Consider the following 227571-nt stretch of genomic DNA (forward strand, 5'->3'; position numbering starts at 1 on the left):
CGGTAAGACTTCCTGCAACCGCGACAGCAACAGCTTCGCTCCCGGCACGCCGGTCCTCATGGCGGACGGCTCCACCAAGCCGATCGAGGAGGTCAAGACCGGGGACGAGGTCGTGGCCACCGACCCCGAGACGGGAGAAACCCGTGTCGAGACGGTCGCTGCCGAGATCACCGGTAAGGGTGTGAAGCACCTCGTCGCCATCACTGTGGACACGGACGGCGACAGCGGCTCGGAGACGGAAACCATCACCGCGACCGAAGGCCACCCCTTCTGGGTTCCCGAGCTGCGAAAGTGGATCAACGCCACCGACCTGAAGGCCGGCCAGTGGCTCCGAACGGGCGCCGGCACCTTGGTCCAGGTCACGGCGGTGAAGCGCTGGACCTCCTCGGACGCCACAGTCCACAACCTCACCGTCAGCGACCTGCACACGTACTATGTGCTGGCGGGGGCTGCGCCGGTACTTGTGCACAATTGCGGTGGCGGCACCACGGTCTATCGGGGAGTCGCGGAAGTGAGCGGCGAAACCGGCGGCCCCAACCCTGCCTTTGATGATGCGGTGGAAGGAATTGCAAGGCCGCGCGGCGGGGACTCGACGCCTGAGATGCACCATCTCGGTATGACCGATAGTGACTACACCAGCTGGACCACCAGTCCCGCTGCCGCGATTCGGGCGGCTACTCTAGGTGGAGGTAGTGGAGTTGTTATTAGAGCCACTATCCCCGACGGACGTTTCCACGTTCATGTAAACGATCAGTCATGGGTCGAAGATGACCTTCGCGGCGAGGATGAAGTGATCATTCAAGGGGTCATGAAAGGTCGAGCCAGGGCGGCATGGCCCGGTGCGCGACTAGAGGATCTCGGGTTCTGATAATTAAGCTCTGGTGGGCGGTATCTGCGGGTACCGCCCACCAGCGTTCTCAATGGAGTCGTCTTGGCGAGTGTGCAAGAAGTGCCCGCTTTGAAGATTGCGGAGCTGCTTCAAAGGGCCAAATGTCAGTCGTTGGTTTTGCTGCCGCCTCCCGTTGTGCCGGAAATCCTTGAGGAGGTATCCGGTTTGATCCGCGTTGGAGTTGGGCCGAGGTCCACACTTCGAGGCACGTATCGATACCGATATTCCACACTGGATAAGTTCCGGAAGAATAGATTTGGGTGGCGGGATTTCTTTGCAGTTCTCGACGAGGATGGCCCTCCGGTTGGCCTATTTGCCCTCCGGGGGGGTGGGTGGAGCTTGATCGCTCTTACCGACGAAAGTGTGGGGGGTGTTCTCGCGGCTCTGGTGGCGCCACCTCAGTCTTTTGAATGGCCGAAGGGCGCGGAACGTGCCTGACAGGCTCCAGTCCCGATGACGGCAATGCTGACGGCAACGTCAGCGGACGACGGCTGCGGCTGCGACTGGTGGGTCGTCGTTGCCGTCGATGGCTTCGCCGAGTGCGTTGCTGAGAATGTCGATGGCTTGGCATTGGAGTCGGAGTCGTACGTGCGCGTAGACGCCGAGGTGGACGTGGCCCAACAGCTCCTTGATGACGACGAGGTCGACGCCCTACTCCAGGGGCAGAGTGGCGGAGGTCGTGGAAGCGGATTCGGCGGAGCCCGGCGCGGTCGAGGAAGCTGCGGAAGCGGCGGGTGAGGTTGGCCGGGTCAAGAGGGCGGCCAGTGGGCGTGGAGAAGACGAGGCCGCTGTCTGTCCAGGCCCACCCGGTGGTCTCCCGCTCCTTGTCCTGCCGTTCCTGGGGCTTCTTGAGGGAGTGGATGCATTCGGTCGGGAGTGCGATGCGGCGCTCGGACGCCCGGGTCTTGGTGGGGAGATGTGTGAGGCCACCGGTGCGGGTGCGCTGGAGTGAGCGGCGGATGCTGGCCGTTCCGGTGGTGAGGTTGAGGTCTTCCCAGCGGAGGCCGAGGAGTTCGCCCTTGCGGAGTCCGGTTTGCAGTGCGAGTTCGTACAGCGCGTACAGCCCGCCGCCATCGACGCACAGGCCATCGAGCTCGCCGGGCCGGACCGAGCCGGGGCGGCACCGAGCCGGAACGGCGCGGTGCCCTTGCACTGGGGCGGCGGGTGCGCGGCGCGCCGGGGCGGGGTTTTGCCGGGTGGGCTGATGTGCGGGGTTCCGCCGGGGTGGGGTCGTAGGCTGCCGCCATGTGCGGAATCGTGGGATACGTCGGCGGACAGTCGGCGCTTGATGTCGTCATCGCGGGGCTGAGGCGGCTGGAGTACCGGGGCTACGACTCGGCCGGGGTCGCCGTGCTCGCCGACGGGGGGCTCGCCGCCGCCAAGAAGGCGGGCAAGCTCGTCAACCTGGACAAGGAACTGATCTCCCGGCCCCTGCCGAGCGGGTCCACCGGGATCGGGCACACGAGGTGGGCCACGCACGGCGGCCCGACCGACGCCAACGCGCACCCCCACCTCGACAACGCGGGCCGCGTCGCCGTCGTCCACAACGGCATCATCGAGAACTTCGCCGCCCTGCGCGCCGAGCTCGCCGAACGCGGCCACGCCCTCGGCTCCGAGACCGACACGGAGGTCGTCGCGCACCTCCTCGCGGAGGCCCACTCGTCCACCGCCGACCTCGCCGAGGCGATGCGGCAGGTGTGCCGGCGCCTCGAAGGGGCGTTCACGCTCGTCGCCGTCCACGCCGACGAGCCGGACGTCGTCGTCGGCGCCCGCCGCAACTCGCCGCTGGTCGTCGGCGTCGGGGAGGGCGAGGCGTTCCTCGCGTCCGACGTCGCCGCGTTCATCGACCACACCCGCTCCGCGATCGAGCTGGGCCAGGACCAGGTCGTCGAGCTGCGCCGGGACGGCGCCGTCATCACCGACTTCGACGGCGCGCCCGCCGAGGTGCGCTCGTACCACGTGGACTGGGACGCGTCCGCCGCCGAGAAGGGCGGCTACGACTACTTCATGCTCAAGGAGATCGCCGAGCAGCCGAAGGCCGTCGCGGACACGCTGCTCGGCCGGATCGACGCCGAGGGGTCGCTGACGCTCGACGAGGTGCGCATCCCCGCCGCCGCGCTGCGGGAGGCCACGAAGGTGGTCATCGTCGCGTGCGGCACGGCCTTCCACGCGGGGCTCATCGCCAAGTACGCCATCGAGCACTGGACCCGCATCCCCTGCGAGGTCGAGCTGGCCAGCGAGTTCCGCTACCGGGACCCGATCCTCGACCAGCGGACCCTGGTCGTCGCGATCTCCCAGTCCGGCGAGACCATGGACACCCTCATGGCGCTGCGGCACGCCCGCGAGCAGGGCGCCCGCGTCCTGGCCATCTGCAACACCAACGGCTCCACCATCCCCCGCGAGTCCGACGCCGTGCTCTACACGCACGCCGGGCCCGAGGTCGCCGTCGCGTCCACCAAGGCGTTCCTGACCCAGCTCGTCGCCTGCTACCTCGTCGCGCTGTACCTGGGACAGGTGCGCGGCACCAAGTGGGGCGACGAGGTCCGCGCCGTCATCCGGGACCTCGCCCGGATCGCGGAGGACGTGGAGCGGGTCCTGGAGACCATGGAGCCCGTGCGGGAGCTGGCCCGGTCCCTCGCCGGCCACGACACCGTGCTGTTCCTCGGGCGGCACGTCGGCTACCCCGTGGCGCTGGAGGGCGCGCTGAAGCTCAAGGAGCTGGCGTACATGCACGCCGAGGGGTTCGCCGCGGGCGAGTTGAAGCACGGGCCGATCGCGCTCATCGAGGAGGGGCTGCCCGTCGTCGTGGTCGTGCCCTCGCCGCGCGGGCGGTCCGTTCTGCACGGCAAGATCGTGTCGAACATCCAGGAGATCCGGGCCCGCGGCGCCCGCACCATCGTCATCGCGGAGGAGGGCGACGAGGCGGTCGTCCCGTACGCGGACCACCTGATCCGCGTCCCCGCCACGCCGACGCTGCTCCAGCCGCTGGTCTCCACCGTCCCCCTCCAGGTCTTCGCCTGCGAGCTGGCCACCGCCCGCGGCAACGAGGTCGACCAGCCGCGCAACCTCGCCAAGTCGGTCACCGTCGAATGATCATCGGGGTGGGGATCGACGTCGCCGAGATCGACCGGTTCGCCGAGGCGCTGGAACGCACCCCGCAACTGGCGCGGCGGCTGTTCCTGGAGCGGGAGCTGTGCCTCCCGAGCGGCGAGCGGCGGGGGGTCGCCTCGCTCGCCGCGCGGTTCGCCGCGAAGGAGGCCGTCGCCAAGGCGCTCGGCGCGCCGTCGGGGCTGCACTGGACGGACGCCGAGGTGTACGTGGAGGAGAGCGGGCAGCCGCGCCTGCGGGTGCGCGGCACGGTCGCCGCGCGCGCCGCGGAGCTCGGCGTGCGGCACTGGCACGTGTCGCTCAGCCACGACGCGGGGGTGGCGTCCGCCGTGGTGATCGCCGAAGGTTGAGCCCATGCGTACTGCGTATCGCGTTCAGGACGTGCGGGCCGCCGAGGCCGCGCTGATGGCCCGGCTCCCGGAGGGGGCGCTGATGCAGCGGGCGGCGGCCGGTCTGGCCGGCGCCTGCGCGGGGCTGCTGGGGCGGGTGTACGGGGCGCGGGTCGTCCTCCTCGTCGGCAGCGGCGCCAACGGCGGTGACGCCCTGTACGCCGGGGCGCGGCTCGCCCGGCGCGGGGCCGGGGTGACGGCGGTGCCGCTCGGCGCGCGGGTCCACGAGGGCGGACTCGACGCGCTGGTACGGGCCGGGGGGCGGGTCGCCGACGACCCGTTCGCCGCGTTGGCGCGCGCCGACCTGGTCCTGGACGGGATCACCGGGATCGGCGGGCGCGGCGGGCTGCGCCCGGACGCCGTGCCGGTCGTCCGGGCCGCGCGCGACTCCGGCGCGGTGGTGGTCGCCGTGGACCTGCCGAGCGGCGTCGACGCGGACACGGGCGCCGTGGACGGGGAGGCGGTGCGGGCCGACGCGACGGTGACGTTCGGGGCGTACAAGCCGGGGCTGCTCGTCGACCCGGCGCGGGAGTACGCGGGCGCCGTGCGGCTCGTCGACATCGGCATCGGGGACCTGCTGCCGTCGCCGCCGGAGCTGGAGGCGCTCCAGCACGCCGACGTGGCGCGGCTGCTGCCGGTGCCGGCGGCGGAGAGCGACAAGTACCGGCGCGGGGTCGTCGGGGTCGTCGCCGGGTCGGCGCGCTACCCGGGCGCCGCCGTGCTGGCCGTCGCGGGCGCGCTGCGCGGCGGCGCCGGGGCCGTGCGGTACGTGGGGCCGGCGGGCACCGCCGTGCTGGCCCGGTACCCGGAGACGCTGGTGCACCCGGGGCCGCCGGGGGAGGCGGGGCGGGTCCAGGCGTGGGTGATCGGCCCGGGGCTCGCGGACACGCCGGGCGCGGAGGACGTCCTGGCCTCGGACGTGCCGGTGCTGGTCGACGCGGACGGGCTGCGGCTGCTGGACCCGGCGGCGGTACGGGCCCGTCCCGCGCCGACCGTGCTCACCCCGCACGCGGGCGAGGCGGCGGCCCTGCTGGGGACCGGCCGCGAGGACGTGGAGGCGCGGCGGCTGGACGCGGTGCGGGAACTGGCGGGCCGGTACGGGGCGACGGTGCTGCTGAAGGGCTCCACGACGCTGGTCGCGGACCCGGAGCCGGGGGTCCCGGTGCGGGTGAACGCGACGGGGACGCCGTGGCTGGCCACGGCCGGCAGCGGCGACGTCCTGTCGGGCCTGGCGGGTTCGCTGCTGGCGGCCGGCCTGGCCCCGCGCGACGCGGCGTCGACGGCGGCGTACCTCCACGGCCTGGCGGCCCGCCGCGCGGCCCGGGGCGCCCCGCTGACGGCCCACGAGGTGGCCCGGGCGCTGCCGGACGCCTGGCGGGACACGGCGGGGAGCGCCGCGGACTGACGGGGCGCACGGGTGCGGGCGTCCCGCGCGGGGGCGGGCCGGGCGGCGGTCGCCGGGCTGCGTAGGATTTGCTCGTTTTCCAGGGGTGGGAGAGATCGTGGGTGAGAACCCGCACGTCGCCGCGTTGGCGCGGCTCATGCCGCCGGTGCACGGGGCGGACGAACAGGTCGACTGGGTAGCCGCCGAGGCCCGGTGGGGGGTCGCCTTCCCCTCCGACTACCGGGACTTCATGGCCCGGTACGGCGGCGGTTCCATCAACGGCGAGGCCGTCGTCCTGCTCCCGCTGCCGAGGGAGGGCCTCCAGTGGCCGCCGGCCGACCTCGCGGAGGAGACCGCGAACGTGCGGCACGCCTGGCGGGCGGAGGGCGGCCGGGACGCGCTGGACGTGGACCCGGAGGACCTCCTCGCGTGGGGCGTCACGGCCGGGCCGGACATCCTGTGCTGGCTGACCTCCGACGCGGACCCCGACCGGTGGCCGGTCGTGGTGTGCGGGCGGCACACGTCGCCGACGTTCACCGTCCACCCGTACGGGATGGCGGAGTTCCTCCACCGGCTGTTGGCGGACGAGTTCGACGACCCGCCGGTCAGCCTCGTCTTCTGGGACGGAGCCCCGGCCCGCTTCGTGCACTGGCGGGAGGAGCAGCGCCGCTTCCTGGCGGGCCTCGACCCGGTCACCGGCGACCCCGACCCGTACGCCCAGCCCCGCCCGGACCGCCCGGACGGCGCCTGACCCCGCCCGGCGCGGCGGCCGGGCCGGGGCCGCCGGGCCGGAGGCGGAGCCGGTGGACGGGCCGGCGCGCGGAGCCGGGTCGGGGCCGGCGGGCGGGCGCGGTGGACGTGCGGTGGACGTGAGGTGGACGACAGGGCGGGGCGGGGCGCCGGGGGTCCGGGGGCGTACCTGAGACACTGGGCGCGATGAGTGAGACACCGCAGCACCTCCGCGCCGCCCACGAGCCCGAGCACCCCGGCACCCGCGCCCGCGCCGAGGTCGACCTCGCCGCGCTCCGCGCCAACGTCCGCGCGCTACGGGCCCGGGTCGAGCCGAGCGGCGCCCGGGTCATGGGGATCGTGAAGGCCGACGCGTACGGGCACGGCGCCGTGCCGTGCGCCCGCGCCGCACTCGAAGCGGGGGCCGCCTGGCTGGGCACGGCCACGCCGTACGAGGCGCTCGCGCTGCGCGCCGCCGGGATCGACGCCCCGCTCCTGTGCTGGCTCTGGACGCCCGGCGGGCCGTTCCGCGCCGCCGTCGAAGCGGACGTCGACATCGCCGTCAGCGGGCTGTGGGCGCTCGACGAGGTCGTCGAGGCCGCCCGCGCCGCCGGCCGCCCCGCCCGCGTCCAGCTCAAGGCCGACACGGGCCTCGGCCGCAACGGCTGCCTGGCCGGCGACTGGCCCCGCCTCGTCGGCGAGGCCCTGAAGGCCCAGGCCGACGACCACGTACGGGTGACCGGCCTGTGGTCCCACTTCGCCTGTGCCGACGAGCCGGGCCACCCCTCGATCGGCGCCCAGCTGGCGCGCTTCCACGACATGCTGGAGTACGCGGAGAAGGCCGGCGTCGAGCCCGAGGTGCGGCACATGGCCAACTCGCCCGCCACCCTCACCCTCCCCGAGACGCACTTCGACCTCGTCCGCACCGGCGTGGCGATGTACGGCATCTCGCCCAGCCCCGAGCTGGGCGTCCCCGCCGACTTCGGGCTGCGGCCCGTGATGCGGTTGACCGCCAGTGTGGCGTCGGTGAAGCAGGCGCCGCCGGGCCTCGGCGTCAGCTACGGCCACCACTACGTCACCGACCGCGAGACGAACCTCGCCCTCGTCCCGCTCGGCTACGCGGACGGCGTCCCCCGCCACGCCTCGGGCAGCGGCCCCGTGTTGCTGGGCGGTGCCGTCCGGACCGTGGCCGGCCGGATCGCGATGGACCAGTTCGTCCTGGACCTGGGCGACGACACGGTGGAGCCGGGCGCCTGCGCGGTGCTGTTCGGGCCGGGCGACGACGGCGAGCCCACGGCCGAGGACTGGGCGCGGGCGGCCGGAACCATCGCGTACGAGATCGTCACGCGCGTCGGCGCGCGCGTGCCGCGCGTCCACCTCCACGAACGGGGGTAGTGGGGGAGCCGTGACACGGACCGGTACGGATACGGGGGCGGGCGCGGCGGCCTCGGCCGCCTCGGCGGTCGGCGCGGCCGTCGTGGAGGCCGCCGCGGTGGCGGGTGAGGCGGCGGTGGTGGCCGGTGAGGTGGCGGCCGGGGGCTGGCGGCGGCGGGCCGGGTTCGCGGGCGCGGCCATCGGCGTGGTCGCGGCGGGCGCGGCCGCGGGGGTCGCCCTGGAGCGGCTCACCATGGGCCGGGGTGTCCGTCGGAAGGCCCGCCTCGCCCTGGACGCCTCCGCCCCGTACGGCGCCCTGCGCGGCACCCCCGGCACGGCGCGCGCGGACGACGGCACGGCCCTTCACTACGAGACTGAGGACCTCGGGGGCCCCGACGGTCCCGAGGGCTCCGGTGGTCCCGGTGGTCCCGAGGGCTCCGGTGGTCCCGGTGGTCCCGAGGACCCCGGCGGCCCCGAAGGCCCCGACGGTCTCGTGGACCCCGGCGGCCCCGGCCGCGCGGGTGTGCCCGGCGCCGCGCGCGCCACCGTCGTCTTCAGCCACGGCTACTGCCTCAGCCAGGACTCCTGGCACTTCCAGCGCGCCGCCCTGCGGGGCCTGGTGCGCGGCGTGTACTGGGACCAGCGCAGCCACGGGCGGTCCGGCCGGGGCGCCGGGCCCGTCTCCATCGACCGGCTCGGGCGCGATCTGAAGGCCGTCATCGACGCGGCGGCGCCGGAGGGCCCCCTGGTGCTGGTCGGGCACTCCATGGGCGGGATGACCGTCATGGCGCTGGTGGACCAGTACCCGGAGCTCGTGAGGGACCGCGTCGTCGGCGTCGCCTTCGTCGGTACGTCCTCGGGGCGGCTCGCGGAGATCACCTACGGCCTGCCCACGGTGCCCGCCCAGGCCGTGCGGCGCGCGCTGCCCGGCGTCCTGCGGGCGCTCGGGGCGCGCGCGGAGCTGGTGGAGCGGGGGCGGCGGGCCACCGCCGACCTGTTCGCCGGGCTGGTCAAGCGGTACAGCTTCGGGTCGCGGGACGTGGACCCGGTCGTCGCCCGGTTCGCGGAGCGGATGATCGAGGCGACGCCGATCGACGTGGTCGCGGAGTTCTACCCGGCGTTCGCCGAGCACGACAAGGCCGACGCGCTGGCGGTCCTCGCCGACGCGGGCGTCCCCGTGCTGGCCCTGGCCGGGGAGAGGGACATGGTCACGCCCCTGTCCCACACGGAGGCCATCGCCGCGCTCCTGCCGGGCGCGGAGCTCGCCGTCGTCCCCGGCGGAGGGCACCTGGTGATGCTGGAGCACCCCGGGGCGGTCACCGCGCGGCTGGTGGACCTGCTGGTGCGGGCCGGCGCACTGGCCCCGGACGACGCGGGGGCGGCCACCGGCAGCGGTTAGGTTGGCAGGTATGGAAGCAGCGCACACCGACACGACGGGGGCCGCCGGGACCCCCGCCGCCACCGCCCGCCTCACCGTCCACTCGCCCGAGGAGATGCAGGAGCTCGGCCGCGGCCTCGCCGGGCTGCTGCGCCCCGGCGACCTCGTGATGCTCACCGGCGAACTGGGCGCCGGCAAGACGACCCTGACGCGCGGCCTCGGCGAGGGCCTCGGCGTGCGCGGCGCGGTCACCTCCCCGACGTTCGTCATCGCCCGCGTCCACCCGTCCCTGGTCGGCGGCCCCGCGCTGGTGCACGTCGACGCGTACCGGCTCGGCGGCGGCCTCGACGAGATGGAGGACCTCGACCTGGACGTCTCGCTGCCCGAGTCGGTGGTCGTGGTCGAGTGGGGCGAGGGCAAGGTCGAGGAGCTGACCGACGACCGGCTGCACGTGGTGATCGACCGGGTCGTCGGCTCCACGGACGACGACCGGCGCGAGGTGACGCTGACCGGTGTGGGGGCGCGCTGGGAGGGCGTGGACCTCGTTCCGCGCTGATCGCGCACCGTGAGCCGACGACGCACGTACTTTCCGACAAGACGTCGGTACATTGTTGCGCCGTACCTCCGAGGCGTGGTCACATGGATACCAGACGCTGGTTAGGTCTACCTAACTCACCCGTCCCGCCAGCGGAGCCAGGAGGCAACCATGCCGCAGCAGCAGCCGGAGCGGCAGCAGCCGTCGGAGGTGTCCATGCGTGACCTGCTGGCCTCCTGCGCGGCCGCGAGCGCCGTGTCCACCCCGCCGCGCCCGGAACCCGTCCAGGACCGGGAACCGGCCCGGACCGTCGAAGAACCGGACGAGCCCGGCGAGCCGGACGGGCCCAGCGAGCCCGGTGCGCCCGGCGGCGCGGCGGCCGGCGCCGACCGGCCGGAGGAACGCGAGGCGCCCCGGGCCGCGTGACCGCGGCCCGGGGCTACAGAGGGACGGGAGGCGCACGGCGCCGCGCCCGTCAGGGGACGACGACGACCTTCGAGGCGACCGTCGCGAACGACCACAGCGCGTCGCCGTCCGCCCGCGCCATCCGCACCCCGCCCGTACGGCGGGACGGGTCCGGGCTGGACATGGAGCCGTCGACGGCCGCGCTGAAGCCGATCGTGATCCCGTCCACCGTCGCGAACCGCACCACGTGCTCGACCTGCACCCCGTCGGAGCCGCGGACCGTGCCCGAGCGGGACGTCACGGCGTACGTGCCGGGCGCGGGGCCGACCGTGCTCGGCATGACGGGGAACGTGCGGACGACCTCGCCGCTCTCGTCGACCAGCCAGACCCGCCGGTCGGCCAGCGCGTACACGACCCGCTCGCCCGAACCCGACCGGGGCGGCAGGGCCGGGGCGTCCTCGGAGGGCTTCCCCGGCGCGCCCGACGCGGAAGGGGTGGCCGACGCGGACGGCGCCGCGGAGCCGGTCGCCTTCGTCCCGGACCGGAGGTCGGCGGGGGCGGTGGCCGACGCCTGGTAGGCGAGGAAGCCGACCGCCGCGAGCGCCGCCGCCGTGAGCCCGGCCACGAATCCCGAGCTGCTCCTTGCCACGCTGCTCCACCTCTCATACGACGTATCGATGTGACCGTAGCACCAGCGCCCGGCCGGGACGGGGCGCCGTGCCCGCCCCGCGGGCGCCGTAGGCTGTTCGCGTGCTGCTGCTCGCCATGGATACCGCCACCCCCGCCGTCACCGTCGCCCTCCACGACGGGCGGTCCGTCGTCGCCCAGTCGAGCCAGGTCGACGCGAGGCGGCACGGGGAACTGCTGCTGCCCGCCGTCCACCGCGTCCTCGGCGAGGCGGGCCTGAAGCTCGACGCCGTCACGGGTGTCGTCGTGGGCGTCGGCCCCGGCCCGTACACGGGGCTGCGGGTCGGCCTGGTCACGGCGGCCACGTTCGCCTCCGCGCTCGGCGTCCCCGTCCACGGGCTGTGCACGCTCGACGGGCTCGCGTACGCCTCGGGCATCGACGAGCCGTTCGTCGTGGCGACCGACGCGCGGCGCAAGGAGGTCTACTGGGCGCGGTACGACGACCACCGCACCCGTACGACCGAACCGTCCGTCGACCGGCCCGCCGACATCGCGGACCGGGTGGCCGGCCTCCCGGCGGTCGGCGCCGGGGCGCGGCTGTACGGCGAGGTCTTCCCGGACGCCCGCGACCCCGAGCACCAGTCGGCCGCCGCGCTCGCCGCGCTCGCCGCCGAACGGCTCGCGGCCGGCGAGGAGCTGCTGGAGCCGCGGCCGATGTACCTGCGCCGCCCCGACGCGCAGGTGCCGAAGAACTACAAGGTGGTCACGCCGAAGTGACCGGGCCCGTGCTGCGCGAGATGCGCTGGTGGGACATCGCGCCGGTGCTGGACCTCGAACGGGAGCTGTTCCCGGAGGACGCCTGGTCGGAGGGGATGTTCTGGTCCGAGCTGGCCCATGCGCGCGGCCCGCGGTCGACCCGGCGGTACGTCGTCGCCGAGGAATCCGGGGCCGGTGAGGCCGGCGGGGCCGGTGCGGACAGCGGGACCGGCGGGGGTGGCGGGACCGGCGCGCGGATCGTCGGGTACGCGGGGCTCGCGGCGGTCGGCGGGCTCGGCGACGTCCAGACCATCGCCGTCGCCCGCGACCACTGGGGCACCGGGCTCGGCGCCCGGCTGTTGACGGAGCTGCTCCACCACGCCACCGCCTTCGAGTGCGAGGAGGTGCTCCTGGAGGTACGGGTGGACAACACCCGGGCCCAGAAGCTGTACGAGCGCTTCGGCTTCGAACCGATCGGCTTCCGCCGCGGCTACTACCAGCCGGGGAACGTCGACGCGCTCGTGATGCGGCTGACCGTCCAGGACGCGACCGGGACCCCCGGCCCCGCCGGCCTCCCCGGGACCGCCACCGAGCCCACCCAGCTCCCCGAGCCCACCGAGCTCCCCGAGCCCGCCGAGCTCCCCCAATCCACCGAGCCCACCGAGACCACTGAGCCCACCGAGACCACTGAGAGCGCTGAGACCCATGGCTGACGAACCCCTCGTCCTCGGCATCGAGACCTCCTGCGACGAGACCGGCGTCGGCATCGTCCGCGGCACCACCCTGCTCGCGAACGCCGTCGCGTCGAGCGTGGACGCGCACGCCCGGTTCGGCGGCGTCGTCCCCGAGATCGCCTCCCGCGCCCACCTGGAGGCCATGGTCCCGACCATCGAACGCGCCCTGAGCGACGCCGGGGTCTCCGCGCGCGACCTCGACGGCATCGCGGTCACCGCCGGCCCCGGCCTCGCGGGCGCGCTGCTCGTCGGCGTCTCCGCGGCGAAGGCGTACGCGTACGCCCTGGACAAGCCGCTGTACGGGGTGAACCACCTGGCGTCGCACATCTGCGTCGACCAACTGGAGCACGGCCCGCTGCCCGAGCCGACGATGGCGCTGCTGGTCAGCGGCGGCCACTCGTCGCTGCTCCTGGCCCCCGACATCACCTCCGACGTCCGCCCCATGGGCGCCACGATCGACGACGCGGCGGGCGAGGCCTTCGACAAGATCGCGCGCGTGCTGAACCTGGGCTTCCCCGGCGGCCCGGTCATCGACCGGCTGGCCAAGGAGGGCGACCCCGACGCCATCGCGTTCCCGCGCGGGCTGACCGGGCCGCGCGACCCCGCGTACGACTTCTCCTTCTCCGGCCTCAAGACCGCCGTCGCCCGCTGGGTCGAGGCCCGGAGGAACGCCGGTGAGGACGTGCCCGTACGGGACGTGGCCGCGTCGTTCCAGGAGGCGGTCGTCGACGTGCTGACCCGCAAGGCCGTCCGGGCCTGCAAGGACCAGGGCGTCGACCACCTGATGATCGGCGGCGGCGTCGCCGCCAACTCCCGGCTGCGCGCCCTCGCGGAGGAGCGCTGCGAACGCGCCGGCATCCGGCTGCGGGTGCCGCGCCCCGGCCTGTGCACCGACAACGGCGCGATGGTCGCCGCGCTCGGCGCCGAGATGGTCGCCCGCAACCGGCCGGCCTCCGACCTGGAGCTGTCGGCGGACTCGTCGCTGCCGGTCACGGACCCCCACGTCCCGGGGAACCACGACCACGACCACCTGCACGAGATCAGCAAGGAGAACCTGTACTCGTGACGGTCACGTTGATGTGGGAGGCCCGCGCCGTCCCCGGCCGCGGTGCCGACCTCCTGGAGTGGGCCCGCGCGCAGCGGCTGCCCGCCGCACCGCTGCGCCGCGAGACGTTCACGGCGGCGCAGGACCGGGTCCTGGTCCTGACCTGGTGGGACGCCCCGGAAGGCGCCGAGGTCCCGGAGCTCCCGGAACCCCCCGTCGACCTGCTCACCCGCCCGGTCCACCGCTGGCGCTTCGTCTCGCACGGCGTCACCGACGGGCCCGGGGAAGGGGTTCCGGAGGCTCCGCGCGGCCGGATGGACCAGGGCGCGGCCCGTCCCTCGTAGGGACGCGGGAAGCGGGGACGGGGTGCCGCAGGGGCGAAAGGCGGGAACCGGCCCCGCCGCCCGGACGAAGGACCCTGCCGTCCCGCAGCCCGGTCGAGGAGCGGACCCGCTGGCACCCCGAAGGGGCCCTGCCGTCCCGCCGCCTGGCCGAAGGGGGGACCCTGCCGCCCGGTCGAAGGACCGTCCCCACCGCCCCGCCGAAGGGCCCCGCCGTCCCGCCGCCTGGCCGAAGGGCGGATGAGCCGCTCGGCGGTCCGCTCGTGGAGGAGCGGGGGGAGGCCGTCGGCGGCTGCTCCCCGACCTGTCCCGACCTGTCCCGACCTGACCCGTCCCGACCCGTCCCGTCCCGACCCGGCCCCGACCCGTCCCGGCCCGGGTCGGGGGCGGAGGTCGGACGAAGCCGAGGGGACCGCGCCCCCGGAGGAGGGCGGCCCGCCGGCGGGCGTCTAGCCTCTCCCCGTGTCCTCCCGCCTCCGCGCCCTGCCGCCGCCTCCGCCGCCCCCGCACCTGCGCACCTGGCCCGACCGGGAGGCGTTGCTCGCCGACCGGGACCGGGCGATGGGCGAGCTGGGCGGACGGTTGCTCGGCGGCGCCCGGCTGGTGGTGTTCCTGGTGTGGCTGTTGCTGCTGGAGATCGGCTGGGGGCTGGTCGGCGCCGCGCTCGTCACGTTCGACGAGGCCCTGGACCCGTTCGGCGCCGCCGTGTCCCTCGTCCTGGCCGGGCTGGGCGCCGGGGCGCTCGTCCCCGCCGCGTACTTCCAGGCCGCGGGCGTGCGCCGGGACCTGGCGGCGCGCCGGCTGTTCGTCCGGTGGGCCGCCCTGGACCACGCCCCCGCGCGCGACGTCCGGCACCGGGCGCCCGGGCTGAGCCTGGCGTGGCTGCTCGTGTCGTTCGCGCTGTGCGCGGCCGGGCTGTGGCTCTGCGTCGTGGTGCCCGTGTCGGCGCGGCCGGGCGCCACCACGTACGCCGAGGTCGTGTACGGGGTCGGCGCCGGGTTCCTGCTGTGGCTCACCGGGCTCGCCGGAGCGGCGAAGGCCGTGGCCCACTACCGGCTGGCCGTACGGCTGCTCAGCCCCGCTCCGCCGGCGCCGCGGCCGGACGCCCGATCAGCATCGTCGGAGCGCCCGCCACCCGCGTGAGGAACACCGTCGCCGCGTGCGGGCCCTTCGGCTTCACCCGGCGGCGCACCTCCTCCGGCTCCACCGCCGAACCGCGCTTCTTCACCGTCAGGACGCCCACCTCGCGCTCCCGCAGCAGCGCCTTCAGCCGCTTCAGGTTGAACGGCAGCTCGTCGGTGATCTCGTACGCGGCGGCGTACGGCGTCGGGCGCAGCTCGTCCGCCGTGACGTACGCGATCGTCTCGTCGACCAGCCCGCCGTCCAGCCGCGCGGCGACCGCCGCGACCAGGTGCGCCCGGATGACGGCGCCGTCCGGCTCGTACAGGTAGCGGCCGACCTTCCGGACCGGCGGGGCGGGCAGCGGCGCGGACGTGGCCAGGGTGGCGCCGGACGGCAGCAGCGTCGCCCGTACGGAGCCCGGGGCCGTGCCGAACCACAGCACGGCCTCCTTCACGTCCCCGCCGTCCGAGATCCACTCCGCCTCGGCCTCCGGCGGCACCGCCTCGTGCGGGATGCCCGGCGCGACCTTCAACGCCGCGTGCGGGGCCCGGCGGGCCGCGTCCACCGCCCACGACAGGGGCGGCGAGTACGCCTCCGGGTCGAAGATCCGGCCCCGCCCGCCCCTGCGCGCCGGGTCCACGAACACGGCGTCGTACGCGGCCGTGTCGACCTCCGTGACATCGGCGCAGCGCACCTCGATCAGGTCGGCGAGCCCCAGCGCCCCGGCGTTGGCGCGGGCGACGGCCGCCGTGAGCGGGTCGCGGTCGACGGCGAGGACGGCGATGCCCGCGCGGGCCAGCGCGACCGCGTCGCCCCCGATGCCGCAGCACAGGTCCGCGACGCGCCGCACGCCGAGCCGGGCGAAGGCCGCCGCCCGGTGCCGGGCGACCGACGCGCGCGTGGACTGCTCGACGCCGTTGGGGGTGAAGAACATCCGGTACGCGTCGTCGGCGCCGAACTTCGCCACCGCCCGCTGGCGCAGCCGCGCCTGCCCGAGCGCCGCCGACACGAGCTCCGCGGGGTGGCTCCGGCGCAGCCGGGAGGCGACGGCCAGCTCCTGGGCGGGGTCGTAGTGGCGCAGGTCGGCGAGGAGGTCCCGGCCCTCGTCGGTGAGGAGCGCGGAGAAGGCGGCGAGATCGGTCACCCGTCCCATTCTGGTCCAGTGTGGGCCGGCCGGGGGACGGTGCCCGGCCCGGCGGCGGTGTCGTCCGCGTGCCGGGGTGCCGCGCTGACAGGATGCGGCGCCATGCAGCTAGTACGACAAAAGCGTCCATCATCGGTAAATCGGACTGGCATGAGGATGGCTGCGGTCCTGCTCGTCGCCGCCCTGGGGACGGCCTGCGCGACGGAGGGCGCCGGCCCGACCGGAACCGGACCGTCTGGAACCGGACCGTCCGGAATCGGCCCGTCCGGAACCGGTGCGGCGGGCCACCACGGCCGCCAGGGTCAGGGCCAGCAGGCCCAGGGCGGGCAGGGGCAGCAGGCCCCGCAGGCGCGGCCCCGGACCGCGTCCGGAGCGCTGACCGCGTACGTCGAGCGGTACCGGCGGGCGCACGCGGCCCGCACGGCCCTGGCCCGGAAGTGGGGCCTGAGACAGGTGCCGCTCCTCCCGCCGGACCCGCCGAAGGCGAAACCCGAGATCACCTTCCGCGAGGGCTTCGAGGTCGGCGACCCCGACCTCCCACCGGTCTTCACCACCGTCCCCACCCGCGACCGCGTCGTCTTCCTGACCATCGACGACGGCGCGGAGAAGGACCCCGAGCTGCTGCGGATGATGTCCGAACTGAACATCCCGTACAGCGCCTTCCTCAGCGACTACCTGGTCAAGGAGGACTACGGCTACTTCAAGCGCATGCAGGACCTCGGCGTCGCCCTGCACAACCACACCCTCACCCACCCCTACATGCCCGCGCTGTCGTACGAGGAGCAGAAGCACGAGATCTGCGGCCAGCAGGACGTCATCGAGCGCCGCTACGGCAAGCGGCCCACGCTGTTCCGCCCGCCGTACGGCAACTACGACGCCGACACGCTGCGCGCCGCGCGGGACTGCGGGATCAAGGCCGTGCCGCTGTGGTCCGCCGAGGCGTTCCCGGACCGCATGGAGTGGCGCGAGTGGGACCGTGACCTGCACCCCGGCGACATCGTCCTCACCCACTTCCGCGGCCGCGGCGACTGGGAGGGGTCGATGGCCGACATGGTCCGCCAGGCCATGGACACCATCACCGAGCGCGGGTACGCGGTCGCCCGGCTGGAGGACTACGTCTGAGCCGCGGCGCGCCCGCGACGCGGTCCGGCCGCCTTTCGTCGCACGTCAGTACGGGTGCGGACGCGGCGCGCGGCGGGTAACTGGCACTCCGCTTGACCGAGTGCTAATCGCGGTCATAGTCTCGGCTCTGGCACTCCCCATCGGAGAGTGCCAACACAGCGACGGGCAGGTCCGGCACCCGCGACGACGGATCCACCTGGTCGCCACCTCAGACAGTTGACCCCGTGAGATCTCCGAAGGGGGAGGTCGGATCGTGACGACCACCAGCTCCAAGGTTGCCATCAAGCCGCTCGAGGACCGCATCGTGGTCCAGCCGCTCGACGCCGAGCAGACCACGGCCTCTGGCCTGGTCATTCCGGACACCGCCAAGGAGAAGCCCCAGGAGGGCGTCGTCCTGGCCGTCGGCCCGGGCCGCTTCGAGAACGGCGAGCGCCTGCCGCTCGACGTCAAGACCGGCGACATCGTGCTCTACAGCAAGTACGGCGGCACCGAGGTGAAGTACAGCGGCGAGGAGTACCTCGTCCTCTCGGCCCGCGACGTGCTCGCGATCGTCGAGAAGTAATCCACCACGTGCCGTGAACCGCGCCCCTGGCCCCCGCTGCTGTGCTGCCGCACGTGCGTCGGGCGGCGAGGGGCGCCGTTCCTTCTCCATCCAGTACCGAGAGGGCTGAATCGCTCCCATGGCGAAGATCCTGAAGTTCGACGAGGACGCCCGTCGCGCCCTTGAGCGCGGCGTCAACAAGCTTGCCGACACCGTCAAGGTGACGATCGGCCCCAAGGGTCGCAACGTCGTCATCGACAAGAAGTTCGGTGCGCCGACCATCACCAACGACGGTGTCACCATCGCCCGCGAGATCGAGGTCGAGGACCCGTACGAGAACCTCGGTGCCCAGCTGGTGAAGGAGGTGGCGACCAAGACCAACGACATCGCCGGCGACGGCACCACCACCGCCACCGTCCTGGCCCAGGCGCTGGTCCGCGAGGGTCTGCGCAACGTTGCCGCGGGCGCCTCCCCGGCCGCCCTGAAGAAGGGCATCGACGCCGCGGTCAAGGCCGTCTCCGACGAGCTGCTCGCCACGGCCCGCCCGATCGACGAGAAGTCCGACATCGCCGCGGTCGCCGCGCTGTCCGCCCAGGACCAGCAGGTCGGCGAGCTGATCGCCGAGGCCATGGACAAGGTCGGCAAGGACGGCGTCATCACCGTCGAGGAGTCCAACACCTTCGGCCTGGAGCTCGACTTCACCGAGGGCATGGCCTTCGACAAGGGCTACCTGTCGCCGTACATGGTCACCGACCAGGAGCGCATGGAGGCCGTCCTCGACGACCCGTACATCCTGATCCACCAGGGCAAGATCTCCGCCATCGCGGACCTGCTGCCCCTCCTGGAGAAGGTCATCCAGACCGGTGGCTCCAAGCCGCTGCTGATCGTCGCCGAGGACGTCGAGGGCGAGGCCCTGTCGACCCTCGTCGTGAACAAGATCCGCGGCACGTTCAACGCCGTCGCGGTCAAGGCCCCCGGCTTCGGCGACCGCCGCAAGGCGATGCTCGGCGACATGGCCGCCCTCACCGGCGCCACCGTGGTCGCCGAGGAGGTCGGCCTCAAGCTCGACCAGGTCGGCCTGGACGTGCTGGGCACCGCCCGCCGCGTGACCGTCACCAAGGACGACACCACCATCGTCGACGGCGGTGGCAACTCCGGGGACGTCGCGGGCCGCATCGCCCAGATCAAGTCCGAGATCGAGACGACCGACTCCGACTGGGACCGCGAGAAGCTCCAGGAGCGCCTCGCGAAGCTCGCCGGCGGCGTGTGCGTGATCAAGGTCGGCGCCGCCACCGAGGTGGAGCTGAAGGAGAAGAAGCACCGTCTGGAGGACGCCATCTCCGCGACCCGCGCCGCGGTCGAGGAGGGCATCGTCTCCGGTGGTGGTTCCGCGCTGGTCCACGCCGTGAAGGTGCTGGATGACAACCTCGGCAAGGACGGCGACGAGGCCACCGGTGTCGCGGTCGTCCGCCGCGCCGCCGTCGAGCCGCTGCGCTGGATCGCCGAGAACGCCGGCCTCGAGGGCTACGTCATCACCTCGAAGGTCGCCGAGCTCGACAAGGGCCAGGGCTTCAACGCCGCCACCGGCGAGTACGGCGACCTGGTCAAGGCCGGCGTCATCGACCCGGTGAAGGTCACCCGCTCCGCGCTGGAGAACGCCGCGTCGATCGCCTCCCTCCTCCTCACCACCGAGACCCTCGTGGTGGAGAAGAAGGAAGAGGAGCCGGCGGACGCGGGCCACGGCCACAGCCACGGCCACTCCCACTGACGCTCCGTCAGCGGACGCGCGCCCCGGCCCCGCGCCGGGGCCGCGCGCCGGACACGACGAGGCCCGGTGCCCCCTCGGGGGGCACCGGGCCTCGCCCGTACCGGCGTCGCCCCTCCTGCCGCGGGCGTGGTGGCGCCCCGCCCGTGCGGGGCTCGTCCGCCCTCCTGCGGGTCGTACTCGCGCCCCGCCCGTGCGGGAGCCGTTCGTCCTGCCGCGGACCGTGGGGCGCGCCTCGCCCGTGCCGACGCCTTCCGCCCTACTGCGGGCCGTACTTGCGGCCCGCCCGCGAGCTCACCCCGCCCAGCAGCCCGCGCGGCACCAGCTTCACCACCCCCATCAGCGCCTTGTACCGCGGGTCCGGCACCGACAGCGTCCGCCCGCGCGCCAGGTCCGCGAGCGCGTCCGCCACGACCTTGTCGGCGTCCAGCCACATCCACCCCGGGATGTTGTCCGTGCCCATCCCGGCCCGCTGGTGGAACTCCGTCCGTACGAAACCGGGGCACAGCGCCATCAGCCGCACCCCGCTCCCCGCGAGGTCCCGCGCCGCGCCCTGCGTGAACTGCACGACCCACGCCTTCGACGCCCCGTACGTGCCGCGCGGCACGAAGGCGGCGACGGACGCGACGTTCACCACGCCGCCCCGCCGCCGCTCCCGCATCGCGGCCGTCGCCGCCGCCGTCAGTCGCAGCACCGCCTCGCAGTGCACCTTCAGCATCCGCAGTTCGTCGTCCATCGCCACGTCGAGGAAGCGGCCCTTGTTGCCGAAGCCCGCGTTGTTGACCAGCAGGTCCACCGGCCGCTTCACGTCGGCGAGCCGCGCCTCCACGGCGGCGATGCCCGCGTCCTGAGCGAGGTCGGCGGGCAGCACCTCCGCCTCGACGCCGTGCCGGTCGTGCAGTTCGGTCGCCTGCTCCCGGAGCCTTTCCACATCGCGGGCGACCAGGACCACGTCGTGGCCGTCGGCCGCCAGCCGCCGCGCGAAGGCGGCCCCGATACCCGCCGTCGCGCCAGTAATCAGTGCACTCGTCATACGCGGCACGTTAGTGCCCCGCCCGGGCGCGCCGGCGCCCCGCCCGCCGGACCCGGCGCGCGTCCGGCGCGGCTCCGGCGCGGACCCGGCTCAGGAGACCGGCGCTCCGGACGTCCGCTCCACGTACGTCCGCGCCGCCTCCCGCAGTTCCGGGTGCGGGGCGTCGCCCGCCGCCAGGACCCGCGGCAGCAGTTCGCGCCGCGTGGTCTGCGCGCGGAACGCCAGCGCCACGGTCACGTCGTGGTCCGGCCGGTGCACGACCTCGACCGGATCGCCCGCCCGGACCTCGCCCGGCACGACCACCCGCAGGTACGCCCCCGGCGCCCCGCGCTCGGTGAACCGCCTGACCCACCCCTGCTCGCCCAGCCAGCCCGCGAACGTACGGCACGGCACGCGCGCGTCCGTCACCTCCAGCACCAGCGACGCGCCGATCCGCCACCGCTCCCCGAGCAGCGCCCCGTCCACGTCGATCCCCTCCGTGGTCAGGTTCTCCCCGAACGAGCCGTTCGGCAGCGGACGGCCCAGCTCCCGCTGCCAGCGGTCCAGCTCCTCGCGCGCGAAGGCGTACACCGCCTGGTCCGAACCGCCGTGGTGGCGCAGGTCGCACACCGCGTCCCCGGCCAGGCCCCCGCCGCCGACCCCCTTGGGGCCCGGGTCCGCCACCCGTACGGGCCCGTCCACCGGGACCTTCTCGATCCCGGTCTCGCCGCTCGGCGCGTTCGTGTACCCCACCTTCTTCCGGCGTCCCGTGTTGACCGTCAGCACCCGCATCGCCGTGAACTCACTCATGGCCGCACGCTAGCGCCGATGCGCTCAAAGGTTCCACGAGGTATTTCGCGCCACCCTAAAGAGTCCCTTATATTCGGGACGGTGATCGAAGCCCGTCACCTCCGAGTCCTCCGCGCCGTGGCCGCCACCGGCTCCTTCTCCGCCGCGGCCCGCGAGCTGGGCTGCACCCAGCCGGCCGTCAGCCAGCAGATGAAGGCACTGGAGTCCTCCGCCGGCACGCCGCTGCTCATCCGCACCGGCCGCGAGATGCGCCTCACCCAGGCGGGCGAGGCCCTGGTCCGGCACGCCGCGGGCATCCTCGCCGGGCTGACCGCCGCCGAGGAGGAGGTCGCCGCCATCGCGGGCCTGCGCGCCGGCCGCGTCCGGCTCGTCTCCTTCCCGAGCGGCAGCTCCACGCTCGTCCCCACCGCCCTCGCCGCCCTGCGCGCCGCGCACCCCGGCACGCGCGTCTCCCTCGTCGAGGCGGAGCCGCCCCGCTCGGTCGAGATGCTCCGGGAGGGCGACTGCGACATCGCCCTGGCCTTCCGGTACGCGGGCGGCGCCGCCGAGTGGGACGACCTGGTCGTGCGGCCCCTGCTCACCGACCGGCTCGTCGGCCTCGTCCCCGAGGGGCACCGGCTGGCCGGCGCGGACGCCGTGGCGATCGGGGAGCTGGCCGGGGAGCCCTGGATCGCGGGCTGCCCCCGCTGCCGCCGCCAGTTGGTCGAGGTGTGCGAGGACGCCGGGTTCACGCCCCGCATCGACTTCGCGACCGACGACTACCCGGCGGTCGTGGGGCTCGTCGGCGCGGGCCTCGGCGTGGCCGTCCTGCCGGAGCTGGCCGTCGAGTCCGTACGTCCCCGGGGCGCCCGTACGGTCGCGGTGGAGCCGCCGGTGGAGCGGGAGATCGTCGCCCTCACCCTGCCGGACCTGGCACAGGTCCCGGCCGTCGCGGCCACGCTGGACCGGCTGGCGCAGGCGGCTTCGCGCGCGTAGGAGGGGAACCGCGCAGCGGACCGGGAGGACACCGACCGGGCAGGCGGCTTCGCGCGCGTAGGAGGGGAACCGCGCAGCGGACCGGGAGGACGCCGACCGGGCAGGCGGCTTCGCGCGCGTAGGAGGGGGACGTGCCGTACGCGCCGCCGCTGAAACGTTCCTTCTGGTATCGGGTCCCGGTCTGCCGTCAGCCGTTTCCCGCCGGTGCCGTCGACGTGGTGACCAGCCGGGTGCGCGCCCGGCCCATCAGCTCCTCGCGCTCGTCCTCGGTGAGGCCGCCCCATACGCCGTAGGGCTCGCGCACGGCCAGTGCGTGGGCGGCGCACTCGGCGCGCACCGGGCAGCGCATGCAGACCTCCTTCGCCGAGTTCTCACGCGCGCTCCGTGCCGCGCCACGCTCTCCCTCGGGGTGGAAGAACAGCGAACTGTCGACCCCCCGGCAGGCCGCGAGCAGCTGCCAGTCCCACAGGTCGGCGTTGGGTCCGGGAAGGCGGGAGAAATCTGCCATGGCGCATGTCCCCTTGGTGCCGGTACTGAGCTTACTGAGCGGACTACTTGTCGCAGTAGATGTAAATATGACTCATTGCGAATCTAGCCACAGACACCGCCGAAGGGAAGGAAAAGCCGCTAAATGGGGCATAACCCTGAGTGGAGCGGTGATGACCTGCGGTGCTCTGCTCCGTGTGCACCTCCTCACGCTGCGTATGGAAGGGGTGCGCGGACCCGTAACTCTTTCGAGTGACCGTCGTTGAGAGTGCGGAGGCGGTTGAAAGAAGAAGCGCTCGGGCGGGTGTCCGAGGGCGTCAACCGCACAGGTGACGATTCGTAACCAGCCTGGAGGCACAAGGTGACGCGCATCAGCTGCGGAGGACGGCCATGACATCCGTCCTCGTCTGCGACGACTCCCCGCTTGCCCGAGAAGCGCTCCGCCGCGCCGTCGCGACCGTGCCCGGCGTCGAGCGCGTGACGACCGCGGCCAACGGCGAGGAAGTCCTCCGCCGCTGGGGCGCCGACCGCTCGGACCTGATTCTGATGGACGTGCGCATGCCCGGCCTGGGCGGCGTGGAGACCGTCCGCCGGCTGCTCTCCGCGGATCCCGGCGCCCGCATCATCATGCTCACGGTCGCCGAGGACCTCGACGGCGTCGCCCTCGCCGTCGCCGCCGGCGCCCGCGGGTACCTGCACAAGGACGCCTCGCGCGCGGAGCTGCGGGCCACCGTCACGCAGGCGCTGGCCGACCCGACCTGGCGGCTCGCCCCGCGCCGGCTGCGCTCCGCCGAGATGGGCGCCGCGCCGACGCTCACGGCCCGCGAGATCCAGGTGCTGGAGGGCATGAGCCACGGCCGGTCGAACGCCGAGATCGGCCGCGAGCTGTTCCTCTCCGAGGACACGGTCAAGACCCACGCCCGGCGGCTGTTCAAGAAGCTGGGCGCCTCGGACCGCGCCCACGCCGTCGCGCTCGGCTTCCGCTGGGGCCTGGTCCGGTAGCGCGACCCGGTCCCTGAAGTGGCCGTTCTGGACCCCGTCCGCCGCGCGGCGGACGGGGCGGCGCAGGCCCGATGTCTGTTTCCTGCGCGATGCCGCATCCTTGAGGGGTGGAGTTCCTCGGGGACGAGTCGATCGAGCGGGAGGGGAGGGCGCAGGGGATGACTTCCGGCGCACCTGCTCATAACGCTTCGGTGCACAAGGCTGGACGCGGTGCCTCGGAGCGGACGCGGTCAAGGCACCATGGACCGATGCGCGACGACCAGACGCCGGCCACCCCGACGCCCCCCGCCGGGCCGGGGTCGATCGGAGCACTCGTGCACCGCGCGGTGGAGGGTGACGAACAGGCCACGCACGACCTCCTGGCCCACGTCCACCCGCTGGCCCTGCGCTACTGCCGCACGCGGCTGAGCCGGCTGCCCGGCGACGCCCGTCACTTCGTCGAGGACCTGGCGCAGGAGGTCTGCGTCGCCGTCCTCATGGCCCTGCCCCGCTACAAGGACACGGGCCGCCCCTTCGAGGCGTTCGTCTTCGCCATCGCCGGGCACAAGGTCGCCGATCTCCAGCGGGCCGCCATGCGGCACCCCGGCTCGACCGCCGTGCCCTCCGACGAGATGCCCGAGCGGCCCGACGACTCGCTGGGCCCCGAGGAGCGGGCCCTCCTCAGCGACGACGCCGAATGGGCCAGACGCCTCCTCGCCAACCTCCCGGAGAACCAGCGGGAGCTGCTCGTCCTGCGCGTCGCCGTCGGCCTCACCGCCGAGGAGACCGGCCAGATGCTCGGGATGTCCCCCGGGGCCGTACGGGTCGCCCAGCACCGCGCGCTCAGCCGCCTGCGGGCCCTGGCCGGCCAGTAGGGCCCGCGGGCCCGGGCGCCACCGCGCCGGGCCGTCGCGGAGTCGCGCCGTCATGGAGCCGCGCCGTCGCGGAGCCGTATGGCGGATGTCATACGTGTGAACGCACAAAGCTGTCGGGTGATCTTGCTCGTGGAATGAGACACGCGCGCAGCCCGTTAGCATGGACATCCGCACCGATCAAGGCCATTGGGGAAGGTGTCATGACTGCCAACGTCGACGGAGTGCCGGAGAAATTCGCGGCACTCGGGCTGACCTACGACGACGTGCTGCTGCTTCCGGGCGCGTCGGACATGGCTCCCGACCAGATCGACACCTCCTCGCGCCTGTCGCGGAACGTGCGGGTCAACATCCCGCTGCTCTCGGCCGCGATGGACAAGGTGACCGAATCCCGCATGGCCATCGCCATGGCCCGGCAGGGCGGCGTCGGCGTCCTCCACCGGAACCTGTCGATCGCCGACCAGGCGAACCAGGTCGACCTGGTGAAGCGCTCCGAGTCCGGCATGGTCACGGACCCGATCACGATCCACCCCGACGCCACGCTCGCCGAGGCCGACGCGATCTGCGCCAAGTTCCGCATCAGCGGCGTGCCCGTCACGGACCCGGCCGGCAGGCTCCTCGGCATCGTCACCAACCGTGACATGGCCTTCGAGACCGACCGCGCCCGGCGGGTGCGCGAGGTCATGACCCCGATGCCGCTGGTCACGGGCAAGGTCGGCATCTCCGGCGTCGACGCCGTGGAGCTGCTGCGCCGCCACAAGATCGAGAAGCTGCCGCTCGTCGACGACGAGGGCATCCTCAAGGGCCTGATCACCGTCAAGGACTTCGTCAAGGCGGAGAAGTACCCGAACGCCGCGAAGGACAAGGAGGGCCGCCTCCTCGTCGGCGCCGCCGTCGGTGTCGCGGGCGACGCGTACGAGCGGGCGCAGGCGCTGATCGAGGCGGGTGTCGACTTCATCGTCGTCGACACGGCCCACGGCCACTCCAAGCTGGTCGGCGACATGGTCGCCAAGATCAAGTCCAACTCCTCCGTCGACGTCATCGGCGGCAACGTCGCCACCCGCGACGGCGCCCAGGCGCTCGTCGACGCGGGCGTCGACGCGATCAAGGTCGGGGTCGGCCCCGGCTCCATCTGCACGACCCGCGTCGTCGCCGGCATCGGCGTCCCGCAGGTCACGGCGATCTACGAGGCGTCGCTCGCCGCCAAGGCGGCCGGTGTCCCGGTCATCGGCGACGGCGGCCTGCAGTACTCCGGCGACATCGCCAAGGCCCTGGTCGCCGGCGCCGACACGGTGATGCTCGGCTCGCTCCTGGCGGGCTGCGAGGAGTCGCCGGGCGAGCTGCTGTTCATCAACGGCAAGCAGTTCAAGTCGTACCGCGGCATGGGCTCCCTGGGCGCCATGCAGTCCCGCGGCGACCAGCGCTCCTTCTCCAAGGACCGGTACTTCCAGGAGGGCGTCGCCTCCGACGAGAAGCTGGTCCCCGAGGGCATCGAGGGCCAGGTGCCCTACCGCGGCCCGCTCTCCGCGGTCGTCCACCAGCTCGTCGGCGGCCTGCGCCAGTCGATGTTCTACGTCGGCGGCCGGACCGTCCCCGAGCTCCAGGAGCGCGGCCGGTTCGTCCGCATCACGTCGGCGGGGCTCAAGGAGAGCCACCCGCACGACATCCAGATGACCGTCGAGGCGCCGAACTACAGCAGCAAGCGCTGAGCGGGCGTCCGCCCGACACCGCCGGAGGGGCGGCCCGGTACCGGCCGGGCCGCCCCTCCGCGCGCGCGTCGGGGATACTGGTAGGCGCAGACGCAGAGGGAAAGGCCACACATCGTGACTGAGATCGAGATCGGGCGCGGCAAGCGCGGCCGCAGGGCGTACGCCTTCGACGACATCGCCGTCGTACCGAGCCGGCGCACCCGGGACCCGAAAGAGGTCTCGATCGCGTGGCAGATCGACGCCTACCGCTTCGAGCTGCCCTTCCTGGCCGCCCCCATGGACTCCGTGGTGTCGCCGCAGACCGCGATCCGCATCGGTCGCCTCGGCGGCCTCGGCGTCCTCAACCTCGAGGGCCTGTGGACCCGCTACGAGGACCCGCAGCCGCTCCTCGACGAGATCACCGAACTCGACGGGGAGTCCGCGACCCGCCGTCTGCAGGAGATCTACGCCGCCCCGATCAAGGAGGAGCTGATCGGGCAGCGCCTGAAGGAGGTGCGCGACGCCGGCGTCGTCACCGCCGCGGCGCTCTCCCCGCAGCGCACGGCCCAGTTCTCCAAGGCCGTCGTCGACGCGGGCGTGGACATCTTCGTCATCCGCGGCACGACGGTCTCCGCCGAGCACGTCTCCGGCGCCGCCGAGCCGCTGAACCTGAAGCAGTTCATCTACGAGCTGGACGTGCCGGTCATCGTCGGCGGCTGCGCCACCTACACGGCGGCCCTGCACCTGATGCGCACGGGCGCGGCGGGCGTGCTCGTCGGCTTCGGCGGCGGCGCCGCGCACACCACCCGCAACGTCCTGGGCATCCAGGTCCCGATGGCGACCGCGGTCGCCGACGTGGCCGCCGCCCGGCGCGACTACATGGACGAGTCCGGCGGCCGGTACGTGCACGTCATCGCCGACGGCGGCGTGGGCTGGTCCGGCGACCTGCCGAAGGCCGTCGCGTGCGGTGCCGACGCGGTGATGATGGGCTCCCCGCTGGCCCGGGCCACGGACGCGCCGGGCAAGGGCCACCACTGGGGCATGGAGGCCGTCCACGAGGACGTGCCGCGCGGCAAGCTCGTCGACCTGGGCGTCGCCGGGACGACCGAGGAGATCCTCACCGGTCCGTCGCACTCGCCGGACGGGTCGATGAACTTCTTCGGCGCGCTGCGCCGGGCGATGGCGACGACGGGCTACAGCGAGCTGAAGGAGTTCCAGCGCGTCGAGGTGACGGTCGCGGACTCGCAGCACCGCCGCTGACCCGGCTCGAACACCGACACGGGGAGGGGCCCGCACCGGCGTGGTGCGGGCCCCTCCCCGTGCCGTACGGGCGGCGGGCCGCTACGCGGAGCCCTTCTTGGCGCCGGCGAAGGCGGTCACCGCGCCGATGACGAGGAAGACGTACGTCATGCCGTCCGCGGCGGTCCTCCACAGGTCGGCCAGCTCGGCGAAGTTCTCGAAGAAGATCTCCGTGAACGAGGCCTGGCCGAGCTTGCTGAAGACGACCGCGATCGCGACGAGCTGACCCAGGTAGACCGCCCCGGCCGAGAAGAGCGCCGCGCCGACCGCGAGGACCGGGTTGCGTCCGCCGACCTTGCCGGCGACGAAGCCGACGAGCAGGCCGACCCCCACCGCCGCGTAGCCGATCTCCCGCTCGATCGCGCCGCCGATGCCGCCGTACGCACCCGCGGCGACCAGGGCGGCGCCCAGCGCGGCGAGCAGCCCGAGGGCGAGGTTGTTCCGCGCGGGCGCCGGGGCCTGCACCGGGTGCTGCGGGTACGGGTGCGGCTGCGCGCCCGGGCCGCCGGCGAACGGGTTGCCGGACTGCGGCGGCGGAACGGACTGGCTCATGCTGGGAATCCCCCCTGGAAGGAACGGCGGTCGGCACCTGACGTGTGCACGGCCGCGCGCGAAGTCAGAGGCGGACACTAGCAGCCCCCTCTGACGGCGAGCGGCGCGATGTACGACCGTGACCGGCCCGGAAGCAAGCCGAGATCCGGGGGCTTCGGCGGGGGCCGCGCCCCGTCGCCGCCGGCTCTCGCCGGGCCGGCCGCCGCCGGGCATCAGAGGCGGTGCGCCGCGCCGACCGGGGTGGCGCCGCGCGTGTCGAGCAGGAGCTGCGCCTTCACGGCCAGGCCCTGGAGGTCGTACGTGCGGTGGTGCTGGAGCAGGATCGTCAGGTCGGCGCCGGCGGCCGTCTCGTACAGGGAGTCCGCGCGCGGGACCGGCAGGTCGCGCACCCGCCAGACCGGCACGTACGGGTCGTGGTAGCTGACCGCCGCGCCCATGTCCATCAGCCGCTGCGCGATCTCGGGCGCGGGGGAGCCCTCGCGGTCGGCGAGGTCGGGCTTGTACGTGATGCCCAGGAGCAGGACGCGGGCGCCGCGCACGGACTTGCCGTGCTCGTTGAGGAGCGTGGCGCAGCGCTGGGTCACGTACTGGGGCATCCGCTCGTTGATCTGGCTCGCCGTCTCCACCAGGCGCAGCGGGCGGTAGGAGCCGATCGTGTCGACCGGGGTGCCGTGGCCGCCGACGCCGGGGCCGGGGCGGAACGCCTGGAAGCCGAACGGCTTGGTCTCGGCGCACCGGATGACGTCCCACAGGTCGACGCCCAGGTCGTGGCAGAGCACCGCCATCTCGTTGACGAGGGCGATGTTGACGTGCCGGAAGTTGGTCTCCAGCAGCTTGACCGTCTCGGCCTCGCGGGGGCCGCGCGCGCGGACGACCTTGTCGGTGAGGCGTCCGTAGAAGGCGGCGGCGGACTCGGTGCAGGCGGGGGTGAGACCGCCGATGACCTTGGGGGTGTGGGCGTAGCCGTGGTCGCGGTTGCCGGGGTCGAGGCGGGCGGGGGAGTACGCGAGGTGGAAGTCGCGGCCGGCGCGCAGCCCGGAGCCCTCTTCGAGGATCGGGCGGAGGACGTCCTCGGTGGTGCCGGGCGGGACGGGCGATTCGAGCAGCACGGTGGTGTGGGGGCGCAGCCGGGCGGCGAGCGCGCGGGCGGCGTCCGTGACGGCGGTCAGGTCCAGGGTGCGGGGGGCGGCGCCGGGCGGGGTGGGCGCGCAGATGACGGCGGTGCGGACGCGGCCCAGCTCGGCGGGGTCCGTGCTGGGGCGGAAGCCGGACGACAGCATCCGGCGGATCTCGGACGGGGTGAGGGAGCCGTCGACCGGCGGCCGTCCGGCGGCCAGCTCGGCGACCGGCCGGGGGTCGGTGTCGTAGCCGACGGTGGCGATACCGGCGGCGGTGGCGGCCTGGGCGAGGGGCAGTCCGAGGTGGCCGAGGCCGATGACGACGAGGTCTGCGGGCATGGGCGTGAGCCGTCCTTCCCAGTAGCCGGAGGGGGCGGGTCGCGCAAGTCCTGTGGACAGAACGAGCGGACGCAATGTCAGACTAGGCTTAAATATGACCGTTATGCGGTATTGCGCGGTCGTGGTCGTCCGAGTGTTGTCCACAGGCCGCACGGGGCCGGTGGCCGATGCCGGTGAGCGGGGACAGAATCGAGTCGGTGAGCCCGGGCACACAGGGGGACGGCGACGGGAGGCAGCGGTGAGGACAGCGAGACTGGGACCCGCGGAGCGGACCGCGGCCCTGGCGGCCATGGCCGAGCGCGAACTCGACGTACTGGTCGTGGGCGGTGGTGTGGTCGGGGCCGGTACGGCGCTCGACGCGGCGACCCGCGGCCTCGCCACGGGCCTGGTGGAGGCCCGTGACTGGGCGTCGGGGACGTCGAGCCGGTCCAGCAAGCTCATCCACGGCGGCCTGCGCTACCTGGAGATGCTCGACTTCGCGCTGGTGCGGGAGGCGCTGAAGGAGCGCGGCCTGCTGCTGGAGCGGCTGGCGCCGCACCTGGTCAAGCCGGTGCCGTTCCTCTACCCGCTCCGGCACAAGGGCTGGGAGCGGCTGTACGCCGGGTCGGGCGTCGCCCTGTACGACGCGATGTCCGTCTCCTCGGGCCACGGCCGCGGCCTGCCCGTGCACCGCCACCTGTCGCGCCGGCGCGCCCTGCGGGTCGCCCCCGCCCTGCGCAGGGACGCCCTGGTGGGCGCCCTGCAGTATTACGACGCCCAGATGGACGACGCGCGCTACGTCGCCACGCTGGTGCGGACGGCCGCGGCGTACGGGGCGCACGTCGCCAGCCGCGCCCGGGTCGTCGGCTTCCTCCGCGAGGGCGAGCGGGTCGTCGGCGCCCGGGTGCGGGACGTGGAGGCGGGCGGCGACTACGAGATCCGCGCCAAGCAGATCGTCAACGCGACGGGCGTGTGGACGGACGACACGCAGGCGCTGATCGGGGAGCGCGGCCAGTTCCACGTCCGCGCCTCTAAGGGCATCCACCTGGTGGTCCCCAAGGACCGCATCCACTCGACGACGGGCCTCATCCTGCGCACGGAGAAGAGCGTCCTGTTCGTCATCCCGTGGGGCCGCCACTGGATCATCGGGACGACCGACACCGACTGGGACCTCGACAAGGCGCACCCCGCCGCGTCGAGCGCCGACATCGACTACCTCCTGGAACACGTCAACGGCGTCCTCGCCACGCCACTGACCAGGGACGACGTGGAGGGCGTCTACGCGGGCCTGCGCCCTTTGCTGGCAGGCGAGTCCGACGCGACCAGCAAGCTGTCCCGCGAGCACACGGTCGCCCACCCCGTGCCCGGGCTGGTCGTGGTCGCGGGCGGCAAGTACACGACGTACCGGGTGATGGCCAAGGACGCGGTGGACGAGGCGGTCCACGGCCTGGACGTGCGGGTCGCCCCCTGCGTCACGGAGGAGGTGCCGCTGCTGGGCGCCGAGGGGTACCGCGCACTGTGGAACGCCCGGGCCCGCATCGCCGCCCGGACGGGCCTGCACGTCGCCCGCGTCGAGCACCTGCTGAACCGGTACGGGACCCTGACGGAGGAGCTGCTCGACCTCGTCGCCGCGGACCCGGCCCTCGGGGCGCCCGTCACCGGCGCCGACGACTACCTCCGCGCGGAGATCCTCTACGCCGCCTCCCACGAGGGCGCCCGGCACCTGGACGACGTGCTCACGCGCCGGACCCGGATCTCCATCGAGACCTTCGACCGGGGCACCGGCTGCGCCCGCGAGTGCGCCGAGCTGATGGCGCGGGTCCTCGGCTGGGGCGAGGACCAGGTCGCCAAGGAGGTGGAGCACTACGAGAAGAGGGTCGAGGCGGAGCGGGAGTCGCAGCGTCAGCCGGACGACCAGACCGCGGACGCGGCCCGGCTGGGCGCCCCGGACATCGTGCCGCTGTGACCCGCCGCCGCGTCGGAGGGCGGGCAGAACTCGGCCTCCAGGACGGAGCGTTCCAGGGGCGGCCCGGGAGCGGCGGCCAAGGTGTCCGTGTTCACGCGGAAGGTGACGACGCGTCGGCCGTCGACGGTCGCGGCGGAGCGGACGTAGCTGCCCGGGACGCGGCCGTTGTGGCCCCAGACGGTGACACCGCAGGGGAGCCGGGTGGGGAAGACGCCCATGCCGTAGCGGCCGTGGGCGGACGAGGTGTCCAGCAGGGCGTCCAACTGGGCCGGCGGGAGGAGCCGGCCGCCGAGGAGGGCGGAGTAGAAGCGGTTCAGGTCGGCGAGGGTGCTGACCAGTTCGCCGGCCGCGCCCGCGACGCGCGGGTCCAGGGAGGTGACGTCCCGCCCGGCGGAGTCGTACCCCCGACCGTGCGGTGCGGGGAGGGAGGTGCGGGAGCCGGGGAAGGACGTGCCGGTCAGTCCGAGGGGAATGATGATGCGGCGGCGGGCCTCGGCGGCGTAGGAGCGGCCGGTGACGCGTTCGACGATCCGGCCGAGGACGACGTAGTTGGTGTTGGAGTAGGCGAAGCCGCCGGGCGGCTTCGGGCCGCGGGACGCCAGCGCCGCGCGAAGCCCTTCGGGCGGGACGGTGGCGCCGGAGGGGCGTGCGAGGTCGGGGAGGCCGCTCGTGTGCGTGAGGAGGTGGCGCAGGGTGACGCGCCGGTCCAGCGGAGGGGGGAGGAGGGCGGGGGCGTGGGCGGCGACCGGGTCGTCGAGGGCGAGCCGCCCCTCCGAGGCGAGTTGGAGGACGACCGTGGCGACGAACGTCTTCGTGACGCTGCCCGCACGGAAGTGGTCGGGGCGGCCGATGGCCGGTCCCGTCGTCTCGAACCGGGTGGACCCCGGGGCTCCGGGTGTCCCGGAGGTCTCGGAGAGGAGCGCGGCGGCCGGGGCGCGGCCCGTCGTGACCAGTCCGGACACGGCGGAGGGCGGCGTGGCCGCGGGGTCACCCGCCATCAGTCCGCCGATGGCCAGAACCAAGGGCACCACGAGTCTCGTCCTGAACTTCGGCATGGCGCGGCACCCTCCTTCACCGCCATCCTCGCGGACGCCGGACCCGGGAGAATCCCCGGTCCCGGAGTGAGGGACAATGAAGGTTCCACCAGGGCGGGTTACCGCATCGCGCGGACGCGGCAGGCGCGGGCGAGGAACAGGATCGCAGAGGGGACGCATGTCGGGAGCGGAGCAGTCGCGGGACGCGGCGCGGCAACCTCAGCGGGGCGCCGACGGCGAGGGCACGACCTCGAAGGGTGCGACGGTGAAGGGTGACGGGGCCGAGCAGGCCGCGACGTCGAAGGGCGACGCCGGCGCGGAGGGTGGTGCCCCGGAGAACGACGCCGTGACGGGCGCCCGTCCCGAGGGCGGGACCCCGGCCGCGGACACCCCAGGAAAGGACACCCCCGCGAAGGCCGCGCCCGCGAGCACGGCACCGAAGGACGGGACTCCGGCGGACCGGACCCTGGAGGACGGAACTCCGGTGGACCGGACCCTGGAGGACGAGGCCCCGGCGGGTGGGGCGGCTTCCGGTGAGGCCGGCGGCGCGGCTGCCGGCACGGCCGGGGCGGGCCTGGTGAAGAAGTCCGCGGGCGGCGCCCGCGTGACGACCGAGGGCCGCTTGCTGGCGGGGCGTTACCGGCTCGGCGCCGTCCTCGGGCGCGGCGGCATGGGCACGGTCTGGCGGGCCGTCGACGAAACCCTGGGCCGTACCGTCGCGGTCAAGGAGCTGCGCTTCCCCAACGCCATCGACGAGGACGAGAAGCGGCGCCTCATCACCCGCACCCTGCGCGAGGCCAAGGCCATCGCCCGGATCCGCAACAACAGCGCCGTCACGGTCTACGACGTGGTCGACGAGGACGACCGCCCCTGGATCGTCATGGAGCTCATCGAGGGCCGTTCCCTCGCCGACGTCGTCCGCGAGGACGGCACGCTCACGCCGCGGCGCGCCGCCGAGGTCGGCCTCGCCATCCTCGACGTGCTGCGGTCCGCGCACCGCCAGGGCATCCTCCACCGCGACGTGAAGCCGTCGAACGTCCTCATCGCGGACGACGGACGCGTCGTCCTCACCGACTTCGGCATCGCCCAGGTCGAGGGCGATCCGTCCATCACGTCCACCGGCATGCTCGTCGGCGCGCCCTCCTACATCTCGCCGGAGCGGGCCCGGGGCCAGCGCCCCGGCCCCGCCGCCGACATGTGGTCCCTCGGCGGGCTCCTCTACGCGTGCGTGGAGGGCCACCCGCCGTACGACAAGGGCTCCGCCATAGCGACGCTCACGGCCGTGATGACCGAGCAACTGGACCCGCCGAAGAACGCCGGCCCGCTCGACAAGGTCATCTACGGGCTGCTCGCCAAGGACCCGGCGCAGCGTCTCGACGACGCCGGCGCGCGGGCGTTGCTCAACGAGGTCCTCCGGGTGACCGCGGCCCCGGCCGCCCCGCCGCCGGCCGAGCCGTCCCCGGAGGCCACGCGCGTCGTCCCGCTCCCGCCCGTCCCCCCGCCCGCCACGGCCTCCACCACCACCGCCGCGACGACCGGCGCCGCCCCGGCCGGCGACGCGACCGCCGAGCGGCTGCGCGGCGCCCTGCGCTCGGTGCGGAACGCCGCCGCGGCGGCCACCACCACCCGGCCGGCCAAGCCGGAACGTTCCGGCCCGCCCGCCCCCGTGCGGGCGCCGCTCACCGACGTGGTGCCCCGGCGCACGCTGGTCACCATCGCGGTCGTGGCCGTCCTCGCGGTCCTCGCCACCGTCCTCGCGTTCGCCCTCGGCGGCGGCGACGACACGACCGCCCAGGGCTCGGGCGGCACCCGGGGCGGCGACAAGGCCGCCTCGGCGGGCACCACCACCGGCGGCGACTCCACGGGCGGCGCCACCACCGGGGGCAACGGCGGCAGCCCGGACGGCGAGCCCGGACAGCAGCAGGACGGCGGCCGGTCCGGCACGACGGGCGGCGACTCCGGCACGACGGGCGGCACGGGCACGGGCACCAAGCCGCCCGCTTCACCCGGCGCCGGCTCCGGCCCCGCGCTCCCCGCCGGGTACAGGACGGTCACCAACGACCGCTTCCACTTCTCCATGGCCATGCCCTCCGGCTTCCGCATGACGGGCGTGGCGGGCCGCGGCTCCGGCGGGATATTCAGCGCCTCGGGAGGCTTCCCGCGCGTGCAGGTCGACTACACCGACAGCCCCGGCGGCGACGCCGCCGCCGCGTGGAACGCCGCCATGGGCGCCGTCGCCGCCAGCAGCAGTGGCTACCGGCACCACGGCATCAAGCCCGTCTCGTACAAGGGCTACCCGACCGTCGCCGACTGGCAGTTCGAGCGCGACCAGGGCGGCACGCGGGTACGGGTCCTCAACAGGGGCTTCAAGGTCGACGCCACGCACGGTTACGCGATCATGATCTCGTGCAAGTCCAGTGAGTGGAACGGGCCGGAGTGCACCACGCTCAGGAACACCGCGTTCGCGACGTTCCGGCCCACGGACTGACCCACGGCACGTATCGTGAGAGCGCGCGGACCGTGCGAAGCCGCATCAGGCGGGTAACTGCACAAGCAAGGACCAGGGACGACGGCTCCGTACGATTCCGTGCGAACGGCGGAGCCGGGGGGAACAGCGCGCTGCTGGGGAGGCGTCGTGGACGACTACGCGGGAAGGGTGCTCGCCGACCGCTATCGCCTGCCCCTCCTCCCCTCCGACGAGGACGGGTACGGGGACGCCGGGGCGTACGGGCTGGTCGAGACGCGCGCCTTTGACACGTACAGCGGCCAGGAGGTCGTCGTCCGGCAACTGCCCCTGCCGGAGACCGTGGACGCCGAGGTCGTCGACGCGGACGGCGCCTACCACCGCCCGTACGGGCACGCGCCGCAGCGCACGGCCGTCCGCGCGACCGCCGACCCGGCCGTCCAGCGGGCCGTCGAGGCCGTGCAGGCCGTGGCCCGGATCCCCGACCACCCGCGCCTCGACCAGGTCTTCGACGTCTTCACCGAGGGCGGATCGCTGTGGATCGTCAGCGAGCCGATCGCCGCCCGGCCGCTCGCCGCCCTCGTCCGCGACGAGCCGCTCAGCCCGTACCGCGCCGCCGAGATCGCCTCCGACGTGCTCACGGCGCTGCGCGCGCTGCACGCCCACGGCTGGACGCACCGCAACATCACCGTGCGCACGGTCCTCGTCTGCGACGACGGCCGGGTCGTCCTCTCCGGGCTCGCCGCCGGCGCCGCGGAGGAGGCCCTGTGCGGTTACGCACCGGTGCCGTTCCCGGACGACGCGGACCTCCCGTACCTGGACGCGGACGGCGACCCGCACGCGGACGGGCACGACGTCGGAGAGGCGGAGCCGTACGCGGACGAGCCCGGGGAGCAGGACGGCGACGCGTACGGCGACGGGGCCGAGGTCGTCACCGGGCGCGTGCAGGCGTACGACGAGGACGACCCGGACGAGGACGGCCCGTACGACGACGTGTACGAGGACCCGTACGGCGCCCCCCGCGCCATGGCCCCCGCGCCCCTCCCGCCCGGCCCGCCGGCCCTGCCCAGCGGGTACGAGCCCCAGTACGTCGCCCAGGCCGCGGACCGCATCGCCGACGACGGCGACGGGGACGACGACGGGGACGACGGCACCACCCAGTACGACGTCCACGACGTCCACGACCTCCACGACCTCTACGACGCCCGCGACGCCCACGACCTCTACGGTGGCCACGACGCCTACGGCGGCCACGGCACCCACGACCCCTACGGCCCCGACGACGTCCACGGCGACGGGGCCGAGGGGGACGGCGAGGACGACGGGGGCCGCCCCCCGCGCGCGCTGCTCGCCGGTACGTGGCGGGACGGCCCGGTCCCCGCGGGCGGCGGCAGCTCCCCGTACGGGGACGTCGCCCCGTACGGCGGCGCCCGCGCCGCCCTGCGCGCCGACTCCCAGCGCCAGGCCCAGCAGGCCCGGCCCCAGCCCCCGCACCCCCGCCGCGAGTCCGGCACCGGCCGTGCCGCCGGAGCGGACGCGGAACCGGCGTCCGCCGCCGTCTACCGCGGTCCCACCACGCCGCTCGCCGCCGAGCGCGCCCGCCAGACCAGGATCGCCGTCGTCGGCGCCGTCACCGAACGGTGGGCGCCCGAGCAGGCCGGCCCCGTGCACGGCACCTGGCAGCTCGCCCCGCCCATCGGCCCCGCCACGGACCTGTGGGCGCTCGGCGCGCTGCTGTACCGGGTCCTCCAGGGCCACGCCCCGTACCCCGAGGACAACGCCGCCGAGCTCGTCCAGTTGGTGTGCTCCGAACCGCCCGCGTTCGCCGAGGAGTGCGGCCCGCTGCGCCCCGTCGTCGAGTCGTTGCTGCGCCAGGACCCCACCGAGCGGCCCGAGTTCGAGGAGCTGCGCGGCTGGCTGCGCTCCCTGGTCCGCTCGGCGCCCGAGCCCGACGCGGGCGCCTCCGTCGTCCCGATGCCGTCCGTCGACGCCGCCCGCCTGCCCATCGTCCGCCGCCGCGGCGACCTGGTCCGCAGGCGCCGCCCGCGCACGCGCACGCGTCCCCCCGCCTCCGCGGTCCACACGGCCCCGGCGCCCGCCCGGCACCGCCACAAGAAGGACAAGGAGCGGCGCCCCAGGGGCGGTCCGCGCGCGCTGGGGCGCACGCTCCTGCTGCTGATACTGCTCGGCCTCGCCGCCGCCGTCGCGTACGCGGTGCTGTTCCTGCCCAAGGCCGAGCCGCAGGACCGGTCGCAGCGCCCCACCGGCACGGCCCGGCCGACCACGACCGCCCCGCACGGGCAGACCCCGCCCAGCCCGGAGGCGTCCGCGCCGCGGAGCCCGTCGCCCGGCGACCGGGCCCCCTCGACCAACGCCGGGACGCCCACCGCGCCCGCCCTGACGGAGGGGTACGTCGTCCGCGAGGACCCGGAGGGCTTCCGCGTCGGCGTCGACCGGACCTGGCGCCGCAGCCCCATCAACGACATCGGGCAGGTCCGCTACTCGGACGGCGACTACACGCTGATCGTCGTCCCCGGCCGCGACACCGTCCGCACGGCCGGCGCGGACCCGCTGGAGTACCAGCGCGCCACGGAGCGCGAGCTCCAGCCGTGGCGCGACTCGACCTGGGCGACGGCGACCGGTCTGCGCCGCGTCGACGTCGGCCGGCAGGCCATGGCGGAGGGTCAGTTCACCTGGCAGGACGCCAACGGGCGCCAGGTGTACGTGCGGAACCTCGTGCTCCTCGTCGGCGACCGCTACCACGTCGTCCAGGCCATCGGCCCCGAGTCCGAGCGGGACAAGGTCACGGAGATCTACGAGCAGGCCGTCAAGGCGTACCACGCGTCACGCTGACGTACCGTCGGTTAGCCCGTTCGAGGGATGAATGGTGGCGAATTCGCGCCAATCAGCGGGACCCGTGTCACGGTGCGATCTCCGTGGTCGCCCCGAGGTTCCCCGTGTCGTACACCCTCCGTAACCTTGCTCCGAAGGGGCGGGGCGGGGCTGGGCGGAGGCACGTGGAACGGACTCAGGGCATGGGCGGGGGGCTGGTGCTCGCGGGGCGCTACCGGCTGGGCGAGACCATCGGCCGGGGCGGGATGGGCAAGGTGTGGCGGGCCCACGACGAGGTGCTCCACCGCACGGTGGCGGTCAAGGAGCTGACGGCAGGTCAGTACGCCTCCGAGGCCGACCGGGCCGTCCTGCACGCCCGTACCCAGAAGGAGGCGCGGGCCGCCGCCAGGATCACGCACCCGGCCGTGGTCACCGTCCACGACGTGCTGGAGCACGACGACCGCCCGTGGATCGTCATGCAGTACGTCGACGGCCCCTCCCTCGCCGAAGCGGCCAAGTCCGCGCCGGATGGCCGGATCGCGCCGCGCGAGGCCGCCAGGATCGGCCTGCACGTCCTGGGCGCGCTGAGCGCCGCGCACGCCGCCGGGGTGCTGCACCGGGACGTCAAGCCCGGCAACGTGCTGCTGGCCCGTGACGGGCGCGTGCTGCTCACCGACTTCGGCATCGCCGCCATCGAGGGCGACACCACCATCACCCGCACCGGTGAAATCGTCGGCTCCGTCGACTACCTCGCCCCGGAGCGGGTCCGCGGCGCCGACCCGGGCCCGGCCTCCGACCTGTGGGCGCTGGGCGCCACCCTGTACACGGCGGTGCAGGGCGAGTCGCCGTTCCGCCGTTCGTCGGCGATCAGCACCATGCAGGCCGTGGTCACCGAGGAGGCCGGGGCGGCCGTGCACGCGGGCCCGCTCGCCCCGGTGATCACCGCGCTGCTCCGCAAGGACCCCGCCGACCGGCCCACCGCCGCGGAGGCGGAACGCATGCTGGCCGAGGCGGCAAAGGGTCGTACGCCGACCGCCGCGCCCGCGTCCGTACCGACCCGTCCCGTGTCGCCCGGCGAGGTGCGCCGGGAGGCGGGCGGTGCCGCCCGCGACCGGGCGGGCGACACGGTCCCCGTCCCCGCCCCGCGCCCCGGCCGGGCCACCGCCCGGGCGGGGCTGGCCCGTTGGCGCAGGGCCGCCCTGGTCGTGCTCCTCGCGGCGGTGGTCGGCGCGGGCGCCGGGTTCGCCGCCATGCGGTACGCCGACTCCGGCCGTGCCGCCGCCGTCGCCCCCGCCACCACCGCCCCCGCGCCGAGCGCGCCCCCGCCCGACCCGGACGGCCCGTCCGACCCGGGCGGCGGCGTGCCGGAGGGGTGGGAGCGCGTCGAGGACCCGCTCGGCTTCGGCCTGCTCGTACCGGCCGGCTGGAAGCGGCGGACGGACGGCGGCCAGGTCGACTACACCCCGGACGACGGCAGGCACCGCATCCGCGTCAGCGTCGACGATGAGCCGGATTTCGCGAACCCGTACATGCACATGCTCGACGTGGAAAAGACCCTGCGGGAGAGGTTGCCGGAATACCGCCGGGTGAAGCTCGGCCAGAATACGTTCCGTGATCAGCTGGAATCCTGTCTCTGGGAGTTCACCTGGCACGAGAAAGGGACACACCCCGGTAAGCGCCACGCGATGGACCAGGTGTACTACACGGACGACGGAACCGAGTACGCGCTGTACATGTCGTCTCCCGAGGAAGACTGGGCGACCACACGGGAGCAGTTCGACATGGTGCTGCGCCACTGGCGACCCGCCGAGGGGTGACCTCCTCGGCGCGAGCGGAGGAGATGGGCCGTGTCGGTCGGAGGGTGGAGACCGGAGGAGCAGGGGGAGCCGCGGCAGCAGCCGCACGGGCAGGCGCGTGAGCAGCGGCGGATCGTCGGCCGCTACCGTCTGGAGGCCCGGCTGGGCCGCGGCGGGATGGGGACCGTGTGGCGCGCCCACGACGAGCTGTTGGGCCGACAGGTCGCCGTGAAGGAGCTCCACGTCGACGCGGACGCCTCGGGCGACGGCGACGAGGCCGTCGACGCCACGCTGCGCGAGGCGCGCGCCGTGGCCCGGGTGCACCACCCGCACATCGTCTGCGTCCACGACGTGGTGGAGGAGGACGGCGTCCCGTTCATCGTGATGGAGTTCGTCGAGGGCGTGTCGCTCGCCGAGCGGATCGCCGTACGGGGCCCGGTGGAGGCGCACGAGGCGGCCCGGATCGGCCTGGCGCTGCTGTCCGCGCTGCGCGCCGCGCACGCGATCGGGGTGCTGCACCGGGACCTGAAACCGGCCAACGTGCTGGTGGAGGAGGCCACCGGGCGGGTCGTCCTGACCGACTTCGGGATCGCCCAGTTGGCGGGGGCGAGCACGCTGACCGAGACGGGCATGTTCGTCGGCTCGCCCGAGTACACCGCGCCGGAGCGGATGCAGGGCCACCGGGCGGGCCCGGCGGCGGACCTGTGGTCGCTGGGGGCGCTGCTGTGCGCGGTGATGACGGGGCACTCGCCCTTCCACCGCGACTCGTTGGGCGGCATCCTGCACGCCGTGGTGGAGGCGGAGATCCGCCCGCCCGCCGCCGCGGGGCCGCTGCTGCCCGTCGTGCGGGGGCTGCTGGAGCGCGATCCGGCCCGCAGGATCGACGGGGCGGAGGCGGAGCGGCTGTTGCGGGCGTACGCGGTGGGCGGCCCCGCGGGCGTCGTGGGCGCGGCGGTGGCGGCGCCCGGCGGCGCGGGGCCGGCCGACGCGGGGCGGGGCGACGCGCCGGCGGCCCACGACCGGCCCGACGAGGGCCGGCCGGGCGGGCAGGGCGGGCAGGGGGACGCGCCGCACGGGGCGCGTTCGCACGCCGTGCCGCCCGCGCGGGCCCGGGACCGGGTCCGGCACATGGTCAGGGCGCTGCCCAGCAGGTCCTCGCCCGCCGTCCCGGACGCGCCCGCGGCGCCCGCCGTCCCGGACGTTCCCGCCGCCCCGGAGGTGCCGGACGTACCGGAGGCGGCGGGCCTCCCGGGCGTCTCGCCCCTGGGACAGGCGGTCGGCGTGCCGGAGCGCGGCCCCGCCGCGCCCACCCTGCCCGCGCCGCCGCCCGTCGGCACCGAGCCCCAGGACGCCGTGCTCCCCGACGCCGTCCCCGGAGCCGGCCCCGACGGGGCCGGGACCCCGCCGCCGTCGTACGGGCCGCCGTCGTACGGGCCGCCCTCCGGCGCGCCGCCGTACGACGCCCCGCCCCCCTACGGCACGCCGCCCTCCGGCGCGCCCCCCTCCGACCTTCCGCCGCCCTCCGGGGTCCCGCCGTACGACTCCCCTCCCTACGGCACCCCGCCGCCCACCGGCGCGGCTCCGGACGGCACCTCCCGGCGGCGGGGTCGGCCGGCCGGCCCCGCCGCCGCGCCCCTCGTCGTCGCCCTCGTCGCCGCCATCGCCGCCGCGGTCGGCCTCGGCGTCGCCCTGCTGCTGACAATGCGCTGATCAGGGCTTATTTGCCAGTGAACGCTGGCGTGATGCGGGCGCACGGTGAAAAGCTGTTACCGCCGGGTACCCAAAGGGCCCGCATCCGCATACCCTCGCCCCCATGACGGACACGCAGGCCCCCGCCCACGCCACCGGCTCCCCCTCCCCCTCCGCGTCCACGCCGGCCACCCCGTCGCCGGGGGCACCCGCCCCCGGGCCCACGAACCCCGTGGCCCCCGCGCCCGCCGGCGCGCGCACCGCCGCCGACGTGGTGACGCCCGAGGTGGTCGTCCGGCTCACCCGCGGCGTCGTCGGCTCCGGACGGACCGCCAACCACACCCCGTTCACCGGGGAGCGGCTGGCCGAACTGCCCGAGTCCACCCCCGAGGACGTGGCGGAGGCGTTCGCCCGCGCCCGCGCCGCCCAGACCGCCTGGGCGGCCGTACCCGTCCGCCGCCGCGCCGCCGTCCTGCTCCGCTTCCACGACCTGCTCCTGGAGCGCCAGGCGGAGGTCCTCGACCTCATCCAGTTGGAGACCGGCAAGGCGCGCCTGCACGCCCACGAGGAGGTCCAGGCCGTCTCGATCGCGGCCCGCCACTACGGCGTGCGCGCCGCCTCGTACCTGAACCCGAAGCGGCGCACCGGCGCCGTGCCGGTCCTCACCAAGGTGACCGAGTTGCGCCAGCCGCGCGGCGTCGTCGGCCAGATCGCGCCGTGGAACTACCCGCTGGAACTGTCCGTCGGCGATGCGCTGCCCGCCTTCGCCGCCGGCAACGCCGTCGTCATGAAGCCCGACACGGAGACCGCGCTGACCGCCCTGTGGGCGCGCGACCTGCTCGTCGAGGCGGGGCTGCCCGCCGAGGTGTTCCAGGTCGTCCTCGGCGACGGCCCGGTCGTCGGCCCCGAGGTCGTCAAGCACGCCGACTACGTGTCGTTCACCGGCTCCACCCGCACCGGCCGCGAGGTCGCCCGGGGCGCGGCGGCCCGGCTCGTCGGCGTCTCCCTCGAACTCGGCGGCAAGAACCCGATGCTGGTCCTGCGCGACGCCGACGTCGAGAAGGCCGCCGCCGGCGCCGTCCGCGCCTGCTTCTCCTCCGCCGGTCAGCTGTGCATCTCCATCGAGCGGCTGTACGTCCACGAGTCCGTCGCGGACGCGTTCCTGGAGCGGTTCGTCGCCCGCACCAAGGCGATGCGGCTCGGCACGTCCCTCGCGTACGGCGCCGACATGGGATCCCTCGTCGGCGAGCGGCAGTTGGAGACCGTCACCCGGCACGTCGAGGAGGCCGTGGCCAAGGGCGCCCGGGTCCTCGCGGGCGGCGTTCCCCGCCCCGACATCGGACCCCTCTTCTACGAGCCGACCGTTCTCGAAGGCGTCGACGCGTCGATGGCGGTGTGCGCCGAGGAGACCTTCGGCCCGGTCGTCTCCGTGTACCGCTTCACCGACGAGGACGAGGCGGTCGAGCGTGCCAACGCCACCGCGTACGGCCTCAACGCCAGCGTCTGGACGAAGGACGGCCGCCGCGGCCTCGCCGTCGCCGCCCGGCTGCGCGCCGGCACCGTGAACGTCAACGAGGGGTACGGGGCCGCGTACGGCAGCGTCCAGGCGCCCATGGGCGGCATGAAGGACTCGGGCCTGGGCCGCCGGCACGGCTCGGAGGGCATCCTCAAGTACACGGAGGCCCAGACGGTCGCCCAGCAGCGCGTGATGCCGCTCGCCCCCTCCTTCGGAATGGACGACGAGAAGTACGCGGCGTTCATGAGCCGCAGCCTGCGGCTGATGAAGGCCCTGCGCCTGCGCTGACGACGGGCGGGCGCGCGCCGCCCGCCCACCCCCTTCGGTACGAGGAGAGCCATGTCCGAGGTCCCCCCTGCCCAGAACCAGCCGGAAACCGCACGGAACGCCCTCGACGACACCGCGTACGACTACGACGTCGTCGTCGTGGGCTCCGGGTTCGGCGGCTCCGTCGCGGCGCTCCGCCTCACCGAGAAGGGCTACCGCGTCGGCGTCCTGGAGGCCGGCCGCCGCTTCACCCCGGCCACCCTGCCGAAGACCTCCTGGGACCTGCGCAACTACCTGTGGGCCCCCGCGCTCGGCCTGTACGGCCTCCAGCGCGTCCACCTCCTCGGCAACGTCATGGTCCTCGCGGGCGCCGGCGTCGGCGGCGGCTCCCTCAACTACGCCAACACCCTCTACGTACCGCCACCCGCGTTCTTCCAGGACGGGCAGTGGGCGTCCATCACCGACTGGCAGGACGAACTCGCCCCGTACTACGACCAGGCCAAGCGCATGCTCGGCGTCCGCCTCAACCCGACCACGACCCCCTCCGACGTCCACCTCCAGGCGGCCGCGCGGGCCATGGGCGTCGGCGACACCTTCCACCTGGCGCCCGTCGGGGTCTTCTTCGGCGACGGCCGGGACGCGGACGGCACCACCAGGGCCGCCCCCGGCGACCGGGCCCCCGACCCGTACTTCGGCGGCGCCGGCCCCGCCCGCCGCGCCTGCACCGAGTGCGGCGGGTGCATGACGGGCTGCCGGCACGGCGCGAAGAACAGCCTCACGGAGAACTACCTGTACCTCGCGGAGAAGGCCGGCGCCGTCATCCACCCGATGACCACCGTCACGGCCGTGACCGAGGACGGCGACGGCGGCCACCTCGTGCGCACCGTCCCCACCGACCGCCGCAGGAAGGGCATCCCGCGCACCTACCGCGCCCGGTACGTCGTCGTCGCGGCCGGCACGTACGGCACGCAGACCCTCCTCCACCGCATGAAGGACCAGGGGCTGCTGCCCCGCCTCTCCGACCGGCTCGGGGAGCTGACCCGCACCAACTCCGAGGCCCTCGTCGGCGCCCTGACCACCGACCGCCGCTACCGCAGGCGGCACGGCGCGCCCCGGGTCGACTTCACGCGGGGCGTCGCCATCACGTCGTCGATCCACCCCGACGAGAACACCCACATCGAGCCCGTCCGCTACGGCAAGGGCTCCAACGCGATGGGCTCCCTGTCGATCCTCCAGGTCCCGTACGCGAAGAACCGCGTCGCCGCCTGGCTCGGCAACGTCGCCCGCCACCCCGTCCAGACGCTGCGGTCCCTGTCCAACCGCCGCTGGTCGGAGCGGACCATCATCGGCCTCGTCATGCAGTCGCTCGACAACTCCCTGACCACGTACCGCAAGCCCGGCGGCATCGGCAAGGGCCTGCTCACCGCCCGCCAGGGCCACGGCGCCCCGAACCCCAAGCAGATCCCCGAGGCGACACGGGCGGCGTCCCTGATCGCCGAGGAGATCAACGGTTTCGCCGGCTCCAACGTCGGCGAGCTGATGGGCACCCCGCTCACCGCCCACTTCCTGGGCGGCTGCGTCATCGGCGCCACCGCGCGGGACGGCGTCATCGACCCGTACCACCGGCTCCACGGCCACCCCGGCATCTCCGTCGTGGACGGCGCGGCCGTCTCGGCGAACCTCGGGGTGAACCCGTCCCTCACCATCACCGCGCAGGCGGAGCGCGCCATGTCCCTCTGGCCCAACAAGGGCGAACCGGACCCCCGCCCCGCCCAGGGCGCCCCCTACGCGCGCGTGGCGCCCGTCGCACCCAGGTCGCCGGCCGTCCCGCAGGACGCCTTCGCGGCACTGCGGCTGCCGTTCCTGGGCATGCCGAAGGTCCCGCCGAAGAAGCCCGACGCCTGACGGCCGCCGTCCGGCGACTGCTGCCGCTGCTCGATGGCTGGTGGCCGCCGATGGCCGCGGCCTGGAAGTCACCGCCCGGTGGTGGATCCTGGGCGGACGCGGCCGGGCGGCTGCCGCTTGGTGGTGACCGTCTGGCGGCGGTCCTGGGTGGCTGCTGGGGGTGGCGGTCATCCGGCGGTGACCCCGGGCGGCCGGTGCCGGACGTGGTCCCGAGCGGTCGCCGCCTGACGGCCGCCACTGCCTGACGGCCGCCGTCCGGCGGCGGAAACGGCAGAGAGGCGCTGCGCCCCCCTCCGAGCGCAGCGCCTCCCTTGTCTCGGGCGCGTCCGTTACGCGGCGGCACCGTTCTGGCGGCGCTTCAGCGCGAAGACGACACCGGCACCGGCGACGACGGCGATGCCACCGGCGATCCCGATGATCGGCAGCGTGGAGCTGGAACCGGTCTCGGCGAGGTTGCCGGTGACCGGGAGCTGCTTGATGTCACCCTGCGGCTTGGTGTCCGGCTTGTCGGCGTCCTTGCCCTGGCCGTCGCCCGGGGTGGCCTCGCCCGGGTCGTCGACGGAGGAGCCCGGCTTCAGCACGACGAAGTCGACCAGCGCGCCGTTCTCGGCGATGCACTCCTGGCCCTTGACGTCACCGATGTAGCCGCCGCTGCCCAGGGCGTAGCCGTCACCGGCCGGGGCGGCCTTGTCGATGCGGACGCGGAGGTCGATCTCCACGAAGTCCTTCGACTTCATGGTCTCGACGCCCCAGAAGTAGCCGCCGGCCCACTCCTTGTCGCCGATGCCGATCCACTCGTTGCTGTTCGGCACCTTGAACTGCAGGTCGACGTACTGGCTGAGCCACTTGGACTCGTCTTCCTCGTAGTTCTCGACCACGGCGTAGAAGGCGACCTCCTTGAGGTCGAGCTTCGACTTGTTGGTGATGGTGAGGCGGAAGTCCTCCCAGCCGCTGCCGGCCACGATCTTGCCGGGCAGGCCGGAGATCTTGGCGTCGAGGGCCTTCTCCTCGAAGTTCTCGTCGATGTCCTCGCAGTACTTCAGCTCATCGTCCTCGTCCTCGCCCGGGGTGGTGCTGGGGGACGGGGAGGGGGACGCGCTGGTGGAGGGGGCCGGGGAGGTGCTGGCGCTGTTGGACGGGGCCGGCGTCTCGGTCTTCGTCTCGTCGGCGGACGGCGTCGGGGTCGCGGAAGCGGACGCGCTCGTGTCGTCGGACGGGGCCGGCTCGCCGGTCTTCGTCTCGTCGTCGGACGGGGTCGCGGCCGGCGAGGACTCCGTCGTCGACGGCGTGACGCCCGCCGCGTACGCGGCCGGGGCCACGAGGAAGGCGGCGGGCGTGATGACGGCGGTCGCGGCGGCGACGGCCATGGCGCGGCGAAGCTTCAAGTCAAGACCTCGTGGTCTGAGGCGTACCGCTGGGTACGGCACGGAGTCTGGTGGGCCCCCGCTCCGTCGCGTGTGACGGGCGTGGCCGTGGGTTTCGCATACATGACCCGCGGTGGGGGCGATTGGTTGCCCATCGACTCACAGGTTCTTTATGTGTCCTGTGTCACGCCGCCGGCGGTCGGCTCCGGCGAGCCCGGGGCGGGTCCGGTGAGGCCGGGGTGGCTCCGGTGAGCTCGGGGCGGGTCCGGTGAGCCCGGAGTGGCTCCGGTGAGCTCGGGCGGGTCCGGAGGGCGGCGGATGCGGGTACGGCCCGTCCGGCGCGGTACGCATGGGGGGCGGCCGGCACCGGGCGTCCCCGGAGCCGGCCGCCCCTCGGGGTGACCGGGCTGCTGTCCCCTGCCGCCCGGTCACACACGCCGGAGCGCGGTCCCACGGCGCACACGCGATGCGCCACACGCTCCGGCGAAGTCACGCGCTGGCGCGGACACTGGGACCAACGACACACGGTGGTCCGGGTCACGCACCGTACGGGTGAGAGGCGCGCCCGACCTCAGACGCGGCCCCGGCACAGCTCCAGCACCGTCATCGCCAGCGCTGTGCCCGGCTTGCCCAGGGCGTCCCTGTAGCGGCCCAGCACCTCCATCTCGCGCGCGAGGTTCACCCGACGGCCGCCCGAGCCGATGCGGGCCTCCTGGATGACGGCCGAGACGGCGATGCGCTCCTGGATGAGGCCGATGATCCGGTCGTCGAGCGCGTCGATGCGCTCCCGCGCGCCCGTGATCACCCGGGCGGCGTCGTCCGTGCGGGCGCCGGTCTTCTCTGCGGCGGTCATGGCGGTCACGGGGGCTGTGGTGGGCACGGGGGTGGCGGGGGCCGCTGCGGGCGTCCTGGTGGGGGTGTTCGTGGTGGTCATCGTCGGGGGCTCCTCGTGTCTCGCGGGGCCCCGGGGCGGCGGTACGGCCCGGTGGACGACGACGGACGCCCCGGGCCTTGTCGGCCCGGGGCGCCTGGGAAGTCGCTTGTCAGTAGTTGCTCAAGCAGCACGACCATGGCAGCCGGACCAGCCGGTGCCATAGGTAAAGACGAAGGTCGAGTGCGTGAGCATGGCCGCAAGTATGGACCCGCGGGCGGTGCCGCGGCCAGCCGGGCCGCCGACCGGTTCGGATGGTGAGACGAAACGGTTGTCGGCCACGCCGGTAGAATTGACTGATACCGACCCCCTCCCACCGCCGGAAGGCCGCCGTAGTGTCATCAGCGACCCCCGCTGCCGCCTCGCCCGACACCAACCCGGACGTAGTCCTCGTTGTCGATTTCGGCGCGCAGTACGCCCAGCTCATCGCCCGCCGCGTCCGTGAGGCCCGGGTCTACAGCGAGATCGTCCCGTCCACCATGCCGGTGGCCGAGATGCTGGCCAGGAACCCGAGGGCGATCATCCTCTCCGGCGGCCCCTCGTCCGTGTACGAGGAGGGCGCCCCCCGCCTCGACCGCGCGCTCTTCGAGGCCGGCGTCCCCGTCTTCGGCATGTGCTACGGCTTCCAGCTGATGGCGGTGACCCTCGGCGGCACGGTCGACAACACCGGCGCCCGCGAGTACGGCCGTACGCCGCTGCACGTCAGCAGGAGCGGGTCGACGCTGTTCGAGGGCACTCCCGACGAGCAGTCGGTGTGGATGTCGCACGGCGACGCCTGCTCCGCCGCGCCCGAGGGCTTCGCCGTCACCGCGTCCACGGACGTCGTGCCGGTCGCCGCCTTCGAGAACGACGAGAAGAAGCTGTACGGCGTGCAGTACCACCCCGAGGTGATGCACTCCACGCACGGCCAGCAGATCCTGGAGCACTTCCTCTACCGCGGCGCCGGCATCGAGCCGTCCTGGACGACCGGGAACGTCATCGAGGAGCAGGTCGCGGCCATCCGCGAGCAGGTCGGCGACAAGCGGGCCATCTGCGGCCTGTCCGGCGGCGTCGACTCCGCCGTGGCCGCCGCGCTCGTCCAGCGGGCCATCGGTTCCCAGCTCACCTGCGTATATGTCGACCACGGCCTGATGCGCAAGGGCGAGACCGAGCAGGTCGAGAAGGACTTCGTGGCCGCGACCGGCGTCCAGCTGAAGGTCGTCGACGCGCAGGAGCGCTTCCTCACCGCGCTCGCCGGGGTCACCGACCCCGAGGAGAAGCGCAAGATCATCGGTCGTGAGTTCATCCGCGTCTTCGAGCAGGCGCAGGCGGAGATCATCGCGGAGGCGTCGGGCGACCAGCCCGTCGAGTTCCTGGTGCAGGGCACGCTGTACCCGGACGTCGTCGAGTCCGGCGGCGGCACGGGCACGGCCAACATCAAGTCCCACCACAACGTGGGCGGCCTCCCCGAGGACCTCGAGTTCAAGCTGATCGAGCCGCTGCGGAAGCTGTTCAAGGACGAGGTCCGCATGGTCGGCCAGGAGCTCGGCCTGCCGGAGGAGATCGTCCAGCGGCAGCCGTTCCCGGGCCCCGGCCTCGGTATCCGGATCGTCGGCGAGGTCACCAAGGAGCGCCTGGACCTGCTGCGCGAGGCCGACGCCATCGCCCGCGAGGAGCTGACCGCGGCCGGCCTGGACCGCGAGATCTGGCAGTGCCCCGTCGTCCTGCTCGCGGACGTGCGGTCGGTGGGCGTGCAGGGCGACGGCCGTACGTACGGCCACCCGATCGTGCTGCGCCCGGTCTCGTCCGAGGACGCCATGACCGCGGACTGGACGCGCATGCCGTACGACGTGCTGGCGCGCATCTCGACGCGGATCACCAACGAGGTGAAGGACGTCAACCGCGTCGTCCTCGACGTCACCAGCAAGCCCCCGGGCACCATCGAGTGGGAGTGACCCCGGAGCCCCCGCACCGCCGGGGGCGCCCGGAGTGACCCCGACACCGGTCAGCGAGCCGCCGTCCACAGCCGTGGGCGGCGGCTTCGTCGTCCTGCGCACCCCGCCGCCGGCCGCCCCGCGGCCCCGCCCCTGTTGCCGGTGTCTCGGGGCGGCTGATGCCTCGGGGCGGACGCGACGGGGAGCGGCGAACGAGCCGTGGGCGGCGGCATGCCGCGCACGGTGGGAGGGGACTGCGCGGGACGGGCGGCGCGCTGCTCTCGCCGGGCTCGTGGCCGGTGGCCGGCCGGCAGAGGGCCTTCCATCCGGTCTGCCCGGCGCCACCCTTGTCCGCCGGGGTGCCCGCGCCGCCCGTCGACGCGGTCCCCGTTCCGTGTTCCGTGCCCCGGGGCGGACCGGCCGGGACGGGCGGCGCGCTGCTCTCGGTGGTTGGTGGTTGGTGGCTCGTGGTGGGCGGTTGGCGGTTCGTGGTGGGCGGTGGGCGCTGGGCGGTGGGCGCTGGGTGGTGGGCCGGGAGGGCCCTCTCCACCCCCGGTGGCGAGCCGGCCTACCCGTGGGTGCGGTCGCCCGTACCGGTCGGGGCGCCCGCGTCGTCCGCCGGCGTGACCCCCGCGGCGTGCCGTCGCCGCCCGGCCCGGGTCGCCACCACTGCCGGTACGAGGCCGCAGAGCAGCAGCGGGACCGCCGCGTACCAGGGGGTGTCCCAGGCGCCCGCCGCGTCGCCCCCGTACACGGTGGCGACGACCAGGCCCGTGACACCGGCGATCAGCCGGCCGGGGTGGAACTCATGGCGCAGCACGGGCCACCTCCACCTGCCCGACGGCGATCCGCAGGTCCAGGTCCAGCGTGCCGCCCGGGGCCGTGTCCGGGGGCGGCGGGAGGGTGCGGAAGACCTCCCGGTCCGCCGCCACGCCCAGGCCGTCGGACCGCGCCGGAGCCGTCCGGTCGGCGGTGGGGCCCGCGCCGGGCCGGTCGGGCAGCCGTATCTCCCCGAGGCCCGCCCGCGCGTGGACCCGGACGGTCACGTCGGCGGGCACGGTGACGGCGAGGCGGCCCGCGCCGGCCTCGGCGGTCACCTCCACCGTCCGGCCGCGCGGCACGTCCAGTGCGGACAGGTCGAGCGTGCCGACACCCGAGTCCAGCGCGTAGCGCGGCCGCAGGTCCGCGAGGGACGCCGGGGCCCACTCCTCGCGCGTCCACACCGTGCCGATCTGCGGGGGCAGCGCCGACGCGCCCGCCAGCAGCAGCGCCGTCGCGACCGTCATGAAGACCGTGCCGAAGCCGGTGCGGCCCAGGAACGAGCTGACGGCCAGGCCGAGGGCGAACACGGCGAGCGCGGCCCCGAGCCCGAACTGGAGGCTCACACCGAGGGGATGCCCGCCCCAGGCGGCCGCGGTGCCCGCGCACCCCGCCGCCACGGCGAGGAGCAGGACGGGACCACCGATGGAGCGGGGGCCGCGCGGGGCGGCCGGAGCCCGGGGCGGCACGGCCGGGACCGCGCCCCACGCCCGGTGCGGGTCCTCCCGCAGACCGGCGTGCGGGCCGTCGACCGGGCCCCACAGGTAGCCGACCGGGACGGGGCCGGTCGAGCCGTCCTTGACGATCGGGTCGCGCCACCACGACGGGGCGACCGGTGGGGGCGGTGCCTTCGTCTCCGGCGGGGCGTCGGGCCCGCCCGGGTGCGCCGCGGTGGCCGCCGCCGGTTCCCGCCCGTCGGCGAGCCGGCGCCGCGACCAGACGGCCGCGCCGCCGACCGCGCACACGAGCAGGACCGCGAAGCCGATCGTCTCGCCGTTGCCCCCCACCATCGCCAGGAACAGCCCGCAGCCGACCAGCGCCATCAGGACGGCGACGAGGGACGCGCCGTCGACCCGGCCGGTCAGCAGCCGCCGCACCTCGTTCTCGTCCTCGCCGTCCGCGGTGACGCACAGCCAGGCGAAGCCGTAGAAGATCAGGCCGATGCCGCCGGCCGCGGCGAGCACCCCCGTCACGACCCGGAACACCACCGGGTCGAGGTCGAAGTGCCGTCCGAGGCCCCCGCACACCCCGGCCACCACTTTCTGCCGCGGGGTGCGGCGCAGCGGCGGGCGGTGCGGTGGGGTCCCGGGCGCCTCCGACGAGATGGGCGTCGCGCTTGTCATACGACCATGGTGACCGGCCGCCGCCCGCGACGGCACCCGCCACGACCCTGGCCGGTCCCTGATATTCCGCGGGCCCGCCCCCAGGGGGTGCCGGGGCGCGTCGGGGGCGGTCCGTCGCTTTTCAGGGTCCGGGTCAGGGCCGACCCTGATGTCCCGGTGGGCGGGGCGTGTGACGATCGGTCCATGCCAGCCTCCGTCCACATGCCCGAGACGACCGACGATCCGCCCGTGCGCAGGCTCTACCGCAGCGCCGACGGGCGGATGCTCGGCGGGGTCGCGCGCGGGCTGGCCGGGCACCTCGGGCTGCCGGTGGTGTGGGTGCGGCTCGTGTTCCTCGGGCTGTTCCTCGCGGACGGTCCGCTCGGCGTCCTGCTGTACGCGGCGTTCTGGATCGCCGTGCCGCTCGGCGTGGGCGGCCGCTCCAGCGGGCCGCGCCCGCTGTTCGAGACCACGCGCGACGGGCGCCGCCGCCTGCGCAAGCCCGACAAGGGGCAGGTCGTCGCGCTGGTCGCGCTGCTGACCGGCGCGGCCGTGTTCGTCGGCACGGCCGATGTGGGCGGCGAGGCGAACCGGTACGTGTGGCCGACCCTCCTCGTCGGCGTCGGCGTCGTCCTGGTGTGGCGGCAGGTCGACAACGCGCGCCGCGCCCGCTGGACCGGGTCGGGCCGCAGCAAGCGGCTGCTCCAGTTGGCCCGCGGCCTGGCCGGGGTGGCGCTCGTCGGCATGGGCCTGACGGTGTTCCTGGTGGTGCGGGGCTCCGCCGCCCAGTTGGGCACGGCGCTGACGGCGGCGATAGCGGTGCTGGCCGGCATGGCGCTGCTCGCGGGACCCTGGCTCGTACGCATGTCGCAGGACCTGTCCGAGGAGCGGACCATGCGCATCCGCGCGCAGGAGCGCGCCGAGGTCGCCGCGCACGTCCACGACTCGGTGCTGCACACGCTGACGCTGATACAGCGCAGCGCCGAGGACGCCGCCGAGGTCCGCCGTCTCGCCCGCGCCCAGGAACGGGAGCTGCGGAACTGGCTGTACCGGCCGGAGGGCACCGGCAAGGACGAGGCGGAGGAGCCGGAGACGCTTGCCGACGTCGTCCGGAAGGCCGCCGCCGAGGTCGAGGACCAGCACGGGGTGCCGCTGGAGGTCGTGGTCGTCGGCGACTGCCCGCTCGACGAGAGGCTGGCCGCACAGATGCAGGCCGCGCGCGAGGCGATGGTCAACGCCGCCAAGTACGGTGGCGGGGGCGGCGCCGTGCAGGTCTACGCGGAGGTCGAGGGCCGTACGGTCTTCGTGTCCGTACGGGACCGGGGCCCCGGGTTCGACCTCGACTCCGTGCCCGCCGACCGGATGGGCGTACGCGAGTCGATCATCGGCCGGATGCGGCGCAACGGCGGTACTGCGCGCGTGCGGTCGGCGCCGGGCGACGGCACGGAGGTCGAGCTGGAGATGGACAGGGTGGAGGAGGCGGACGGATGACGACGACGACCGGGCAGGCGGCCGGGGGGACGGCGGAGCGCCGGGTGCGGGTGGTGCTCGTCGACGACCACCGGATGTTCCGCACCGGCGTGCAGGCCGAGATCGGACGCACGGAGGAGACCGGGGTGGAGGTCGTCGGCGAGGCCGCCGACGTGGACCAGGCGGTCACCGTCATCCACGCGACCCGGCCCGAGGTGGTCCTCCTCGACGTGCACCTGCCGGGCGGCGGCGGGGTGGAGGTGCTGCGCCGCTGCGCCCCGCTGGCGGCGGCCGCGGAGAACCCGGTGCGGTTCCTCGCGCTGTCCGTGTCGGACGCGGCGGAGGACGTCATCGGCGTCATCCGGGGCGGCGCGCGCGGGTACGTCACCAAGACCATCACGGGTGCCGACCTGATCGACTCGATCTTCCGGGTGCAGGAGGGCGACGCCGTGTTCTCGCCTCGCCTGGCCGGCTTCGTGCTGGACGCGTTCGCATCCACGGACGCGCCGCCCGTCGACGAGGACCTGGACCGGCTCACCCAGCGCGAGCGGGAGGTGCTGCGGCTCATCGCGCGCGGCTACGCGTACAAGGAGATCGCGAAGCAGCTGTTCATCTCGGTGAAGACGGTCGAGTCGCACGTCTCCGCGGTGCTGCGCAAGCTCCAGCTGTCGAACCGGCACGAGCTGACCCGCTGGGCGACGGCCCGCCGACTGGTGTGACCCGCCGACCGGTGGTCCGCCGACCGGTGTGACCGGCCGGCCCGCGCGCCGCGGCCCGGCCGCCGACGTGCGTCGGGGTGCGCCACGTCGGCGAGCACCGCACGTCGACGCGGGCGGGGAGGTCCCGGCGGTGTCCACCTGGCCGACAGGGCGGCGGGAGGGCGCGGGCGCGACCGCGTCGCCGGCCCGCCGGTGAGCCCCCGGAGTCCCGGCGAACCCCAAGGTCACTGGTGAACCCCAGGGCCCCGACGGCCCCGGGCACGGTTGGGTCAGCCGACGCGGGTGGCGCCCGCCCAGGGCATCTCGTCGATCGACGCGATCCGCACCGTCGAGCCCGTGCGCGGCGCGTGGATCATCCTGCCGCCGCCGACGTAGATCCCGACGTGGCTGACACCGGGGTAGAAGAAGACCAGGTCACCCGGGGCGAGCTGGGAGCGTGCGACCCGCTGCCCGGCGTTGATCTGCGAGTACGTCGTCCGGGGCAGCGACACCCCCGCCGCCCGCCACGCCGCCTGCACCAGCCCCGAGCAGTCGTACCCGGACGGGCCGGTCGCACCCCACAGGTACGGCTTGCCGATCGCCCCGTACGCGTACGAGACGGCCCGCGCGGCGCGACCGGCCGGGGCCTGGGGCCCGCCCGGCGCCCACGCCGCGAGGACGCCGCCGCCGGTGCGGTCGGTGGCCCGCGCGCGCGTGGCGGCGGCCTCGTGGGCGGCGCGTTCGGCGGCGGTGAGGCGGGTCAGGAGCTTCTCGGCGGCGGCGAGCCGGTTCCGGACGGCGGCCTTCTGCCGGTTCAGCTCGGCCTCGTGGGCCCGCAGCTCGCGGACGTGCCCGTCCGCCTCCCTGCGCAGCCGGTCGATCCCGGCGGCCCGGCCGCGCAGGGTCGCCAGCGCGTCGGCCTGCCGGTCGCCGATCCGCTGGGCGAGGGCGGCGCCCCGCAGGTAGCGGTCGGGGTCGGAGGAGAGCACCAGTTGGAAGACGGGGCTCAGGCCGCCGGCGCGGTACTGCGCGGCGGCGGTGGCGCCGAGCACGTCGCGGGCGGCGTTGAGGTGCTCGGTGCGCCGGGCGGCCTCGTCGCGGAGCGCGTCGAGCCGGGCCCGCGCCGCGTCGGCCTTCTCCTTGGCGCCGTTGTACTTCTCGGTCGCGGCCTCCGCCTCGCGGTGGAGCCGGTCGACCTGGTCCTTCACCTGGGCGGGGGTGAGGCGCGGGTCGGCGTGCGCGGGGCCCTCGAAGGCAGTGGCGGTCGCGGCTCCGGCCAGGGCCAGGGTCGCGGCCCTGCGGCCGGCCTGCGCGCCGAACGGGCGCTGCCTGGGCTTCCGATGCGCTGCCACGAGGGCGCTCACTTCCCTTCGGTACCGTGCTGCGGGGCGGCACCGGCGGGGACCGGGACGCCTGGGGGAGGAGGTTAAGGGCGGGTCCCGGGGGAGGTGGCGGGGTGACCGGTATTGGTCGCGGCTGAAGGTTCCGTTGCGGGTCCCGGTCGCACCGCGGCGTCCGGAAGCACGTGCTCCGTATCGTCCGTGATCGTTGTCGTGAAAGAGGTGGACCTGGCTGGTGGGCGATGGTATGGCCGGGGTTAGGCTCCGCCCCATGAACGTCCTCATCAACGTCTTCGTCGCCCTGCACGTCATCGGCATCGCCGCCCTCCTCGGAGGCTTCCTGACCCAGATGAAGGCGATGGGAGCGGGCACGGCCCGCATGGTTCCGGCCATGCTGCACGGCGCGCTGACCATGCTCGTGACCGGCATGGCCCTGGTGGGCCTCAACCAGGCCGAGGGCGCCGCCGTCGACAACGTCAAGATCGGCGTCAAGCTGGCACTGCTGGTGGTCATCCTCGGCCTGGTCTACGTGAAGCGGGACGACGAACGCGTCGGCAGGGGCCCGTTCGCCGCGGTGGGCGCCCTGACGGTGGTGAACATCTTCATCGCCACCCTGTGGACCTGACCCCTCCGGACCGTCCCCTCTTCGGGACCTTACCCCTCCCGGGACCGCCTCCTCTCGGGCCGCCCCTTCCCGGGACCGCCTCCTCTCGGACCGCTCCTTCTCGGGACCGCCTCCTCCCGGGACCGTCCCTTCCCAGGGCCGCCCCTCCCGCCGTGCCGTGCGTCGCCGCCGCGTCGCTGTGCGTGAGGGGCCCGGTTCCGGCCCGGTCTGTCAGTGGGGCCGCCTAGACTCGGTAGGCGATGAGCAGCCTCTTTGACGACAGCTTCCTGGCGGACCTCCGCGACCACCCCGCGGAGGAGCCCCCGCCGCCCGAGGACTCCGAAGCCCCCCCGGCCGCGGAGGAGGTCCCGTACGACCTCTTCGAGGGGAAGTTCGACGCGCCCCCGGTCCGCGACCCGTACTACCGGGACGGCTCCCCGCGCCCGGTCGTCGACCCGGGTGCCCTGCTGGAGGGGCTGAACGAGCAGCAGCGCGCCGCCGTCGTCCACACGGGCTCGCCGCTCCTCATCGTCGCCGGCGCGGGCTCCGGCAAGACCCGCGTCCTCACGCACCGCATCGCCCACCTCCTCGCCACCCGGGACGTCCACCCGGGGCAGATACTGGCCATCACGTTCACGAACAAGGCCGCCGGCGAGATGAAGGAGCGCGTCGAGCAGCTCGTCGGCCCGCGCGCCCACGCGATGTGGGTGATGACCTTCCACAGCGCGTGCGTCCGCATCCTGCGCCGCGAGTCCAAGCGGCTCGGCTTCACGTCGTCGTTCTCGATCTACGACGCCGCCGACTCCAAGCGCCTCATGGCCCTGGTCTGCCGCGACCTGGACCTCGACCCGAAGCGGTACCCGCCGAAGTCCTTCAGCGCCAAGGTCTCCAACCTCAAGAACGAGCTCATCGACGAGGAGACCTTCGCCGACCAGGCGGCGGACGGCTTCGAGAAGACCCTCGCCGAGGCGTACCGCATGTACCAGGCGCGGCTCCGCGAGGCCAACGCCCTGGACTTCGACGACATCATCATGACAACGGTCCACCTGCTCCAGGCGTTCCCGGACGTCGCCGAGCACTACCGCCGCCGCTTCCGCCACGTCCTCGTCGACGAGTACCAGGACACGAACCACGCCCAGTACACGCTCGTCCGCGAGCTGGTCGGCCCGTCCGGCGACGCGGAGCACCCGCCGTCCGAGCTGTGCGTCGTCGGCGACGCCGACCAGTCGATCTACGCCTTCCGCGGGGCGACCATCCGCAACATCCTCCAGTTCGAGGAGGACTACCCGAACGCGACGACGATCCTGCTGGAGCAGAACTACCGTTCCACGCAGACCATCCTGTCCGCCGCCAACGCGGTGATCGAGCGCAACGAGAGCCGCCGCCCCAAGAACCTGTGGACGAACGCCGGCGCGGGCGCCCGCATCACCGGCTACGTCGCGGACACGGAGCACGACGAGGCGCAGTTCGTCGCCGACGAGATCGACCGGCTCACCGACGCCGGTGAGGCGAAGGCGGGCGACGTCGCCGTCTTCTACCGGACCAACGCCCAGTCGCGCGTCTTCGAAGAGGTCTTCATCCGCGTCGGCCTGCCCTACAAGGTCGTCGGCGGCGTCCGCTTCTACGAGCGCAAGGAGGTCCGCGACGTCCTCGCGTACCTGCGCGTCCTGGCCAACCCGGAGGACGCCGTCCCGCTGCGCCGCATCCTCAACGTGCCGAAGCGCGGCATCGGCGAGCGCGCCGAGGCCATGATCGAGGCCCTCGCCCTGCGCGAGAGGATCACGTTCCCGCAGGCGCTGAAGCGGGTCGACGAGGCGTACGGCATGGCGGCCCGCTCCACGAACGCCGTGAAGCGGTTCAACACGCTGATGGAGGAGCTGCGCACGGTCGTCGAGTCCGGCGCCGGCCCCGCCGTCGTCCTGGAGGCCGTCCTGGAGCGCACCGGGTACCTCGCGGAGCTCCAGGCGTCGACGGACCCGCAGGACGAGACGCGGATCGAGAACCTGCAGGAGCTCGCCGCCGTCGCCCTGGAGTTCGAGCAGGAGCGAGGCGAGGGCGAGGGGACGGGCACGCTCGCCGAGTTCCTGGAGCAGGTCGCCCTCGTCGCGGACTCCGACCAGATCCCGGACGGCGACGAGGACGGCGACGGCGTCATCACGCTCATGACGCTGCACACGGCCAAGGGCCTGGAGTTCCCGGTGGTGTTCCTGACGGGCATGGAGGACGGCGTCTTCCCGCACATGCGGGCCCTCGGCCAGACCAAGGAGCTGGAGGAGGAGCGCCGCCTCGCGTACGTGGGCATCACGCGCGCGCGGGAGCGGCTCTACCTGACGCGCTCGTCGATGCGCAGCGCCTGGGGCCAGCCCGCGTACAACCCGCCGTCGCGGTTCCTGGAGGAGATCCCACCGCAGCACGTGGAGTGGAAGCGCACGGGCCGGACGGCCGCCGCCCCGGCCGGCCCGTCGAGCCCGGCGTCGGGCGTCGCCGCCTCCCTGTCGGCGTCGCGGTCCCGCTCGGGCCCATCCGGCTTCGCGACGCGGCGTACGGCGGACAAGCCGGTGGTCGCGCTGACCGTGGGCGACCGGGTCACGCACGACCAGTTCGGCCTCGGCACGGTGACGGCGGTGACGGGGACGGGCGGCGACGCGCAGGCGACCATCGACTTCGGTGACGGCAAGCCGAAGCGGCTGCTGCTGCGGTACGCGCCGGTCGAGAAGCTGTAGGGGCGGTACGGAGCCGGGGCGCCGGGCGGGCGGTGAACGGCCGCTCGGCGCCCCGGCCGCCGGGGCCGGGGCTGGGCCGGTGAGCCGTCCGCGCGACGAGCCGATCCGGGCGCGGCCGTCGGGCCGATCCGGTGCGGCCGTCGGGCCGGTCGGTCGGGCCAGGGCAGTTGGAGCCAGTCGGCCGGTCGGGTCAGGTTGGGTCAGCCGGTCGGGCGAGGAGGCCGGGTCGGGCCGAGCCAACCGGTCGGGCCAGGGCGGTTGGAGCCAGTCGGCCGGGGCGAAGGGGCCGGGCCAGGGCGGTTGCGCCAGTCGGCCGGGGCGAGGAGGCGTCGGGGGAGGAGGCCGGGCCAGCCGGTCGGATCAGCCGGTCGGGTTGAGGCCGTGTCCTCGGAGCCACGCCTCGGGGTCGATCGCGGTGCCGCCGCCCGGCCGCACCTCGAAGTGCAGGTGCGGGCCGGTGGAGTTGCCGGAGTTGCCCGAGTACGCGATGACGTCGCCCGCCTTGACGGAGCCCGAGCGGATCTTGGCGCTGCTCAGGTGGCAGTACCAGGTCTCGGTGCCGTCCTTGGCGGTGACGATGACCATGTTCCCGTACGCGCTGTTCCACTGGGTGCGCACGGTGCCGTCCGTCGCCGCCATCACGGGCGTGCCGTACTGGACGGGGAAGTCGATGCCGGTGTGCAGGGACATCCAGTTGACGCCCGCCTGGCCGTAACCGGCGCTCAGCTGGCGCAGCTGCACCGGGAGCGCGAACTTGGGGCGCATGGCCTCGCGGAGCCTCGCATCCTCCTCGCGCTTCTTGCGCTCCGCCTCCTGGCGGGCCTTGAGGTCGAGGCGCTCCTGGGTGCGGCTGGCGCGGTCGCTGAAGTCGAGGGCCTCGGCGTCGAGCGCGGCGAGCTGGGTGTCGAGGGCGCTGTTGGCGACGGCCGGCTTCGGGGCGGCAGGGTCGGCGGCGGTCACCGCCTTGCCGTCGTCCTTCTGCTCGGTGCCGGTGAGTCCGCTGACGGACGCGGCGGCGATCCCGGCGACCCCCATCACGCACGCCGAGGGCACGGCGACGGTCAGCAGCGCGGAACGCCGGGCGGGGGTGCGACGCCTGCCGCGGCTGCCGCCGGCGCGGCGGGTCGGGCGCGGGGCGGGAGCGACGGCGACGGTCTCGCCCAGCGTCTCCAGCGTCTCCGTCGACGGGCCGTCGTCGGCGAGGTCGTCCGCCTCGGACGCGGAGCCGTCGGCGTGCGGGTCGTCGTCGGGCTCGGTCCCGGGACCGGCGACCGCCTCCGGCTCGGCCGGGAGGGCCTCGGCCTGGGGGGTGTCGTCGACAGCGGAGTAGTCGTACTGCTCGGGGACGAACGTCCCGGTGGTCTCTTCGGGCGCGTAGTTCCACGCGGTCGCGTCGTAGGAACCGGTCCCGTAGGAATCCGTGCCGTACGTTCCGGTGCCGAAGGGCTCGGTGCCGTAGGAGTCGGCGCCCGGCACGTACCACTGGCCGGTCGTCTCGTACGTGGCCGCCGTCGCCGAGTACTGCGGGTCGTCCTGCGGCGGGGCCCAGGCCGTGGTGTCCCACTGGCCGGACTGGTCCGCGTACGCGGCGTACGCGGAGGTGGCGGACGCGTCGGGCCACTGCGCGGCGTCGTACTGGCCGCCGTGCCCGGTGTCGTAGCCACCGTAGAGGGAGTCGGCCGTCCGGTAGGCGCCGGTGTCGTAGGAACCGGTGCCGTACGCGGGGGCCTGGTGACCGCCGTTGTCGAAGCCGCTCTCACTGGTCGTGAAACTGCCCGTGGCGTACACGTCGTCTTCGACGTAGCCGGCGTGGGGGTGCTGGTCGTTCACCAACTTCTCTCTCGCCTCGGCAGCAGGACCAGTTCCGGGCCGGCCCTGACGGGGACCCGGAGGGGAAGCAGTGGGCGCGACTGTACCCGGCGGTATGCGCAACCGACAATCTTCGGTGGGGTTTACCGCCCGAGGAAACGGGCATTCGGTCGCCTTTCGGCGGAGCGCACACCGAGCCTTGGCGGTACGTTCGAAATTCGTTCGACGCGTGGTGGCGACTTCACGCCACAATCACGGAATTCGCGGTTCCGGGATCGGGGGCGTCGCGGTCGAGTTCCGCGACGATCCGGGCGGCCACCGCCGGGTGCACCGGCAGCGTGAGGTGGCCGACGCCGGTGACCTCGACGTTCACGGTGTCCAGGTCGGGATGGTCGAGGCGGGCCGTCTCGGCGGGGGACATCCAAAGGTCGAGGTCGCTCCAGAAGCTGACGAACCGGGTGCGGCAGTCGGGCGCCGGGGCGGCCAGTTCGCGCAGGACGGGGGAGCCGGGGCGCATCTGGCGGACGAGCGGGTGCACGCCGGCGAGCGGGACGGCGGAGGTGCCGCCGTGCGGCGTGCCGAGCGTGACGACCGTGCGGACGTGGGGGGCGCCGCCGAGCCGCTGTGCGTAGTACCGGGCGACCAAGCCGCCCAGGCTGTGCCCGACGAGGTCCACCTCGGCGTGGCCGGTGCGGGCGCGGAGCTCCTCGACGTGGTCGGCGAGCCGGTGGGCGGCGGCGCGCAGGTCACGGGTGAGCGGTGAGTGGTTGACGGCCCGGACGTACCGGGTGCCGTCCCGCGCGAGGGCGTGCCGCAGCAGGACGAAGGCGGAACGGTTGTCGGAGAGCCCGTGGAGCAGGACGACGGGCGGGCGGGTGCCGTGCGGCGCGGCGGTGGGGCACCGTCCGGGACGGAGGCACTCGGGGACGAGGCGCTCGGGGACGAGGCCCGCCGGGATGAGGCCGGCGGGGTAGAGGAACACGTGCCCGGCGAGGACGGCCGCCTCCAGGGCGGCCGACCTCAGGGCGTCGGCGCGGAGGGCGGTCGCGGTGGCGGGTGGTGGTGGACCCCGCATGCCGACCTCCTGGTGAGCGGCGTACAGAGGACGGCTCCGTCTCCCCCGCACGCCCTCGGGCGGCGCCGCGGCCGAGGGTGGGGATGCGCCCTACCTCCGTGCCGCGCGGCTGGCGGCGCGAGGGGTACGACGACCTCGTCGCGGCTCCGGATCGCGTCCGCCCCGGCTGTCCCGTGGTCCACTCGGCGCGGGTGCGGCGCGTGGCGAACATGTCCCACGTGTGATTTCCCCCTCGCTCTTGACCGCGAAACGGCCGGTTGCGGGATGCTGGAGATAACGTTCGTTCACCTCCCCGGCATACAGGTACGGGGGACGCATGTGGAGGCAGTGATGGGTGTGACCGGTCCGATCCGCGTGGTGGTGGCCAAGCCGGGTCTCGACGGCCACGATCGCGGCGCGAAGGTGATCGCGCGGGCGCTGCGTGACGCCGGTATGGAGGTCATTTACACCGGCCTGCACCAGACGCCGGAGCAGATCGTGGACACCGCGATCCAGGAGGACGCCGACGCGATCGGGTTGTCGATCCTGTCCGGCGCGCACAACACGCTGTTCGCGCGTGTGCTGGAGCTGCTGAAGGAACGCGACGCGGAGGACATCAAGGTCTTCGGCGGCGGCATCATCCCGGAGGCCGACATCCCGCCGCTGAAGGAGAAGGGCGTCGCGGAGATCTTCACGCCCGGCGCGACGACGGCGTCCATCGTCGACTGGGTCAACGCCCACGTCCGCCAGCCGACCGGCGCCTGACCCCGAGGAGCGCCCCGGACGAGCCCCCCTTCGCCCCGCCCGGCCGATCCGACGGATCGTCGGATCCGGTGACTGACCGGTCTGGTGGCTGACGGGTCTGGCGACCGGCCGGTCCGGTGGCTGACCGGTCTGGTGGCCAACAGGTCCGGTGGCCAATAGGTCCGCTGACCGCCCGGTCTGATGGCTGACGGGGGCTGGTGACCGCCCGGTCCGGTGGCTGACGGGTTCGATGACCGCCCGGTCCGGTGGCCAACAGGTCCGCTGACCGGCCGGTTCGGTGGCCGATCGGTTCGGTGGCTGCTTGGTCCGGTGGTCCGGCACGTCCGGGCATCCGGCCGCCGCGCCGGTCCGTCCCCTCGGCCGGGGTCGGCCGGTGCGAGGGCCCGTCAGCTCCCCGGCGGAGCCAGCTCCGTACGCATCGCCGCGCGCAGGCGCAGGGTGGCGACCAGCCGCTGGAACGCCTCCGCCCAGTACCCCCCGGCCCCGGGCGCCGCGTCCTCCCCCTCGTCGGTCGCCGCCGTCAGCACCTCCAGCCGGTCCGCCTCGCGGGGGTCGAGGCACCGCTCCGCCAGCCCCATCACCCCGCTGAAGCTCCACGGGTAGCTCCCGGCCTCCCGCGCGATGTCCAGCGCGTCGACCACGGCCCTCCCCAGCGCCCCGGACCACGGCACCGCGCACACCCCGAGCAGCTGGAACGCCTCCGACAGCCCGTGTGCCGCGATGAACGCCGCGACCCACTCCGCCCGCTCCTCGTGCGGCAGCGTGGACAGCAGCGCCGCCGCCGACGACACCCCCGGTCCCGACGCGGGCGGTGCCGACGCGGGGCCGAGCAGCGCCCGCGACCATGCCGCGTCCCGCTGCCGTACCGCCGCCCTGCACCACGCGGCGTGCAGTTCGTCGCGCCAGTCGTCGGCCACCGGCAGGGCGACGATCTCCTCGGGGGTCCGTCCGCCGAGCCGTTCCCGCCACAGCCCGAGCGGGGCGGCCTCCACCAGTTGGCCGAGCCACCAGGACCGCCGGCCCCGGCCGGAGGGCGGCTGCGGTACGACACCGTCGCGCTGCATCTCCGCGTCGCACTCGTGCGGCGCCTCCACCGTGATCGTCGCCTGCCGCCCGGTGTGGTCGAGGCCCACGCACGACGCGGCCCGCGCGGCCATCCGCGCGGCGAACGCCGACCCGGGCAGCGCGGACAGCAGCTCCGCCGCCGTGGACCGGACGTTGCGGCTGCGGTCCGGCAGGGCCCGCTCCAGGAACTCCTCGTCGGCGTCGGACAGCCCCGTCCGCAGCGAGTCCAGGAACATCAGCCGGTCCTCGGCCCGCTCCGTCGCCCACGTCGACGCCAGCAGGTCCAGCGCCGCCGCCGGGTCGTGCGCCCGTACGGCCGCCAGCAGCGCGACCCGCTCGGCGAACAGGCCCTCCTCCCACAGCCGCCGCACGCCCTCGGCGTCGTCGGGCGCGGGCAGTGCCGCTCCGCCGGCCGCGCCGCGCAGGGCGAACCTCCACTCCGGGTTGAACGCGGCCAGCCACAGCGCGCGCGGCCCGCCGAACGCCAGCGCCTGCGGCCGCAGGTCGGTACGGGCGCGGGCGGCGTCGAGCAGCGCGGGCAGGGCGGGCGCGGGCGCGCGGTAGCCGTACGCGTTGGCGGCGGCCAGCCACTGCGGCAGCAGCTCGGTCAGGTCGGGCGCGGTGCCCCGGCGGCCACCGCCGCCCGCCGACGGACGGTCGGCGAGCAACTGCGCCAGCCGGCGCGCGGCGGCCTCGGGCAACGGCGGACGCCCGTCGCGCGGCGCGGGCCGCGGCAGGGGCGCGGCGGCGGCCGGGACGAGCCCGGCCCGCCGCCGCACGGTCTGCACGGCGGCGGCGTCCAGCAACGCGACCGGAGCGTCGGCGGGGGGCCCGTCGCCGGGACCCCCGGTCCCGGGCGGGGCGCCCGCCTCCGCCGGGAGCCCCGCCGGGGCCGGCAGCGGGCGGCGGTCCGTGCCCAGGAGGGCCGACGTGACGAGGTCTTCCCACGTCGTGGTGGTCATGTCTTCTCCTCCAGCCGTCAGGTGAGCGGGATCGTGCCGGGCGCGTCCGGGGACCAGGCGGCCAGCGGTGTGAACCCCCGGTGGCCGCACTCGCCGAAGACGGTGACCGGCGCGCCGCCGGACACCGCCGCCAGCCGCCACAGCCCCGGCCGGGCCGGGGCCGACCCCGTGACGGGCAGCGCGGCGCCCCCGTCCGCGTCGGCCAACTGCCAGCCCTCCGCGGCCGGCACGGGTACCACGTCCCGCAGCGTCACCGGCCAGGAGTCCAGCCACGGGTCGTCCCGCAGCGCCAGCCCGTACGCCGTGAGCGCGTCCCCGACCGTCCCGCCCGGCGGCGGCGCGTCCCCCGGTACGGGCGCGGCGAACCGCTCGCCCAGCTCCGCCCGCAACTGCCCGGCCCCCGGGTGGCGGACGAGCTCCGCGTCGACGACCAGGCCCACCGCGAGCGCCAGTTCCGGCGCCCGGCCCGCCGCCCCGAACGACAGCAGCAGCGCCGTGCGCCCCGTGTCCTGCCCGTACAGCCATATGCGGCGCGTCGTCAGCCTGCCGTCCGACGTGTCGTACTGGGCGAGGACCAACCAGCGGTCCCGGACCGCCGGTCCCTCCGCCGACGCGGGCAGGCCGACCCGCGTGCGGACCGTCGCGGCCAGCGGCCCCGGCAACCGGTCGACGCCCAGCCACGCCCGGTCCAACAGGTGCGTCAGCGCGCTCTCCTCCAGCAGCCGCACCGGCCAGCCGGGGCCCGAACCGGGTATCGCGCCCAGCTCCCGGACCCGGCCCGCCAGGCCCGGCGCCTGCGCGTCGACCATGCGGCGCGCGGTCTCCTCCCACAGCCCGTACCCCGCCTGCTCGGCGGCGGCCAGCCCGCCGCGCACCAGGTCCGCGAGGCGCTGCTCCAGCTCCTCCGCGCCGGCCGTGACGCGGGCCGACCGGGCCGCCGCCCGCTTCCGCGCCGCCTCCGCGTCGACCGGCCCGCCGTCGTCCTTCCGCTTCCGCGCGTCGGCGCGCTCCCCCCGGCTCTCCAGCCACTGCTCCGCCCAGTCCGGCGCGTCCGCCCCCGCCGGTACGGCGGCGTCGTCCGCCGCCCAGAGCAGCAGCAGCCCCAGCGCGTGCTTGCACGGGAACTTTCGGCTCGGGCAACTGCACTTGTACGCCGGGCCCGTGAGGTCGACGACCGTCCGGTACGGCTTGCTGCCGCTGCCCTTGCACAGGCCCCACACGGCCCCCGTGCCGCCGCACCCCGTGCCGGACCACGGCCCGGCGGTGCCCAGCTTGCTTCCCGCTTTGCGCGAGGCGGCGTCAGGAGCCAGAGCCAGCACCTGTTCCGCCGTCCAGCGCACCCCCTGCTCAGTCATGTCGTCGACCGTAGGGCCCGCCACTGACAATCGGTCCCGACCTGCGGTGACGGGCCCCGGCGGGGGAGGCGGCGGGGCACGCTCGTACCGTTGTGCCACCACCACTCGACCTCCGGGGGAGCACATGAACCGCACCAGCCGATCCGCCGTCGCCGTCCTGGCGGCGGCCGGTCTCGCGCTCGGCCTGGGCGCCTGCTCGCAGGCGGCCGACGAGGCCACCGAGCGCGTCGACAGCGCGATCAACGAGACGTACCAGGTGACGTACGAGGTGACCGGCGCCGGCATCGATTCGATCAGCTACAACGGCGGCGGGGGCGACGCGATGAACCCGAAGCTGGAGACCGTCGAGAAGCCGACCCTGCCGTGGCGCAAGACGGTGACGCTGCGCGGCATCGAGGCGCCGCTCGTCACGCCCGTCTCCATCCAGGACGGCGCCCGGGCGAGCTGCAAGATCACCCACAAGGGCAAGGTGCTGAAGGAGGCGTCCGGCAAGGGCGCGGCCGCGACGCTCAGCTGCGTGGCGGTCTCCCCGATCGCCACCGAGTGAGCGGGCCGGCCGACGCCCGGTGACCCCGCCCGGGCGTCGGCCGGGCGGCTCCCCTCCCCAGGGGCCCCCTCCCCGGCGACCCCCTCCCGCCCCCGGCCCGCCCAACTCCCCGGGTAAGCCCCGGTTTTACCGCTGTGGCCTGCGGAAACGGTCGATTGTCAGTGGCGTGGTGCACGGTGGATCCCAGACCCGGTCGAACCATTCGAACGATCTGGAGGGGGATCCCATGACCGTGCCCGCAACCACCGAGAAGCACCGTGCCGAAAGCGGCGCCGACGCCCTGCGGCCGCATGCCGAGGACGCGTTCGCGCACGAGTTGGAGGCGCTCGCCGCGGCCGACGACCGGCCCCGCCCGGAGCGCTGGCGGCTCTCGCCGTGGGCGGTCGCCACGTACCTGCTGGGCGGCACGCTCCCGGACGGCACGGTGATCACACCGAAGTACGTGGGCCCGCGCCGGATCGTCGAGGTCGCCGTCACCACGCTCGCCACCGACCGCGCCCTGCTCCTCCTCGGCGTCCCCGGCACGGCCAAGACCTGGGTGTCCGAGCACCTCGCGGCGGCCGTCAGCGGCGACTCGACGCTCCTCGTCCAGGGCACGGCCGGCACGCCCGAGGAGGCCATCCGGTACGGGTGGAACTACGCGCGGCTCCTCGCCCACGGCCCCAGCCGCGACGCCCTCGTGCCCAGCCCGGTCATGCGCGCCATGGCCGACGGCATGACGGCCCGTGTGGAGGAGCTGACCCGCATCCCCGCCGACGTGCAGGACACGCTCATCACGATCCTGTCCGAGAAGACGCTGCCCATCCCGGAGCTGGGCCAGGAGGTCCAGGCCGTCCGCGGTTTCAACCTGATCGCCACGGCCAACGACCGCGACCGGGGCGTCAACGACCTGTCGAGCGCCCTGCGCCGCCGCTTCAACACGGTCGTCCTGCCCCTGCCCGAGACGCCCGAGGCCGAGGTCGACATCGTCTCCCGCCGCGTCGACCAGATCGGCCGCTCCCTCGACCTGCCCGGCGCGCCCGAGGGCATCGACGAGATCCGCCGTGTCGTCACCGTCTTCCGCGAACTGCGCGACGGCGTCACCGCGGACGGCCGCACCAAGCTCAAGTCGCCGTCGGGCACGCTCTCCACGGCCGAGGCGATCTCCGTCGTCACCAGCGGACTCGCCCTCGCCGCGCACTTCGGGGACGGCGTGCTGCGCCCCGCCGACGTGGCCGCCGGCATCCTCGGCGCCGTCGTCCGCGACCCGGCCGCCGACCGCGTCATCTGGCAGGAGTACCTGGAGACCGTCGTCCGCGAGCGGGACGGCTGGAAGGACTTCTACCGCGCCTGCCGGGAGGTGTCGGCGTGACCGGTCCCCTGCTGCTCGGGGTGCGCCACCACGGGCCCGGCTCGGCGCGCGCGGTCCGCGCCGCCCTCGACGCGGCCCGTCCCGCGGCCGTGCTGATCGAGGGCCCGCCGGAGGCCGACGCGCTGCTGCCGCTCGCCGCCGACGAGCGGATGCGCCCGCCGGTCGCCCTGCTGGCGCACGCCGTCGACGACCCGGGGAAGGCCGCGTTCTGGCCGCTCGCCGCCTTCTCGCCCGAGTGGGTCGCCCTCCGCTGGGCGCTCGACCACGGCGCCGCCGTCCGCTTCGCCGACCTGCCGGCCACCCACACCCTCGCCATGACGGGCGATCCCACGTGGGGCGACGAGGACGACGACACCGGTGACGGCGACTCGGGCGAGCCGTCCGCCGACGGGCGGCGCCGCGGACTGCGCGTCGACCCCCTCGCCGTACTCGCCGAGACCGCCGGGTACGACGACCCGGAACGCTGGTGGGAGGACGCCGTCGAGCACCGCGCGGCGCACACGGGCGACCCGCTGGCACCGTTCGCGGCCGTCGCGGAGGCGATGACGGCGCTGCGCGAGACGTACGGGCACGGCGGCAACGCCCGCGACCCCGTCCGCGACCCCGTCCGCGAGGCGTACATGCGGCTCCAACTGCGCGCCGCCCGCAAGGAGCACGGCGACGACGCCGTCGCCTTCGTCTGCGGCGCCTGGCACGTCCCGGCGCTCGCCGAGAAGACCACCGTCACCGCCGACCGGGCCCTCCTCAAGGGACTCCCCAAGGTCAGGACGGAGACGACCTGGGTGCCGTGGACGCACCGCAGGCTCGCCCGCCGCTCCGGTTACGGCGCCGGCATCGACTCGCCCGGCTGGTACGGGCACCTGTTCGCCGTGCCCGACCGGCCCGTCGAACGGTGGATGACGAAGGTCGCCGGACTGTTGCGGGAGGAGGACCACCCCGTGTCGTCCGCCCACGTCATCGAGGCCGTACGGCTCGCCGGGACGCTCGCCGCGATGCGCGGCCGGCCCCTGCCCGGGCTCACCGAGACGACCGACGCCGTCCGGGCGGTGATGTGCGACGGCTCCGACGTGCCGCTCGCCCTGATCCGTGACCGGCTCGTGGTCGGGGACGTCCTGGGCGAGGTGCCCGACGGGGCGCCCGCCGTGCCCCTCCAGCGCGACCTGAACCGCCTCCAGCGCACGCTGCGCCTCAGACCGGAGGCGGCGGAGCGGGAGCTCGACCTCGACCTGCGCAAGGACACCGACGCCGCCCGCAGCCGCCTCCTGCACCGGCTGCGCCTCCTCGGCGTCGACTGGGGCGAGCCCGCGCGCGCCCGCGGCACGGGCACGTTCCGGGAGACCTGGCGGCTGCGCTGGGAGCCCGAGCTCCACGTCCGGGTGGCGGAGGCCGGCGTGTGGGGCACCACGGTCCTGTCCGCCGCCACCGCCAAGGCCGAGGCCGGAGCCGTCGCCGCCACGGCCCTCGCGGAGGTCACCGCCCTCGCCGAGCGGTGCCTCCTCGCGGACCTGCCCGAGGCGCTGCCCCCGGTCATGAAGGCCCTCGCCGACCGCGCCGCGCTCGACGCCGACGTCGGCCGCCTCGCCCTGGCCCTGCCCGCCCTGGCGCGCTCCCTCCGCTACGGGGACGTGCGGGCCACGGACGCCGCCGCGCTCGCGGAGGTCGCCACCGGCCTCGCCCTGCGCATATGCGTCGGCCTGCCGCCCGCCTGCGCGGGACTGGACGCGGACGGCGCCGCCGAGATGCGCGGCCACGTCGACACCGTCCACACGGCGATACGGCTCCTCCCGGACGCCGACGAGGTCACCGCGCGGTGGACGGCCGTCCTGGAACGGCTCGCCCGCCGCGACACGGTCCCCGGCGCCCTGCGCGGCCGCGCCGCCCGGCTCCTCCTGGACGACGGGCGGCTCGCCGAGGACGAGGCCGCCCGCCTGATGGGCCTCGCCCTGTCCCCCGGCACGGCACCGGCCGAGGCCGCCGCCTGGATCGAGGGGTTCGTCGGCGGGGCGGGCGGCCCTGGCCGGGACGGCTCGGGCGGCATGCTCCTCGTCCACGACGAGCGGCTGCTCGCCCTGGTCGACGCGTGGCTGACGGCCGTGCCCGCCGAGGCGTTCACGGACGTGCTGCCGCTGCTGCGCCGCACGTTCTCCGCGTACGAGCCGGGGGTGCGCCGCACGCTCGGCGAACTCGTCCGGCGCGGCCCCTCCGGGGGCGGCGGCGCGACGCTGACCGAGGCGGGCGCGCCCGGTTTCGGCCCCGGCCTCGACGAGGCCCGCGCCGACGGGGTGCTGCCCCTGCTGGACCTGCTGCTGGGCCACCGGCGGCCGAACGACGACGAACTCGCGGGGGTGGGCCGATGACCGGCGACGAGGAGCGGCTGCGGCGCTGGCGCATGGTGCTCGGCGGGGGAGCGGCGGACGGCACGGGCTGTGTCCTCACCGGCACGGACGCCGCCATGGACGGCGCGCTGAGCGCCCTGTACGGCGGGGCCCCCGGCGACGCCGGGCGGCAGGGGCGCCGGGACCGGTCGGCGGGGCTCGGCGGGTCGGCGCCGTCCGTGGCGCGCTGGCTCGGCGACATCCGCACGTACTTCCCCAGCTCCGTCGTGCAGGTCATGCAGCGCGACGCGATCGACCGGCTCGGCCTGTCCGCGCTGCTGATGGAGCCGGAGATGCTGGAGGCCGTCGAGGCGGACGTCCACCTCGTCGGCACGCTGCTCTCCCTCAACAAGGCCATGCCCGAGACGACGAAGGAGACGGCGCGGGCCGTCGTCCGCAAGGTCGTCGACGACCTGGAGAAGCGCCTCGCCACGCGCACCCGGGCCACCCTCACCGGGGCCCTCGACCGCAGCGCCCGCATCAGCCGGCCCCGGCACCGGGACATCGACTGGGACCGCACGATCCGCGCCAACCTGAAGAACTACCTGCCCGAGTACCGCACGGTCGTCCCCGAGCGGCTGGTCGGCTACGGACGCGCCTCACAGGCCGTCAAGAAGGAGGTCGTGCTCTGCATCGACCAGTCCGGGTCGATGGCGGCGTCCGTCGTGTACGCCTCGGTGTTCGGCGCGGTCCTGGCGTCGATGCGGTCGATCGCGACCCGGCTCGTCGTCTTCGACACGGCCGTCGTCGACCTGACGGACCAGCTCGACGACCCGGTGGACGTGCTGTTCGGCACGCAACTGGGCGGCGGCACGGACATCAACCGGGCGCTCGCGTACTGCCAGTCGCAGATCACCCGGCCGGCCGACACGGTCGTGGTGCTGATCAGCGACCTCTACGAGGGCGGCATCCGCAACGAGATGCTGAAGAGGGTCGCGGCGATGAAGGCGGCCGGGGTGCAGTTCGTGACGCTGCTCGCCCTGTCCGACGAGGGCGCCCCCGCGTACGACCGGGAGCACGCCGCCGCGCTGGCGGCGCTGGGGGCGCCGGCGTTCGCGTGCACCCCCGACCTCTTCCCGGAGGTGATGGCGGCGGCCCTGGAGAAGCGCCCGATACCGGTCCCCGAGCCGATGTGACCCACGCGGGCGGCCGGGCCCCACGCGGACGGCCGGGCCCCACGCCGGGGCCGGGCGGTCGACGTGGCCACCGGCAAGGTGCTCGACACCACGCGGAGCTGGGCCCCACGGCGGGGCCGGTCTCACGACGGGGACGGGCACGTGCCGGGAGCGGACCTGAGGGCGGGGCGAGGGTCGCGGCGGGGCCGGGCCTCATGGCGGGCCGGGCACATGCCGGGGCGGGCCCTGCGGCGGTGCCGGGGACCCGGCATCGCCGGTCGGGAACGAGCCGGTTGCCGACCGTGAGGCGCGCACCCACCTGGTGGTGCGCTGCGGTGCCGGGACGGCCGGCTCCACGGGCGGCCCGGTCGCCGGTGCCACCGAGGGCGTCCGGCCGCCGACGACGGGCGTGGCGGCTGAGGTGGACCCGTTCGCCCACGGGGGTGACCGGTGCCGTCGCCCGTACCGTGCGGAGGCTCGTGGAGACCTTCGTCGCCCTGGTCGAGCCCGTCGCGACGAGCGTCACCACCAGCGCCACCCTCGCGGACGGCGCCGCGCCGTTCACCCACGACGGGACCACCGCGACGACGAGCGACGCCCGTCCGCACGCCGGGACCACCCTCCAGGGCGTCCGGACGGCGGACAGTCCCATCGCCCCGGACTGTTCCTGCGGATTCTCCGCCGAGCTTCCGTCGCGTCCCCGTCGAACCCCTGCCGGATCTCTGCCGAGAGTCCGTCGAGCCGTCCGCCGGGGCTCTGCCGAGCCGCCCACTGAGGCTCCCGCCGAGCTTCTGTCGAGCCCCTGCCGAGTCCTCGTCGAGCCCCTGCCGGGACTCCGTCGAGCCGTCCGCCGGGGCTCGGCCGGGGCTCTGCCGGGCCTCCACCGGGGCTCCGTCGGTCCCCGCCGGGGCTCCCAGCGAGCCCCCGCCGAGCCCCGCCGAGCTCCCGCCACGCCCCGGCGGGAGCGCCTGCCACGGCCCGGCGGGAGCGCCTGCCACGGCCCGGCGGGAGCGTTCGGTCCGTGCGTCTGGTCTGCCACGAAATCCGTAGTCACGGGCGGTCTCACAGCCGGTGGGGCCGCCCGTTTGAGGTTCCTGTCTGTGACAGGTATCACCGTTCGGGTGTGATCTGCGATTTAGGGCGGCACCCCCTCCGGGGATAACCTGCGAGACGGACATGCCGCGTCCACGGACACCGTGTACGCCTCCCTTGTGACAGAGCAGTCACGTTGCCCTCCGCCCGTGTGACGGGCGCGCGGCACGCCCACGCATGACAACGAACCGCGATCACCAGAAAAGGGACGGACGCGCGTGGACCTGTTCGAGTACCAGGCGAGGGACCTCTTCGCCAAGCACGGTGTACCGGTGCTGGCCGGTGAAGTCATCGACACGCCTGAGGCGGCGCGCGAGGCGACGGAGCGGCTGGGCGGCAAGTCGGTCGTCAAGGCGCAGGTCAAGGTCGGCGGCCGTGGCAAGGCCGGCGGCGTCAAGCTGGCCTCGGACCCGCAGGACGCGGTCGAGAAGGCCCAGCAGATCCTCGGCATGGACATCAAGGGCCACACGGTCCACAAGGTCATGATCGCCGAGACGGCCCCGGAGATCGTCGAGGAGTACTACGTCTCGTACCTCCTCGACCGTACGAACCGCACCTTCCTGGCCATGGCGTCCGTCGAGGGCGGCATGGACATCGAGGAGGTCGCGGCCACCAAGCCCGAGGCCCTCGCGAAGGTCCCGGTCGACGCCAACGAGGGCGTCACGATCGAGAAGGCCCGCGAGATCGTCGCGCAGGCGAAGTTCCCGGCCGAGGTCGCCGAGAAGGTCGCCGAGGTCCTCGTGACCCTGTGGAAGACGTTCGTCGCGGAGGACGCCCTCCTCGTCGAGGTGAACCCGCTCGCCAAGGTCGCCTCCGGCGACATCCTGGCCCTCGACGGCAAGGTCTCCCTGGACGCCAACGCCGACTTCCGCCAGCCCGAGCACGAGGCGCTGGAGGACAAGGCCGCCGCCAACCCGCTCGAGGCCGCCGCCAAGGCGAAGGGCCTCAACTACGTCAAGCTCGACGGCGAGGTCGGCATCATCGGCAACGGCGCGGGCCTGGTCATGTCCACCCTGGACGTCGTCGCGTACGCCGGTGAGGCGCACGGCGGCGTGAAGCCGGCCAACTTCCTGGACATCGGCGGCGGCGCCTCCGCCGAGGTCATGGCGAACGGCCTGGAGATCATCCTCGGCGACCCGGACGTCAAGTCCGTGTTCGTCAACGTCTTCGGCGGCATCACCGCCTGCGACGAGGTCGCCAACGGCATCGTCCAGGCCCTGGAGCTCCTCAAGTCCAAGGGCGAGGAAGTCACCAAGCCGCTGGTCGTGCGCCTCGACGGCAACAACGCGGAGCTGGGTCGCAAGATCCTGTCGGACGCCAACCACCCGCTGGTGCAGCGCGTGGACACCATGGACGGCGCGGCCGACAAGGCCGCCGAGCTCGCGGCTGCGAAGTAAAAGGGACGAGGTCACAGACACACCATGGCTATCTTCCTCACCAAGGACAGCAAGGTCATCGTCCAGGGCATGACCGGCGCCACGGGCATGAAGCACACCAAGCTCATGCTCGGTGACGGCACCAACATCGTCGGTGGCGTGAACCCGCGCAAGGCCGGTACGACCGTCGACTTCGACGGCACCGAGGTACCGGTCTTCGGCACGGTCGCCGAGGCGATGGAGAAGACGGGCGCCGACGTCTCCGTCCTCTTCGTGCCGCCGGCCTTCGCCAAGGCCGCCGTCGTCGAGGCCATCGACGCCGAGATCCCCCTCGCGGTCGTCATCACCGAGGGCATCGCCGTCCACGACTCCGCCGCCTTCTGGGCGTACGCGAAGTCGAAGGGCAACAAGACCCGCATCATCGGCCCGAACTGCCCCGGCCTGATCACGCCCGGCCAGTCCAACGCGGGCATCATCCCCGGCGACATCACCAAGCCGGGCAAGATCGGCCTCGTGTCGAAGTCCGGCACGCTGACCTACCAGATGATGTACGAGCTGCGCGACATCGGCTTCTCGTCGTGCGTCGGCATCGGTGGCGACCCGGTCATCGGCACCACCCACATCGACGCGCTCGCGGCCTTCGAGGCCGACCCGGAGACCGAGCTGATCGTCATGATCGGTGAGATCGGCGGTGACGCGGAGGAGCGCGCGGCCGACTTCATCAAGGCGAACGTGACGAAGCCGGTCGTCGGCTACGTCGCGGGCTTCACCGCGCCCGAGGGCAAGACGATGGGCCACGCCGGCGCGATCGTCTCCGGCTCGTCCGGTACGGCGCAGGCGAAGAAGGAGGCCCTTGAGGCCGCCGGCGTCAAGGTCGGCAAGACGCCGACCGAGACGGCCAAGCTGGCTCGCGAGATCCTGAACGCCCAGGCGTGACACCCGTGTGAGCACGCTCCGAAGCGGGCCCGCCCCCGGTACTCCGGGAGGCGGGCCCGCTTCGCGTACGGGGTCTGGTCGCGGGGGCCTAGTACGGTGACGGGACCAGCCGGACCGGGCCCTTCACCGGTTCCCGTTCCAGGTGGGACCGGAGCTCCTCGTCCTGCCGCGTCAGCCGCTCCGGCCCGCTCAGCACCGGCACCCCCGCCACCGCCTCGCCCGGCGCCAGCGGCGGCTCGTACCGGGTGGGCGCCGTCGCCAGCGTGAACGCCGTCGCCGTGACGATCAGCGCCGACAGCGCCGCCGTCCCGCGCGTCCACAGCCACACCCGCCGCTCCCCGCCCGCGCGCACCGTCCCCGGTGTGGCCAGCGTCGTCGCCGCGCCCTGCTCCAGCAGCTCCGCCAGCCGCTCCCGCAGCGCCTCCGGTTCCGTCAGGGCCGGCACCCGCTCCGCGACCGCCTCGCGCGCGTGCAGCAGCCGCTGCGCGGCGGCCGGACTGCTGGCCTCCGTCTCGGCGGCCACCTCCGGAAGGCCCACGCCCAGCCCGTCGTAGAGGAGGAGCGTCCGCCGGTACGGGGCGGGCAGCTCCAGCAGGGCGTCGCGCAGCGCCCGCGTCGTGGCGCCCCCGGCGGGCGGGTCGGGGCGCCGGTGCGCGCGCCGCAGCCGGTGCCAGGGGGAGAGGGCGTAGTCGTGCGCGGCGGCCCGCACCCACCCCCCGGGGTCCCGGTCGACGGCGACCTCGGGCCAGCGGTCCCAGGCCCGGTGGAAGGCGTACTCGACGGCCTCCCGCGCCAGCCCCCGCCGTCCGGTGAGGACGTACGCCTGCCGTACGAGGCCGGGCGCGGCGTACGCGTACAGCGCGTCGAACGCCTCGACGGGGGTCGCGGGCGGCGCGGTCGCCGTCCCCGGTCCGGGCGCGTCCACCCCTCCGGGCGGCGGGTCCGGCGCCGTGGCCGCCCGCGCCCCGCCGATCGTGCCCTGCGTCATCGCCTGCCTCCGCGAACACTCTGCGTAGCGGAAAAGTACATAAACGTATATTGAGCGACACAGCGGACATCCGCCTGTTGCACGGCTACAGCGCGTGTCGTTGGCAGCATGTTCGTGTGACCGCTCCCGTGTCCGATTCCGCTTCGTCCCCCTCCGCCTCCCCCTCCCCTTCTGCCTCCGCCTCCGCCTCCGTGCTCGGCCCCGGGCCCGGGGCGGTGGTCCCCGTCGAGTCGCAGCCCGTCGTGTACGGCGTCCGACCCGCCGCCGTGGCGGGGATGGCCCTCGCGCGCGGGGTGATCGCGGCGGGGCTGGGCCTCGCCGCGTTCGCCGTCCTCGTCACCGCCGCGTGGATCGGTTCCCCGTACCCCGACAGGGGCCCCGACGTGGCCCTGCACGTCGCGGCGGGGCTGTGGCTGCTGGCGCACGGCGTGGAACTGGTCCGCCCGGAGACGCTGTCCGGCACCCCGGCCCCGGTGGGCGTCGTCCCGCTGCTGCCGGCCGTGCTGCCGGTGTGGCTGGCGTACCGGACCGCGCGCGACGCCCTGGAGCCGGGCGGTACGCGGCCGAGGACGACGCCGACCGGGACGGTGTGCGCGGTGACCGCCGGATACGCCGTGGTCGCCCTGGGGGCCTTCCTGTACGCGACGGGCGGGCCCCTGGAGGCGGATCCGCTGAGTGCGGCCGGGCACGTTCCGCCAGTCGTGGCGCTGGCGGCGGCGGCCGGGGCGTGGAGCGCGTACGGGCGGCCGCTCGGGCCGCTGCCGGAGTGGCTGCCCGTGCGGGTGCGGCGGGCACCGGCGCGGACCCGGTCCCTGGTCGCGGCGCGGGCGGCGGGCGGGGCGCTGCTGGTGCTGCTGGTGGGGGGCGCGCTGCTGGTGGCGGGGTCGCTGGTGGGGCACTGGGGGGTGGCCCGCGGTTCGCTGCTCGGCCTGACGGGTGACTGGGGCGGGCGGGCGGCGGTCCTGGCGCTGGCGCTGGCGCTGCTGCCGAACGCGGCGGTGTGGGGCGCGGCGTACGGCCTGGGGCCCGGGTTCGCGTTGGGCACGGGCGCGGTGGTGACGCCGCTGGGGGTGGTGGGGGTGCCGGCCGTCCCGGACTTCCCGCTGCTGGCGGCCGTGCCGGTCGGCACGCGGGGCGGCTGGGCGACGTGGGCGGCGGCCGTGGTGCCGCTGGTGGCCGGGGCGGTCGCGGGGTGGTGTACGGCGGGGGAGGCGGCGCCGCCGCTGGTCCGCCGCGACGAGGCGTGGAGCGCGCGCCGTACGGCGGGGGCCGCGGGGTTGGCGGCGGTGGTGTGCGGCGGGGCGACGGCGGTGCTCGCGGCGGCGGCGTCGGGGCCGCTGGGGAGGGGTCGGCTGTCGGCCTTCGGGCCGGTGTGGTGGCAGGCGGGGGCGGCGGCCCTGGCCTGGACGGCGCTGGTGGCCGTACCGACGGCGTTGGCGCTGCGCGCCTGGCGCGTCCGGACGACGGAGGCCCGCCTGGCGGAGGCCCCGCCGCTCTCCCCGCTGTCCCCGCTGCCCCCCTTGCCCCCGCTGTCCCGGGTGTCCCCGCTCCCCCTGCCGGAGGACCCGAGGCAGCGACCGCCGACCGCCGCCCGGCCGGAGCCCGAGGCGCCACGGGCCGACGGGCCGCAGGCCGAGGGGCCGCGAGCCGTCGAGCCACGGGCCGACGGGCCACAGGTCGACGAGCCGAGGGCCGACGAACCGCGGACCGTCGAGCCGCAGGCCGAGGCGCCGCGAGCCGTCGAACCGCGGGCCGACGGGCCGCAGGTCGACAAGCCGGGGGCCGAGGAATCACGGACCGTCGAGCCGCGGACCGTCGAGCAGCGGGCCGACGAACCACCGGGCAGGCCGTAGGTCCCGGGGCGCCGGCGCCGGCCCGGCTGGAACCGACCCGCGCGGCCCGCCCCGGTGAGCCCGCGGACCCGCCCCGGTGAGGCCGCCATCACGTCCCCGCGGCCCTCCGCGAAACACGCCCAGCCGCCTTGCGGGACCGGGCCGCCCACCGACCGCCCCACCCCCCGCGTACCGCGCGCGTACGCCCGTTGGTCGCCTCACCGCCCGGGCCCACCCGCGTACGCCCGCCTCACCACCCGCGCCCGCCCGCCGACCGCCTCACGGCGTGCGCACGACCCGCGCGTACGCCCACCGGGCGGTCGGCGCCGCCCGCGCGGGGCCCCGGACGGTCGCCGGCGCCCGGACGGTAGGGCCCGCGCCACCGCCGGAGCGGCCGGGCGGGGGCCCCGATGTGCGAGGGGGGAGGGGGGTAGGGGGAAGGGGGGTAGGGCCGGTCCTACTGCTTGACGCCGACGAGGTCGCGCAGCGGGTCGGGGAGCCGCTCGTTGCAGGAGAGCTGGCCGTCCTTGGTCAGGGCGTCGTCCACGCAGGTGTAGAAGTCCCGGTACACCAGTTGGAAGGTGAACATCGTCGCCACGATGACCAACGCCAGCGCACCCGTGATCAGACCGCTCACCGCCGCCGTCGTCTGCGACTTCACCGCCGTCGCGGCCGTCTCGCCGCGGTTCCGCTCGCGCAGCGAGCTGATGCCCCAGTACAGGGCCAGCGCGCCCAGCAGCAGGGCCAGCTCCGGGAAGTCGAAGACCGCGAAGAAGAAGCCCCACATGCCCGACAGCAGTGCGTACCGCGCACGCCGCTGCGACGGGTCGGTCGGGTCCCAGCGCAACTGCGGCCCGTCCTGCTGCGGGCGCCCCTGCCGGGACGGCTCGCCGCCGAAGTCGTCCGAGGAGCGGCCCGGCTGGCGCGGGCTCCAGCGGCTGCCCCAGCGCCCCTCGCGGCCGTCCCGGCCTCCTTCGCCGCCCCCGCCGTCCCCGGAGGTGCCGGACCCGTCGCCCCCGTCCGCCGGGCGGCGCGGCTGCCAGGGCTGGTCCGGGCTCCCCTCCGGCGGCGGCGCGAACGGGTTGCTGTCGTCGGTGGACTGGCGGCCTCGGTCCGGCATGTGGTGAACGTCTTCCCCTGTTGTCGTGATCCGTCCGCTCCCCGTCGGCCTGCTCTGTCGGCGGCGCGGGGAACGGTTCCGCACCAGACGCTACCGCTCGTCCCGGCCCCCGTCCCGTGGGGGAGGTGTGGTGTGCCGGTATCGTTGCTGACGGTCGGCGCGTTCGTAGAGTTCCCCGTATCGGAGTACACGACGCGTTCGTACGACCGTACAAAGCCGCACATCGCACGTACTGCTCACGCGAAAAGAGTCCCCCCGTGGCCCCCGCCGCCCCCGCCGCCCGCATCGTCGTCCTGGTCTCCGGCTCCGGAACGAACCTCCAGGCGCTCCTCGACGCGATCGCCGCCGACCCCGAGGGGTACGGCTCCCGGGTCCGCGTCGTCGCCGTCGGCGCCGACCGCACCGGCATCGCGGGCCTGGAGCGGGCGGAGCGCGCCGGGGTGCCGACGTTCGTCCGCCGGGTGAAGGACTACGCGACGCGTGACGAGTGGGACCGCGCGCTGGCCGAGGCCACGGCCGCGTACGAGCCGGACCTCGTCGTCTCGGCCGGCTTCATGAAGATCGTCGGGAAGGAGTTCCTGGCGCGCTTCGGCGGGCGGACCGTCAACACCCACCCCGCGCTGCTGCCCAGTTTCCCCGGTGCCCACGGAGTGCGGGACGCGCTCGCGTACGGCGCGAAGGTCACCGGATGCACCGTCCACTTCGTCGACGACGGCGTCGACACCGGCCCGATCATCGCCCAGGGCGTGGTCGAGGTGCGGGACACGGACGACGAAGCCGCTCTCCACGAGCGCATCAAGGAAGTCGAGCGCACGCTGCTCGTCGAGGTCGTGGGGCGTCTCGCCCGGCACGGCTACCGCATTGAGGGACGAAAGGTTCATGTCGGTGAATAAGCCCATCCGTCGCGCGTTGATCAGTGTCTACGACAAGACGGGGCTGGAGGAGCTGGCCCGCGGCCTGCACGAGGCGGGCGTCGAGCTGGTCTCCACGGGCTCCACGGCCGCGAAGATCGCCGCCGCCGGCGTCCCGGTCACCAAGGTCGAGGAGCTGACCGGCTTCCCCGAGTGCCTGGACGGCCGCGTCAAGACGCTCCACCCGCGCGTGCACGCGGGGATCCTCGCCGACCTGCGCCTCGACGCGCACCGCGAGCAGCTCGCCGAGCTGGGCGTGGAGCCGTTCGACCTGGTCGTCGTGAACCTGTACCCGTTCGAGGCGACCGTCGCGTCCGGCGCCGCCCCCGACGAGTGCGTCGAGCAGATCGACATCGGCGGCCCCTCCATGGTCCGCGCCGCCGCGAAGAACCACCCGTCCGTCGCGGTCGTCACCTCCCCGGCCCGGTACGGCGACGTCCTCGCCGCCGCCGCGGCCGGCGGCTTCGACCTGGCGGCCCGCAAGCGGCTCGCCGCCGAGGCGTTCCAGCACACCGCCGCGTACGACGTGGCCGTCGCCTCCTGGTTCGCGTCCTCGTACGCCCCGGCCGACGAGTCGGCGTTCCCCGACTTCATGGGCGCCACGTACGCCCGCCAGAGCGTCCTGCGGTACGGCGAGAACCCCCACCAGGGCGCCGCGCTCTACGTCGACGGCAAGGGCGGCCTGGCCGAGGCGGAGCAGCTGCACGGCAAGGAGATGTCCTACAACAACTACACGGACACCGACGCCGCCCGCCGCGCCGCCTACGACCACGCCGAGCCGTGCGTCGCGATCATCAAGCACGCCAACCCGTGCGGCATCGCCGTCGGCGCGGACGTCGCGGAGGCCCACCGCAAGGCCCACGCCTGCGACCCGCTGTCCGCGTTCGGCGGCGTCATCGCCGTCAACCGCCCGGTGTCCGTCGCCATGGCCGAGCAGGTCGCGGAGATCTTCACCGAGGTCATCGTCGCCCCCGACTACGAGGACGGCGCGGTCGAGGTCCTCGCCCGCAAGAAGAACATCCGCGTCCTGCGCTGCCCGGAGGCGCCGTCCGCGCCCGTCGAGGTCAAGCCGATCGACGGCGGCGCGCTCCTCCAGGTCACCGACCGCCTCCAGGCGGAGGGCGACGACCCGGCCGCGTGGACCCTCGCCACCGGCGAGGCCCTGTCCGAGGCGGAGCTGGCCGAGCTGGCCTTCGCCTGGCGCGCCTGCCGCGCCGTCAAGTCGAACGCGATCCTCCTCGCCAAGGACGGCGCCAGCGTCGGCGTCGGCATGGGCCAGGTCAACCGCGTCGACTCCGCCAAGCTGGCCGTCGAGCGGGCCGGCGAGGAGCGGGCGCGCGGCTCGTACGCCGCGTCCGACGCGTTCTTCCCCTTCCCGGACGGCCTGGAGATCCTCACCGCCGCCGGCGTGAAGGCCGTCGTCCAGCCGGGCGGCTCCGTCCGCGACGAGCTGGTCGTCGAGGCCGCGAAGAAGGCGGGCGTGACCATGTACTTCACGGGCACGCGCCACTTCTTCCACTGACCGTCCCGTCACCGACGCACTGGGGCCGCCCGGCACTCACCGGGCGGCCCCGGCCGCGTCGGTACGGCGGCTACGCGAGCGAGTCGACGAACGCGTCCCAGGCGCCGTCCGAGACGACCAGCCCGGGTCGGGCGGGGTCCTTGCTGTCCCGCACGGGAACGAGCCCGGGGAGGCCGTCGGCGACCTCGACGCAGTCCCCGCCCGCCTGGTTGCTGTAGCTGGACTTGCGCCATTCGACGAACGCCCCCCAAGCGCCGTCGGAGACGACGAGGGCGGGGTGGTGGGGGTTCTTGCTGTCGCGTACGGGAACGACGCCGGTGTAGCCGTCAGCGACCTCGACGCACTCGCCGCCCTGCGTGTTGCTGTAGCTGGACTTGCGCCAGGCGGCGGCGCTGAGGTCGGGTCGGGAGACGTGGGTCACGGAAGTCCTCCATTACGGTTCGGATCAGGCGGGCTGAAGCTTGCGGCGACAGTGCCTGAGCCAGCAAGTGATCGAATGCTAGGGCGCATTGGGCGACCTTCCCAGCGTGTTCGATCAGTTCCCCGGAGTGTGAGTTCTCTCGATACGCGACACCTGATCGGTTGTAGAACGACAACACTGTGAGCGAGCCGCCCAGGACGGGATGAGCGCCCTGGTCGTAGGGGAGCACTTGCAGCGTAACGTTGGCCAACGCTTCGGATACAGACAGCAGATGGCCAAGCTGTTCCTGCATCACCGCTCTGCCGCCGATGGGACGCCGGATCACGGACTCGTCGAGGATGACCCACAGTACTGGTGCCCCGTCGTGGTACAGCGTGGCCTGACGGGCAAGTCGTGCTTCCAGTAAGTTCTCCAGTCGGTTGCCAACCGACGGTACGGCCGCAGTCAGCAGCGCCCGCGCATAGGCCCGAGTTTGGAGCAAGCCATGCACGCTGTGCGCCGAATACGTCTGGATCTTGTGCGCCTGCTGCTCCAGGAGCATGTACTTCCGCGCCCAGTCCGGGATCGGTGTGCGTACCACGTGGAGCCACAGGTCCACGAGGTCGCCGTCCGCGTGCAGGAGGCGGTCGAGGGCCTCGACGACCTGCTGCGTCGGGGTCTCCGTACCCAGTTCGAATCGCGCGATCATGCTGTGGGCGATCGGGATCATCGCCCCGAGCTGCCGCTGCGTCAGGCCGGCGCGGTGGCGCAGTTTCCGTAACCTCGCGCCGAAGAGGGCCGAAAGGGACTCGCTCGGATCGAGTGCTTTGGCTGTGGGCATGCCTGTTCCCCGGTTTCCGCTCACCGCGTCGAAAGTCGTTACCCCTGGTGAACGTAGCGCTACCTGCCGATGCTGAGAGTACGGAAGAGCGAAGTGAACCGGAAAGGGGCAACGCGCATGGGAATCGCCGAACGGGAGGCGTCGGCCGAGCGGGTCAGGGAGGCGGAGGAGGCGTGCGACGAGCTGCGCGCCGCACTGTCCGAGGCGGGGATCACGCTGCCGTCGTTGGGCCTGGACTGCGTCTCGCTGGCCGCCGATCCGCCGTACCCGCTCGTGGAGTTGGGGCGGTGCGCGCCGAAGACGGCCCGCCGGCTGGCGGAGGCGCTGTCGGGTGCGGGCCGTACGGCCGCGGACGGCGGCCGCTGATGCCCGGGCTCATGGTGCGGACCCTGGAGGTCACGGGGGACCAGGTGCGGGTGGGAGACGTGATCACGGTGGGCGGGCTGCCACACACGGTGAGCGGCGTACGGCAGGTGCGGCCGGACCGGAGGCGGCTGGAGTTCGAGGACGGCAACGCGTACGTGCTGGGGCGGGGCCGGGCGATCCGGGTGGTGCGGACGTACGCGGAGCGGGGGCATTGACAGGGGACTGCGGTAGTACGGGCGGTACAGGCGTGCGGCGGCACAGCGGTACGGCAGCACGAGCGGCACAGCGGTGCAGCAGTACGGGCGGTACGGCGGCACAGCGATACGGGCGGCACGGCGGCACGGCGAAGGCCGTGGCCCACGCGAGCGGAGCTCGGGGCCACGGCCTTCGTGCGGGACCGGCGGGATCAGTGGCGCGGGCGCTTGAACCAGGCCGCGGTGTCGCCCTTGGCGGCGAACACGATCAGCAGGATCGCGAAGACGATCGTCGCTATGCCGATCGGCATCTGGAAGATGCCGCCGACGATGGCGAACGAACCCCAGACGATCGCGCAGGTGCGGACGGAGCTGCCGCCCTTCGCCCACTTGAGCGCGATGATCAGGCCGAGGGCGGCGAAGATCAGGGCGAAGACGGCGAAGACGGCGACGATGCCCTTGCCGATGTCCGAGGCGATCTCGGTCTCGGTGCTCGACAGGCCCGTGCCGCTCTGGTTCACGGCCTCCTCGACGGCGCCCATCTGGGTGAACGCGTAGACGGCGAAGACGAGCTGGAGGGCGATGACCACCCACACGAAGATGCGGCCCGCCTTGGCGCCGCCGGGCATCTCCATCGGCGGGGCCGGGTAGCCGGCGCCCGCGCCGTACGGCTGGACCGGCGGGGCCTGCGGGTAGCCGTAGCCGGGCTGAGGGGGCTGCTGCTGGCCGTAGGGGTTGTTGGGGTCGCCGAAACTCATGGCGGGGTTCCTCCGTGGGTCGTGCGGGGACGCGCGGTCCGCGCGGAGGAACTGACCGCACCCAAGTACGCGCCGCATCGTCCCCCCGGCACTGCCCGCGGCATTGCGCCGTCATCGTGGTATTGACATCCGCTTCTTGTCCAGTCGATAAGGGAGACCGTTGTGCAGACGCAACCTCTCCGACCTGGGCCGGGGACCCGGAATTGGAAGAGGGCGGGGGTCATCCGCGAGTATGGGCACATGAGCGCCCAGATTCTCGACGGCAAGGCAACGGCCGCAGCGATCAAGTCCGACCTGACCGCCCGGGTGGCGGACCTGAAGGCCAGGGGCATCACGCCGGGGCTCGGAACGCTGCTGGTGGGCGACGACGTCGGCAGCCAGAAGTACGTGGCCGGCAAGCACCGCGACTGCGCCCAGGTGGGCATCGCGTCGATCCAGCGGGAGCTGCCCGCGACGGCGACGCAGGAGGACATCGAGGCGGTGGTCCGCGAGCTGAACGAGGACCCCGCGTGCACCGGCTACATCGTGCAGCTCCCGCTGCCGAAGGGCGTGGACACCAACCGGGTGCTGGAGCTGATGGACCCGGAGAAGGACGCGGACGGCCTGCACCCCATGAACCTGGGGCGGCTGGTGCTCGGCGAGCCCGCGCCGCTGCCCTGCACGCCGGCGGGCATCGTGACGCTGCTGCGGCGGCACGGCGTGGAGATCGCCGGGGCGCACGTGGTGGTCGTGGGGCGCGGCGTGACGATCGGGCGCCCGATGCCGCTGCTGCTGACCCGGCGCTCGGAGAACGCGACGGTGACGCAGTGCCACACGGGTACGCGGGACCTGTCCGCGTACCTGCGGCAGGCCGACATCGTGGTCGCCGCGGCGGGCGTGCCGCACCTGATCAAGCCGGAGGACATCAAGCCGGGCGCGGCCGTGCTGGACGTGGGCGTGAGCCGGGACGAGAGCGGCAGGATCATGGGCGATGTGCACCCGGGCGTGCGCGAGGTGGCCGGCTGGGTCGCCCCGAACCCGGGCGGCGTCGGCCCGATGACGCGCGCGCAGTTGCTGGTGAACGTCGTCGAGGCGGCCGAGCGCGCGGCGCTCTGACACCCGGAGAGGCCCACCCCATGCCGAACGACGGATCCGCCACCGAGGACTCCGCCCCTCCGGGTACGCCCCCTCCCGCCCCGGAGGCGGGCGCCGGGGCGGGCTCGGCCGCCGAGCCGGGTGCCGCGGACGCGGCGGCCGAGCCCGCGGCGGCGGTCACCGCTGCCGCGGGTGCCGGTGCCGGGTCCGCCGAGTCCGGTACCGCCGGGTCCGCCGGTACCGGGGCCGGGTCCGGTGAGGGCGACGGCGTGCCGGCTGCCGCTTCGCGCGAGGTCGGTGCCGATGCCGCCACCGCCGCCGAGGCGCTCGCGACGGCCGGTGCCGCCGTGGCGGGGGCCGTGGCGGTGTCGGGACGTCCGGGGGACGGGCCGGCGAGGGCCAGGGCGTCGTCGGGACGCGGCTCCGCCGAGGGCGGGGCGCCCGGTTCGGTGAACCCCGCTCAGGGAGGCGACGGCGGAGGCGCCGCCCGCAGAAGCACGGCCCGGTCCGGCGCACCCGCCGGCGCCGTGCCGGACACCGGCCCGCAGGACGGCGCGTCCGCGCCGGGCGCCTCGCGGCGTCCGCCCACCGTGACCGAGGGGACCGTCCGGCCCGAAGGGGGCGGGCGGGCCGCCCCCGGCGACGCTCCCGCGCCCGCGCGCCAGTGGCCGCTGCTCACCGTGCTCGGGCTCACCGCGCTCGGGCTGCTGGTCATCGGCACCGACCTGTTCCCGCACGCGCCGCGGATCGGGGCGCTGCTGATCGGCGCCGCGCTGCTGACGGGCGCCGGGCTGCGGCGTGCGCTGCCGTCCGTCGGGATGCTCGCCGTACGGTCCCGGTTCACCGACATGATCACGTACGGGGTGCTGGGCGGCGGCATCGTCCTCTTCGCCCTGATGACCCAGCCCGAACCGTGGCTGGAGATCCCGTTCCTGAAGGAAGTGGTCCGCTTCACCGTGCGGTAGGGGCCGCCGGCCGTCACCGCGTCGGCAGCGGCCTGACCCGCGGTGCCCGGCACGGCGGCCCGGGCGGCGGCACCCGTCCCCTCCCCCGAGTACAGGACGGGCGCCGCACACCAACAGGGTCATGGACGCGCCAAACCCGATCAAGGGGTGCTTTGCCTCTGTGGCACGGAAGTGACCATTCCGGAACTGTGTGAGCACCGGGCCACAACTGGGAAACCGGTTGCCGGAACTGTCATCCTGGGCCCGCGCGTCCCCACGGGCGCGCCGGACGGTCCGGGCGGTCCGGGGCGTTCGGGAACAAGAGGGGGGAGCATGCCTCGCTGGAAGGCGCTGCCGGAGGAACTGGACCCGCGAATAAGGGAGTTCGCCGACACGCTGCGCAGGCTGGTGGACCGGGGCGGGCTGGGGCCCGGCGCGCTCGCGGACCGCACGGGGTACGCCGCGGCCTCGTGGGAGCGGTACCTGGACGGGCGGTCGCCCGCCCCCAAGGGCGCCGTCCTGGCCCTGGCCGAGGCGACCGGCACGGACCCGGTGCACCTGACCACCCTGTGGGAGCTGGCCGAACGCGCCTGGAGCCGCGCGGAGAAGCACCGCGACCGGACCGCGGAGGCCGTCCGTGCCGACCGGACCCGCGCCGTCCCCGGCACTCCGGCCGCCCCGCGCGCGGCGGCCCCGCACGCCCCCGGCGCGAAGGCCGGCGGGCCGCACACCCCCGCGCACGGCGCCCCCGCGCCCGCGCGCACCGACCCCTGGGCCGTCCGCGCCCCCTCGCCCGCGTACGGCGATCCCGCGCTCGCGTACGGCGACCCCAAGCCCGCGCACGGCGATCCCGCGCCCGCGTACGGCGATCCCGGGCCCGTTCGCGCCCCCGTGCCCGCGCACGACACCCCCGCCCGGCGGGCCGGCCGTACCGTCGTCATGTTCTTCGCCGGCGCCCTCGGCACCCTCCTCGTGTTCGCCGCGGCCCTCTTCCTCTCGGGCCTCGGCGAGGAGCGGGTGCCCGAGCCCGCCGCCGGTGCGGCCACCGACCCCGAGCCCGCCGCCACGCCGAGCCTCCCCGTCGGCGTCGGCTGCCACCGCGGGGCCTGCGACGGGCAGGACCCGCACGCCATGGGCTGCGGCGGGTCGTACGGCTCCACCGTCGCGTCCACCATCGTCGGCTCCGCCCTCGTCGAGGTCCGCTACAGCAGCGCGTGCGGCGCCGCCTGGGCCCGCATCAGCCGGGCCGTCCCCGGTGACACCGTCGTGGTCACCGCCGCGGGCGCCACCCGGAGCGCCGCGGCCGACGGCGACGGCGACGCGTACACCCCGATGGTCGTCGTCCCGGCGGGTACCGACGCGGGCGCCTGCGCCACGCTCCGCAGCGGCACGACGGGCTGCACGGCGGTCCCGTGACGGTACGACGGCCACCCGTTCGGGTGAGCTGGACCACAAGGGGGCGGGGGTTCAAGGGGGGCCGGGTCGGATAGCCTGACCGCTGGATATCTCCACGTCGAGAGAGTGCGCGGCGACACCGGGCATCCTCGGCGCGGAAGACGTCCGCCACCCGGGGCAGGGACCCCCACCGCCAGCTGTCTTACGGAGATCGCACATGACCCGCACTCCCGTGAATGTCACCGTCACCGGCGCGGCCGGCCAGATCGGCTACGCGCTGCTGTTCCGCATCGCCTCCGGTCACCTGCTCGGCGCCGACGTGCCGGTCAAGCTGCGCCTCCTGGAGATCCCGCAGGGCCTGAAGGCCGCCGAGGGCACCGCCATGGAGCTCGACGACTGCGCCTTCCCGCTGCTGCGCGGCATCGACATCACCGACGACCCGAACGTCGCCTTCGACGGCGCGAACGTCGCCCTCCTCGTCGGCGCCCGCCCCCGCACCAAGGGCATGGAGCGCGGCGACCTGCTGGAGGCCAACGGCGGCATCTTCAAGCCGCAGGGCAAGGCCATCAACGACCACGCCGCGGACGACATCCGGGTCCTCGTCGTCGGCAACCCGGCCAACACCAACGCCCTCATCGCCCAGGCCGCCGCCCCGGACGTACCGGCCGAGCGCTTCACCGCGATGACCCGCCTCGACCACAACCGCGCGATCTCGCAGCTCGCCGCCAAGACCGGCGCCGCCGTCTCCGACATCAAGCGGCTGACGATCTGGGGCAACCACTCCGCCAAGCAGTACCCGGACATCTTCCACGCCACCGTCGGCGGCAAGAACGCCGCCGAGGTCGTCAACGACGAGAAGTGGCTGGCCGACGAGTTCATCCCGACCGTCGCCAAGCGCGGCGCGGCCATCATCGAGGCCCGTGGCGCCTCCTCCGCCGCCTCCGCCGCGAACGCCGCCATCGACCACGTCCACACGTGGGTCAACGGCACCGCCGAGGGCGACTGGACCTCCATGGGCATCCCGTCCGACGGCTCGTACGGCGTGCCGGAGGGTCTGATCTCCTCCTTCCCGGTCACCTGCAAGGACGGCAAGTACGAGATCGTCCAGGGCCTCGACATCAACGAGTTCTCCCGCACCCGCATCGACGCGTCGGTGAAGGAGCTGGAGGAGGAGCGCGACGCCGTGCGCGGCCTCGGCCTCATCTGATCCACCCGGTACCGCCCGTACCACCAGGAAGCCCCCGGACGGCCTCGCGCCGCCGGGGGCCTACTGCTGCGCGGGCACGGCCGGAAGGTGCCCGGACCGGCGTTCACCGCGCCCGCCGCACGCCGGCCGCTGCCGCCGCGGGTGGTCGGACCGCCCTCCGAGGACGCCGCGCGCGGCGACGCGGACGACCCCGCACGCGTGACGCCCACCACTTTCGCGCATGCTTCTCCCCGCCCCGGGCAGGGGGCCCGGTCGCCGGTCAGGGACGGTCCTGACCACGTAGGGCAGGGAAGGCAGCACGCGAAGTGCCGGAGCACCAACAGAAGAGCATCCACGTGGCGGGGGAGCGGCCAGCAGCCGCTTCCGGAGCCACCCGTGAGGTCCTCGACCCCGCCGACGCCACGGTCCTCGCGGTCGTGGCGGGAGGCGGGGCCGGGGGCGCCGACGCCGAAACCGCCGCGGCACGCGGGGCGTTCGACCGCGGCCGGGGTCCGTGGCCGGCCACTCCGGCCGCCGTACGGGCCGTGAGGGTGCGCGGACTGGACGGGCCGCGCGTCACCGGCGCGTCCGTCTTCCCGACCACGACCGCCGTCAACCCGGTGGTGGCGGTGCCCGGGGTCGGGGAGAAGACCGCCGAGCTGCCGGGCGGTGACGCCTGGTGAACGTCGCCACCACGACACCCGTCTTCGGCGTCCGCGGCCTGTGGAAGGTCTACGGACCGAAGGCCGACCGCGTCCCCCACGACCCCGAACTCGCCGGCCTCACCCCGGCCGACCTGCGTGCCCGCACCGGCTGCACCGCCGCCGTCCGGGACGTGTCCTTCGACGTCCACCAGGGCGAGGTCTTCGTCGTCATGGGCCTGTCCGGCTCCGGCAAGTCCACCCTCGTCCGCTGCCTGACCCGGCTCGTCGAACCGACCTCCGGCACGCTGGAGATCGACGGCGACGACGTGCTCGCCATGGACGGCGGCCGGCTGCGTGAGCTGCGCCGTCGCCGCGCCGCCATGGTCTTCCAGCACTTCGGCCTGCTCCCGCACCGCTCCGTCCTCGACAACGTCGCGTACGGGTTGGAGATCCAGGGTGTCGGCCGCGCCGAACGGCGCGCCAGGGCCGCCGAGTTCGTCGCCAAGGTCGGTCTCGCCGGACTGGAGCACCGCAGGCCCGGCCAGTTGTCCGGCGGTCAGCAGCAGCGCGTCGGGCTCGCCCGCGCCCTCGCCGTCGACCCCCAGGTGCTGCTGTTCGACGAGCCGTTCAGCGCGCTCGACCCGCTGATCCGCCGCGACATGCAGGAGGAGGTCGTCCGGCTCCACCGCGAGGAGGGCCGCACGATGGTCTTCATCACCCACGACCTCGGCGAGGCGCTGCGCGTCGGCGACCGGATCGCCCTCATGCGCGACGGGCGGATCGTCCAGGTGGGCACACCGGAGGAGATCGTCGGCGCCCCCGCCGACGACTACGTACGGGACTTCGTCCGCGACGTGCCGCGCGAACAGGTCGTGACCGTCCGCACGGCCATGCGCCCGGTGCGCGCGGACGACGCGGGGAGCGGGCCGGCGCTGCCGCCCGCCGCGACCGTCTCCGAGGCCATCACGGCCGCCGCCCGCGGCGGTGGCGCCCCGGTCCGCGTCGTCGAGAACGGCCGCTGCCTGGGCGTCGTCGACCCCCAGACCCTGCTGGGCGTCGTCGCGGGGGTCACGCTCCCGGCCGGAAGGGCGGCCGCATGACCTCCACCGCCACCCCGAAACAGGGCCCGGGGAAGAAGCGCCCCACCACCCCCCGCATCCCCCACCCCACCGGCACCGCGACCCCGGGGGAAACCCCCGCCACCCCGGGCGGGACGTCCGCGCCCCTGCGGGAGACGCCCGCCGCCCTGCGGTCGGCGCCCCCGGCGTTCCCGGCGCCCCCGGCCCGCGCGGTCGCCACCGCCGGGACGACGAACGACGGGCCCCCCACGACCGTCGTCCGTCCCCGGGCGCCGCACGGCACCGCCACCCCGCCGCCCATGCCGGGCGGCGGCACCGCGGCGGCCACGCCGGGCGGGGCGGGGCTGACGACCGCCCCGTCCGCATCGCGCTCCGGTCTCCCCGCGTCGGGCGCCGCCGCCCCACCGCCCCCGCCGTCCGCGCCGGACGCCGCCACCCCGTCGGACGGCGGCACCGCGGCGGCCGGGGGGCGCCGGGTTCCGCGGCGGACGGTGCGGACGCTCGGCGGGGTCGCGCTGGTCGCCGTGCTCGGGATCGCCGGAGCCCTGGTGCTCGGGGGCGGCGGGTGGCCGGCGGGGCTGACCGTGGACCTCTCCGCGCCGCTCGACGGGGCCGGCCGGTGGGTCCTCGACAACCGGGACACCCACCCCCTCTTCCTGTACTTCCTCCTCCACCTCTCCAACACCGCCACCGACGCCGTCGACGCCGTGTACCAGGTGCTCGCCGCCATGGGCTGGCCCGGCGTCCTCGCCGCCGGGGTGCTGCTCGCCTGGCGCGCCGCCGGGTCCGGCCGGCGCGGCGCGCGGGTCGCCTGCGTGGCGTTCGGGGCGTTCGCCGCGTGCGGGCTGCTCGGCATGTGGGACGCCACGCTGCTCACCCTCGCCCTGATGGCCGTCGCCGTGGCCGTCGCCGCGCTGCTCGGTGCGCTCATCGGCCTCGCCGCCGGGCTGTCGGACCGCGTGGACCGCGTGGTGCGGCCGGTCCTCGACACGATGCAGGTGCTGCCCGCCTTCGCGTACCTGCTGCCCTTCGTGCTCGTCTTCGGCACGGGCACGCCCGCCGCGCTGTTCTGCACCGTCATCTACGCCGCCCCGCCCATGGCCCGGCTCACCGCGCTCGGCCTGCGCTCCGCCGACCAGGGCGTCCTGGAGGCGGCCGTGTCGCTCGGCGCGAACGGCCGCCAGCGGCTGTGGACCGCGCGACTGCCCCTGGCCCGCCGCCAGATGCTCCTCGGCCTCAACCAGACGATCATGATGGCGCTGTCCATGGTGGTCGTCGCCGCCCTCGTCGGCGCGGGCGGCCTCGGCGAGGAGGTCTACTCGGCGCTGTCCACCGTCGACGTGGGCAAGGCCCTCGCCGCGGGCGTCCCGATCGTGCTGATCGCCGTCTGGCTGGACCGCACGACCGCCGCCGCGGGCGACCACCTGGACGACGCCGCGCAGCGCCGCGGCCTCCTGCACGGCCGGTCCGCGTGGGCGCTCGCCGCCGGAGGCGTCCTGGCCGCCGTGCTCGTCGGTCGCGCGCTCGGCGGCGCCGCCTGGCCGCGCGGCTGGACGTACGACATCTCCACCCCGGTCAACCGGGCACAGGACTGGGTCGTCGACCACCTCTCCACCGGCGTGCCCCTCGTCGGCGGTACCCAGGTCTGGTCGGACGCGTTCACGCTGGGACTGCTCAACCCGCTGCGCGACGGCCTCCAGTGGCTCCCCTGGTGGGCACTGCTGCTGGCCGTCGCCGTCCTGGCCCGGCTGGTCGGCACGTGGGCGACGGCGCTGACCGCGACGGCCGCGCTCGCCGCGACCGGTGTGCTCGGCGTGTGGACGAAGTCCCTCGACACGCTCTCCCAGGTCGTCGCCGCCCTCGCCGTCACTCTCGTCGTCGGCGTGCTCACCGGCGTGGCGTGCGCCCGGCTGCGGTGGGTCGAGCGCTGGCTGCGGCCGGTGCTGGACACGCTCCAGACGATGCCGCAGTTCGTGTACCTGATCCCGGTCGTCGCCCTGTTCGGCGTCAGCCGCGCGGCGGCGATCACCGCGGCGGTCGTGTACGCGCTGCCCGCCGTCGTCCGCATCACCGCGCAGGGCGTGCGCGAGGTCGACCCGGCGGCGCTGGAGGCGGCCCGTTCGATGGGCGCCTCCACCCGGCAGCAGCTCTTCCAGGTGCAGCTCCCGCTGGCCCGCCCGGCGCTCGGGCTCGCCGTCAACCAGGGCGTCGTGCTGGTCCTCGCCGTGGTCGTCGTCGGCGGCCTCGTCGGTGGCGGAGCGCTCGGCTACGACGTGGTGAAGGGCCTGTCACAGGGCGACATGGGCACCGGTGTGACCGCCGGTCTCGCGATCGTCTGCCTCGGTCTGGTCCTCGACCGGATCACGCAGCCCGCCGCGTGCGAGCCCCGGCCCTGACCGCCGCCCGCCTCCCCGCACCCCCCACCAGGAGCACCCCCATGCCCACCGCCGACCCCGCGCACCACACCCGCCCCGCCCGTACTGCCCGTACCGTCCGTACTGCCGGACCCGCCCGCCCCGCCCGCGCCCGCCGTGCCGTCCGCACCGCGACCGCGGTCGCCGCCGCCCTCGGCGTCCTCGCGCTCAGCGCGTGCGGCGCCGCCGAGACCGGCAAGTCCCAGCGGGCGGGCACCACCGACAGGACCGTCGTCCTGACCGTCCCCTCCTGGGTCGGCGCCCAGGCCAACACGGCCGTCGCCGAGTACCTCCTGGAGAACGAGCTCGGCTACGACGTCAAGACGCAGCAACTGGGCGGGATCCTCGCCTGGGACGCTCTGTCCAGGGGCGACATCGACGCGGTCCTGGAGGACTGGGGCCACCCCGAGGAGGAGAAGCGGTACGTCGAGGAGAAGAAGACCGTCGCCAGGGGCGGAGACCTCGGCGTGACCGGGCACATCGGCTGGTACGTCCCGAAGTACTTCGCCGACGCCCACCCGGACGTGACGGACTGGAAGAACCTCGACAAGTACGCCGAGGAGCTCGCGACCGCCGAGAGCGGCGGCAAGGGCCAGATCCTGGAGGGCTCGCCCGACTACGTCACCCACGACGAGGCGATCATCAGGAACCTGGGGCTGGACCTCAAGCCCACCTACGCGGGCTCCGAGGCGGCGCAGATCACCGCCATCAGGAAGTACGCCCAGGAGAAGAAGCCGTTCCTCACCTACTGGTGGACCCCGCAGTGGCTGAACGAGCAGGTCGACCTCGTCGAGGTGAAGCTGCCCCCGCACGAGGAGGGCTGCGACGCCGACCCGGAGGAGGTCGCCTGCGGCTACCCGCGGACGCCGCTGCGGAAGTTCCTCAACGCCGACTTCGCGAAGAACGGCGGTGAGGCCGCCGAGTTCCTGAAGAACTTCACGTGGACCACCGAGCAGCAGAACGAGGTCGCCCAGATGATCGCCGACCGGAAGCTGACCCCGGAGGCGGCGGCCGAGAAGTGGGTCCGGGCCAACGAGGCCACCTGGAGGACCTGGCTCCCCGGGTGACCCGCGGGGCGGCCCCGGCGTCAGGCCGCCCACTCCTCCGCGAGCAGGCCGAGGACCACCTCGTCGACGAAGCGGCCGTGCACCCAGGCGGAGCGCCGCAGGGTCCCCTCGACGGTGAACCCGGCCCGCTCCGCGGCCGCGATCATCGGGACGTTGTCGGCGAGGGCCTCGATCTGGAGCCGCCACATCCCGCGCACGGCGAACCCGTACGTGCACAGCACGCGGACCGCGTCCGTCGCCAGCCCGCGACCCCGGAAGGCGGGGCGGAGCGAGATCCCCAGGTGGGCGAGCCGGTTGTGGGGGTCGATGCCCCACAGCAGGGCCTCGCCCGCCAGCTCGCCCGACGCCAGCTCCACCACCGAGAAGGGCACCCGGGTCTCCCCGGTCCCCGGGCCCGCGTACGGGGAGTCCGCCGAGCCCACCGGGATCGGCACCCAGGGCTTGGAGCTGGCGCCGGACCGGGTCACCACGTCGTCGTACAACTCCGCGTGGAGCACCGGCCCGTCGTCGTCGTGCCGGGCCCGCAGCCCGGCCTTCTCGCCTCGCAGCACCCTCCCTTGCTACCCCACCCGGCCGCCCGCTCAACCGGTTTCGGCCCACAGGGCCCCGGCGATGCCGCGCAGGGCCGCCGCCGCGCGGTGCTGGAGGACCGGGCCGTACGTGATCCGGGCGGCGCCCAGCCGGCCCAGTTCGGCGGGCGACGGGCCGTCGGGCGCGGCGAACGCGTTGACCGGGACGTCCACCTCCGCGCGCAGCACCGGCAGCAGGTCCGGCGGCGCCAGCAGCGGGTACACGCCGTCCGCGCCCGCCTCCACGTACAGCCGCGCCCGCCGGACCGTCTCCTCCGGGTCCGGCACGCCCCGCACGTACGTGTCCACGCGGGCGTTGAGGAACACGGCGTCACCCACGGCCGCGCGGAACTCCGCCAGCCAGTCGGCGTGAGCGGCCGGGTCCTTCAGCCCGCCGTCCCCGCCGTCCTCCAGGTTCACGCCCACCGCGCCCGTGTCGAGGACCCGCGCCGCCAGCTCCTTCGCCGGCAGCCCGTACCCGCCCTCCAGGTCGGCCGAGACGGGGACGTCCACGGCGCGGACGATCCGGGCCACCGCCGCGAACATCTCGTCCGCGGGCGTGTGCCCGTCCTCGTACCCGAGCGACGCCGCCACCCCCGCGGACGGCGTCGCGAGCGCGGGGAACCCCGCCTCGGCGAAGACCCGCGCGCTCACCGCGTCCCACGGGCCCGGGAGGACCAGCGGGTCCTCCGGGGCCCGGCCGCGGTGCAGGGCCCGGAACGCCTGCGCGAGCCCCGCCCCGCGCGGTCGCGTCACGCGCTGTGGCCCTTGTGCTGGCCGGGCGTGTAGCGGCCCGGCACCGAGCGGCACGTCACGGCGATCCGGTTCCACGCGTTGATCACGATGATCGACGCGATCAGGTGGGACAGCTCCACCTCGTCGAAGTGCTCGGCCGCCCGCTCGTACACCTCGTCCGGGACGAAACCCTCCGTCAGGAGGGTGATCGCCTCGGTCAGTTCGAGCGCGGCCAGCTCCTTCTCCGTGTAGAAGTGCCGCGACTCCCGCCAGGCGCTGAGCTGCACGATCCGCCCGACGCTCTCACCGGCCGCCAGCGCGTCCTTGTGGTGCATGTCCAGGCAGAACGCGCAGTGGTTGAGCTGCGAGGCGCGGATCTTGACCAGCTCGACCAGCACCGGGTCGAGCCCCTTGTGGGCGGCGGCGTCCAGCCGGACCATCGCCTTGTACACCTCCGGGGCGTGCTCCGGGAGGACCAGGCGGGCCGGGTGCTCGGCGGCGTACCCGCCGCCGGCCGGGAGGGCGTCGGCGTGGCTGTCGGCCGGGGTGCCGGCGGGGGCGTCGTTCTGCTGCGTGTTCGTCGTCATGCCTCGACCGTACGTCCCCGTTGGCGTCCCGGTATGGTCCATTTCCATGACGGAATCACGGGCCATTTCCGCGGCCTTCGGAGCCGACCTCCACCTGGAGATCCAGGGCCCCGGCCTGCGCGCCGGACTCATGGAGGCCCTCCGCGACGCCGTCAGGAGCGGTCGCCTCGCCCCGGGCACCCGGCTGCCGTCGTCCCGCTCCCTCGCCGCCGACCTCGGCATCGCCCGCAACACCGTCGCCGACGCCTACGCCGAACTGGTCGCCGAGGGCTGGCTCACCGCCCGCCAGGGCTCCGGCACCCGCGTCGCCCGCCGCGCCGCCGCCGCCCCGCCCTCCCGGCGGGCACCGGCCGCCGCGCCGCTGCCGTGGCAGCGCGGCGGCCCCCGCTCCGGCCGTCCCCTCCACACGCTCCACCCCGGCACGCCCGACCTCGCCTCCTTCCCCCGCGCCGAGTGGCTCAAGGCCGCCCGCCGCGCCCTGACGAACGCCCCGCACGAGGCGTTCGGCTACGCCGACCCGCGTGGCCGCCCCGAACTGCGCGCCGCCCTCGCCGAGTACCTGGCCCGCTCGCGCGGCGTGCGCGCCACCCCCGACCGGATCGTCGTCTGCTCCGGCTTCGCCCAGGGGCTGATGCTGCTCGCCGCCGTCCTGCGGCGCCGCCGCGTCCGGGACGTGGCCGTCGAGTCGTACGGCCTCGACGTGCACTGGGGCGCCCTCGCCGACGCCGGGCTGCGCACCCCGGCGCTGCCGCTCGACGGGCTCGGCACCCGCACCGAGGCCCTGACCGAGGACGGCGGGCTCCGACCCGGCGCCGTCCTGATCACGCCCGCCCACCAGTTCCCGCTCGGCGGCGCCCTCGCGCCGGACCGGCGGGCCGCGCTCGTCGACTGGGCACGGGCCTTTGGCGGGCTGGTGCTGGAGGACGACTACGACGGCGAGTTCCGGTACGACAGGCAGCCCGTCGGCGCCCTCCAGGGCCTCGACCCGGAGCGGGTCGTCTACCTGGGCACCGCCAGCAAGTCCCTGGCGCCCGGGCTGCGCCTCGGCTGGATGGCGCTGCCCCGGCAGCTCGTTGACGAGGTGCTGGAGGCGAAGGGCTCCATCGAGTGGGCGTCGAGCACGCTCGACCAGCTCACCCTGGCCGAGTTCCTCTCCTCCGGCGCGTACGACCGGCACGTGCGCGGCATGCGGCTGCGGTACCGGCGCCGCCGCGACCAGCTCGTGGCGGCGCTCGCCGAGCGGGCGCCCGGCATCCGCGTCACCGGCATCGCCGCCGGGCTGCACGCCGTCCTGGAACTGCCGCCGGGCAGCGAGCGGGCCGTGCTGCACGCCGCCGCCCACCAGGGCCTCGCCCTCCAGGGCCTGGACGCCTTCCGCCACCCGGACGCGGCCCCCGGCCGCGACGCGCTCGTCGTCGGCTACGCCACCCCCACCGACAGCGCCTGGCCCGGCGCCCTCGACGCCCTGTGCAGGGTCCTGCCGTAGCACGCGTGAACGACGCCCTCTAGTCTGTGCGGCGTTCCACGCGACAACGGGGGAGAACCACACCACATGCGCAGACTGCGATCGAGTCACGTCGTGCTCGGGGGGATGGGCGCCCTCGCGCTGACCCTCACGTCCTGCGGGAGCTCCGAGCCCGACAAGCGGTGCGTCGACCCGCTCACCCGCGAGGTCCTGCCCGACTACAAGTGCCGCGACGGCAGCGGCAGCAGTGGCAGCGGTGGCGGCAGCGGCTCGTACTACTACGGCGGGTCCGCCAAGAACGGCAGGGTCGACGGCGGCAGCTTCGACAAGTCCGCCGTCCAGCGCGGCGGCTTCGGCTGCTCGGGCAGCGGCGGCGGCTGACCCCGGAGCCGTACGGACCATGGAACGCCACACGATCGAGCCCCGCCCCGACTGGCAGCGCATCGTCGAGGAGCAGGGCTGCGTCTACCCGCTCACCCGCCACCCCGACGGCTCGCTGCGCCCCTACTGGGACGAGAGCGCCTACTACTCCTTCACCCTCCCCGAGGTGGAGGCACTGGAGGAGGTCGTCGAGGAGCTGCACGGCATGTGCCTGGCCGCCGCCGCGCACATCGTCGAGCAGGACCGCTTCGCCGATCTCGGCATCACCGACGGGCGGCTCGCCGCGCTGGTCGCCGAGTCCTGGCGGCGCCGCGCCGAGCTGCCCTCCGTGTACGGCCGGTTCGACCTGCGCTACGACGGCCGGGGCCCGGCCAAGCTGCTGGAGTACAACGCGGACACGCCCACCTCGCTCGTCGAGGCGGCCAGCCCGCAGTGGTTCTGGATGGAGGACCGCTTCCCCGGCGCCGACCAGTGGAACTCGCTCCACGAGCGGCTCGTCGACGCGTGGCGGCGCCAGGCCCGCCTCCTGCCGCCCGGCCCGCTGCACTTCGTCCACTCCGAGGGCGACGAGATCGGCGAGGACCTGATGACGGTCGCGTACCTGCGCGAGACCGCCGAACAGGCCGGGATCGCCACCGAGGCCCTGTCCGTGGAGCAGATCGGCTGGGACCGGCTGTCGGGCCGCTTCGTCGACGACCGGCTGCGCTTCATCCGCAGCTGCTTCAAGCTCTACCCCTGGGAGTGGCTGGTCACCGACGAGTTCGGCCCGTACGTCCTCGACACCCTCGACAACGGCGGCGGCACCGGCAGCACCTGCTGGATCGAACCGGCGTGGAAGATGCTCCTCTCCAACAAGGCGCTCCTCGCCGTCCTGTGGGAGCTGTACCCGGGCCACCCCCACCTGCTGCCCGCCTACCTGGACGGCCCGCGCGAGCTGGCCGCCGAGGGCGGGTACGTCGCCAAGCCGCTGCTGGGCCGCGAGGGCGCCGGGGTCACCGTCCACGAGCCGGGCGCCCCGCCCGCCGTGCGCCCCGAACCGTGCTGCTACCAGGCCCTCGCCCCGCTGCCCGACTTCGACGGCAACCGGGTCGTGCTCGGCGCGTGGGTCGTCGAGGACGAGGCGGCCGGGCTCGGCATCCGCGAGTCGTCGGGCCTGGTCACCGACGGGTACGCGCGCTTCCTGCCGCACGTCATCCGGTGACGCCGCCCCCGTGCCGCCGGGACACCCCGGCGGCACGGGGGCGGCCCGCGCTGCCCCGGGCTCAGCCCGTGCTCTCCCGGCGCTCCCCCGGGCTCACCCCGCTCACCCCGCGAGGACCTCCCGCAGCCGCTCCAGGCCCCAGTCCAGGTCCTCCTTGGAGATCGTCAGCGGCGGGGCGAGCCGGATCGTCGACCCGTGGGTCTCCTTCACCAGCACGCCCCGCTCCAGCAGCCGCTCCGACACCTGCCGGCCCGTGCCCCTCGACGGGTCGACGTCCACCCCGGCCCACAGACCGCGCCCGCGCACCTCGCGCACCGCCCCGCCGTCGACCAGCAGCCCCAGCTCCCGGTGGAGGTGGTCGCCCAGCTCCGCGGCCCGCTGCTGGTACTCGCCGGTCCGCAGCATCGCCAGCACTTCCAGCGCCACCGCGCACGCCAGCGGGTTCCCGCCGAACGTCGACCCGTGCTCGCCCGGCCGGTGCACGCCCAGCACCGCCGCGCTCGACACGACCGCCGACACCGGCACGATCCCGCCGCCGAGCGCCTTGCCCAGCACGTACACGTCGGGGACGACGCCCTCGTGCTCGCACGCGAACGTCCTCCCCGTCCGCCCCAGGCCCGACTGGATCTCGTCCGCGACGAACAGCACGTCCCGCTCGCGGGTCAGCCGCCGCACGCCCGCCAGGTAGCCCGGCGGCGGCACCAGCACGCCCGCCTCGCCCTGGATGGGCTCCAGCAGCACGGCCACCGCGTTGTCGGACAGCGCCGCGCCGAGTGCCGTCAGGTCCCCGTACGGGACGATCTCGAAGCCCGGCGTGTAGGGGCCGTGGTCGGCGCGGGCCTCCGGGTCGGTCGAGAAGCTGACGATCGTCGTCGTCCGGCCGTGGAAGTTGCCCGCCGCCACGACGATCTTCGCGGTGCCCTCCGGGACGCCCTTGACCCGGTAGCCCCACTTCCGGACGGTCTTCACGGCGGTCTCCACCGCCTCCGCCCCGGTGTTCATCGGCAGCACCGACTCCATGCCGCAGAACTCCGCGAGCCGCGCGCAGAACTCCGCGAACCGGTCGTGGTGGAAGGCGCGCGACGTCAGCGTCACCCGCTCCAGCTGCGCCTTGGCGGCGTCGATCAGACGGCGGTTGCCGTGCCCGAAGTTCAGCGCCGAGTAGCCGGCGAGCATGTCGAGGTAGCGGCGCCCCTCGACGTCGGTCATCCACGCGCCCTCCGCCGTCGCGACGACGACGGGCAGCGGGTGGTAGTTGTGCGCGCTGTGCGCCTCGGCGGCGGCGATCGCGTCCTGCGTTGTCGACACGGGGTCTCCGTTCGTCGTCGTACGGCCGGTCGTCCCCATCGTCACTCGCGACGGCCGCGCGCGACGCGGACCGGGAGGCCCGGCGCGGCGCGGCGACCGGGTGATCCGTACGCGCGGTGGCCGGCGCACGGGGGACCGGCCCCGGGGAAACCGCGCACCACGGACCGCACGGCTCGCACGGGCCACACGGATCGCTGTCCGCCCGGGTCCCGTCCGCCGTGCGTCCGGCCCCGGGGCGACTCTGGCGCCGCCCGCCCCGGAGGCCGCGGTGACCGGCCCCCGCCACCCGCCCCGCCGCCGCGGCCCCGGTACGGAGCACACGGCCGCCGTCGCGGAGCGGACCGGCCGGGGCGCCGCCGCCGCGCGCCGGGACGGCGACGCCCCGGCCGGTCCGCGCGGAGGCCGTGGACCCCGCGGTACGGCATCCGGCCGCCCGGCGTTCCGGCCCGGCGCGAAGACCCGCCTGCGGTCGGCCGGTTGTCCACAGGCAGTCCCGAGCTGCCCGCCGGACCTGAGAGAATGAGGGACATGGCCTCTGCTGACCCTCGTGTGCTTTCCGGAATCCAGCCCACCGCAGGCTCTTTCCACCTCGGCAACTACCTCGGCGCGGTCCGTCAGTGGGTCGCGCTGCAGGAGTCCCACGACGCCTTCTACATGGTCGTCGACCTGCACGCGATCACCGTGCCGCAGGACCCGGCCGAGCTCCGCGCCAACACCCGCCTGGCCGCCGCCCAGCTTCTCGCCGCCGGTCTCGACCCGGAGCGGTGCACCCTCTTTGTCCAGAGCCACGTCCCGGAGCACGCGCAGCTCGCGTGGGTCATGAACTGCCTCACCGGCTTCGGCGAGGCGTCCCGCATGACGCAGTTCAAGGACAAGTCCGCCAAGCAGGGCGCCGACCGCGCCACGGTCGGCCTGTTCACGTACCCGGTCCTCCAGGTCGCGGACATCCTGCTCTACCAGGCCAACGAGGTCCCGGTCGGCGAGGACCAGCGGCAGCACATCGAGCTGACCCGCGACCTCGCGGAGCGGTTCAACACGCGCTTCGGCGACACGTTCACCGTCCCCGCGCCGTACATCCTCAAGGAGACGGCGAAGATCTACGACCTCCAGGACCCGACGGCGAAGATGTCGAAGTCGGCGGCGAACCCCAAGGGCCTGATCAACCTCCTGGACGACCCGAAGACGACCGCGAAGAAGGTCAAGAGCGCCGTCACGGACACGGACACGGTGATCCGCTTCGACCCGGAGGGCAAGCCCGGCGTCAGCAACCTCCTCACGATCATGTCGACGCTCACCGGCACCCCGGTCGACGACCTGGTCGAGGGGTACGAGGGCAAGATGTACGGCGCCCTGAAGACGGACCTCGCGGAGATCGTCGTGGACTTCGTCACGCCGTTCCGGACGCGCACGCAGGAATATCTGGACGACCCGGAGACGCTGGACTCGATCCTGGCCAAGGGCGCCGAGAAGGCCCGGGCCGTCGCGGCGGAGACCCTCGCCCAGACCTACGAGAAGGTGGGCTTCCTGCCCGCCAAGCACTGAGCCGGACGGATCTGGCCACGGGACCGGCCGAAGGGCCACACTGGCGAGCGACTCGCGGGCGCGCCCCGGCGCGCCCGCACGGACACGACCGAAGGATGAGGAGAACGACGTGGGGACCGTAACGCTCGGCGTTTCGATCGCGGTCCCGGAGCCCTACGGCAGCCTGCTCCAGGAGCGGCGCGCGGGCTTCGGCGACGCCGCGGCCCACGGCATCCCCACGCACGTCACGCTCCTCCCGCCGACGGAGGTGGACGCCGGGCGGCTGCCGGAGATCCGGGCCCACCTGGCCTCGGTCGCCGCGGCCGGGCGCCCCTTCCCGATGCGGCTGAGCGGCACGGGCACGTTCCGGCCGCTCTCCCCGGTCGTCTACGTGCGGGTCGTCGAGGGCGGCGAGGCGTGCGCCCGGCTCCAGCAGCACATCCGCGACGCGTCGGGGCCGCTGGCCCGGGAGCTCCAGTTCCCGTACCACCCGCACGTCACGGTCGCGCACGGCATCCCCGACGAGGCGATGGACCGCGCCTTCTCGGAGCTCGCCGGTTTCGAGGCGGCGTGGACGGTGTGCTCCTTCGCCCTGTACGAGCAGGGCGCCGACGCGGTGTGGCGCAAGCTGCGCACGTACGACTTCGGCGGCTGCGGCCCCGCCAGGACGGTCCCCGCCCAGGGCTCACCGGTCGACGAGCCGGCCACCGCCCCGCAGGGCGGCTGACCCCCGCCCGTCCTCCGCCCGGCGCGCCCGGCCGCCGCTTCCCGCCCGGCGCGTCCGGTCGGCGCCCTCCGCCCGGCGCGTCGGGCTGCTGTTCCCTGTCCGGCGCGTTCAGCCGCCGCCTTCCGTCCGGTGCGCCCGGTTGCCGTTGTGCGTCCGGCCGTCGCTTCCCGACCGGTGCGTCGGGCTGCTGCCCCCTGCCCGGTGCGACTGGCCGCCGTTCCGTGCCCGGCGCGTCCGGCCGTCGCCTCCCTCCCGGGGCGTTCGGCCGCCGTCCTCCGCCCGGCGCGGCCGGCCGGTCGCCGCGTCGCGTGGCGGCCGGTGGGCGAGCCGGGGCGGTGCGCGGGCCGTCCGGTGGTAGGCGTACCGCCATGGACTGGCTGACCAAGCTCCCCGTCATCGGCCCCTGGGCCGCCCGGCTCATGCGCACCCACGCCTGGTACGCCTACGAGACACTGGACCGGGCCCACTGGACGCGGCTCGCCGCCGCGATCACGTTCATCAGCTTCCTGTCCCTCTTCCCGCTGATCACCCTGGGTGCCGTCGTCGGCGCCGCCCTCCTCGGCGACGAGCGGCTGCGCACCGCCCAGGACACGCTCAGCGAGCAGGTGCCGGGCATCTCCGACCAGCTCGACCTGGGCGCCTTCGTCGACAACGCCGGCACGGTCGGCCTCGTCGCCGGCGGTGTGCTGCTGTTCACGGGCATCGGCTGGGTCGGCTCCCTGCGCGACTGCCTGCGCGCCGTGTGGGCCCTGGACGACACCGACGAGGGCAATCCGATCGTCCGCAAGGGCAAGGACGCCCTGCTCCTGCTGGGACTCGGCGGCACGGCGCTCGTCTCGCTCGCCGCGTCCACCCTGGGTGCCACCGCCGTCGGCTGGGCCGCCGACCGGCTGGGCATCCCCGAAGGCGGCGCCGGCGGCGTCCTGCTCCACACGGCCGCGCTCGCCATCGCCGTCCTCGCGGACTTCCTGCTCCTGCTGTACCTGCTGACGCTGCTGCCCGGGGTGGAGCCGCCGCGCCGCGACCTGGTCACCGCCGCCCTGATCGGCGCGGTCGGCTTCGAACTGCTGAAGCTGCTCCTCGGCGGCTACATCCGGGGGGTGGCGGCGAAGTCGATGTACGGGGCGTTCGGCGTGCCCGTCGCCCTGCTGCTGTGGATCAGCTTCACCGCCCGGCTGCTGCTGTTCTGCGCCGCCTGGTCCGCCACGGGAGGCCGCCGGAAGGACGCTACCGGCCCTTCTGCGCCGGCCACCGCCGGTTGATCACGAATGCCGCGCCCGCCAGCGTCGCCAGCACCCCGCCGGCGACGGCGAGGGCGACCCCGGCCCCGTCCGACCCGGCCTTCCCCGGCCCGGCCACGGCGGCCTCGGCCGCGTCCCCGACGACCTCGGTCCGGACGTCGTCCGGCCCGTCGGGGGAGGCGCTGGGGGCCGCGGTCCCGGTCTTCGCGGACCTCGGCGGCACCAGCTCGCCGACCGGCCGCGCCTTCCCCGCCGCCGCGAAGCCCCAGTCGAGGAGGCGCGCGGCCTCCTTGTAGACGGCGTGGGGCTCCTTCGACGACGGGTTCATCACGGTCACCAGCAGCACCCGGCCGTTGCGCTCGGCGACCCCGGTGAAGGTCGACCCTGCGTGCGTCGTCGTCCCGTTCTTCACACCGGCGATGCCCTTGTACGGCATGACCCCGTCGGCGCCGGTCAGCAGCCGGTTGGTGTTCTGGATCTCGAACGTCGTGCGCTTCCCGCCGGGCTCCTGCTCGCCGGGGAACTGCGTCCGCACGGTCGAGCAGTACTCGCGGAAGTCCTTGTTCTGCATGCCGCTGCGGGCGATCAGCGTCAGGTCGTACGCCGACGACACCTGGCCCTCGGCGTCGTAGCCGTCCGGGGAGACCACCTCGGTGTCGAGCGCCTGGAGCTCGTCGGCGCGCGCGTTCATCTCCCGCACCGTCTTCGCTATGCCGCCGTTCATCTCCGCCAGCGCGTGGACGGCGTCGTTGCCGGAGCGGAGGAACACCCCGAGCCACAGGTCGTGGACGGTGTAGGTGTGCTTCTCCTTTATCCCCACGAGGCTGGACCCGTCGCCCAGCCGCGACAGCTCACCGGCCCCGACGAGGTGCTTCTGCGTCTTCGGGAACTTCGGCAGCAGCGTGTCGGCGAACAGCATCTTCATCGTGGACGCGGGGGCGAGCCGCCAGTGGGCGTTGTGCGCGGCGAGCACGGCGCCGCTCTCCGCGTCCGCCACGATCCAGGACCGGCCGCTCAGCTCCTTCGGCAGGACCGGCGCCCCGTTCGCGAGGTCCACCTGCGTGCCCGGCTTGCCGAGCCGCGCGCCGCCGACCGTCGACATGACGGCGGGGGGCTTGGGCTGCGGGGACGGCGCGGCGAGCGCGGGACCGGCGGCGGCGAGGGGGAGCAGCGCGGCGGCGGCCACGACGGAGGCGGCCTTCGTGAGAGGAAGCACGTTCGAGAACGTACAGCCACCCGGCGCGCCTGCCGACACCGGTGCACCGGATACTGGACCCATGAGACTCAGCCGCTCCGCTTCCTGGTTCCTGCTCGCGTTCGGGGTCTGGAGCTGGTTCATCTGGATCACCTTCGTCAAGAACCTCTGGAACGACGCGAGCGGCCTCGCCTTCGACGACGCGGGTGACCCCACCGGATACTTCTGGGTTCATCTTCTGCTGGCCGTCACGTCCTTTCTCCTGGGGACGGCCATTGGCGTGATCGGGTTGCGCGGAGTGCGGGCCCTGAAGCGCGAACGCGACGAGAAGTAGGAGGGGCCCGTGCTGGTCCTGCTGGTCATCCCGCTGGTACTGGCCCTGCTGGGCCTCGCGCACTGGTACGTGTGGCGCCGCCTGGTGCGCGACGTCACCCGCCCCGGCAGCGGGCCGCGCCGCGCGGGGACGGCGGCGGCGTTCGTCCTGCCGCTGCTGGCGCTCGGCGCGCTGACGGCGGGACGCGCGGGGTTCCCGTTCCGGTTGCAGCAGGTCGTGTCGTGGCCGGGCTTCCTGTGGCTGGCGACGTTGCTGTACCTGGTGCTGGCGCTGCTGGTGACCGAGGCCCTGCGCCCGGTCCTCCTCCGCCTGCCCGCGAGGGCCGGACGCCGCCCCGCCCCGGCCGGGCCCGCCGCCCCGGCCGGGCCCGCCGCCCCGGCCGAGTTCTCCGCCCCGGCCGAGCCGGTCGCCGCCGGTGCGCGTCCCGCCGGGGCCCACGGGGGCTCCCTCCGGCCGCGCGGGGCCGAGGCCCCGGGGGAGCCCGCCCCCGGCGGACCTGCCGGGAGCCCGGCGGCGGACGCCGCGCCCCGGGGCGGTGCGGCCCCGAGCAGTGCGCCCCAGGGCGGTACGGCCCTCGCGACGGCTCCCGCCGAGGACCCCCCGGCGGTGGTGCGGGAGGAGGAGCCGCGGGCCGGGGAGGACGCCGGTCCGGGCATGCCCCGGCGCCTGTTCGTGTCGAGGGTCCTCGCGGTGACCGCCACGGCCGCCGCCGTGGGCACCGTCGCCCACGGCGCCCACACGGTCCTGCGCGGCCCCGCCGTCAAGCGGGTGACCGTCCCCCTCGCCAAGCTGCCGCGCTCCGCCCACGGCTACCGCATAGCCGTCGTCAGCGACATCCACCTCGGTCCCACCCTCGGCCGCGCCCACGCCCAGCGCATCGTCGACGCGGTCAACTCCACGCAGCCGGACCTGATCGCCGTCGTGGGCGACCTCGTCGACGGCTCCGTCGAGAACCTGGGCCCGGCAGCCGAGCCGCTGGCGCGGCTGCGCGCCCGCCACGGCAGCTTCTTCGTCACCGGCAACCACGAGTACTTCTCCGGCGCCGAGGAGTGGGTGGAGGAGGTCCGCGACCTCGGTCTGCGCCCGCTGCGCAACGAGCGCGTCGAGATCGCCGCCGGCTTCGACCTGGCCGGCGTCAACGACGTGGCCGGCGAGAACTACGGCGACGGCCCCGACTTCGTCCGCGCCCTCGGCGACCGCGACCGGGCCCGTACCGCCGTGCTCCTCGCGCACCAGCCGGTGATGATCCACGACGCGGTGCGGCACGGGGTGGACCTCCAACTGTCCGGCCACACCCACGGCGGCCAGCTGTGGCCCGGCAACCTCCTCGCGGAGCTGGCCAACCCGACCGTCGCGGGCCTGGAGCAGTACGGGGACACGCAGCTGTACGTGTCGCGCGGCGCGGGCGCCTGGGGCCCGCCGGTCCGCGTCGGCGCCCCCTCCGACATCACGGTCGTGGAACTGGCCTCCCGCCACGCCTGACCGCCCGCCGGCCCCCGCGGCTTCACCCCTCGACTCTCGCCCCCGCCCCTGTTCCGCAGGTCGCGGGGGCGATGTGATGAGGAAGTGAAGGTTCACCCTTCCCTAAGTGAACGGTGCGTGGTTGAGTTTGCGCCATCGCTCAGGGGAGGGCGTGAAAGGAATCGCGGCTATGCGATCGATCCATGTCCGGATCATCACGATATGTGTTCTTCTGGTGGCGGCCGGGGTGGGGGCCTGGCAGCTACTGCCGACGGACGAGGGGAAGAACCGGCCAATCTCCGTCGGCACGACCGACGACGTCTCGTCACTGGACCCGGCCGGCGCGTACGACGCCGGTTCCTGGGCCGTCTACAGCAACGTCTACCAGTCGCTGCTGACCTTCGAGCCGGGTTCCACGAACCCGGTGCCCGACGCGGCCGACACCTGCGGCTTCACCGGTACCTCGCTCACGACGTACACGTGCACGCTGCGGGAGGGGCTGGTCTTCTCCAACGGCCGCGAGGTGACCGCGCGGGACGTGGAGTACTCGTTCGACCGGATGCTCGGCATCGCCGCCGACGTCGGCCCGGCGGCGCTGTTCCCGACGCTGGAGAGCGTCACCGCCCGGGGCCGCGAGGTCGTCTTCGAGCTGAGCGCGCGGGACGCGACGTTCCCGCTGAAGCTCGCCACGGGCGCGGGCGCGATCGTCGACAGCACCCGCTACCCCGAGGACAGGCTGCGCGAGGGCACCGCCGTCGACGGCTCCGGCCCGTACGTGCTCGCCGAGTACCAGCCCGGCGTCCGCGCCCTGCTGGAGCCCAACCCGCACTACCGGGGCGCCATGGCGCGGCCCGGCACGCCGGTCGAGGTGCGGTACTTCGCCGAGGGCGAGCAGCTCGCCGCCGCCTGGCGCAGCGGCGACATCGACGTGACCCACCGCCAGCTCCCGCCGCAGATGATCTCCACGTTCGACCCGAGCGAGGAGGGCGTCCAGATGACGGAGGCCACCACGGCGGAGATCCGCAGCGTCGTCTTCGACGTCCGCGAGGACTCCCCGATGGCGGAGAAGGCGGTACGGCGGGCCGTGGCCACGCTGATCGACCGCCACAGGATCGCCGACGGTCCGCACCACTCGACGGTGGAGCCGCTGTACTCGCTGATCCCGCGCGGCTTCGTCGGCCACAGCACGCCCTTCTTCGACCTCTACCCCGACGGCGACCGGGCCGTGGAGCAGGCGCGGAAGCTGCTGCGTGACGCGGGCGTCGACACGCCCGTCAGCTTCACCTACGCCCACCGCGCGGGGGAGACGTGGGCGGCGGAGGCGGTCGAGCTGCGCCGCCAACTGGAGACGAGCGGACTGTTCCGGGTGAAGATCGTCTCCGCGGAGTGGAAGGAGTTCCAGAAGGGCTACGCCAACGGCGCGTACGACGCGTACGGGCTCGGCTGGCTCCCGGACTTCCCCGACTCGGACAGCTTCACGCAGCCCCTCGTCGGCCGGGACAACGCCCTGCAGAACGCCTACGCCGACAGCCGCGTCGACCGGCTCATCGCCGCCACCCAGCAGTACGGCGACCGGTCCAGGGCCGTGGACGACTTCAAGGAGATCCAGGCGCGGGTCGCCGAGGACGTGCCGCTCGTGCCGCTGTGGCAGAAGAAGGACTACGTGCTGAGCAGCCCGGACGTCACGGGCTCCCAGTACCTGTCCGACGGCACGGGCATCTGGCGCCTCTGGCGGCTCAGCTGGCTGTAGCCCGCCCCCGGGCGGCGCCTTGTGCCGGTCCGTTCCCGCCGGGCGCCCGGGACGCGCCGTCCGCGACCGCGTCCTTCTCCAGCGCCTCCCCGGCGCCCGGCATGAACTCCGCGATGACGTCGTGGGCCTGCCGCACCAGCGGCCGCAGCACCCGGAACCGGGAGAGCGCGATGGCCCGCGCGGCCAGCGGGGCCGTCCGCTCCACGAGCCGGCGGCTCCGCTCGGCGCCCTCGCTCCGGTCGTACACCCAGAACAGCACCAGCCCCATGTGCATCAGCCACAGCATCGGGGGGAGCAGACCGGCCAGTTCGGGCGCGGCCTTGGTGTCGGAGCCGTGCAGCACCCGCTCGTGGATGGAGATCACGGCCCGGCGCGCCTCGGCCGACTCGGGCGAGAACGGGCTGAGCGGGCTCTCCGGGTCGGCGGCGTTCTTGAAGAACTGCGCCGCGAACCGGTGGTACGGCTCCGCCACGTCCAGCCAGGTCAGCAGCGCCCCCCGGATGCGCGCCGCGAGGTCCGGGTCGCCGGCCAGCACCGGCTGGACCGCCGCCTCGTGCTCGGCGGCGATCCGGTCGTAGAAGCCCTGGACCAGGTGTTCCTTGGAGGCGTAGTAGTAGTAGGCGTTGCCCACGGACACGCCCGCCTCCTGGGCGATGGCCCGCATCGTCGTCCTGTCGTAGCCGCGCTCCTGGAACAGCCGGAGCGCGGTCTCCAGGATGAGGGCGCGCGTCTGCTCGCTTTTCGGCACCTTGGCGGGCGCCTTCCGGTCCTTCACAGCACCCGAGCCTAACGGGACGGGTCCGACCCCCCGCACCCGCCGCCGTGACGGCCCGGCTCCCGTACCAGCGGTCGTGGCAGACCGCTCCCGTACCGGCGGTCGTGGCGGCCCGCCCCCCCGCACCCGGCGTCGTGACGGCCCGGTCCGGTCGACGCCGCCCGCCACCGGGGGGCGGCGGGAGCCGCGCCCGCGGCGGGACGGGCGGTCGCCCGTGCTCCGGGGCGCGGCGGGGGTGGATCCGGTCGAGGGTGAAGACGCCGCCCGGGCACGCCGCGCCGGGTGCCCGGGTGGGGACCCCCGGCCGCCGCCGACGGCCCCTCGGCGGCTCCGGCCGGCTTCCCGGCCCCGTCAGGAGTCGGTGACCGCGATGGCGCGGACCGGGCAGGCGCGGGCCGCCTCCTTCACCATCGGGGCGTCCGGGTCGTGCCCGGGGAGCAGGGCGCCGTAGCCGTCGTCGTCCTGGACGAACACGTCGGGGGCCGTGAGGGCGCACTGGCCCGCCCCGATGCAGCGGTGGGGATCGATGGAGATACGCATGGACCCAGCCTTCTCACCCGACCGCCGGCAACTCCACCACCCCTGGAGCGTGTCGCCGGATTCGACGGGAATCTCCCCCGCCGGGACCGCCGGGACCGCCGTCCGCCGCACCTGGTCGGCCCGCGCGGACCGGCCGGAAACCGCGAACGGCCCGCATCCGTACACCAGTACGGATGCGGGCCGTTCGCCGGAACGTCAGTAGCGGCGCGTGATCAGCGCGCGCTTGACCTCGGCGATCGCCTTGGTGACCTCGATGCCGCGCGGGCAGGCGTCCGTGCAGTTGAACGTGGTGCGGCAGCGCCACACGCCGTCCTTGTCGTTGAGGATCTCCAGCCGCTGCTCCGCCGCCTCGTCACGCGAGTCGAAGATGAAGCGGTGGGCGTTGACGATCGCGGCCGGGCCGAAGTACTGGCCGTCGTTCCAGAACACCGGGCAGGACGAGGTGCAGGCGGCGCACAGGATGCACTTCGTCGTGTCGTCGAAGCGCTCCCGGTCCTCCGCGGACTGCAGGCGCTCCCGCGTCGGCTCGTTCCCGGACGTGATCAGGAACGGCATCACGTCCCGGTACGCCTGGAAGAACGGCTCCATGTCGACCACGAGGTCCTTGAGGACCGTCAGGCCCTTTATGGGCTCGACCGTGATCGGCTTCTCCGGGTTGATGTCCTTGATCAGCGTCTTGCAGGCCAGCCGGTTCTTGCCGTTGATCCGCATCGCGTCGGAGCCGCAGATGCCGTGCGCGCAGGAGCGGCGGAAGGTCAGCGAGCCGTCCATGTCCCACTTGATCTTGTGGAGACCGTCGAGCACGCGCTCCTTCGGGTCGATCTCGACCTGGAAGTCCTGCCACTGCGCCTCGTCCGACACCTCGGGGTTGAAGCGGCGGACCCGGAACGTGACCGTGATGTAGGGGGAGACGTCGGACTTGGCGGCCGTCTTCTCCAGGGTCGGGGTAGCCATCAGTACTTACGCTCCATCGGCTGGTAGCGGGTCTGGACGACCGGCTTGTAGTCGAGGCGGACGGTCTCGGTGCCGTCGTCGCCGACCTCGCGGTACGCCATGGTGTGACGCATGAAGTTGACGTCGTCGCGGTTGGGGTAGTCCTCGCGGTAGTGACCGCCGCGGGACTCCTTGCGGGCCAGCGCCGAGACGGCCATGACCTCGGCCAGGTCGAGCAGGTTGCCCAGCTCGATGGCCTCCAGCAGGTCGGTGTTGAACCGCTTGCCCTTGTCCTGGATGGCGACGTTCCGGTAGCGCTCGCGCAGCTCGCCGATCTTCTCGACCGCGGTCTTGATCGTCTGCTCGGTGCGGAACACCATGACGTTGGCGTCCATGGTCTCCTGAAGCTCGCGGCGGAGCTCGGCGACCCGCTCGGTGCCCGTGGAGTTGCGCAGGCGCTCGACCTGCTCCTCCACGAAGGACGCCGGGTTCTCCGGCAGCTCGACGTAGTCGGCCTTCGCGGCGTACGCGGCGGCGGCGATGCCGGCGCGGCGTCCGAAGACGTTGATGTCGAGCAGCGAGTTCGTGCCCAGGCGGTTGGCGCCGTGCACGGACACGCAGGCGACCTCGCCGGCCGCGTACAGGCCCGGGACGACGGTGGTGTTGTCCGCCAGGACCTCGCCCTCGACGTTCGTCGGGATGCCGCCCATCGCGTAGTGCGCGGTCGGCTGGATCGGGATCGGGTCCGTGTACGGCTCGATGCCCAGGTACGTACGGGCGAACTCGGTGATGTCCGGGAGCTTGGCGTCCAGCTGCTCCGGCGGCAGGTGCGTCAGGTCCAGGAAGACGTGGTCGCCCTCGGGGCCGCAGCCGCGGCCCTCGCGGATCTCCGTGTAGATGGAGCGGGAGACGACGTCGCGGGAGGCGAGGTCCTTCATGACCGGCGCGTACTTCTCCATGAAGCGCTCGCCGTCCTTGTTGCGGAGGATGCCGCCCTCACCGCGGGCGCCCTCCGTCAGCAGGATGCCCATGCGCCAGATGCCCGTCGGGTGGAACTGGAAGAACTCCATGTCCTCCAGCGGCAGCCCGCGCCGGTACACGGCCGCCTGGCCGTCGCCGGTCAGGGTGTGCGCGTTCGACGTCACCTTGAAGAACTTGCCGCAGCCGCCGGAGGCGTAGATGACGGCCTTCGCCTGGAAGATGTGGATCTCGCCGGTGGCCAGCTCGTACGCGACCACGCCGGCCGACTTCTTGACGCCGTCGACCTCGGTGATGAGCTGGTCGAGGACGTAGAACTCGTTGAAGAACTCCACGCCCTCCTTGACGCAGTTCTGGTACAGCGTCTGGAGGATCATGTGACCGGTGCGGTCCGCGGCGTAGCAGGACCGGCGGACCGGGGCCTCGCCGTGGTTGCGGGAGTGGCCGCCGAAGCGGCGCTGGTCGATGGTGCCGTCCGGGGTCCGGTTGAACGGCAGGCCCATCTTCTCCAGGTCGAGGACGGCGTCGATGGCCTCCTTCGCCAGGATCTCGGCGGCGTCCTGGTCGACCAGGTAGTCACCGCCCTTGACCGTGTCGAAGGTGTGCCACTCCCAGTTGTCCTCCTCCACGTTCGCCAGCGCGGCGGCCATGCCGCCCTGCGCGGCGCCCGTGTGGGAGCGGGTGGGGTAGAGCTTCGTGAGCACGGCGGTGCGGCTGCGCTTCGTCGCCTCGATGGCGGCGCGCATGCCCGCGCCGCCGGCGCCGACGATGACGGTGTCGTACTTGTGGATCTTCATGGTGTGGATTACCTCAGCCCGTGCCTAGCGGATGTTCGGGTCGAAGGTGAAGATCACCAGCGTGCCCAGAAGGATGGTGAACACCGTCGCGGTGTACAGCAGGCCCTTGAGCCACAGGCGCGTGCTCGGGCGCTCGGCGTAGTCGTTGATGACGGTACGCAGGCCGTTCGCGCCGTGCAGCATCGCGAGCCACAGCATCAGCAGGTCCCAGACCTGCCAGAACGGGGACGCCCAGCGGCCCGCCACGAAGGCGAAGCCGATCTTGGAGACGCCGCCGTCCAGCACGAGCTGGATCAGCAGGTGGCCGATGACGAGGACGACGAGGACCACGCCGGACAGGCGCATGAACAGCCACGCGGCGAGCTCGAAGTTGCCCCGCGTCGACTTCGGGCTCCGCTTGGTCCGCTTGCGGGGCGCCTCGATCAGCGGGGCGGGGTTGTCGACGTCGTAGAGGCTCACGCCCTCGACGGGACCGACGGCGGGGGTGGTGTCAGCAGACATGTCTGGCGTCAGCTCCCGAACAGTTCACGTGCGGCGTGGCCGAGGACGGGGTAGACGGCGCCCGCCATCAGCACGATCCAGATGCCCATGACGGTCCAGAGCATCTGCTTCTGGTAGCGGGGGCCCTTGGCCCAGAAGTCCACGGCGATGACGCGCAGACCGTTGAGCGCGTGGAAGAGGATGGCGGCCACCAGGCCGTACTCCAGCAGCGCGACGATCGGCGTCTTGTACGTCGCCACGACTTCGTCGTAGGCCTCGGGCGAGACGCGGACGAGAGCGGTGTCCAGTACGTGTACGAACAGGAAGAAGAAGATGAGGACGCCGGTGACTCGATGAGCCACCCACGACCACATCCCTTCCCGGCCGCGGTACAGCGTTCCAGCCGGCACGGAAAAACCCTCCGGGAGCGGGGATCAGGGTCGGCCGGCTTCTCTGTCGGTCAGACCCGGCCGGGTACGGTCCACCGGCCCCGGTCATGGTAGCGACGACTTGTCGGTTCCCTCACGCGGGGTCCATAGGTGTGATCAAACAGGCAATCAAACAGGCTCGGACGGCCCATTGTATCCGCTTCAATCATCACTTCAGGTGACAAGGCGGACAAGCCGGGCCCGGGTCAGGCGGCGGAGCTCCTCGGCGACGACGGCCCGCTCCTTCTCCGGCGTGTTGCCGAGCCGCGCCCGGATCCCGTCCAGGATCAGGTTCGAGTGCTCATCGGACCGGTCGTCGTCGATGCAGGCGACGAAGACGTGGCCGAAACGCGCCACGTACACGTCGTGCGCCGCGCGCAGCGCCGTGCAGGCCACCGGGCACGTGCCCGGCGGGAAGACGGGCGCGACCTCGTCGGCCAGCGCCTCGTCGAGGTCGGCGCCGGACAGGTCGTACGCGGCTTCGTCGGCGGCGGCGAGCAGTGCCTCGACGGTCGGGTACGGGCGGTGGCGGGTCAGGCGGCGCGCCCAGCGGCGGCTCCCGCAGCAGGCCAGCAGGGACGCCTCCGCGGCGGAGACGGGCGCGGTGTTGAACAGGGAGAGGCGATCGGTGGGGCGCGGGGCGTGGGGCTGGGCCACCACGGCCGCGGTGGCGCAGGGGGCCTGCGGGACGCCGGAGAGGGATTCGCGGGACAGCGTGGGCTCCTTGGACGGAACGGCGAGCGGGGGGAGTAGAGCGGAATGTGTGAAGAGAGTGACGCAACGTTACCGAGAGTGAGCGACTGCGGTTCGAAGCCTTTCCGTTTTTCACTCGGAAGGCAGAGTTTCGATGTGAGGAATGGACGCACTCGGCGCGTCGGTACCGGGGCCCAGTGGCCTCGGGGAGGAGGCAAGCGCGTGACTGCCCGTAACGAACCCGCAGGTAAGGGACCGATACCGGACACCGTCAGGTCTTTTGTTACGCCCTTTGGCCGGTCCACCGCTTCCCCTGGCCGCATCAATCACCCGAACGGCCCCGCGCCCGGCGCACGCGACGGCGCTCTGGAGGCGCCTGCCGCCCCCGTGCGGGACGCGCCCGCGCACCCCGGGGCGCGGGCCGGGCGCGGACGGGACGGTGGTTCCGGGTGGGGCGCCGGCTCCGGGTGGGGTAGCGGCTCCGGGTGGGGCGGTGGTGCGGCCGGGGGCCGCCCCCGGCGGCGCGGCGGGCCCCCCGCGCGTTCCGGGCGGCGGGGGAGGGCGCCCCGGTGGGCGGCCGGCCCCCTGGCCCTCGCGCTGCTCCTGGGACTCGGCGGGTGCGGGGGCGGCGGGGACGGCGGCGCCCCCAGCCCCGGTGCGGCGACCGCCTCGCCCCGTACCGCCTCCGCCTCCCCCACGCCCAGCCCCACGCGGACCTACCCGCTCTCCACCGCGCCGCGCACCATCCCCGCCGTGCGGGAGCACGTGGCCGCGCGGGGGCCCGGGTGGCGGCCCGGCGCGGGAAGCGGCGTGGTCGTCGCGCGCGGCAGCGGCGCGCTGGCCGACGAGGCGCGGCTCCTCGCCCGGGAGCTGGGCATCGCGGACCGGGGCGAACGGCCCGCCCGCGCCGGGGACATCGAACTGGCCCTCGACGGCGGCGGGGCGTCCGGCGCCCCCGAGTCGTACGCGTTGACGGTCCGCGACGGCCGCGTCCGCGTCACCGGGCCCGACGAGGCGGGCGTCTTCTACGGGACGCGGACCGTCAAGCAGGCCCTCCGCTCCGGCGGCGCCGTGCCGGAGGGCGTCATCCGGGACCGGCCCGACCGCCCGCAGCGCGGACTGATGATCGACATCGCCCGCAAGCACTTCACCGCCGCCTGGCTGGAGGCCCGCGTCCGCGAGATGGCCGACCTGAAGCTGAACCAGCTCGGGCTGCACTTCTCCGACGACCAGGCGTTCCGCATCGAGTCGGACAGCCACCCCGAGGTCGTGTCGCGGCAGCACCTCACCAAGGCGGAGGTCCGCCGGATCGTCGCCCTCGCGACGAGCCTGCACATCACCGTGATCCCCGAGGTCGACTCGCCGGGCCACCTCGGCGCCGTCCTCGCCGCCCACCCCTCCCTCCGCCTGCGGAACGCGCAGGGCACCGTCGCGCGCGGGGCGATCGACATCGCGCGGCCCGAGTCGGCGCGGATCGTCGACGACCTGCTGCGTGAGTACGCGCGGCTGTTCCCCGGCCGGTACTTCCACATCGGCGCCGACGAGTACCGGGCGCTCACGGCGTCCGACCCGGAGGCGTCCTACCCGGCGCTGGCCGCCGAGGCCCGCCGCCGGCACGGCTCCGGGGCGCGGATCCAGGACCTGGCGACGGGCTGGCTCAACGACCGGGCGGCGGTCGTGCGGGCGGCCGGCAAGCAGCCGAAGGCGTGGAACGACGGGTTCTTCCGCGGCGGGGTGGTCGCCGCCGACAAGCGCGTCGAGGTCGAGTACTGGACGGGCCGCGAGATCGGCGCGCGCCCCCCGGTGGAGTACCTGCGCGAGGGCCGCAAGGTCGTCAACGCCAACGACCGGTACCTCTACTACGTCCTGGGCGAGCCGAACCAGTTCACGTACCCGACGGGCCGGGAGATCTACGCGTCGTGGACGCCGCTGGTGCTGCGCGGCACGCAGGCGGTGCCGGCGCGGTACTCCGGGCAGATCCTGGGCGGCCGGTTCGCCGTGTGGTGCGACCTCGCGAACGCCCAGACGCAGGACCAGGTCGCCGCCGGGATCAGGATGCCGCTGCGGGCGCTGGCGCAGAAGGTGTGGGACCCGCGCGAACCGGCCCTCTCCTGGTCCGAGTTCTCGGCGCTCGCCGGGCGGCTGTGACGCGCCGCGGGCCCGCCCGGGGGCGCGGGGGCCGCGCCGCGGGTCCGGCGCGGGCAGGGGCGGCCGATCCGTGCCCGCACCGGGGTGGGGCCGCGCCCCCGACACCGAAGTGAGGTTTCGCGCCACGGCCGGTGACGCTTTTTCGCCATCCGACGCAGTAAGGGGAAGTACCGCGTTCGCGACGGGAGACGTCATGAGTCCGAGCACGAGCACGACCCCGCCCCTGGTGGAACTGATCGCGCGGGCCGGTGAGCGGGGACTGGCCGCCGCCGCGCTGGCCTGCCTCGACCGCTGCCTGCCGCTGCTCGTCCCGGAGGCCACCGACCAGCTCCGCCCCCTGTGGCTGGGCGTCGCGCGCCAGGGGGCCGACTGGCCCGACCGCGTCGCGGAGGCGAGGGCCGCGGTCGAGGCCGCCGGTGCCGCCCCGGCGGACGCCGAGGAGGCCGCGCTCGTACGGCGGATGCTGGACGCCGCGCCCGGCGCGTGGGCGCGGGAGCCGCTCCGGGAGTGGGCCGACACGTGCTCCCTCGCCGCCCTGGAGCTGCACCACCGGCTGTGCGCCGCCCCGTCGCCGGGGCTCGCGGAGGTCCTGGACCGCTGCCGCACGGGCGGGCCGGAGGGCGTGGGACCGCTGGTGGAGGGGGAACTGCGCCGTCAGGTGCGGGTCCTGGAGGTCCTCGGGGACGGCGGGGCGGGCGGGCTGCGCCGGGCCCTGGACCTGTCCGCCGAGGGCCGCCGCGTCCTCGGGGCGGTCCTGTCGCGCCGGGCCCGCACGGCGTAGGGGCGCGGCGACCCGCGCGGGGCGGCAGCGGGTCCGGAGCGGTGTCCTGTCCGGAGCGGCGGCGTGTCCGGGGCGGTGGGGCCCGGGAGGCGGGTCAGCCGGGGCGGCGGGGTGACCGAGGCGGCGGGGCCGGGCGGCCGGGGCGGCGGCACCGCTCAGAACAGCAGCAGCACCGCCGCCCCCCACACCGCCGACACGACCGCGACGAGCGGCCCCACCGGCATGCCCTGCTGCCCCGGCGCGGCCTCCTCCAGGGGCCGCAGCCCGGGCCTCCGCAGCAGCGCGTGGGCCTCCTCGGCGGCGCGCGGCCCGTACGGCTCGCGGCCCAGCCGCCGCTCCAGCCACGCCCAGCCGATGGGCGAGAGGACCACCTCGGTGTCCTCCTCCCGCGCGACGACGAGGTCGCCGCCGTGGTTGTGGCGCACGGTCAGCACGTCGTCCCACAGGACGCGCCGCACCCGCCACGGTCCGGCGACCCACAGCCCGTCGCGGTCGGCGGTGAGCCGCCAGTTGAGCGCCGTCGACGCGGACGTGACGACGAAGAACAGGCCGACCAGCGGGAACACCGACAACCACGACACCTCGTCGTCGAGCAGCGCCCACACCCCGCCGCCCTGCACCAGCAGCAGGAACACGCCGACGGCGCGCGACACGCCGTGCGCGCCCCACGTCCGGGGCGCGACGGACGGCCCCAGCGCCGCGGCGACCTCGTCGACCGGCCGCCGCCGTCCGCCGCCGGGGCCCCCGGGCCGCCCCGGCGCGGGGACGGGATCCGGCAGGCCGCCGCCGAAGAGGCCCGCCACGGCCGGTTTCACGGCGGTGACGCTGCACTCCACGGACACTTCGGTGCGGTCCCCGTCGTCGGGGGCGACGAAGGCGAGTTCGGTACCGGTGAACGGCAGGCCGTACAGGACGGCCTCGCGCAGCGGGGGCGGCGGGTCCTCGCCCTTCAGGACGGCGCCGACCCTGCGCAGCCCCTCGGCGAGCTCGTCGCCGTCGTCCGCGTCGTCCTCGTCCGCGTCGTCTTCGTCGTCCTCGTGCGGGGCGCGCCGGGCCCCGGGGGCGTCGGGGCCGTCCTCGAAGGCGTGGAGGGAGTGGAAGTGGAGGAGGGGCCGCCCGGCGTCGAGGTCGTCGGCCGCGTACACCCACGTCCTGCCGTCGTCGTGGCCCTCGCGGACCAACACCCGCAGGACGGGCAGCGGGCCGCGGTGCAACTGCCGGGACCGGGTCCGCCCGTCGACCGCGTTGGCGAGGAACGCCAGCCCGCCGACGAGCCCGGCGAGGACGAGCAGCTCCCAGCCGAAGACGTCGTACGGCTCCGCCGCCAGCCGGGCCCAGTCGCCGTCCACGAACAGGTCGACCCGGCTGTCGACGGGGTGGTCCTCGGAGTGGGCGGTCTCCACCCGGTGGACCCGGCCGCCGACGGCGACCCCGATCAGCGTCCCGTCCGGGTCGGACGCGGTGACCGTGCCGGTCACGGGCGTCAGCCCGACGACCCGCCGCTCGTACGCGTCGACGACCTGCTGCGCCCGCCAGTACCCGAACACGGCGACGGCCAGCAGCAGCGACGCCAGCGCGAAGGAGAGCCGCCCGCGCCGGAACGCGAGGGCCGCGGCCGGTACGGGGTGGACGGCCGGGCCCGCCGCCTCGCGCGCCAGCGCCCGCTGCCGGGCGGCGGCGGCGAGGCGGTGGAGGAGCCCGGCCGCGGCGAACCCGACCGCCGCGGCGAAGGCGAGCCACGACGGCTCCCCCAGCGCGGCGGCGACCCCGCCGTCCGCCAGGTGCCCGAGGAGGACCACCGCGAGGCCGGGCAGGGCGAGCCGGGGCTGCCGCACCACCCAGTACAGGGTGAGCAGCAGCACCGCGGCGAACCCGAGGCCCGGCCAGTCCGTCCCGCACGGCTCGGCCGGGGTGCACGGGTCGGCGGGGGCCGCCGCCACCCGCCACCCCGCCGCGAGGGCCAGGCCCAGTACGGCCCACAGCGGGTGCGCCCACGCGGCGGGCACGGCGGCCAGCCACCGCCGGGCGTCGGAGGACCGCCAGGCGGCGGTTCCGGGCGGTATGTGCCCGGCGGGAAGGGGGACGGGCGAGGCGGTGTTCACCCGCGTATTATCGCGGCGTCCGGGACGGTTTCTGAGGGGTTGTCAGAGGGTGTCGCCCCAGCCGCCCTGGATCATCGTCTGGAACGCCCAGGCGCCGTCCCGCTTGACCAGGACGTCGGCGTACCGCAGCCGCCGCGTCTCGCCGTCGGCGGTCATGGTCGAGTCGGTGAAGACGACCGCCAGGGCGGGGGAGAGGAAGACGGGCGTCCGCGTCGACTCGAAGGCGATGTCCCCGGCGCCGTCGCCCATCACCCCGGTCATGGTGGCGACGAACCGCTCCCGGTCCCACTGCGCGGTCCGCCCCTCGCCCGCCGAGTCGTCGCTGACGAGGTTCAGCGGGAAGACGGCCATGTCGGCCATCCCCGCGACGTCGCGCCGCGCGCTGCGGGCGTCGTACTCCGCGAACCACGCGTCCAGCCCGGCGCGGTCCTCGGCGGTGGGGACGTATCCGGTCTCGGGAAGGAAGGTCACTCGGGCTCCTCATGGACGAGGTGGTCAACTTTGACTACGCGAGAAAGGTATCCCCGACGCCTCTAGTAATCAAACTTGACTAGAAGTGACGTAGGTCACCCTTCGTGTGACACTTCCGCCGGGGCGCACGCAGGCTGTGGTGTGGGGGGAGACGACAGGGAGCTGGCCGCGGCCGTCCTGCTGGCGCGGGGCGGCGACGAGCGGGCCTTCGCGTACGTGTACCGGGCGGTGCACCCCGGGCTCCTGGGGCACCTGCGGGGACTCGTCGGCGACGACGCCGAGGACGTGGCCGCCGAGGCGTGGCTGGAGATCGCGAGGGACCTCGGCCGGTTCCGGGGCGACGGCGGCGGGTTCCGCGGCTGGGCGGCGACCATCGCGCGGCACCGGGCGCTGGACCACCTGCGCAGGCAGCGCCGCCGACCCCGCGCCGCGCCGCTCGAACAGGACGCGCTGGACCTCCCCGACCGGCACGACACGGCGTCCGCCGCGCTGGAGTCCCTGGCGACGGAGGAGGTGCTCGCCCTGGTCCGGTCGCTCCCGCGCGACCAGGCGGAAGCGGTCCTGCTGCGCGTGGTGGTCGGCCTGGACGGCCCGGCGGCGGCGCGGCTCCTGGGCAAGCGGCCGGGAGCGGTGCGCACGGCCGCGCACCGGGGGCTGAGGCGACTGGCCGGGGACCTGGAGCGACCCGAGGGCCTGGAAGGGGCCGGGGACTTGGAGCGCCGCGGGGGTCTGGAGGGGGCCGGGGACTTGGAGCGACCCGGGGGACTGGAGTAACCCGCGGGCCCGGAGCGGGCCGGGACCTGGAGCGGGCCGGGGCCCGGAGCGCCCCGGGGGACTGGAGCGGCCCCGGCGGGGAGGCGGCGCGCGGTGGCTGACGCGCCCGGCACTCCGAAAAGACGACCGGGACCACCGCCCCCGGCCTCCTGCACCCTGGAGGGCCCACGGGCCGTCGTGCCGTTCGGGCAGGGGTTCCCGTCCGCCACCCGGAACGGTCCCCGAGGGCCGCCGCGCCAGAAGTCGCCGTGACGCCGATGGACGACCTTCGACTCCGAGGTCCTCGGGCCGCACTTCGAGGACCCGGCCCGCGACTCCACCCGTCGTCACGCCCACCCCTCGTCGGCCTGCGGACCGCCCGGCGAGGTGCGGGGCCCCAGGGGAAACGGCAGCTCGTTCAGCCACCGCCCAGGGGCGGCGTCACGCGCGTCCGCCGTACGCGCCGCCGAACCCCCGGGACCGGGTCCAAGGCCCTCCGCCGCAACGGCTCTTGACCTGGAGCGCGCTCCAGATACGAGCATGGGCGGCATGAACACCACCGACCCCCAGATCGTCCTCGGGACCATGGACTTCGGCACCCGCGTCGACCCCGACCGGGCTTTCGCGATCCTCGATTCCTTCGTCGCCGCCGGCGGCGTCTGGCTCGACACCGCGAACTGCTACTCCTTCTGGGCCGACCCCAGCGGCGTCGGCGGCGCCAGCGAACGCGTCATCGGCGCGTGGCTCCGGGCCCGTCCGGGCGCGCGCGACGCGGTGCGGATCGCGACGAAGGTCCGGCAGAACCCGCTCGTTCCGCACTCCTGGCCGGAAAGCGCCGAAGGGCTCTCCGCGCGCGCCGTCCACGCCGGCGTGGAGGAGAGCCTGGAACGCCTGGGGGTCGATCACGTCGACCTGCTCTGGGCCCACGCCGAGGACCGCACCGTGCCGCTGGAGGAGACGGTCGGCGCCTTCGGCGAGCTGGTCGCGAAGGGAGTGGCCCTGCGGGTCGGGGCGGCGAACCACGCCGCCTGGCGCGTCGAGCGCGCCCGGGCACTCGCGCGGGAGCGGCGCGTGGAACCGTGGACGGCCCTGCAACTGCGCCACTCCCTCCTCCAGCCGCGTCCGCTCGCCCCCGTCGCGGAGGCCGGCCACCGCATGCTCACCGCCGAGGACCTGGACCTCGCGCGGTCGGAGGGACTCGCGGTGTGGTCGTACACCTCGCTGATGTGGGGTTCCTACGAGCGCGCGGACAAGCCGCTTCCGCACACCTACGATCACCCTGGAACGACCCGGGTGCTCGCGGTCCTGGACGACGTCGCCGGCGAGCTCGCGGCCACGAGGAACCAGGTCGTCCTCGCATGGCTGATGAAGCAGGGCATCGATCCCATCGTCGGCGCGAGCCGGGTGGAGCAGATCGAACAGGCGCTCGCCGCACGCCGCGTGCGGCTCGATGACGAGCACCTGACGCGCTTCGCCGAAGCGCGGTGACGGCCGTGACCGAAGGAGCCCCATGACCACCCTGGCCCCGGCGGCAGCCGCCGACCGCGCCGGCGTCTCCATCGACACACTGCGCTACTACGAGCGCGAAGGGCTCATCGGCCCGATCCGGCGCTCCGCCGGCGGGCGTAGGGAGTACACCGAGGACGACCTCTTCTGGATCGGCCTGATCACGTGTTTCCGCGAGGCCGGCCTCGGCATCGCGGACCTGCGGGGGTTCGTCGCCATCCTGCGCGCCGAGCACCCTCCGCAGGAGCGGGTCGCCTTCCTCCGCGAGCGCCGTGCCGCCCTGGAGCAGCGGGTGGCGGCGCTGTGCCGGGCCATGGAGGTCCTCGACGAGAAGATCGCCTACTACAGCTGAGCGCCGGGAGTCCCGTACTCGGCCCGCGCCCCACCCTTCGCGTGCCGCCACCCGTGGATCCCGCCCCCATGGCCGGGGCCGCACGAACGACGCGGACGCGGGGAGGGAGCCCCGTGGAGACCTCGGCGAACGCGGGCCGCGCGGGGCGCTCGGCGCGTTGGGCACGCGGTTGGTCACGGTGACCGGTCACGTGCCGCATCACCGCAGGTCAGGGCCGCGGAGATCGGAGCGACGACCGGGGCCGCCACCCCCCACAGGAGAGGCCCCGGCCGTCGTCCGCGGGTCCGCAGGACGGCCCCGTACTCCTAACAGCGCCACGGGTGCGTTTTCTGTCACACCACCCCGAGACCCAGTCGGTTGCATGTTGTACAAACATGGACGAGATGCGGCAGCAGCACGTAGCGTGCTGCTGCGCGCTGGGCGGACCGGCCTGATGTGCCTGTCGCGATGACGAACGGGTTGTGGGAGTGCTGGGGGACGACGCGGAGCTGACCGCCGCAGTGCTCGCGGCACAGGACGGGAACGAAGACGCCTTCCGTACTGTGTACCGCGCCGTGCACCCGCGGCTGCTCGGATACCTACGGACGCTGGTGGGCGACGCGGACGCCGAGGACGTGGCGTCCGAGGCGTGGTTGCAGATCGCCCGGGACCTCGACCGGTTCAGCGGGGACGCCGACCGCTTCCGCGGCTGGGCGGCCCGCATCGCCCGCAACCGCGCCCTGGACCACCTGCGCATGCGTGGCCGCCGTCCCGCCCAGGGCGGCGACGAGACCGAGCTGACCGACAAGCCGGCCGACTGCGACACCGCCGGCGAGGCCATGGAGGCCCTCGCCACCGGCCGCACCATGAACCTGATCGCCCAACTCCCGCAGGACCAGGCCGAGGCGGTGATCCTCCGGGTCGTCGTCGGCCTCGACGCCAAGAGCGCCGCCGAGGCGCTCGGCAAGCGGCCCGGCGCCGTCCGCACCGCCGCCCACCGCGGCCTGAAGCGGCTCGCGGAACTGCTCGGCGCGGGCGACCCGAACGACACCGCGCTGAGCGCCGTACCCCCGCAGCCGGGGCCCCCCACGGAGTCCGGCGCACGCACCCCGGCCGCGCGCCGTGCTGTGACGCATTCGCGCCCGCGGACGCAGAAGGACATGTGATGGCCGACGAGCGGTATGAGTGGCTCGACCACGAAGCGGCGGAGCGACTGCTGCGTGGCGAGCCGGTCGACGCCGACGACGATTACGCACAGTGGCAGGTCGAACGCCTTTCGGAGGTGCTCGACAGCGCCCGCGGTGGCGTCGGCCCCCTCGCGCCGGGCCCCTCGGGCGAGCTGCCCGGCGAGGAGGCGGCGCTCGTGGCGTTCCGCGCCGCCCGGTCCGCACACGTGACGAAGTCGCAGGTGGCGACCGGTTCCGATCTCGGATCCGTACGGATGGGGACAGCTCTGCGCCCGCTGCGCCCGGCCCGCCCGCGCGGCTGGACGCGCCCGGCCCGCTGGGGTCTGGCCGCCTCGGTCGCCGGGCTCGCGGTGGGCGGCGTCGCCGTCGCCGCCAGTACGGGCGTCCTGCCCACGTTCGGCGGCCACAAGACGCCCCTGCCCGCCGCGTCGGCCTCCGCGCCCACCACCCCGGTGGGCCCGGCGGTCGTCCCGCCCGGCTCCACCGGCCCCCGGGCGTCCACCGGTCCGGGCGGCCCGACGTCGTCGACGTCGCCCGCCCCGTCGACCGGCGCGAACGGCGCCGCCACGGTCGGGGGCGGTTCCGCGGGCGGCGACGACGGCACCTCCGGCGGCCGTACCGACCCCGGTGATTGGGGCCGTACGGTCACCAGGGCACCCGACGGCACCTGGCCCGCCCGGGCCACGCAGGCGTGCCGCGACTTCCGCGACGGCCGCCTCGACACCGCGCGCCGGCGGCAGTTGGAGCTCGCGGCGAACGCCGACAGCGGCAGCGTCCGGCGCTTCTGCGACCAGGTCCTGGCCGGCGGTGGCCGCCAGACCGGCAACACGTCCGCCGGCACGGGCGCGGTCGGCGGAACCGGCACGTCCGCCGGTACCGGCGCGGTCGGCGGCCTCCCCGGCACGGGCACGGGAACCGGCACGGGTGTGGGCAAGGGCGGGAGCGGGAGCGGCGGCACCGGAGGCGACTCCGACAACGGCGACCCCGACACCGCCCGAGGCGGCCAGGGCACGACCGGCAAGAACGGCAAGAACGGCGGAGGCGGGAGCGGGGGCACCACCGGCAAGGGGGCCTCCTCCTCCGGCACCTCCGGACAGAAGCCCTCCGGCAAGGGCTCCGACGGCAAGCGGCCCTGACCCGCTGACGGACCCGCCCGGGCCCCGCACGGACCCGCCGGGCCCCGCGGCTCGCCCCTCCGCCGTGTCACCGCCCCGGTTCCGGCGGCTCGTCCCGCCCGCGCGTGCCCGCACCGGGCCCCGCCACCGTCCCGCCCGCGCGTCCCGGCAGCGGATCCTGCCGCCCGGCTTCGCCCGCGCGTGCCCCGCCGCCGTCCCGCCCGCGTGCTTCCGTACGGGGACCCCGCCCGCTCCGTCCGCATGCTGTTGCGCCGGGCCCCGCTGCCCCGCTTCGCCCGCGTGTTCCCGTACCGGGTCTCGGCCGCCTCGCCCCGCCCGCGCGCCCCGGCGGCGGGACCGCCGCCCGGCTCGCCCGCGCGTCCCCGCGCCGGGTCGCGCCGCCCGTGCGCCCGCGCGCTCGTGCGGCTTCCGCTTCGCCCGTGACACGCCTCTGACCTGCGGTTCCTTCGGGTCGCGTGGCAGGTGTGACATTTTTCGAGTCGGTGACGCAGTAATGAGTGAGCCGACTGGTCATCGGCGGCGCAAGGAGCCGGGGTTCCCCCCGTACCTACGGCTCGGCGCACACGGCGCGGGCGGGGCACGTTCCCCCGGTCCCGCCCGCGCCCCTCTCCCGGCCCCGGAGTCCGGAACCCCGGATCGCCCCGGAGCCCCGGATCACCAGTGGACGACCACCTTGTCGCCCACCCGCACCTGCTCGAAGACCTGCGCCAGCCGCGCCTTGTCCCGGACGTTCACACAGCCGTGCGAGCCGCCGTTGTAGCCGCGCGCCGCGAAGTCCGCGGAGTAGTGCACCGCCTGGCCGCGGCTGAAGAACATCGAGTAGGGCATCTCGGAGTGGTACAGCGTCGACGTCCACGTCCGTTCCTTGCGGTCCACCTTGAAGGTGCCCTCGCGGGTCGGCGTGTTGACGGAGCCGAAGCGCACGTCCATCGCCGAGACGACCTTCCCGTCGATCATCCAGGCCAGCGTCCGGCTCTCCTTGCTGATGCACAGCACCCGGCCCGTCATGCAGCGCGGGTCCGGGGCGTCCAGCTCGTTGGTGGTCTGCGGACGCAGCTCGTCCGGCGTGGGCCTCCGCGTCACCGCGGTGAGCCTCTCCCAGGTCGTCCCGTCGACGGCGCCCGTGGCCGGCAGCCCCCGCTCCTCCTGGAACCCCGACACCGCCTCGGCGGTGAGGGCGCCGTAGAAGGCGGTGGGGCTGCGGTGGAAGTGCCCGAGCTGGCGCAGCCGCGCCTGGAGCTCACGCACCCGCTCGCTCTCGGTGCCCTTCGCCATCAGCACCTTCACCACCGGGGACGCCGAGGCGGTCGGCTTGCCGTCGCCGCCCTCCACCGGTGACGAGGAGGCGGGCAGGACCGGGGACGGGGACGCGGAGGTCGAAGGGGAGGAAGGGGAAGACGAGGAAGGGGAGGGCGAGGGGGCCGCCGGCGACGGGGACGCCGAGGCGGGCGTCGGCGAGACGGCCTCGGCCGGTTCCCGCGCGGCCGGCGACGCGGCGGGCCCGGCCGTCCCGACGACCTGGGCGGCGCAGCCGGTGGCCAGGGCGAGCGCCGCGGCGGCGAGCAGCCCCCCGCGTATGGCGGACGGACGACGGTGCATGGAAGCCCCCAGGGATCGGAACCTACGTAGACAGGGATACTTCCCCGTCCTCCCCGGTTGCCCGACACCGGGGTGGTGTGACGATGCTGTGACCGAAATGGCCCCGGGAGGCCGACCGGGGGCTGTGAGGAAGGTCCCAGCGTGCGGCCCTCCACCCGCCGCACGCCCGCCGCTACAGTCCGTCGCGAGGGTCGGTACCTGCGAGTAGGTCTATCGGAAGGCACAGCACATGGCGCGCGAGTCGGAGTCGGGACTGCCCATCGAACCGGTGTACGGGCCGGACGCCCTGTCCGGCTGGGACGCGGCGGAGAAGCTGGGCGAACCGGGCTCGTACCCCTTCACCCGGGGCGTCTACCCGACGATGTACACGGGCCGCCCCTGGACCATGCGGCAGTACGCCGGTTTCGGTACGGCCGTCGAGTCCAACGCCCGCTACAAGCAGTTGATCGCGAACGGCACGATGGGCCTGTCCGTCGCCTTCGACCTGCCCACGCAGATGGGCCACGACTCGGACGCCCCGATCGCGCACGGCGAGGTCGGCAAGGTCGGCGTGGCGATCGACTCGATCGACGACATGCGCGTCCTGTTCGACGGCATCCCGCTGGACAAGGTCTCCACGTCGATGACGATCAACGCGCCGGCCGCCCTCCTGCTCCTGCTCTACCAACTGGTCGCCGAGGAGCAGGGCGTGCCCGCCGACCAGCTCACCGGCACGATCCAGAACGACGTGCTGAAGGAGTACATCGCCCGCGGCACGTACATCTTCCCGCCGAAGCCGTCCCTCCGGCTGATCGCCGACATCTTCCAGTACTGCAAGGCCGAGATCCCGAAGTGGAACACCATCTCGATCTCCGGCTACCACATGGCGGAGGCCGGCGCGTCGCCCGCGCAGGAGATCGCGTTCACCCTCGCGGACGGCATCGAGTACGTCCGCACGGCCGTCGCCGCGGGCATGGACGTCGACGACTTCGCGCCCCGCCTGTCGTTCTTCTTCGTCGCCCGGACCACGATCCTGGAAGAGGTCGCCAAGTTCCGCGCGGCCCGCCGGATCTGGGCGCGGGTGATGCGCGAGGAGTTCGGCGCGAAGAACCCCAAGTCGTGGATGCTGCGCTTCCACACCCAGACCGCGGGCGTCCAGCTCACCGCCCAGCAGCCCGAGGTCAACCTGGTCCGCGTCGCCGTCCAGGGCCTCGCCGCCGTGCTCGGCGGCACGCAGTCGCTGCACACCAACTCGTTCGACGAGGCCATCGCGCTGCCCACCGACAAGAGCGCCCGCCTCGCCCTGCGCACGCAGCAGGTCCTCGCGTACGAGACGGACGTGACCGCCACGGTCGACCCGTTCGCCGGCTCGTACGTCATCGAGAAGATGACCGACGACGTGGAGGCCCTGACCCTCGAACTGATGGCGAAGGTCGAGGAGCTGGGCGGCGCCGTCAGCGCCATCGAGCGCGGCTTCCAGAAGAGCGAGATCGAGCGGTCCGCGTACCGCATCGCCCAGGAGACCGACAGCGGCGAGCGGGTCGTCGTCGGCGTCAACCGCTTCACGCTCGACGAGGAGGAGCCCTACGAGCCGCTCCGCGTCGACCCGGCCATCGAGGCCCAGCAGGCCGAGCGCCTCGCCGAGCTCCGCGCCGCGCGCGACCGGGCGGCGGTCGACACGGCCCTCGCCGCGCTGAAGAAGGCGGCGGAAGGCACGGACAACGTCCTCTACCCGATGAAGGAGGCCCTCAAGGCCCGCGCCACGGTCGGCGAGGTCTGCGGCGCGCTGCGCGAGGTGTGGGGCACGTACGTCCCGACGGACGCCTTCTGACCGGCGGAGGCTCCCGTCCCCGGCGCCCGACGGACCCGCACGTACGTCCCGACGGACGCCTTCTGACCCCCGCTGACCCCCGCTGACCTGCGCCGTTCCATGGCGCGGAACTCGGAGGCGGAGTGGCGCGCCGCTGTGCGACACTCCGCCCCATGCTGGGTGTCACCGATCTGCCGACCTATCTCGCCGGCCTCCTCGTCATCGTCCTCCTGCCGGGACCGAACTCGCTGTACGTGCTCTCCGTCGCCGCCCGGAGCGGCATACGGAAGGGGTACGTCGCCGCGTCCGGCGTCTGGTGCGGCGACACGGTCCTCATGACCCTGTCCGCCGCCGGCGTCGCCTCGCTGCTCCAGGCGAACGCCGTGCTGTTCGGGATCGTCAAGTACGCCGGCGCCGGCTACCTGACGTGGCTCGCCGCCGGGATGCTGCGCGCCGCGTGGGCGATGTGGCGCGGTCGCGCCGAGCGGTCCGAGCCGGAGCCGGCCGCCGCCGGGCCGGTGCCCGAGGGGGAGCGGCCGTTCCGGCGGGCGTTCGTGATCAGCCTGCTCAACCCGAAGGCGATCCTGTTCTTCGTCGCGTTCTTCGTCCAGTTCGTCGACCCGGCGTACCCGTACCCGGCGCTGTCCTTCGTCGTCCTCGGCACCCTCGCGCAGGTGGCGAGCGTCCTCTACCTGTCCCTGCTGATCTTCGCCGGTACGCACCTCGCCGCCGCGTTCCGCCGCCGCAGGCGGCTGTCGGCGACGGCGACCTCGGCGGCGGGCGCGCTGTTCCTGGGCTTCGCCGCGAAGCTGTCCCTGGGCGGTGCCTGACCGGCCGGCGGCGGCACCGGGCCCGGCGCTTGACCCTGACACCGTGTGAGGCCGTGTCGTAGGAGGCGTCATGTTCACCATCGGAGACTTCGCCCGGCACGGCCGCGTGTCCGTCCGCATGCTGCGCCACTACGACGCCATCGGACTGCTGCGGCCCGCCCACGTCGACCCGCACAGCGGCTACCGGTTCTACGAGGCCGGCCAACTGGCCCGGCTCAACCGGGTCATCGCGCTGAAGGACCTCGGCTTCACGCTCGACCAGGTGCGGTCGATCGTGGACGACGAGGTCGGCGCGGACGAACTGCGCGGGATGCTGCGGCTGCGGCGGGCCGAGCTGGAGGCGGCGGTGGCCGAGGCCACCGCCCGGCTCGGGCAGGTCGCGGCGAGGCTCCGGGTCATCGAGAGCGAGGGACGCATGTCCACGCAGGACGTCGTCGTCAAGAGCCTTCCCGCCGTGCGGCTGGCCGAACTGAGTGGGGTCGCCGCGAGCTTCGCGCCCGCCGACATCGGCCCCGTCGTCTCCTCCCTGTACGAGGAGCTGTGCGCCCGTCTGATCGCCGCGGGGGTCACCGGCTTCGGTCCGGGCCTGGCGTACTACGAGGACGCCCCGGCGGGCGACGGCGCGATCCTCGCCCACGCCGGGATGATCGTCCCGCCCGGCACGACCGCGCCGGACGTCGACTTCGTCGAGCTGCCGCCCGTCGCCCGCGCGGCCACCGCCATCCACCGCGGGCCGATGGACGGGGTCCTCACCACGGTCCAGACGCTCGCCGCCTGGACCGCCGCCCACGGCCACCGCTCGGCGGGCTACACCCGCGAGCTGTACCTGGAGCACCCGGACGACACGAGCAAGTGGGTGACGGAACTCCAGGAACCCCTGGCCGACTAGCGGCCCTCCGCGCCGCCACCTTCGGGTGCTTCCGGCGCCTCGGGTGTCCCTGCCGTCTCGGGCGCCTCGGCTGCCTCGGGTGCCCGGGGCGCCTTGCGGATCTCGGGTGTCCCGGGTGCCTCGGGTGCTTCCGGCGCCTCGGGCGCTTCCGCCGCCTCGGATACCCCCGCCGTCTCTGGTATCTCCAGTACCTCGCGCCCCTGATGCATTCGGCACCTCTGATGCCTCCGGTGCCTCGGGCGTCTCCGGCGCCTAGGACGCCAACAGGCGGTGGAGGCGGCGCAGGCCGCGCAGGCGGCGGGTGCGGCGGAGGACCCGGCCGGCCAGGCGGCGGGCCGTGCGGTTGCCGGACGCCGGCAGGCCGCCCGGGAGGCCCAGGGCGGTGAGACGGCGACGGCGGAAGTACCGGTCCACCCGGGCCGGGTCGGCGCCCGACAGGTGCCGCTCGGCCACCGGGCGCAGGTCGGGGCGCACCCGGGGCTGCATCGCGTACCCCACCGCCTCCACCAGCGCGGTCACCTCCGCGTCCACCGCCCGGGGCGCGCCCGCGCCGCCCGCGTCCAGGTCCGGCAGGAGCACGTCGGCGAGGGTCACCGGCACCCGGTTGCTGTTCTCGTACGGGGCGAGCCGCTCCAGCAGCGTCCCGGTGCCGGTCCGCGCCACCGGGAGGCCGTGGAACCGGGCCGCCGTGAACAGCGCCGTCGAGAAGCAGCCCGCCACCAGGTCGGGCCGCATCCGGCGGAACACCACCTCCGCCAGCACCGGCCGTTCGAGGACCGTCAGCTCCGCGCCCAGCGCCCGGGCCTCCCGCTCCAGCGTCCGCGACCAGGACGGCGGGGCCACCGGGTGCGGCTTGAACACCAGCCGCCGGTGCCCGAGCGCGACCGCGCCCCGCACCATCCGCACGTGCAGCGCCTCCTCCTCGGCGGGGGAGAGGATGCCCAGCGCGGCCAGGTACTGCCCCAGCAGCAGCGCACCGCCCCGGGCCGGCACCTCCGGCAGCTCCTCCGGTCCGGCCAGCTCGTCCAGCACCTTCGTGAACGCGTCCTCCGGCACCACCACCGGCTCCGCCCCGAACTCGGCCAGCAGCAGTGGCCGCAGCCCCGGCACCAGCTCCGGGTGCAGCACCCGCCGCACCCGCTCCCCGACCAGCGGGTCGAGCCGGACCCGGGTCGGGCCGTAGCTCATCAGCCCGTCCGCGTACACGTCGAGCGGCGCGTCCGGGAACAGCCGTGCCAGCGCCAGCGCGGGTGCCACCTGGAGCGACTCCACCACCAGCTCCACCCGCTCGCCGCCCAGCCCCCACAGCGACCGCAGGTACCGCTCCCACAGCGGCACGTCGTCGGGGCGGGGCGTCCAGCCGGCCGGGTGCAGCGGCGCGACCGCCTCGTTCCAGGACAGCACGGCGTCGAAGCGGCCGCGCAGCCGCTCGAACCCCGGCATCCGGTCGAGCGGCGTCGTCGTCTCGGGCACCGCCGCGTTGTTCGCGACCAGCAGCACCCGCCGCCCGGCCGGCGGGAGGAGCCCGGCGTCCAGGGCGGCGGCGAGCGTCGCCGCGCCGTACAGGCTGGACGCGTACAGCAGTCGGACCGTCACGCCGGCACCCCCGCGCCCACCAGGGCGGGCCGCCGCCGCAGCCGGCGCAACACCGCCGCCCGCCGCGCGTCCATCCCGTCCAGGGCGTCCGCCAGCACGTCCTGCGGCAGCCGGCGCAGCGCCGCCGCGCTCCACGTCCGCAATTTCCGGGCGACGACCGGTTGGAACCGTTCCGCGGAACCCACGTGGTGGGCGATGATCGCGCAGTACGTGCGCACCGCTTTCGGCATCAGCCGGTCCGCTTCCGGATCTTTCGCGGTTTCTTCGATTACCTGGTCGAAAGCCCTGATGAAATCCAGTTGGCGCATGTCGCCGATGTGGGTGAGGGAGGAGGCGACCCCGCGCCGGTAGAAGATTCCCGGTGTTCCCCCCACCACCGCGAAGGAATCCGCCTCGCGGTGCAGCCGCCAGATCCACGGGCGGTCCTCCGCGGTGCGCAACCCGTCCGTGAAGCGCAGCAGCCCGCGCTCCGCGAGCCGCCGGTGGTACATCCCCGCCCAGGCGTACGGGTAGTCGACCGACGTGGACCGGTCGGCCGGCAGGATCGCGTCGCGCGGTCGCAGCACCTCGCCGCGCCGGCCCACCGGGACCCGCTGGACCGACCGCTCCGAACCGGTGCAGCGGATGTGGTCGGTGCGCACGAAGTCGCACCCCAACTCCTCGATAACCGACAGTACTTGGGCGAAGTGCCCGGGCGCGAGCCAGTCGTCGCCGTCCAGGAACGCGACGTACTCGCCGCGCGCCGCGTCCAGCCCCGTGTTCCGGGCCGTCGCCAGTCCGCTGTTGCGCTCGTGTCGCAGCAGCACCGCGCCCGGGACCTCCCGGACGGCACGCCGGAGGATCTCCGGCGTGCCGTCCGTGGAGCAGTCGTCGACCAGCAGGAACTCGAAATCGTCGCGGGCGTTCGCGCGCAGGCTTCGGAGGGCGTCGGGCGCGTATCTCTGCACATTGAAGAACGGCACGACGACGGAGAGCTTGACCACCCCCCGGAGATTAGGGGGCGGGCCCCGCATTCTTCCCGACAGGGGAAGGGATGCGCGGTGAACAGTGGGCGGCGCACCGTTGAACCGGACGGCCGCCGGACGCTGTTCACCGTTTGTTGCGATCGAGTTGGGCCGCGCACCGAAAGGGATTCCTAACGTCCTCGGCGTGCCTTCGCCCACACCTCGGATCGCCGTTCTCGCGGATTCCGACACCCGCTGGAAATGGGGCGCGCTCACCGCGCGCCGGATCGCCCCGCCGCCCCCGCCCGGCGCCACCGGCCCGGACGTCACCGGGTACGCGCTGCGGGGCCGCGCCACCCCGACCGCCCGGCAGCTCGCCGAGGCGGGCCTGGGCACGCCCCGCGAGGTGACGGGCGCGGAGTTCCTGCGGGCCGTACGGGACGAGGCGTACGACGTGGTCGTTCTCGCCCTCGTCGGCGGCACCGTGCAGGCGCTCCTCCACGGGCTGGCCCGGGCGTCCCCGCGCCGCCGCCCCGTCGTCGTCACCGGCTACGTCGGCGTCGTCTACGAGAAGCTCACCGACGGACTGCTGCTGCGGCACGGCGCCGACGTCGTCCTGGCCAACTCCCCGTACGACGCGCGCCGGTTCCGCGCCGTGTACGAGGGGGTCGGCGCCGACGCGTCGGCGGTCGTGGAGGCCGCGCTGCCGTTCCTCGGCGGGGCGCCCCACCGGCCCGTGCCGGGGCGGCACACCGTCGTGTTCGCCGCGCAGCCGTCCGTACCGGCGTCGCGCGCCGACCGCCTGTACCTGCTGCGCCGGCTGGCCGGCCACGCCCGGCTGCACCCGGGCCGCGAGGTGCTGCTGAAGCTCCGCTCCAAGCCGGGCGAGCACACCACGCACATCGAGGAACTGCCGTACCAGAAGCTCGCCCGGACCCTGCCGCTCCCGCCCAACCTGCGCCTCGTGTACGGGAACATGGGCGAGGTCCTGGACCGTACGGACCTGCTGGTCACCGTCTCGTCGACGGCCGCCCTGGAGGCCCTGCACCGGGGCGTGCCGACCGCCGTCCTCACCGATCTGGGCGTGCGCGAGGCGCTCGGCAACCACCACTTCGTCGGCTCCGGGCTGCTCACCTCCTGGGACCGCATCGACGCCGGTCACCGCCCGGTGCCGGACCCGGCGTGGCTCACCGACCAGGGCGTGGCTCCCACCGGCCCGGCGCGCGACGGCGGCGCGGTACCGCCCGGGGAGGCCGTACGGGACCCCGACGCGGCCTTCGCGGCGGCCCGCCGGCGCGTGGCCGACCTGCTGGCGCGGGACGTCCTGCCGCCGATCGCCCCGTACTACACGGCCACCACCGCCCCCGGCTACCTCCCCGGCGTCCTCGCCCGCCACCGCCTGGACACCGACACGTCGGCGCCCGGGGCGCCCGTGGCGCGCGGCGCGCGCCGCCTCCTGCGCGACGCGGCGCGCGGGGCCGCGCGGGGCGCGTACCGGCACGGCGTCCAACACGTGGCGCCCCTCATCCGCCGGCTGGGGGAGCTGTGAGCGCCCCGCGCACCGTCCTGGCGGTGATCCCGGCCCGCGGCGGCTCCAAGGGCGTGCCCGGCAAGAACCTCGCCCCGGTCGGCGGGGTCCCCCTGGTCGCCCGCGCCGTCCGCGCCTGCCTGGCCGCCCGCCGCGTCACCCACGTGGCGGTCTCGACGGACGACCCGGACATCGCGGCGGTCGCGGCGGGCGCCGGCGCCGAGGTGGTCCACCGCCCGGCCGGCCTCGCCGGCGACACGGCCAGCAGCGAGGCGGCCGTCCTGCACGCCCTGGACGCCCACGCTTCCCGGCACGGCCGCCCCGCCGACGTGGTCCTCCTCGTCCAGTGCACCAGCCCGTTCCTCACCCCGGGGGACGTCGACGGCGTCGCCGCGGAGATCCTCGACCACGGCGCCGACACGGCCCTCACCGTCGCCCCCTCCCACGGCTTCCTCTGGCGGCACGAGCCCCCGGCGGACCCCGGCGCCACCGCCCCGGGCACCCCGGGCAGTCCGTCCGCCCCGGGCACCCCACCCGTCCCAGACAGCCTGCCCACCCCGGTCATCTCGCCCGTAACGTCCGCCCTGGGCACCCCGGGCCCCCCGCCCGCCCCGGTCACCCCGAACACCCCACCCGCCCCGGACACTCCACCCGCCCCGGACACCCCGCCCGCCCCGGACGCCCGGGGGGTCAACCACGACAAGGCGCACCGCCCCCGCCGCCAGGACCGGCACCCCGAGTACCTGGAGACGGGCGCCGCGTACGCCATGGACGCCGCCGGGTTCCGCACGCACGGGCACCGCTTCTTCGGCCGCACCGCCCTCGTCCCGACCGACCCCGCGCGCGTCCTGGAGGTCGACGACCCGCACGACCTCGCCCGCGCCCGCGCGCTGGCACCGCTCCTCGACCCGGCGGACCTCCCGACCCGCGCCGACGTGGACGCGGTGGTCCTCGACTTCGACGGCACCCAGACCGACGACCGGGTCCTCGTCGACTCCGACGGGCGCGAACTGGTCGCCGTCCACCGCGGCGACGGCCTCGGCATCGCCGCCCTCCGCCGCTCCGGGCTGCGCCTGCTGATCCTCTCCACCGAGAAGAACCCCGTCGTCGCCGCCCGCGCCCGCAAGCTCCAGGTCCCCGTCCTGCACGGCGTCGACCGCAAGGACGCCGCCCTCAAGCACTGGTGCGAGGAGCGCGGCGTCGACCCCCGGCGCGTCCTCTACGCCGGCAACGACGTCAACGACCTGCCCTGCCTCGGCCTCGTCGGCTGGCCGGTCGCCGTCGCCGACGCCCACGCCGCCGTACGCGCCGCCGCCCGCGCCGTCACCACCGCGCGGGGCGGCGCGGGCGCCGTGCGGGAGATCGCCGCCTGGCTCCTCGGACCCGAACTGGACACCACCGCCCACGCCCCGTCCCGCTCCCCCCAAGGAAAGCGACCATGAACGACCAGCGCACACGCACCCTCGGCGGCCGCCCCGTCGGCCCCGGCCACCCCGTCTACGTCACCGGCGAGATCGGCATCAACCACAACGGCGACCTCGACACGGCCCTCGCCCTCGTCGACGCCGCCGCCGACGCGGGCTGCGACGCCGTGAAGTTCCAGAAGCGCACCCCCGAGATCTGCACCCCCCGCGACCAGTGGGACATCGAGCGCGACACCCCCTGGGGCCGGATGACGTACATCGACTACCGGCACCGCGTCGAGTTCGGCGAGGCCGAGTACCGCGCCATCGACGAGCACTGCCGGACCCGCGGCATCGCCTGGTTCGCCTCCCCGTGGGACACCGAGGCCGTCGCCTTCCTGGAGAAGTTCGACGTCCCCGCCCACAAGATCGCCTCGGCGTCCCTCACCGACGACGAGCTGCTGCGCGCCGTCCGCGCCACCGGCCGCACCGTCGTCCTCTCCACCGGCATGTCGACGCCGAAGCAGATCCGGCACGCCGTCGAGGTCCTGGGCTCCGACAACGTCCTGCTCTGCCACGCCACCTCCACCTACCCGGCGAAGGCCGAGGAGCTGAACCTCCGCGTCATCGAGTCGCTGCGCCGCGACTACCCCAACATCCCCATCGGCTACAGCGGCCACGAGACCGGCCTGCAGACCACCCTCGCCGCCGTCGCCCTCGGCGCGGTCTTCGTCGAGCGCCACATCACCCTCGACCGCGCGATGTGGGGTTCCGACCAGGCCGCCTCCGTCGAACCGCAGGGCCTCACCCGCCTCGTGCGCGACATCCGCACCATCGAGGCCGCCCTCGGCGACGGAGTGAAGCGGGTGTACGAGTCGGAGCTGGCGCCCATGAAGAAGCTCCGCAGGGTCCTGGCCCCGGCATGAACACCGCCCTCGCCGAGAGCCCCGTCCAGGTCCTGAACGTCCTGGAGTGGGTGCGCGCGCACCCCGACGGGCACGAGCCGCTCACCCTCGTCGTCCTCCCGCCGACCGACCCCATGTCCCGGGGCCAGCTGCGCCGCATGGCCCAGTTGGCCCGCGACGAGGGCGTCACCGTCCGCTGGCACGACGCCCGCGGCGGCGCGGGCCGGGGCGGCGGCCCCGCCCGTACGCTCCGGGACCTCGCGCCGCTGTTGCGCGGCGCCGATCGCGTCCTGGTCGGCGACCCCTTCTCGCGGTACGTGCAACTGCTGCTCGGCGCGTTCCCGCCGCGCCGCGTCACCGTCGTCGACGACGGCACCGCCACCATGGAGTACGCCGCCCAGCTGACCCGCGGCGAGCGCCTGGTGCGCTGGCACCGGCGCGGCAGCCGCAGCCCGCGCGAGCTGGCCCTCGCCCCGGTCACCGCCCTGGCCCGCCGCCGGCTGGCGCCCGGCCGGCGCCGTACGGTCGAGATCTTCACCGCCCTGCCGGTGGAGGCGCCGGAGGGTACGGTGGTGAGCAGGAACCGTTTCGACTGGACCCGCGCCCGGTTCGGGCCGCCCCGGCTGACCGCGGGCGCGGACCTGGTCGGCACGTCCCTGGTGGAGACCGGCGTGGTCGACCCCGACCGGTACGTGGAGGCCGTCGCCGCCCTCGCGGCGGCGCACGGGGTGACGCGGTACTTCGCGCACCGCCGCGAGAGCGTGACCAAGCTGCACCGCATCGCCACGACGACCGGACTGGAGATCGTCCGCCCCGAACTGCCCCTGGAGCTGATCGCGCGGCGCGGCCCCCTCGGCCGTACGGTGCTCAGCTTCCCGTCGACGGTCGTGCACACCCTCCCGGCGACCCTCGCCGGCACGGGCGTCGCGATCACCGTCTGCGACGTGGCCCCCGAGTGGCTGCGGGCGGGCGTCCCGCCCCGGGCGCGCGGCTTCCTCGCGGCGGTGGCCGAGACGGCACGGTCGACGCACGGACTGTCGCTCATCGGCGCGTGAACGGCCGCCGGATCCCAGCTCGACCCGGGGATGGAGGAAGATCAACACAAGCCTCAAATCGCGTGAGCTTACCCACTTCGGACCCCCCTCAAGCCCCGCCGGCCGGATTTCTTTCCCCTAACGGGCTGAAGTTTTGTGGATCACGCGTAAGTTGGAGGGCTAAGACGCCTACCCTGTGATGGGTGAACAAGTTGATGTCCCGCGAACCCGAAGCCGACGTTCCCGACGAAACGCCCCTCCTCGGTACGCTGCCGGAGTCACTCCGTACCGAGCTGATCGCCTTCCGCCGGGATCTGCACATGCACCCGGAGCTCGGCAACCAGGAGTTTCGCACCACCGCCGCCCTCAAGGCCCGGCTGGAGGCCGCCGGTCTCCGCCCCCGGGTCCTCCCCGGCGGCACGGGACTCGTCTGCGACGTCGGCACGTGGGACGGCCACCGCCCCATGCTCGCCCTGCGCGCGGACATCGACGCCCTCCCCATCCCGGACACCAAGGAGGAGTGCGCGTACCGCTCCACCGTCCCGGACCGCGCACACGCCTGCGGCCACGACGTCCACACGACCACGGTCCTCGGCGCCGGGCTCGTCCTCGCGGACCTGCACCGCCAGGGCCTCCTGCCGCGTCCCGTGCGCCTCCTCTTCCAGCCCGCCGAGGAGGTCCTCCCCGGCGGCGCCGTCGACGCGGTCGAGGCCGGTGTCCTGGACGGCGTCGGCCGGATCATCGCCGTCCACTGCGACCCGCGCGTCGACGCCGGCAAGATCGGCCTGCGCGTCGGCCCCATCACGTCCGCGTGCGACCGCCTGGAGGTCACCCTCGACGGCCCCGGCGGCCACACGGCCCGCCCGCACCTGACCACCGACCTGGTCACCGCCGTCGCACGGGTCGCCACGGACGTCCCGGCCCTCCTCGCCCGCCGCATCGACGCCCGCTCCGGCATGGTCCTCACCTGGGGCCGCATCGAGGCCGGCCACGCCCCGAACGTCATCCCCCAACACGCCGAGCTGGGCGGCACGGTCCGCTGCCTCGACCTGGAGGCGTGGCGGGGCGCGCCGGATCAGGTGTACGCGGCGATCGACGAGGTCGCGACGCTGCACGGCGCGAAGACCCAGATCAACTACGTCCGGGGCGTCCCGCCGGTCGTCAACGACCCGGTCGTCACGGAGCTCCTGCGCGAGTCCATGGAGCGCCGCCGCGGCCCCTACTCGGTGGAGAGCACCGAGCAGTCCCTGGGCGGCGAGGACTTCTCCTGGTACCTGGAGCACGTTCCCGGCGCCATGGCCCGCCTGGGCGTCCGCCGCCCGGGCGACCCGACCCACCTCGACCTCCACCGGGGCAACTTCGACGTGGACGAGGCCGCGATCAAGGTGGGCGTGGAACTCTTCACGGCCGCGGCCCTGATCGACGCCGGCGCCTGACCCCCGGACGGCCCCGGCACGCACGCCCGGGGCCTCGATCCCCCTCGTCCCGTTCCCACCGGCGCGCACCTAGGTCCGCCCCGTCCGCGTCCACCGGGTACACGGGCCGGACCTCTCCGGGTCCGCCTCACCAGGCTTCGGGCCTGCCCCGAGGCTCGTCCCCACCGGCGCGCACCTAGGTCCGCCCCGTCCGCGTCCACCGGTACGCGCGCCGGACCTCTCCGGGCCGCCCCGCCGGCTCCGGGCCCGGCTCCCGCAGGTCCCTCGTCCTCCGCGAGGGCGGTCCCGGCCGGCACGGGGCGCGGGAACACGTACGCGGTGGCCTCCGGCGCGTCGGCCGGGCGCTCGCGCCGTCCGAGCCGTCCGAGTCGTCTTGACGAGGACGCCGACCCGGCGGTCTCACCGGTCCGCGAGGGCGCCGGTGCGGTGGGCGAAGGCCCGTACGCCGGGCAGGGCCCGGTCGTGGCGCACGAGTCCGGCGGTCAGGGGCCGGACCGAGTCCCGGCGGACCTCCTGCGGCGCGGCCCGTTCGGCGGCCAGGAGCGCCCGGTAGCAGCGGTCGGGCTTGTCCCACAGGTCGAAGGCGCGGGCGACGTCGATCCAGTACCGGGCCTGCCGTTCGGCGGTGGGCAGGGCGGTGACGTCGACGCGGCGGGCGTGCTCGACGGCTTGCCCCGCGTCGCCGAGGAGGTGGCTGACGGAGATCTGGTGGAGGAGGACCTGGCTGGGGCCGAAGACGTTGCCGTAGAGCAGCGCGTCGTGGCCGAGCCGCCCGGCGGTGGCCTCGGCCTCGGCGATGAGGGCGCGTGCGGTGTGCCGGTCATCCTGCTTGGCGGCGGTGTAGGCGGCGGTGGCGTACAGGTTCCCCTGGACGGAGAGCCGGCCGGTCAGGTCGGTGGTCCGGTCGTCGGTCAACTGCTGTGCGGCGGCCACGGCGACTTCCGTGGCACGGGCGTGGTGCCCCTGGCGGCGCCACACGGACGAGACCATGCGGTGGGCCTCGGCGACCGTGAGGGCGTCCGCGCCGTTGACGGCCGCGGTGAGGGCGCGGTCAGCGGTGGCGGCGGCCAGACCGTCCTCGCCGAGCTTGATGCACAGCCGGGTCGCGGTGGCGTACAGCGCGGCGACCGCGGTCGCCGCCCGCTCCGGGTGGCCGCCCTCGCCGAGGGCCCGGGCGAGCGCGATCCGGGCCGGGAGGGCACGGGCGAGAGCGTCGTAGCGGCAGGCGCCGAAGTCCCGCCGGGAGGCGTCCACCGCCGCGGCGACGGACGACGGGGTGGGATCCACGGCGAGGACCTGACCGTACGGCCGGTGCAGCAAGAGGTCTTCCAGCCCGGACAGACTCGGCTTCGCCGGGGCGTGAGCGGCGGCGGAAGGTCCCAGAACCGCGCTGGTGGTGGCTCCGGCCACAGCGGCCAGGAGTCGGCGGCGTCGCACCGGATCGTCCCCCCTCTGCATCGAACAGGGCCTGCGGGCCACCCTAGTGGCGCCGGACCGGCCCGGTACCCCCGCTGGCATCGCGGCGCCAGTGAGCGCTCCCCGGAAGCCCGTGCTTCCGGGGAGACACGGGTGTGCGGGGACGGTTTCCGCGCCGACCGTCGCCGACGGCTCGGGCGGCCGGGCCCCGGCGCGCCCGGCCGGAATCCGCTGTTGCTCCGGTCGGGGGAGCCTTCGCCCGCCCGCCGGGCGCCGCGTGGACAACCCGTGGTCGGCGGGACACGCTGGGACACCCCATACCCGGTGCACCCTGCCGGAAGGCGGCTGGTGGGCGGCCTGTTCGCGACGAATCGATAACGGCTTCCGTACAGGGCTTTATCTGACATCTACGCGCGTTACGATCGCCCGCGAAACCAGCGCCGGAAGAGGCGCTTCGGTCAGGTCGAAGGAGCCCCCCTTGCGCCGGATCACCAGGATCGCCACCGCGGGTATCGCGTCCGCGGCGCTCGCGCTCAGCGTGACCGCCTGTGGCAGTGAGAAGAAGTCGGACACCGCCGGCGACGCGAAGAACGGCAAGGCCGCCATCGCGTACGACATCGGCGGCCGCGGCGACCAGTCGTTCAACGACGCGGCGTTCGCCGGTCTGGAGAAGGCCGAGAAGGAGTTCGGCATCTCCGGCACGGAGGCCGAGCCCGGCGAGGGCGAGGGCGACCCGGACAAGGTCCAGCGCCTCACCTCCCTCGCCCGCTCCGGCAACAACCCGGTCATCGGTGTCGGCTTCGCGTACGCCCCGGCCATCGCCGAGGTCGCGCCGAAGTTCCCGGACACGACGTTCGGTCTGATCGACGACACGTCGAAGACCGGCAAGAACATCGCCAACCTGGTCTTCAACGAGGAGCAGGGCTCCTACCTGGCCGGCGTCGCCGCCGCCAAGGTGACCAAGTCGAACACCGTCGGCTTCATCGGCGGCGTCGAGACCCCGCTGATCAAGAAGTTCGAGGCGGGCTTCGTCCAGGGCGTCAAGGACACCAACAAGAACGTCAACGTCAAGGTCCAGTACCTGACGCAGCCGCCGGACTTCGGTGGCTTCTCCAAGCCCGACCTGGGCAAGGCCGCCGCGCAGGGCCAGATCGACGCGGGCGCCGACGTGATCTACGCGGCTGCCGGCCTCGCCGGCTCCGGCTCCATCGAGGCCGCCGCCAAGGCCGGGAAGTGGGTCATCGGCGTCGACTCGGACCAGTACAAGCAGTCCGGCCTCGCCGCGTACAAGGAGCACATCCTCACCTCGGTGACCAAGGACGTCTCCGGCTCCGTCTACAACCTGATCAAGTCGGTCAAGGAGGGCAAGCCGCAGACCGGCGAGATCCGCTACGGCCTCGACGCGAACGGCGTGGGCCTGTCCACCTCGAACCCGGCCTTCACCAAGATGACCGAGGTCGTCGCCGCGGTCGACAAGGCCAAGGCGGACATCGCGGCCGGCAAGATCAAGGTCAAGACCGCCCCGTAACCCAGTCCCGTACCCCAGTCACGGGGCCGGGACCCCGACCCAGGGGTCCGGACGGGCGGTGTCCCCACCGCCTTCCGGACCCCGGGTCACGCCCTGGCCATGGGTTTTTGGCATTAGGGATCGCTACGCGCGTAGAACCCTCTCCGGCGCGATAACTTCGGCCACACCGAGCCCCACCGTGCCCGCCCGTCCTCCCCCTGCTTCTCCGCTCCTTTCCCGCCAAGGAGAGTGCGTCATCAACGCGTCCAGCCCCCCCGCCGTGGAACTGCGCGGCATCACCAAGCGCTTCCCCGGCGTCGTCGCCAACCACGACATCGACATCACCATCCGCAAGGGCACCGTCCACGCCCTGGTCGGTGAGAACGGTGCCGGCAAGTCGACCCTGATGAAGATCCTCTACGGCATGCAGAAGCCGGACGAGGGCACCATCACGATCGACGGCAACCAGGTCTCCTTCTCCAGCCCGGCCGACGCCATCGCGACCGGCATCGGCATGGTCCACCAGCACTTCATGCTGGCCGACAACCTCACGGTGCTGGAGAACGTCGTCCTCGGCGGCGAGAAGCTGCACGGCATCGGCTCCCGCGCCCGCGACAGGATCAAGGAGATCTCCGACGCGTACGGGCTGAACATCCGCCCCGACGTGCTCGTCGAGCACCTCGGCGTCGCCGACCGCCAGCGCGTGGAGATCCTCAAGGTCCTCTACCGCGGCGCCCGCACGCTCATCCTCGACGAGCCGACCGCGGTGCTGGTCCCGCAGGAGGTCGACGCGCTCTTCGACAACCTGCGCGAGCTGAAGGCCGAGGGCCTCACCGTCATCTTCATCTCCCACAAGCTGGGCGAGGTGCTGTCCGTCGCCGACGACATCACCGTCATCCGGCGCGGCACGACGGTGGGCACGGCCGACCCGAGGACCACCACGACCAAGCAGCTCGCCGAGCTGATGGTCGGCAGCGAGCTGCCCTCGCCCGAGACCCGCGAGTCGACGGTCACGGACGTGCCGATGCTCCGGGTCGACGGCCTGCGCCTCGCGCAGACCGACCCCGACGGCATCGTCCGCGAGGTCCTCGGCGGGATCACGTTCACCATCCACAAGGGCGAGGTCCTGGGCATCGCCGGGGTGGAGGGCAACGGCCAGACCGAGCTGATCGAGGCCCTGATCGGCATGCGGGTCCCCGACGGCGGCGTCATCACCCTCGACGGCGAGGACATCTCCCACGCCCCCACGCGCAAGCGCCGCGAGGGCGGCATCGGCTACATCCCCGAGGACCGCCACCGCCACGGCCTGCTGCTGGAGTCCCCGCTGTGGGAGAACCGCATCCTCGGCCACGTCACCGAGTCGCCCAACAGCAGGCGCGGCGTCCTCGACCCGAAGGCGGCCCGCCGGGACACGGAGCGGATCGTGCGCGAGTACGACGTCCGCACCCCCGGCATCGAGGTCACCGCGGCGTCCCTCTCCGGCGGCAACCAGCAGAAGCTGATCGTCGGCCGCGAGATGAGCCACCACCCGAAGTTCCTGATCGCCGCCCACCCCACCCGCGGCGTGGACGTCGGCGCGCAGGCCCAGATCTGGGACCAGATCCGGGAGGCCCGCCGCGAGGGCCTCGCGGTGCTGCTGATCTCCGCCGACCTGGACGAGCTGATCGGGCTCTCCGACACCCTGCGGGTGATGTACCGCGGCCGCCTGGTCGCGGACGCGGACCCCGCCACGATCACCCCCGAGGAGCTGGGCTCGGCCATGACGGGCGCCGCCACCGGCCACCTTGAGCACAACCACGACGCGGACGGTGAGGGCCGATGAAGAAGTTCGACAGGGACAAGGTGCTGCTGGGCATCGCCGGCCCGGCGCTCGCCCTGGCCGTGGCCTTCGTCCTCACCACGCTGGTGCTGCTCGCCTCGGGCCTCGACCCGTTCGGGCTGTACGACCTGATGATCCAGGAGGCGGAGTACCCGGACATCCAGGTCCTCATCCTCAACCAGACGGGCACGTACTACCTGGCGGCCCTGGCCGTCGCCGTCGGCTTCCGGATGAACCTGTTCAACATCGGCGTCGACGGCCAGTACCGCCTCGCGGCGATGCTCGCCGCCGTGGTCGGCGCGGCCGTCAACCTGCCGGGCCCCCTCCAGATCCTGCTGGTCGTGTTCGTCGCCGTCCTCGTCGGTGCCTTCTGGGCCGGCATCGCCGGCTTCCTGAAGACCACCCGCGGCGTCAGCGAGGTCGTCTCGACGATCATGCTGAACGCCATCGCGACCAGCCTGATCGCCTGGCTGATCCTGCCCGCCAACCTCGGTGAGCAGCTGGAGGGCTCCAACGACCTCACCACCGGCGTGATGGCCGAGTCCGGCTGGATGACCGGCCTGGCGGTCGAGGGCGGCAACATCTACGGCTTCACCTTCGTCGCCTTCGCGCTCGGCGTCGTCTACTGGTTCGTCCTCAACCGCACCCGCTTCGGCTTCGACCTGCGCGCCACCGGCGCCAGCGAGACCGCCGCCCAGGCGAGCGGCGTCGACGCCAAGAAGATGGTGCTGACCGCCATGCTGATCTCCGGCGGCGTCGCGGGCCTCACCGGCCTGCCGCTGCTGCTGGGCCAGACCCACACGTACAGCTTCGCCTTCCCGGCCGGTGTCGGCTTCACGGGCATCACCATCGCCCTGCTCGGCCGGAACAACCCCCTCGGCCTCTTCTTCGCCGCGCTGCTCATCTCCTTCCTGGAGAAGGCGTCCGCCTCGCTGGACCAGTACGGCTACCCGAAGGAGATCACCACGATCATGAAGGGTCTCATCGTGATCGCGGTGGTCGTGTCGTACGAACTCGTCCGGCAGTACGGGCTCCGCCGGCAGCAGCAGAAGGTGGGCGAGGAGCTCGCCGCCCAGGCCCGCAAGAACAAGGAGGACGTGGCGGCATGAGCGAGTCCACGAGCACTGTTACCCCCGCGGCGACCGCGCCGCGGAAGGGCGGCGGGCGCCGCAGGCTGTCCCCGCCCGTCATCCTGCTGATCGTCGCGGCCGGACTCGCGCTGTTCTCGCTGGTCCGCGTCGTCAGCGGCGCCGACGACCTGACCTCGGTCGGCCAGGTGTCCGGCGCCCTCCAGCTGGCCGTGCCGATCGGCCTGGCCGGCCTCGGCGGCCTGTGGGCCGAACGTGCCGGCGTGGTCAACATCGGCCTCGAGGGCATGATGGTCCTCGGCACCTGGTTCGGCGCCTGGGCCGGCTACCAGTGGGGCCCCTGGACCGGTGTCCTCCTCGGCCTCGTCGGCGGCGCGCTCGGCGGCCTGCTGCACGCGGTCATGACGGTCACCTTCAACGTCAACCACATCGTCTCCGGCGTGGCGATCAACATCCTCGCCCTCGGCGCCACCCAGTACCTGTCGAACTTCACGTTCGCCGAGGCCCCCGGCGGCTCCTCCAAGCAGTCCCCGCGCATCGAGGCGATCGACCGCATCACCGTCCCCGGGCTGTCGGACTGGCTCAGCGACCTCCAGGGCAGGCACTGGTTCTTCGTCTCCGACCTGGCCGGCGTGGTCGGCGGCGTCCTCACCAACCTGTCGCTGCTGACCGTGGTCGCGCTGCTGCTGATCCCCGCCACCTGGTGGATCCTGTGGCGCACCGGCTTCGGCCTGCGGCTGCGCTCCTGCGGCGAGAACCCGGTCGCCGCCGAGTCCCTGGGCGTCAACGTCTACAAGTACAAGTACATCGCCGTCCTCGTCTCCGGCGCCCTCGCCGGCCTCGGCGGCGCGTTCCTGGCGATCGTGTCGACCGGCATCTACCAGGAGGGCCAGACCGGCGGGCGCGGCTTCATCGGCCTCGCCGCGATGATCTTCGGCAACTGGATGCCGGGCGGCCTCGCCCTCGGCGCCGGCCTCTTCGGCTTCACCGACAGCCTCAAGCTGCGCGGCGGCGCCGAGAACGTCCACGCCATGCTGCTCCTCCTGGCGATCCTGCTGGTCGTCGCGCTGGTGTGGACGCTGTACAAGAAGAAGTACGTGGCCGCCGCCGTCTCCGCCGTCTGTGCCGCCGTCCTCTTCGCCTGGTACGCGATGACGGAGACGCTGCCCAGCCAGTTCGTCGACGCCGCGCCGTACGTCACGACGCTGCTCGTGCTGGCCCTGTCCGCGCAGCGGCTGAGGATGCCCAAGGCCGACGGCCTGCCGTACAAGAAGGGCCAGGGCAAGTGACCACCGCCCCGGAGCCGCCCTTCGACTGGGACGCCCTGTACGCCGCGGCGCGGGAGGCCATGTCCCACGCGTACGCGCCGTACTCCGGCTACCCGGTCGGGGCGGCGGCGGCCGTCGACGACGGCCGCACGGTCACCGGCTGCAACGTGGAGAACGCCTCGTACGGCATCGGCCTGTGCGCCGAGTGCGGGCTCGTCTCCCAGCTCCAGGCCACGGGCGGCGGCCGGCTCACGCACTTCGTGTGCGTGGACGGCCGCGGCGAGACGCTCGTGCCCTGCGGGCGCTGCCGGCAGTTGCTGTTCGAGTTCGGCGGCGGCGAGCTGCTGCTGGACACCCCCGCCGGTGCGCGGACGCTGGCCGAGATGCTGCCGCAGGCGTTCGGCCCCGGGCACCTCACGTAGCCACCGAGCCCGGCGCGGCCCTCCCCTCCCACCGGGCGGGAGGGCCGCGCCGCTCATTTCCTCTACGCGCGGAGAAACTTCGGCGTAGCCCGCTGGAAGGAACACTGAGCCCATGGACGCGATTTCCGTCATCCGCACGAAGCGGGACCGGGGCGAGCTGACCCCGGAACAGATCGACTGGGTCATCGACGCCTACACGCGCGGTGAGGTCGCCGACGAGCAGATGTCGGCCCTCGCGATGGCGATCCTGCTCAACGGCATGAACCGGGCGGAGATCGCCCGCTGGACCGCCGCCATGATCGCCTCGGGCGAGCGGATGGACTTCTCCTCGCTCTCCCGCCCCACCGCCGACAAGCACTCCACCGGCGGCGTCGGCGACAAGATCACGCTGCCGCTCGCCCCGCTCGTCGCCGCGTGCGGCGCCGCCGTGCCGCAGCTCAGCGGCCGGGGCCTCGGCCACACCGGCGGCACGCTCGACAAGCTGGAGTCCATCCCCGGCTGGCGCGCCCTGCTCTCCAACGAGGAGATGCTGCACGTCCTCGACACGACCGGCGCCGTGATCTGCGCGGCGGGCGACGGCCTCGCCCCCGCCGACAAGAAGCTGTACGCGCTGCGCGACGTGACCGGCACGGTCGAGGCGATCCCGCTGATCGCCTCCTCGATCATGTCGAAGAAGATCGCCGAGGGGACGGGCTCGCTCGTCCTGGACGTGAAGGTCGGTTCCGGCGCCTTCATGAAGAACATCGACGACGCCCGCGAGCTGGCCTCCACCATGGTCGGCCTGGGCACCGACCACGGCGTGCGCACGGTCGCCCTGCTCACCGACATGTCGACACCGCTCGGCCTGACGGCGGGCAACGCCCTGGAGGTCCGCGAGTCCGTCGAGGTCCTCGCCGGCGGCGGCCCCGCCGACGTCGTCGAGCTGACCGTCGCGCTCGCCCGCGAGATGCTCGACGCGGCCGGCCTGCGGGACGCCGACCCGGCGAAGGCCCTCGCGGACGGCTCCGCGATGGACGTGTGGCGCCGCATGATCGCCGCGCAGGGCGGCGACCCGGACGCCGAGCTGCCGGTCGCCCGGGAGCGGCACGTGGTGACCGCCCCCTCCTCCGGCGTCCTGACCCGCCTCGACGCGTACGGCGTCGGTGTCGCCGCCTGGCGCCTCGGCGCGGGCCGCGCCCGCAAGGAGGACCCGGTGCAGGCGGGCGCCGGTGTGGAGCTGCACGCCAAGCCGGGTGACACGGTCACCGCCGGCCGGCCGCTGATGACGCTGCACACGGACACGCCGGAGAAGTTCGACTACGCCCTGAAGGCCCTGGAGGGCGCCTGGGACATCGCTCCGGCGGGCACCGCCTTCACGCCGGGGCCGATCGTCCTCGACCGCATCTCCTGACCCCACCCCGGACGCCCCCGGATCCCGCTCTCGGATCCCGCTCTCGGATGGCCGTCTCCGGACCCCGTCCTCGGATGGCCGTCTCCGGACCCCGTCCTCGGACGGCTGCCCCCGGACCCCGTCCTCGGACGGTCGTCCCCGGACCCCACCTTCGCGCCCCCGCCCCCGGGCCCCCGTCCGGACGGGTCGTCCGGACGGGCCGCCCCGGCGCACGCCGGACCGGATCCCCGTCTGCCCGATGAGTTCCGGGCGCGGCGGGGGTCTGGTCTGGTGTGGATGACACGGATCCGATCGTTCTGCGGGTCGGCGGGCTGATCGGGCCCGCCGACGCGCCACGCCTGTGCGGCGAGCTGACCGCGCTCCTCGACGGCGCCGCCCCGGGCGCGGCGGCCGTCGTCGACGCGGCCGCGCTCGTACGCCCCGACCTGGCCGCCGTCGACGCGCTCGCCCGGCTGCACCTGACCGCCCGCCGGCTGGGCCACCCGCTCGCCGTACGGAACGCGCGGTCCGACCTACGGGCCCTGCTGACGCTCGTCGGGCTCGCGGACCGACTGCTCACGCCTCCAGGCGGTCCGGGAGGTCGAACAGCGGGAACCACCGCTTCACGTCCAGGAACGACGTGATCCCCGAGACCTTCCCGCCGGCGGCCTCGACGACCATGAGCGCCCACGGGCTGAACCCGCCCTCCGGGTCCGGGTGGTAGTGCGCGAACGCCGGCGTACCGTTCGCCACCGTCGGCACCAGGCGCGAGCCCCGGCAGACCTCGCCGACGCCCAGCATCCAGCCCACGATGTCGTCGTGGCCGCGCAGCCAGAGGTCGTAGGGCGGCATGGACAGCGTCGCGTCCTCGTGGAGCAGCGCCGTCAGCGCCGCCATGTCGTACGCCTCGAACGCCGCCACGTACCGGTTCAGGAGGTCCCGCTGCCCCGCGTCCAGCGGGTCCGCCGTGTCCGTCCGCGCCGGGTCCGAGGCGGCGAGCGTCGCGCGGGCCCGCTGGAGCGCGCTGTTCACCGACGCGACCGACGTCTCCAGCAGCTCCGCCACCTCACTGGCCTTCCAGGCCAGCACCTCCCGCAGGATCAGCACCGCCCGCTGCTTGGCCGGCAGGTGCTGGAGCGCCGCGACGAACGCCAGGCGCACCGACTCGCGGGCCAGGGCCGTCTCCGCCGGGTCGGCGGTCTGCGGCAGCACCCGCCCGTCGGGCACCGGCTCCAGCCAGGTCACCTCGGGGCGGGCGGTGAGCTGTGCCTGCGCGACGGGCGTCGGCGCCGTCAGGTCCATCGGGCGGGCCCGGCGGTTGCCGGCGTTGAGCGCGTCCATGCAGACGTTCGTCGCGATCCGGTACAGCCAGGAGCGCAGCGACGAGCGGCCTTCGAACCGGTCGAGGGCGCGCCAGGCGCGCACCATCGTGTCCTGTACGGCGTCCTCCGCCTCGAAGGCCGAGCCGAGCATCCGGTAGCAGTACCCGGTCAGCTCCGTCCGGTACTCCTCCAGCCGGGCCTCCAGGCCCTCGGGAGCCACCACATCCGCCATCGCGTCCACCCCTGTCGCGCTGTGCCGTCCATCTGTCTGGAAGCTACCGGAGGGCACTGACAACGCGGGCGGGGCGGCGCGTCACGTGCCGGGCTTGCGCCCGTACACGAACACGTCGTCGCCGTTCCGCAGCAGGTTCCAGTACGCCTTCGCGTCGGCGGGCCGCATGTTGACGCAGCCCCCGGAACCCGGCGGGTTGTACATGGACTTGGTGGTCGAGTGGAACGCCTGCCCGCCGTCGAAGAACTGCGAGTGCGGCATCCACACCTTGTAGATCGTCGACCAGTGCTTCAGGCTCCGGTGGTAGATCTTCTTCGCGCCGGTGCGGGTCTCCGCGCCGTCCCGGCCCGTGCGGACCGGCACCGGCCCGTACACCAGCTTCGACCCGTCCTGGACCCAGCTGAGCTGCCGGGTCAGGTCGACGCAGGCGATCCGCCCCTTGTTGACCGGGCAGGCGCCCGCCTTGTTGGGCGTCTTCCCGGCGGCCCGCTGCTTCAGGATCGTGTCCATCGTGCGCCAGGTGAGCGGCCCGGCGTAGCCGGCGGTCGGCGTGATGCCGTGCGCCTGCTGGAACGACCGGATCGCCCGGCAGTCGGCCGTCGACTGCCGCCCGTCCACCGGCCTGCCCAGGAACTTCTCGACCTGCTTCTGGTACGGCCCGGTCTGCGCCGTGCACGCGGTCGCCGCCTGCGCGGAGCCCGCGCCCACGGCCAGCGTCAGCGGCACGACCATCCCCGCCACGCCCAGCGCGACGCCGGTGCGCCGCCGCCACGTCCCGTCCTTGACCCCCATGTGCCTCTCCCCCTCGCGTCCGGTGGGATTTCCGTACCCGTAGGACGCGCGGGGGAGTCCGATGGTTACGTCGATTTCCGGCGCCTTCGCGGCGCGGCCCCGGTGCGGGGCGGGCACGGGGGTCACCGCGGTCCGCCGGCCGCCACGACCGGCGACCGCCGCTCCACCCGTACGTCCCGTTCCCGCACCCGCCGCTCCGCCACGCGCGCGCTGTGCGTGCCGTACAGGGTGACGGAGGCGACGCCGACGACGGCGACCAGGCCCAGCAGGACCGTGCCCGACCAGCCGCCCGCGTGGTAGGCGACGGCGCCGAGCGCGCCGCCCGCGCTGCTGCCGAGGTAGTACGCCGACTGGTACAGCGCCGACGCCTGCGCCCGGCCGGTGGTCGCCGTCCGGCTCACCGACGACGAGGCGACGGCGTGGCCGGCGAAGAACCCCGCCGTGATGAGGACCAGCCCCGCCAGTACGGCGGCCAGCGCCCCGGAGAGCGACAGCAGCAGACCGGCCGCCGTCGTGGCCGCCGCCAGGTACAGCGCCCCGCGCCGCCCCATGCGCCCGACCAGCGCCCCGGCCGCGGCCGACGACGCGGTGCCGACCAGGTACACGAGGAACACCGACCCGACGACGCCCTGCGGCAGCGAGAACGGCGCCTCCACCAGCCGGTAACCGATCACCGTGTACACGGCGCCGAACACCGTCATGAACAGCGCGCCGATCGCGTACAGCCGCAGCATCAGCGGGTCCGACAGGTGCCCGCGCACCGTCCGCGCCATCGTGCGCGGGTCCAGCGGCGACGGCGCGAAGTGCCGCGCGGCGGGCAGCAGCAGCCGGTACGCCACCGCGCACGCCACCGCCATCAGCCCCACGGCGGCGAGTCCCGCCCGCCAGCCCCACAGCTGCGCCACCCAGCCGGTCACGATGCGGCCGCTCATCCCGCCGACGCTGTTGCCCGCGACGAACAGCCCGATCGCGGCGACCAGCGCCTTCGGCCGGACCTCCTCCGCCAGGTACGCCATCGCCGACGCCGGCACCCCGGCCAGCGCCGCGCCCTGCACGGCGCGCAGCACGACCAGCCACTCCAGGTTCGGCGCGAACGGCACCAGCAGTCCCACGGCGACGGCCGTCGCCAGCGATCCGGTCATCACGGCCCGCCGCCCGAACCGCTCCGACAGGGCGCTCATCGGCAGCACGCACAGCGCGAGCGCGCCGGTCGCGGCGGAGACGGTCCAGCTCGCGGCCGACGCGGTGACCGCGAAGTCGGCGGAGACGGCCGGGAGCAGGGCCTGGGTCGAGTAGAGGAGGGCGAACGTCGCGACGCCGGCGGCGAAGAGGGCGAAGCTCATGCGGCGGTGGCCGGGACGTCCGGGGGCGAGGCGCGTGTCGGCGTCCACGGCTGTCGTGGACGCCTTGGTACTGGCGGGAGACATGTGACGACCGTACGGAGCGCCCGGATCATGCGTCCAATGCATGGAACGGCTTTAATCGTTCCCATGGAGCATGAGTACAGGTCACAGCCTCGCCTGTCACTGAACAGTAACGAAGAAGAAATCGGCCTGCTGCTTGCGCCCCGCCTGGCGTACTTCGCGGCCGTCGCCCGCCACGAGCACGTGACCAGGGCCGCGCGGGAGACGGGCGTCCCGCAGTCGACGCTGTCGCGGGCCGTGGCGCGCCTGGAGGAGGACCTGGGCGTCACGCTGTTCGCGCGGAAGGGGCGCGCCCTGTCGCTGACCCCGGCGGGCCGGACGTTCCTGCTGTCCGTGGAGCGGGCCCTCGGCGAGGTGGAGCGGGCCGCCGAGGCCGTGCGCGCCGACGTCGACCCGACGGCGGGGCGCGTCGCGTTCGGCTTCCTGCACACGATGGGCTCGGAGACCGTACCGGGTCTGCTGCGGGCGTTCCGCGTCGACCACCCGAAGGTCCGCTTCACGCTCGTCCAGAACTACGGCGAGGCGATGATCGAGCGGCTCAGGGCGGGGGAGCTGGACCTGTGCCTGACCTCCCCGGTGCCCGACGCCCCCGACCTGGTCGCCCGCCGCCTCGACGAGCAGCGGCTGCGGCTGGTCGTGCCGGACGACCACCGGCTGGCCGGCCGCAAGCGCATCCGGCTCGCGGAGGCGGCCGACGAGGCGTTCGTCACCCTGGAGCCGGGGTACGGGCTGCGCCGCATCACCGACGACCTGTGCGCCGAGGCGGGGTTCCGGCCGCGCGTCGCGTTCGAGGGCGAGGAGGCCGAGACGCTGCGCGGGCTGGTCGCCGCGGGTCTGGGCGTCGCCCTGCTGCCGCCGCCCGCGGTGCCCCGCCCGGGCGTGGTCGAACTGACGGTGACGGCGCCGCGCGCGGTCCGCGAGATCGGCGTCGCCTGGCAGGCGGGCCGCCCGGACACCCCTCCGGTGGCGGCGTTCAAGAAGTTCCTGCTGTCCCGCCGCGGCAGGCTCCTGGGCGTCTCCGAGCAGTAGCCGGGCGCCGCACGGCATCGGGCGGCGCGCACCGGGTACCCGACGGCCATGACCAGGAACGACGACCAGCATCCCGTACAGCGGCACGACGCGGACCGGCACGACGCGGACCGGCGGCGCGAGGTGGACCAGCGGAGCGGCCACGAGGCGGAGGCCGCCGCGTCCGCCCACCGGGCGGAGGAGGAGCGGGCGGAGTCGCGGCCGTTCAGCTACCCGTACCCCGAGCGCCGCGCCGGCGTCCGCGCCACCCGCCACATCTCGCGCGAGGAGGCCGACGCGGACAGCGTCCCCGGCGTCCCGGGCGGTTACGGCACGACCGGCGGCGGCCAGCCCGGCGGCAGCCCCGGCATCAACCCGGACCGCAGGGGCACCCTCGACCCGTCCGAGTACGCCGACACGATCGCCGGAGGCGAACCCGACCCGCGCCGCAACCCGAAGGACGACTGACTCAGGGCCGCAGCGAACGCCCGAACCCGGCTGCCAGCGGCATGCGCAGCCCCAGCGGCGGCGGCGCGGCGAACGCGTCGGTGACCGGGCGGGTGTACGGGCGGTCGAAGAGGGAGCCCAGCACGAAGTCCGCCGCCAGTGCCAGGACTTCGTCGTGGTGCTGGCGCAGCGCGTGCCCGTCCGAGTGGACCTCGAAGCGGCACGTCGACCGGTTCGCCTTCTTCGCCCGCACCGCCAGCCGGTACGACAGGTCGGGGTGGGCGGCGGCGTCCGTCGTGCCGTGCACGATCATCACCTGGCGGCCGACGAGGTGCCGGACCGGTTCCGGCTCGGCGGCCACGTCGTCCTCCGGCAGCCACGGCGCGAGCGCCAGCACGGACGCGACGGCCGCGTGCCCGGCCGCCCGCAGCGCCGCCCGCCCGCCCATGCCGTGCCCGACGAGGCAGACCGGTACGTCGCCGTGGCGCCGCACCACCTCGGCGACGGCCCACCGCGCGTCCACCGCGAGCCGCGCGTCGGCGCCGTTCCAGCCGCGCCCCCCGTACCGGACCACGTGCGCGACCAACCCCTCGTCGCGGCCCGCCCGTGCGAGCCGACGCGCCAGGGGCAGCAGCGCGGCGCGGTGCAACGGCGAGGCGCGGCGCGTCGACTCGGGCGCGCCGTCCGGGAGGAGGAGCACCACCCCGCCGACCGCCGCCGCCGAATCCGAACCCCCTACGGCCCTCCCCAGGCGCGGCTGCCGAGCGCGGCCCGGACCTACGAGTGCGTGGTGTGCCATGGCAGAACAGTCTCAGAAGACGAGGTGTACGCCACCCGTACACACGGTCACTGTTCCGTATCGGGTGAGGGGGCGCGGGCACGGGAGGACCGGTGCGCGGGTACGCGGGTGGGCGGGCGCCGGAGCGGGGAGGGGAAGGGCGTGGACCGTCCGCGGAGCCGGGGACCCGCGGGGCCGGAAGGGCGCGCGGGCGCGCGGCCGGCCCCCGACCCCCGCCGGGAGCGCCCCGGAGGCGGAACGACCCGGAAAAACAGGAACCAAAGGGAAGCTACAGTGCGAAAATGACGAGCCAGAACCTCACCCTCCCCACCGCGGACCAGATCCGCCGCGCCCCGAAGGTCCTGCTCCACGACCACCTCGACGGAGGGCTGCGCCCCGGCACGGTCGTCGACCTGGCCCGCGCGTGCGGGTACGACGCCCTGCCCGAGACCGAGCCGGACCGACTCGGCAGGTGGTTCCGCGAGGCCGCCGACTCCGGTTCCCTGGAGCGGTACCTGGAGACCTTCGCCCACACCTGCGCCGTCATGCAGACCCGCGAGGCCCTCTTCCGCGTCGCCGCCGAGTGCGCGCAGGACCTCGCCGAGGACGGCGTCGTGTACGCCGAGGTCCGCTACGCCCCCGAGCAGCACCTGGAGGGCGGTCTCACCCTCGACGAGGTCGTCGCCGCCGTCAACGACGGCTTCCGCGAGGGCGAGCGCCGCGCCCGCGAGGGCGGCCACCGCATCCGCGTCGGCGCCCTGCTCACCGCGATGCGGCACGCCGCCCGCGCCCTGGAGATCGCCGAACTCGCCAACGCCCACCGCGACGCGGGCGTCGTCGGCTTCGACATCGCGGGCGCCGAGGCCGGCTACCCCCCCACCCGGCACCTCGACGCCTTCGAGTACCTGAAGCGGGAGAACAACCACTTCACCATCCACGCCGGCGAGGCGTTCGGCCTGCCGTCGATCTGGCAGGCCATCCAGTGGTGCGGCGCCGACAGGCTCGGCCACGGCGTCCGCATCATCGACGACATCCAGGTGGCCGACGACGGCACCGTCACCCTGGGCCGCCTCGCCGCGTACGTACGCGACAAGCGCATCCCGTTGGAGATGTGCCCCACCTCCAACCTCCAGACCGGCGCCGCCACCTCCTACGCGGAGCACCCCATCGGCCTGCTCCGCCGCCTCCACTTCCGCACCACCGTCAACACCGACAACCGGCTGATGTCCGGCACCAGCATGAGCCGCGAATTCGAGCTGCTGACCGAGACATTCGGCTACACGCTCGACGACATGCAGTGGTTCACGGTCAATGCGATGAAATCAGCATTCATTCCTTTCGATGAACGGCTGGCGATGATCAACGATGTGATCAAGCCCGGATACGCCGAGCTGAAATCCGAATGGCTGTTCAGTCAGACCGCCGCCACCAGGGCGTCTTCCCCGGGAAAAGCCTGAAACGGCCTCACCGGCGGTGAGGGGAACGGCCGGAAGCTCCGTACTCCGGCCGTTCCCCCTGTTTGCGGGCCGCGCCGCACGGTGGCTAGGTTGCAGAGCCGCTCATCCCCGATTTCCCCAAGGAAGAATTTCGATGAAGCAGTCCGCTGCCAAGACCCTCGGTGTTGCCGCGCTCGGTGCCGCTTTCGCCGTCTCCGCCGCCGGCAGCGCCTCCGCGCTCACCACCGTCCCCACCGGCCCGGTCCTGAAGACCGCCGCCGAGGCGCTGCCCGTCGGACAGCTCACCTCCGCGCTGCCCGGCGGCGAGGACGAGACCGCGACCCTCGCGGAGGGCACCCTCCGCTCCGCCACCGAAGCGGCCCCCGCGGTCCCGGTCGACACCCCGCTCGACCCCGTCCTCAAGCTCCTCGGCGGCCTCCCCGTCGGCACCTCCCTCCCGGTCCCCGGCCTCGGCTGAACCGACCCCGTACGTACGACGGCGGTGGGCGCGCACCCGTAAGGGGCGCGCCCACCGCCGTACCGCCGTGTTGGGGACACCGGCGCGGGCGCGGGGACCGTGGGCGCGTGGGCGCTACCAGGCCGGGGTCGCGGACTTCTCCGTCGGCAGCAACATCCACAGCGCCAGGTACAGCAGGAACTGCGGGCCCGGCAGCAGACACGACGCCACGAAGATCACACGCATCGTGGTCGCCGAGGTGCCGAAGCGCCGTGCCAGCGCCGCGCACACTCCACCGATCACGCGTCCGTCACGGGGGCGGGCAAGTGCGGCCATGGTGGGCTCCTTCGTGAGGGGCTTCGCGGAAGCCGCCGTCGGGCTTCCGATGACTTCATCCTCACCCGCCTACCCCGGACAAAGCATCGGACTACGGGGCGATCCCGACCCTGGGAATCCTCGGGGTCGCCCCCTGGGGTCCCTCCTCCCGCCGAAGGGCCCCGCCCTCCCGCCGCTTCCTCCCCAGGACGGACCCCCGCCCCGCCCCGGCACGCGGACCACCCGTCCCGCCACCCGGCCCGGACATCCTGCGCCGCAGCCGCGCCCGGCACGCCGGTACGACGGCCAGGTGCGCCAGCGCCACCCCCGCCGTGTTCAACAGCACCGCGTCCACGTCCACGACCCGGCCGGGCACCGCCGTCTGCAACAACTCGATCCCCAGGGACACCAGCGCCCCCGCCGACACCGTCCGCACCAGCGACGCCCACGGCGCCACGTCGAGCCGCGCGTCCGCCAACGGCAGCAGCACACCCAGCGGCGCCAGCAACAGCAACGCCTCACCGATCCGCCGCACCGCCTCGGCCGGACCCAGCACCAGATCGGCCTTGATCCCGGCGAGCGGCTCCAGGTTCGCCGCCGTCACCCACGTCACGTCCAACGGCCGCAACGTCAGCCACCCCACGAGCACCAGATGGAGGAAGAGAAGGGTGAGCCCCGCCACGCGGTAGCGGATGGCGGCCATGCCGCCCGAACCTTGACGCTGCACGCCCCCCAAGACGCGGAGACCGGCAGGATCGGTTCCCCTTTCTTCCGGGGGCTCGTTCCGCCTCCGGGGCGCTGTGAGCGGGTGTCGAGGCGGCGAACGTGCTCAGCGCTCCGCGCCTCCGCGCGATCGCCCCCTCGACACCCGCGCGCCCCTTCGGCTCCACGAGCGGCCCAAGGGGGCAACCCTCCCCCTCCCGGCCCGCAAGGGGCCTCGGCCTCATCAGCCGTGCGCCGACACCCTCCCGTCACCCGCAACGCCCCTCCGAGCCCGTGAGCGGACCAGGGGCGCGCCGTCCCCCTCCCGGCTCGCAGGGGTCTGCGGTCCCACGGGGCGTGCGGTCATCCTTCCGGTATCCGCGCTTCTCTCCGACCCCTAAGCGGTCCACGGGGACACCTCCCTCCCGGCCCGCGCGGTCCTCCGGTTTCACGAGCCTGCGCGCGATCACCGTCCCTGGCACCCGCGCGCCTCCGACTCTCCGAGCGGCCCACGGGGGACACCCCCCTCCCGGCCCGCGCGGGACCGGGGCGCCCTTCCGGGTCGTCAGGGGGCCTGGGTCGGTACCGGGGACTCCGGGCGGTCCTTCACCTTCTCGTCGCACACGTAGCGCCGCACCGGGTACTTCCCCGGCCCGCCCAGCACCACGGCGCCGCGCACCGAGGTCGCCTCCGCCTCCCCGTACGTGCACACGATCTGCGACAGCGCCACCGGCGGCAGGTCCTCCGGCTGCCGGCTCAGCCGCAGCGCGCCCTCCGGATCGCCCGCGCGGCCCGCCGTCACCGTCAGCGGGCCCTCCAGGTACGTGGTGAAGCCCGCCTGCCGCTCGCTCTGCGACGGCCGCTCCCGCATCGCGTCGAGCAGCGCCTGCGCGACGGCGACCCGCCCCGCCTCCTCCGACGCGCCGTCCTCCGGCCGTACGGTGCGGTCCACCGCCTCCAGGCCCGACGCGCACACCAGGTACACCCGCGCCGGCACCCCCGCCCCGGGGGCCACCGTCAGCGAGGCCGCCTCCGACAGGCTGCACGGCACCCGCGACGGCGCCCCGCCCGCGTCGACCGGCACCGACGTCGTACGGATGCCGCACCCGGCGGTCACCACCGCCAGCACGGCCGCCCCGGCCAGCACCCGCCACCGGCGTGCGGCCGAACCTCCGGCGGCGCCCGGGGACGGATCCCGGCCCGCAGCCCGCCCGCCGCCGTCAGGCACGCGCATCCCGCTCGCCACTGTGCTGCCCCTCATCCCCTGGACCGTCGTTCCCACGGCCGTCACGGCCGCCCCCGTCACCGCGCGCGGAGCCGCCCTCCCCGGCACCCCCGTCGCGGGCCGCGACCTCCGAACCGTCACGGGGCAGCCGCAGCGTGAACACCGCGCCGTCCCCGTCCGGAGAGTTGGCCGCGGTGATGTCACCGCCGTGGATCAGCGCGTTCTCCATGGCGATCGACAGCCCCAGCCCGCTGCCCTCCGACCGCGGCCGGGACGCGCTCGCCTTGTAGAACCGGTCGAAGACGTGCGGCAGCACGTCCTCCGGGATGCCCGGCCCGTGGTCCCGCACCCGCACGATCAGGTCGTCGCCCGCCGTCCGCACCGACACCCGCACCGGCGAACCGCCGTGCTTGAGCGCGTTGCCGATCAGGTTCGCGAGTATCACGTCCAGCCGGCGCGGATCCAGCCGCGCCACGATGCCCCGCTCGGCGTCCAGCTCCACCGCGTCCAGCCACGCCCGCGCGTCGATGCACGCCGTCACCTGGTCGGCCACGTCCACGTCGTCCAGGACCAGCTTCGCCGTACCGGCGTCGAACCGCGTGACCTCCATCAGGTTCTCGACCAGCGTGTTCAGCCGCCGCGTCTCGCTGATCACCAGCGACACGGCCGGGGCGACCATCGGGTCGAGGTTGTCCTGCTCCTCCTCCAGGACCTCCGTCACCGCCGTCAGCGCCGTCATCGGCGTCCGCAGCTCGTGCGACATGTCCGCCACGAACCGGCGGCTGGACTCCTCCCGCGCGCTCATGTCCGCGACCTTCTTCTGCAGGCTCTCCGCCGCGCTGTTGAACGTCCGCGCCAGCTCCGCGAGCTCGTCCGTACCGGACACCCGCAGCCGCGTGTCGAGCTTGCCCTCACCGAGCCGCCGCGCCGCCTCGCCCAGCCGGTGCACCGGCTTCAGCACCGTCGTCGCCGCGACCTGCGCCAGCAGCGCGGACCCGAGGAGCGCCAGCAGCGTCGCCACACCGAGCGACCAGCCCAGCGAGTTCAGGTCCTGCCGCTCCGGCTCCAGCGACTTCAGCATGTACCCGGTCGGCCCGCCGCCGATGATCCGCGTCCCGCCCACCAGGTACGGCGTGCCGCGCAGCGTCGTCCGCAGCCAGAACACGTGGTACGAGTGCTTGTTCCCGGCGGTGAGCTCCTGCTCCTCGTCCACCGCCGTCCGCAGCGACGCCGGTACGTCGCGCAGCGTGAACCGGTCCGGGTCCGACGTGCCGACGATCGGCTTGCCCGCGTCCCGCTCACCCAGCAGCACCACGCTGTACCCGCCGCCGCCCCCGGCCATCGACTCGGCGGTCTGCCGCAGCTCCTCCTCCGTGGGCCGCAGCGGCAGCGCGGCCGCCCGGTTCTGCATCTCCTGCTTGAAGTCGCCGAGCGCCGCCTCCTGCGTACGCGTCAGCACCGCCTCGCGGTTCAGCCAGTACGCGATCCCCGACGCCGACACGGCCGCCGTCAGCGCGACCAGGCCGAACACGACGATCAGCCGCACCCGCAGACTCGTCCACCGCTTCCCCGCGCTCAGCGCTCTCCGCCCGCCCTTCACCGCACCGCTCGACGTGCCGTCCCGTTCCTCCCGCATGCTCACGCGGGGGCGTCGAGCCGGTAACCGACACCGCGCACCGTACGGATCAGGGTCGGCGACGACGGAACGTCCTCCACCTTCGCCCGCAGCCGCTGCACGCACGCGTCCACCAGACGCGAGTCGCCCAGGTAGTCGTGCTCCCACACCAGCCGCAGCAACTGCTGCCGCGACAGCGCCTGACCCGGCCGGCGGCTCAGCTCCAGCAGCAGCCGCAGCTCGGTCGGCGTCAGCTGGAGCTCCTCGCCGTTCTTCGTCACCGTCATCGCCGACCGGTCGATGACCAGCGCGCCGAAGGTCGCCGAGTCCGTCGTCTCCCGCTCCCCGCGCCGCAGCACGGCACGGATCCGGGCGTCCAGCACCCGCCCCTGCACCGGCTTCACGACGTAGTCGTCCGCGCCCGACTCCAGGCCGACCACCACGTCGATGTCGTCGCTGCGCGCGGTCAGCAGGATGATCGGAAGCTGGTCCGTGCGCCGGATGCGCCGGCACACCTCGAAACCGTCGATGCCGGGCAGCATCACGTCCAGGACGATCAGGTCCGGCCGCTGTTCCCGGAGCAGCTTCAGGCCGTCCTCACCCGTCGCCGCGGTGGCCACACGGTGGCCCTGGCGGGACAGCGAGAGTTCGAGGGCCGTGCGGATGGCGTCGTCGTCCTCGATCAGCAACAGGAAAGGCACGGCGTCATTCTGTCCCATGGGAGGAGACGAGATCGACCCGTGGAGCGCTCCCACGGCCCGTCCGGTACCGGACCGGTACGGCCGCGGGCCCCTGTGACACGCCTGTGACAGTCGGCGGACACCGTCATGAACTCCCCTCGGCAGTCTTCTTTCCACACGGATGAACCGACTCCACGACGGCAGGGGGGCGTGATGAACGCAGTGCAGCACAGCACCACCTCGAACGCAGTTGTCACGCCTCTCCACGACGTCGCGCGGAGCACCGGGAAGTCCGGTACGGACGGGAGCACCTCCCTGCTCGAACGGAGCCGGGAGCACGGGGGAGGGCGGGGGTGCGTCCGCGGCGCCGGACGCCCGCACAAGGCGCCCTACATGGTGGCCCTGTCCGACGGGGGAAGGACGTACGGGGAGGTCATGGGGGAGCGGAAGGCCCCGGCGAGGAGGGGGAACGCGGAAGCCGCGTTCACCGCCTACGTCAAGGAGCGCCGCGCCTCCCTGTACGCCACCGCCTACCACCTGACCGGCGACCGGCACGAGGCCGAGGACCTGCTGCAGAGCGCGCTGTTCTCGACGTACCGCGCCTGGGACCGGATCAGCGACAAGGCGGCGGTCGGCGGCTACCTGCGCCGCACGATGACCAACCTGCACATCAGCGCCTGGCGGCGCCGCAAGCTCAACGAGTACCCGACGGAGGAACTGCCGGAGACGGCGGGCGAGTCCGACGCGATGCGCGGCACGGAGCTGCGCGCGGTGCTCTGGCAGGCGCTCGCCCGGCTGCCCGAACTGCAGCGCACCATGCTGGTCCTGCGCTACTACGAGGGCCGCACCGATCCGGAGATCGCGGAGATCCTGGACATCAGCGTGGGCACGGTGAAGTCGAGCATCTGGCGGTCGCTCCGCCGGCTGCGCGAGGACGAGGTCCTCAGCTTCGGCCGTGACCAGGAGGAGTCCTTCGGCCAGCTCGTGGCCTGAGGCACGGGGGAAAACGGGGGACCCGCGGGGGACGTGGGGGAACCCCACGGGGGATCACGGGGGACAGGGGGGAACCGGGGGAACACGAGGGGGGTGCCACGGGGGGAACCGGGGGAGACACCTGCGCCGGACAAGCTGGGGGGCTTGTCCGGCGCACGCCTCTTCCCGTCGCCTCCGCGGGCCCTCGCGTACGGCTCCGCCCGCCGTCCGCCGCGTCCCGCCCTACGCCGGCTCCGGCGCCCTCGGACTGCGGTGCCGCCCCGCCGCCGCGGCGGCCAGCCGGCCCAGCGCCTCGTCCTTCCCGCACGGGTGCGCGCCCAGCGCCGCCTGCCGGGCCACGATCGACCGCTCGGCGCGCATCAGCCGCCAGCCCCGGCGCAGCAGGAACGGCACCGACTTGCGGCCCTCGCGCAGGTCCCGCAGCAGCCGGCGCCGGAACGTCGTGGACGGCCGGCCGCGCAGGCACAGCGCGTCCGCCAGTACGCCCAACTCCTCGCAGTGGCCCACGATGTCGGCGGCGAAGATGCCCTCCGCGACGAACAGCGGCGTGCGCGCGATGTCCAGGGTCTCGCGGTCGACGCGGGAACTGGTGGAGATGTCGTACACGGGGACCGTCGTACGGCCCGTGGCGCACAGCTCGACGATCGCGGCGACCGCCGCGTCCGCGTCCCACGACCCGGGGGAGTCCCAGTCGATGTCCGTGCTGCCCGGCACGAGCGGCAGGGTCGGGTCGTCGCCCTCCTTGTAGAAGTCGTCGAGCCGGAGCACGGGGAGTCCGGCGCGGGCGGCGAGGGACGACTTGCCGGAGCCGGAGGGGCCCGCGAGCAGCACGACGCGGGTCGGGATCGGTTGGGAACTCACGGGACACCAGTGTGAACCATTCACCCGGTAGGAGGGCCCTGCCGGGGACCCCTTGGTATCGAGCATCACACCTCCCTTACGGTGTGTGCCCGACCGAACACCCTCCAGGCGGGAAATCCCATGAACCCCTTGCTGAAGGCCGGACTGACCGTGTCGGCCCTGGGCGCCGCCCTCGGTGCCGCCGCAGGCCCCGCCCAGGCGGCCGACCTGCGGAAGGACGACCTGCAGGACGACTTCGCGACGGCCGCGCAGGTCGCGGCGCACGCGGCCGGGCACGCGACGGCCCCGGTGAAGCACCTGAAGGTCAACCCGCTGACCGGGACGGGCACGGACCCGCTGGACAACGGCGTCGGCGCGCAGGTGGCGGACTTCAAGCCCGTCGACACGACGTCCGTGACCGGTTCGCTCACCACCGTGCCCGACCTGCCCGCCGCCGGGCCGCTGCTGGGCGGGCTGCTCCCCGGCTGAGCCGCGCCCGACCGGGTGCGCGCCGCGGGACCCGGCCGCACGACCCGCGCACGCGGCGGCCCCGCCCCCCTCGGACGGAGGGGAGGCGGGGCCGCCGCACGGGGTGGGCCGGGGCGCGGCGCCGCTCAGTACGCCGAGCCGGACACGCCCAGGGAACCCGTCGGGTGCCAGACCGTCTTGGTCTCCAGGAACGCCGTGAGGCGGCCCGTACCGGGGTCGGCGGTCCAGTCGCCGCCGCCCGCGTCCCGGGGGCGCAGGACGCGCTTCAGGTTGTCGGCGGCCGCGACCTCCAGGTCGCGGGCGAGCTCGGGGCCCGCGCCCGTGAGGTCGACGGCGTTGACGTCCTGGTGCGCGGCGAGCGGCGCGGCGATCTCCGCCGTACGGCCCGACAGGATGTTCACGACCCCGCCCGGCACGTCCGACGTGGCCAGCACCTCGGCCAGCGACAGGGCGGGCAGCGGGGCCTTCTCGCTGGCCACGACGACCGCCGTGTTGCCCGTCGCGATCACCGGGGCGACCACCGACACCAGGCCCAGCAGCGACGACTCCTGCGGGGCGACGACGGCGACGACACCGGTCGGCTCCGGCGTGGACAGGTTGAAGAACGGCCCCGAAACGGGGTTGGCGCCGCCGAGGACCTGGCTCACCTTGTCCGTCCAGCCCGCGTACCAGACCCAGCGGTCCACGGCGGCCTCGACGACCTCGGCGGCCTTCGACTTCGACAGGCCCTCCGCGGCCGCCACCTCGCGGACGAACTGGCCCTTGCGGCCCTCCATCATCTCGGCGACCCGGTACAGGATCTGGCCGCGCAGGTACGCCGTGGCGCCGGACCAGCCGCCGAACGCCTTGCGGGCGGCGACGACCGCGTCCCGCGCGTCCTTGCGGGAGGAGAGCGGCGCGTTCGCCAGCCACGTGCCCTTGCTGTCTGTCACCTCGTACACCCGGCCGCTCTCACTGCGGGGGAACTTCCCCCCGACGTACAGCTTGTAGGTCTTGAAGACGCTCAGACGGTTGTGGTCGTCGACGTTGCTCATCAGCGCTCGCCCTCCGGGCTCGACGGGGCGAGGTACGCCTCCAGACCGTGCCGGCCGCCCTCGCGGCCGAATCCCGACTCCTTGTAGCCGCCGAACGGCGACGTCGGGTCGAGCTTGTTGAACGTGTTGGCCCAGACGACACCCGCGCGGAGCTTGTCCGCGACCGCGAGGATGCGGGAGCCCTTCTCGGACCAGATGCCCGCCGACAGGCCGTACGGGCTGTTGTTCGCCTTGGCGACGGCCTCGGCCGGCGTGCGGAACGTCAGCACCGACAGGACCGGGCCGAAGATCTCGTCGCGGGCGACGGTGTGCGCCTGCGTGACGCCCGTGAACAGCGTCGGCGCGAACCAGTAGCCCGTCGACGGCAGCTCGCAGGCGGGCGACCAGCGCTCGGCGCCCTCCGCCTCGCCGGTCTCCGCGAGCGCCGTGATGCGGGCGAGCTGCTCCGCCGAGTTGATCGCGCCGATGTCCGTGTTCTTGTCCAGCGGGTCGCCGAGGCGCAGCGTCGACAGGCGGCGCTTCAGGGCGTCCAGGAACTCGTCCTGCACCGACTCCTGGACCAGGAGGCGGGAGCCCGCGCAGCAGACCTGGCCCTGGTTGAAGAAGATGCCCGTGACGATGCCCTCGACGGCCTGGTCGATCGGGGCGTCGTCGAAGACGATGTTGGCGCCCTTGCCGCCCAGCTCCAGCGTGAGCTTCTTGCGGGTGCCCGCGACCTTCCGGGCGATGGCCTTGCCGACGGCGGTGGAGCCGGTGAAGGCCACCTTGTCGACGTCCGGGTGCTCGACCAGCGCGGCGCCGGCGTCCCCGTACCCGGGGAGGATGTTGACGACGCCCCTGGGCAGCCCGGCCTGGCGGCAGACGTCCGCGAAGAACAGCGCGGACAGCGGGGTCGTCTCGGCCGGTTTGAGGACGACCGTGTTGCCCGCGGCGAGCGCCGGGGCGATCTTCCAGGCCAGCATCAGCAGCGGGAAGTTCCAGGGGATGACCTGGCCGGCCACGCCCAGCGGCTTCGGGTCGGGGCCGAAGCCCGCGTGGCCGAGCTTGTCGGCCCAGCCCGCGTAGTAGAAGAAGTGCCCGGCGACCAGGGGGAGGTCGTGGTCGCGGGTCTCCCTGATCGGCTTGCCGTTGTCCAGGGTCTCCAGGACGGCCAGCTCGCGGGAGCGCTCCTGGATGATCCGGGCGATGCGGAAGAGGTACTTGGCGCGCTCGGAGCCGGGCAGCGCCGACCACTTCCCGAACGCCTTCCGGGCCGCGCGCACGGCGCGGTCCACGTCCTCGGCACCGGCCCGCGCGACCTCGGAGAGGACCTCCTCGGAGGAGGGGGAGACCGTCTTGAAGACCTTGCCGTCCGCCGCGTCGGTGAACTCGCCGTCGATGAACAGGCCGTACGACGGCGCGATGTCGACGACCGAGCGGGACTCGGGAGCGGGTGCGTACTCGAATGCAGATGCCATGGTGATCAGTCCACCGTCACGTAGTCGGGACCGGAGTACCGTCCGGTGGCCAGCTTCTGTCGCTGCATGAGCAGGTCGTTCAGCAGGCTCGACGCGCCGAAGCGGAACCAGTGGTCGTCCAGCCAGTCCTCGCCCACGGTCTCGTTGACCAGGACCAGGAACTTGATCGCGTCCTTGGAGGTGCGGATGCCGCCCGCGGGCTTCACACCCACCTGGATACCCGTCTGGGCGCGGAAGTCGCGCACGGCCTCCAGCATCAGGAGCGTGTTGGCGGGGGTGGCGTTGACCGCGACCTTGCCGGTCGAGGTCTTGATGAAGTCGGCGCCCGCGAGCATGCCGAGCCAGGAGGCGCGGCGGATGTTGTCGTACGTGGAGAGCTCGCCGGTCTCGAAGATGACCTTCAGCCGGGCGGGGCCGGCGGCCTCCTTCACGGCGCGGATCTCCTCGTACACCTTCAGGTAGTTCCCGGCGAGGAACGCGCCGCGGTCGATCACCATGTCGACCTCGTCCGCCCCGGCGGCGACGGCGTCGCGGGTGTCCGCGAGCTTCACGTCGAGCGCGGCGCGGCCGGCGGGGAAGGCGGTGGCGACGGAGGCGACCTTCACGTCCGTCGAGCCGGCGGCGGCGAGGGCGGCCTTGGCGGTCGCCACCATGTCGGGGTAGACGCAGACCGCGGCCGTGTGCGGCGTGGCCCGGTCGGTCGGGTCGGGACGGACGGCCTTGGCGGCGAGCGCCCGGACCTTGCCCGGGGTGTCCGCGCCTTCGAGCGTCGTCAGGTCGATCATCGAGATGGCCAGGTCGATGGCGTACGCCTTGGCCGTGGTCTTGATCGAGCGCGTACCGAGCGCGGCGGCACGCGCCTCGAGGCCGACGGCATCCACGCCGGGCAGCCCGTGGAGGAAGCGGCGCAGAGTGCTGTCGGACGCGGTCACGTCAGCAAGTGCATTGGTGGGCATGGTCACCAGGGGAGCATATCTACGCGCGTAGCGGCCTGTACAGTCCCCGGCGCCCGCCCTGCCCGAATGTGACCCGGAAGGCCCGGCCCCTGGAGGGCGGGGCCTTTGGGGCGACCGGGCGCGTGAGGCGTTGGACCGCCGGGCTGCCGGGCTGCCAGAGCCTCGGGTGGCTGGACTGCCGGATCCTTGGGTGGTGGGGCTGCCGGGCTCCTGGGCTTCTGGATTGCCGGTGCGCTGGGCTGCCGGTGTGCCGGACTGTCGGGCTCTTGGGGTTCCGGGCCGCGTCCGGAGTCCGTCCCGGGCCCGCGCGCTCAACGGTCGGGGCGGCCGTCAACGCTCCTCTTCGCTCCCGGAAGGGGACGGACTCGGCGGGGAGGCGGTGCGGTACGCGGTGTAGGAGCGCAGGCCGAGCCGCTCCAGCCAGGCGTCTCCGGCGACGGCGTAGGTGAGGACCGGGTAGTGCCACGTCCGCAGGTCCGTCAGGGTTTCGCGGAGCGCCCAGCGCGTCCACACCCGGACGGGGTCCTGCTGGGGGTCGGCCTCGTCGGCTTCGTCGGCTTCGCCGGCTTCGTCGTGGCGGAGCAGTTCGGCCGCGAGCTCACCGAGCGGCAGGGTCCGTCGGCCGCCGACCAGCGGCTGGAAGAGCTCGTCCACGCGGACCTCCGTCCGGCAGGAGCCGAGGGACTCCAACCAGTCGGTGTCGAAGAACACCTGGCTGGAGCCGCTCGCGAGCCCGCGGTAGGCGTACTCGCGGGCCAGGATCGTGCTCCGGGTCGCCGTCGTCCTCGGCAGGGCCATCCCGGCGGCCCCTTCCAGGACGAGGATCTTGGGGGCGACGACCTGGTCCCGAGCGGGCCGTCCCGTACGGGTCAGGTCGGTGCGCACGCCGTCGGTGAGTCCGACCGTGTAATAGGGGAGCGGGTGGTCGGCGTCGACGCGTCTGCTGCCCTGGAGCGCCGCCGCCGCGTTGTAGACGTCGATGGTCCCCGGGTCGCCCCGCAGGAAGCGCGGCAACAGCCGGCCCCCGTCGGGGGGTATCAGGTCGCGTGCCGCGGACAGGACGGGGGCGTCGCCGCCCACGAGGTCCAGGCTGCGGCGCAGGCACTGCCGGAAGTAGTCCAGCAGGCTTCCCTCCGGTCGGGGTTCCGGCATGAGGTGGCGGAGCCTGCGCAGCGCCGGCTCGTGGTCCCGGGGGCGCGGCAGGGTGCGCAGGACGGCTTCTTCGTGCTTGGCGATGATGTCGCGGAGCCCGGGCGCGGCGATCCGCATGGGCACGGCGGTGATCGCCAGGTCGGGGCCGGCCAGGCTCCACATGCCGTGCTCGCGGGAGGTCTCGCGGACGAGCCGCTCGACGGTCGTGGAGCGGTGCCGGGCCAGTACGGCGAGCGGTATCCGGCGGTCCAGCGCCGCGTAGTCGGCGCGCGCGAGGTTCGCGAAGAGCAGCCCGTCGGGGCAGAAGGCGGCCAGCGGGCGGCAGTTGGTCCAGCCCTTCTTGCTCAGCACCTCCTTGCGGATGACGCGGAACTCCCGCAGCTCCTCCTTCCCACGGGCGACCCCCGCGTTGTCGATGTCGTCGATGACGTACGTCCCGGCACCGCGGAACGCGAAGGCGATCGCCGGCGCGATCGTCCACGGGCTCTGGTACAGGGCGAGCGGGGGGACCGCCGAGGGCGCCACGTCGACCAGGCCCGCACCTGCGAGAGGACCTGCCCGGTGGCCGGTCGCGACCGTGCTCACGTCTCGCCCTCGCCCTCCGGTCGCGGGTGGAACGGGAAGTCGACGCCGACCCCGTCCCTGAGCGCCGCCCGGTAGGCGGTCCAGGAGAGCACGAGGTCCTGCCAGGGCAGTCCGACGGGGGTGTAGACCGTCACCTGTTCGGCATCGGTTCGCGCCGGGACCGTCCCTTCGACGACCTGGCCCAGGACGCCTGCGGCGTCCTCGCGCCGCAGGCCCGCACTGCCCAGCGCACCGGACGTCAGGGCCAGGTCGAGGTCGTCCACGATGACCCGTGCGTGCCGCAGCAACTCGGCATCGAGCTCGGTCTTGCCCGGTTCGTCCGCTCCCAGCGAGGTGATGTGCGCGCCCGGCCGGACGTCGGGAAGGCGCAGCAGCGGGCGGCGGGACCAGGTCGCGACGACGATGCTGTCGCAGTCGCGGGCGACCTCCCGCGCGCTGCCGACGACCCGGCACGCGAGCCCGGCCCGCTGCCAGGCCGCGGCCATCCGTTGGGCCCGCCGGTCGTCGACGTCGTGGATGACGGCCCGCTCCACCGTGCGCAGCCGGGTCAGCCCGCGCAGCGTCATGTCCGCCTGGGCCCCGGCGCCGATGATCCCCACGGTGTGCGCTCCGGCCGCGCTGAGCAGGTCGGTGGCCAGGGCCGCCGACAGCCCGGTCCGCCACGCGGTCACGAAGGCGGAGTCCAGCAGGGCGAGCAACCGCCCCGTCCCCAGGTCGTGGAGGCAGACGACGCCGGAGATCGCCGGGTCGGCGCCGGGGAACTTCGCGTTCACCTTGACCGTGTAGGCGGGGATGCCGGTCAGCAGCCCCGGCAGCAGTACGGCGATGCTCCCCGGCGATGCCGGCAGGTCCTGGTGGACGCGCCGCGGGGGTGCCGGCGCGGCGAGGGCGGCGGCGAAGCCCCGGCGCAGCGCCCGGACACCGGCCCGCGGTGTGAGCAGCCGGCGCAGTTCGGCGGCACCGAGCAGCAGTGTCACGAGAGAACCCCCGCCTCCCACCGGCGTCGGAACCGGACGGCCGCCAGCCTACCGAAGGCCGTGGCGGCGGCTCCCGCGACGAGCGGGGGTGTGCGCAGCACCGTCACGGGGCGCCCTTCCCCAAGGCCGCTCCCGCCCGGCCGCATACGGCGACGACGGCGCCCAGGGCCGTGGAGACGAGACCGGCGAACAGCAGTGCCGTGTCGACACCGAGGAACCTGCCGAGCACCACGGCCGAGACGGCGCTGCCGAGGAACGCTCCCCCGTAGGCGACGGACCGGCAGGTCCCGGCCACGCGCCCCAGCAGCTCCCCGGGAACGACGGTCTGCCGCATGGCACGCCAGTACACGGTGTAGAGCACCGTGCCGGTGGCGAAGGCGACCTGCGCGAGGACGACGGCGCCCAGCGACGTGAGGACCCCCAGGCCGGCCACGGCCACACCTTGCAGGGCCACCGACAGCCCCATGACCACGAGGTGGCCGCGGGAGGGCGCCTTCCAGGACAGCAGGAGCGCGATGGCGACGGACGTCACCCCGGACGCCGCGAACACGAGCCCCACGGTGTCCGCTCCCAGGCCGAGGTCGTGCTGCATGCGGTAGACCACCATGGGCTCGTACGCGCCGAACACGAAGTTGACCACGGTGCTCATGAGGACGCCGACGCGGACGGCGGTGTCGCCGGTGACGAGGTACCGCATCCCGGTGGCCAGATCGCGCCACTGGCTCGCCAGGCCCCCACGGGCGGGTTCCGCGGGGCGCGCCGGTGAGGTGATGCGGTGGAGCAGCAGGTAGGCCACGACGAAGGAGACGCTGTTGATCAGTACGGCCTGCTCGGGGGCGAGACGGCTGACGGCGAATCCCGCCGCCGCGGGCCCCAGCACGACGCAGGCCGTTCGCGACGCCTCGGTGGCGGCGTTCGCGCGGGGCAGCCTGTGGTGGGGGACGAAGTGGGGCAGGGCGCTGTCGAAGCTCGCCGCGGCCACCGGAGCCATGAGGCCCAGCAGGACCGCCGTCACGGCCAGGCCTCCGACGCCGACGTGCGTGGCGGAGAACACCACGTAGGCCAGCAGCAGCGTCAGCGCCGAGCACAGGTAGCACAGCCGGAGCAGCCTGACGCGGTCCTGGCGGTCGGCCAGCACGCCTCCCCAGACGCCCATGAGGACCTGCGGGAGCAGGGCACAGGCGTAGACGAGGCTCATGGCCGAGGCCGTCCCGCCCACCTGGTAGACGATCAGCGGCACGGCGAGGACGTAGAACTCGTCCCCGGCGACGTTGACCGTGTACGCGGTCCAGAGGCGGGCGAAGCGGCCTGCCGGAACGGCGGACGGCGGGCGGGACTTCGGGAGCGGCTCTGTCGTCACAGGCTGAAGTAGTCGACCTTCAGACGGGGGATGTAGTTGGACACGTCCGAGTAGTACAGGATGATCCCGTCGTTGTACTGGTCGAACGAGTGCTTGAGGTCGTGCAGGTTGTTGACCGCGCGGTGCGCCTGCTCCGCGGGAACGTACTTGCGTCCCTCCAGGGCCTCCTCCAACAGGCCGGTGTGGTTCGCCTCGACGTCCGTCCTGACGTGGGAGACCAGCGGTTCGAGGCAGTCCTTCGGATAGCCGTATGCCTCGGCCAGCCGCTGCAGGGTCTCGGCGCCTTCGACGGTCTCCGTGCCGCGGGCCTCGAAGAGCTTCGTGCACGCCAGGTACCCGAGGGTGTCCTCCCGCGCGATCTCGCAGAGGTTGTTGATCCACGACCAGGTGCCGATGATGGGGTGGGCGTTCTCGACCTCTTCCTTGGTCAGACCCATGCGGATGAGGCTGTCCCGGGCCATCCAGGCATGATCGTATTCCTCGGCGAGGTACTCCGAGAGCAGCCTCTTCCACTGCGGGTCCGAGCAGTGGGCGATGGCCGTGGAGATGTGGCGGCTCGCCGAGTTTATGTAGTGGTACGTTTCCAGGATGAGTCCCAGGAAGACCTCCTTGCGGTACTCCTGGTTTTCCAGCCCGGACCACAGGCGGTGGTAGCCGATCTGCTCGGTCCACATGGCCGTGGACTTGTCGATCTGCTTCAGGAACACGTCGACGGGGATGTTCTCCAGTTCGGGATTCTCCTCGCGCAGCAGTCCTTGCTCCGCGAATGCGTTGACTATCCCGAGCACATCTTCCGGGGTGACGTTCGTGATCTCCGAGATCTGCTGGACCGTGTGGCGGCCGTCCAGGTAGCGCTTGAGGTTCAGGAAGTCCTTGAGCTGCGCACCGTGCTGCTCCAGCTGGAAGTGCTGGTCACCGACGATCATGAGCACGTCGTCCCCGGTGCTGGGGACGAAGAAGGTGCAATGCCTGAGACGCGGGCGGAATTCCAGGTCACGCTTGAGCATGCGGCGATCCTTTCTTCAAGCAATGAAGGGGAGGCACATGAGTGTGCCTCCCCTCCGTCACTGATGGTCGTCAGCCACAGAGAACGGCACCAGCGACCTTGCTCATCGCGGGCTTCTCGACCGGCTTGATGGTGATGGACATGAGAATCACCTTGCCCTCTCTAGAGGAAGAAGACCGGATTTTCCGGCCCGTAGAAAAAGCTAGGCGCACATGTACGGTCCATCAACACCGAAATCAGAATTTTACGTTCCGGCGGCTTGATGTATTCCCTCAGGCTCGTTCTTTTTGGCACTTTTGTCCGGGTTCGTGTGGCGTGTGAGGGAGGATCGTCCCCCTCCATTTGGCGCGAAACGGGCGGTGGCCGATCCGTCGGCCGGTTCGCGCCGGGGCGACCGCGCACCGGCGCGGGGAGGGGGTGGGGCAGAATCGGGCGCATGACACGCCCTGAGCAGCCCGGGAAGCCCGGGGACCCGTCCGAGCCCGCCTACGCCGACCGCGTCTACCGGTCGCCGCTGGCCATGGTGGGGGGTGCGCTGCTGCTCGGCATCGGCCTGTGGATGGGCGGCGACGCCCTGTTCCGCGGTGACGGCCGTGCGCCCTGGACGGCGGCCGCCGCGTTGCTGCTGGGGGTGCCGCTGGTGGTGGCGTTCACCTTCCGCCCCGCCGTGTTCGCCAACGACGACCGGATGCGGATCCGCAACCCCTTCCGCACCGTCGTCGTGCCCTGGGCGGCGGTGGAGTCGTTGCGGGCCGTGTACACGACCGAGGTCGTGACGCGCGGTGGGGCCAAGTACCAGTTGTGGGCCGTGCCGGTCTCGATGCGGCAGCGCAAGCTCAAGGTGCGCAGTGGCGGGAAGGTCCTGGTCGGTGCCGAGAGCACCCTGCAGGAGTTGCGTACGCTCGCCGAGCAGAACGCCGTCCGTCCCACCGCGAAGGGCGAACCCGAGTCCCGCTGGGCGTACGAGGTCATCGCCCCCGCCCTGGCCGGACTGGTCGCCCTGACCGCCCTCCTGGCCACGGGCTGAGACGGGCTGAGGCGGATCGGCGCGAGCCGGGGCGGATCGGCAGGGGCCGGGACGGGCCGAGGTGAGCCGGCAGGGGCCGGCGCGAGCCGGGGCGAAGGCGGGAAGCCGGGAAAACCGGGAAACGCGAGGGTGCCGGGGAGCCCGCGGGCTCCCCGGCACCCTCGTGCCGTACGGCTCAGATGCCCGCGGCCGTCGCCAGGTCGCGCTTCAGGGCGTCCAGGGTCCGGGCCGCGCGGGTGCGGGCGTCCGCCAGCGCCCCCGCGCCGGCGACCGGGACGATGACCTCCAGGTAGCACTTCAGCTTGGGCTCCGTGCCGCTCGGGCGGACGATGATCCGCGCCTCGTACTCGCCCTCCAGGTAGTACCGCAGGCCGTCCGTGGGCGGCAGGTCCCCGGCGCCCCGCGCCAGGTCCTCCGCGCGCGCCACCGCCAGGCCCGCCAGCCGCGTCGGCGGCGCCTCCCGCAGGCGGCGCATCGCGCCGGCGATCACGCCCAGGTCCTGGACGCGGACCGAGAGCTGGTCCGTCGCGTGCAGGCCGTGCTCGACGGCCAGGTCGTCCAGCAGGTCCGTCAGCGTGCGGCCCCGCTCCTTCAGCTCCGACGCCAGCTCCGCGACCGCCAGCGCCGCCGTGATGCCGTCCTTGTCGCGGACGCCCTCCGGGTCGACGCAGTAGCCGAGCGCCTCCTCGTAGCCGTACCGCAGGCCCTCGACACGGGCGATCCACTTGAAGCCCGTCAGGGTCTCCGCGTGCCCCACGCCGGCCGCCGCCGCGATCCGGCCCAGCAGCGACGACGACACGATCGACTCGGCGAACACGCCCTTCGCGCCCTTGCGCACCAGGTGCGTCGCGAGCAGCGCGCCCACCTCGTCGCCGCGCAGCATCCGCCACCCGCCGTCGGCCGCCGCGTCCGGTACGGCCACCGCGCAGCGGTCCGCGTCCGGGTCGTTGGCGATGACGAGGTCCGGGCCCGCCTCGCGCGCCTTCGCGAAGGCCAGGTCCATCGCGCCCGGCTCCTCCGGGTTCGGGAACGCGACCGTCGGGAACGCCGGGTCCGGCTCCGCCTGCTCCTCGACCAGCACCGGCGCGGGGAAGCCCGCCCGCGCGAACGCCGCCAGCAGCACGTCCTTGCCGACGCCGTGCATCGCCGTGTACACGACCCGCGCCGTGCGCGGCGTGCCCGGCGTCAGCACCTCGTCCGTGCGGGCCAGGTACGCGTCCAGCACCTCGTCGCCGAGGACCTCCCAGCCGCCCGGGGCGCGCTCCACGTCCGCCAGGGACCGCACCGCGGCGATCTCCGCGGCGATCTCCGCGTCCGCCGGCGGCACGATCTGCGAACCGTCGCCCAGGTACACCTTGTAGCCGTTGTCGCGGGGCGGGTTGTGGCTCGCGGTCACCTCGACGCCGGCGACCGCGCCCAGGTGCCTTATGGCGTACGCCAGGACGGGCGTCGGCAGCGGACGCGGCAGCAGCGCGGCCCGGAGCCCCGCGGCGACCATCACGGCGGCCGTGTCACGGGCGAAGTCGGCCGACTTGTAGCGGGCGTCGTACCCGATCACCACGAGGCCGTCCGCCCGGCCCTTCGCCTTCAGGTACGCGGCGAGTCCCGCCGCGGCGCGGATGACCACCGAGCGGTTCATCCGCATGGGCCCCGCGCCCAGCTCGCCGCGCAGCCCGGCCGTGCCGAACTGCAGCGTGCCGGCGAAGCGGGCGGCGAGCTCGTCGAGGTCCCGGTCCGCGAGGAGCCGCGCCAGCTCGCCGCGGGTCTCCTCGTCGGGGTCCTCGGCCAGCCACGCCTCCGCCTGCGCGATGAGGTCCTGCTGGTCCTGCTGCAGGTTCTGCTGCACGGGGTCTGCCTCTCTGGTGTCGTCGTACGCGGTCCCGGCGTACGCGGTGGTGTCATGCGCGGCGGTGCGGTACGCGGTGGTGCCGCACGCGCCGCGCGATCGGGGTGAAGGTCTGGTACCCGGTGCCCGCCGGACCACGGCACCCCGCCGCACGGCCGCGGCCGGGCCGCCCCCGCCCGGGGTCCGGCCCGGCCGCGCGGAGGTGCCTCAGATGCGCTCCAGCACGCGGGTGAGCAGGTCGCCCATCCGTGCGGCCGAGTCGCGGCCCGCCTGGAGGACCTCCTCGTGGTTCAGCGGCTCACCTGAAAGGCCCGCGGCCAGATTGGTGACGAGGGAGATGCCGAGGATCTCCGCGCCCGCCTCGCGCGCCGCGATGGCCTCCAGGACCGTGGACATGCCGACCAGGTCGCCGCCGAGCACGCGGACCATGTTGATCTCGGCCGGGGTCTCGTAGTGCGGGCCGGGGAACTGGACGTAGACGCCCTCCTCCAGGGAAGGGTCCACCTCCTTGCACAGGGCGCGCAGCCGCGGCGAGTACAGGTCGGTCAGGTCGACGAAGTTCGCGCCTTCGATGGGGGAGGCCGCCGTCAGGTTGATGTGGTCGCTGATCAGGACCGGCTGGCCGGGGCGCATGCCCTCGCGCAGGCCGCCGCAGCCGTTGGTGAGGACGACGATCCCGCAGCCCGCCGCGACGGCGGTGCGCACGCCGTGGGCGACGGCGGCGACGCCGCGGCCCTCGTAGAAGTGCGTGCGGCCGAGGAAGACCAGGGCGCGCTTCTCGCCCACGCGGTACGAGCGGACCCTGCCGCCGTGCCCCTCGACGGCCGGCGGGGGGAAGCCCGGCAGCTCGGTGACCGGGAACTCGGCTTCGGGGGCGCCGAGCGCGTCGGCGGCCGGGGCCCAGCCGGAACCCATCACGAGGGCGACGTGGTGCTTCTCGGCGCCCGTCAGCTCGCGCAGGCGCGCGGCGGCGGCCCGGGCGAGGGTGCGGGGGTCGTCCTGGCGGTGGTCCGGGATAACAGATGCGTTCACGCGGATGAGGGTAACCCGTCCGGGCCTACGCGCGTAGATGACAGGGCCCACGGTGTTCGTATCGTTGTCTTGTGGGTTTCGACGAACGGGCGGACCGCGGTCAGCAGGGGCGTTTGCGCAGCTCCATCACGTAGTCGTGGGGCGCGCCCGCGGACTCGGCGGCGTCGGCGATCTCGCCCAGGTAGCGGGCGGAGGGGAGGCCGCCTTCGTACCCGTTGAGGACGTACACCCAGGCGGGCTCCTCGCCGTCCAGGGTGTGCACGCGGACCCGCATGCGCCGGTAGACGTCGAGGCCGACGCCCTCCCAGCGGTCCATCGAGTCCTCGTCCATCGGGGCGATGTCGTACAGGGCGACGAAGACCTGCGAGCGCGGGGCCTCCACGATCGTGGCCAGCGCCCCCTCCCAGCCCATCTGCTCGCCGCCGAAGGTCAGCCGCCAGCCGTTCAGCCAGCCCGTGCCGCGCAGCGGGGAGTGCGGGGCGCGGCGGGTCATCAGCCGCGCGTCGAGGTTGCCGGCGTACGCGGCGTAGAGCGACATGGGTCGAGGGTACGGGAGGCCCCGCCTCCCCCGCCCCCTCGCCTCGCACGTGCGGCTTCGCCCCCGGGCCCCGTCTGCGCCCGGCCCCGGCGCGCCCGCGCGCGGCCCGCGGCGGGAGGCCGTGGGGGACACCCCGGGCTGAGGCCGGGGGCGGGGTGCGGGAGAATGACGCTGGATCGAACAGTGCGGGACAATGACGTACGTACTCCCATCCCATGAGGACAACCCCGACCCCTGGGCCCACCCGTCCGCGGGGTCGCCGTGACGAGAGCGCGAGGCGTGACCCCAGTGACCCGGATCGTGATCATCGGTGGCGGACCCGGCGGATACGAGGCGGCCCTGGTGGGCGCCCAGCTCGGCGCGGAGGTGACCGTCGTCGACTGCGACGGCCTCGGCGGAGCGTCCGTCCTGACCGACTGCGTCCCTTCGAAGACCCTCATCGCGACGGCCGAGGTCATGACGACCTTCGACTCCTCGTACGAGGAACTGGGCATCATCGTCGCCGACGACACCCCGCACCAGGAGCAGGCCGCCCGCGTCGTCGGCGTCGACCTCGGCAAGGTGAACCGCCGTGTGAAACGCCTCGCGCTCGCCCAGTCGCACGACATCACCGCCTCCGTCACCCGCGCCGGCGCCCGCGTGGTGCGCGGCCGGGGCCGCCTCGACGGGGCGCAGGACCTCGACGGCTCCCGCCGCGTCGTCGTCACCGCCGCGGACGGCACGGAGGAGACGATCACCGCCGACGCCGTGCTCATCGCGACCGGCGGCCACCCCCGCGAGATCCCCGACGCCCAGCCCGACGGCGAGCGCATCCTCAACTGGACGCAGGTGTACGACCTGGACGAGCTGCCCGAGGAGCTCATCGTGGTCGGCTCCGGCGTGACCGGCGCCGAGTTCGCGGGCGCCTACCAGGCGTTGGGCTCGCGCGTCACGCTGGTCTCGTCGCGCGACCGCGTGCTGCCCGGTGAGGACCCGGACGCCGCCGCCGTGCTGGAGGACGTGTTCCGCCGCCGCGGCATGAACGTCATGGCCCGCTCCCGCGCCCAGTCCGCGAAGCGCGTCGGCGACCGCGTGGAGGTCACCCTCGCGGACGGCCGCGTCATCTCCGGCACGCACTGCCTGATGGCGGTCGGCGCCGTCCCCAACACGGCCGGCATGGGCCTGGAGGAGGCGGGCGTCCGCCTCAGGGACTCCGGCCACATCTGGACCGACAAGGTGTCCCGCACGTCCGCGCCCGGCGTGTACGCGGCCGGTGACGTGACCGGCGTCTTCGCCCTCGCGTCGGTCGCCGCCCAGCAGGGCCGCATCGCGATGTACCACTTCCTCGGCGAGACGGTCGCGCCGCTGAACCTGAAGACGGTCTCCTCGAACGTCTTCACCGACCCGGAGATCGCCACCGTCGGCTACACGCAGGCCGACGTCGACGCCGGCACGATCGACGCCCGCGTCGTCAAGCTGCCGTTGCTGCGCAACCCGCGCGCGAAGATGCAGGGCATCCGGGACGGCTTCGTGAAGATCTTCTGCCGTCCGGGCACGGGCATCGTCGTCGGCGGCTGCGTCGTCGCGCCGCGGGCGAGCGAGCTGATCCACCCGATCTCGATCGCCGTCGACAACAACCTGACGGTCGAGCAGATCGCGAACGCGTTCACCGTCTACCCGTCGCTGTCGGGCTCGATCGCGGAGGTGGCACGGCAGCTGCACACCCGGAAGACCACCGCGGAGGCGTGAGGCCGGGGCCGCCGGGGGACAACCCCCGGCAACCCCCGGCAAGTCGGGACATCGAGCGATCACGGATCGCTCACAGACAGAACCGCCTATAGCACTTGGCGACCTTGTCTGTTCGCAACTTCTCGGAATCGGCCCGTACGCCTGCAAAGGGCCGGCGGCTGGGGTTACTGTCAGTTTCGTGTTCGCTGCAGAACGTCGTCAGTTGATCCTTGAAATGGTGCGTGCCAACGGGGCGGTCTCGCTCCGGGAGCTCGCCCGTGTCGTCCAGACCTCCGAAGTGACCGTACGGCGGGACGTGCGGGCGCTCGAGGCCGAAGGACTCCTCGACCGCCGGCACGGCGGTGCGGTACTGCCGGGCGGTTTCACGCGAGAGTCCGGCTATCCGCAGAAATCCCACCTCGCGGCGGCGGAGAAGACGGCGATCGCCGACGTCGCCGCCGGGCTCGTCCAGGAGGGCGAGGCGATCGTCGTCGGCGCCGGTACGACGACGCAGGAGCTGGCCCGCCGGCTCGCCCGCGTCCCGGGGCTGACCGTGGTGACCAACTCCCTGCTGGTCGCCCAGGCGCTCGCGCACGCCAACCGCGTCGAGGTGGTCATGACCGGTGGGACGCTGCGCGGTTCCAACTACGCACTGGTCGGCAGCGGCGCGGAGCAGTCCCTGCACGGGCTGCGGGTGTCGCGGGCGTTCCTGTCCGGCGCGGGGCTCACCGCGGAGCGCGGGCTGTCCACGTCGAACATGCTCTCCGCGAGCGTCGACCGGGCCCTGGTGCAGGCGGCGACGGAGGTCGTGGTCCTCGCGGACCACACCAAGCTCGGCGCGGACACGATGTTCCAGACCGTCCCCACGGAGATGATCACGCGTCTGGTGACGGACGAGCCGCCCGTCCACGACGACCGGGCGGGGATGGAGCTCCAGGCCCTCGCGGACCAGGGCGTCCAGATCACCGTCGCGGGCGGCGGGCCCGGCGCGTCCGCCGCGGCCGACGCGCGGCAGGCCCGCCACCCGCGCCGGGACGTCCCCCTCCCCGGCCAGCGCGGCACCCGCCACCCGGGCCCCCAGCTCCGCAGCGCCCCTCTGCCCCCGGACTCCCCGGAGCGCCAGGCCCGCGTCGCCGACCTCCGGCGCCGCTGATCCCGCGGCCCCCTCCGGGGAGGGGCCGGGAGCCTCCACGGCGCCGCGCCTGCGCGCCTTCGCGGCCGACCGGTCACGGGTCACCGGTCGGCCGCGAGGGCACGAAGGCGGGCCGACGGCCCCGAGAGCGCCACGCCGGCGGCGTGCCGTACGCGGCGGTCACGCCGAGGAAGGACGTCTCCCCGTACGGGGTGCGAGAAGCGGCGGCACCGCGGTGCCCACCGGGGCCGGGCCCCCGGGTCCGGGCCGGGTGGCGGCGGGTGGGCGGACGCCTCCTCGTACGGGCCCCGCAGGTCGGGGCGGCCGGTGGCGGCGGCCTGACGGCGGTGGCGGCCCGCGGGCTTCAGGGCTTCACGCCGCGCAGGGTCAGGGTCAGGAGGCGGTCCGCGAGGGCGTCGTCGTCCGGGTTCTGCTCGGCCGCCAGAGCTATCGCGTTCGTCAGTTGCAGCAGGTCGCCGATGGACACGTCGTGCCGCACCGCGCCCGCCTCCTGCGCGCGGGTCAGCAGGCGGGCGCCCGCCTCGCGGAGCGGGTCGTTGCACTGCGACAGGGCCGAAGTCGGGTCGTACGAGGCCGACATCAGCGCCCGCGCCAGGCCCCGGTACTCACCCGCATGGGTGACGACCGCGCGGAGCCACTCCACGAGCGCCGTGCACGGCTCGTCCGCCCCCGCCAGTTCGCGGGAGCGGGCCAGCAGGGCCGTCACGGCGTCCTGGAACACCGCGTTCATCAGGGCGTGCCGGTTGGGGAAGTGGCGGTACAGCGTGCCGATTCCCACGCCCGCGCGCCGCGCGATGTCCTCCAGCGCCGCGTCCGTACCGTGCTCGGCGAAAGCCGTGCGCGCCACGCGCAGCAGCCGCTCGTGGTTGCGGCGGGCGTCGGCGCGCATCGGCCTGGTCGTCGTCATCCGGCGGTCCTCCCTCGTCCCTCCAGGATGCCATCGCGCACGAACGGGGAACCGGAGGGCCGTGTGAGTCGGGAGGGGAGAGGCTACCCTCCCGGGCCCCTCGCGGACCGGGGACCGTACGGGTGATGAGGGGGCGGGTGTCCCCGTAGGCCGCTCGTGGGGGCGGAGGGGTGTCGTGGGCGTCGGGGCCGTGCGTGACTGGTGGGGCCGGAGGGCTCTGCGGGCCGGGAGGGGGGTGGGTGCCCCCGTGGGCCGCTCGTGGGGCGAAGGGGCGGGTGGGTGTCTCCGTAAGTCGCCCGTGGGGGTGGAGAGGCGCGCGGGTGTCGGGAGGGCGATCGTGCGCGGTCCGCGGAACCGGAAGACCCTGCGGGCCGGGAGGGGGGTGGGTGCCCTCCTGGGTTGCTTGTGGGGCCGGAGGGGCGCGCGGGTGTCGGGAGGGCGGCCGCGCGCGACTCGTGGGACCGGAAGGCCCTGTGGGTCGAGAGGGGGAGGGTGCCCCCGTGGGCCGCTCGTGGAGCCGAAGGGGCGCGCGGGTGTCGGGAGGGCGATCACGCGCAGGCGCGAAGCGCTGAGCATGTTCGCCCTCCCGACACCCGCTCACAGCGCCCCGGAGGCGGAACGAGCCTCAAAAAAGGAGGGTCGCGAAGCGCTGAGCATGTTCGCCCTCCCGACACCCGCTCAAAGCGCCCCGGAGGCGCAACGAGCCTCAAAAACTCAGTCCTTGATCTCGCAGATCGCCGCGCCCGAGGTGACGGACGCGCCGACCTCCGCGTTCAGGCCCTTCACCGTGCCCGCGCGGTGGGCGTTCAGCGGCTGTTCCATCTTCATGGCTTCCAGGACGACGATCAGGTCGCCCTCCTTGACCTCCTGGCCCTCTTCGACGGCCACCTTCACGATGGTGCCCTGCATCGGGGAGGTCAGCGTGTCGCCGGACGCGGCCGACGCGGCCTTCCGCTTCGCGCGCCGCTTCGGGCGGGCACCCGCCGCCAGGCCGGTACGGGCCAGGCTCATGCCGAGCGTCGACGGCAGGGACACCTCCAGGCGCTTGCCGCCGACCTCGACGACGACCGTCTCGCGGCCCGTCTCCTCGTCGTCCGCCTCGGTGTCGGCGGGGGCGGCGAACGGCTTGATCTCGTTGACGAACTCCGTCTCGATCCAACGCGTGTGGATCTTGAACGGGCCTTCCGCCGGGGCGAACGCCGGGTCCGCGACGACCGCGCGGTGGAACGGGATGGCCGTGGCCATGCCCTCCACCTGGAACTCGGCCAGCGCGCGCCGTGCCCGCTCCAGTGCCTGCTGCCGGGTCGCGCCCGACACGATCAGCTTGGCCAGCAGGGAGTCCCAGGCGGGGCCGATGACGCTGCCGGACTCCACGCCCGCGTCCAGCCGGACACCCGGACCGGACGGCGGGGCGAACGTGGTGACCGTGCCCGGCGCGGGCAGGAAGTTGCGGCCCGGGTCCTCGCCGTTGATGCGGAACTCGAAGGAGTGGCCGCGCACCTCCGGGTCGCCGTACCCCAGCTCCTCGCCGTCCGCGATGCGGAACATCTCCCGTACGAGGTCGAGGCCGGTGACCTCCTCGGTCACGGGGTGCTCGACCTGGAGGCGGGTGTTGACCTCCAGGAAGGAGATCGTGCCGTCGTTGCCGACCAGGAACTCGACCGTGCCCGCGCCGACGTAGCCGGCCTCCTTCAGGATGGCCTTCGACGCCCGGTACAGCTCGGCGTTCTGCTCCTCGGTGAGGAACGGCGCCGGGGCCTCCTCCACCAGCTTCTGGTGGCGCCGCTGGAGCGAGCAGTCGCGGGTGGAGACGACGACGACGTTGCCGTGCTTGTCGGCCAGGCACTGGGTCTCCACGTGCCGCGGCCGGTCCAGGTACCGCTCCACGAAGCACTCGCCGCGGCCGAACGCCGCGACGGCCTCGCGGACCGCCGAGTCGTACAGCTCGGGGACCTCTTCGAGGGTGCGGGCCACCTTCAGGCCGCGACCGCCGCCGCCGAAGGCCGCCTTGATGGCGATGGGCAGCCCGTGCTCCCGGGCGAACGCGACGACCTCGTCCGCGCCGGAGACCGGGTCGGACGTACCGGCCACCAGCGGCGCGCCGGCGCGCTGCGCGATGTGACGGGCCGCCACCTTGTCGCCGAGGTCGCGGATCGCCTGCGGCGGCGGGCCGATCCAGATGAGTCCGGCGTCGATGACGGCCTGGGCGAACTCCGCGTTCTCCGACAGGAAGCCGTAACCCGGGTGGACGGCGTCGGCCCCCGAGTCCTTGGCCGCCTGAAGCACCTTCGCGATGTCCAGATAGCTGGCCGCCGGGGTGTCACCGCCCAGGGCGAACGCCTCGTCCGCCGCACGGACGTGCAGGGCGTCCCGGTCCGGATCGGCGTAGACGGCTACGCTCGCGATCCCGGCGTCCCGGCAGGCACGGGCGACACGGACAGCGATTTCGCCACGGTTGGCGATGAGCACCTTGCGCACGATGGCTCCCTCCATTCCCAAAACACGCTGAGTTTAGGGACTGCCGACACGTCGTTTCGACTGTTCCCCAGTCGTGAGGTTGCCCACACGGAGCGTGATACGCGGCTCGCTCAGACTTCGAAACCCCCTTGCCCCGCCTTGGTACGTGGGGTTTCCTGACAGCACAGTAGCCCCGGGGTGTGGTCAAGGTCTCTGTTCTGGAGGCCAGCGGGGTGTCCCGTTTCTTTGTGGAGTCCCTACGAATGGGCGAACGATTCTTTGCCGCGGCACGCTGACCCTTGCCCGGGGGTTTACCCGTGAGTAGCCTGCGCGTTGACATCCGTACCGCTGGTAACAGGCAGGGGGTGCCCGTGATGACCGGCAGACCGGTGGCACTGACGGCGGGCGCCGTACTGCTCGCCGAGGCGGTGGGCGCCGTGCTGCTGCACGGCGTGCTCGCGGCGGTCCTGTCGAACCAGCGGATGTCCCTGGCGGGCCTCGACCCGGACGCGATGATCACCGGTACGTGGGTGGCGGGCGGCGTCCTCGGCGCGTACCTCGCGCTGTGCGGGGCCGTACTGCTCCGCACGGGTGTCCGCCGCGCGGCGCCCGGTCGGTGGGGCCGCGTCCTGCTCGTCACCTGCGCGGTCACCCACGCGGTGCTGGGCGCCGTGGCGGTCGGCCTCGTCGGCTGGGCGGCCTTCGCATGGCTGATGGCGGCCATGGGGCTGGTGGTGCTCTCCCTCGTCGCGTACGAAGGGCCGCGGGACCCGGCCGGTACGGCGACCGACGACCGCCCCGCCGGTACGGCGATCGCCGACCGGCCCGACGACTGGCCCGACGACCGCCCGGCCGGTACGGCGACCGACGACCGGCCCGGCGGCCCGGCCGGTCAGGCGCCGCACTCCGCGTGACGCGCCCCGCCCCGCGCCCCCAGGCCCCGCCCTACGCCCACAGGTCGGTGACGGCCACGTCCAGCCGGCGCAGGAGGCGGCGCAGCAGCGGCAGCGACAGGCCGATGACGTTGCCCGGGTCGCCGTCGATGCCGTCGATGAACGGCGCCGAGCGCCCGTCGAGCGTGAAGGCGCCCGCCACGTGGAGCGGTTCGCCGCTGGCGACGTACGCGGCGACCTCCTCGTCCGTCGGGTCGCCGAAGCGGACCAGCGTGGACGCGGTCGCGGAGGCGTACCGCTTCGCCGCCGTGTCGTGGACGCAGTGGCCGGTCTGGAGGACGCCGACGCGACCGCGCATCGACTTCCAGCGGGCGACGGCCTCCTCGGCGTCGGCGGGCTTGCCGAGCGCCCGGCCGTCCAGCTCCAGCACCGAGTCGCAGCCGATCACCAGCGCGCCGGACACCTCCGGGCGGGCCGCCACCAGGGACGCCTTCGCCTCGGCGAGGGCCAGGGCCAGCTCGGCGGGGGTCGGGGCGGTCACCTTGCTCTCGTCGAAGCCGCTGACGACGACCTCGGGCGAGAACCCGGCCTGACGCAGCAGGCCGAGGCGGGCGGGGGACGCGGAGGCGAGAACGACACGACGCTGAGCACTCATGCCGCCATCGTATGCAGCGCCGCGCCCCGGAGGAGGGGCTCCGGCGGCCGGCCCGGGGCGGGCGGGGCGGTCAGCGCAGGCCCGCGGCGAGCATCGCCACGAACATCGCCAGGGCCAGCAGGACGCCGGCCCGCCGCAGCATGGCCTGCGTGGCCCGCATCTCCTCGGGCGGCTCGTTCTCGGGGTCGGACCACAGCATCCCTCGATCCTGCGGACCCCGGGCGCGTCCCGCCTGAGTACGCGTACTCAGGCGGGCCCCCGCGAACGGGCCGGGCCGCCGCCGCTACGCCGGCCAGTAACTCCGCGACCAGGACCGGGGCCCCGGGACCGGCGGCAGGCCGCGCGCGACGCGCACGGGCGCCGACCAGGCGCCCGGGGTCCGGGACGGCGCGCCCGCGGCTTCGGCGGCGGCCGTCGCCGCGGCGCGCGCCCTGACCACCGCCAGGGCGGCGGCGAGCTCCTCGGGGGTCGGGTTACCCCGTACGACCTTGATCATCGAGGCTCCTCACAGGGGGATGTTGCCGTGCTTCTTCGGGGGCAGGTTTTCCCGCTTGGTGCGGAGCTGACGCAGGCCGCGGACGATCTGCGCGCGGGTCTCGGACGGCATGATCACCGCGTCGATGTAGCCGCGCTCCGCCGCCGTGTACGGGTTGAGCAGCGTGTCCTCGTACTCCTGGATCAGCCGGGCGCGCAGCGCCTCCCGCTCGTCGTCCGGGGCCGCCGCGATCGTGCGGCGGTGCAGGATGTTCACCGCGCCCTGGGCGCCCATCACGGCGATCTGCGCGGTCGGCCACGCCAGGTTCAGGTCGGCGCCGAGGTGCTTGGAGCCCATCACGTCGTACGCGCCGCCGAACGCCTTGCGCGTGATGACGGTGATCAGCGGGACCGTCGCCTCCGCGTACGCGTAGATCAGCTTCGCGCCGCGCCGGATGATGCCGCCGTACTCCTGGTCCACGCCCGGCAGGAAGCCCGGCACGTCGACGAAGGTCAACACCGGGATGTTGAACGCGTCGCACGTGCGGACGAAACGCGCCGCCTTCTCGCTCGCGTTGATGTCCAGACAGCCCGCGAACTGCATCGGCTGGTTGGCGACGACGCCCACCGGGAAGCCCTCGACGCGGCCGAAGCCGGTGACGATGTTCGGCGCGAACATGCCCTGGGTCTCCAGGAACTCCCCGTCGTCCAGGACGTGTTCGATGACCGTGTGGATGTCGTACGGCTGGTTCGCGGAGTCGGGGACGACCGTGTCCAGCTCGCGGTCGTCGTCGGTGACGCCGAGGTCCGCCTCCTCCGGGAAGGCCGGGGGCTCCGACAGGTTGTTGGACGGCAGGTAGGACAGCAGCGACTTCACGTAGTCGATGGCGTCCTTCTCGTCCGCCGCCATGTGGTGCGCCACGCCGGAGGTCGCGTTGTGCGTCCGCGCGCCGCCCAGCTCCTCGAAGCCGACGTCCTCGCCGGTCACCGTCTTGATGACGTCCGGGCCGGTGATGAACATGTGCGACGTCCGGTCGACCATCACCGTGAAGTCGGTGATCGCCGGGGAGTAGACGGCGCCGCCCGCGCAGGGGCCCACGACCAGGCTGATCTGCGGGATGACCCCGGACGCGTGGGTGTTGCGGCGGAAGATCTCGCCGTACATGCCGAGGGCGCTGACGCCCTCCTGGATGCGGGCGCCGCCGGAGTCGTTGATGCCGATGACCGGGCAGCCGGTCTTCAGCGCGAAGTCCATCACCTTGATGATCTTCTGGCCGAACGTCTCGCCCAGCGCGCCGCCGAAGACCGTGAAGTCCTGCGAGAAGACCGCCACCGGGCGGCCGTCGACCGTCCCGTAGCCGGTGACGACGCCGTCGCCGTACGGGCGGTTCTTCTCCAGGCCGAAGTTGGCGGACCGGTGCCGCGCGAACTCGTCCAGCTCCACGAACGAGTCCTCGTCCAGCAGGAGGGCGATCCGCTCGCGGGCCGTCAGCTTGCCCTTCGCGTGCTGCTTCTCGACGGCACGCTCGGAACCCGCGTGCGTCGCCTCCTCGATTCGGCGCTGCAGATCCGCGAGCTTCCCCGCGGTCGTGTGAATGTCGATCTCTTGACGCTCGGACATCGGGATGCGGCTCCCTGCCTGGTCACGTGTGGTCACGGGTGCGTTGGCTACTGGCCCGTAGAGTATCGGCGGGGATGCCGTTCGGCAGTGCGGTCTTTGCCACACCTAGGCTGGGTTGCATGACGCCCCCTCTTGGTCAAGGAACCGGTCCGGCGAGCCCCTGGAGCGATCTCGAACGGCCCCCGCTGGGCGCCCCCGCGCTGCGCCGGGCCCTCCTCCGGCCGGGCGCGCTGTGGACGTCCCTCGATCTCGTGCCCACCACCGGCTCCACCAACACCGACCTGGCCTCCCGCGCCGCCGATCTCCCCGAGGGCGCCGTCCTCGTCGCCGAGGAACAGACCGCCGGGCGGGGCCGCCTGGACCGGGCCTGGTCGGCGCCGGCCCGCTCCGGGCTGTTCTTCTCCGTCCTCCTCAAGCCGGACGTGCCGGTCCGGCGCCTCGCCTGGCTGCCGCTGCTGGCCGGGGTCGCCGTGGCCACCGCCCTGGCGCGGGCCGCCGGCGTCGACACGGCGCTGAAGTGGCCCAACGACCTGCTCGTCACGGTCGGGGGCGAGGAGCGCAAGGCCGGGGGCATCCTCGCCGAGCGCGCCGGTGACCACGGCGTCGTCGTCGGCGTCGGCGTCAACGTCACCCTCCGCGCCGACGAGCTGCCCGTGCCCGCGGCCGGGTCGCTCGCCCTCGCGGACGCCGTGTGCACCGACCGCGACCCGCTGCTGCGGGCCGTCCTGCGGTCGCTGGAGGAGTGGTACGGCCGGTGGACCGCCGCGGACGGCGACCCGTCCGCGTCCGGGCTCCAGGCCGCGTACGCCGCCGGCTGCGCGACGCTCGGCCGGACCGTGCGGGCGGAGCTGCCCGGCGGCCGGGCGCTCACCGGGGAGGCGGCCGCGATCGACGGGGACGGGAGGCTCGTCGTGGCCGCGGCGGACGGCCGGCGGGAGGCCGTGGGAGCGGGTGACGTCGTCCATCTGCGCCCGGTGGACTGAACGCGCTCGGTCTCGGGGACGTGAGCCAGGGCACACCTGCCGTATCGTTGAGGCGATCCGTCGGCCGGGTTCGCCGAGGTGGTCGACGAGGGGGTCGACGCGGCGGGTCAGCGACAGAACGGCAGGCAGGGCAGTGCGCACGGATCGGGCAGGAGGCGGCCGGTGACCGTCGACGACGAGAACGCGGGCGGAGTGGAGTACCCCACCCCCCACCATGTCGTCGATCACACGGCGGAGCCGACCGACAACCCCCTCGCCATCCGCCTGGAGCAGTTGATCCTCGGCGCCGAGCGGCGCTACACCCCCTTCCAGGCGGCCCGCACGGCCGGCGTCTCGATGGACCTCGCGTCCCGCTTCTGGCGGGCCATGGGCTTCGCGGACATCGGCCAGGCCAGGGCGCTGACGGAGGCCGACGTGCTGGCGCTGCGCCGGCTGGCCGGCCTCGTCGAGGCGGGGCTGCTGAGCGAGCCGATGGCCGTGCAGGTGGCCCGGTCGACGGGGCAGACGACGGCGCGGCTCGCGGAGTGGCAGATCGACTCGTTCCTGGAGGGGCTGACCGAGCCGCCCGAGCCCGGCATGACCCGCACCGAGGTCACGTACCCGCTGGTGGAGCTGCTGCTGCCGGAGCTCCAGGAGTTCCTGGTGTACGTGTGGCGGCGGCAGCTGGCCGCGGCGACCGGCCGGGTCGTGCAGGCGGGCGACGACGACGAGATGGTGGACCGGCGGCTCGCCGTCGGCTTCGCGGACCTCGTCGGCTTCACCCGGCTCACCCGCCGGCTGGAGGAGGAGGAGCTCGGCGAGCTGGTCGAGACGTTCGAGACGACCTGCGCCGACCTGGTCGCGGCGCACGGCGGGCGGCTGATCAAGACCTTGGGCGACGAGGTGCTCTTCGCCGCCGACGACGCGGGCACGGCCGCGGAGATCTCGCTGCGCCTCATCGAGACGCTGAAGCAGGACGCGACGATGCCCGCCCTGCGCGTCGGGATCGCCTTCGGCACGGTCACCACCCGCATGGGTGACGTGTTCGGGACGACCGTGAACCTGGCGAGCCGGCTCACCTCCATAGCGCCCAAGAACACCGTCCTCGTCGACGGCGCCTTCGCCGAGGAGCTGTCCCGTACGGGCGAGGCGCCCGAGTCCGAGGCGCAGGCGGCGGAGGAGGCCGCCCGCGCGGAGAAGGAGGGCGGGACCCCGCCCTCGTACCGCTTCGCCCTCCAGCCCATGTGGCAGCGGCCGGTCCGCGGCCTCGGCGTCATCGAGCCCTGGATGCTGTCGCGGCGGGAGCCTAAGATCCCCGGGTAGACGCGATAACGGTCGTTAACCGGGAGGGTGGGCGCCATGTCCGAGCAGCAGTCGGAGGAGCGGTACGGGGAGTTCGTCGCCGTGCGCCGGCACGGGTACGTGGCGGAGCTGGTCCTCGACCGGCCCAAGGCCATGAACGCGGTCTCCACCGAGATGGCCCGGTCCATCGGCGCCGCCTGCGCCGCGCTCGCCGCCGACCCCTCGGCCCGGGTCACCGTCCTGACCTCCTCCCACGACCGGGCCTTCTGCGTGGGCGCCGACCTGAAGGAGCGGAACTCCTTCACGGACGCCGACCTGATGCGCCAGCGGCCGGTCACCCGCGCCGCGTACACGGGCGTGCTGGAGCTGCCGATGCCGTCCGTCGCGGCCGTGCGCGGCTTCGCGCTGGGCGGCGGCTTCGAGCTGGCGCTCGCCTGCGACCTGATCGTCGCCGACGCGACCGCGGTCGTCGGGCTGCCCGAGGTGTCCGTGGGCGTCATCCCCGGCGGCGGCGGCACGCAACTGCTGCCGCGCCGGGTCGGCGCGGCGCGCGCCGCGGAGCTGGTGTTCACCGCCCGCCGGGTGCCGGCTGCGGAGGCCGCCGGGCTGGGGCTGGTCGACGAGCTGGTCGAGGACGACGCGCGCGGCGCCGCCCTGGAGCTGGGCGCGCGGATCGCGGCGAACTCGCCCGTGGGGCTGCGCGCCGCCAAGCGGGCCCTGCGCCTGGGGCACGGGCTGGACCTGCGGGCCGGGCTGGAGGTCGAGGACGCCGCGTGGCGGTCCGTCGCCTTCTCCGGGGACCGCAGGGAGGGCGTGGCGGCGTTCAACGAGAAGCGCGCGCCGCGCTGGCCGGGGGAGTAGCCGGCCGGCGCGGCGGGGCGCGCCGCCCGCGGGTCACCTGGCGTAACCGGGATCAGGTCGCCGGGTTGAAAGTGCGGATTCCTTCCTAAGCTAAGGGAATGGGTGAGGATGTCCGATTGCGGGCCGTGGTGGCGCTCGCGCAGGGGATGGCGGCGGCGCGCACTCCGCGCGAGTGCTGGCGGGCCGCCGCGCTCGGGGCCTGCGAGGCGCTCGGCGGTACGTTCGCGGCGCTCTCGGTCTGGCAGCGGGACCTCGGCCGGCTGAAGGTCCTGGTGAACGCGGGACGGCGGGCGCCGGACGAGGAGGAGTTCCCGGACTCCGAGGCGTACCCCGTGCACCAGTTCTCGGAGATCACCGAGTTCCTGCACGAGCGGTGGGCGGGCGGCGGTGAACCCGACGCCTGGGTGGAGACCGCCGACGGCGGCCCGGCGACACCCGATCACGACCACTGCCACCTGGAGGTCTCCCCGGGACGGGCGGGGTCGAGGTCCTGGGGGAGGGTGGCCGCGCTGCGGCGGCGTGGGCGGGGGTGCTGCGTGGTCGCGCCGATCGTGCTGCACGGGCGGGCGTGGGGCGAGCTCTACGTCGCCCGCCCGGTCGGGGCGCCCGTCTTCGACCGGGGCGACGCGGACTTCGCGACCGTCCTCGCCTCGGTCGTCGCCGCCGGGATCGCGCAGACCGAACGGCTGGAGGAGGTGCGCAAGCTCGCCTTCACGGATCCCCTGACCGGCCTCGCCAACCGCAGGGCCGTCGACACGAAGCTGGACGAGGCCGTCGACCGGTTCCTGGCGGACGGCTCCGTGGTGAGCCTCGTCGTGTGCGACCTGAACGGGCTCAAGCGCGTCAACGACACCCACGGCCACGCGGTCGGCGACCGGCTCCTGGAGCGGTTCGGATCGGTGCTGTCGTACGCGGGGGCGCGGCTGCCGGGTGCGCTGGCGGCGCGGCTCGGCGGGGACGAGTTCTGCCTCGTGTCGGTCGGGCCGGAGGCCGATGAGGTGGTCGCGGTCGCCGACGAGCTGTGCGTACGGGCCGGGGACCTGGAGTTCGGGGAGGGCGTCGCCTGTGGGGTGGCGTCGACGGGCGACCCGATCGGGCCGGTGCGCTCGGCCCGCCGGCTGTTCCGGCTGGCGGACGCCGCCCAGTACCGGGCGAAGGCGGCCCGCTCCCCGAAGCCCGTGGTCGCCGGGCGGGACGGGGCCGTCATACGGCTCGCGGACGCGCCGCCGGCCGCGTCGCGCGACCGCCGGAGGTTCCGCGACGCGCACCCGGAGGAGTGAGGACCGGGGAGGGCGGCCGGTCGGGCGGGGGCGGACGCGGGGGCGGCCGGGGCGGGGGCGTACGGGCCGAGGAGGACGCGAAGGCGGCGGGGCGGCCGGGGTGGCTGGGGTGGTCGCACGGTCGAGACGGAGACGGACGGGTGACCGAGGGGCGCGGGCGGCCGAGACGGCCGGGGAGGGCGCGAGGGCGGCCGGAGCGGAGGCGGGGCCGGACGGGCGGACCGGGGGCAGGGCTGGACGAGCGGAACCAGGGTGGTCACGCAGCGGTAAGGGGTGGTCGCAGGACGGGGTAGTGACACGTTGCGATTCAGTCCGTAGGCTTCTGAATATGGATATGCACACTGTCGTGGTGGGGACGTCCGGTACCACCGCCGCCGACGTCATCGCCGTCGCCCGCGGCAATGCCCGCGTCGAGCTCTCCCCGGAAGCCCTCGACGCCCTCGCCCGCGCCCGGGAGACCGTGGACGCCCTCGCCGCCAAGCCCGAGCCGGTGTACGGCGTGTCGACCGGGTTCGGGGCGCTCGCCACGCGGCACATCGGCCAGGAGCTGCGCGGCCGGCTCCAGCGCAACATCGTCCGCTCGCACGCCGCCGGCATGGGCCCGCGCGTCGAGCGGGAAGTCGTGCGCGCCCTGATGTTCCTGCGCCTGAAGACCGTCGCCTCCGGCCACACCGGCGTCCGCCCGCAGGTGGCGCAGGCCATGGCCGACGTCCTCAACGCGGGCATCACCCCCGTCGTCCACGAGTACGGCTCCCTCGGCTGCTCCGGCGACCTCGCGCCGCTCTCCCACTGCGCCCTCGCGCTCATGGGCGAGGGCGACGCCGAAGGCCCCGACGGCACCGTCCGCCCCGCCGGGGAACTGCTCGCCGAGCACGGCATCGCCCCCGTCGAACTGCGCGAGAAGGAGGGGCTGGCCCTCCTCAACGGCACCGACGGCATGCTCGGCATGCTGGTCATGGCCCTCGCCGACCTGGAGAAGCTGTACAAGACGGCCGACGTCACCGCCGCCCTCACCCTGGAGGCGCTGCTCGGCACGGACAAGGTGCTGCGCCCCGAGCTGCACGCCATCCGCCCGCACCCCGGCCAGGCCGCGGCCGCCGCCAACATGCTCGCCGTCCTGGAGGGCTCCGGCCTGGTCGGCCACTTCCAAGTGGACGAGGCCCCTCGCGTCCAGGACGCCTACTCGGTGCGCTGTGCCCCGCAGGTCGCCGGCGCCGGCCGCGACACGATGGCGCACGCCCGGCTCGTCGCCGAGCGCGAGCTGGCCGCCGCCGTCGACAACCCGGTCGTCCTGCCGGACGGCCGCGTCGAGTCGAACGGCAACTTCCACGGCGCCCCCGTCGCGTACGTCCTCGACTTCCTCGCCGTCGCCGCCGCCGACCTCGGCTCCATCGCCGAGCGCCGCACGGACCGGCTCCTCGACAAGAACCGCAGCCACGGCCTGCCGCCCTTCCTCGCCGACGACGCGGGCGTCGACTCCGGGCTGATGATCGCCCAGTACACGCAGGCCGCGCTGGTCAGCGAGATGAAGCGGCTCGCCGTCCCGGCCTCCGCCGACTCCATCCCGTCGTCCGCGATGCAGGAGGACCACGTCTCCATGGGCTGGTCGGCGGCGCGCAAGCTGCGCACCGCGGTCGGCAACCTCAACCGGATCCTCGCCGTCGAGCTGTACGCGGCGGCACGCGCGATCGAGCTGCGCCACGGGCTCACCCCGGCGCCCGCGTCCCGCGCCGTCATCGACGCCCTGCGCGCGGCGGGCGTGCAGGGGCCCGGACCGGACCGGTTCCTGGCGCCCGACCTGGAGGCGGCGGACGCGTTCGTACGGGAGGGCGGGGTCGTCGCCGCGGCCGAGGCCGTGACGGGCCCGCTGGCGTAGCGGACGGCCCCGGGGCGCACGCGTCAGAGCGCCGCGTGCGCCCCGCGCCGTACCGCGAAGGTCACCAGGCCCAGACCGACGGCGAGGAACGCGGAGCCGCCGAGCAGGTACGGCGCGCTGTCGACGCCGGCGCCCGTGTCGGCCAGCCGCAGCTCCTGCCCGGCGTGGCCCCGGGGCCCCTCGCGGTCGGAGGCGGGCGGCGCCGCGGCGTCCTGTGACGACGGCCGGCGGGACTCCGGGGAGGCCGGTTCCTCACCGGTGGCGTTCGCCGAGGGGACGAACCACAGAGCACCGAGCAGCGTCCCGGCGGCGGTGGCGGTCAGCAGAGGTCGGCGTGCGACGGACACAGATTCAGATCCCCTTGCGGAATCGAGAATTGGGTGTTGCGACGATGCTAGTGAACACAGCGGGTCGTGGAAAAGTCGCGGCTCCGGGCGGCCTACGCTCCGTCATATGAGTGCTTCTGAGACCTCACGGTATGTACGACTTCGGGTGGACCTGGTGCTGGAGGTGACCGAGCGGGACCGGCTGACCGACGCCGCTCTGCGACGGATCGACGACGACGAGTTCATGCCCGAGAAGGAGCGGGCGCACGCCGGGGCGGTCGTCCGCGAGGACGAAGCGGAAGCCCTCGCGTACCTCGTCGAGCCGTTCCACCTGATCGGCGAGGTGCCCGGCGTGGAGCTCGTCCAGGCGTCCTGGAGCAGCGAGCAGGCCGACTACGACCCCGACGTCGACGCCTGGCACCTCGACGACGAGGACGAGGACGGGGACGCCGAGGACGAGGCGGACGGGGACGAGGGCGACGGGGAGGGGGGTGCGGACGGCCGGGACGGCTGAGCCGGATGTGTGACACCCTTCAAGGTCCCGGGCGCACGCACGCGCGTGCGTCGTGTCCGGGGCCGCCCCGCGCGCGGGAACCGGGCCGCGCGCCGGTGCGTCGTTCAGTGGTGTTCCCCACACCCCGCACCGAAGTGGAACCGGAAGGGGTGTTATGGGTGTTCTGGGGAAGTGTTGACAGGGAATCCGCGACGATGGAGAAGCGTGTGATGACGGACGGTAAGCGGCGCAGAGGTCTGATGACCGCGTCCGCACTGCTCAGTGGTGTGCTGGTGCTCACGGGCTGCGACAGCGGCGACGAGGCCGGTGCCGCCAGCGGCAGCAGTGAGAGTCCGAACAGCTCGCAGGCCCAGGTCGACGAGGCCGCGGCGCAGAAGACCTCGCAGGCCCGAATATCGATCACCCCGAAGAACGGCGCGATCAACGCGTCGATCAACAACGACGCCAAGGTCACGGTCGCCGAGGGCACGCTCACCTCGGTAACGATGACCTCTCCCGAGGGCACGGAGGTCAAGGGCGAGATCTCCGCGGACGGCAAGAGCTGGCAGCCGTCCGAGCAGTTGGAGCGCGCGACCACCTACAAGATCGCCGCGACGGCGAAGGACTCCGAGGGTCGCGAGGCCCACGAGAACTCGTCCTTCACGACGGTCTCCCCGGCCAACAGCTTCATCGGCAACTTCACGCCCGAGGACGGCTCGACCGTCGGCGTCGGCATGCCGGTGTCGATCAACTTCAACAAGCCGATCAGCGACCGGAAGGCCGTCCAGGCGGGCATCGAGGTGTCCTCCTCCAGCGGCCAGGAGGTCGTCGGGCACTGGTTCAACGCCCAGCGCATCGACTTCCGGCCCGAGCAGTACTGGGCCGAGGGCTCCACGGTCACGCTGAAGCTGAAGCTCGACGGGGTCGAGGGCGCGGACGGCGTCTTCGGCGTCCAGCAGAAGACCGTCACGTTCAAGGTCGGCCGCAACCAGGTCTCGACCGTCGACGTCGCCACGAAGACCATGAAGGTCCAGCAGGACGGCAAGACGATCAGGACGATCCCGATCTCCGCCGGCTCCCCGGAGAACCCGACCTACAACGGTCAGATGGTGATCTCCGAGAAGTTCAAGGAGACCCGGATGAACGGCGCGACCGTCGGGTTCACCGACGACGACGGCAAGGGCGAGTACGACATCAAGGACGTCCCGCACGCCATGCGGCTGTCCACGTCCGGGACGTTCATCCACGGCAACTACTGGGGCGCCGACTCCGTCTTCGGCAACGCCAACACCAGCCACGGCTGCGTGGGCCTCAACGACGTCAAGGGCGCCGGCGACCCCAACCAGCCCGCCGCCTGGTTCTACGACAACTCGCTGATCGGCGACGTGGTCATCGTCAAGAACTCCAAGGACAAGACCATCAAGCCGGACAACGGCCTCAACGGCTGGAACATGAGCTGGGCCGACTGGAAGGCCGGCTCGGCCCTCTGACCCGCCGGTCTCCGACCCGCCGGTCCGCCGGCCGACCGGTCCACCGGCACCGTACGACGAAGGCGGCGGCGCTCCCTCGCGGGGCGCCGCCGCCTTCGCCGTGCCGGCCTTTCGCGCCGTGCCGGCCTTCGCGCCGTGCCCGCCCTCCGTGCAGTGCCGTGCCGGCCTTCGCGCCGTACCCGCCCTCCACGCCGTACCGCCGCGGCCCGCGGCGCCGCGTCGGAGCGGGTCCGACGAGCCGCGCGCCCTTCCCCGCCACCCGCCGCCCGCCACCCACCGGGCGCACGGCGGAACGCGCGGGGCTCAGGGCTCCCCGGCGACGGAGGTCCCGGCCGTGCCCGACGGGGCGTCGGCGGCGTCCGGGCCCCAGTTCGCGAGGAGGCGCAGCGCCTCGGCGGCGGGGGAGCCGGGCTCCGCCGCGTACGTGACGAGGCTCTGGTCGTGGTCGTCGGCCAGCTTCAGCGTCTCGTACGACAGGGTCAGCTCGCCGACCAGCGGGTGCCGCAGCCGCTTCGCGCCGTGGCCCTTGTCCTGGACGGTGTGGGCCGCCCACAGCGACCGGAACTCGGGGCTGCGCACCGACAGGTCCCCCACGAGCGTCGCCAGCCGGGGGTCGTCGGCCGAGCAGCCCGCGTACATCCGCAGGACGCTCACCACCTCCGTCGCCTTCGCCTCCCAGTCGACGTACAGGTCGCGGGCGGCGGGCGACAGGAAGACGTGCCGGGCCATGTTCCGCTCCTCCGGCTCCAGCGCGGCGAAGTCCCCGAACAGGGCCCGCGCCAGCCGGTTCCAGGCGAGGATGTCCAGCCGCTGGCCCAGCACGAGCGCCGGCACCGACTCCATGGAGTCCAGCAGGTGCAGCACGGCCGGCCGCACGGTCTGCCGGCGGAAGCCGCGGGGCCGCTTGCGCTTCTTGTCCGCGGGCTTCGCCAGGTGCAGCAGGTGGTCGCGCTCGGCGTCGTTCAGGCGCAGGGCGCGCGCGATGGAGTCGAGGACCTCGACGGAGACGTTCTGCCCGTTCCCCTGCTCCAGGCGCGTGTAGTACGCCACCGAGACGCCCGCCAGCAGCGCCAGCTCCTCCCGGCGCAGCCCCGGCACCCGCCGCAGCCGCCCCACGTGGGGCAGCCCGACGTCCTCCGGTCGCAGCCGGGCCCGCCGGCCGCGGAGGAACTCGCTCAGTTCGGCACGCTGGTCCATGCCCCCAGTATCCCGGCCGCCGGTGACGGGCAGCGGGGCGTCCCTGTCCCCACCGGTGGTAGGAACAGCGGTCGTACGAACGACAGGGGGCTGGGTGGAGCCGCGGGTGGCAGGCAGGATCCCCACCATGACCATGAACGTTCCCGCATACGCGACCCCCGCCGCCAAGGCCCCGCTGGAGCGCACCACCGTGCCGCGCCGCGCGGTGGGTGCGCACGACGTCCTCATAGAGATCAAGTACGCGGGCATCTGCCACTCCGACATCCACCAGGCCCACGACGGCTGGGGCGAGGGCATCCACCCGATGGTGCCCGGCCACGAGATCGCCGGCGTGGTGGCCGAGACCGGCGCGTCGGTGACCCGGTTCCAGGTCGGCGACCGGGTCGGCGTCGGTTGCTTCGTCGACTCCTGCCGGGAGTGCGCGTACTGCCGCCAGGGCCAGGAGCAGTACTGCACGCGCGGCATGACCGGCACGTACAACGACCGCGACAAGAACGGCGACCCCACCTACGGCGGCTACTCGACGCACATCGTCGTCGACGAGGACTACACCCTCCGCATCCCCGACGCGCTGCCGCTGGACACGGCCGCGCCCCTGCTGTGCGCGGGCATCACCCTGTACTCGCCGCTCGCCCGCTGGAAGGCGGGCCCCGGCAAGAAGGTCGCCGTCGTCGGCCTGGGCGGCCTCGGCCACATGGGCGTGAAGATCGCCCACGCGATGGGCGCCGAGGTGACGGTGCTCAGCCAGTCGCTCCGCAAGGAGGCGGACGGCCGCAAGCTGGGCGCCGACCACTTCCACGCGACGAGCGACCCGGCGACGTTCCAGGAGCTCGCCGGCACCTTCGACCTGATCGTGTCGACCGTCTCCGCCCCGCTCGACCTCGGCGCCTACCTGGGCCTGCTGAAGACGGACGGCGCGCTGGTGAACGTGGGCGCCCCCGAGGAGCCCGTCTCGCTCAACCTCTTCTCCCTCATCAACGGCCGCAAGACCCTCGCCGGCTCGATGATCGGCGGCATCGCCGAGACGCAGGAGATGCTCGACTTCTGCGCGGAGCACGGGCTGGGCGCGGAGATCGAGGTGATCCGCGCGGACCAGATCAACGAGGCGTACGAGCGCGTCCTCGCGAGCGACGTCCGCTACCGCTTCGTGATCGACGCGTCGACGATCTGACGGGCCGCGCGCGGGCAATGCCGCAGCGATCGCGGCTCCGGACCCGGCGGGCGGCCGTACGGGAGGGCCGTGCGGACGGCGGTCCGTGCGGGCGGGCCGCGGTGCCCGCCCGCACGCCGGGCTCGGGCCGTCGGGCTCAGCCCTCCGCCGGGGCCACGCCGACCGGGCAGGAGACGCCCGTGCCGCCGATGCCGCAGTAGCCGGCCGGGTTCTTGTCCAGGTACTGCTGGTGGTACGGCTCCGCCGGGTAGAAGGGGCGGTCGTCGGCGGGCAGCAGTTCCGTGGTGATCGTCCCGTAGCCGGAGGACGTCAGGACCCGCTGGTAGGCGTCGCGGGACGCCCGCGCCGTCGCCGCCTGGGCGGGGGAGTGGGTGTAGACCGCCGAGCGGTACTGGGTGCCCACGTCGTTGCCCTGGCGGTAGCCCTGGGTGGGGTCGTGGGCCTCCCAGAAGACCTTCAGCAGCGTCTCGTACGAGACCTCGTTCGGGTCGTGGACCACGCGGACGACCTCCGTGTGGCCCGTCAGGCCCGAGCAGACCTCCTCGTACGACGGGTTCGGCGTGTAACCGCCCTGGTAGCCGACGAGCGTGGTCCACACGCCCGGCGTCTGCCAGAACTTGCGCTCGGCGCCCCAGAAGCAGCCCAGCCCGAAGTCCGCCACCTCCAGGCCCTCCGGGTAGGGGCCGAGCAGGGGCGTGCCGAGGACCGTGTGCCGGTCCGGGACGGTGAACTCCGGCTCGGGGCGGCCCTTGAGCGCCTGCTCGCGGGTGGGCATCTCGGGGGTACGGCGGTACAGGAACATGACGCGTCTCCTCCATGGCGGTCGCCCCGACTGCAACGCCCCGGCGCCGCGGGGGATTCCCCGGCGTCCCCGCCGCGCCCCGCGCACCGCAGGGTCCCGCCAGGGGCAGCACACCGCGCCCGGGCCGGCGTAGCGCGACCACGGGAAGGCGCCCGCGTACCCGTCGACCGGCCGGAACCGCTCCAGCGCCGCCTCGGACCGGCCCCGTCGGGTCAGGAAGTACGCCGGCAGGTGCCGCACCCCCGCCGTGTCCGGGCGGCCGGGCGGGCGGCCTCCCCCGCGTCCGGCCACGCCCCGTCGTCCTCGGCGGCGGCTTCGCCCGGCGGGTGCGCGTACCGGGTCCGCCGCTGCCGGTCGCGCCGCTCCCGCGCGGCGGCCGGCGGCCGGGGCGCCGGCTCCCGGTCGCCGTGCGCCGACGCGGCGGCCGGGGCCCGCTCCAGCTCGGGGGCGGGCCCGGAGACCGTCGTGTTCCGCCGCGACGCGGGCAGCGGGCCGAGCGCCGTCGCCTCGCGGGCCGCGGCGGGCGATTCCCGCTTCGGCGGCTACCCCGTGGCCCGCCGGTACGCGGCGTGGCCCACCGCGACCGCCGCGGCGATCACGAGCACGCGGACGACCTCCACGCTCACGGGGTGGCCTCCCCGGCGGCCGCGTTGACCGCCGACTCGTCGCGCATCCGGCAGAACTCGCCCGCCGGGTCGCCCCGGTACCGCCACGGCAGGGCGCCCACGTACCCGTCGACGAGCCGGAACTGCTCCAGCGCGGGCTCCCACCGCTCCTGGAGGTACAGGTAGTAGGCGAGCAGGTGCCGGACCTCCGCCAGCCGCGGGTGGTCCGGGTCGGCGGCGGCCGCGTCTGCGAGGGCGGCGTCCACGGCCGCGTACATCTCCGGCGTGCGGTCCACGTCCGCCGAGTCGGACTCGTCGTGCTCGAAGTGCGCGATCAGCGGGAACGCCGTCATCAGCGTGCCGGGGGGCGCCTCGGCCGCCGCCTTCACCGCGAACGCCCGCGCCAGCTCCTGCGAGCCGTGCCACTTGCCGCACCAGTACTGGAGTGCCGAGAAGTGCGCCTCGTAGTGGTGCGGGGCACGGCTGGTGATGTCGTTCCAGATGCGGTGCATCTCCTCGTGCGGGTAGCCCAGGCCGATCGCCGTCCAGATCTCGCCCACGTACGGGGACGGGTCGCCCGGCACGGCCAGCTCCGCCGCCCGCGCGTGCTCGTGCCGGGTGCGGGCCAGCGTGCGGTGGAAGCCCTCGAACTGCTCCGACGTCGTGTGCGCGGCGCGCTTCGACCCGCGCACCTTCCACGCCAGGAACACCGAGCTGCGCGCCCGCAGCAGCGCCGCGCCCGGGTCGTCGGGGCGGGCCGCCTCCCAGGCCGACAGCCACGCGTCGTCCTCGGCGGCCACGTCGGCCAGCTTCTCGACGTACGCCGTGCGCCGCTCCCAGTCGCGGGTCGCGGCGGTCTCGTCGAGCAGGGCGGCGGCCGGCGCCCAGTCGCCCGCGCGGGCGGCGGCGACGGCCACGGTCATCGCCCGGGGCTGCGGCGCGGACAGCTCGGTGTGCTGCCGCTCGGCCGGCAGCAGGCCGAGCGCGGCGACGCGTTCGGCGGCCTTCGCCGCGGCCTCCTCGGCTTCGGGGTCGGAGCGCCATCCCTCGATGGCGCCCTCGACGATCGCCTTCAGGAAGTACACGCCGGCCGCCAGGACGAGGAGGACGACGGGGGTCAGGACGACCCAGAGCAGGATCTTCACGGATGTGGCCTCGGGGGTGTCGGGTGTCGGCCGCGGCCGGCGGCCTCGGGGTGGATGCGTGCCCCGGGATTCGGGGTGCGCCCGGGGGCGGGTGTGGTCTCGGGGGCGGGTGCGCGTGCGCGGCTGGAGGCGGACGTGGTCTCGGGGGCGGGTGCGAGTCCGGGGACGGGTATGTGACTGGGGGCGGGGGCGTGCCCCGGGGACGGACGCGCGCCCCGGGGAAGGGAGCCGTGCCCCGGGACGGGTCCTGGAGCGGGCGCACGCCCCGGGGGACGGGAGCGGGGGCCGGCGAAGGCCCCCGGCGGGTCAGGCGGCGGCCAGCAGCCGGCGCAGCGGCGCGGTGTCGGGGCGGTCGGCGACCGCGGCGTCGAGCGCGGCCGGCAGCTCGTCCTCGTAGCCGGGGGGCGTACGCAGCGACGCCGACTCCGACCAGGACAGCTCCCAGCGGGCCGCGCCCCGGGCGATCAGCTCGCCGGCGACCATCCGAGCCAGGCCCCGGCGCAGCACCGGGCGGGCGAACTCGCGGGCCGCGCGGCCCTGCGCCGCCGCGGCCCACTCCGACTTGGGCAGCCGGTCGGCGACCTCCCAGCCGACCCCCAGGTCCAGCGCGTTGAGCAGCGCACCGAGCGAGCCGTCGCCGCCGGTCACCTCGGCGGTGGCGCTCCGCAGCGGCTCCGCCTCCTCGGCGAAGTGCGCGGTCATCGAGGCGTGCACCAGCTCCGGCCAGTCGACGCGGCGCAGCCGCAGCGCCTCCGGGGTGAGCGCCGCGTGCTCGACGGCGACCAGCGCCGTACCGGGATCGGCGAGCAGGCCCAGCGCGGGTCCCGCGGGCTCGGACGCGCGGCCGTCGTCGGGCAGGGCCTCCAGGCGGGCGACGCGCTCGGCGATCGGCGGGTGGGAGTCGTACGGGGAGGCGGGCTCGGTCGGCAGTTCGCGGCGCAGCTCCGCCAGTTCGCCGGCGCGCGCGGCCAGCAGGTGCCGGATGCCGCCGAACACCTCACCGGGCGGCGGCAGCAGGCCCGCGCCGACGCCGAGGGTCGCGTACGAGCTCATGTAGAAGTCGTGCGCGGAGTCCAGGACGGGGACCTCGCGCAGCGCCGACGCGGTGGCGTCACGGCCCGCGACGCGGGCGGCGGCCAGGTCGGCGGCGAGCTCCTGGCGGCGGGAACCGGCGAGGGTGGCCCGCAGGTAGAAGTGGCCGTACGCCCGGTAGACCTTCGCCATGGCGCGGTACGTGAGGCCGACGCCGGTCGTGTCGACCTCCTTGGCCTTCTTGCCCTTGGCGAGCTTCTTCTCGTTCTTCTTCTCCTGCTTGGCCCGCTCCTTGGCGACCTTGCTCCCGGCCCGCTCCTCGAAGTGGGCGATGGTCCGGGCGACCTGGACGCGGCCCCGGACGGTGATCGCGGCGAGGCGGGTGTCGGCGTTGCCGTAGTGGCCCATCTCGTGGGCGAGCACGGCGCGCAGCTGGGCCTCGCTCAGGCCCGTCATCAGCGGCAGGCCCAGGTGGAGCCGGCGCGTGCCGCCGAGCAGGCCGAGGAACCGGGCCTCCTCGCTGACGGAGGCGTTCATGTCGGCGGTCAGCCGGATCTCGTCGGGCGCGCGGGTGCCGACCTGCGCGGCCAGCTCCCGCACGGCCTGCCACAGGCGGGGTTCTTGGTCGTCGGTGACGAGGACGCCGTACGCGCCGTCGTCCTTCGGGGTGCGCAGCATGAACATGCCCCGCACGATCGGTACGGCGAGCAGCGCGCCGACGACGTACAGCTTCACGGCGAGGCCGCTGGGCGCCCAGAGCGCCGCGGCCCAGCCGGCGCCGGCCAGGACGGCGAGCATGGCGAAGCCCAGCAGGTAGAAACCGGAGAGCAGGAGCAGGGCGCGCAGCGCGCGCACGGAAGCGCCCATCGGGCAGAGTCCCCCCACGGGATGGAAAGAGGCATGACGAAGAGGCGTGGGGGGAAGCGGAGTATCACCCACCGGCGGGGCGAATCGCAACTGTGTTCCATCGGGGTCGTTCCGCCTCCGGGGCGCCCCTCCGGCGGCGCGATCGCCCGGGGAGGCGGAACGGTCCGGGGGATCAGTGCGGCAGGGTCGCCGGGCTGCCGCCGTTCGCCTCGTACCCGGCCACCGCCAGCGCCCGGTACACCGCGTACTCCGCCGCCGGGTCCTCGCTCATCGTCCACGGCAGCGCCCCGACGTGCCCGTCCACGTGCACGATCTGGTGCATGGCCTCGCTCCAGCGCTGCGCGCCCACCAGGAAGTGGACCAGCAGGTGGCGCACGTGCGCCAGCATCGGGTCGTCCGGGCGGGCCGAGTGCACCGCGTACAGCGCGCCCTCCACCGCCCGCGACACGACCTGCGTCCCGTAGAAGTCCCGCACCAGCGTCAGGTCGGGCAGGTGCTCCCACACCGCGAACAGCGGCAGCGCGGCCAGCAGCGAGCCCTGCGGGGCGCGGGCGGCGGCGGACTGGGCGAACCGGTCGGCGTCCGCGCGGGAGCCGTGCCACTTCTCGCACCAGTAGTGCAGGGCCGCGATGTGCGCCCCCATGTGCTGCGGGTTCCGGTCGATGACCTTCGCCCACACCTGGTCGAACTGCTCGTGCGAGTACCCCAGGCCGCGCGCGACGGCCAGCTCGACGATGTACGGCACGGGGTCGCCCGGGGCCAGCAGCGCGGCCTGCCCGCACACGGTCCGGGCCTCCTCCAGGATGATCCGGAACTCGTCGGTGCCGACCTCCGCCGTCCGCCACGCCTGCTGCACCAGGAACTCGGCGTGCACGGCCGCGCCGCCCGCGTCCTTCGGCGCCTCGGCCCGCCACGCCCGCAGCCAGGCGCCGCCGGCACCCGGCCGCTGCGCCAGCTCCAGCGACGCGGCGCCCGCGAACGCCTGCACCCGCTGCCAGCGCACCTCGCCCTCCTTGGGCGTACCGGCCAGCAACTGCGACGCGGCCCGCCAGTCCTGGGTGCGCTGCACGACGTCGAGGACCTCCACCAGGTCCTGGTCCGGGCCGGGCATGCGGACGTCGAGCAGTTCCTGCCGCACGAAGCCGTAGGCGAGCGGGTCGGCGGCGTCCGGCGCGCCGGGCTCGACCAGGCGGATGCCGCCGGAGCGGCGCCGCAGCAGCCAGGGCGCGACGACCGCGGCGATCAGGCCGACGGCGAACAGGAACCAGAGAATCTCCACCATGTGCCCATTGTCCCGGACGCCCGCCGCAAGGCGCCGGGCGCGTCCGCCGCACTACGCTCGCCCCATGAGCGACGAGCACACCCACCAGAACTTCGAGACCCGCGCCATCCACGCGGGCAACACCGCCGACCCGCTGACCGGCGCGGTCGTCCCGCCCATCTACCAGGTCTCCACCTACAAGCAGGACGGGGTCGGCGGCCTGCGCGGCGGCTACGAGTACAGCCGCAGCGCCAACCCGACCCGTACGGCGCTGGAGGAGAACCTCGCCGCGCTGGAGGGCGGTCGCCGCGGCCTGGCGTTCGCGTCGGGGCTCGCCGCCGAGGACTGCCTGCTGCGCGCCCTGCTCGCCCCCGGCGACCACGTGGTGATCCCCAACGACGCGTACGGCGGCACGTTCCGGCTGTTCGCGAAGGTCGTCTCGCGCTGGGGCGTCGAGTGGTCGGTCGCCGACACGTCGGACCCGGCGGCGGTGCGGGCCGCGCTCACCGACCGCACCAAGGCGATCTGGGTCGAGACCCCGTCGAACCCGCTGCTCGGCATCACCGACATCGCGGCCCTCGCGGAGGTGGCCCGCGGGGCCGGCGTGAAGCTGGTCGTCGACAACACCTTCGCCTCGCCGTACCTCCAGCAGCCGCTGGCGCTCGGCGCGGACGTCGTCGTGCACTCGCTCACCAAGTACATGGGCGGCCACTCCGACGTGGTGGGCGGCGCGCTCGTGACGGCGGACGAGGCGCTCGGCGAGGAGCTCGCGTACCACCAGAACGCGATGGGCGCGGTGGCCGGGCCGTTCGACTCGTGGATCGTGCTGCGCGGCATCAAGACCCTCGCCGTCCGCATGGACCGGCACGGCGAGAACGCCGCGCGCGTGGCGGAGATGCTGACCCGGCACCCGAAGGTGACGCAGGTCCTCTACCCGGGCCTGCCGGAGCACCCGGGCCACGAGATCGCCGCCAAGCAGATGCGCGGCTTCGGCGGCATGGTGTCGTTCCGCGTCGCGGGCGGCGAGGCGGCGGCCGTCGCGGTCTGCGACCGGGCGAAGCTGTTCACGCTGGGCGAGTCGCTGGGCGGCGTCGAGTCGCTGATCGAGCACCCGGGCCGGATGACGCACGCCAGCGCGGCCGGTTCGGCGCTGGAGGTCCCGGCGGACCTGGTGCGCCTGTCCGTCGGCATCGAGAACGTCGACGACCTCATCGCGGACCTGCGCCAGGCGCTGGGCTGACCGGCGCTCACCACGGTTCGAGCGGCGGCGTCGTCCGCAGGGGCGGCGCCGTCCACGGCTCCGCGGCGCACGCCCACACGGCGAACGCCACGGCCGCGGCGGCCAGCAGCAGCCACAGCGCCCGCCGCCACAGCCGCCGGCGGCGCCGGACGCGCCCGCCGTGGGCCAGGGCGCGGGCCAGCAGGTCCGGCGGCACGGACGGGCGGGCCGCCCCGGCGAGCAGCCGGCGGACCTCCTGCTCCTTGCGGTCGCCGGTGGCGCTCATGCCGCCGCCCCGCCCGGTGTCCCCGCCCCGCCCGGTGTCCCCGCCCCGCCCGGTGCGCCCGGTGCGCTGCGCAGGGTCCCCACGCCACGCCGGCACAGTTCCCGCACGCGTTCCCCGGTCAGCCCCATCAGCGCGGCGACCTGCTCGTCGTACAGCCCCTCGTACAGCCGGAGCACCACGGCGAGCCGTTCCCGCGGGGTGAGCCGGGACAGCGGGCCGCCGCGCCCCCGGCGGAACCGCCGGGCCGCGCGCGCGAACCCCACGGCCAGCTCGCGGCGCGCGTACGCGTACGGGTCCTCGCCGCGCAGCCGGTCCCAGTGGGCGTACGTCGTGCCGAGCGCGGCCGTCAGCAGCCGCTGGGCGTGCGGGTTGGCGCCGGGCGGCTGCGAGGGCTCGCCCGTCAGGAGCGTCGCCACGTGCAGCAGCCGGCCCGCCGTCCCCGCCACGAACGCGGCGAACCCGGAGTCCTCTACGGCCACGTCCTCATCTGAGGGCAGCAGCGGTGCCCGGTCAAGGGCCGTGCGCGGAGCCGCCGGCCCGACCGCGCGTCAGGCGGGGCCGCCCGGCTCCGGGTCGGCGGGCTGGAGGCCGAGCTGACGGACGGAGAGCGCCGAGTTGAAGCGGGTGAGCAGGGTGCAGAACGCCTCCCGCTCGTCGGCCGTCCACCCCTCCGTCACCCGCGCCATCAGGTCGCGGCGGGAACTGCGCACCTCCTCCAGGCGGGCCTGGCCGCGCGGCGACAGCTGGAGCACGACGGCGCGGCCGTCCTCCGGGTGCGAAGTCCGCTTCACCAGGCCGGTGTCGACGAGCGGCGCGACCTGGCGGGTCACCGTGGACGAGTCGATGCCCATCCCGGCCGCCAGCGCCTTCACGCCCATCGGGCCCTCCTGGTCGAGCCGGTTGAGCAGCAGGTACGCGGCCCGGTCCATCGAGTTGCGGAGCTGACCGGTTCCGCCGAGGCGGGTCTGCTCGGCCCGCCGGGCGAAGACGGCCACCTGGTGCTGGAGGGCATCGAGGAGACCGGTTTCAAGATCAGTCGTCATGTCCTGTGAAGTGGGCATGGCTGGGGCTCTCTCGTGCGGCGGTCGGTTTTGGTGGGGGAAAGAGTACGCGGAGTGCCGCGTGTCCGTACCGGCGCTGCGCAAACGAGATGGACTACTTCCCGAGCTGCGAGACTGCTGCCATGAGCTTCCGCACCACTCACCCCGCGCGGCACGTCATGCTCGACGACGTGCGGGGCGCCCAGAAGATGCTGACCGGGGTCGCGCGGATGACCGCGCTGGAGGGCAGCAGGCACCTGTCGGGGCTGGTCGGCGCCCCCGTCCACCTCAAGTGCGAGAACCTGCAGCGGACCGGCTCGTTCAAGCTGCGCGGCGCGTACGTGCGGATCTCCGGGCTGCGGCCCGAGGAGCGGGTGGCCGGCGTGGTCGCCGCCTCCGCCGGGAACCACGCGCAGGGCGTCGCGCTGGCCTCGTCGCTGCTGGGGGTGCGCTCCACGGTGTTCATGCCGGTCGGCGCCCCGCTGCCGAAGGTCGCCGCGACCCGCGAGTACGGCGCCGACGTGCGGCTGCGCGGGCAGGTCGTCGACGAGACGCTGGCGGCGGCGCAGAGCTACGCGCGCGACACGGGTGCGGTGTTCATCCACCCCTTCGACCACCCGGACGTCATCGCGGGGCAGGGCACGGTCGGGCTGGAGATCCTGGAGCAGTGCCCGGAGGTGCGGACGGTCGTCGTCGGCATGGGTGGCGGGGGCCTCGCGGCGGGTGTCGGCGTCGCGGTGAAGGCGCTGCGGCCCGACGTGAGGGTGATCGGCGTCCAGGCGCGGGCCGCCGCCGCGTACCCGGGGTCGCTGGCGGCGGGCCGGCCCGTGGCGGTGGAGTGCGGGCCCACGATGGCGGACGGGATCACGGTCGGCCGGCCGGGCGACGTGCCGTTCGGGATCGTCCAGGAGGTCGTCGACGAGGTCCGCACGGTGTCGGAGGACGCCCTGTCGTCGGCGCTGCTGCTGTGCCTGGAGCGGGCCAAGCTGGTCGTCGAGCCGGCCGGGGCGAGCCCGGTAGCGGCGCTGCTGTCGGACCCCGGGTCGTTCGAGGGGCCGGTGGTGGCCGTGCTGTCGGGCGGCAACATCGACCCGCTGGTCCTCCAGCGGGTGCTGCGGCACGGCATGGCCGCGGCCGGCCGCTACCTGAGCCTGCGGCTGCGCCTGCCGGACCGGCCGGGCGCGCTGGCGAACCTGCTGGGCGTGCTGACGGTGGCCGACGCCAACGTCCTGGACGTGGGCCACGTCCGCACCGACCCGCGGCTGGGGCTGACGGAGGTCGAGGTGGAACTGCACCTGGAGACGAAGGGCCCGGAGCACTGCGCGGCGGTGCAGCACGCGCTCCAGGAGGCCGGCTACACGGTCCTGGGCTGAACCGCCGCCCCACCGGGGGGTGTTCGGGCGCGCCCCGCTCCGCACGAAGGGCGGCCGTGCCTTGCGAGACGCGATATATCGCGTTACCGTGTGGGCTGGATCATACGCTCACCGGGCCGCCGGAGCGCGGCGTCCCCACACTGGGAGTGAGCCGAACCACACCAAGACGCCCATCACGGGAGCACTCACATGCCAGGCGCCATTCACGCGGAAGGTCTGGTGAAGACCTTCGGCGACGTACGAGCACTGGACGGCGTGGACCTCGACGTCCCCGAAGGCACCGTCCTGGGGCTCCTCGGCCCGAACGGCGCCGGGAAGACCACCACGGTGCGCGTGCTCACCACGCTGCTGCGTCCGGACGGCGGCCGGGCGGTCGTCGCGGGGATCGACGTCCTCAAGCACCCCAACGAGGTGCGCCGCGCCATCGGGCTCTCCGGCCAGTTCGCCGCCGTCGACGAGTACCTCACGGGCCGCGAGAACCTCCACATGGTCGGCCGGCTCTACCAGATGTCCGGCAGGGCGGCGAAGGCCCGCGCGGCCGAACTGCTGGAGCGCTTCGGCCTCGCCGACGCCGCCGACCGCCCCGCCAAGACGTACTCCGGCGGCATGCGGCGCCGCCTCGACCTGGCCGCCGCGCTCGTCGTCTCCCCGCCCGTGATGTTCATGGACGAGCCGACGACCGGCCTCGACCCGCGCAACCGCCAGGCCCTGTGGGAGGTCATCCAGGAACTCGTCGCGGGCGGCACGACGCTGCTGCTCACCACGCAGTACCTGGAGGAGGCCGACCACCTCGCCCACGAGATCTGCGTCGTCGACCACGGCCGGGTCATCGCCCGCGGCACGGCCGACCAGCTCAAGGCCCGCACCGGCGGCGAGCGCGTCGAGGTCGTCGTGCGCGCGCCGGGCGGGATCGCCGCCGGCCGCGAGGTGCTCGCCGGGTTCGGCCGGGGTGGTTCCGTCACCGTCGAGGAGCACACGCGCAAGCTCACCGTGCCCGTCACCGGCGGCGCCAAGCTGCTCGCCGAGGTCATCCGCGAGCTGGACGCCCGGGGCGTCGAGATCGACGACATCGGCCTGCGCCGCCCCACCCTCGACGACGTGTTCATCTCCCTCACCGGCCACGCCGCCGAGCGGCAGGACGACCCCGACGCGTCCGCCGCCCCCGCCGCCCCTCGCAAGGAGCCCGTGAAGTGACCGCCGCCACCGACACCCCGCGGCTCGCCGCGCCCCGCCCGCGCGGCGGCGTCGTCCAGTCGCTCACCGACTCCCTGGTGATCGCCCGGCGGAACCTGATCCGCATGACCCGCATCCCCGAGATGGTCATCTTCGGGCTCATCCAGCCGATCATGTTCGTCGTGCTGTTCAGCTACGTCTTCGGCGGATCCATGAACATCGGCGGCTCCACCGACCCCTCGGTGTACCGCAACTTCCTCATGGCCGGCATCTTCGCCCAGACCGTCACGTTCGCCACGGCCGGCTCGGGCGCGGGCATCGCGGACGACATGCACAAGGGCCTGATCGACCGGTTCCGGTCGCTGCCCATGGCGCGCGGCGCCGTCCTCACCGGAAGGACCCTCGCCGACCTCGTCCAGACGGCGCTGACCGTCGTCGTCCTCGCGGTCGTCGCGCTGCTCGTCGGCTGGCGCGTCCACGCGGGCGTGCCGAAGGCGCTGGCCGCGTTCGCGTTGCTGCTCCTGCTGGGCTACGCGTTCTCCTGGATCGGCGCCCTGATCGGCCTGTCCGTACGCACCCCGGAGGCCGCCACGTCCGGCGGGCTCATCTGGCTCTTTCCCGTCACGTTCGTCTCGAACGCGTTCGTGGACGCGAGCCGCATGACGCCCTGGCTGCGGCACATCGCCGAGTGGAACCCGTTCAGCGCGACCGTCCAGGCGTGCCGCGAGCTGTTCGGCAACCCGGGGGTGTCCCCGTCGGACGCCTGGCCCATGCAGCACCCCGTGTGGGCCTCGGTCATCTGGTCGCTGCTGATCATCGCCGTCTTCCGCACGCTGGCCGTCCGCAAGTACCGCTCGGCCACCTGACCGCGGCCCGGGGCACGGCGAAGGGCCGGTCACGGCGAAGGGCCGGGCGGTGCCACAGGGGCGCCGCCCGGCCCTTCGCCGTGCCGGGGTGCGGGCTCAGCCCTGGTACGGCTTGGCGTCCAGGATGCGGACCGACGCCGTCTTGCCGTTCGGCAGCTCGTACTCCGCGTCCTCGCCGACCTTCTTGCCGTTCACGCCCGAGCCGAGCGGCGACTGCGGGGAGTACGTCTCGATGTCGGAGCTCGCGTACTCGCGGGAGGCCAGCAGGAAGGTCAGGGTGTCGTCCTCGTCACCGTCGAAGGCGATCGTCACGACCATGCCGGGGGCGACCACACCCGTCGCGGCGGGAGCCTCGCCGACCTTCGCGTGCTCCAGGAGCTGGGTGAGCTGGCGGACCCGCAGCTCCTGCTTGCCCTGCTCCTCCTTGGCGGCGTGGTACCCGCCGTTCTCGCGCAGGTCCCCCTCCTCGCGCGCCGCCGCGATCTTCGCGGCGATCTCGGCTCGCGCGGGACCAGACAGGTACTCCAGCTCGGCCTTGAGCTGGTTGTACGCCTCCTGGGTGAGCCAGGTGACGTTGTCGCTGGTCTGGGTCACAGGTGCTCCTCGTCGGTGCTGGGTATACAAAGCATCGCCCTACCAGAAGCATGCGGCCTTACCGGGAGGGCGAAACCACGAGCCTAACAATTACGTGCCCGAAGGGGGAGGACGAATGTCACGGACCCGGTGACGCCGCAGGTCGCACGGGGTCCGGCGCGCCGCCGGGGAGGCCGCGCGTCAGTCCGCGACGCAGCCGAGGAGCTGCGCGGCCGTGGCCGACTCCGTCGTGCGGACGGTGATCACCTCGTCGACGCGCGACGCGGCCTGGTCGAAGCGGACCTCCTTGCGGCCCACCTCCGCGCCGCTCTCCGCGAGGGCCCGCACCGTGCAGTACCCCTTCGCGCCGTCCGCCTTGCGCACCTCCAGGTGCACGTCCACGCGGTCCGCCGCCACCACATCGAACTTGATCATCTCGGCGCTGACCTTCTGGCCCGCGACGTAGTCGTAGCCGAACCACCCGACCAGGGCGAGCAGCGCGACGCCCAGCACCGAGCCGACGATCGTGAGCCGCCGGTCCGTGCGCGCCTCGGCGGCGCGGCCGTACCGGCCCTCGGGGAGCCGCTCGCCCGTCACGCCCATGATCGTTCCTCTCGTACGCCGAACGACGGAATATCCCCCGCGCCGATTCCGTCACTATAGAAGCCGAGCGACCTGACCAAATCATTGAGGACCAGTCTTGACTGAGCAGCTGCGACTGATGGCCGTGCACGCCCACCCCGACGACGAGTCGAGCAAGGGCGCGGCGACGATGGCCAAGTACGTGTCCGAGGGGGTGGACGTGCTCGTCGTGACGTGCACGGGCGGCGAGCGCGGCTCCGTCCTCAACCCCAAGCTCCAGGGCGACCCGTACATCGAGGAGAACATCCACGAGGTGCGCCGCAAGGAGATGGACGAGGCCCGGGAGATCCTGGGCGTCCAGCAGGAGTGGCTCGGCTTCGTCGACTCCGGCCTCCCCGAGGGCGACCCGCTGCCGCCGCTGCCGGAGGGCTGCTTCGCGCTGGAGGACGTGGACAAGGCCGCGGGGCGGCTGGTCAAGTCCATCCGCGCGTTCCGCCCGCAGGTGATCACCACCTACGACGAGAACGGCGGGTACCCGCACCCCGACCACATCATGACCCACAAGATCACGATGGTGGCCTTCGAGGGCGCGGCCGACGCCGAGAAGTACCCGGAGTCGGAGTTCGGCCCGGTCTGGCAGCCGCTGAAGCTCTACTACAACCAGGGCTTCAACCGCCCGCGCACCCAGGCGCTGCACGACGCGCTGGTCGAGCGCGGCCTGGAGTCGCCCTACGGGGAGTGGCTGAAGCGCTGGCACGAGTTCGAGCGGTCCGAGCGCACGCTCACCACGTACGTCCCGTGCGCCGACTTCTTCGAGACGCGGGACAAGGCGCTGATCGCGCACCGCACGCAGATCGACCCGGACGGCGGCTGGTTCCGCGTCCCGATGGAGGTCCAGAAGGAGATCTGGCCGACGGAGGAGTACGAGCTGGCCAAATCCCTCGTGGACACCACCCTCCCCGAGAGCGACCTCTTCGCGGGCATCCGGGACAATGCCTGACATGAGCGCACACCAGGCACTGACCCAGCTCGTCCCCCTCGCCGCCGAGCTGGACAAGAACAAGGTGACGCCCGGCGTCCTCGGCTTCATCGTCTTCGCCGTCATGGCCGTCGCCGTGTGGGCCCTGATGAAGTCGATGAACCGGCACATGAACCGCGTCGACTTCGAGGAGTCCCCGGAGAAGCCGGGGTCCCCCTCGACCCCGGCCAAGCCGGCCGCCCAGGAGTGACGGCCACGGCGGGGTCCCCGTACCCGGTACGGGAACCCCGTCGCGCCGTGCGCCCCGTGCCCCGGGGCGCGGCAGGTCTTCTCGGCGTCCGGGCGGAGCCTCCGGCAGGATGGGGGCATGGCGAACCGACTGGCCCGTGAGACGTCCCCGTACCTGCTCCAGCACGCCGACAACCCGGTCGACTGGTGGCCCTGGTCCGGGGAGGCGTTCGACGAGGCCCGACGGCGCGGGGTGCCCGTGCTGCTCAGCGTGGGGTACAGCTCGTGCCACTGGTGCCAATGCACTTACTGAACCTGTAGGCGCCTACCAAGCGTGACGCCATAACGTGGTGACATGAGCGCTGAAAGTGACGATCTCAATGCGGAGATCGATGCCTGGACGCAGGAGCGCCTTGCCGCCTCACCTGACTGCTCCACGGAGAAGTGGGCGAGCGTCATGGCGATCTTGGAGCCGGGCTACCCGGAGTGACCTGACCTCGGAACACGCCGCAGGAAGAGACCTGCTGGAGACCGCCCTCAAGCTTGTAGGCATCGATGCCCGTCGTCGGCAGCCGGTCTCCTTCCCAAGACGCCCTCTGGGGGCGCCCGACGCTACCCTCCGCGTGTCTCGAGTTGTGCAAGGGTTGAGCACAGAGCGGCAGGCGTGGAACAGCGATTGCAGGCTCACCGTAGACCAAGAGGGAGCGCAATGCCGAAGGTGCCTGAGAGTCGGCGCGTTGGGCGTATGGCCGTGAATGAGGTGCGTGCGCTGCTGGAGCGGCACGGGCACATTGTGCAGGAGGTCGACGGCGGTAACGACCACGGTGAGGACCTGCACGTCACCTTTGTGCAGAACGGCGAGCGAACAGCAGACTCCATAGCCGTGCAAGTCAAGGGCGGGGTCTCGACGCGTACCAGAAGGGGCCATCGCGTCCGAGTCGGGGATCACGGGGGCAACTGGCGCGACGGTAGCCTGCCGGTGCTCTGTGTCGTCCATGATCCTGATCGGGGTGGCCTCTTCTGGGCCAATGCGACCCGTCAGCTCCGCCGAGCCGAAGCGCTGCGCAGGACGCTGAAGTCTGTTGTCATCTCACGGGAGTCCGTGCTGGACGACGACACCATCGGGGATTTCGTGCAGAGCATGAGGAGCTTCCTGGTTTGGGAACGTCAAGGGGTTGGCCGTTGGGCTGAAATGGCGGACGTCGAGTTCACTCCGAACGACATCGTTAAGCCCTTCGAGAACGAGTGCGGCGAACCCATGGTCTTCTGGCAGCAGAGTGGGGAGCCATTCGCAGTCTTGCTTCATCATGATCTCGACTGGGATCCCGTGCGCGTTCAGGAGACAATGCTCCGCTTTGATCCCATCCCGATGATCGGCGGTGTCATCCTCGACAGCGCGGAAGCGCACTGGCTCATGGGATGCTTCAAATCCACGGAGGGGTGGCGCCGACCGGTCGAGGAGAGCGATCTTGCCTGACTTTTGAGGTTCCTTGGAGCTGCTACATCTGACGTTGCACTGCGCACTTCCATGCCTCATCAGTGCAGGTGAGCTGAAGAGCGCAGCGCCGATCGTGCGGAACCACGCGTGGGGTGGTTACTCACGTCCGCAACTGCTCGGGCAAAGGCACGGAAGGTCAGGACCCGCTCGGGGGCACTCAGGCCGCGCAGTGCTGACAAAAAGTCGACCAGAAGGGTAAGTGGGTAGATGGCGCGCTGGAGGGCGAGTGCACCAGCGCAGATCACGGTAGACAGCAGTGCCACGGTCACGATGAGAGCCCTTTCAGAGTGACGGCGCACCGCCTGGTGCGCTGACGCTCATACAAGGCTGCGTGGTACCGGGACTCCGAGGAGCTCTGTGCGCCAGAGTGCTCGAAGTGCCTGGTCAGGCAGATAATGTCCGGACTTCCGGTCCGGATTCGTACTGGGAGTTGTGTGTCACGCCTACATCAGGACAGAGCGAGAGCGCTGGCTGCTTGGTAGGACTCGACTCTCTTGTCGTAGCGGGTCGCGATGCCACGCCATGCTTGAGGCGGTTGAAGCATCGCTCCACGACGTTTCGTCGTTCGTGGAGTTCCTTGTCGAAGCGGGGCGGGCGGCCGCCCTTGCTACCGCGCCGCCGGAGCCGGCTGCGGATCTGGTCGGCCCGCTCGGGAACGGCGTGCGGGATGCCTCGGCGTCGCAGCCAGGTCCGAATGGCCCCGGAGGTGCAGCCCTTGTCGCCCAGGACGTGGCGCGTCGTCCCGGGGCATCCCGGCCCGATCCGTGGGACCCCTATCGCCTCATCACCGCGGTGAACCGCGTGCAGTCGATGGTGTTTCCACCCGTTACAGCCCAGCGCATCGCAGACCAGGTGGATCGAGCTGGTCAGTCCTCCTCGGAGCGGCCGAGCGCCGGGTCGCGGAGCCCCTCACTTCCGAGCCCCCGACGGCATGCTGGTGAGCGACTACGACGGTGGAGTCCACCGGACACCTGCCAGTCGACGTCACCGGCCGCGTCCGCCCCCGGCCTGTGCGGCCCGACGTAACCCCCGACCGTGATCCACCCCTCGGTATCAGTATGTGAGGACCTGGTCTAGCAGGGTCACGTCAATGCACGAACCCTCGGGTCGGATCGCGAGGCGGCACGTTCCCAAACTCCTCGAACCATCCTTCGGGCCGTAGGTCTCCGATGCCCATGCGCTGGTTGAGCGGGTCGTCGGGGTGTTCCAGGCCCTGCATTAGCGGGTCGTAGAGGAAAAGCACATCGTGGTCCTGAAAGAGCAGATCCGAACAGATGGACCAGTCATAGTCGCCCCGCTGCTCGGGGAGCCCTCGGGTGAACTCAGCCACCAGATCCGGTTCATCACATGTCATTGCCGAAGCGCTCTGCAGGGCAAAATGGAGTGCCAGTTCCTCTGCCGCGCAGCGTGGTTCAGGGGAACGTCCGAGGGCGATGTCTTCGTTGAGATCGTCCAGGGCTCTTAGCATCCTGCGTCGCCAAGATCGTGGCTGGCCCCACGTGGACGCTGGCAAGCATGCGAAGAAGATCCCAAAGCTGTTCGGGGAGATCGGCTGGTCACCCAATTCATCCAACTCTTCATGAGCCATATCGGCGAGGATCTCCAGGTTGCAGCTGAGGATGCGCGATGTACGGGGCGTCATCTGCCATGGTTCTTCGTCCTCCTCATCCCATTCGACGTCTGGGTCCCAGGTTTCCGAACCTAGCTCGTGGCCCTTTTCGGGCCGGTAGATTCCTGGAGCGTTAAAGGATGCGGTCGCTACCGCATCTCCGCCCTCTGCAGCGCGGACATACCACTCATGGGCTTCGTCGTTCTGCCTGCGCCGCTGAGCGATCACGCCCCTGAGCCGCATGGCAAGGGCATCCCCCTGGCCTGCGGCTCTCTCGTAGCAGGCAGCTGCTTCGTCCCATCGTCCTTCGACCTCGTGCAGGGCACCAAGGGCTCGGGCCTGCAATGGAGTTCCTGTGTCAGATACCGTTCGGTACCACGAGGACCAGGTGTGTTCTGGACGTCGTTCGCGCTGTACGAACCCAAGGTCGTGCATGGCGGCATGGTCACCTTTGGCCGCCAGTGGAGAGAAGCAGCGCTCGGCGAGCACCAGGCGGCCGAAGCGGAAGGCGGACCGTCCGACAGGCAGCAGTTCGCTACCGCCGTTCGCGTGCGTGACTGCCGCCTCCCATACCTCGTCAGGGATGTCCGCCGCTTCGACGGCGTCGGCAGCGGCATCCACGAGGTAGTCGAATGGCCGCCAAGCTTCTGCGGTATCTGTGGCAATCAGCATTCCCGCGACACCGAACTGGATCTCGGTCGCCCACGTCAGAGCCTGCTCAGGGCTCTCGGCTCGGAGACGGGAGACATCCCCGGCAGTGAGATAACACGTGGATAACGCCAGCAGGGTCTCAGTGGGCAGAGGAGTGGAGATACCGGCTCGCGCAAGGTCGATGGCTGCCTGAACCAAGGCCGCGCCACGGGTATGGCCTTTCGGCTGACGTCTGGTCGTCAGGAACTCTTCGAGCAGCTTCGGCCCGGCTGCGAGGTATTCCGCGATGCCGTGAACGCCGTGGTGGCGGGCGGCGTCAGCAAGACGCATATCGCGGTTCGGGTTTGCAAGGTGCGCGCGGAGCCTGCTCATTTCTGCCTCGGACCACTGTCGGTCCAGTACGAGGGGCTCGATGAGGTTCAGGACCCGGGATCCGAGGCGACGCGCAGACGCCACGCCAGCTTCCGTGCCTCTCAACGCGCGCTCACTGTAATTGCCGTACACCTCGGAACGCATGGTGGCCATGACCACAACGCGTTGCTCCAGGAGGGCGGACAACATGCCTTGATCGAGGCCGCCAGGGAGGAGGAATCGGTCGAGGTCATCCAGCCAGAGCACCCACTTCCGATGGCGGGGTCTCGGTAGAGATATATGCGATAGCACAGGGCTCAGGTCGCTTGCCGCAGGCGGTGCGATGATCCAGTAATCGGACAGGTCGCGTCGTACAGCCTCGAAGGCGCACCGTGATTTTCCGGCCGTGGAATCGCCGACCAACAGGACGAGGCCACCGTTCTCCCTGGCTTCTACCAGTTGAGCCGAGACTGTGCTGTCCACGTCCCGTGGCACATAGATCGGTAGTGGTGGTGCACCCTCGAGGCGACTCGTTCGGTGTACGCCCAGTTCAAGGGGCTTGGCGTCAGCCACCGGGCGGATCGGGATCCGGACTGTGCCTACCGTGATGTGACGCGATTCTTCCTGTGCCGGAGTGGGAGTCTTGGCTCGCGCCGCGCGCAGTAGGCGGTCCCAAACTGCCGGGTCGGCGAGTGCGGCAGGGAGGACGAGGTTTCGCTGCCGAGCCAAGGTGTCGACCGCACGGAGAAACTCTCGAAAGAGCTTATTTGTCGGTATGTGCTTTCCGCTTCGCCAATCGCTGATGCGCTGCACGGACAGGGAAGTTCGACCAAGGCGATCCCTGCTCGCAGAGCAGATGGCGGCTGGCTTAGGGGAGCCGGACGCGGCGAAAAGAGCCTCCAGGTGCTCCCGGAATTTCTGCTTTCCCTTGTGCTCAGTCATAAGGAAATGATCTTCCAGCGCTGTCAGATGGCTCCCAGGTCGACAGTGACGGAGAAGGGCACGGCAGCCTTGATCGTGCCGGTGAACATCTCGCCGTCTCTGTAGGCCTTGGTGGCGGGGTCGAGAACATAGGTGTAGATGATTGGGACACCAGTGGCGGCCTGCTCGACCCGCCAGTAGAAGGGGATGCCGGCCTTGGCGTACTGGTCCACCTTCACGATCCGGTCGGTGGTCTCCGAACCCGGCGACACGACCTCGACCACCAGTAGCACGTGCTCGGGGCGAGTAGGTGTGAGGTCGATGGTGTCCGCCCGGTAGACGATGACGTCCGGACGGCGGTTGGTGAGCGTAACGTCCTGCAGACGGATGTCGACGCCCGTGTCGGCGTTCCAGTCCGGGCCCGCGGCGGCGTCGAGGGTGTTGGCCAGGATCCGCGCCAGCCGGTTGTGCCGCTTCGAGACGCTCGGGCTCACGACGACCATCCCGTCCACGATCTCGATGCCGGCGCACTGCTCCTCGGACCAGGAGTCGTACTGCTCCGCGCTGATCTGCGAATGCATCCACGCGGGCGCCACCATCTCGGCGGCCATCGTGTACCTCCTTCGAGGGGCCTCGGCAGGTCCAGCGCTGCTGCGCCCAGCCTACTGTTCCGGGGTGCCGGACCGCCCGACTCGGACGAACGCCGGGAAAAGTTCGACACCGGCCCCGAGGGCGAGGAGCCCCCCGCCACGTGATGGCTCACAAGTGCAATTCGGCCAAGCGAGGCGGGCGCGTGAGGGTTTCGCCGGTCGCGCCAGGTGCTGTGAGAGGCTGGGTCGTATGAACCGGTTGGCTGGTGTGACCTCGCCTTATCTGCTGCAGCACGCTGAGAACCCGGTCGATTGGTGGCCTTGGGAACCGGAGGCGTTCGAGGAAGCGCGACGGCGCGATGTCCCCGTTCTGCTGTCGGTCGGCTACTCTGCGTGCCACTGGTGCCACGTCATGGCGCACGAGTCGTTCGAGGACGAGGCGACCGCCGCGTATCTCAACGAGCACTTCGTCTCCGTCAAGGTCGACCGCGAGGAGCGGCCCGACGTCGACGCCGTGTACATGGAGGCCGTGCAGGCCGCCACCGGGCACGGCGGGTGGCCCATGACCGTGTTCCTCACGCCCGACGCGGAGCCGTTCTACTTCGGTACGTACTTCCCGCCCGCGCCCCGCCACGGCATGCCGTCGTTCCGGCAGGTGCTGGAGGGGGTCGCGGCCGCCTGGCGGGACCGGCGTGACGAGGTGGGCGAGGTCGCCGGGAACATCGTGCGGGAGCTGTCGGGCCGGTCCCTGGCGCTCGGCGGCGACGACGGCGTGCCGGGCGAGTCCGAGCTGGCGCAGGCGCTGCTGGGGCTGACCCGCGAGTACGACGAACGGCACGGCGGCTTCGGCGGGGCGCCCAAGTTCCCGCCGTCGATGACCGTCGAGTTCCTGCTGCGGCACCACGCCCGCACCGGCTCCGAGGGCGCGCTGCAGATGGCCGCCGACACGTGCGAGGCCATGGCGCGCGGCGGCATCTACGACCAGCTCGGCGGGGGCTTCGCCCGGTACTCGGTGGACCGTGAGTGGGTCGTGCCCCACTTCGAGAAGATGCTCTACGACAACGCGCTCCTGTGCCGCGTGTACACGCACCTGTGGCGGGCCACCGGCAGCGACCTCGCCCGGCGGGTCGCCCTGGAGACCGCCGACTTCATGGTGCGCGAGCTGCGCACGCCCGAGGGCGGGTTCGCGTCCGCGCTGGACGCCGACTCCGACGACGGCACGGGGCGGCACGTCGAGGGCGCGTACTACGTGTGGACGCCGAAGCGGCTGCGCGAGGTGCTCGGCGAGGACGACGCCGCGTACGCCGCGCGGTTCTACGGCGTCACCGAGGAGGGCACCTTCGAGGAGGGCGCGTCCGTGCTCCAGCTGCCGCAGGGCGCCGGGGTCGTGGACGCCGAGCGGCTCGACCGGATCCGGCGGCGGCTCCTCGCGGCGCGGGACGAGCGGGCCAGGCCGGGCCGCGACGACAAGGTCGTCGCCGCGTGGAACGGCCTCGCCGTCGCCGCGCTCGCCGAGACCGGTGCCTGCTTCGACCGCCCCGACCTGGTCGAGCGCGCCATGGAGGCCGCCGACCTGCTCGTCCGCGTGCACCTCGACGAGGGCGGGCGGCTGGCCCGGACGTCGAAGGACGGCCGGACCGGGGCGAACGCCGGCGTGCTGGAGGACTACGGCGACGTGGCGGAGGGCTTCCTCGCGCTGGCCGCGGTCACGGGCGAGGGCGTCTGGCTGGAGTTCGCGGGCCTCCTGCTCGACATCGTGCTCGACCGCTTCCAGGGCGAGGGGGGCGCGCTGTACGACACGGCGCACGACGCCGAGCCGCTGATCCGCCGCCCCCAGGACCCCACCGACAACGCGGCGCCCTCCGGCTGGACCGCGGCTGTCGGCGCGCTGCTGTCGTACGCGGCGCACACCGGCTCGGAGGCGCACCGGACCGCCGCGGAACGGGCGCTCGGCGTGGTGAGGGCGCTGGGGCCGCGCGCCCCCCGGTTCATCGGCTGGGGCCTGGCGGTCGCGGAAGCGCTGCTGGACGGCCCGCGCGAGGTGGCGGTCGCCGGTCCGGCGGGCGACGCGGCCACGCGCGCGCTGCACCGGGCGGCGCTGCTCGGTACGGCCCCGGGCGCCGTGGTCGCCGTGGGGGAGCCCGACAGCGACGAGTTCCCGCTGCTGCGTGACCGGCCCCTGGTCGACGGGGGCCCGGCGGCGTACGTCTGCCGCCACTTCACCTGCGACGCCCCGACGACCGACCCGGCGCGGCTGGCGCGGCAACTGGGCGGTCACTGACCCCCGGGTGGACCCCGGCGCGCGGCGTCCCGCGCGCGCCGGGGCCTACGCGCCGGGGCCTACGCGTGCCGGTACGCCACCAGCGAGATGCCCACGTAGTGGACGACGAACGCGGCGAGCGTCAACGAGTGGAACACCTCGTGGAAGCCGAACCAGCGCGGTGACGGGTTCGGCCGCTTCAGGCCGTACACCACGCCGCCCAGGCTGTAGAGCACGCCGCCGACCACGATGAGGACCAGCACGGCGATGCCGCCCGTCCGCAGGAAGTCCGGCAGGAAGAACACGGCCGCCCAGCCCATGGCGATGTAGCACGGCGTGTACAGCCAGCGCGGCGCGCCGACCCAGAACACGCGGAACGCGATGCCCGCAGCCGCGGCGGCCCAGACGGCCCACAGCAGCACCCGGCCGGTGGAGCCGGGGAGCAGGAGCAGCGTCAGCGGGGTATACGTACCCGCGATGATCAGGAAGATATTGGCGTGGTCCAGGCGCCGCAGCACGGCCGTGGCCCGTGGCCCCCAGTTCCCCCGGTGGTACAGGGCGCTCACGCCGAACAGCAGGCAGGCAGTGAGCACGTAGACGCCGCAGGCCACACGGCCGCGCGCCGAGTCGGCCAGGGCGGTCAGGGCGAGCCCCGCCACCAGCACGGCGGGGAACATCCCGGCGTGCAGCCAGCCGCGCAGTCGCGGCTTCACGGGCGTGAGGGGCGAGGTGGCGTCGGCGTCGGCGTCGGTCTGCTCGATCACGGCGGCGGTCATGTCGAAATGCTACCTACGCTCCCGTAGGAGCCGGGACACACGTGGCGATGCTCACGTGAGAGGCCCTCTGGACATATGCGCATTCGCGTCGGATGATCAAATGAGTGCGGTCGGCACCGGATGAGCGCAAACCCACGCAGCGTCCGGGTCGCAGCCCCCACGGGGCAACAACCACAAAACCCTCAACAAGGAGCAACCGTGGCGCGCCGAAACGCGGCTCCCAGCACCGCCCCCACCCAGCACCAGGCCCTCATCACCTGGGTCGACGAGATCGCGTCGATCACGCAGCCGGACCAAGTGGTCTGGTGCGACGGCTCCGAGGCCGAGTACGAGCGCCTGTGCGAGGAGCTCGTGGCCAAGGGCACCTTCAAGAAGCTGGACCCGATCAAGCGCCCCCACTCCTACTACGCCGCGTCCGACCCGACCGACGTGGCGCGCGTCGAGGACCGCACCTTCATCTGCTCCGAGAAGGAGGAGGACGCCGGCCCGACCAACCACTGGAAGGCCCCCGCCGAGATGCGCGAGGTCTTCACCGGTGAGCAGGGCGTCTTCCGCGGCTCGATGCGCGGCCGCACCATGTACGTCGTGCCGTTCTGCATGGGCCCGCTCGGCTCGCCGCTCTCCGCGATCGGCGTCGAAATCACGGACTCCGCGTACGTCGCCGTCTCGATGCGCACGATGACGCGCATGGGCCAGGCCGTCCTGGACGAGCTCGGCGAGGACGGCTTCTTCGTCAAGGCCGTCCACACCCTGGGAGCCCCGCTGGAGCCCGGCCAGGCCGACGTGCCGTGGCCGTGCAACACCACCAAGTACATCTCGCACTTCCCGGAGACCCGCGAGATCTGGTCGTACGGCTCCGGCTACGGCGGCAACGCCCTGCTCGGCAAGAAGTGCTACGCACTGCGCATCGCGTCCGTCATGGCGCGCGACGAAGGCTGGCTCGCCGAGCACATGCTCATCCTGAAGCTGACCCCGCCGCAGGGCGAGGCCACGTACGTCGCCGCCGCCTTCCCCTCCGCGTGCGGCAAGACGAACCTCGCGATGCTGGAACCCACGATCTCCGGCTGGACCGTCGAGACGATCGGCGACGACATCGCCTGGATGCGGTTCGGCGAGGACGGCCGCCTCTACGCGATCAACCCCGAGGCCGGCTTCTTCGGCGTCGCGCCCGGCACCGGCGAGCACACCAACGCCAACGCCATGAAGACCCTGTGGGGCAATGCCGTCTTCACCAACGTCGCGCTCACCGACGACGGAGACGTGTGGTGGGAGGGCATGACCGAGGAGACGCCCGCACACCTCACCGACTGGAAGGGCAACGACTGGACGCCGCAGTCCGGCACCCCGGCCGCCCACCCGAACGCCCGGTTCACCGTGCCCGCCTCCCAGTGCCCGATCATCGCGCCCGAGTGGGAGGACCCCAAGGGCGTGCCGATCTCCGCGATCCTCTTCGGCGGACGCCGCGCCACCGCCGTGCCGCTGGTCACCGAGTCCTTCGACTGGCAGCACGGCGTCTTCCTCGGCGCCAACGTCGCCTCCGAGAAGACCGCCGCCGCCGAGGGCAAGGTCGGCGAACTGCGCCGCGACCCGTTCGCGATGCTGCCGTTCTGCGGCTACAACATGGGCGACTACATGGCCCACTGGATCAAGATCGGGAAGAACGCCGACCCGTCGAAGCTGCCGAAGATCTACTACGTGAACTGGTTCCGCAAGAACGACGCGGGCAAGTTCGTCTGGCCGGGCTTCGGCGAGAACAGCCGCGTCCTGAAGTGGATCGTGGAACGCCTGGAAGGCAGGGCCGAAGGCGTCGAGACGCCCATCGGCATCCTGCCGACGCGCGACGCGCTCGACACGGACGGCCTCGACCTCTCCGAGGAGGACCTCGACTTCCTGCTGAAGGTCGACGCGGACGTGTGGCGCGAAGAGGCGGCGCTCATCCCCGAACACCTCAACACCTTCGGCGACCACACCCCGAAGGAACTGTGGGACGAATACCGCGCACTCGTCTCGCGCCTGGGCTGACACAGCCCCCACCGACCCGCGGCCGAGCCGTACGACAACGCCCTGACCTGTGGAGTCATCCCGGCCGGCCGCGGTTCTTTTCCCCTTTTTTGGGCTCGTTGCGCCTCCGGGGCGCTGTGAGCGGGTGTCGGGAGGGCGAACATGCTCAGCGCTTCGCGCCTGCGCGTGATCGCCCTCCCGACACCCGCGCGCCCCTTCGGCTCCACGAGCGGTTTACGGGGGTGTCCTTCCCCTCCCGGCCGGGCGTCCCTTCGGTTCTGCGCGGCACGGGGCTCCGCCCGGGCACCCTTCAGCTCTGCGGATGGTTCACGGAGCCCCACGGCCTTCGGCTCGTGGGTGGGATCGACCGGGCAAAGGGGTGGCAACCCGGTCCGCGCACCTTCGCGGGCGCGGACCGGGGCCGTTCAGGGGGCGCCGACCAGGCTGTCCTCGCCCAGGACGGCGGCGTGGGCGTCCATGCGCTCGGCGGCGAGGATCGCGGCGGCCGTGTCGGCGCGGGAGGCCGCGACGACCAGGGCGCGCCCCGCGAGGGCGTGAGCGCGGCGGTGCAGCGCGGACGGGTCCGCGCCGGTCAGTCCGGCGTGCCGGGCGGGCGGGGCGCCGCGCAGCCTGGCCACCTGCTGGGCGATGCGCTGCGCGGCGGCGGCGTCGCCCAGTTCGTCGGTGACGGCCAGCAGCGCCGCGAGGTGCCCGGCGAGCTGGATGTCCAGCTCCTCCTCGCGGGAGCGGTGCGGGAACTGGTTCCGGTCGTCGTCGGCCATCCGGTGGACCGACTTGGTGCGGATCGGTTCGTACATGGGATGGCCTCCTGCTCTCAGACAGGAGGCCATCCTACATTGGATTCAGTCTAAAGTTGAGCCCGTCCCAAGTGACGGTGTCAGTGCTGGCTGTAGCCGTCCAGGAAGGTCCCGATCCTGGTCACCGCGTCGACCAGGTCCGTCGTGTTGGGCAGCGTGACGATGCGGAAGTGGTCCGGCTCGTGCCAGTTGAAGCCCGTCCCGTGCACCACCATGATCTTCTCGGCGCGCAGCAGGTCGAGGACCATCTGCCGGTCGTCCTTGATCTTGTAGACGGCCGGGTCGAGGCGGGGGAAGAGGTACAGCGCGCCCTTCGGCTTCACACAGCTGACCCCGGGGATGTCGATCAGCCGCTCGTACGCCGCGTCCCGCTGCTCCAGCAGCCGGCCGCCCGGCGCGACCAGCGCCTCTATCGATTGGCGGCCCTGCAGGGCCGCCGCGATGGCGTGCTGGGCGGGCATGTTCGCGCACAGGCGCATGTTGGCGAGGATGGTCAGGCCCTCGATGTACGAGGAGGCGTGCGCCTTCGGGCCGCAGACGGCCAGCCAGCCGCTGCGGTAGCCGGCCACGCGGTAGTTCTTGGACATGCCGTTGAACGTCAGGCACAGCAGGTCCGGGGCGATGGCGGCGGTCGGGGTGTGCGTGGCGCCGTCGTAGAGGATCTTGTCGTAGATCTCGTCCGAGCAGACCACCAGGTTGTGCCGGCGGGCGATCTCGGTGAGGCCGCGCAGCATCTCGTCGTCGTAGACGGCGCCGGTCGGGTTGTTCGGGTTGATGATGACGAGCGCCTTGGTGCGGTCGGTGACCTTGCGCTCGATGTCGGCCAGATCGGGCATCCAGTCGGCCTGCTCGTCGCACCGGTAGTGCACCGGCGTGCCGCCCGCCAGCGCCACCGACGCCGTCCACAGCGGGTAGTCCGGGGCGGGGACGAGGACCTCGTCGCCGTCGTCGAGCAGCGCCTGCATCGCCATCTGGATGAGCTCCGAGACGCCGTTGCCGAGGTAGACGTCCTCGACGGAGAGGGGGATGCCCTTCGTCTCGTAGTGGCTCATCACCGCGCGCCGGGCCGCGAGCAGGCCCTTCGCGTCGCCGTAGCCGTGCGACGAGCCGAGGTTGCGGAGCATGTCCTCGAGGATCGCGGGCGGGCACTCGAAGCCGAAGGCGGCCGGGTTGCCGGTGTTGAGCTTGAGGATGCGATGGCCTGCCGCCTCCAGCCGCATCGCCTCGTCGAGCACCGGGCCGCGGATTTCGTAGCAGACATTGGCGAGCTTCGTTGACTGGATGACCTGCATGCCCGCGAGCTTACGGTCGCCCGGCCCGCCGCGCCTCGTGTTTTGCACCACGCAGCGGACCCGGTTCTGCACCGCGCCGCGGACCCGGACGGGGCCGGGGCGCGGTCGCGTCACCGGGACGAGGGGGTGGTCGAAAGCGCGGGCGAGGGATTCCGCGGGCTCAGGTGGGTGGACGGGGGAGGCCGGGTAGGTTGGCTCCTCATGTGGTCCTTGAGGAGCGTCGCCGGATGCAGGCGCCTGGGCGCGGTCGGGTCGGTCGGGGTGGCCCTGGGCGGCTGGGCCGCGGGCACCATGCCGGCCCGTGACCCGTGGGGCCTGTGGTTCCCGCGGGTCCAGGACACGGCGCGGCCCGGGGTGCTCCTGGCCCTCGCCGGGCTCACGCTCCTGGTCGTCGCCTGGTGGCGGTACGGGCGGCTGGTCGCCGGCGGCGCCGCCGCGCGCCCCCGGGCCGCCGCCGCCACGCTCGCCTGGTGGACCGCGCCGCTCCTCCTCGCCCCGCCGCTGTACAGCGCCGACGTGTACAGCTACATCGCGCAGGGCGCCATGGTCGCCGAGGGCCACGACGTGTACCGCTTCGGCCCGTCCGTCCTCGCGCCCGACGGGCTCGGCGGGGTGGCCGCCGCGAGCGTCGGCGGGCACTGGACGGACACCCCCGCCCCGTACGGCCCGGCCTTCCTGCTCCTCGCGAAGGCGGTCGCCGCCGTGACGGCCGGGCAGATCGTGCCGGCCGTGCTCGGGATGCGGATCGTCGCCGTCGCCGCGCTCGCCCTGCTGTTCTGGGCGCTGCTCCGGTTCGCGCCGCGCGCCGCCACCGGCGGCGCGCTCTGGCTCGGCGTCCTCAACCCGCTGCTGCTCGTCCACGTCGTCGGCGGGCTCCACAACGACGGGCTGATGGCGGGGCTGCTCCTGGCGGGCACCGCGCTCGCCGTGCGCCGGGGCCGCTGGGTCGTGGGCAGCGCCCTCGTCGCCCTCGCCATGATGATCAAGTCACCGGCCGCGCTCGCGCTGCTGTTCATCGGCGTCGTCGTCGGCCGCGAGACGTCCGGCCCGCTGATACGGCGCGTCGCGAAGGGGCTGCTCGGGCCGGGCGCCGTCGCCGCCTGCGTCGCGGTCGGCGCGACGCTGTGCGCGGGCACCGGCTTCGGCTGGCTGCGCACCCAGAGCGTCGCCGGGACGATCCACACCGCGCTCTCCCTCACCAGCGACCTCGGCGTCGCGCTCGGCGAGTCCATGTACTTCCTGTCCGGCGCCGAACCGGACCCCGTCAAGCGGGCCGTGCAGGCCATGGGCCTCACCCTGGCCCTCGCCCTCGTCGCGTACCTCGCGTCGTGCGTGGCACGCGGCTGGCTGGACCCGCTGCACGCCCTGGGCCTCGCCCTCCTCGCGCTGGTCGCGCTCTCCCCGATGGTCCAGCCCTGGTACCTGCTGTGGGCCGTGCCGCCGCTCGCCGCGACGGCCTGGAACGGCCGCGTCGGCCGCGCCGTCACCATCCTGTCGGCGGGCCTCGTGTACGTGACCGCGCCGGACGGCCGCACCCCCGCGTACGGCTTCGCCCTGGCCGCCGTCGCGTGCGCGATCGGCGCCCAGCTACTGCTGCGCCGCTCCGACTTCGCCGGCGGCGTGTGGCTGCCGTCGCCGCGCCGCGCCGAGGAACGCGAGCCCTCCCGGGCCTGACGGGCCCTTCGCGCCGCCCTACGGCGCCCGCCGCACCGCGCGCCCCGCCAGGACGTCCGTGCGCCGCCCGTCCCGCACCGCGAACCGCCCGTTCACCAGCACGTGCGGAATCCCCACCGGCAGGGTGCGGGGCGCCGCGAACGTGGCGCCCGCCGCGACCGCGTCCGGGTCGAACAGCACCAGGTCCGCCCGGTACCCCGCCCGCACCAGGCCCCGGTCCGGGAGCCGCAGCCGGGCCGCCGGGCGGGACGTGAGGTGCGCGACGGCCTCCTCCAGGGACAGCACGCCCAGCTCCCGCACGTACCGCCCGAGGTAGTGCGGGAACGTGCCGTACGCCCGCGGGTGCGGCTTCGCGCCCTGCAGGATGCCGTCCGAGCCGCCCGTGTGGACCCGGTGCCGCATGATCGCCCGTACGTTGCCCTCGTGCCCGACGTGCTGGAGCACCGCCGTGCCGAGCCGGTCCGCGAGGAGGAGCCGGCGCGCCGCCGCCCAGCCGGGCAGCCGCGTCCCCACGTACCGCTCCAGCGCCGGGTCCGACACGCCCGACACCTCCACCGTGTCCCACGCCACGGGCACGCCGTGGCAGCCGTCCGACCCGGTCACCTCCAGCGCGTACCGGATCCGCTCGGCCGCCGCGTCGTCCCGCAGCCGCGCCAGCAGCGCCTCCGGGCCGCCCTCGTGGGCCCAGCCGGGCAGCAGCGCCGCCAGCGTCGTGCAGCCCGGCGTGTACGGGTAGGTGTCGAGCGACACGTCCACGCCGTCCGCCAGGGCCTCGTCGAGCAGCGCCAGCAGCTCGGGCGCCCGGCCCTCGTTGACGCCGAAGTTCAGCGTGGCGTGCGCCAGGTGCAGGGCGCAGCCCGTCTCCCGCGCCAGGTCGAGCACCTCCGCGTACGCCCCGAGCGCGCCCGCCCCGTACGAGCGGTGGTGCGGGCAGTAGTAGCCCCCGTGCCCGGCCACGACCCGGCACAGCGCGGCCAGTTCGGCGCGGTCCGCGTACATGCCGGGCGGGTACGTGAGGCCCGACGACATGCCGACCGCGCCCTGTTCCAGGCCCTCCGCGACGAGCCGCCGCATCCGGTCCAGCTCGGCGCCGGTCGGCGGCCGGTCCGCCCACCCCATCGCGTACGCCCGCACCGTTCCCTGCGGCACCAGGTAGGCGGCGTTCACGGCGACGCCCTCCCCGCCGAAGCCCCGGTCGAGGCGGTCCAGGTAGCCGCCGACGGTCCGCCAGTCCGGGTCCACGTCCGCCAGGTCGCCGTTCCAGCCGGCGATCGCCGCCCGCACCTCGTCGAGCGTCCGGTCGTCGGCGGGCGCGTACGACAGGCCGTCCTGGCCGAGCACCTCCAGCGTCACGCCCTGCGCGACCTTCGCCTCGTGCGCCGGGTCCCGCAGCAGCGCCAGGTCGCTGTGGGCGTGCATGTCGACGAACCCGGGCGCGAGGGCCAGCCCCGCCGCGTCCAGCGTCCGCGCGCCGGACAGCGGCCGGTCGCCCTCGCGGCGGACCGCTGCGATCCGGCCCCGGTCGACGCCCACGTCCGCCCGGTACGACGGCCCGCCCGTGCCGTCGACGACCCGCACGTCCCGGATGACCAGCTCCACCGCGCGCCTCCCCCCTCGAAGACCGGAACCCGGAGCGTCAGAAGAACGTGCGGACGTAGTCGACGGCCGTCCCGTCCGCCTCCACCACCGGGATCAGCGGCCACTTCTCGAACACCGTGCACGGGTGCGCCAGCCCCAGCGCCACCCAGTCGCCGACCTCCAGCGCCGTGCCCTCCGGGTCCGTCCGCAGCCACGCGTGCTGGTCCGACAGCGCCGTCACCGCCAGCCCCGCCGCAGGGCGGACCGCACCGTCCCGGCCGGACCGCACCCACTGCGGCACGGGCAGCGCCAGGTCGTACGAGACGTCCCGCTTCCCCGCGTTGAGGAACGCCTCGCCCGGGGTGGGCCGGGACACGACCTGTGCCCACAGCCGGAACGCCGGCTCCAGCGCGCCCTCCTCCGGGACGCGGTTGAACGGCGTCAGCCGCTCGTAGTGGCCGTGGTCGTGGGAGACGTACGCACCGGACCGCAGCAGCCGCAGCACGGGCGCCGACAGCGGCGGCACCTCGGCGAACACCTCCGCGACCGCGTCGAACCACTCGCTGCCGCCCGCGCTGAGGACGATCTCCTCGGCGTCCGCGAACAGCCCCGCCCCGTCCAGTTCCGCCGCCAGCCCGACGAGCCGCCGCAGCCACGCCCGCACGGTCTCCGGGGACGCGCCCGGCACCTGCGCCTCGTACCCGGCGACCCCGACCAACCGCAGCGACGCAGCCCGCGCCGCCGCCCCGGCGACCTCCGCCGCCGCCGCGGGCGTGCGCGCCCCGGTCCGGGCGCCCTCGCCGGCCGCCAGCTCGACCACCACGTCGACGGGGCGCGCGGACCCGGCCAGCGCCCGGTCCATCAGCTCGACGCCGCGCACCGAGTCGACGTAGCAGACGAAGCGGAACTCCGGGTCGTCCGCGAGCTGTCCGGCGACCCAGCGCAGCGCGGCCTCGTCGACCAGCTCGTTCGCCAGGAATACCCGGCGCACCCCGAACGCCCGGCAGACCCGCGCCTGGTGGGGGACCGCCACGGTCACGCCCCAGGCGCCGTGCGCCAACTGGCGGGCGAACAGGCCCGGTGCCATCGTCGTCTTGCCGTGCGGGGCGAACGCCAGGCCGTGGCGCTTCGCGTACGCCCCCAGCAGCGCCAGGTTGTGCTTCAGGGCCTCGGCGGAGAGCGTCAGGACCGGCGTCGTGAAGCCGCCGGTGAAGACGTCGCGCCGCTGGGCGGCCAGTTCACCGACCGTCAGGCCGTCCGCGTCCGGCGGGAGGCCCTTGAAGCGGTGGTCGACCCGCTCGTCCGCGAGCCGCGCGGCGAGCGCGTCGGGCCCCAGCGGCTGTCCGGCGGCCATCGGGCCTCCCTTCCGTTGCGTATGGTGCAACGGTCGTTGCGTATTCTGCTTGACGGTGTCTAACATCCGGGCGGACGCCGGGTCAATGGCCCGGGCCGGGCCGGTTCGTCCGGGCCGGTTCGTCCGCGCCGGCGGCCGGACGGCCGCCGTGGCGACCGGCTCGCGGAGCCGAGGGACGGGCGGGGTGGTCATGGCCGACGCGTGGAGCCGAGGGGCGGACGGGCACCGGGCCGATCGGCTCGTGGGGCCGGTGGGACCGGTGGGGTCTGGTGGCGCCGGGAGGGCGGAGGCGTCTTCCTGGACCGCTGGTGGTGCCGGAGGGGCGCGCGGGTGTGGGGAGGATGATCGCGCGGAGGTGTGTGGCGCTGAGGTTGTTCGCCCGGGGACTGGTGGTGCCGGGAGGGGGAGGGTGCCTCCGTGGGCCGCTCGTGGAGCCGAAGGGGCGCGCGGGTGTCGAGGCGGTGATCGCGCGGAGGCGCGAAGCGCTGAGCACGTTCGCCGTCTCGACACCCGCTCAAAGCGCCCCGGAGGCGGAACGAGCCAAAAAAAGGGGGAGCGCCCCGGAGGCGGAACGAGCCTCGAACCAGCAGCAGTGTGTCTGGGCGAGTCGATGGTCGCCTTCCTGCCGTCCCGTCCCGGCCGTCTCGCGGACGTGCCGTCCTTCACCCGTGGGATCGGCGGCGCCGAGTCCAACGTGGCCTGTGCCCTGGCCGCCGCCGGGCACCGCGTCCGTTGGATCAGCCGTGTAGGTGCCGACGGTTTCGGCGATCACCTGGTGGCGTCCGTCGCCGCGTACGGCGTCGACGTTTCGCGCGTCCGCCGGGATCCGCGCCGGCCGACCGGGGTGTACTTCCGTACGGCCGCCGACCGCGGTGACGCCGCGCACGAGGTCGTCTACCACCGGGCCGGGTCGGCGGCCTCCGCGATGTCGGTGCGGAACGTCCCGTACGAGGAGGCCGCGGCGGGCCGTGTCCTGCACCTGTCGGGTATCACCGCGGCGCTCTCGCCGGACTGCCGCGCGTTGATGGCGGCGCTCACCGCCCGCCGCCCCGGCCGGCCGCTGGTCTCCTTCGACCTCAACCACCGCCCGTCCCTGTGGCCGCGCCCGGAGACCGCCCGCCGCGTCCTGTTGGAGTTGGCGCGCGGCGCCGACCTGGTCTTCGCCGGGGAGGACGAGGCGGCCCGCGCGCTCGGCCTGCACGGTCCGGCCGCCGTGCGCGCCGCCCTCCCGGAGCCGGACGTGCTGGTCGTCAAGGAGGGCGCGAAGGGGGCGACCCTCTTCGCCCGCGTGCCGGGCTCGGCGCGCGACGTGCGGGTCTTCGTGCCCGCGCCGCGCGTCGACGTCGTGTCGTACGCCGGGGCCGGGGACGCCTTCGCCGCCGGGTTCCTCGACGCGACCCTGCGCGGGCTGCCGTTCGCGGCGCGGCTGCGGTACGGGCACCTGGCGGCGGCGGCGGTGCTCACCGTGCCCGGGGACCTCGCGCCCGTCCCGGATCCGGCGCGCGTCGCACGGCTCGCCGCCCTCGGCGACGCCGACTGGGGGAGACTGCGTCTCGGTCCCGGCCGGCCGGA

At 73.9% G+C, this 227571-nt stretch carries 200 protein-coding genes and 3 pseudogenes (2 of these 203 running past the window's edge); 117 read left to right on the forward strand and 86 right to left on the reverse strand.

Translation table 11 applies throughout. From position 1 onward, the window contains the following. On the forward strand, positions 1 to 868 hold the end of the coding sequence (locus AC07D6_RS06920; protein ID WP_479042622.1) for a ricin-type beta-trefoil lectin domain protein. It extends 6824 nt beyond the left edge of the window; the window shows 868 of its 7692 coding nt (coding positions 6825-7692); the start codon falls outside the window, past its left edge; its stop codon occupies positions 866 to 868. Positions 869 to 1366: 498 nt separating this feature from the next. On the opposite strand, the pseudogene AC07D6_RS06925 reads toward AC07D6_RS06920, so the two are convergent. Then, positions 1367 to 2030, reverse strand: a pseudogene (locus AC07D6_RS06925) (site-specific integrase); the annotation flags it as partial. 104 nt (positions 2031 to 2134) lie between these two features. Between AC07D6_RS06925 and glmS the strand changes: the two are divergent. From glmS to AC07D6_RS06965, 8 genes are all read left to right on the forward strand, one after another. After that, positions 2135 to 3982 carry a glutamine--fructose-6-phosphate transaminase (isomerizing) gene (glmS, locus tag AC07D6_RS06930; protein WP_315876845.1) on the forward strand — a complete coding sequence of 616 codons (1848 nt, stop codon included), beginning with the start codon at positions 2135 to 2137 and terminating at the stop codon, positions 3980 to 3982. Beyond that, the gene (locus AC07D6_RS06935) at positions 3979 to 4347 is read left to right on the forward strand and encodes a holo-ACP synthase (RefSeq protein WP_315876846.1); all 369 of its coding nucleotides are present in this window, start codon (positions 3979 to 3981) and stop codon (positions 4345 to 4347) included. The genes glmS and AC07D6_RS06935 overlap by 4 nt, the downstream gene beginning before the upstream one ends. Before the next feature lie 4 nt (positions 4348 to 4351). Next, positions 4352 to 5791, forward strand: a complete 1440-nt coding sequence (locus AC07D6_RS06940; RefSeq protein WP_479042624.1) for an NAD(P)H-hydrate dehydratase — start codon at positions 4352 to 4354, stop codon at positions 5789 to 5791. 97 nt (positions 5792 to 5888) lie between these two features. Then, positions 5889 to 6521, forward strand: a complete 633-nt coding sequence (locus AC07D6_RS06945) for an SMI1/KNR4 family protein (protein ID WP_315876848.1) — start codon at positions 5889 to 5891, stop codon at positions 6519 to 6521. 185 nt (positions 6522 to 6706) lie between these two features. After that, positions 6707 to 7894, forward strand: coding sequence for an alanine racemase (gene alr / locus AC07D6_RS06950; protein ID WP_479042628.1), 1188 nt, complete (start codon positions 6707 to 6709; stop codon positions 7892 to 7894). Between the two features lie 184 nt (positions 7895 to 8078). Next, positions 8079 to 9272 (forward strand): alpha/beta fold hydrolase, encoded by a 1194-nt coding sequence (locus tag AC07D6_RS06955; protein WP_479042966.1) that lies wholly within the window; start codon positions 8079 to 8081, stop codon positions 9270 to 9272. Positions 9273 to 9282: 10 nt separating this feature from the next. Then, complete coding sequence (gene tsaE, locus AC07D6_RS06960) at positions 9283 to 9807, forward strand: tRNA (adenosine(37)-N6)-threonylcarbamoyltransferase complex ATPase subunit type 1 TsaE (RefSeq protein ID WP_315876850.1); 525 nt, start codon at positions 9283 to 9285, stop codon at positions 9805 to 9807. Positions 9808 to 9957: 150 nt separating this feature from the next. Continuing rightward, the gene (locus tag AC07D6_RS06965) at positions 9958 to 10212 is read left to right on the forward strand and encodes a hypothetical protein (protein ID WP_479042631.1); all 255 of its coding nucleotides are present in this window, start codon (positions 9958 to 9960) and stop codon (positions 10210 to 10212) included. A 49-nt stretch (positions 10213 to 10261) separates the two neighbouring features. On the opposite strand, the gene AC07D6_RS06970 is transcribed toward AC07D6_RS06965, so the two are convergent. Continuing rightward, positions 10262 to 10840, reverse strand: coding sequence for a L,D-transpeptidase (locus AC07D6_RS06970; protein ID WP_315876852.1), 579 nt, complete (start codon positions 10838 to 10840; stop codon positions 10262 to 10264). Between the two features lie 101 nt (positions 10841 to 10941). Between AC07D6_RS06970 and tsaB the strand changes: the two genes are divergently transcribed. The 5 genes and pseudogenes from tsaB to AC07D6_RS06995 all read left to right on the forward strand — a co-directional run bounded on the left by tsaB (position 10942) and on the right by AC07D6_RS06995 (position 14837). After that, positions 10942 to 11595, forward strand: a complete 654-nt coding sequence (gene tsaB, locus AC07D6_RS06975; RefSeq protein ID WP_315876853.1) for a tRNA (adenosine(37)-N6)-threonylcarbamoyltransferase complex dimerization subunit type 1 TsaB — start codon at positions 10942 to 10944, stop codon at positions 11593 to 11595. 20 nt (positions 11596 to 11615) lie between these two features. After that, positions 11616 to 12131: pseudogene (rimI, locus tag AC07D6_RS06980) on the forward strand (ribosomal protein S18-alanine N-acetyltransferase); the annotation flags it as partial. A 148-nt stretch (positions 12132 to 12279) separates the two neighbouring features. Then, positions 12280 to 13374, forward strand: coding sequence for a tRNA (adenosine(37)-N6)-threonylcarbamoyltransferase complex transferase subunit TsaD (gene tsaD, locus AC07D6_RS06985; protein WP_315876854.1), 1095 nt, complete (start codon positions 12280 to 12282; stop codon positions 13372 to 13374). Then, positions 13371 to 13697 (forward strand): hypothetical protein, encoded by a 327-nt coding sequence (locus AC07D6_RS06990; RefSeq protein WP_479042635.1) that lies wholly within the window; start codon positions 13371 to 13373, stop codon positions 13695 to 13697. The genes tsaD and AC07D6_RS06990 overlap by 4 nt, the downstream gene beginning before the upstream one ends. 459 nt (positions 13698 to 14156) lie before the next feature. Further along, on the forward strand, positions 14157 to 14837 hold the full coding sequence (locus AC07D6_RS06995) for a hypothetical protein (protein ID WP_479042637.1): 681 nt from the start codon (positions 14157 to 14159) through the stop codon (positions 14835 to 14837). On the opposite strand, the gene AC07D6_RS07000 is transcribed toward AC07D6_RS06995, so the two are convergent. Then, positions 14767 to 15969 carry a class I SAM-dependent methyltransferase gene (locus AC07D6_RS07000; protein ID WP_315876858.1) on the reverse strand — a complete coding sequence of 401 codons (1203 nt, stop codon included), beginning with the start codon at positions 15967 to 15969 and terminating at the stop codon, positions 14767 to 14769. The two genes, AC07D6_RS06995 and AC07D6_RS07000, sit on opposite strands and share 71 nt — an antisense overlap. A 141-nt stretch (positions 15970 to 16110) precedes the next feature. Between AC07D6_RS07000 and AC07D6_RS07005 the strand changes: the two genes are divergently transcribed. From AC07D6_RS07005 to groL, 3 genes are all read left to right on the forward strand, one after another. After that, positions 16111 to 17082 carry a polysaccharide deacetylase family protein gene (locus tag AC07D6_RS07005; protein ID WP_479042640.1) on the forward strand — a complete coding sequence of 324 codons (972 nt, stop codon included), beginning with the start codon at positions 16111 to 16113 and terminating at the stop codon, positions 17080 to 17082. 253 nt (positions 17083 to 17335) lie between these two features. Beyond that, positions 17336 to 17644, forward strand: coding sequence for a co-chaperone GroES (groES, locus tag AC07D6_RS07010; RefSeq protein ID WP_010471835.1), 309 nt, complete (start codon positions 17336 to 17338; stop codon positions 17642 to 17644). A 118-nt stretch (positions 17645 to 17762) separates the two neighbouring features. Further along, entirely contained in the window at positions 17763 to 19391 is a 1629-nt protein-coding gene (groL, locus tag AC07D6_RS07015; RefSeq protein ID WP_315876860.1) for a chaperonin GroEL, read from the forward strand. A 256-nt stretch (positions 19392 to 19647) separates the two neighbouring features. On the opposite strand, the gene AC07D6_RS07020 is transcribed toward groL, so the two are convergent. Beyond that, a complete protein-coding gene (locus AC07D6_RS07020; RefSeq protein WP_479042643.1) occupies positions 19648 to 20421 on the reverse strand; it encodes an SDR family NAD(P)-dependent oxidoreductase in 774 nt (257 codons plus the stop codon). 90 nt (positions 20422 to 20511) lie between these two features. After that, positions 20512 to 21192, reverse strand: coding sequence for an MOSC domain-containing protein (locus tag AC07D6_RS07025; RefSeq protein WP_479042967.1), 681 nt, complete (start codon positions 21190 to 21192; stop codon positions 20512 to 20514). A 99-nt stretch (positions 21193 to 21291) separates the two neighbouring features. Between AC07D6_RS07025 and AC07D6_RS07030 the strand changes: the two genes are divergently transcribed. After that, entirely contained in the window at positions 21292 to 22185 is an 894-nt protein-coding gene (locus tag AC07D6_RS07030; protein ID WP_315876862.1) for a LysR family transcriptional regulator, read from the forward strand. 187 nt (positions 22186 to 22372) lie between these two features. Here AC07D6_RS07030 and AC07D6_RS07035 read toward each other — a convergent pair whose 3' ends face one another. Next, positions 22373 to 22693: a WhiB family transcriptional regulator gene (locus AC07D6_RS07035; protein ID WP_315876863.1), complete on the reverse strand. Its 321-nt coding sequence runs from the start codon at positions 22691 to 22693 to the stop codon at positions 22373 to 22375. A gap of 368 nt (positions 22694 to 23061) precedes the next feature. On the opposite strand from AC07D6_RS07035, the gene AC07D6_RS07040 reads away from it, so the two are divergent. The 4 genes from AC07D6_RS07040 (at position 23062) to AC07D6_RS07055 (ending at position 27472) form a co-directional block, all read left to right on the forward strand. Then, positions 23062 to 23673, forward strand: a complete 612-nt coding sequence (locus AC07D6_RS07040) for a response regulator transcription factor (RefSeq protein WP_003948568.1) — start codon at positions 23062 to 23064, stop codon at positions 23671 to 23673. A 248-nt stretch (positions 23674 to 23921) separates the two neighbouring features. After that, positions 23922 to 24527, forward strand: a complete 606-nt coding sequence (locus AC07D6_RS07045; RefSeq protein WP_315876864.1) for a sigma-70 family RNA polymerase sigma factor — start codon at positions 23922 to 23924, stop codon at positions 24525 to 24527. 200 nt (positions 24528 to 24727) lie between these two features. Continuing rightward, positions 24728 to 26233 carry an IMP dehydrogenase gene (gene guaB, locus AC07D6_RS07050; protein ID WP_315876865.1) on the forward strand — a complete coding sequence of 502 codons (1506 nt, stop codon included), beginning with the start codon at positions 24728 to 24730 and terminating at the stop codon, positions 26231 to 26233. A gap of 114 nt (positions 26234 to 26347) precedes the next feature. Next, positions 26348 to 27472, forward strand: a complete 1125-nt coding sequence (locus AC07D6_RS07055; protein WP_315876866.1) for a GuaB3 family IMP dehydrogenase-related protein — start codon at positions 26348 to 26350, stop codon at positions 27470 to 27472. Between the two features lie 81 nt (positions 27473 to 27553). Here the strand turns inward: AC07D6_RS07055 and AC07D6_RS07060 are convergent, their stop codons facing one another. Both AC07D6_RS07060 and AC07D6_RS07065 read right to left on the reverse strand, forming a co-directional pair. Then, positions 27554 to 28063: a hypothetical protein gene (locus AC07D6_RS07060; RefSeq protein WP_315876867.1), complete on the reverse strand. Its 510-nt coding sequence runs from the start codon at positions 28061 to 28063 to the stop codon at positions 27554 to 27556. 212 nt (positions 28064 to 28275) lie between these two features. Continuing rightward, complete coding sequence (locus AC07D6_RS07065) at positions 28276 to 29520, reverse strand: nucleotide sugar dehydrogenase (protein WP_315876868.1); 1245 nt, start codon at positions 29518 to 29520, stop codon at positions 28276 to 28278. 238 nt (positions 29521 to 29758) lie between these two features. On the opposite strand from AC07D6_RS07065, the gene AC07D6_RS07070 reads away from it, so the two are divergent. Further along, on the forward strand, positions 29759 to 31465 hold the full coding sequence (locus AC07D6_RS07070) for a glycerol-3-phosphate dehydrogenase/oxidase (protein ID WP_315876869.1): 1707 nt from the start codon (positions 29759 to 29761) through the stop codon (positions 31463 to 31465). On the opposite strand, the gene AC07D6_RS07075 is transcribed toward AC07D6_RS07070, so the two are convergent. Continuing rightward, positions 31402 to 32520 (reverse strand): serine hydrolase domain-containing protein, encoded by a 1119-nt coding sequence (locus tag AC07D6_RS07075; protein ID WP_479042647.1) that lies wholly within the window; start codon positions 32518 to 32520, stop codon positions 31402 to 31404. The genes AC07D6_RS07070 and AC07D6_RS07075 overlap by 64 nt on opposite strands. 157 nt (positions 32521 to 32677) lie before the next feature. On the opposite strand from AC07D6_RS07075, the gene AC07D6_RS07080 reads away from it, so the two are divergent. The 6 genes from AC07D6_RS07080 to AC07D6_RS07105 all read left to right on the forward strand — a co-directional run bounded on the left by AC07D6_RS07080 (position 32678) and on the right by AC07D6_RS07105 (position 44968). Continuing rightward, positions 32678 to 34987 carry a serine/threonine-protein kinase gene (locus AC07D6_RS07080; RefSeq protein WP_479042650.1) on the forward strand — a complete coding sequence of 770 codons (2310 nt, stop codon included), beginning with the start codon at positions 32678 to 32680 and terminating at the stop codon, positions 34985 to 34987. A 147-nt stretch (positions 34988 to 35134) separates the two neighbouring features. Continuing rightward, positions 35135 to 37816, forward strand: coding sequence for a protein kinase (locus AC07D6_RS07085; RefSeq protein WP_479042652.1), 2682 nt, complete (start codon positions 35135 to 35137; stop codon positions 37814 to 37816). 164 nt (positions 37817 to 37980) lie between these two features. Continuing rightward, a complete protein-coding gene (locus AC07D6_RS07090) occupies positions 37981 to 39612 on the forward strand; it encodes a serine/threonine-protein kinase (protein ID WP_479042654.1) in 1632 nt (543 codons plus the stop codon). 30 nt (positions 39613 to 39642) lie between these two features. Then, a complete protein-coding gene (locus tag AC07D6_RS07095) occupies positions 39643 to 41301 on the forward strand; it encodes a serine/threonine-protein kinase (protein ID WP_479042657.1) in 1659 nt (552 codons plus the stop codon). 103 nt (positions 41302 to 41404) lie between these two features. Then, positions 41405 to 43084 carry a succinic semialdehyde dehydrogenase gene (locus tag AC07D6_RS07100; protein WP_479042659.1) on the forward strand — a complete coding sequence of 560 codons (1680 nt, stop codon included), beginning with the start codon at positions 41405 to 41407 and terminating at the stop codon, positions 43082 to 43084. Positions 43085 to 43135: 51 nt separating this feature from the next. Then, the gene (locus tag AC07D6_RS07105; protein WP_479042661.1) at positions 43136 to 44968 is read left to right on the forward strand and encodes a GMC oxidoreductase; all 1833 of its coding nucleotides are present in this window, start codon (positions 43136 to 43138) and stop codon (positions 44966 to 44968) included. Positions 44969 to 45297: 329 nt separating this feature from the next. Here the strand turns inward: AC07D6_RS07105 and AC07D6_RS07110 are convergent, their stop codons facing one another. Then, the gene (locus AC07D6_RS07110; protein WP_479042664.1) at positions 45298 to 46353 is read right to left on the reverse strand and encodes an LAETG motif-containing sortase-dependent surface protein; all 1056 of its coding nucleotides are present in this window, start codon (positions 46351 to 46353) and stop codon (positions 45298 to 45300) included. A 550-nt stretch (positions 46354 to 46903) separates the two neighbouring features. After that, on the reverse strand, positions 46904 to 47266 hold the full coding sequence (locus AC07D6_RS07115; protein ID WP_479042667.1) for a chorismate mutase: 363 nt from the start codon (positions 47264 to 47266) through the stop codon (positions 46904 to 46906). A gap of 332 nt (positions 47267 to 47598) precedes the next feature. Here AC07D6_RS07115 and guaA point away from each other — a divergent pair, with 332 nt between their 5' ends. Continuing rightward, a complete protein-coding gene (guaA, locus tag AC07D6_RS07120) occupies positions 47599 to 49197 on the forward strand; it encodes a glutamine-hydrolyzing GMP synthase (RefSeq protein WP_479042670.1) in 1599 nt (532 codons plus the stop codon). Between the two features lie 547 nt (positions 49198 to 49744). Here guaA and AC07D6_RS07125 read toward each other — a convergent pair. Both AC07D6_RS07125 and AC07D6_RS07130 read right to left on the reverse strand, forming a co-directional pair. Continuing rightward, a complete protein-coding gene (locus tag AC07D6_RS07125; RefSeq protein ID WP_479042674.1) occupies positions 49745 to 49996 on the reverse strand; it encodes a hypothetical protein in 252 nt (83 codons plus the stop codon). Next, entirely contained in the window at positions 49983 to 51338 is a 1356-nt protein-coding gene (locus tag AC07D6_RS07130; protein WP_479042676.1) for a PspC domain-containing protein, read from the reverse strand. The genes AC07D6_RS07125 and AC07D6_RS07130 overlap by 14 nt, the downstream gene beginning before the upstream one ends. 183 nt (positions 51339 to 51521) lie before the next feature. On the opposite strand from AC07D6_RS07130, the gene AC07D6_RS07135 reads away from it, so the two are divergent. Together AC07D6_RS07135 and AC07D6_RS07140 are read left to right on the forward strand one after the other, a co-directional pair. Further along, positions 51522 to 52808, forward strand: coding sequence for a PspC domain-containing protein (locus tag AC07D6_RS07135; protein WP_479042678.1), 1287 nt, complete (start codon positions 51522 to 51524; stop codon positions 52806 to 52808). Beyond that, positions 52805 to 53506: a LuxR C-terminal-related transcriptional regulator gene (locus AC07D6_RS07140; protein WP_479042680.1), complete on the forward strand. Its 702-nt coding sequence runs from the start codon at positions 52805 to 52807 to the stop codon at positions 53504 to 53506. Before AC07D6_RS07135 ends, AC07D6_RS07140 begins: the two co-directional genes overlap by 4 nt. Positions 53507 to 53775: 269 nt before the next feature. Here the strand turns inward: AC07D6_RS07140 and AC07D6_RS07145 are convergent, their stop codons facing one another. Further along, positions 53776 to 54837, reverse strand: a complete 1062-nt coding sequence (locus tag AC07D6_RS07145; RefSeq protein WP_479042682.1) for a C40 family peptidase — start codon at positions 54835 to 54837, stop codon at positions 53776 to 53778. Between the two features lie 259 nt (positions 54838 to 55096). Here AC07D6_RS07145 and AC07D6_RS07150 point away from each other — a divergent pair, with 259 nt between their 5' ends. Together AC07D6_RS07150 and pcrA are read left to right on the forward strand one after the other, a co-directional pair. Beyond that, the gene (locus AC07D6_RS07150; RefSeq protein WP_479042684.1) at positions 55097 to 55450 is read left to right on the forward strand and encodes a hypothetical protein; all 354 of its coding nucleotides are present in this window, start codon (positions 55097 to 55099) and stop codon (positions 55448 to 55450) included. Between the two features lie 239 nt (positions 55451 to 55689). Continuing rightward, entirely contained in the window at positions 55690 to 58152 is a 2463-nt protein-coding gene (gene pcrA, locus AC07D6_RS07155) for a DNA helicase PcrA (RefSeq protein ID WP_315878354.1), read from the forward strand. A 360-nt stretch (positions 58153 to 58512) separates the two neighbouring features. On the opposite strand, the gene AC07D6_RS07160 is transcribed toward pcrA, so the two are convergent. Continuing rightward, the gene (locus AC07D6_RS07160; RefSeq protein WP_479042687.1) at positions 58513 to 59982 is read right to left on the reverse strand and encodes a M23 family metallopeptidase; all 1470 of its coding nucleotides are present in this window, start codon (positions 59980 to 59982) and stop codon (positions 58513 to 58515) included. Positions 59983 to 60202: 220 nt separating this feature from the next. Further along, positions 60203 to 61036, reverse strand: coding sequence for an esterase/lipase family protein (locus AC07D6_RS07165; RefSeq protein WP_479042689.1), 834 nt, complete (start codon positions 61034 to 61036; stop codon positions 60203 to 60205). Positions 61037 to 61119: 83 nt separating this feature from the next. Here AC07D6_RS07165 and AC07D6_RS07170 point away from each other — a divergent pair, with 83 nt between their 5' ends. Together AC07D6_RS07170 and AC07D6_RS07175 are read left to right on the forward strand one after the other, a co-directional pair. Next, positions 61120 to 61260, forward strand: a complete 141-nt coding sequence (locus AC07D6_RS07170) for a hypothetical protein (RefSeq protein ID WP_315878351.1) — start codon at positions 61120 to 61122, stop codon at positions 61258 to 61260. A gap of 106 nt (positions 61261 to 61366) precedes the next feature. Continuing rightward, entirely contained in the window at positions 61367 to 61780 is a 414-nt protein-coding gene (locus AC07D6_RS07175) for a coenzyme B12-dependent isobutyryl CoA mutase small subunit (RefSeq protein WP_315878350.1), read from the forward strand. 386 nt (positions 61781 to 62166) lie between these two features. On the opposite strand, the gene AC07D6_RS07180 is transcribed toward AC07D6_RS07175, so the two are convergent. Both AC07D6_RS07180 and AC07D6_RS07185 read right to left on the reverse strand, forming a co-directional pair. Continuing rightward, a complete protein-coding gene (locus AC07D6_RS07180; RefSeq protein ID WP_315878349.1) occupies positions 62167 to 63807 on the reverse strand; it encodes a DUF5691 domain-containing protein in 1641 nt (546 codons plus the stop codon). A 17-nt stretch (positions 63808 to 63824) separates the two neighbouring features. After that, complete coding sequence (locus AC07D6_RS07185; protein ID WP_479042693.1) at positions 63825 to 65162, reverse strand: SWIM zinc finger family protein; 1338 nt, start codon at positions 65160 to 65162, stop codon at positions 63825 to 63827. A 124-nt stretch (positions 65163 to 65286) separates the two neighbouring features. Between AC07D6_RS07185 and AC07D6_RS07190 the strand changes: the two genes are divergently transcribed. From AC07D6_RS07190 to sucD, 6 genes are all read left to right on the forward strand, one after another. Then, the gene (locus tag AC07D6_RS07190; RefSeq protein WP_315878347.1) at positions 65287 to 65709 is read left to right on the forward strand and encodes an MmpS family transport accessory protein; all 423 of its coding nucleotides are present in this window, start codon (positions 65287 to 65289) and stop codon (positions 65707 to 65709) included. A gap of 226 nt (positions 65710 to 65935) precedes the next feature. Beyond that, positions 65936 to 67060, forward strand: coding sequence for an ATP-binding protein (locus AC07D6_RS07195; protein WP_479042695.1), 1125 nt, complete (start codon positions 65936 to 65938; stop codon positions 67058 to 67060). Next, a complete protein-coding gene (locus AC07D6_RS07200; RefSeq protein WP_479042697.1) occupies positions 67057 to 69417 on the forward strand; it encodes a DUF5682 family protein in 2361 nt (786 codons plus the stop codon). Before AC07D6_RS07195 ends, AC07D6_RS07200 begins: the two co-directional genes overlap by 4 nt. Next, positions 69414 to 70571: a VWA domain-containing protein gene (locus AC07D6_RS07205; protein WP_479042699.1), complete on the forward strand. Its 1158-nt coding sequence runs from the start codon at positions 69414 to 69416 to the stop codon at positions 70569 to 70571. The genes AC07D6_RS07200 and AC07D6_RS07205 overlap by 4 nt, the downstream gene beginning before the upstream one ends. 1289 nt (positions 70572 to 71860) lie before the next feature. Next, on the forward strand, positions 71861 to 73039 hold the full coding sequence (gene sucC, locus AC07D6_RS07210) for an ADP-forming succinate--CoA ligase subunit beta (protein ID WP_010470782.1): 1179 nt from the start codon (positions 71861 to 71863) through the stop codon (positions 73037 to 73039). A 24-nt stretch (positions 73040 to 73063) separates the two neighbouring features. Next, positions 73064 to 73954, forward strand: a complete 891-nt coding sequence (gene sucD, locus AC07D6_RS07215) for a succinate--CoA ligase subunit alpha (protein ID WP_315878343.1) — start codon at positions 73064 to 73066, stop codon at positions 73952 to 73954. A gap of 88 nt (positions 73955 to 74042) precedes the next feature. On the opposite strand, the gene AC07D6_RS07220 is transcribed toward sucD, so the two are convergent. Continuing rightward, a complete protein-coding gene (locus AC07D6_RS07220) occupies positions 74043 to 74942 on the reverse strand; it encodes an RNA polymerase sigma factor (RefSeq protein WP_479042702.1) in 900 nt (299 codons plus the stop codon). 128 nt (positions 74943 to 75070) lie between these two features. Here AC07D6_RS07220 and AC07D6_RS07225 point away from each other — a divergent pair, with 128 nt between their 5' ends. Continuing rightward, positions 75071 to 76795 carry a cell division protein PerM gene (locus tag AC07D6_RS07225; RefSeq protein ID WP_479042704.1) on the forward strand — a complete coding sequence of 575 codons (1725 nt, stop codon included), beginning with the start codon at positions 75071 to 75073 and terminating at the stop codon, positions 76793 to 76795. A gap of 436 nt (positions 76796 to 77231) precedes the next feature. Here AC07D6_RS07225 and AC07D6_RS07230 read toward each other — a convergent pair whose 3' ends face one another. Then, positions 77232 to 77894 carry a hypothetical protein gene (locus tag AC07D6_RS07230; RefSeq protein WP_479042706.1) on the reverse strand — a complete coding sequence of 221 codons (663 nt, stop codon included), beginning with the start codon at positions 77892 to 77894 and terminating at the stop codon, positions 77232 to 77234. A gap of 257 nt (positions 77895 to 78151) precedes the next feature. On the opposite strand from AC07D6_RS07230, the gene purN reads away from it, so the two are divergent. Both purN and purH read left to right on the forward strand, forming a co-directional pair. After that, positions 78152 to 78787, forward strand: coding sequence for a phosphoribosylglycinamide formyltransferase (gene purN, locus AC07D6_RS07235; protein ID WP_479042708.1), 636 nt, complete (start codon positions 78152 to 78154; stop codon positions 78785 to 78787). Further along, a complete protein-coding gene (purH, locus tag AC07D6_RS07240) occupies positions 78774 to 80327 on the forward strand; it encodes a bifunctional phosphoribosylaminoimidazolecarboxamide formyltransferase/IMP cyclohydrolase (protein ID WP_315878338.1) in 1554 nt (517 codons plus the stop codon). Before purN ends, purH begins: the two co-directional genes overlap by 14 nt. A 70-nt stretch (positions 80328 to 80397) precedes the next feature. On the opposite strand, the gene AC07D6_RS07245 is transcribed toward purH, so the two are convergent. Next, positions 80398 to 80748, reverse strand: a complete 351-nt coding sequence (locus tag AC07D6_RS07245; RefSeq protein WP_479042711.1) for a DUF397 domain-containing protein — start codon at positions 80746 to 80748, stop codon at positions 80398 to 80400. Beyond that, positions 80654 to 81568: a helix-turn-helix domain-containing protein gene (locus AC07D6_RS07250; protein ID WP_479042714.1), complete on the reverse strand. Its 915-nt coding sequence runs from the start codon at positions 81566 to 81568 to the stop codon at positions 80654 to 80656. Before AC07D6_RS07250 ends, AC07D6_RS07245 begins: the two co-directional genes overlap by 95 nt. Before the next feature lie 117 nt (positions 81569 to 81685). Here AC07D6_RS07250 and AC07D6_RS07255 point away from each other — a divergent pair, with 117 nt between their 5' ends. After that, positions 81686 to 81934, forward strand: a complete 249-nt coding sequence (locus AC07D6_RS07255) for a hypothetical protein (protein ID WP_479042717.1) — start codon at positions 81686 to 81688, stop codon at positions 81932 to 81934. Positions 81935 to 81945: 11 nt separating this feature from the next. Beyond that, entirely contained in the window at positions 81946 to 82149 is a 204-nt protein-coding gene (locus AC07D6_RS07260) for a hypothetical protein (protein WP_479042719.1), read from the forward strand. Between the two features lie 191 nt (positions 82150 to 82340). On the opposite strand, the gene AC07D6_RS07265 is transcribed toward AC07D6_RS07260, so the two are convergent. Further along, positions 82341 to 82886, reverse strand: a complete 546-nt coding sequence (locus AC07D6_RS07265; protein WP_315878332.1) for a hypothetical protein — start codon at positions 82884 to 82886, stop codon at positions 82341 to 82343. A 240-nt stretch (positions 82887 to 83126) separates the two neighbouring features. Between AC07D6_RS07265 and AC07D6_RS07270 the strand changes: the two genes are divergently transcribed. The 8 genes from AC07D6_RS07270 to AC07D6_RS07305 all read left to right on the forward strand — a co-directional run bounded on the left by AC07D6_RS07270 (position 83127) and on the right by AC07D6_RS07305 (position 92689). After that, positions 83127 to 83981: a bifunctional methylenetetrahydrofolate dehydrogenase/methenyltetrahydrofolate cyclohydrolase gene (locus AC07D6_RS07270; protein WP_315878331.1), complete on the forward strand. Its 855-nt coding sequence runs from the start codon at positions 83127 to 83129 to the stop codon at positions 83979 to 83981. A gap of 20 nt (positions 83982 to 84001) precedes the next feature. After that, positions 84002 to 84925, forward strand: a complete 924-nt coding sequence (locus AC07D6_RS07275; RefSeq protein ID WP_479042723.1) for a DUF3017 domain-containing protein — start codon at positions 84002 to 84004, stop codon at positions 84923 to 84925. Positions 84926 to 85237: 312 nt separating this feature from the next. After that, positions 85238 to 86320, forward strand: a complete 1083-nt coding sequence (locus tag AC07D6_RS07280) for a helix-turn-helix domain-containing protein (RefSeq protein WP_479042726.1) — start codon at positions 85238 to 85240, stop codon at positions 86318 to 86320. A gap of 196 nt (positions 86321 to 86516) precedes the next feature. Continuing rightward, positions 86517 to 87506, forward strand: coding sequence for a malate dehydrogenase (locus AC07D6_RS07285; RefSeq protein ID WP_479042729.1), 990 nt, complete (start codon positions 86517 to 86519; stop codon positions 87504 to 87506). 305 nt (positions 87507 to 87811) lie between these two features. After that, the gene (locus AC07D6_RS07290; protein ID WP_479042731.1) at positions 87812 to 88168 is read left to right on the forward strand and encodes a hypothetical protein; all 357 of its coding nucleotides are present in this window, start codon (positions 87812 to 87814) and stop codon (positions 88166 to 88168) included. Next, a complete protein-coding gene (locus AC07D6_RS07295; protein WP_479042733.1) occupies positions 88165 to 89229 on the forward strand; it encodes a quaternary amine ABC transporter ATP-binding protein in 1065 nt (354 codons plus the stop codon). The genes AC07D6_RS07290 and AC07D6_RS07295 overlap by 4 nt, the downstream gene beginning before the upstream one ends. Then, positions 89226 to 91604 carry an ABC transporter permease gene (locus AC07D6_RS07300; protein ID WP_479042736.1) on the forward strand — a complete coding sequence of 793 codons (2379 nt, stop codon included), beginning with the start codon at positions 89226 to 89228 and terminating at the stop codon, positions 91602 to 91604. Before AC07D6_RS07295 ends, AC07D6_RS07300 begins: the two co-directional genes overlap by 4 nt. Positions 91605 to 91645: 41 nt before the next feature. Further along, complete coding sequence (locus AC07D6_RS07305; RefSeq protein ID WP_479042738.1) at positions 91646 to 92689, forward strand: ABC transporter substrate-binding protein; 1044 nt, start codon at positions 91646 to 91648, stop codon at positions 92687 to 92689. Positions 92690 to 92709: 20 nt separating this feature from the next. On the opposite strand, the gene AC07D6_RS07310 is transcribed toward AC07D6_RS07305, so the two are convergent. The 3 genes from AC07D6_RS07310 to AC07D6_RS07320 are packed head-to-tail and all read right to left on the reverse strand — an operon-like array spanning position 92710 to position 94580. Further along, on the reverse strand, positions 92710 to 93240 hold the full coding sequence (locus AC07D6_RS07310) for a GNAT family N-acetyltransferase (protein WP_479042740.1): 531 nt from the start codon (positions 93238 to 93240) through the stop codon (positions 92710 to 92712). Between the two features lie 30 nt (positions 93241 to 93270). After that, positions 93271 to 94014, reverse strand: a complete 744-nt coding sequence (locus AC07D6_RS07315) for an isocitrate lyase/PEP mutase family protein (RefSeq protein ID WP_479042742.1) — start codon at positions 94012 to 94014, stop codon at positions 93271 to 93273. Continuing rightward, positions 94011 to 94580: a carboxymuconolactone decarboxylase family protein gene (locus AC07D6_RS07320; RefSeq protein ID WP_315878317.1), complete on the reverse strand. Its 570-nt coding sequence runs from the start codon at positions 94578 to 94580 to the stop codon at positions 94011 to 94013. The genes AC07D6_RS07315 and AC07D6_RS07320 overlap by 4 nt, the downstream gene beginning before the upstream one ends. A gap of 46 nt (positions 94581 to 94626) precedes the next feature. Between AC07D6_RS07320 and pdxR the strand changes: the two genes are divergently transcribed. The 3 genes from pdxR (at position 94627) to AC07D6_RS07335 (ending at position 97627) form a co-directional block, all read left to right on the forward strand. Then, positions 94627 to 96066 carry a MocR-like pyridoxine biosynthesis transcription factor PdxR gene (gene pdxR, locus AC07D6_RS07325; protein WP_315878316.1) on the forward strand — a complete coding sequence of 480 codons (1440 nt, stop codon included), beginning with the start codon at positions 94627 to 94629 and terminating at the stop codon, positions 96064 to 96066. Positions 96067 to 96132: 66 nt separating this feature from the next. Then, positions 96133 to 96426: a hypothetical protein gene (locus AC07D6_RS07330; protein WP_479042746.1), complete on the forward strand. Its 294-nt coding sequence runs from the start codon at positions 96133 to 96135 to the stop codon at positions 96424 to 96426. A 19-nt stretch (positions 96427 to 96445) separates the two neighbouring features. Further along, positions 96446 to 97627 carry a glutathionylspermidine synthase family protein gene (locus AC07D6_RS07335; protein WP_479042748.1) on the forward strand — a complete coding sequence of 394 codons (1182 nt, stop codon included), beginning with the start codon at positions 96446 to 96448 and terminating at the stop codon, positions 97625 to 97627. 102 nt (positions 97628 to 97729) lie between these two features. On the opposite strand, the gene rocD is transcribed toward AC07D6_RS07335, so the two are convergent. Further along, positions 97730 to 98935, reverse strand: coding sequence for an ornithine--oxo-acid transaminase (gene rocD, locus AC07D6_RS07340; RefSeq protein ID WP_315878313.1), 1206 nt, complete (start codon positions 98933 to 98935; stop codon positions 97730 to 97732). A gap of 528 nt (positions 98936 to 99463) precedes the next feature. Here rocD and trpS point away from each other — a divergent pair. The 3 genes from trpS to AC07D6_RS07355 all read left to right on the forward strand — a co-directional run bounded on the left by trpS (position 99464) and on the right by AC07D6_RS07355 (position 102445). Beyond that, positions 99464 to 100477: a tryptophan--tRNA ligase gene (gene trpS, locus AC07D6_RS07345; RefSeq protein WP_315878312.1), complete on the forward strand. Its 1014-nt coding sequence runs from the start codon at positions 99464 to 99466 to the stop codon at positions 100475 to 100477. Between the two features lie 109 nt (positions 100478 to 100586). Next, positions 100587 to 101183: a 2'-5' RNA ligase family protein gene (locus AC07D6_RS07350; RefSeq protein WP_315878311.1), complete on the forward strand. Its 597-nt coding sequence runs from the start codon at positions 100587 to 100589 to the stop codon at positions 101181 to 101183. Positions 101184 to 101551: 368 nt separating this feature from the next. After that, positions 101552 to 102445, forward strand: coding sequence for a YihY/virulence factor BrkB family protein (locus tag AC07D6_RS07355; RefSeq protein WP_315878310.1), 894 nt, complete (start codon positions 101552 to 101554; stop codon positions 102443 to 102445). On the opposite strand, the gene AC07D6_RS07360 is transcribed toward AC07D6_RS07355, so the two are convergent. Continuing rightward, the gene (locus AC07D6_RS07360) at positions 102411 to 103763 is read right to left on the reverse strand and encodes a D-alanyl-D-alanine carboxypeptidase family protein (protein ID WP_479042754.1); all 1353 of its coding nucleotides are present in this window, start codon (positions 103761 to 103763) and stop codon (positions 102411 to 102413) included. The genes AC07D6_RS07355 and AC07D6_RS07360 overlap by 35 nt on opposite strands. Here AC07D6_RS07360 and AC07D6_RS07365 point away from each other — a divergent pair. The 3 genes from AC07D6_RS07365 to AC07D6_RS07375 all read left to right on the forward strand — a co-directional run bounded on the left by AC07D6_RS07365 (position 103702) and on the right by AC07D6_RS07375 (position 107164). Next, positions 103702 to 103953: an SCO4848 family membrane protein gene (locus tag AC07D6_RS07365; RefSeq protein WP_315878308.1), complete on the forward strand. Its 252-nt coding sequence runs from the start codon at positions 103702 to 103704 to the stop codon at positions 103951 to 103953. The genes AC07D6_RS07360 and AC07D6_RS07365 overlap by 62 nt on opposite strands. Before the next feature lie 12 nt (positions 103954 to 103965). Further along, on the forward strand, positions 103966 to 105435 hold the full coding sequence (locus AC07D6_RS07370; protein ID WP_479042968.1) for a metallophosphoesterase: 1470 nt from the start codon (positions 103966 to 103968) through the stop codon (positions 105433 to 105435). A 169-nt stretch (positions 105436 to 105604) separates the two neighbouring features. Continuing rightward, positions 105605 to 107164 (forward strand): ABC transporter substrate-binding protein, encoded by a 1560-nt coding sequence (locus AC07D6_RS07375; protein WP_479042756.1) that lies wholly within the window; start codon positions 105605 to 105607, stop codon positions 107162 to 107164. On the opposite strand, the gene AC07D6_RS07380 is transcribed toward AC07D6_RS07375, so the two are convergent. The 7 genes from AC07D6_RS07380 to AC07D6_RS07410 form a co-directional block, all read right to left on the reverse strand. Beyond that, positions 107151 to 107939 carry a TetR/AcrR family transcriptional regulator gene (locus AC07D6_RS07380; RefSeq protein ID WP_315878305.1) on the reverse strand — a complete coding sequence of 263 codons (789 nt, stop codon included), beginning with the start codon at positions 107937 to 107939 and terminating at the stop codon, positions 107151 to 107153. The genes AC07D6_RS07375 and AC07D6_RS07380 overlap by 14 nt on opposite strands. Positions 107940 to 108290: 351 nt before the next feature. After that, complete coding sequence (locus AC07D6_RS07385; RefSeq protein WP_479042759.1) at positions 108291 to 108479, reverse strand: ferredoxin; 189 nt, start codon at positions 108477 to 108479, stop codon at positions 108291 to 108293. 195 nt (positions 108480 to 108674) lie between these two features. Beyond that, positions 108675 to 109433 (reverse strand): succinate dehydrogenase iron-sulfur subunit, encoded by a 759-nt coding sequence (locus AC07D6_RS07390; RefSeq protein WP_315878303.1) that lies wholly within the window; start codon positions 109431 to 109433, stop codon positions 108675 to 108677. Next, positions 109433 to 111187, reverse strand: a complete 1755-nt coding sequence (sdhA, locus tag AC07D6_RS07395) for a succinate dehydrogenase flavoprotein subunit (RefSeq protein WP_315878302.1) — start codon at positions 111185 to 111187, stop codon at positions 109433 to 109435. Before sdhA ends, AC07D6_RS07390 begins: the two co-directional genes overlap by 1 nt. A gap of 24 nt (positions 111188 to 111211) precedes the next feature. Further along, entirely contained in the window at positions 111212 to 111688 is a 477-nt protein-coding gene (locus AC07D6_RS07400) for a succinate dehydrogenase hydrophobic membrane anchor subunit (RefSeq protein ID WP_315878301.1), read from the reverse strand. Between the two features lie 8 nt (positions 111689 to 111696). Continuing rightward, a complete protein-coding gene (gene sdhC, locus AC07D6_RS07405) occupies positions 111697 to 112077 on the reverse strand; it encodes a succinate dehydrogenase, cytochrome b556 subunit (protein WP_315878300.1) in 381 nt (126 codons plus the stop codon). A gap of 192 nt (positions 112078 to 112269) precedes the next feature. After that, entirely contained in the window at positions 112270 to 112752 is a 483-nt protein-coding gene (locus AC07D6_RS07410) for a 2-oxo-4-hydroxy-4-carboxy-5-ureidoimidazoline decarboxylase (RefSeq protein ID WP_479042762.1), read from the reverse strand. Between the two features lie 621 nt (positions 112753 to 113373). Here AC07D6_RS07410 and AC07D6_RS07415 point away from each other — a divergent pair. Next, positions 113374 to 114936, forward strand: a complete 1563-nt coding sequence (locus AC07D6_RS07415) for a beta-N-acetylhexosaminidase (protein WP_479042969.1) — start codon at positions 113374 to 113376, stop codon at positions 114934 to 114936. A gap of 193 nt (positions 114937 to 115129) precedes the next feature. After that, positions 115130 to 115717: a hypothetical protein gene (locus AC07D6_RS07420; protein WP_315878298.1), complete on the forward strand. Its 588-nt coding sequence runs from the start codon at positions 115130 to 115132 to the stop codon at positions 115715 to 115717. Positions 115718 to 115872: 155 nt separating this feature from the next. Here the strand turns inward: AC07D6_RS07420 and AC07D6_RS07425 are convergent, their stop codons facing one another. Next, complete coding sequence (locus tag AC07D6_RS07425) at positions 115873 to 117819, reverse strand: hypothetical protein (RefSeq protein WP_479042765.1); 1947 nt, start codon at positions 117817 to 117819, stop codon at positions 115873 to 115875. A 42-nt stretch (positions 117820 to 117861) separates the two neighbouring features. Further along, positions 117862 to 118290, reverse strand: a complete 429-nt coding sequence (locus AC07D6_RS07430) for a nuclear transport factor 2 family protein (RefSeq protein ID WP_479042767.1) — start codon at positions 118288 to 118290, stop codon at positions 117862 to 117864. Positions 118291 to 118431: 141 nt separating this feature from the next. On the opposite strand from AC07D6_RS07430, the gene AC07D6_RS07435 reads away from it, so the two are divergent. The 5 genes from AC07D6_RS07435 (at position 118432) to AC07D6_RS07455 (ending at position 123203) form a co-directional block, all read left to right on the forward strand. Next, positions 118432 to 119064: an RNA polymerase sigma factor gene (locus AC07D6_RS07435; RefSeq protein ID WP_479042769.1), complete on the forward strand. Its 633-nt coding sequence runs from the start codon at positions 118432 to 118434 to the stop codon at positions 119062 to 119064. Positions 119065 to 119592: 528 nt separating this feature from the next. Continuing rightward, positions 119593 to 120531: an aldo/keto reductase gene (locus AC07D6_RS07440; RefSeq protein ID WP_479042771.1), complete on the forward strand. Its 939-nt coding sequence runs from the start codon at positions 119593 to 119595 to the stop codon at positions 120529 to 120531. 22 nt (positions 120532 to 120553) lie between these two features. Then, the gene (locus AC07D6_RS07445; protein ID WP_479042774.1) at positions 120554 to 120901 is read left to right on the forward strand and encodes a MerR family transcriptional regulator; all 348 of its coding nucleotides are present in this window, start codon (positions 120554 to 120556) and stop codon (positions 120899 to 120901) included. 467 nt (positions 120902 to 121368) lie between these two features. Continuing rightward, positions 121369 to 122046: an RNA polymerase sigma factor gene (locus AC07D6_RS07450; protein ID WP_315878368.1), complete on the forward strand. Its 678-nt coding sequence runs from the start codon at positions 121369 to 121371 to the stop codon at positions 122044 to 122046. Next, positions 122046 to 123203 (forward strand): hypothetical protein, encoded by a 1158-nt coding sequence (locus tag AC07D6_RS07455; protein ID WP_479042777.1) that lies wholly within the window; start codon positions 122046 to 122048, stop codon positions 123201 to 123203. The genes AC07D6_RS07450 and AC07D6_RS07455 overlap by 1 nt, the downstream gene beginning before the upstream one ends. Before the next feature lie 654 nt (positions 123204 to 123857). Here the strand turns inward: AC07D6_RS07455 and AC07D6_RS07460 are convergent. After that, positions 123858 to 124802, reverse strand: coding sequence for a L,D-transpeptidase family protein (locus tag AC07D6_RS07460; RefSeq protein WP_479042779.1), 945 nt, complete (start codon positions 124800 to 124802; stop codon positions 123858 to 123860). Between the two features lie 229 nt (positions 124803 to 125031). On the opposite strand from AC07D6_RS07460, the gene AC07D6_RS07465 reads away from it, so the two are divergent. The 3 genes from AC07D6_RS07465 to AC07D6_RS07475 all read left to right on the forward strand — a co-directional run bounded on the left by AC07D6_RS07465 (position 125032) and on the right by AC07D6_RS07475 (position 128310). Then, positions 125032 to 126612 (forward strand): acyl-CoA mutase large subunit family protein, encoded by a 1581-nt coding sequence (locus tag AC07D6_RS07465; RefSeq protein ID WP_315878290.1) that lies wholly within the window; start codon positions 125032 to 125034, stop codon positions 126610 to 126612. 152 nt (positions 126613 to 126764) lie between these two features. Then, positions 126765 to 127421, forward strand: a complete 657-nt coding sequence (gene leuE / locus AC07D6_RS07470; protein WP_315878289.1) for a leucine efflux protein LeuE — start codon at positions 126765 to 126767, stop codon at positions 127419 to 127421. Between the two features lie 70 nt (positions 127422 to 127491). After that, the gene (locus tag AC07D6_RS07475; RefSeq protein WP_479042782.1) at positions 127492 to 128310 is read left to right on the forward strand and encodes a MerR family transcriptional regulator; all 819 of its coding nucleotides are present in this window, start codon (positions 127492 to 127494) and stop codon (positions 128308 to 128310) included. A 252-nt stretch (positions 128311 to 128562) separates the two neighbouring features. On the opposite strand, the gene AC07D6_RS07480 is transcribed toward AC07D6_RS07475, so the two are convergent. After that, positions 128563 to 129906 (reverse strand): polysialyltransferase family glycosyltransferase, encoded by a 1344-nt coding sequence (locus AC07D6_RS07480; protein WP_479042785.1) that lies wholly within the window; start codon positions 129904 to 129906, stop codon positions 128563 to 128565. After that, positions 129903 to 130889, reverse strand: a complete 987-nt coding sequence (locus AC07D6_RS07485) for a glycosyltransferase family 2 protein (protein WP_479042787.1) — start codon at positions 130887 to 130889, stop codon at positions 129903 to 129905. Before AC07D6_RS07485 ends, AC07D6_RS07480 begins: the two co-directional genes overlap by 4 nt. Positions 130890 to 131055: 166 nt before the next feature. On the opposite strand from AC07D6_RS07485, the gene AC07D6_RS07490 reads away from it, so the two are divergent. The 5 genes from AC07D6_RS07490 to AC07D6_RS07510 all read left to right on the forward strand — a co-directional run bounded on the left by AC07D6_RS07490 (position 131056) and on the right by AC07D6_RS07510 (position 137156). Then, positions 131056 to 132399, forward strand: coding sequence for a DUF6716 putative glycosyltransferase (locus AC07D6_RS07490; protein WP_479042789.1), 1344 nt, complete (start codon positions 131056 to 131058; stop codon positions 132397 to 132399). After that, a complete protein-coding gene (locus AC07D6_RS07495; RefSeq protein ID WP_479042791.1) occupies positions 132396 to 133820 on the forward strand; it encodes a cytidylyltransferase domain-containing protein in 1425 nt (474 codons plus the stop codon). Before AC07D6_RS07490 ends, AC07D6_RS07495 begins: the two co-directional genes overlap by 4 nt. Next, complete coding sequence (locus AC07D6_RS07500; RefSeq protein WP_479042794.1) at positions 133817 to 134707, forward strand: N-acetylneuraminate synthase family protein; 891 nt, start codon at positions 133817 to 133819, stop codon at positions 134705 to 134707. The genes AC07D6_RS07495 and AC07D6_RS07500 overlap by 4 nt, the downstream gene beginning before the upstream one ends. After that, positions 134704 to 135741 (forward strand): hypothetical protein, encoded by a 1038-nt coding sequence (locus AC07D6_RS07505; protein ID WP_479042796.1) that lies wholly within the window; start codon positions 134704 to 134706, stop codon positions 135739 to 135741. Before AC07D6_RS07500 ends, AC07D6_RS07505 begins: the two co-directional genes overlap by 4 nt. A gap of 194 nt (positions 135742 to 135935) precedes the next feature. Then, positions 135936 to 137156 (forward strand): amidohydrolase, encoded by a 1221-nt coding sequence (locus AC07D6_RS07510; RefSeq protein WP_315878367.1) that lies wholly within the window; start codon positions 135936 to 135938, stop codon positions 137154 to 137156. 399 nt (positions 137157 to 137555) lie between these two features. On the opposite strand, the gene AC07D6_RS07515 is transcribed toward AC07D6_RS07510, so the two are convergent. Continuing rightward, complete coding sequence (locus tag AC07D6_RS07515) at positions 137556 to 138443, reverse strand: XRE family transcriptional regulator (protein ID WP_479042799.1); 888 nt, start codon at positions 138441 to 138443, stop codon at positions 137556 to 137558. Between the two features lie 607 nt (positions 138444 to 139050). On the opposite strand from AC07D6_RS07515, the gene AC07D6_RS07520 reads away from it, so the two are divergent. The 7 genes from AC07D6_RS07520 (at position 139051) to AC07D6_RS07550 (ending at position 146689) form a co-directional block, all read left to right on the forward strand. After that, complete coding sequence (locus AC07D6_RS07520) at positions 139051 to 140100, forward strand: BMP family lipoprotein (RefSeq protein WP_315878269.1); 1050 nt, start codon at positions 139051 to 139053, stop codon at positions 140098 to 140100. Between the two features lie 259 nt (positions 140101 to 140359). After that, complete coding sequence (locus AC07D6_RS07525; protein WP_315878268.1) at positions 140360 to 141901, forward strand: ABC transporter ATP-binding protein; 1542 nt, start codon at positions 140360 to 140362, stop codon at positions 141899 to 141901. After that, the gene (locus AC07D6_RS07530) at positions 141898 to 143007 is read left to right on the forward strand and encodes an ABC transporter permease (RefSeq protein WP_315878267.1); all 1110 of its coding nucleotides are present in this window, start codon (positions 141898 to 141900) and stop codon (positions 143005 to 143007) included. Before AC07D6_RS07525 ends, AC07D6_RS07530 begins: the two co-directional genes overlap by 4 nt. Beyond that, the gene (locus AC07D6_RS07535; protein WP_479042803.1) at positions 143004 to 144275 is read left to right on the forward strand and encodes an ABC transporter permease; all 1272 of its coding nucleotides are present in this window, start codon (positions 143004 to 143006) and stop codon (positions 144273 to 144275) included. The genes AC07D6_RS07530 and AC07D6_RS07535 overlap by 4 nt, the downstream gene beginning before the upstream one ends. Then, on the forward strand, positions 144272 to 144676 hold the full coding sequence (locus AC07D6_RS07540; RefSeq protein ID WP_479042806.1) for a cytidine deaminase: 405 nt from the start codon (positions 144272 to 144274) through the stop codon (positions 144674 to 144676). Before AC07D6_RS07535 ends, AC07D6_RS07540 begins: the two co-directional genes overlap by 4 nt. A 112-nt stretch (positions 144677 to 144788) precedes the next feature. Then, the gene (locus tag AC07D6_RS07545) at positions 144789 to 146066 is read left to right on the forward strand and encodes a thymidine phosphorylase (protein WP_479042808.1); all 1278 of its coding nucleotides are present in this window, start codon (positions 144789 to 144791) and stop codon (positions 146064 to 146066) included. A gap of 272 nt (positions 146067 to 146338) precedes the next feature. Further along, a complete protein-coding gene (locus tag AC07D6_RS07550) occupies positions 146339 to 146689 on the forward strand; it encodes an STAS domain-containing protein (protein ID WP_479042811.1) in 351 nt (116 codons plus the stop codon). Here the strand turns inward: AC07D6_RS07550 and AC07D6_RS07555 are convergent. The 3 genes from AC07D6_RS07555 to AC07D6_RS07565 form a co-directional block, all read right to left on the reverse strand. Beyond that, positions 146622 to 147599 (reverse strand): sigma-70 family RNA polymerase sigma factor, encoded by a 978-nt coding sequence (locus tag AC07D6_RS07555; protein ID WP_479042813.1) that lies wholly within the window; start codon positions 147597 to 147599, stop codon positions 146622 to 146624. The genes AC07D6_RS07550 and AC07D6_RS07555 overlap by 68 nt on opposite strands. Before the next feature lie 81 nt (positions 147600 to 147680). Continuing rightward, a complete protein-coding gene (locus AC07D6_RS07560) occupies positions 147681 to 148331 on the reverse strand; it encodes a L,D-transpeptidase family protein (RefSeq protein WP_391653465.1) in 651 nt (216 codons plus the stop codon). 182 nt (positions 148332 to 148513) lie between these two features. Next, positions 148514 to 149818 (reverse strand): MFS transporter, encoded by a 1305-nt coding sequence (locus tag AC07D6_RS07565; protein WP_315878260.1) that lies wholly within the window; start codon positions 149816 to 149818, stop codon positions 148514 to 148516. 63 nt (positions 149819 to 149881) lie between these two features. Between AC07D6_RS07565 and AC07D6_RS07570 the strand changes: the two genes are divergently transcribed. Continuing rightward, on the forward strand, positions 149882 to 150844 hold the full coding sequence (locus AC07D6_RS07570) for a LysR family transcriptional regulator (protein ID WP_479042816.1): 963 nt from the start codon (positions 149882 to 149884) through the stop codon (positions 150842 to 150844). A gap of 48 nt (positions 150845 to 150892) precedes the next feature. After that, a complete protein-coding gene (locus AC07D6_RS07575) occupies positions 150893 to 151291 on the forward strand; it encodes a hypothetical protein (RefSeq protein WP_315878258.1) in 399 nt (132 codons plus the stop codon). A 1-nt stretch (position 151292) separates the two neighbouring features. Here AC07D6_RS07575 and AC07D6_RS07580 read toward each other — a convergent pair whose 3' ends face one another. Next, on the reverse strand, positions 151293 to 152069 hold the full coding sequence (locus AC07D6_RS07580; RefSeq protein WP_315878257.1) for a lipase family protein: 777 nt from the start codon (positions 152067 to 152069) through the stop codon (positions 151293 to 151295). A 281-nt stretch (positions 152070 to 152350) separates the two neighbouring features. On the opposite strand from AC07D6_RS07580, the gene AC07D6_RS07585 reads away from it, so the two are divergent. Together AC07D6_RS07585 and AC07D6_RS07590 are read left to right on the forward strand one after the other, a co-directional pair. Next, the gene (locus AC07D6_RS07585; RefSeq protein ID WP_315878256.1) at positions 152351 to 153505 is read left to right on the forward strand and encodes an adenosine deaminase; all 1155 of its coding nucleotides are present in this window, start codon (positions 152351 to 152353) and stop codon (positions 153503 to 153505) included. Positions 153506 to 153638: 133 nt separating this feature from the next. Then, a complete protein-coding gene (locus tag AC07D6_RS07590; protein ID WP_315878255.1) occupies positions 153639 to 153962 on the forward strand; it encodes an ATP-binding protein in 324 nt (107 codons plus the stop codon). Between the two features lie 114 nt (positions 153963 to 154076). Here the strand turns inward: AC07D6_RS07590 and AC07D6_RS07595 are convergent, their stop codons facing one another. From AC07D6_RS07595 to afsQ1, 5 genes are all read right to left on the reverse strand, one after another. After that, entirely contained in the window at positions 154077 to 154277 is a 201-nt protein-coding gene (locus AC07D6_RS07595; RefSeq protein WP_479042821.1) for a PspC domain-containing protein, read from the reverse strand. Between the two features lie 91 nt (positions 154278 to 154368). Continuing rightward, positions 154369 to 154959 carry a VanZ family protein gene (locus AC07D6_RS07600; protein WP_315878253.1) on the reverse strand — a complete coding sequence of 197 codons (591 nt, stop codon included), beginning with the start codon at positions 154957 to 154959 and terminating at the stop codon, positions 154369 to 154371. A 564-nt stretch (positions 154960 to 155523) separates the two neighbouring features. Then, positions 155524 to 156192, reverse strand: a complete 669-nt coding sequence (locus AC07D6_RS07605; protein ID WP_315878252.1) for a hypothetical protein — start codon at positions 156190 to 156192, stop codon at positions 155524 to 155526. Then, positions 156179 to 157819 (reverse strand): ATP-binding protein, encoded by a 1641-nt coding sequence (locus tag AC07D6_RS07610; protein ID WP_479042970.1) that lies wholly within the window; start codon positions 157817 to 157819, stop codon positions 156179 to 156181. Before AC07D6_RS07610 ends, AC07D6_RS07605 begins: the two co-directional genes overlap by 14 nt. 2 nt (positions 157820 to 157821) lie before the next feature. Continuing rightward, positions 157822 to 158499 (reverse strand): two-component system response regulator AfsQ1, encoded by a 678-nt coding sequence (afsQ1, locus tag AC07D6_RS07615; RefSeq protein WP_174887765.1) that lies wholly within the window; start codon positions 158497 to 158499, stop codon positions 157822 to 157824. A gap of 192 nt (positions 158500 to 158691) precedes the next feature. Between afsQ1 and AC07D6_RS07620 the strand changes: the two genes are divergently transcribed. After that, positions 158692 to 159471, forward strand: coding sequence for a SigE family RNA polymerase sigma factor (locus AC07D6_RS07620; protein ID WP_479042826.1), 780 nt, complete (start codon positions 158692 to 158694; stop codon positions 159469 to 159471). A 222-nt stretch (positions 159472 to 159693) separates the two neighbouring features. Here the strand turns inward: AC07D6_RS07620 and AC07D6_RS07625 are convergent, their stop codons facing one another. Beyond that, the gene (locus AC07D6_RS07625) at positions 159694 to 160398 is read right to left on the reverse strand and encodes a uridine kinase (RefSeq protein ID WP_479042828.1); all 705 of its coding nucleotides are present in this window, start codon (positions 160396 to 160398) and stop codon (positions 159694 to 159696) included. Between the two features lie 54 nt (positions 160399 to 160452). Between AC07D6_RS07625 and AC07D6_RS07630 the strand changes: the two genes are divergently transcribed. Continuing rightward, positions 160453 to 160800, forward strand: a complete 348-nt coding sequence (locus tag AC07D6_RS07630) for a hypothetical protein (protein WP_479042830.1) — start codon at positions 160453 to 160455, stop codon at positions 160798 to 160800. Between the two features lie 125 nt (positions 160801 to 160925). Here AC07D6_RS07630 and AC07D6_RS07635 read toward each other — a convergent pair whose 3' ends face one another. From AC07D6_RS07635 to AC07D6_RS07665, 7 genes are all read right to left on the reverse strand, one after another. Continuing rightward, a complete protein-coding gene (locus AC07D6_RS07635) occupies positions 160926 to 161834 on the reverse strand; it encodes an aldehyde dehydrogenase family protein (protein ID WP_315881597.1) in 909 nt (302 codons plus the stop codon). Next, positions 161834 to 163291: an aldehyde dehydrogenase family protein gene (locus AC07D6_RS07640; protein ID WP_315881596.1), complete on the reverse strand. Its 1458-nt coding sequence runs from the start codon at positions 163289 to 163291 to the stop codon at positions 161834 to 161836. Before AC07D6_RS07640 ends, AC07D6_RS07635 begins: the two co-directional genes overlap by 1 nt. A gap of 5 nt (positions 163292 to 163296) precedes the next feature. Then, positions 163297 to 164247 (reverse strand): deoxyribose-phosphate aldolase, encoded by a 951-nt coding sequence (gene deoC, locus AC07D6_RS07645; RefSeq protein ID WP_479042971.1) that lies wholly within the window; start codon positions 164245 to 164247, stop codon positions 163297 to 163299. Positions 164248 to 164577: 330 nt separating this feature from the next. Further along, a complete protein-coding gene (locus AC07D6_RS07650; RefSeq protein WP_479042834.1) occupies positions 164578 to 165984 on the reverse strand; it encodes a hypothetical protein in 1407 nt (468 codons plus the stop codon). Further along, a complete protein-coding gene (locus tag AC07D6_RS07655) occupies positions 165981 to 166961 on the reverse strand; it encodes an ornithine cyclodeaminase family protein (RefSeq protein WP_479042836.1) in 981 nt (326 codons plus the stop codon). Before AC07D6_RS07655 ends, AC07D6_RS07650 begins: the two co-directional genes overlap by 4 nt. A gap of 103 nt (positions 166962 to 167064) precedes the next feature. Further along, positions 167065 to 168321, reverse strand: a complete 1257-nt coding sequence (locus AC07D6_RS07660; protein WP_479042839.1) for an MFS transporter — start codon at positions 168319 to 168321, stop codon at positions 167065 to 167067. Next, on the reverse strand, positions 168318 to 169328 hold the full coding sequence (locus AC07D6_RS07665) for an iron-containing redox enzyme family protein (protein WP_315881592.1): 1011 nt from the start codon (positions 169326 to 169328) through the stop codon (positions 168318 to 168320). Before AC07D6_RS07665 ends, AC07D6_RS07660 begins: the two co-directional genes overlap by 4 nt. 435 nt (positions 169329 to 169763) lie before the next feature. Between AC07D6_RS07665 and AC07D6_RS07670 the strand changes: the two genes are divergently transcribed. After that, positions 169764 to 170354, forward strand: a complete 591-nt coding sequence (locus AC07D6_RS07670) for a PH domain-containing protein (RefSeq protein ID WP_479042842.1) — start codon at positions 169764 to 169766, stop codon at positions 170352 to 170354. Between the two features lie 175 nt (positions 170355 to 170529). Here AC07D6_RS07670 and AC07D6_RS07675 read toward each other — a convergent pair whose 3' ends face one another. From AC07D6_RS07675 to AC07D6_RS07685, 3 genes are all read right to left on the reverse strand, one after another. Beyond that, the gene (locus tag AC07D6_RS07675; protein ID WP_479042845.1) at positions 170530 to 172200 is read right to left on the reverse strand and encodes a phospho-sugar mutase; all 1671 of its coding nucleotides are present in this window, start codon (positions 172198 to 172200) and stop codon (positions 170530 to 170532) included. A gap of 207 nt (positions 172201 to 172407) precedes the next feature. Beyond that, complete coding sequence (locus AC07D6_RS07680; protein WP_315881589.1) at positions 172408 to 173232, reverse strand: purine-nucleoside phosphorylase; 825 nt, start codon at positions 173230 to 173232, stop codon at positions 172408 to 172410. A gap of 100 nt (positions 173233 to 173332) precedes the next feature. Further along, positions 173333 to 173770: a gamma-glutamylcyclotransferase family protein gene (locus AC07D6_RS07685; protein WP_315881588.1), complete on the reverse strand. Its 438-nt coding sequence runs from the start codon at positions 173768 to 173770 to the stop codon at positions 173333 to 173335. Between the two features lie 288 nt (positions 173771 to 174058). Here AC07D6_RS07685 and AC07D6_RS07690 point away from each other — a divergent pair, with 288 nt between their 5' ends. After that, positions 174059 to 175498 (forward strand): NAD(P)H-quinone dehydrogenase, encoded by a 1440-nt coding sequence (locus AC07D6_RS07690; protein WP_315881599.1) that lies wholly within the window; start codon positions 174059 to 174061, stop codon positions 175496 to 175498. A 214-nt stretch (positions 175499 to 175712) separates the two neighbouring features. Next, positions 175713 to 176630 (forward strand): DeoR/GlpR family DNA-binding transcription regulator, encoded by a 918-nt coding sequence (locus AC07D6_RS07695; RefSeq protein ID WP_479042973.1) that lies wholly within the window; start codon positions 175713 to 175715, stop codon positions 176628 to 176630. Positions 176631 to 176973: 343 nt separating this feature from the next. On the opposite strand, the gene AC07D6_RS07700 is transcribed toward AC07D6_RS07695, so the two are convergent. Together AC07D6_RS07700 and AC07D6_RS07705 are read right to left on the reverse strand one after the other, a co-directional pair. Next, positions 176974 to 177537, reverse strand: coding sequence for a TetR/AcrR family transcriptional regulator (locus AC07D6_RS07700; protein WP_315881586.1), 564 nt, complete (start codon positions 177535 to 177537; stop codon positions 176974 to 176976). Between the two features lie 714 nt (positions 177538 to 178251). Further along, on the reverse strand, positions 178252 to 180015 hold the full coding sequence (locus AC07D6_RS07705) for an acetyl/propionyl/methylcrotonyl-CoA carboxylase subunit alpha (RefSeq protein ID WP_315875829.1): 1764 nt from the start codon (positions 180013 to 180015) through the stop codon (positions 178252 to 178254). A gap of 353 nt (positions 180016 to 180368) precedes the next feature. On the opposite strand from AC07D6_RS07705, the gene AC07D6_RS07710 reads away from it, so the two are divergent. Then, positions 180369 to 180908, forward strand: coding sequence for a hypothetical protein (locus tag AC07D6_RS07710; RefSeq protein ID WP_479042848.1), 540 nt, complete (start codon positions 180369 to 180371; stop codon positions 180906 to 180908). A gap of 31 nt (positions 180909 to 180939) precedes the next feature. Here AC07D6_RS07710 and AC07D6_RS07715 read toward each other — a convergent pair whose 3' ends face one another. The 4 genes from AC07D6_RS07715 to AC07D6_RS07730 all read right to left on the reverse strand — a co-directional run bounded on the left by AC07D6_RS07715 (position 180940) and on the right by AC07D6_RS07730 (position 183637). Continuing rightward, the gene (locus AC07D6_RS07715; RefSeq protein WP_315875831.1) at positions 180940 to 181542 is read right to left on the reverse strand and encodes a nucleoside triphosphate pyrophosphatase; all 603 of its coding nucleotides are present in this window, start codon (positions 181540 to 181542) and stop codon (positions 180940 to 180942) included. 70 nt (positions 181543 to 181612) lie between these two features. Beyond that, positions 181613 to 181741, reverse strand: coding sequence for a morphogenic membrane protein MmpB (gene mmpB, locus AC07D6_RS07720; protein ID WP_315875832.1), 129 nt, complete (start codon positions 181739 to 181741; stop codon positions 181613 to 181615). An 84-nt stretch (positions 181742 to 181825) separates the two neighbouring features. Next, positions 181826 to 182038: an acyl-CoA carboxylase epsilon subunit gene (locus AC07D6_RS07725; RefSeq protein ID WP_315875833.1), complete on the reverse strand. Its 213-nt coding sequence runs from the start codon at positions 182036 to 182038 to the stop codon at positions 181826 to 181828. 9 nt (positions 182039 to 182047) lie between these two features. Beyond that, positions 182048 to 183637: an acyl-CoA carboxylase subunit beta gene (locus tag AC07D6_RS07730; RefSeq protein ID WP_315875834.1), complete on the reverse strand. Its 1590-nt coding sequence runs from the start codon at positions 183635 to 183637 to the stop codon at positions 182048 to 182050. A gap of 119 nt (positions 183638 to 183756) precedes the next feature. On the opposite strand from AC07D6_RS07730, the gene AC07D6_RS07735 reads away from it, so the two are divergent. The 5 genes from AC07D6_RS07735 (at position 183757) to hutH (ending at position 189918) form a co-directional block, all read left to right on the forward strand. After that, the gene (locus tag AC07D6_RS07735) at positions 183757 to 184620 is read left to right on the forward strand and encodes a biotin--[acetyl-CoA-carboxylase] ligase (RefSeq protein WP_315875835.1); all 864 of its coding nucleotides are present in this window, start codon (positions 183757 to 183759) and stop codon (positions 184618 to 184620) included. Between the two features lie 162 nt (positions 184621 to 184782). Continuing rightward, a complete protein-coding gene (locus AC07D6_RS07740; RefSeq protein ID WP_315875836.1) occupies positions 184783 to 185922 on the forward strand; it encodes an adenylate/guanylate cyclase domain-containing protein in 1140 nt (379 codons plus the stop codon). Positions 185923 to 185958: 36 nt separating this feature from the next. Beyond that, the gene (locus AC07D6_RS07745) at positions 185959 to 186762 is read left to right on the forward strand and encodes an enoyl-CoA hydratase/isomerase family protein (RefSeq protein ID WP_315875837.1); all 804 of its coding nucleotides are present in this window, start codon (positions 185959 to 185961) and stop codon (positions 186760 to 186762) included. Between the two features lie 98 nt (positions 186763 to 186860). Continuing rightward, positions 186861 to 188042: a GGDEF domain-containing protein gene (locus AC07D6_RS07750; RefSeq protein ID WP_315875838.1), complete on the forward strand. Its 1182-nt coding sequence runs from the start codon at positions 186861 to 186863 to the stop codon at positions 188040 to 188042. 334 nt (positions 188043 to 188376) lie between these two features. Then, positions 188377 to 189918, forward strand: coding sequence for a histidine ammonia-lyase (gene hutH / locus AC07D6_RS07755; RefSeq protein WP_479042975.1), 1542 nt, complete (start codon positions 188377 to 188379; stop codon positions 189916 to 189918). Positions 189919 to 189941: 23 nt separating this feature from the next. Here the strand turns inward: hutH and AC07D6_RS07760 are convergent, their stop codons facing one another. Further along, complete coding sequence (locus AC07D6_RS07760; protein WP_315875839.1) at positions 189942 to 190265, reverse strand: hypothetical protein; 324 nt, start codon at positions 190263 to 190265, stop codon at positions 189942 to 189944. A gap of 106 nt (positions 190266 to 190371) precedes the next feature. Between AC07D6_RS07760 and AC07D6_RS07765 the strand changes: the two genes are divergently transcribed. Continuing rightward, entirely contained in the window at positions 190372 to 190758 is a 387-nt protein-coding gene (locus AC07D6_RS07765; protein WP_479042855.1) for a hypothetical protein, read from the forward strand. 194 nt (positions 190759 to 190952) lie between these two features. Beyond that, positions 190953 to 192227 carry a L,D-transpeptidase gene (locus tag AC07D6_RS07770; RefSeq protein ID WP_315875841.1) on the forward strand — a complete coding sequence of 425 codons (1275 nt, stop codon included), beginning with the start codon at positions 190953 to 190955 and terminating at the stop codon, positions 192225 to 192227. A gap of 303 nt (positions 192228 to 192530) precedes the next feature. On the opposite strand, the gene AC07D6_RS07775 is transcribed toward AC07D6_RS07770, so the two are convergent. Beyond that, positions 192531 to 193424 (reverse strand): helix-turn-helix domain-containing protein, encoded by an 894-nt coding sequence (locus AC07D6_RS07775; RefSeq protein ID WP_315875842.1) that lies wholly within the window; start codon positions 193422 to 193424, stop codon positions 192531 to 192533. Between the two features lie 127 nt (positions 193425 to 193551). Here AC07D6_RS07775 and AC07D6_RS07780 point away from each other — a divergent pair, with 127 nt between their 5' ends. Then, positions 193552 to 194595, forward strand: coding sequence for an NAD(P)-dependent alcohol dehydrogenase (locus tag AC07D6_RS07780; RefSeq protein ID WP_479042857.1), 1044 nt, complete (start codon positions 193552 to 193554; stop codon positions 194593 to 194595). A 136-nt stretch (positions 194596 to 194731) separates the two neighbouring features. On the opposite strand, the gene msrA is transcribed toward AC07D6_RS07780, so the two are convergent. The 4 genes from msrA to AC07D6_RS07800 all read right to left on the reverse strand — a co-directional run bounded on the left by msrA (position 194732) and on the right by AC07D6_RS07800 (position 200325). Next, positions 194732 to 195397 carry a peptide-methionine (S)-S-oxide reductase MsrA gene (msrA, locus tag AC07D6_RS07785; RefSeq protein WP_315875848.1) on the reverse strand — a complete coding sequence of 222 codons (666 nt, stop codon included), beginning with the start codon at positions 195395 to 195397 and terminating at the stop codon, positions 194732 to 194734. A 622-nt stretch (positions 195398 to 196019) separates the two neighbouring features. Further along, positions 196020 to 197147, reverse strand: a complete 1128-nt coding sequence (locus tag AC07D6_RS07790) for a hypothetical protein (protein ID WP_479042859.1) — start codon at positions 197145 to 197147, stop codon at positions 196020 to 196022. A 306-nt stretch (positions 197148 to 197453) separates the two neighbouring features. Continuing rightward, on the reverse strand, positions 197454 to 199046 hold the full coding sequence (locus AC07D6_RS07795; protein WP_479042862.1) for a M48 family metallopeptidase: 1593 nt from the start codon (positions 199044 to 199046) through the stop codon (positions 197454 to 197456). 172 nt (positions 199047 to 199218) lie between these two features. Continuing rightward, positions 199219 to 200325 (reverse strand): hypothetical protein, encoded by a 1107-nt coding sequence (locus AC07D6_RS07800; protein ID WP_315875885.1) that lies wholly within the window; start codon positions 200323 to 200325, stop codon positions 199219 to 199221. Between the two features lie 67 nt (positions 200326 to 200392). Between AC07D6_RS07800 and AC07D6_RS07805 the strand changes: the two genes are divergently transcribed. Then, a complete protein-coding gene (locus AC07D6_RS07805) occupies positions 200393 to 201547 on the forward strand; it encodes a cystathionine gamma-synthase (RefSeq protein ID WP_315875851.1) in 1155 nt (384 codons plus the stop codon). A gap of 7 nt (positions 201548 to 201554) precedes the next feature. Here AC07D6_RS07805 and AC07D6_RS07810 read toward each other — a convergent pair whose 3' ends face one another. The 3 genes from AC07D6_RS07810 to AC07D6_RS07820 all read right to left on the reverse strand — a co-directional run bounded on the left by AC07D6_RS07810 (position 201555) and on the right by AC07D6_RS07820 (position 202873). Further along, positions 201555 to 201812 (reverse strand): hypothetical protein, encoded by a 258-nt coding sequence (locus AC07D6_RS07810; RefSeq protein ID WP_315875852.1) that lies wholly within the window; start codon positions 201810 to 201812, stop codon positions 201555 to 201557. Next, positions 201809 to 202291 carry a sigma factor-like helix-turn-helix DNA-binding protein gene (locus AC07D6_RS07815; RefSeq protein WP_479042865.1) on the reverse strand — a complete coding sequence of 161 codons (483 nt, stop codon included), beginning with the start codon at positions 202289 to 202291 and terminating at the stop codon, positions 201809 to 201811. The genes AC07D6_RS07810 and AC07D6_RS07815 overlap by 4 nt, the downstream gene beginning before the upstream one ends. A gap of 69 nt (positions 202292 to 202360) precedes the next feature. After that, positions 202361 to 202873 carry a MarR family winged helix-turn-helix transcriptional regulator gene (locus AC07D6_RS07820; RefSeq protein WP_315875854.1) on the reverse strand — a complete coding sequence of 171 codons (513 nt, stop codon included), beginning with the start codon at positions 202871 to 202873 and terminating at the stop codon, positions 202361 to 202363. 122 nt (positions 202874 to 202995) lie between these two features. Between AC07D6_RS07820 and ilvA the strand changes: the two genes are divergently transcribed. The 3 genes from ilvA to AC07D6_RS07835 all read left to right on the forward strand — a co-directional run bounded on the left by ilvA (position 202996) and on the right by AC07D6_RS07835 (position 206264). Then, on the forward strand, positions 202996 to 204225 hold the full coding sequence (gene ilvA / locus AC07D6_RS07825; RefSeq protein WP_315875855.1) for a threonine ammonia-lyase: 1230 nt from the start codon (positions 202996 to 202998) through the stop codon (positions 204223 to 204225). Positions 204226 to 204414: 189 nt separating this feature from the next. After that, the gene (locus tag AC07D6_RS07830; protein ID WP_315875856.1) at positions 204415 to 205419 is read left to right on the forward strand and encodes an ATP-binding cassette domain-containing protein; all 1005 of its coding nucleotides are present in this window, start codon (positions 204415 to 204417) and stop codon (positions 205417 to 205419) included. Further along, on the forward strand, positions 205416 to 206264 hold the full coding sequence (locus AC07D6_RS07835) for an ABC transporter permease (protein ID WP_315875857.1): 849 nt from the start codon (positions 205416 to 205418) through the stop codon (positions 206262 to 206264). Before AC07D6_RS07830 ends, AC07D6_RS07835 begins: the two co-directional genes overlap by 4 nt. 96 nt (positions 206265 to 206360) lie before the next feature. Here the strand turns inward: AC07D6_RS07835 and greA are convergent, their stop codons facing one another. Together greA and AC07D6_RS07845 are read right to left on the reverse strand one after the other, a co-directional pair. Next, positions 206361 to 206858, reverse strand: a complete 498-nt coding sequence (gene greA / locus AC07D6_RS07840) for a transcription elongation factor GreA (RefSeq protein ID WP_315875858.1) — start codon at positions 206856 to 206858, stop codon at positions 206361 to 206363. A gap of 180 nt (positions 206859 to 207038) precedes the next feature. Then, positions 207039 to 207440 carry a DUF4307 domain-containing protein gene (locus AC07D6_RS07845; protein ID WP_315875859.1) on the reverse strand — a complete coding sequence of 134 codons (402 nt, stop codon included), beginning with the start codon at positions 207438 to 207440 and terminating at the stop codon, positions 207039 to 207041. Positions 207441 to 207537: 97 nt separating this feature from the next. On the opposite strand from AC07D6_RS07845, the gene mca reads away from it, so the two are divergent. The 5 genes and pseudogenes from mca (at position 207538) to AC07D6_RS07870 (ending at position 210103) form a co-directional block, all read left to right on the forward strand. Then, a complete protein-coding gene (gene mca / locus AC07D6_RS07850) occupies positions 207538 to 208419 on the forward strand; it encodes a mycothiol conjugate amidase Mca (protein ID WP_315875860.1) in 882 nt (293 codons plus the stop codon). Further along, complete coding sequence (locus tag AC07D6_RS07855) at positions 208412 to 208648, forward strand: hypothetical protein (RefSeq protein WP_315875861.1); 237 nt, start codon at positions 208412 to 208414, stop codon at positions 208646 to 208648. The genes mca and AC07D6_RS07855 overlap by 8 nt, the downstream gene beginning before the upstream one ends. 117 nt (positions 208649 to 208765) lie before the next feature. Beyond that, positions 208766 to 208924, forward strand: a pseudogene (locus tag AC07D6_RS07860) (DUF255 domain-containing protein); the annotation flags it as partial. A gap of 57 nt (positions 208925 to 208981) precedes the next feature. Then, entirely contained in the window at positions 208982 to 209116 is a 135-nt protein-coding gene (locus tag AC07D6_RS07865; RefSeq protein ID WP_479042871.1) for a hypothetical protein, read from the forward strand. Between the two features lie 255 nt (positions 209117 to 209371). Next, positions 209372 to 210103, forward strand: a complete 732-nt coding sequence (locus tag AC07D6_RS07870) for a DUF4365 domain-containing protein (RefSeq protein WP_479042874.1) — start codon at positions 209372 to 209374, stop codon at positions 210101 to 210103. 405 nt (positions 210104 to 210508) lie between these two features. On the opposite strand, the gene AC07D6_RS07875 is transcribed toward AC07D6_RS07870, so the two are convergent. From AC07D6_RS07875 to AC07D6_RS07885, 3 genes are all read right to left on the reverse strand, one after another. Further along, on the reverse strand, positions 210509 to 210994 hold the full coding sequence (locus AC07D6_RS07875; protein ID WP_479042977.1) for a transposase: 486 nt from the start codon (positions 210992 to 210994) through the stop codon (positions 210509 to 210511). Positions 210995 to 211211: 217 nt separating this feature from the next. Then, positions 211212 to 213218, reverse strand: a complete 2007-nt coding sequence (locus AC07D6_RS07880; protein WP_479042876.1) for an SEL1-like repeat protein — start codon at positions 213216 to 213218, stop codon at positions 211212 to 211214. 482 nt (positions 213219 to 213700) lie between these two features. Then, positions 213701 to 214267, reverse strand: a complete 567-nt coding sequence (locus AC07D6_RS07885) for a Uma2 family endonuclease (RefSeq protein ID WP_479042878.1) — start codon at positions 214265 to 214267, stop codon at positions 213701 to 213703. Between the two features lie 229 nt (positions 214268 to 214496). Between AC07D6_RS07885 and AC07D6_RS07890 the strand changes: the two genes are divergently transcribed. Then, complete coding sequence (locus tag AC07D6_RS07890) at positions 214497 to 216527, forward strand: thioredoxin domain-containing protein (protein WP_479042880.1); 2031 nt, start codon at positions 214497 to 214499, stop codon at positions 216525 to 216527. A 59-nt stretch (positions 216528 to 216586) separates the two neighbouring features. Here the strand turns inward: AC07D6_RS07890 and trhA are convergent, their stop codons facing one another. Continuing rightward, positions 216587 to 217282 carry a PAQR family membrane homeostasis protein TrhA gene (gene trhA, locus AC07D6_RS07895; protein ID WP_479042882.1) on the reverse strand — a complete coding sequence of 232 codons (696 nt, stop codon included), beginning with the start codon at positions 217280 to 217282 and terminating at the stop codon, positions 216587 to 216589. Between the two features lie 198 nt (positions 217283 to 217480). Between trhA and AC07D6_RS07900 the strand changes: the two genes are divergently transcribed. Then, entirely contained in the window at positions 217481 to 219304 is a 1824-nt protein-coding gene (locus AC07D6_RS07900) for a phosphoenolpyruvate carboxykinase (GTP) (RefSeq protein WP_479042884.1), read from the forward strand. Between the two features lie 404 nt (positions 219305 to 219708). Here AC07D6_RS07900 and AC07D6_RS07905 read toward each other — a convergent pair whose 3' ends face one another. Continuing rightward, a complete protein-coding gene (locus tag AC07D6_RS07905) occupies positions 219709 to 220101 on the reverse strand; it encodes an SCO4983 family protein (RefSeq protein ID WP_315879779.1) in 393 nt (130 codons plus the stop codon). Between the two features lie 80 nt (positions 220102 to 220181). Then, complete coding sequence (locus AC07D6_RS07910) at positions 220182 to 221393, reverse strand: pyridoxal phosphate-dependent aminotransferase (protein ID WP_315879778.1); 1212 nt, start codon at positions 221391 to 221393, stop codon at positions 220182 to 220184. A gap of 201 nt (positions 221394 to 221594) precedes the next feature. Between AC07D6_RS07910 and mptB the strand changes: the two genes are divergently transcribed. Then, a complete protein-coding gene (gene mptB, locus AC07D6_RS07915) occupies positions 221595 to 223067 on the forward strand; it encodes a polyprenol phosphomannose-dependent alpha 1,6 mannosyltransferase MptB (protein WP_315879777.1) in 1473 nt (490 codons plus the stop codon). Between the two features lie 18 nt (positions 223068 to 223085). Here mptB and AC07D6_RS07920 read toward each other — a convergent pair whose 3' ends face one another. Next, the gene (locus AC07D6_RS07920) at positions 223086 to 224666 is read right to left on the reverse strand and encodes an N-acyl-D-amino-acid deacylase family protein (RefSeq protein ID WP_479042888.1); all 1581 of its coding nucleotides are present in this window, start codon (positions 224664 to 224666) and stop codon (positions 223086 to 223088) included. Between the two features lie 37 nt (positions 224667 to 224703). Beyond that, on the reverse strand, positions 224704 to 225999 hold the full coding sequence (locus AC07D6_RS07925; protein ID WP_479042890.1) for an alanine racemase: 1296 nt from the start codon (positions 225997 to 225999) through the stop codon (positions 224704 to 224706). Between the two features lie 610 nt (positions 226000 to 226609). On the opposite strand from AC07D6_RS07925, the gene AC07D6_RS07930 reads away from it, so the two are divergent. Beyond that, positions 226610 to 227571, forward strand: the 5' portion of a protein-coding gene (locus AC07D6_RS07930) for a sugar kinase (RefSeq protein WP_479042978.1). 40 nt of this gene lie beyond the right edge of the window; only the first 962 of its 1002 coding nucleotides appear in the window; it begins with the start codon at positions 226610 to 226612; the stop codon falls past the right edge of the window.

This window comes from Streptomyces sp. NPDC045287, assembly GCF_056432325.1.

Bases quoted from the DNA above. Each gene is read 5' to 3' on its own strand.
- glmS (WP_315876845.1), top strand. From the start codon at position 2,135: ATGTGCGGAATCGTGGGATACGTCGGCGGACAGTCGGCGCTTGATGTC.
- AC07D6_RS06935 (WP_315876846.1), top strand. From the start codon at position 3,979: ATGATCATCGGGGTGGGGATCGACGTCGCCGAGATCGACCGGTTCGCC.
- AC07D6_RS06940 (WP_479042624.1), top strand. From the start codon at position 4,352: ATGCGTACTGCGTATCGCGTTCAGGACGTGCGGGCCGCCGAGGCCGCG.
- alr (WP_479042628.1), top strand. From the start codon at position 6,707: ATGAGTGAGACACCGCAGCACCTCCGCGCCGCCCACGAGCCCGAGCAC.
- tsaE (WP_315876850.1), top strand. From the start codon at position 9,283: ATGGAAGCAGCGCACACCGACACGACGGGGGCCGCCGGGACCCCCGCC.
- AC07D6_RS06965 (WP_479042631.1), top strand. From the start codon at position 9,958: ATGCCGCAGCAGCAGCCGGAGCGGCAGCAGCCGTCGGAGGTGTCCATG.
- tsaD (WP_315876854.1), top strand. From the start codon at position 12,280: ATGGCTGACGAACCCCTCGTCCTCGGCATCGAGACCTCCTGCGACGAG.
- AC07D6_RS07000 (WP_315876858.1), bottom strand. From the start codon at position 15,969: ATGGGACGGGTGACCGATCTCGCCGCCTTCTCCGCGCTCCTCACCGAC.
- AC07D6_RS07005 (WP_479042640.1), top strand. From the start codon at position 16,111: ATGAGGATGGCTGCGGTCCTGCTCGTCGCCGCCCTGGGGACGGCCTGC.
- groL (WP_315876860.1), top strand. From the start codon at position 17,763: ATGGCGAAGATCCTGAAGTTCGACGAGGACGCCCGTCGCGCCCTTGAG.
- AC07D6_RS07020 (WP_479042643.1), bottom strand. From the start codon at position 20,421: ATGACGAGTGCACTGATTACTGGCGCGACGGCGGGTATCGGGGCCGCC.
- AC07D6_RS07025 (WP_479042967.1), bottom strand. From the start codon at position 21,192: ATGCGGGTGCTGACGGTCAACACGGGACGCCGGAAGAAGGTGGGGTAC.
- AC07D6_RS07035 (WP_315876863.1), bottom strand. From the start codon at position 22,693: ATGGCAGATTTCTCCCGCCTTCCCGGACCCAACGCCGACCTGTGGGAC.
- AC07D6_RS07040 (WP_003948568.1), top strand. From the start codon at position 23,062: ATGACATCCGTCCTCGTCTGCGACGACTCCCCGCTTGCCCGAGAAGCG.
- AC07D6_RS07045 (WP_315876864.1), top strand. From the start codon at position 23,922: ATGCGCGACGACCAGACGCCGGCCACCCCGACGCCCCCCGCCGGGCCG.
- guaB (WP_315876865.1), top strand. From the start codon at position 24,728: ATGACTGCCAACGTCGACGGAGTGCCGGAGAAATTCGCGGCACTCGGG.
- AC07D6_RS07060 (WP_315876867.1), bottom strand. From the start codon at position 28,063: ATGAGCCAGTCCGTTCCGCCGCCGCAGTCCGGCAACCCGTTCGCCGGC.
- AC07D6_RS07065 (WP_315876868.1), bottom strand. From the start codon at position 29,520: ATGCCCGCAGACCTCGTCGTCATCGGCCTCGGCCACCTCGGACTGCCC.
- AC07D6_RS07075 (WP_479042647.1), bottom strand. From the start codon at position 32,520: ATGCCGAAGTTCAGGACGAGACTCGTGGTGCCCTTGGTTCTGGCCATC.
- AC07D6_RS07080 (WP_479042650.1), top strand. From the start codon at position 32,678: ATGTCGGGAGCGGAGCAGTCGCGGGACGCGGCGCGGCAACCTCAGCGG.
- AC07D6_RS07100 (WP_479042659.1), top strand. From the start codon at position 41,405: ATGACGGACACGCAGGCCCCCGCCCACGCCACCGGCTCCCCCTCCCCC.
- AC07D6_RS07105 (WP_479042661.1), top strand. From the start codon at position 43,136: ATGTCCGAGGTCCCCCCTGCCCAGAACCAGCCGGAAACCGCACGGAAC.
- AC07D6_RS07115 (WP_479042667.1), bottom strand. From the start codon at position 47,266: ATGACCACCACGAACACCCCCACCAGGACGCCCGCAGCGGCCCCCGCC.
- AC07D6_RS07130 (WP_479042676.1), bottom strand. From the start codon at position 51,338: ATGACAAGCGCGACGCCCATCTCGTCGGAGGCGCCCGGGACCCCACCG.
- AC07D6_RS07135 (WP_479042678.1), top strand. From the start codon at position 51,522: ATGCCAGCCTCCGTCCACATGCCCGAGACGACCGACGATCCGCCCGTG.
- AC07D6_RS07140 (WP_479042680.1), top strand. From the start codon at position 52,805: ATGACGACGACGACCGGGCAGGCGGCCGGGGGGACGGCGGAGCGCCGG.
- AC07D6_RS07150 (WP_479042684.1), top strand. From the start codon at position 55,097: ATGAACGTCCTCATCAACGTCTTCGTCGCCCTGCACGTCATCGGCATC.
- pcrA (WP_315878354.1), top strand. From the start codon at position 55,690: ATGAGCAGCCTCTTTGACGACAGCTTCCTGGCGGACCTCCGCGACCAC.
- AC07D6_RS07165 (WP_479042689.1), bottom strand. From the start codon at position 61,036: ATGCGGGGTCCACCACCACCCGCCACCGCGACCGCCCTCCGCGCCGAC.
- AC07D6_RS07170 (WP_315878351.1), top strand. From the start codon at position 61,120: ATGCGCCCTACCTCCGTGCCGCGCGGCTGGCGGCGCGAGGGGTACGAC.
- AC07D6_RS07175 (WP_315878350.1), top strand. From the start codon at position 61,367: ATGGGTGTGACCGGTCCGATCCGCGTGGTGGTGGCCAAGCCGGGTCTC.
- AC07D6_RS07180 (WP_315878349.1), bottom strand. From the start codon at position 63,807: ATGACCACCACGACGTGGGAAGACCTCGTCACGTCGGCCCTCCTGGGC.
- AC07D6_RS07185 (WP_479042693.1), bottom strand. From the start codon at position 65,162: ATGACTGAGCAGGGGGTGCGCTGGACGGCGGAACAGGTGCTGGCTCTG.
- AC07D6_RS07190 (WP_315878347.1), top strand. From the start codon at position 65,287: ATGAACCGCACCAGCCGATCCGCCGTCGCCGTCCTGGCGGCGGCCGGT.
- AC07D6_RS07195 (WP_479042695.1), top strand. From the start codon at position 65,936: ATGACCGTGCCCGCAACCACCGAGAAGCACCGTGCCGAAAGCGGCGCC.
- AC07D6_RS07205 (WP_479042699.1), top strand. From the start codon at position 69,414: ATGACCGGCGACGAGGAGCGGCTGCGGCGCTGGCGCATGGTGCTCGGC.
- sucD (WP_315878343.1), top strand. From the start codon at position 73,064: ATGGCTATCTTCCTCACCAAGGACAGCAAGGTCATCGTCCAGGGCATG.
- AC07D6_RS07220 (WP_479042702.1), bottom strand. From the start codon at position 74,942: ATGACGCAGGGCACGATCGGCGGGGCGCGGGCGGCCACGGCGCCGGAC.
- AC07D6_RS07230 (WP_479042706.1), bottom strand. From the start codon at position 77,894: ATGCCGGACCGAGGCCGCCAGTCCACCGACGACAGCAACCCGTTCGCG.
- purH (WP_315878338.1), top strand. From the start codon at position 78,774: ATGTCGGTGAATAAGCCCATCCGTCGCGCGTTGATCAGTGTCTACGAC.
- AC07D6_RS07250 (WP_479042714.1), bottom strand. From the start codon at position 81,568: ATGCCCACAGCCAAAGCACTCGATCCGAGCGAGTCCCTTTCGGCCCTC.
- AC07D6_RS07255 (WP_479042717.1), top strand. From the start codon at position 81,686: ATGGGAATCGCCGAACGGGAGGCGTCGGCCGAGCGGGTCAGGGAGGCG.
- AC07D6_RS07260 (WP_479042719.1), top strand. From the start codon at position 81,946: ATGGTGCGGACCCTGGAGGTCACGGGGGACCAGGTGCGGGTGGGAGAC.
- AC07D6_RS07265 (WP_315878332.1), bottom strand. From the start codon at position 82,886: ATGAGTTTCGGCGACCCCAACAACCCCTACGGCCAGCAGCAGCCCCCT.
- AC07D6_RS07270 (WP_315878331.1), top strand. From the start codon at position 83,127: ATGAGCGCCCAGATTCTCGACGGCAAGGCAACGGCCGCAGCGATCAAG.
- AC07D6_RS07275 (WP_479042723.1), top strand. From the start codon at position 84,002: ATGCCGAACGACGGATCCGCCACCGAGGACTCCGCCCCTCCGGGTACG.
- AC07D6_RS07280 (WP_479042726.1), top strand. From the start codon at position 85,238: ATGCCTCGCTGGAAGGCGCTGCCGGAGGAACTGGACCCGCGAATAAGG.
- AC07D6_RS07285 (WP_479042729.1), top strand. From the start codon at position 86,517: ATGACCCGCACTCCCGTGAATGTCACCGTCACCGGCGCGGCCGGCCAG.
- AC07D6_RS07300 (WP_479042736.1), top strand. From the start codon at position 89,226: ATGACCTCCACCGCCACCCCGAAACAGGGCCCGGGGAAGAAGCGCCCC.
- AC07D6_RS07305 (WP_479042738.1), top strand. From the start codon at position 91,646: ATGCCCACCGCCGACCCCGCGCACCACACCCGCCCCGCCCGTACTGCC.
- AC07D6_RS07320 (WP_315878317.1), bottom strand. From the start codon at position 94,580: ATGACGACGAACACGCAGCAGAACGACGCCCCCGCCGGCACCCCGGCC.
- pdxR (WP_315878316.1), top strand. From the start codon at position 94,627: ATGACGGAATCACGGGCCATTTCCGCGGCCTTCGGAGCCGACCTCCAC.
- AC07D6_RS07330 (WP_479042746.1), top strand. From the start codon at position 96,133: ATGCGCAGACTGCGATCGAGTCACGTCGTGCTCGGGGGGATGGGCGCC.
- AC07D6_RS07335 (WP_479042748.1), top strand. From the start codon at position 96,446: ATGGAACGCCACACGATCGAGCCCCGCCCCGACTGGCAGCGCATCGTC.
- trpS (WP_315878312.1), top strand. From the start codon at position 99,464: ATGGCCTCTGCTGACCCTCGTGTGCTTTCCGGAATCCAGCCCACCGCA.
- AC07D6_RS07355 (WP_315878310.1), top strand. From the start codon at position 101,552: ATGGACTGGCTGACCAAGCTCCCCGTCATCGGCCCCTGGGCCGCCCGG.
- AC07D6_RS07365 (WP_315878308.1), top strand. From the start codon at position 103,702: ATGAGACTCAGCCGCTCCGCTTCCTGGTTCCTGCTCGCGTTCGGGGTC.
- AC07D6_RS07360 (WP_479042754.1), bottom strand. From the start codon at position 103,763: ATGAACCAGCTCCAGACCCCGAACGCGAGCAGGAACCAGGAAGCGGAG.
- AC07D6_RS07375 (WP_479042756.1), top strand. From the start codon at position 105,605: ATGCGATCGATCCATGTCCGGATCATCACGATATGTGTTCTTCTGGTG.
- AC07D6_RS07385 (WP_479042759.1), bottom strand. From the start codon at position 108,479: ATGCGTATCTCCATCGATCCCCACCGCTGCATCGGGGCGGGCCAGTGC.
- AC07D6_RS07390 (WP_315878303.1), bottom strand. From the start codon at position 109,433: ATGGCTACCCCGACCCTGGAGAAGACGGCCGCCAAGTCCGACGTCTCC.
- sdhA (WP_315878302.1), bottom strand. From the start codon at position 111,187: ATGAAGATCCACAAGTACGACACCGTCATCGTCGGCGCCGGCGGCGCG.
- AC07D6_RS07400 (WP_315878301.1), bottom strand. From the start codon at position 111,688: ATGTCTGCTGACACCACCCCCGCCGTCGGTCCCGTCGAGGGCGTGAGC.
- AC07D6_RS07420 (WP_315878298.1), top strand. From the start codon at position 115,130: ATGAGTCCGAGCACGAGCACGACCCCGCCCCTGGTGGAACTGATCGCG.
- AC07D6_RS07440 (WP_479042771.1), top strand. From the start codon at position 119,593: ATGAACACCACCGACCCCCAGATCGTCCTCGGGACCATGGACTTCGGC.
- AC07D6_RS07445 (WP_479042774.1), top strand. From the start codon at position 120,554: ATGACCACCCTGGCCCCGGCGGCAGCCGCCGACCGCGCCGGCGTCTCC.
- AC07D6_RS07455 (WP_479042777.1), top strand. From the start codon at position 122,046: ATGGCCGACGAGCGGTATGAGTGGCTCGACCACGAAGCGGCGGAGCGA.
- AC07D6_RS07460 (WP_479042779.1), bottom strand. From the start codon at position 124,802: ATGCACCGTCGTCCGTCCGCCATACGCGGGGGGCTGCTCGCCGCCGCG.
- AC07D6_RS07465 (WP_315878290.1), top strand. From the start codon at position 125,032: ATGGCGCGCGAGTCGGAGTCGGGACTGCCCATCGAACCGGTGTACGGG.
- leuE (WP_315878289.1), top strand. From the start codon at position 126,765: ATGCTGGGTGTCACCGATCTGCCGACCTATCTCGCCGGCCTCCTCGTC.
- AC07D6_RS07475 (WP_479042782.1), top strand. From the start codon at position 127,492: ATGTTCACCATCGGAGACTTCGCCCGGCACGGCCGCGTGTCCGTCCGC.
- AC07D6_RS07500 (WP_479042794.1), top strand. From the start codon at position 133,817: ATGAACGACCAGCGCACACGCACCCTCGGCGGCCGCCCCGTCGGCCCC.
- AC07D6_RS07505 (WP_479042796.1), top strand. From the start codon at position 134,704: ATGAACACCGCCCTCGCCGAGAGCCCCGTCCAGGTCCTGAACGTCCTG.
- AC07D6_RS07510 (WP_315878367.1), top strand. From the start codon at position 135,936: ATGTCCCGCGAACCCGAAGCCGACGTTCCCGACGAAACGCCCCTCCTC.
- AC07D6_RS07530 (WP_315878267.1), top strand. From the start codon at position 141,898: ATGAAGAAGTTCGACAGGGACAAGGTGCTGCTGGGCATCGCCGGCCCG.
- AC07D6_RS07535 (WP_479042803.1), top strand. From the start codon at position 143,004: ATGAGCGAGTCCACGAGCACTGTTACCCCCGCGGCGACCGCGCCGCGG.
- AC07D6_RS07545 (WP_479042808.1), top strand. From the start codon at position 144,789: ATGGACGCGATTTCCGTCATCCGCACGAAGCGGGACCGGGGCGAGCTG.
- AC07D6_RS07555 (WP_479042813.1), bottom strand. From the start codon at position 147,599: ATGGCGGATGTGGTGGCTCCCGAGGGCCTGGAGGCCCGGCTGGAGGAG.
- AC07D6_RS07560 (WP_391653465.1), bottom strand. From the start codon at position 148,331: ATGGTCGTGCCGCTGACGCTGGCCGTGGGCGCGGGCTCCGCGCAGGCG.
- AC07D6_RS07565 (WP_315878260.1), bottom strand. From the start codon at position 149,818: ATGTCTCCCGCCAGTACCAAGGCGTCCACGACAGCCGTGGACGCCGAC.
- AC07D6_RS07570 (WP_479042816.1), top strand. From the start codon at position 149,882: ATGGAGCATGAGTACAGGTCACAGCCTCGCCTGTCACTGAACAGTAAC.
- AC07D6_RS07575 (WP_315878258.1), top strand. From the start codon at position 150,893: ATGACCAGGAACGACGACCAGCATCCCGTACAGCGGCACGACGCGGAC.
- AC07D6_RS07580 (WP_315878257.1), bottom strand. From the start codon at position 152,069: ATGGCACACCACGCACTCGTAGGTCCGGGCCGCGCTCGGCAGCCGCGC.
- AC07D6_RS07585 (WP_315878256.1), top strand. From the start codon at position 152,351: ATGACGAGCCAGAACCTCACCCTCCCCACCGCGGACCAGATCCGCCGC.
- AC07D6_RS07590 (WP_315878255.1), top strand. From the start codon at position 153,639: ATGAAGCAGTCCGCTGCCAAGACCCTCGGTGTTGCCGCGCTCGGTGCC.
- AC07D6_RS07595 (WP_479042821.1), bottom strand. From the start codon at position 154,277: ATGGCCGCACTTGCCCGCCCCCGTGACGGACGCGTGATCGGTGGAGTG.
- AC07D6_RS07600 (WP_315878253.1), bottom strand. From the start codon at position 154,959: ATGGCCGCCATCCGCTACCGCGTGGCGGGGCTCACCCTTCTCTTCCTC.
- AC07D6_RS07605 (WP_315878252.1), bottom strand. From the start codon at position 156,192: ATGCGCGTGCCTGACGGCGGCGGGCGGGCTGCGGGCCGGGATCCGTCC.
- AC07D6_RS07610 (WP_479042970.1), bottom strand. From the start codon at position 157,819: ATGCGGGAGGAACGGGACGGCACGTCGAGCGGTGCGGTGAAGGGCGGG.
- AC07D6_RS07620 (WP_479042826.1), top strand. From the start codon at position 158,692: ATGAACGCAGTGCAGCACAGCACCACCTCGAACGCAGTTGTCACGCCT.
- AC07D6_RS07625 (WP_479042828.1), bottom strand. From the start codon at position 160,398: ATGCTCGATACCAAGGGGTCCCCGGCAGGGCCCTCCTACCGGGTGAAT.
- AC07D6_RS07630 (WP_479042830.1), top strand. From the start codon at position 160,453: ATGAACCCCTTGCTGAAGGCCGGACTGACCGTGTCGGCCCTGGGCGCC.
- AC07D6_RS07635 (WP_315881597.1), bottom strand. From the start codon at position 161,834: ATGAGCAACGTCGACGACCACAACCGTCTGAGCGTCTTCAAGACCTAC.
- AC07D6_RS07640 (WP_315881596.1), bottom strand. From the start codon at position 163,291: ATGGCATCTGCATTCGAGTACGCACCCGCTCCCGAGTCCCGCTCGGTC.
- deoC (WP_479042971.1), bottom strand. From the start codon at position 164,247: ATGCCCACCAATGCACTTGCTGACGTGACCGCGTCCGACAGCACTCTG.
- AC07D6_RS07665 (WP_315881592.1), bottom strand. From the start codon at position 169,328: ATGCTCAAGCGTGACCTGGAATTCCGCCCGCGTCTCAGGCATTGCACC.
- AC07D6_RS07670 (WP_479042842.1), top strand. From the start codon at position 169,764: ATGACACGCCCTGAGCAGCCCGGGAAGCCCGGGGACCCGTCCGAGCCC.
- AC07D6_RS07685 (WP_315881588.1), bottom strand. From the start codon at position 173,770: ATGTCGCTCTACGCCGCGTACGCCGGCAACCTCGACGCGCGGCTGATG.
- AC07D6_RS07695 (WP_479042973.1), top strand. From the start codon at position 175,713: ATGGTGCGTGCCAACGGGGCGGTCTCGCTCCGGGAGCTCGCCCGTGTC.
- AC07D6_RS07700 (WP_315881586.1), bottom strand. From the start codon at position 177,537: ATGACGACGACCAGGCCGATGCGCGCCGACGCCCGCCGCAACCACGAG.
- AC07D6_RS07710 (WP_479042848.1), top strand. From the start codon at position 180,369: ATGACCGGCAGACCGGTGGCACTGACGGCGGGCGCCGTACTGCTCGCC.
- AC07D6_RS07715 (WP_315875831.1), bottom strand. From the start codon at position 181,542: ATGAGTGCTCAGCGTCGTGTCGTTCTCGCCTCCGCGTCCCCCGCCCGC.
- mmpB (WP_315875832.1), bottom strand. From the start codon at position 181,741: ATGCTGTGGTCCGACCCCGAGAACGAGCCGCCCGAGGAGATGCGGGCC.
- AC07D6_RS07725 (WP_315875833.1), bottom strand. From the start codon at position 182,038: ATGATCAAGGTCGTACGGGGTAACCCGACCCCCGAGGAGCTCGCCGCC.
- AC07D6_RS07730 (WP_315875834.1), bottom strand. From the start codon at position 183,637: ATGTCCGAGCGTCAAGAGATCGACATTCACACGACCGCGGGGAAGCTC.
- AC07D6_RS07735 (WP_315875835.1), top strand. From the start codon at position 183,757: ATGACGCCCCCTCTTGGTCAAGGAACCGGTCCGGCGAGCCCCTGGAGC.
- AC07D6_RS07745 (WP_315875837.1), top strand. From the start codon at position 185,959: ATGTCCGAGCAGCAGTCGGAGGAGCGGTACGGGGAGTTCGTCGCCGTG.
- AC07D6_RS07750 (WP_315875838.1), top strand. From the start codon at position 186,861: ATGGGTGAGGATGTCCGATTGCGGGCCGTGGTGGCGCTCGCGCAGGGG.
- hutH (WP_479042975.1), top strand. From the start codon at position 188,377: ATGCACACTGTCGTGGTGGGGACGTCCGGTACCACCGCCGCCGACGTC.
- AC07D6_RS07765 (WP_479042855.1), top strand. From the start codon at position 190,372: ATGAGTGCTTCTGAGACCTCACGGTATGTACGACTTCGGGTGGACCTG.
- AC07D6_RS07770 (WP_315875841.1), top strand. From the start codon at position 190,953: ATGGAGAAGCGTGTGATGACGGACGGTAAGCGGCGCAGAGGTCTGATG.
- AC07D6_RS07775 (WP_315875842.1), bottom strand. From the start codon at position 193,424: ATGGACCAGCGTGCCGAACTGAGCGAGTTCCTCCGCGGCCGGCGGGCC.
- AC07D6_RS07780 (WP_479042857.1), top strand. From the start codon at position 193,552: ATGACCATGAACGTTCCCGCATACGCGACCCCCGCCGCCAAGGCCCCG.
- msrA (WP_315875848.1), bottom strand. From the start codon at position 195,397: ATGTTCCTGTACCGCCGTACCCCCGAGATGCCCACCCGCGAGCAGGCG.
- AC07D6_RS07795 (WP_479042862.1), bottom strand. From the start codon at position 199,046: ATGGGCGCTTCCGTGCGCGCGCTGCGCGCCCTGCTCCTGCTCTCCGGT.
- AC07D6_RS07805 (WP_315875851.1), top strand. From the start codon at position 200,393: ATGAGCGACGAGCACACCCACCAGAACTTCGAGACCCGCGCCATCCAC.
- AC07D6_RS07810 (WP_315875852.1), bottom strand. From the start codon at position 201,812: ATGAGCGCCACCGGCGACCGCAAGGAGCAGGAGGTCCGCCGGCTGCTC.
- AC07D6_RS07820 (WP_315875854.1), bottom strand. From the start codon at position 202,873: ATGCCCACTTCACAGGACATGACGACTGATCTTGAAACCGGTCTCCTC.
- ilvA (WP_315875855.1), top strand. From the start codon at position 202,996: ATGAGCTTCCGCACCACTCACCCCGCGCGGCACGTCATGCTCGACGAC.
- AC07D6_RS07830 (WP_315875856.1), top strand. From the start codon at position 204,415: ATGCCAGGCGCCATTCACGCGGAAGGTCTGGTGAAGACCTTCGGCGAC.
- AC07D6_RS07845 (WP_315875859.1), bottom strand. From the start codon at position 207,440: ATGGGCGTGACGGGCGAGCGGCTCCCCGAGGGCCGGTACGGCCGCGCC.
- AC07D6_RS07855 (WP_315875861.1), top strand. From the start codon at position 208,412: ATGCCTGACATGAGCGCACACCAGGCACTGACCCAGCTCGTCCCCCTC.
- AC07D6_RS07865 (WP_479042871.1), top strand. From the start codon at position 208,982: ATGAGCGCTGAAAGTGACGATCTCAATGCGGAGATCGATGCCTGGACG.
- AC07D6_RS07870 (WP_479042874.1), top strand. From the start codon at position 209,372: ATGGCCGTGAATGAGGTGCGTGCGCTGCTGGAGCGGCACGGGCACATT.
- AC07D6_RS07885 (WP_479042878.1), bottom strand. From the start codon at position 214,267: ATGGCCGCCGAGATGGTGGCGCCCGCGTGGATGCATTCGCAGATCAGC.
- AC07D6_RS07890 (WP_479042880.1), top strand. From the start codon at position 214,497: ATGAACCGGTTGGCTGGTGTGACCTCGCCTTATCTGCTGCAGCACGCT.
- trhA (WP_479042882.1), bottom strand. From the start codon at position 217,282: ATGACCGCCGCCGTGATCGAGCAGACCGACGCCGACGCCGACGCCACC.
- AC07D6_RS07905 (WP_315879779.1), bottom strand. From the start codon at position 220,101: ATGTACGAACCGATCCGCACCAAGTCGGTCCACCGGATGGCCGACGAC.
- AC07D6_RS07910 (WP_315879778.1), bottom strand. From the start codon at position 221,393: ATGCAGGTCATCCAGTCAACGAAGCTCGCCAATGTCTGCTACGAAATC.
- mptB (WP_315879777.1), top strand. From the start codon at position 221,595: ATGTGGTCCTTGAGGAGCGTCGCCGGATGCAGGCGCCTGGGCGCGGTC.
- AC07D6_RS07925 (WP_479042890.1), bottom strand. From the start codon at position 225,999: ATGGCCGCCGGACAGCCGCTGGGGCCCGACGCGCTCGCCGCGCGGCTC.